This is a genomic window from Sphingobacterium bambusae, assembly GCF_033955345.1.
Lineage (GTDB): Bacteria > Bacteroidota > Bacteroidia > Sphingobacteriales > Sphingobacteriaceae > Sphingobacterium > Sphingobacterium bambusae.
Map to the genome: position 1 here is coordinate 1,152,386 of NZ_CP138332.1, position 230,686 is coordinate 1,383,071.

Annotated in this window: 202 protein-coding genes and 5 tRNA genes (1 of these 207 only partly in view); 89 read left to right on the forward strand and 118 right to left on the reverse strand. The window is 44.6% G+C overall.

Going from position 1 to position 230,686, the window contains the following annotated elements:
- The 3 genes in view from SCB77_RS04880 to rodA are tightly spaced (at most 29 nt apart) and all read left to right on the forward strand, a layout consistent with a single transcriptional unit that may run on beyond the window.
- Nucleotides 1-495, forward strand: partial view of a rod shape-determining protein MreD gene (locus SCB77_RS04880; protein ID WP_320185310.1) — the 3' portion only. It extends 33 nt beyond the left edge of the window; 495 of the gene's 528 nt are visible here — the last part of the coding sequence; its start codon lies off the left edge, out of view; its stop codon occupies nt 493-495.
- Nucleotides 496-524: 29 nt separating this feature from the next.
- Complete coding sequence (mrdA, locus tag SCB77_RS04885; protein ID WP_320185311.1) at nt 525-2,489, forward strand: penicillin-binding protein 2; 1,965 nt, start codon at nt 525-527, stop codon at nt 2,487-2,489.
- The gene (rodA, locus tag SCB77_RS04890) at nt 2,482-3,753 is read left to right on the forward strand and encodes a rod shape-determining protein RodA (RefSeq protein ID WP_320185312.1); all 1,272 of its coding nucleotides are present in this window, start codon (nt 2,482-2,484) and stop codon (nt 3,751-3,753) included. The genes mrdA and rodA overlap by 8 nt, the downstream gene beginning before the upstream one ends.
- A gap of 9 nt (nt 3,754-3,762) precedes the next feature.
- Here the strand turns inward: rodA and SCB77_RS04895 are convergent, their stop codons facing one another.
- From SCB77_RS04895 to SCB77_RS04910, 4 genes are read right to left on the reverse strand one after another with little or no spacing between them, the layout of a single operon-like run.
- Nucleotides 3,763-4,620 (reverse strand): nucleoside phosphorylase, encoded by an 858-nt coding sequence (locus SCB77_RS04895; RefSeq protein WP_320185313.1) that lies wholly within the window; start codon nt 4,618-4,620, stop codon nt 3,763-3,765.
- Nucleotides 4,617-5,234 (reverse strand): IMPACT family protein, encoded by a 618-nt coding sequence (locus tag SCB77_RS04900; RefSeq protein WP_320185314.1) that lies wholly within the window; start codon nt 5,232-5,234, stop codon nt 4,617-4,619. The genes SCB77_RS04895 and SCB77_RS04900 overlap by 4 nt, the downstream gene beginning before the upstream one ends.
- The gene (locus SCB77_RS04905; RefSeq protein ID WP_320185315.1) at nt 5,231-6,088 is read right to left on the reverse strand and encodes a DMT family transporter; all 858 of its coding nucleotides are present in this window, start codon (nt 6,086-6,088) and stop codon (nt 5,231-5,233) included. The genes SCB77_RS04900 and SCB77_RS04905 overlap by 4 nt, the downstream gene beginning before the upstream one ends.
- Nucleotides 6,089-6,091: 3 nt before the next feature.
- Nucleotides 6,092-6,469 (reverse strand): thermonuclease family protein, encoded by a 378-nt coding sequence (locus tag SCB77_RS04910; RefSeq protein ID WP_320185316.1) that lies wholly within the window; start codon nt 6,467-6,469, stop codon nt 6,092-6,094.
- Nucleotides 6,470-6,916: 447 nt separating this feature from the next.
- Between SCB77_RS04910 and SCB77_RS04915 the strand changes: the two genes are divergently transcribed.
- The 5 genes from SCB77_RS04915 to SCB77_RS04935 all read left to right on the forward strand — a co-directional run bounded on the left by SCB77_RS04915 (nt 6,917) and on the right by SCB77_RS04935 (nt 12,139).
- Nucleotides 6,917-7,741 (forward strand): prephenate dehydratase, encoded by an 825-nt coding sequence (locus SCB77_RS04915; protein ID WP_320185317.1) that lies wholly within the window; start codon nt 6,917-6,919, stop codon nt 7,739-7,741.
- Nucleotides 7,742-7,770: 29 nt separating this feature from the next.
- Entirely contained in the window at nt 7,771-8,877 is a 1,107-nt protein-coding gene (locus SCB77_RS04920) for a chorismate mutase (protein ID WP_320185318.1), read from the forward strand.
- Nucleotides 8,877-10,130: a 3-phosphoshikimate 1-carboxyvinyltransferase gene (gene aroA, locus SCB77_RS04925; RefSeq protein ID WP_320185319.1), complete on the forward strand. Its 1,254-nt coding sequence runs from the start codon at nt 8,877-8,879 to the stop codon at nt 10,128-10,130. The genes SCB77_RS04920 and aroA overlap by 1 nt, the downstream gene beginning before the upstream one ends.
- 70 nt (nt 10,131-10,200) lie before the next feature.
- Entirely contained in the window at nt 10,201-11,295 is a 1,095-nt protein-coding gene (gene aroC, locus SCB77_RS04930) for a chorismate synthase (protein ID WP_320185320.1), read from the forward strand.
- On the forward strand, nt 11,285-12,139 hold the full coding sequence (locus SCB77_RS04935) for an ROK family protein (RefSeq protein ID WP_320185321.1): 855 nt from the start codon (nt 11,285-11,287) through the stop codon (nt 12,137-12,139). The genes aroC and SCB77_RS04935 overlap by 11 nt, the downstream gene beginning before the upstream one ends.
- Before the next feature lie 24 nt (nt 12,140-12,163).
- Here the strand turns inward: SCB77_RS04935 and SCB77_RS04940 are convergent, their stop codons facing one another.
- Nucleotides 12,164-14,581: an alpha-ketoacid dehydrogenase subunit alpha/beta gene (locus SCB77_RS04940; RefSeq protein ID WP_320185322.1), complete on the reverse strand. Its 2,418-nt coding sequence runs from the start codon at nt 14,579-14,581 to the stop codon at nt 12,164-12,166.
- A 264-nt stretch (nt 14,582-14,845) separates the two neighbouring features.
- Between SCB77_RS04940 and SCB77_RS04945 the strand changes: the two genes are divergently transcribed.
- Nucleotides 14,846-15,580: a hypothetical protein gene (locus SCB77_RS04945; RefSeq protein WP_320185323.1), complete on the forward strand. Its 735-nt coding sequence runs from the start codon at nt 14,846-14,848 to the stop codon at nt 15,578-15,580.
- Between the two features lie 51 nt (nt 15,581-15,631).
- Nucleotides 15,632-16,084, forward strand: a complete 453-nt coding sequence (locus SCB77_RS04950; RefSeq protein ID WP_320185324.1) for an NUDIX hydrolase — start codon at nt 15,632-15,634, stop codon at nt 16,082-16,084.
- A gap of 57 nt (nt 16,085-16,141) precedes the next feature.
- Here SCB77_RS04950 and SCB77_RS04955 read toward each other — a convergent pair whose 3' ends face one another.
- Both SCB77_RS04955 and rlmH read right to left on the reverse strand, forming a co-directional pair.
- Nucleotides 16,142-16,279, reverse strand: coding sequence for a hypothetical protein (locus tag SCB77_RS04955; protein ID WP_320185325.1), 138 nt, complete (start codon nt 16,277-16,279; stop codon nt 16,142-16,144).
- 54 nt (nt 16,280-16,333) lie between these two features.
- Entirely contained in the window at nt 16,334-16,807 is a 474-nt protein-coding gene (gene rlmH / locus SCB77_RS04960; RefSeq protein WP_320185326.1) for a 23S rRNA (pseudouridine(1915)-N(3))-methyltransferase RlmH, read from the reverse strand.
- Between the two features lie 390 nt (nt 16,808-17,197).
- Here rlmH and SCB77_RS04965 point away from each other — a divergent pair, with 390 nt between their 5' ends.
- Nucleotides 17,198-17,788, forward strand: a complete 591-nt coding sequence (locus SCB77_RS04965; RefSeq protein WP_320185327.1) for a riboflavin synthase — start codon at nt 17,198-17,200, stop codon at nt 17,786-17,788.
- Nucleotides 17,789-17,804: 16 nt separating this feature from the next.
- Here SCB77_RS04965 and SCB77_RS04970 read toward each other — a convergent pair whose 3' ends face one another.
- A complete protein-coding gene (locus tag SCB77_RS04970) occupies nt 17,805-19,547 on the reverse strand; it encodes a chloride channel protein (RefSeq protein WP_320185328.1) in 1,743 nt (580 codons plus the stop codon).
- A 64-nt stretch (nt 19,548-19,611) separates the two neighbouring features.
- Nucleotides 19,612-20,553, reverse strand: coding sequence for a hydrogen peroxide-inducible genes activator (locus tag SCB77_RS04975; RefSeq protein WP_320185329.1), 942 nt, complete (start codon nt 20,551-20,553; stop codon nt 19,612-19,614).
- Between the two features lie 191 nt (nt 20,554-20,744).
- On the opposite strand from SCB77_RS04975, the gene SCB77_RS04980 reads away from it, so the two are divergent.
- Nucleotides 20,745-22,910 carry a S46 family peptidase gene (locus SCB77_RS04980; RefSeq protein ID WP_407028959.1) on the forward strand — a complete coding sequence of 722 codons (2,166 nt, stop codon included), beginning with the start codon at nt 20,745-20,747 and terminating at the stop codon, nt 22,908-22,910.
- A 63-nt stretch (nt 22,911-22,973) separates the two neighbouring features.
- Here the strand turns inward: SCB77_RS04980 and SCB77_RS04985 are convergent, their stop codons facing one another.
- Together SCB77_RS04985 and SCB77_RS04990 are read right to left on the reverse strand one after the other, a co-directional pair.
- A complete protein-coding gene (locus SCB77_RS04985; protein WP_320185331.1) occupies nt 22,974-23,534 on the reverse strand; it encodes a DUF1543 domain-containing protein in 561 nt (186 codons plus the stop codon).
- On the reverse strand, nt 23,521-23,838 hold the full coding sequence (locus tag SCB77_RS04990; RefSeq protein WP_320185332.1) for a hypothetical protein: 318 nt from the start codon (nt 23,836-23,838) through the stop codon (nt 23,521-23,523). The genes SCB77_RS04985 and SCB77_RS04990 overlap by 14 nt, the downstream gene beginning before the upstream one ends.
- A gap of 184 nt (nt 23,839-24,022) precedes the next feature.
- Between SCB77_RS04990 and mazG the strand changes: the two genes are divergently transcribed.
- Nucleotides 24,023-24,835 (forward strand): nucleoside triphosphate pyrophosphohydrolase, encoded by an 813-nt coding sequence (mazG, locus tag SCB77_RS04995; RefSeq protein WP_320185333.1) that lies wholly within the window; start codon nt 24,023-24,025, stop codon nt 24,833-24,835.
- Nucleotides 24,836-24,849: 14 nt separating this feature from the next.
- On the opposite strand, the gene SCB77_RS05000 is transcribed toward mazG, so the two are convergent.
- Nucleotides 24,850-25,548 carry a hypothetical protein gene (locus SCB77_RS05000; RefSeq protein WP_320185334.1) on the reverse strand — a complete coding sequence of 233 codons (699 nt, stop codon included), beginning with the start codon at nt 25,546-25,548 and terminating at the stop codon, nt 24,850-24,852.
- 68 nt (nt 25,549-25,616) lie between these two features.
- Between SCB77_RS05000 and trpS the strand changes: the two genes are divergently transcribed.
- Both trpS and SCB77_RS05010 read left to right on the forward strand, forming a co-directional pair.
- A complete protein-coding gene (trpS, locus tag SCB77_RS05005; protein ID WP_320185335.1) occupies nt 25,617-26,618 on the forward strand; it encodes a tryptophan--tRNA ligase in 1,002 nt (333 codons plus the stop codon).
- Nucleotides 26,619-26,669: 51 nt separating this feature from the next.
- A complete protein-coding gene (locus SCB77_RS05010) occupies nt 26,670-27,284 on the forward strand; it encodes a deoxynucleoside kinase (RefSeq protein ID WP_320185336.1) in 615 nt (204 codons plus the stop codon).
- An 88-nt stretch (nt 27,285-27,372) separates the two neighbouring features.
- Here the strand turns inward: SCB77_RS05010 and radC are convergent, their stop codons facing one another.
- Entirely contained in the window at nt 27,373-28,065 is a 693-nt protein-coding gene (radC, locus tag SCB77_RS05015; protein ID WP_320185337.1) for a RadC family protein, read from the reverse strand.
- Between the two features lie 155 nt (nt 28,066-28,220).
- On the opposite strand from radC, the gene SCB77_RS05020 reads away from it, so the two are divergent.
- Both SCB77_RS05020 and SCB77_RS05025 read left to right on the forward strand, forming a co-directional pair.
- On the forward strand, nt 28,221-28,679 hold the full coding sequence (locus SCB77_RS05020; RefSeq protein ID WP_320185338.1) for a peptidylprolyl isomerase: 459 nt from the start codon (nt 28,221-28,223) through the stop codon (nt 28,677-28,679).
- 10 nt (nt 28,680-28,689) lie between these two features.
- Complete coding sequence (locus tag SCB77_RS05025; protein WP_320185339.1) at nt 28,690-29,094, forward strand: DUF5606 family protein; 405 nt, start codon at nt 28,690-28,692, stop codon at nt 29,092-29,094.
- Nucleotides 29,095-29,182: 88 nt separating this feature from the next.
- Here the strand turns inward: SCB77_RS05025 and SCB77_RS05030 are convergent, their stop codons facing one another.
- Both SCB77_RS05030 and SCB77_RS05035 read right to left on the reverse strand, forming a co-directional pair.
- A complete protein-coding gene (locus tag SCB77_RS05030) occupies nt 29,183-30,259 on the reverse strand; it encodes a PA0069 family radical SAM protein (protein ID WP_320185340.1) in 1,077 nt (358 codons plus the stop codon).
- 40 nt (nt 30,260-30,299) lie between these two features.
- Nucleotides 30,300-30,983, reverse strand: a complete 684-nt coding sequence (locus SCB77_RS05035) for a carboxylesterase family protein (protein ID WP_320185341.1) — start codon at nt 30,981-30,983, stop codon at nt 30,300-30,302.
- Between the two features lie 212 nt (nt 30,984-31,195).
- Here SCB77_RS05035 and SCB77_RS05040 point away from each other — a divergent pair, with 212 nt between their 5' ends.
- From SCB77_RS05040 to SCB77_RS05055, 4 genes are all read left to right on the forward strand, one after another.
- The gene (locus SCB77_RS05040) at nt 31,196-31,492 is read left to right on the forward strand and encodes a SelT/SelW/SelH family protein (RefSeq protein WP_320185342.1); all 297 of its coding nucleotides are present in this window, start codon (nt 31,196-31,198) and stop codon (nt 31,490-31,492) included.
- Nucleotides 31,493-31,603: 111 nt separating this feature from the next.
- Nucleotides 31,604-32,830 (forward strand): metallophosphoesterase family protein, encoded by a 1,227-nt coding sequence (locus SCB77_RS05045; protein ID WP_320185343.1) that lies wholly within the window; start codon nt 31,604-31,606, stop codon nt 32,828-32,830.
- Between the two features lie 3 nt (nt 32,831-32,833).
- Complete coding sequence (locus tag SCB77_RS05050; protein ID WP_320185344.1) at nt 32,834-35,872, forward strand: SbcC/MukB-like Walker B domain-containing protein; 3,039 nt, start codon at nt 32,834-32,836, stop codon at nt 35,870-35,872.
- A 30-nt stretch (nt 35,873-35,902) separates the two neighbouring features.
- Nucleotides 35,903-36,616, forward strand: a complete 714-nt coding sequence (locus SCB77_RS05055; RefSeq protein WP_320185345.1) for a 2-C-methyl-D-erythritol 4-phosphate cytidylyltransferase — start codon at nt 35,903-35,905, stop codon at nt 36,614-36,616.
- On the opposite strand, the gene SCB77_RS05060 is transcribed toward SCB77_RS05055, so the two are convergent.
- The 9 genes from SCB77_RS05060 to SCB77_RS05100 form a co-directional block, all read right to left on the reverse strand.
- On the reverse strand, nt 36,597-36,749 hold the full coding sequence (locus tag SCB77_RS05060; RefSeq protein WP_320185346.1) for a lmo0937 family membrane protein: 153 nt from the start codon (nt 36,747-36,749) through the stop codon (nt 36,597-36,599). The two genes, SCB77_RS05055 and SCB77_RS05060, sit on opposite strands and share 20 nt — an antisense overlap.
- Before the next feature lie 100 nt (nt 36,750-36,849).
- The gene (locus SCB77_RS05065) at nt 36,850-37,614 is read right to left on the reverse strand and encodes an MBL fold metallo-hydrolase (protein ID WP_320185347.1); all 765 of its coding nucleotides are present in this window, start codon (nt 37,612-37,614) and stop codon (nt 36,850-36,852) included.
- Entirely contained in the window at nt 37,611-37,883 is a 273-nt protein-coding gene (locus SCB77_RS05070; protein WP_320185348.1) for a hypothetical protein, read from the reverse strand. Before SCB77_RS05070 ends, SCB77_RS05065 begins: the two co-directional genes overlap by 4 nt.
- 59 nt (nt 37,884-37,942) lie before the next feature.
- Entirely contained in the window at nt 37,943-38,938 is a 996-nt protein-coding gene (locus SCB77_RS05075; protein ID WP_320185349.1) for a glycosyltransferase, read from the reverse strand.
- Between the two features lies 1 nt (nt 38,939).
- Nucleotides 38,940-39,887 carry a glycosyltransferase family 2 protein gene (locus SCB77_RS05080; RefSeq protein ID WP_320185350.1) on the reverse strand — a complete coding sequence of 316 codons (948 nt, stop codon included), beginning with the start codon at nt 39,885-39,887 and terminating at the stop codon, nt 38,940-38,942.
- Nucleotides 39,888-39,943: 56 nt separating this feature from the next.
- Nucleotides 39,944-40,570, reverse strand: coding sequence for a DUF4199 domain-containing protein (locus SCB77_RS05085; protein ID WP_320185351.1), 627 nt, complete (start codon nt 40,568-40,570; stop codon nt 39,944-39,946).
- Nucleotides 40,571-40,573: 3 nt separating this feature from the next.
- Nucleotides 40,574-41,242, reverse strand: coding sequence for a hypothetical protein (locus tag SCB77_RS05090; RefSeq protein WP_320185352.1), 669 nt, complete (start codon nt 41,240-41,242; stop codon nt 40,574-40,576).
- 3 nt (nt 41,243-41,245) lie between these two features.
- Nucleotides 41,246-42,514, reverse strand: coding sequence for a dihydroorotase (locus SCB77_RS05095; protein ID WP_320185353.1), 1,269 nt, complete (start codon nt 42,512-42,514; stop codon nt 41,246-41,248).
- Between the two features lie 203 nt (nt 42,515-42,717).
- Entirely contained in the window at nt 42,718-43,287 is a 570-nt protein-coding gene (locus SCB77_RS05100; protein ID WP_320185354.1) for a UbiX family flavin prenyltransferase, read from the reverse strand.
- Between the two features lie 420 nt (nt 43,288-43,707).
- Between SCB77_RS05100 and SCB77_RS05105 the strand changes: the two genes are divergently transcribed.
- Entirely contained in the window at nt 43,708-44,361 is a 654-nt protein-coding gene (locus SCB77_RS05105) for an ankyrin repeat domain-containing protein (RefSeq protein ID WP_320185355.1), read from the forward strand.
- Here SCB77_RS05105 and SCB77_RS05110 read toward each other — a convergent pair.
- Nucleotides 44,354-45,631 carry a DUF2851 family protein gene (locus SCB77_RS05110; RefSeq protein ID WP_320185356.1) on the reverse strand — a complete coding sequence of 426 codons (1,278 nt, stop codon included), beginning with the start codon at nt 45,629-45,631 and terminating at the stop codon, nt 44,354-44,356. The genes SCB77_RS05105 and SCB77_RS05110 overlap by 8 nt on opposite strands.
- Before the next feature lie 83 nt (nt 45,632-45,714).
- Here SCB77_RS05110 and SCB77_RS05115 point away from each other — a divergent pair, with 83 nt between their 5' ends.
- Nucleotides 45,715-46,590 (forward strand): PPK2 family polyphosphate kinase, encoded by an 876-nt coding sequence (locus tag SCB77_RS05115; RefSeq protein WP_320185357.1) that lies wholly within the window; start codon nt 45,715-45,717, stop codon nt 46,588-46,590.
- On the opposite strand, the gene SCB77_RS05120 is transcribed toward SCB77_RS05115, so the two are convergent.
- The 5 genes from SCB77_RS05120 to SCB77_RS05140 form a co-directional block, all read right to left on the reverse strand.
- Nucleotides 46,591-47,379, reverse strand: a complete 789-nt coding sequence (locus tag SCB77_RS05120; protein ID WP_320185358.1) for an SDR family oxidoreductase — start codon at nt 47,377-47,379, stop codon at nt 46,591-46,593.
- A 10-nt stretch (nt 47,380-47,389) separates the two neighbouring features.
- Complete coding sequence (locus SCB77_RS05125; RefSeq protein ID WP_320185359.1) at nt 47,390-49,264, reverse strand: Nramp family divalent metal transporter; 1,875 nt, start codon at nt 49,262-49,264, stop codon at nt 47,390-47,392.
- Between the two features lie 115 nt (nt 49,265-49,379).
- Nucleotides 49,380-51,251 (reverse strand): RagB/SusD family nutrient uptake outer membrane protein, encoded by a 1,872-nt coding sequence (locus SCB77_RS05130; protein WP_320185360.1) that lies wholly within the window; start codon nt 51,249-51,251, stop codon nt 49,380-49,382.
- Nucleotides 51,252-51,263: 12 nt separating this feature from the next.
- Entirely contained in the window at nt 51,264-54,494 is a 3,231-nt protein-coding gene (locus tag SCB77_RS05135; RefSeq protein WP_320185361.1) for a SusC/RagA family TonB-linked outer membrane protein, read from the reverse strand.
- A 478-nt stretch (nt 54,495-54,972) separates the two neighbouring features.
- Nucleotides 54,973-55,353, reverse strand: coding sequence for a hypothetical protein (locus tag SCB77_RS05140; RefSeq protein WP_320185362.1), 381 nt, complete (start codon nt 55,351-55,353; stop codon nt 54,973-54,975).
- Nucleotides 55,354-55,490: 137 nt separating this feature from the next.
- On the opposite strand from SCB77_RS05140, the gene SCB77_RS05145 reads away from it, so the two are divergent.
- Nucleotides 55,491-55,871 carry a hypothetical protein gene (locus tag SCB77_RS05145; RefSeq protein WP_320185363.1) on the forward strand — a complete coding sequence of 127 codons (381 nt, stop codon included), beginning with the start codon at nt 55,491-55,493 and terminating at the stop codon, nt 55,869-55,871.
- Nucleotides 55,872-55,874: 3 nt separating this feature from the next.
- Here SCB77_RS05145 and ribD read toward each other — a convergent pair whose 3' ends face one another.
- Nucleotides 55,875-56,927 (reverse strand): bifunctional diaminohydroxyphosphoribosylaminopyrimidine deaminase/5-amino-6-(5-phosphoribosylamino)uracil reductase RibD, encoded by a 1,053-nt coding sequence (gene ribD, locus SCB77_RS05150; protein ID WP_320185364.1) that lies wholly within the window; start codon nt 56,925-56,927, stop codon nt 55,875-55,877.
- Between the two features lie 63 nt (nt 56,928-56,990).
- On the opposite strand from ribD, the gene prmC reads away from it, so the two are divergent.
- The gene (prmC, locus tag SCB77_RS05155) at nt 56,991-57,854 is read left to right on the forward strand and encodes a peptide chain release factor N(5)-glutamine methyltransferase (protein WP_320185365.1); all 864 of its coding nucleotides are present in this window, start codon (nt 56,991-56,993) and stop codon (nt 57,852-57,854) included.
- 138 nt (nt 57,855-57,992) lie between these two features.
- Nucleotides 57,993-58,065, forward strand: a tRNA-Lys gene (locus SCB77_RS05160).
- 95 nt (nt 58,066-58,160) lie between these two features.
- Here SCB77_RS05160 and SCB77_RS05165 read toward each other — a convergent pair.
- The 5 genes from SCB77_RS05165 to SCB77_RS05185 all read right to left on the reverse strand — a co-directional run bounded on the left by SCB77_RS05165 (nt 58,161) and on the right by SCB77_RS05185 (nt 61,159).
- Nucleotides 58,161-58,331 carry a hypothetical protein gene (locus SCB77_RS05165; protein ID WP_320185366.1) on the reverse strand — a complete coding sequence of 57 codons (171 nt, stop codon included), beginning with the start codon at nt 58,329-58,331 and terminating at the stop codon, nt 58,161-58,163.
- A 56-nt stretch (nt 58,332-58,387) separates the two neighbouring features.
- The gene (locus tag SCB77_RS05170; protein ID WP_320185367.1) at nt 58,388-59,371 is read right to left on the reverse strand and encodes an ISAon1 family transposase; all 984 of its coding nucleotides are present in this window, start codon (nt 59,369-59,371) and stop codon (nt 58,388-58,390) included.
- The gene (locus SCB77_RS05175) at nt 59,364-59,717 is read right to left on the reverse strand and encodes an ISAon1 family transposase N-terminal region protein (RefSeq protein ID WP_320185153.1); all 354 of its coding nucleotides are present in this window, start codon (nt 59,715-59,717) and stop codon (nt 59,364-59,366) included. The genes SCB77_RS05170 and SCB77_RS05175 overlap by 8 nt, the downstream gene beginning before the upstream one ends.
- Nucleotides 59,718-59,755: 38 nt before the next feature.
- Nucleotides 59,756-60,631: a Fic family protein gene (locus SCB77_RS05180; protein ID WP_320185368.1), complete on the reverse strand. Its 876-nt coding sequence runs from the start codon at nt 60,629-60,631 to the stop codon at nt 59,756-59,758.
- 189 nt (nt 60,632-60,820) lie between these two features.
- Nucleotides 60,821-61,159, reverse strand: coding sequence for a hypothetical protein (locus SCB77_RS05185; protein WP_320185369.1), 339 nt, complete (start codon nt 61,157-61,159; stop codon nt 60,821-60,823).
- A gap of 433 nt (nt 61,160-61,592) precedes the next feature.
- Between SCB77_RS05185 and SCB77_RS05190 the strand changes: the two genes are divergently transcribed.
- Entirely contained in the window at nt 61,593-61,997 is a 405-nt protein-coding gene (locus tag SCB77_RS05190) for a DUF5367 family protein (protein ID WP_320185370.1), read from the forward strand.
- Between the two features lie 213 nt (nt 61,998-62,210).
- A complete protein-coding gene (locus tag SCB77_RS05195; protein WP_320185371.1) occupies nt 62,211-62,615 on the forward strand; it encodes a helix-turn-helix domain-containing protein in 405 nt (134 codons plus the stop codon).
- A gap of 138 nt (nt 62,616-62,753) precedes the next feature.
- Here the strand turns inward: SCB77_RS05195 and SCB77_RS05200 are convergent, their stop codons facing one another.
- Together SCB77_RS05200 and SCB77_RS05205 are read right to left on the reverse strand one after the other, a co-directional pair.
- Nucleotides 62,754-63,503 carry a LytR/AlgR family response regulator transcription factor gene (locus tag SCB77_RS05200; protein ID WP_320185372.1) on the reverse strand — a complete coding sequence of 250 codons (750 nt, stop codon included), beginning with the start codon at nt 63,501-63,503 and terminating at the stop codon, nt 62,754-62,756.
- A gap of 1 nt (nt 63,504) precedes the next feature.
- Nucleotides 63,505-65,130, reverse strand: a complete 1,626-nt coding sequence (locus SCB77_RS05205; protein ID WP_320185373.1) for a sensor histidine kinase — start codon at nt 65,128-65,130, stop codon at nt 63,505-63,507.
- Between the two features lie 385 nt (nt 65,131-65,515).
- Here SCB77_RS05205 and SCB77_RS05210 point away from each other — a divergent pair, with 385 nt between their 5' ends.
- The 3 genes from SCB77_RS05210 to SCB77_RS05220 all read left to right on the forward strand — a co-directional run bounded on the left by SCB77_RS05210 (nt 65,516) and on the right by SCB77_RS05220 (nt 67,559).
- The gene (locus SCB77_RS05210) at nt 65,516-66,262 is read left to right on the forward strand and encodes a nucleotidyltransferase domain-containing protein (RefSeq protein ID WP_320185374.1); all 747 of its coding nucleotides are present in this window, start codon (nt 65,516-65,518) and stop codon (nt 66,260-66,262) included.
- Nucleotides 66,259-67,329 carry a DNA polymerase beta superfamily protein gene (locus SCB77_RS05215; protein ID WP_320185375.1) on the forward strand — a complete coding sequence of 357 codons (1,071 nt, stop codon included), beginning with the start codon at nt 66,259-66,261 and terminating at the stop codon, nt 67,327-67,329. Before SCB77_RS05210 ends, SCB77_RS05215 begins: the two co-directional genes overlap by 4 nt.
- Nucleotides 67,330-67,486: 157 nt before the next feature.
- Nucleotides 67,487-67,559: transfer RNA gene (locus tag SCB77_RS05220), tRNA-Lys, on the forward strand.
- Between the two features lie 44 nt (nt 67,560-67,603).
- Here the strand turns inward: SCB77_RS05220 and SCB77_RS05225 are convergent.
- Together SCB77_RS05225 and SCB77_RS05230 are read right to left on the reverse strand one after the other, a co-directional pair.
- A complete protein-coding gene (locus SCB77_RS05225) occupies nt 67,604-67,933 on the reverse strand; it encodes a type II toxin-antitoxin system RelE/ParE family toxin (RefSeq protein ID WP_320185376.1) in 330 nt (109 codons plus the stop codon).
- On the reverse strand, nt 67,923-68,129 hold the full coding sequence (locus SCB77_RS05230; RefSeq protein ID WP_320185377.1) for a hypothetical protein: 207 nt from the start codon (nt 68,127-68,129) through the stop codon (nt 67,923-67,925). The genes SCB77_RS05225 and SCB77_RS05230 overlap by 11 nt, the downstream gene beginning before the upstream one ends.
- Nucleotides 68,130-68,417: 288 nt before the next feature.
- On the opposite strand from SCB77_RS05230, the gene SCB77_RS23145 reads away from it, so the two are divergent.
- From SCB77_RS23145 to SCB77_RS05250, 5 genes are all read left to right on the forward strand, one after another.
- Nucleotides 68,418-68,624 carry a type II toxin-antitoxin system HigB family toxin gene (locus SCB77_RS23145; protein WP_380936690.1) on the forward strand — a complete coding sequence of 69 codons (207 nt, stop codon included), beginning with the start codon at nt 68,418-68,420 and terminating at the stop codon, nt 68,622-68,624.
- 2 nt (nt 68,625-68,626) lie between these two features.
- Nucleotides 68,627-68,986 carry a helix-turn-helix domain-containing protein gene (locus tag SCB77_RS05235; protein ID WP_320185378.1) on the forward strand — a complete coding sequence of 120 codons (360 nt, stop codon included), beginning with the start codon at nt 68,627-68,629 and terminating at the stop codon, nt 68,984-68,986.
- A gap of 1,384 nt (nt 68,987-70,370) precedes the next feature.
- A complete protein-coding gene (locus SCB77_RS05240) occupies nt 70,371-71,522 on the forward strand; it encodes a serine hydrolase domain-containing protein (RefSeq protein ID WP_320185379.1) in 1,152 nt (383 codons plus the stop codon).
- Between the two features lie 138 nt (nt 71,523-71,660).
- On the forward strand, nt 71,661-72,086 hold the full coding sequence (locus SCB77_RS05245; protein ID WP_320185380.1) for a VOC family protein: 426 nt from the start codon (nt 71,661-71,663) through the stop codon (nt 72,084-72,086).
- A 174-nt stretch (nt 72,087-72,260) separates the two neighbouring features.
- On the forward strand, nt 72,261-73,295 hold the full coding sequence (locus SCB77_RS05250) for an MBL fold metallo-hydrolase (protein WP_320185381.1): 1,035 nt from the start codon (nt 72,261-72,263) through the stop codon (nt 73,293-73,295).
- A 112-nt stretch (nt 73,296-73,407) separates the two neighbouring features.
- Here the strand turns inward: SCB77_RS05250 and SCB77_RS05255 are convergent, their stop codons facing one another.
- Nucleotides 73,408-74,319 carry a sugar phosphate isomerase/epimerase family protein gene (locus SCB77_RS05255; protein WP_320185382.1) on the reverse strand — a complete coding sequence of 304 codons (912 nt, stop codon included), beginning with the start codon at nt 74,317-74,319 and terminating at the stop codon, nt 73,408-73,410.
- 280 nt (nt 74,320-74,599) lie between these two features.
- Complete coding sequence (locus SCB77_RS05260) at nt 74,600-74,989, reverse strand: DUF1398 domain-containing protein (RefSeq protein WP_320185383.1); 390 nt, start codon at nt 74,987-74,989, stop codon at nt 74,600-74,602.
- Between the two features lie 279 nt (nt 74,990-75,268).
- Between SCB77_RS05260 and SCB77_RS05265 the strand changes: the two genes are divergently transcribed.
- On the forward strand, nt 75,269-76,147 hold the full coding sequence (locus SCB77_RS05265; RefSeq protein ID WP_320185384.1) for an SH3 domain-containing protein: 879 nt from the start codon (nt 75,269-75,271) through the stop codon (nt 76,145-76,147).
- Between the two features lie 89 nt (nt 76,148-76,236).
- Nucleotides 76,237-76,752, forward strand: a complete 516-nt coding sequence (locus SCB77_RS05270) for a protease (protein WP_320185385.1) — start codon at nt 76,237-76,239, stop codon at nt 76,750-76,752.
- Between the two features lie 55 nt (nt 76,753-76,807).
- Here the strand turns inward: SCB77_RS05270 and SCB77_RS05275 are convergent, their stop codons facing one another.
- Nucleotides 76,808-77,242: a hypothetical protein gene (locus tag SCB77_RS05275; RefSeq protein ID WP_320185386.1), complete on the reverse strand. Its 435-nt coding sequence runs from the start codon at nt 77,240-77,242 to the stop codon at nt 76,808-76,810.
- Between the two features lie 130 nt (nt 77,243-77,372).
- Nucleotides 77,373-77,570 (reverse strand): hypothetical protein, encoded by a 198-nt coding sequence (locus tag SCB77_RS05280; protein WP_320185387.1) that lies wholly within the window; start codon nt 77,568-77,570, stop codon nt 77,373-77,375.
- 242 nt (nt 77,571-77,812) lie between these two features.
- Here SCB77_RS05280 and SCB77_RS05285 point away from each other — a divergent pair, with 242 nt between their 5' ends.
- Nucleotides 77,813-78,196: a hypothetical protein gene (locus SCB77_RS05285; RefSeq protein WP_320185388.1), complete on the forward strand. Its 384-nt coding sequence runs from the start codon at nt 77,813-77,815 to the stop codon at nt 78,194-78,196.
- Nucleotides 78,197-78,255: 59 nt separating this feature from the next.
- On the opposite strand, the gene SCB77_RS05290 is transcribed toward SCB77_RS05285, so the two are convergent.
- The 5 genes from SCB77_RS05290 to SCB77_RS05310 all read right to left on the reverse strand — a co-directional run bounded on the left by SCB77_RS05290 (nt 78,256) and on the right by SCB77_RS05310 (nt 84,196).
- Complete coding sequence (locus tag SCB77_RS05290; RefSeq protein WP_320185389.1) at nt 78,256-80,151, reverse strand: MGH1-like glycoside hydrolase domain-containing protein; 1,896 nt, start codon at nt 80,149-80,151, stop codon at nt 78,256-78,258.
- Between the two features lie 112 nt (nt 80,152-80,263).
- Nucleotides 80,264-80,851, reverse strand: coding sequence for an NAD(P)H-dependent oxidoreductase (locus tag SCB77_RS05295; protein WP_320185390.1), 588 nt, complete (start codon nt 80,849-80,851; stop codon nt 80,264-80,266).
- Between the two features lie 46 nt (nt 80,852-80,897).
- Nucleotides 80,898-81,470: a Crp/Fnr family transcriptional regulator gene (locus SCB77_RS05300; RefSeq protein ID WP_320185391.1), complete on the reverse strand. Its 573-nt coding sequence runs from the start codon at nt 81,468-81,470 to the stop codon at nt 80,898-80,900.
- A gap of 78 nt (nt 81,471-81,548) precedes the next feature.
- A complete protein-coding gene (locus SCB77_RS05305; protein ID WP_320185392.1) occupies nt 81,549-82,967 on the reverse strand; it encodes a sugar MFS transporter in 1,419 nt (472 codons plus the stop codon).
- Nucleotides 82,968-83,347: 380 nt separating this feature from the next.
- Complete coding sequence (locus tag SCB77_RS05310; RefSeq protein WP_320185393.1) at nt 83,348-84,196, reverse strand: SMP-30/gluconolactonase/LRE family protein; 849 nt, start codon at nt 84,194-84,196, stop codon at nt 83,348-83,350.
- Nucleotides 84,197-84,471: 275 nt separating this feature from the next.
- Between SCB77_RS05310 and SCB77_RS05315 the strand changes: the two genes are divergently transcribed.
- From SCB77_RS05315 to SCB77_RS05335, 5 genes are all read left to right on the forward strand, one after another.
- Nucleotides 84,472-87,528, forward strand: coding sequence for a SusC/RagA family TonB-linked outer membrane protein (locus tag SCB77_RS05315; protein WP_320185394.1), 3,057 nt, complete (start codon nt 84,472-84,474; stop codon nt 87,526-87,528).
- A 10-nt stretch (nt 87,529-87,538) separates the two neighbouring features.
- Nucleotides 87,539-89,218: a SusD/RagB family nutrient-binding outer membrane lipoprotein gene (locus tag SCB77_RS05320; RefSeq protein WP_320185395.1), complete on the forward strand. Its 1,680-nt coding sequence runs from the start codon at nt 87,539-87,541 to the stop codon at nt 89,216-89,218.
- A gap of 117 nt (nt 89,219-89,335) precedes the next feature.
- Nucleotides 89,336-89,935: a DUF4202 domain-containing protein gene (locus tag SCB77_RS05325; protein ID WP_320185396.1), complete on the forward strand. Its 600-nt coding sequence runs from the start codon at nt 89,336-89,338 to the stop codon at nt 89,933-89,935.
- Nucleotides 89,936-89,944: 9 nt separating this feature from the next.
- Entirely contained in the window at nt 89,945-90,526 is a 582-nt protein-coding gene (locus SCB77_RS05330; RefSeq protein WP_320185397.1) for a Crp/Fnr family transcriptional regulator, read from the forward strand.
- Between the two features lie 90 nt (nt 90,527-90,616).
- Nucleotides 90,617-91,006 carry a RidA family protein gene (locus SCB77_RS05335; RefSeq protein WP_320185398.1) on the forward strand — a complete coding sequence of 130 codons (390 nt, stop codon included), beginning with the start codon at nt 90,617-90,619 and terminating at the stop codon, nt 91,004-91,006.
- A gap of 96 nt (nt 91,007-91,102) precedes the next feature.
- Here SCB77_RS05335 and SCB77_RS05340 read toward each other — a convergent pair whose 3' ends face one another.
- The gene (locus tag SCB77_RS05340; RefSeq protein ID WP_320185399.1) at nt 91,103-93,487 is read right to left on the reverse strand and encodes a TonB-dependent siderophore receptor; all 2,385 of its coding nucleotides are present in this window, start codon (nt 93,485-93,487) and stop codon (nt 91,103-91,105) included.
- Between the two features lie 241 nt (nt 93,488-93,728).
- Between SCB77_RS05340 and SCB77_RS05345 the strand changes: the two genes are divergently transcribed.
- Entirely contained in the window at nt 93,729-94,790 is a 1,062-nt protein-coding gene (locus tag SCB77_RS05345; protein WP_320185400.1) for a hypothetical protein, read from the forward strand.
- Nucleotides 94,791-94,857: 67 nt separating this feature from the next.
- Here the strand turns inward: SCB77_RS05345 and SCB77_RS05350 are convergent, their stop codons facing one another.
- The 22 genes from SCB77_RS05350 to SCB77_RS05455 all read right to left on the reverse strand — a co-directional run bounded on the left by SCB77_RS05350 (nt 94,858) and on the right by SCB77_RS05455 (nt 129,448).
- Nucleotides 94,858-95,475 (reverse strand): hypothetical protein, encoded by a 618-nt coding sequence (locus SCB77_RS05350; RefSeq protein ID WP_320185401.1) that lies wholly within the window; start codon nt 95,473-95,475, stop codon nt 94,858-94,860.
- Between the two features lie 3 nt (nt 95,476-95,478).
- The gene (locus SCB77_RS05355) at nt 95,479-96,726 is read right to left on the reverse strand and encodes an LVIVD repeat-containing protein (RefSeq protein ID WP_320185402.1); all 1,248 of its coding nucleotides are present in this window, start codon (nt 96,724-96,726) and stop codon (nt 95,479-95,481) included.
- 97 nt (nt 96,727-96,823) lie between these two features.
- The gene (locus tag SCB77_RS05360; protein WP_320185403.1) at nt 96,824-98,977 is read right to left on the reverse strand and encodes a prolyl oligopeptidase family serine peptidase; all 2,154 of its coding nucleotides are present in this window, start codon (nt 98,975-98,977) and stop codon (nt 96,824-96,826) included.
- Between the two features lies 1 nt (nt 98,978).
- Nucleotides 98,979-101,174: a redoxin domain-containing protein gene (locus SCB77_RS05365; protein WP_320185404.1), complete on the reverse strand. Its 2,196-nt coding sequence runs from the start codon at nt 101,172-101,174 to the stop codon at nt 98,979-98,981.
- A gap of 12 nt (nt 101,175-101,186) precedes the next feature.
- The gene (locus SCB77_RS05370) at nt 101,187-102,650 is read right to left on the reverse strand and encodes a RagB/SusD family nutrient uptake outer membrane protein (protein ID WP_320185405.1); all 1,464 of its coding nucleotides are present in this window, start codon (nt 102,648-102,650) and stop codon (nt 101,187-101,189) included.
- Nucleotides 102,651-102,662: 12 nt separating this feature from the next.
- The gene (locus SCB77_RS05375) at nt 102,663-105,869 is read right to left on the reverse strand and encodes a SusC/RagA family TonB-linked outer membrane protein (protein WP_320185406.1); all 3,207 of its coding nucleotides are present in this window, start codon (nt 105,867-105,869) and stop codon (nt 102,663-102,665) included.
- Between the two features lie 390 nt (nt 105,870-106,259).
- Entirely contained in the window at nt 106,260-108,851 is a 2,592-nt protein-coding gene (locus SCB77_RS05380; protein ID WP_320185407.1) for a TonB-dependent receptor, read from the reverse strand.
- Nucleotides 108,852-109,198: 347 nt separating this feature from the next.
- Entirely contained in the window at nt 109,199-110,479 is a 1,281-nt protein-coding gene (locus tag SCB77_RS05385) for a TolC family protein (protein ID WP_320185408.1), read from the reverse strand.
- Nucleotides 110,480-110,481: 2 nt separating this feature from the next.
- Nucleotides 110,482-111,615: an ABC transporter permease gene (locus SCB77_RS05390; RefSeq protein ID WP_320185409.1), complete on the reverse strand. Its 1,134-nt coding sequence runs from the start codon at nt 111,613-111,615 to the stop codon at nt 110,482-110,484.
- A gap of 1 nt (nt 111,616) precedes the next feature.
- A complete protein-coding gene (locus SCB77_RS05395; RefSeq protein WP_320185410.1) occupies nt 111,617-112,573 on the reverse strand; it encodes an HlyD family secretion protein in 957 nt (318 codons plus the stop codon).
- Nucleotides 112,554-113,255: an ABC transporter ATP-binding protein gene (locus tag SCB77_RS05400; protein ID WP_320185411.1), complete on the reverse strand. Its 702-nt coding sequence runs from the start codon at nt 113,253-113,255 to the stop codon at nt 112,554-112,556. Before SCB77_RS05400 ends, SCB77_RS05395 begins: the two co-directional genes overlap by 20 nt.
- A gap of 102 nt (nt 113,256-113,357) precedes the next feature.
- A complete protein-coding gene (locus SCB77_RS05405; RefSeq protein ID WP_320185412.1) occupies nt 113,358-113,618 on the reverse strand; it encodes a P-loop NTPase family protein in 261 nt (86 codons plus the stop codon).
- The gene (locus SCB77_RS05410) at nt 113,615-114,241 is read right to left on the reverse strand and encodes a MutS-related protein (RefSeq protein ID WP_320185413.1); all 627 of its coding nucleotides are present in this window, start codon (nt 114,239-114,241) and stop codon (nt 113,615-113,617) included. Before SCB77_RS05410 ends, SCB77_RS05405 begins: the two co-directional genes overlap by 4 nt.
- The gene (locus SCB77_RS05415; protein WP_320185414.1) at nt 114,199-114,705 is read right to left on the reverse strand and encodes a hypothetical protein; all 507 of its coding nucleotides are present in this window, start codon (nt 114,703-114,705) and stop codon (nt 114,199-114,201) included. Before SCB77_RS05415 ends, SCB77_RS05410 begins: the two co-directional genes overlap by 43 nt.
- A 194-nt stretch (nt 114,706-114,899) precedes the next feature.
- Nucleotides 114,900-118,100 carry a glycoside hydrolase family 2 TIM barrel-domain containing protein gene (locus tag SCB77_RS05420; RefSeq protein ID WP_320185415.1) on the reverse strand — a complete coding sequence of 1,067 codons (3,201 nt, stop codon included), beginning with the start codon at nt 118,098-118,100 and terminating at the stop codon, nt 114,900-114,902.
- A gap of 59 nt (nt 118,101-118,159) precedes the next feature.
- The gene (locus SCB77_RS05425; RefSeq protein WP_320185416.1) at nt 118,160-119,911 is read right to left on the reverse strand and encodes a family 43 glycosylhydrolase; all 1,752 of its coding nucleotides are present in this window, start codon (nt 119,909-119,911) and stop codon (nt 118,160-118,162) included.
- A 165-nt stretch (nt 119,912-120,076) separates the two neighbouring features.
- Complete coding sequence (locus tag SCB77_RS05430) at nt 120,077-120,517, reverse strand: DUF4488 domain-containing protein (RefSeq protein ID WP_320185417.1); 441 nt, start codon at nt 120,515-120,517, stop codon at nt 120,077-120,079.
- Between the two features lie 62 nt (nt 120,518-120,579).
- Nucleotides 120,580-121,818, reverse strand: a complete 1,239-nt coding sequence (locus SCB77_RS05435) for a fibronectin type III domain-containing protein (protein WP_320185418.1) — start codon at nt 121,816-121,818, stop codon at nt 120,580-120,582.
- Nucleotides 121,819-121,827: 9 nt separating this feature from the next.
- A complete protein-coding gene (locus SCB77_RS05440; protein WP_320185419.1) occupies nt 121,828-123,027 on the reverse strand; it encodes a DUF4998 domain-containing protein in 1,200 nt (399 codons plus the stop codon).
- 34 nt (nt 123,028-123,061) lie between these two features.
- Nucleotides 123,062-124,264, reverse strand: coding sequence for a DUF5000 domain-containing lipoprotein (locus SCB77_RS05445; RefSeq protein WP_320185420.1), 1,203 nt, complete (start codon nt 124,262-124,264; stop codon nt 123,062-123,064).
- Between the two features lie 28 nt (nt 124,265-124,292).
- Nucleotides 124,293-126,224, reverse strand: coding sequence for a RagB/SusD family nutrient uptake outer membrane protein (locus SCB77_RS05450; protein ID WP_320185421.1), 1,932 nt, complete (start codon nt 126,222-126,224; stop codon nt 124,293-124,295).
- A 23-nt stretch (nt 126,225-126,247) separates the two neighbouring features.
- A complete protein-coding gene (locus SCB77_RS05455) occupies nt 126,248-129,448 on the reverse strand; it encodes a SusC/RagA family TonB-linked outer membrane protein (protein ID WP_320185422.1) in 3,201 nt (1,066 codons plus the stop codon).
- Nucleotides 129,449-129,779: 331 nt separating this feature from the next.
- Here SCB77_RS05455 and SCB77_RS05460 point away from each other — a divergent pair, with 331 nt between their 5' ends.
- From SCB77_RS05460 to SCB77_RS05475, 4 genes are all read left to right on the forward strand, one after another.
- Nucleotides 129,780-133,859 (forward strand): hybrid sensor histidine kinase/response regulator transcription factor, encoded by a 4,080-nt coding sequence (locus tag SCB77_RS05460; RefSeq protein ID WP_320185423.1) that lies wholly within the window; start codon nt 129,780-129,782, stop codon nt 133,857-133,859.
- 94 nt (nt 133,860-133,953) lie between these two features.
- Nucleotides 133,954-134,646: a hypothetical protein gene (locus SCB77_RS05465; protein ID WP_320185424.1), complete on the forward strand. Its 693-nt coding sequence runs from the start codon at nt 133,954-133,956 to the stop codon at nt 134,644-134,646.
- A 70-nt stretch (nt 134,647-134,716) separates the two neighbouring features.
- Entirely contained in the window at nt 134,717-135,916 is a 1,200-nt protein-coding gene (locus tag SCB77_RS05470) for an MFS transporter (protein WP_320185425.1), read from the forward strand.
- A gap of 160 nt (nt 135,917-136,076) precedes the next feature.
- Nucleotides 136,077-138,722: a DUF3857 domain-containing protein gene (locus SCB77_RS05475; protein WP_320185426.1), complete on the forward strand. Its 2,646-nt coding sequence runs from the start codon at nt 136,077-136,079 to the stop codon at nt 138,720-138,722.
- Between the two features lie 79 nt (nt 138,723-138,801).
- On the opposite strand, the gene SCB77_RS05480 is transcribed toward SCB77_RS05475, so the two are convergent.
- The 8 genes from SCB77_RS05480 to SCB77_RS05515 all read right to left on the reverse strand — a co-directional run bounded on the left by SCB77_RS05480 (nt 138,802) and on the right by SCB77_RS05515 (nt 150,591).
- Complete coding sequence (locus tag SCB77_RS05480; protein WP_320185427.1) at nt 138,802-140,274, reverse strand: TlpA disulfide reductase family protein; 1,473 nt, start codon at nt 140,272-140,274, stop codon at nt 138,802-138,804.
- A gap of 4 nt (nt 140,275-140,278) precedes the next feature.
- On the reverse strand, nt 140,279-141,793 hold the full coding sequence (locus SCB77_RS05485; RefSeq protein ID WP_320185428.1) for a PKD-like family lipoprotein: 1,515 nt from the start codon (nt 141,791-141,793) through the stop codon (nt 140,279-140,281).
- 9 nt (nt 141,794-141,802) lie between these two features.
- Complete coding sequence (locus tag SCB77_RS05490; RefSeq protein WP_320185429.1) at nt 141,803-142,525, reverse strand: DUF4843 domain-containing protein; 723 nt, start codon at nt 142,523-142,525, stop codon at nt 141,803-141,805.
- 9 nt (nt 142,526-142,534) lie between these two features.
- Nucleotides 142,535-144,034, reverse strand: a complete 1,500-nt coding sequence (locus SCB77_RS05495; RefSeq protein ID WP_320185430.1) for a RagB/SusD family nutrient uptake outer membrane protein — start codon at nt 144,032-144,034, stop codon at nt 142,535-142,537.
- A gap of 18 nt (nt 144,035-144,052) precedes the next feature.
- The gene (locus SCB77_RS05500; RefSeq protein WP_320185431.1) at nt 144,053-147,472 is read right to left on the reverse strand and encodes a SusC/RagA family TonB-linked outer membrane protein; all 3,420 of its coding nucleotides are present in this window, start codon (nt 147,470-147,472) and stop codon (nt 144,053-144,055) included.
- Nucleotides 147,473-147,744: 272 nt separating this feature from the next.
- Nucleotides 147,745-148,716, reverse strand: a complete 972-nt coding sequence (locus tag SCB77_RS05505; RefSeq protein ID WP_320185432.1) for a FecR family protein — start codon at nt 148,714-148,716, stop codon at nt 147,745-147,747.
- An 88-nt stretch (nt 148,717-148,804) separates the two neighbouring features.
- Nucleotides 148,805-149,365, reverse strand: coding sequence for an RNA polymerase sigma-70 factor (locus tag SCB77_RS05510; RefSeq protein ID WP_320185433.1), 561 nt, complete (start codon nt 149,363-149,365; stop codon nt 148,805-148,807).
- Between the two features lie 890 nt (nt 149,366-150,255).
- Nucleotides 150,256-150,591: a hypothetical protein gene (locus SCB77_RS05515; RefSeq protein WP_320185434.1), complete on the reverse strand. Its 336-nt coding sequence runs from the start codon at nt 150,589-150,591 to the stop codon at nt 150,256-150,258.
- A gap of 178 nt (nt 150,592-150,769) precedes the next feature.
- On the opposite strand from SCB77_RS05515, the gene SCB77_RS05520 reads away from it, so the two are divergent.
- The 5 genes from SCB77_RS05520 (at nt 150,770) to SCB77_RS05540 (ending at nt 155,015) form a co-directional block, all read left to right on the forward strand.
- Nucleotides 150,770-151,903: an MBL fold metallo-hydrolase gene (locus SCB77_RS05520; RefSeq protein ID WP_320185435.1), complete on the forward strand. Its 1,134-nt coding sequence runs from the start codon at nt 150,770-150,772 to the stop codon at nt 151,901-151,903.
- On the forward strand, nt 151,903-152,619 hold the full coding sequence (locus SCB77_RS05525; RefSeq protein ID WP_320185436.1) for a 2'-5' RNA ligase family protein: 717 nt from the start codon (nt 151,903-151,905) through the stop codon (nt 152,617-152,619). The genes SCB77_RS05520 and SCB77_RS05525 overlap by 1 nt, the downstream gene beginning before the upstream one ends.
- A gap of 33 nt (nt 152,620-152,652) precedes the next feature.
- Nucleotides 152,653-153,351, forward strand: a complete 699-nt coding sequence (locus tag SCB77_RS05530; protein ID WP_320185437.1) for an alpha/beta hydrolase — start codon at nt 152,653-152,655, stop codon at nt 153,349-153,351.
- A gap of 103 nt (nt 153,352-153,454) precedes the next feature.
- On the forward strand, nt 153,455-153,898 hold the full coding sequence (locus tag SCB77_RS05535) for a KTSC domain-containing protein (protein ID WP_320185438.1): 444 nt from the start codon (nt 153,455-153,457) through the stop codon (nt 153,896-153,898).
- Between the two features lie 172 nt (nt 153,899-154,070).
- On the forward strand, nt 154,071-155,015 hold the full coding sequence (locus SCB77_RS05540) for a DUF2167 domain-containing protein (RefSeq protein ID WP_320185439.1): 945 nt from the start codon (nt 154,071-154,073) through the stop codon (nt 155,013-155,015).
- Nucleotides 155,016-155,087: 72 nt separating this feature from the next.
- Here the strand turns inward: SCB77_RS05540 and SCB77_RS05545 are convergent, their stop codons facing one another.
- Entirely contained in the window at nt 155,088-156,590 is a 1,503-nt protein-coding gene (locus tag SCB77_RS05545; RefSeq protein WP_320185440.1) for a hypothetical protein, read from the reverse strand.
- A 131-nt stretch (nt 156,591-156,721) separates the two neighbouring features.
- On the opposite strand from SCB77_RS05545, the gene yiaA reads away from it, so the two are divergent.
- The 5 genes from yiaA to SCB77_RS05570 all read left to right on the forward strand — a co-directional run bounded on the left by yiaA (nt 156,722) and on the right by SCB77_RS05570 (nt 161,411).
- Complete coding sequence (gene yiaA / locus SCB77_RS05550) at nt 156,722-157,189, forward strand: inner membrane protein YiaA (RefSeq protein WP_320185441.1); 468 nt, start codon at nt 156,722-156,724, stop codon at nt 157,187-157,189.
- Between the two features lie 155 nt (nt 157,190-157,344).
- A complete protein-coding gene (locus SCB77_RS05555) occupies nt 157,345-158,310 on the forward strand; it encodes a DUF2157 domain-containing protein (protein ID WP_320185442.1) in 966 nt (321 codons plus the stop codon).
- Complete coding sequence (locus SCB77_RS05560; RefSeq protein WP_320185443.1) at nt 158,294-159,358, forward strand: DUF4401 domain-containing protein; 1,065 nt, start codon at nt 158,294-158,296, stop codon at nt 159,356-159,358. Before SCB77_RS05555 ends, SCB77_RS05560 begins: the two co-directional genes overlap by 17 nt.
- Nucleotides 159,345-159,842: a GDYXXLXY domain-containing protein gene (locus tag SCB77_RS05565; RefSeq protein ID WP_320185444.1), complete on the forward strand. Its 498-nt coding sequence runs from the start codon at nt 159,345-159,347 to the stop codon at nt 159,840-159,842. Before SCB77_RS05560 ends, SCB77_RS05565 begins: the two co-directional genes overlap by 14 nt.
- Nucleotides 159,843-160,121: 279 nt before the next feature.
- On the forward strand, nt 160,122-161,411 hold the full coding sequence (locus SCB77_RS05570) for an ATP-binding protein (RefSeq protein ID WP_320185445.1): 1,290 nt from the start codon (nt 160,122-160,124) through the stop codon (nt 161,409-161,411).
- Nucleotides 161,412-161,501: 90 nt separating this feature from the next.
- On the opposite strand, the gene SCB77_RS05575 is transcribed toward SCB77_RS05570, so the two are convergent.
- Nucleotides 161,502-161,975, reverse strand: a complete 474-nt coding sequence (locus SCB77_RS05575) for a hypothetical protein (protein ID WP_320185446.1) — start codon at nt 161,973-161,975, stop codon at nt 161,502-161,504.
- 218 nt (nt 161,976-162,193) lie between these two features.
- Here SCB77_RS05575 and SCB77_RS05580 point away from each other — a divergent pair, with 218 nt between their 5' ends.
- From SCB77_RS05580 to SCB77_RS05590, 3 genes are all read left to right on the forward strand, one after another.
- Nucleotides 162,194-162,721: a hypothetical protein gene (locus SCB77_RS05580; protein WP_320185447.1), complete on the forward strand. Its 528-nt coding sequence runs from the start codon at nt 162,194-162,196 to the stop codon at nt 162,719-162,721.
- Between the two features lie 167 nt (nt 162,722-162,888).
- Complete coding sequence (locus tag SCB77_RS05585) at nt 162,889-163,146, forward strand: hypothetical protein (RefSeq protein WP_320185448.1); 258 nt, start codon at nt 162,889-162,891, stop codon at nt 163,144-163,146.
- A 425-nt stretch (nt 163,147-163,571) separates the two neighbouring features.
- On the forward strand, nt 163,572-163,775 hold the full coding sequence (locus SCB77_RS05590) for a hypothetical protein (RefSeq protein ID WP_320185449.1): 204 nt from the start codon (nt 163,572-163,574) through the stop codon (nt 163,773-163,775).
- Nucleotides 163,776-163,832: 57 nt separating this feature from the next.
- Here the strand turns inward: SCB77_RS05590 and SCB77_RS05595 are convergent, their stop codons facing one another.
- Nucleotides 163,833-164,498, reverse strand: coding sequence for a hypothetical protein (locus SCB77_RS05595; RefSeq protein WP_320185450.1), 666 nt, complete (start codon nt 164,496-164,498; stop codon nt 163,833-163,835).
- 109 nt (nt 164,499-164,607) lie between these two features.
- Here SCB77_RS05595 and SCB77_RS05600 point away from each other — a divergent pair, with 109 nt between their 5' ends.
- Together SCB77_RS05600 and SCB77_RS05605 are read left to right on the forward strand one after the other, a co-directional pair.
- On the forward strand, nt 164,608-165,738 hold the full coding sequence (locus tag SCB77_RS05600) for a Gfo/Idh/MocA family protein (RefSeq protein ID WP_320185451.1): 1,131 nt from the start codon (nt 164,608-164,610) through the stop codon (nt 165,736-165,738).
- 491 nt (nt 165,739-166,229) lie between these two features.
- Nucleotides 166,230-166,658, forward strand: coding sequence for a nuclear transport factor 2 family protein (locus SCB77_RS05605; RefSeq protein WP_320185452.1), 429 nt, complete (start codon nt 166,230-166,232; stop codon nt 166,656-166,658).
- 96 nt (nt 166,659-166,754) lie between these two features.
- On the opposite strand, the gene SCB77_RS05610 is transcribed toward SCB77_RS05605, so the two are convergent.
- The 9 genes from SCB77_RS05610 to SCB77_RS05650 all read right to left on the reverse strand — a co-directional run bounded on the left by SCB77_RS05610 (nt 166,755) and on the right by SCB77_RS05650 (nt 177,500).
- Nucleotides 166,755-167,399 carry a hypothetical protein gene (locus SCB77_RS05610; RefSeq protein ID WP_320185453.1) on the reverse strand — a complete coding sequence of 215 codons (645 nt, stop codon included), beginning with the start codon at nt 167,397-167,399 and terminating at the stop codon, nt 166,755-166,757.
- Between the two features lie 171 nt (nt 167,400-167,570).
- Complete coding sequence (locus tag SCB77_RS05615) at nt 167,571-168,365, reverse strand: GLPGLI family protein (RefSeq protein WP_320185454.1); 795 nt, start codon at nt 168,363-168,365, stop codon at nt 167,571-167,573.
- Between the two features lie 6 nt (nt 168,366-168,371).
- Complete coding sequence (locus SCB77_RS05620) at nt 168,372-171,089, reverse strand: outer membrane beta-barrel protein (protein WP_320185455.1); 2,718 nt, start codon at nt 171,087-171,089, stop codon at nt 168,372-168,374.
- 205 nt (nt 171,090-171,294) lie between these two features.
- Nucleotides 171,295-172,215, reverse strand: coding sequence for a hypothetical protein (locus SCB77_RS05625; RefSeq protein WP_320185456.1), 921 nt, complete (start codon nt 172,213-172,215; stop codon nt 171,295-171,297).
- A gap of 29 nt (nt 172,216-172,244) precedes the next feature.
- Nucleotides 172,245-173,189, reverse strand: a complete 945-nt coding sequence (gene metA, locus SCB77_RS05630; RefSeq protein WP_320185457.1) for a homoserine O-acetyltransferase MetA — start codon at nt 173,187-173,189, stop codon at nt 172,245-172,247.
- 225 nt (nt 173,190-173,414) lie between these two features.
- Entirely contained in the window at nt 173,415-175,160 is a 1,746-nt protein-coding gene (locus SCB77_RS05635) for a C45 family peptidase (RefSeq protein WP_320185458.1), read from the reverse strand.
- A gap of 78 nt (nt 175,161-175,238) precedes the next feature.
- Nucleotides 175,239-175,832 (reverse strand): hypothetical protein, encoded by a 594-nt coding sequence (locus SCB77_RS05640; protein WP_320185459.1) that lies wholly within the window; start codon nt 175,830-175,832, stop codon nt 175,239-175,241.
- A gap of 462 nt (nt 175,833-176,294) precedes the next feature.
- Complete coding sequence (locus SCB77_RS05645) at nt 176,295-176,567, reverse strand: hypothetical protein (RefSeq protein WP_320185460.1); 273 nt, start codon at nt 176,565-176,567, stop codon at nt 176,295-176,297.
- Nucleotides 176,568-176,741: 174 nt separating this feature from the next.
- On the reverse strand, nt 176,742-177,500 hold the full coding sequence (locus SCB77_RS05650; protein ID WP_320185461.1) for a LuxR C-terminal-related transcriptional regulator: 759 nt from the start codon (nt 177,498-177,500) through the stop codon (nt 176,742-176,744).
- Between the two features lie 284 nt (nt 177,501-177,784).
- Here SCB77_RS05650 and SCB77_RS05655 point away from each other — a divergent pair, with 284 nt between their 5' ends.
- The gene (locus SCB77_RS05655) at nt 177,785-178,930 is read left to right on the forward strand and encodes a BamA/TamA family outer membrane protein (protein WP_320185462.1); all 1,146 of its coding nucleotides are present in this window, start codon (nt 177,785-177,787) and stop codon (nt 178,928-178,930) included.
- A gap of 51 nt (nt 178,931-178,981) precedes the next feature.
- Here SCB77_RS05655 and SCB77_RS05660 read toward each other — a convergent pair whose 3' ends face one another.
- Entirely contained in the window at nt 178,982-179,491 is a 510-nt protein-coding gene (locus SCB77_RS05660; RefSeq protein WP_320185463.1) for a GNAT family N-acetyltransferase, read from the reverse strand.
- 84 nt (nt 179,492-179,575) lie between these two features.
- Nucleotides 179,576-179,782, reverse strand: coding sequence for a hypothetical protein (locus tag SCB77_RS05665; RefSeq protein WP_320185464.1), 207 nt, complete (start codon nt 179,780-179,782; stop codon nt 179,576-179,578).
- Between the two features lie 146 nt (nt 179,783-179,928).
- Between SCB77_RS05665 and SCB77_RS05670 the strand changes: the two genes are divergently transcribed.
- Together SCB77_RS05670 and SCB77_RS05675 are read left to right on the forward strand one after the other, a co-directional pair.
- Nucleotides 179,929-180,501: a YdeI/OmpD-associated family protein gene (locus tag SCB77_RS05670; RefSeq protein WP_320185465.1), complete on the forward strand. Its 573-nt coding sequence runs from the start codon at nt 179,929-179,931 to the stop codon at nt 180,499-180,501.
- A 201-nt stretch (nt 180,502-180,702) separates the two neighbouring features.
- On the forward strand, nt 180,703-182,988 hold the full coding sequence (locus SCB77_RS05675) for a cation:proton antiporter (protein ID WP_320185466.1): 2,286 nt from the start codon (nt 180,703-180,705) through the stop codon (nt 182,986-182,988).
- Between the two features lie 144 nt (nt 182,989-183,132).
- Here the strand turns inward: SCB77_RS05675 and SCB77_RS05680 are convergent, their stop codons facing one another.
- Together SCB77_RS05680 and SCB77_RS05685 are read right to left on the reverse strand one after the other, a co-directional pair.
- Entirely contained in the window at nt 183,133-183,543 is a 411-nt protein-coding gene (locus SCB77_RS05680) for a hypothetical protein (protein ID WP_320185467.1), read from the reverse strand.
- 122 nt (nt 183,544-183,665) lie between these two features.
- Nucleotides 183,666-185,051: an APC family permease gene (locus tag SCB77_RS05685; RefSeq protein WP_320185468.1), complete on the reverse strand. Its 1,386-nt coding sequence runs from the start codon at nt 185,049-185,051 to the stop codon at nt 183,666-183,668.
- Between the two features lie 329 nt (nt 185,052-185,380).
- On the opposite strand from SCB77_RS05685, the gene SCB77_RS05690 reads away from it, so the two are divergent.
- Nucleotides 185,381-185,881: a hypothetical protein gene (locus SCB77_RS05690; RefSeq protein ID WP_320185469.1), complete on the forward strand. Its 501-nt coding sequence runs from the start codon at nt 185,381-185,383 to the stop codon at nt 185,879-185,881.
- Between the two features lie 16 nt (nt 185,882-185,897).
- Here the strand turns inward: SCB77_RS05690 and SCB77_RS05695 are convergent, their stop codons facing one another.
- Nucleotides 185,898-186,311 (reverse strand): NUDIX hydrolase, encoded by a 414-nt coding sequence (locus SCB77_RS05695; RefSeq protein WP_320185470.1) that lies wholly within the window; start codon nt 186,309-186,311, stop codon nt 185,898-185,900.
- 153 nt (nt 186,312-186,464) lie between these two features.
- Between SCB77_RS05695 and SCB77_RS05700 the strand changes: the two genes are divergently transcribed.
- Entirely contained in the window at nt 186,465-186,923 is a 459-nt protein-coding gene (locus SCB77_RS05700) for a DUF2383 domain-containing protein (protein ID WP_320185471.1), read from the forward strand.
- A gap of 70 nt (nt 186,924-186,993) precedes the next feature.
- Nucleotides 186,994-187,275 carry a GNAT family N-acetyltransferase gene (locus SCB77_RS05705; protein ID WP_320185472.1) on the forward strand — a complete coding sequence of 94 codons (282 nt, stop codon included), beginning with the start codon at nt 186,994-186,996 and terminating at the stop codon, nt 187,273-187,275.
- 27 nt (nt 187,276-187,302) lie between these two features.
- Here SCB77_RS05705 and SCB77_RS05710 read toward each other — a convergent pair whose 3' ends face one another.
- Entirely contained in the window at nt 187,303-189,027 is a 1,725-nt protein-coding gene (locus SCB77_RS05710) for a M14 family zinc carboxypeptidase (protein ID WP_320185473.1), read from the reverse strand.
- 842 nt (nt 189,028-189,869) lie between these two features.
- Here SCB77_RS05710 and SCB77_RS05715 point away from each other — a divergent pair.
- Genes SCB77_RS05715 through rimK form a run of 4 tightly spaced genes read left to right on the forward strand, consistent with a single transcriptional unit; the run spans nt 189,870 to nt 193,240 of the window.
- The gene (locus SCB77_RS05715; RefSeq protein WP_320185474.1) at nt 189,870-190,565 is read left to right on the forward strand and encodes a DNA-deoxyinosine glycosylase; all 696 of its coding nucleotides are present in this window, start codon (nt 189,870-189,872) and stop codon (nt 190,563-190,565) included.
- 59 nt (nt 190,566-190,624) lie between these two features.
- The gene (locus tag SCB77_RS05720; protein ID WP_320185475.1) at nt 190,625-191,803 is read left to right on the forward strand and encodes an AIR synthase related protein; all 1,179 of its coding nucleotides are present in this window, start codon (nt 190,625-190,627) and stop codon (nt 191,801-191,803) included.
- Between the two features lie 7 nt (nt 191,804-191,810).
- Nucleotides 191,811-192,257: an ATP-dependent zinc protease family protein gene (locus tag SCB77_RS05725; RefSeq protein ID WP_320185476.1), complete on the forward strand. Its 447-nt coding sequence runs from the start codon at nt 191,811-191,813 to the stop codon at nt 192,255-192,257.
- 47 nt (nt 192,258-192,304) lie between these two features.
- Nucleotides 192,305-193,240 carry a 30S ribosomal protein S6--L-glutamate ligase gene (rimK, locus tag SCB77_RS05730; RefSeq protein ID WP_320185477.1) on the forward strand — a complete coding sequence of 312 codons (936 nt, stop codon included), beginning with the start codon at nt 192,305-192,307 and terminating at the stop codon, nt 193,238-193,240.
- Nucleotides 193,241-193,285: 45 nt separating this feature from the next.
- Here rimK and SCB77_RS05735 read toward each other — a convergent pair whose 3' ends face one another.
- Nucleotides 193,286-193,960 carry a response regulator transcription factor gene (locus SCB77_RS05735; protein ID WP_320185478.1) on the reverse strand — a complete coding sequence of 225 codons (675 nt, stop codon included), beginning with the start codon at nt 193,958-193,960 and terminating at the stop codon, nt 193,286-193,288.
- Complete coding sequence (locus SCB77_RS05740; RefSeq protein WP_320185479.1) at nt 193,953-195,461, reverse strand: sensor histidine kinase; 1,509 nt, start codon at nt 195,459-195,461, stop codon at nt 193,953-193,955. The genes SCB77_RS05735 and SCB77_RS05740 overlap by 8 nt, the downstream gene beginning before the upstream one ends.
- Before the next feature lie 176 nt (nt 195,462-195,637).
- On the opposite strand from SCB77_RS05740, the gene SCB77_RS05745 reads away from it, so the two are divergent.
- From SCB77_RS05745 to SCB77_RS05760, 4 genes are all read left to right on the forward strand, one after another.
- On the forward strand, nt 195,638-196,963 hold the full coding sequence (locus SCB77_RS05745) for a DUF4270 family protein (protein ID WP_320185480.1): 1,326 nt from the start codon (nt 195,638-195,640) through the stop codon (nt 196,961-196,963).
- Nucleotides 196,964-196,971: 8 nt separating this feature from the next.
- Entirely contained in the window at nt 196,972-197,961 is a 990-nt protein-coding gene (locus SCB77_RS05750; RefSeq protein ID WP_320185481.1) for a Kelch repeat-containing protein, read from the forward strand.
- 226 nt (nt 197,962-198,187) lie between these two features.
- The gene (locus tag SCB77_RS05755) at nt 198,188-199,480 is read left to right on the forward strand and encodes a (Fe-S)-binding protein (RefSeq protein ID WP_320185482.1); all 1,293 of its coding nucleotides are present in this window, start codon (nt 198,188-198,190) and stop codon (nt 199,478-199,480) included.
- Nucleotides 199,481-199,493: 13 nt separating this feature from the next.
- Nucleotides 199,494-200,288 (forward strand): (Fe-S)-binding protein, encoded by a 795-nt coding sequence (locus tag SCB77_RS05760; protein WP_320185483.1) that lies wholly within the window; start codon nt 199,494-199,496, stop codon nt 200,286-200,288.
- A gap of 70 nt (nt 200,289-200,358) precedes the next feature.
- Here SCB77_RS05760 and SCB77_RS05765 read toward each other — a convergent pair.
- The 4 genes from SCB77_RS05765 to SCB77_RS05780 all read right to left on the reverse strand — a co-directional run bounded on the left by SCB77_RS05765 (nt 200,359) and on the right by SCB77_RS05780 (nt 204,778).
- Nucleotides 200,359-200,441: transfer RNA gene (locus SCB77_RS05765), tRNA-Leu, on the reverse strand.
- A gap of 62 nt (nt 200,442-200,503) precedes the next feature.
- Entirely contained in the window at nt 200,504-201,382 is an 879-nt protein-coding gene (locus SCB77_RS05770) for a Ppx/GppA phosphatase family protein (RefSeq protein WP_320185484.1), read from the reverse strand.
- Nucleotides 201,383-201,538: 156 nt separating this feature from the next.
- Entirely contained in the window at nt 201,539-202,141 is a 603-nt protein-coding gene (locus SCB77_RS05775) for a hypothetical protein (RefSeq protein ID WP_320185485.1), read from the reverse strand.
- Between the two features lie 63 nt (nt 202,142-202,204).
- Nucleotides 202,205-204,778, reverse strand: a complete 2,574-nt coding sequence (locus SCB77_RS05780; protein WP_320185486.1) for a phosphoenolpyruvate carboxylase — start codon at nt 204,776-204,778, stop codon at nt 202,205-202,207.
- Nucleotides 204,779-205,265: 487 nt separating this feature from the next.
- Between SCB77_RS05780 and SCB77_RS05785 the strand changes: the two genes are divergently transcribed.
- Nucleotides 205,266-207,455, forward strand: a complete 2,190-nt coding sequence (locus tag SCB77_RS05785) for an FUSC family protein (RefSeq protein ID WP_320185487.1) — start codon at nt 205,266-205,268, stop codon at nt 207,453-207,455.
- Nucleotides 207,448-208,419, forward strand: a complete 972-nt coding sequence (locus SCB77_RS05790; protein WP_320185488.1) for a YpdA family putative bacillithiol disulfide reductase — start codon at nt 207,448-207,450, stop codon at nt 208,417-208,419. The genes SCB77_RS05785 and SCB77_RS05790 overlap by 8 nt, the downstream gene beginning before the upstream one ends.
- On the opposite strand, the gene SCB77_RS05795 is transcribed toward SCB77_RS05790, so the two are convergent.
- The gene (locus SCB77_RS05795) at nt 208,416-209,027 is read right to left on the reverse strand and encodes a TetR/AcrR family transcriptional regulator (protein ID WP_320185489.1); all 612 of its coding nucleotides are present in this window, start codon (nt 209,025-209,027) and stop codon (nt 208,416-208,418) included. The genes SCB77_RS05790 and SCB77_RS05795 overlap by 4 nt on opposite strands.
- Before the next feature lie 101 nt (nt 209,028-209,128).
- Here SCB77_RS05795 and murB point away from each other — a divergent pair, with 101 nt between their 5' ends.
- The 3 genes from murB (at nt 209,129) to SCB77_RS05810 (ending at nt 211,191) form a co-directional block, all read left to right on the forward strand.
- The gene (murB, locus tag SCB77_RS05800; RefSeq protein WP_320185490.1) at nt 209,129-210,145 is read left to right on the forward strand and encodes a UDP-N-acetylmuramate dehydrogenase; all 1,017 of its coding nucleotides are present in this window, start codon (nt 209,129-209,131) and stop codon (nt 210,143-210,145) included.
- 272 nt (nt 210,146-210,417) lie between these two features.
- Nucleotides 210,418-210,930 (forward strand): RNA polymerase sigma factor, encoded by a 513-nt coding sequence (locus SCB77_RS05805; protein ID WP_320185491.1) that lies wholly within the window; start codon nt 210,418-210,420, stop codon nt 210,928-210,930.
- Between the two features lie 15 nt (nt 210,931-210,945).
- On the forward strand, nt 210,946-211,191 hold the full coding sequence (locus SCB77_RS05810; RefSeq protein ID WP_320185492.1) for a cytochrome b5 domain-containing protein: 246 nt from the start codon (nt 210,946-210,948) through the stop codon (nt 211,189-211,191).
- A gap of 10 nt (nt 211,192-211,201) precedes the next feature.
- Here SCB77_RS05810 and SCB77_RS05815 read toward each other — a convergent pair whose 3' ends face one another.
- The 4 genes from SCB77_RS05815 to mgtE form a co-directional block, all read right to left on the reverse strand.
- Nucleotides 211,202-212,122, reverse strand: coding sequence for a PfkB family carbohydrate kinase (locus tag SCB77_RS05815; RefSeq protein ID WP_320185493.1), 921 nt, complete (start codon nt 212,120-212,122; stop codon nt 211,202-211,204).
- 55 nt (nt 212,123-212,177) lie between these two features.
- A tRNA-Asn gene (locus tag SCB77_RS05820) sits at nt 212,178-212,251 on the reverse strand.
- Nucleotides 212,252-212,565: 314 nt separating this feature from the next.
- Nucleotides 212,566-212,639 (reverse strand) — tRNA-Asn (locus SCB77_RS05825).
- 115 nt (nt 212,640-212,754) lie between these two features.
- A complete protein-coding gene (gene mgtE, locus SCB77_RS05830) occupies nt 212,755-214,131 on the reverse strand; it encodes a magnesium transporter (protein ID WP_320185494.1) in 1,377 nt (458 codons plus the stop codon).
- A 636-nt stretch (nt 214,132-214,767) separates the two neighbouring features.
- Here mgtE and SCB77_RS05835 point away from each other — a divergent pair.
- Nucleotides 214,768-217,584 carry a TolB-like translocation protein gene (locus SCB77_RS05835; RefSeq protein ID WP_320185495.1) on the forward strand — a complete coding sequence of 939 codons (2,817 nt, stop codon included), beginning with the start codon at nt 214,768-214,770 and terminating at the stop codon, nt 217,582-217,584.
- Between the two features lie 87 nt (nt 217,585-217,671).
- Here the strand turns inward: SCB77_RS05835 and SCB77_RS05840 are convergent, their stop codons facing one another.
- A complete protein-coding gene (locus tag SCB77_RS05840; protein WP_320185496.1) occupies nt 217,672-218,862 on the reverse strand; it encodes a phosphoglycerate kinase in 1,191 nt (396 codons plus the stop codon).
- 85 nt (nt 218,863-218,947) lie between these two features.
- Entirely contained in the window at nt 218,948-220,711 is a 1,764-nt protein-coding gene (gene sppA, locus SCB77_RS05845; RefSeq protein WP_320185497.1) for a signal peptide peptidase SppA, read from the reverse strand.
- A gap of 89 nt (nt 220,712-220,800) precedes the next feature.
- Between sppA and folK the strand changes: the two genes are divergently transcribed.
- Together folK and SCB77_RS05855 are read left to right on the forward strand one after the other, a co-directional pair.
- Nucleotides 220,801-221,292: a 2-amino-4-hydroxy-6-hydroxymethyldihydropteridine diphosphokinase gene (gene folK, locus SCB77_RS05850; protein ID WP_320185498.1), complete on the forward strand. Its 492-nt coding sequence runs from the start codon at nt 220,801-220,803 to the stop codon at nt 221,290-221,292.
- Nucleotides 221,289-221,648, forward strand: coding sequence for an Hpt domain-containing protein (locus SCB77_RS05855; RefSeq protein WP_320185499.1), 360 nt, complete (start codon nt 221,289-221,291; stop codon nt 221,646-221,648). The genes folK and SCB77_RS05855 overlap by 4 nt, the downstream gene beginning before the upstream one ends.
- Before the next feature lie 55 nt (nt 221,649-221,703).
- Here SCB77_RS05855 and SCB77_RS05860 read toward each other — a convergent pair whose 3' ends face one another.
- Both SCB77_RS05860 and rho read right to left on the reverse strand, forming a co-directional pair.
- On the reverse strand, nt 221,704-222,387 hold the full coding sequence (locus SCB77_RS05860; protein ID WP_320185500.1) for a CDP-alcohol phosphatidyltransferase family protein: 684 nt from the start codon (nt 222,385-222,387) through the stop codon (nt 221,704-221,706).
- A 66-nt stretch (nt 222,388-222,453) separates the two neighbouring features.
- The gene (rho, locus tag SCB77_RS05865; protein WP_320185501.1) at nt 222,454-223,935 is read right to left on the reverse strand and encodes a transcription termination factor Rho; all 1,482 of its coding nucleotides are present in this window, start codon (nt 223,933-223,935) and stop codon (nt 222,454-222,456) included.
- 676 nt (nt 223,936-224,611) lie between these two features.
- Between rho and SCB77_RS05870 the strand changes: the two genes are divergently transcribed.
- Entirely contained in the window at nt 224,612-225,469 is an 858-nt protein-coding gene (locus SCB77_RS05870) for an N-acetylglucosamine kinase (RefSeq protein ID WP_320185502.1), read from the forward strand.
- 68 nt (nt 225,470-225,537) lie between these two features.
- On the opposite strand, the gene SCB77_RS05875 is transcribed toward SCB77_RS05870, so the two are convergent.
- On the reverse strand, nt 225,538-226,221 hold the full coding sequence (locus SCB77_RS05875) for a metal-dependent hydrolase (protein WP_320185503.1): 684 nt from the start codon (nt 226,219-226,221) through the stop codon (nt 225,538-225,540).
- Between the two features lie 11 nt (nt 226,222-226,232).
- The gene (locus tag SCB77_RS05880) at nt 226,233-226,547 is read right to left on the reverse strand and encodes a YbaB/EbfC family nucleoid-associated protein (RefSeq protein ID WP_320185504.1); all 315 of its coding nucleotides are present in this window, start codon (nt 226,545-226,547) and stop codon (nt 226,233-226,235) included.
- Between the two features lie 118 nt (nt 226,548-226,665).
- Between SCB77_RS05880 and SCB77_RS05885 the strand changes: the two genes are divergently transcribed.
- Nucleotides 226,666-227,163 (forward strand): TroA family protein, encoded by a 498-nt coding sequence (locus tag SCB77_RS05885; protein ID WP_320185505.1) that lies wholly within the window; start codon nt 226,666-226,668, stop codon nt 227,161-227,163.
- An 83-nt stretch (nt 227,164-227,246) separates the two neighbouring features.
- Here SCB77_RS05885 and SCB77_RS05890 read toward each other — a convergent pair whose 3' ends face one another.
- Nucleotides 227,247-228,236: a hypothetical protein gene (locus SCB77_RS05890; RefSeq protein ID WP_320185506.1), complete on the reverse strand. Its 990-nt coding sequence runs from the start codon at nt 228,234-228,236 to the stop codon at nt 227,247-227,249.
- Nucleotides 228,237-228,445: 209 nt separating this feature from the next.
- On the opposite strand from SCB77_RS05890, the gene SCB77_RS05895 reads away from it, so the two are divergent.
- Nucleotides 228,446-229,021: a thymidine kinase gene (locus SCB77_RS05895; RefSeq protein ID WP_320185507.1), complete on the forward strand. Its 576-nt coding sequence runs from the start codon at nt 228,446-228,448 to the stop codon at nt 229,019-229,021.
- Nucleotides 229,022-229,181: 160 nt separating this feature from the next.
- Here the strand turns inward: SCB77_RS05895 and SCB77_RS05900 are convergent, their stop codons facing one another.
- Nucleotides 229,182-229,691, reverse strand: coding sequence for a glutathione peroxidase (locus SCB77_RS05900; protein ID WP_320185508.1), 510 nt, complete (start codon nt 229,689-229,691; stop codon nt 229,182-229,184).
- A gap of 14 nt (nt 229,692-229,705) precedes the next feature.
- Nucleotides 229,706-230,572 (reverse strand): N-acetylglucosamine kinase, encoded by an 867-nt coding sequence (locus SCB77_RS05905; RefSeq protein WP_320185509.1) that lies wholly within the window; start codon nt 230,570-230,572, stop codon nt 229,706-229,708.
- Nucleotides 230,573-230,686 lie beyond the last annotated feature (114 nt).

The window sequence follows — 230,686 nt, forward strand, 5'->3', positions numbered from 1 at the left end:
TTCTTTGTAGTTGTGTTGCTGCAGGTGGCCCTATTTAAAAACATAGGTTACTACAATGTAGCTTCCACTTTTCCCTACATTTTCTTTATCCTACTACTGCCCATAGGACTACCCAACCTATTGCTCTTCATCTTGGCTTTCCTCACGGGATTGACTATCGATGCATTTTACGATTCAACGGGTGTACATGCCGCGGCCTGCGTGGCATTAGCTCTTTTCCGAACGTTTTTCCATAAAATTACACTGGAAGTGGAGATAAAAGATTCCTTCAATACCCCATCTCTGGGGGAAATGGGAACAAAATGGTTTCTGCCCTATGTGTTCTTCGGAACGTTGATTCACCATTTTACACTCTTCTTGGTAGAAGTGTTTTCCTTTTCGAATTTTCTATACACGCTGGCTAGCATCGTTTTAAGTAGTATCTTTACGTTATGTGTGATCTTCTTGATGAGCTTGCTGGTTTACAGAAGAAAATCACGTATCAACAGTATTTAATTAAACATTAACATAAGGACTTTACGTTCATGAATAGTTTTTTCGCACGTAAATTTGTCATTCAAGGAATATTTATTGCCGTGGCGCTGGTCATTGTGATACGTCTGTTTTATATTCAGATTATTGACGAATCGTATTTATTATCAGCCAACAACAATGTGCTTCGAAAAGTCGTCGTGTACCCCGCTCGCGGAGTCGTTTTTGACAGAAATGGAAAAGTTTTGGTACAAAATGAACCCGTTTACGACCTGCTTGTCACCCCGCGCGAAGCGAAGGAAATCGATACAGCATTACTTTGCCGAATTATCGATATAGACCTAAAAGGATTTAAAACGCGCATGGACAAAGCGCGCGAACATTCTCCCTATCGGGCATCGATCTTCGAAAAACAGCTTTCTTCGGCTACATATGCCCAACTACAGGAACACCTGTATAAATTTCGAGGCTTCTATGTACAGAATAGAACCGTAAGAAGTTATCCAGACAGCATCGCGCCGCAACTGTTGGGCTATATCCAAGAGGTAAACGAAAAGGACATTAAAAATTCCGATGGGTTTTACCGCTCCGGTGACTACATCGGAGGAAGTGGTATAGAACGCTCCTACGAAGATCTTCTACGCGGTCAACGTGGTGTAAAAAACCAAATGGTCGATGCGCTGAACCGGCCGAAGGGTGTTTTCATGGAAGGTCGTTATGATACCTTAGCCGTTTCTGGCGAGGGATTGATCTCTACCATTGACCGAGACCTGCAGCTATTGGCTGAAAAACTGATGAAGGGAAAGATGGGTTCTGTCGTCGCCATTGAGCCCGCAACTGGTGAAATATTAACATTTGTTAGTGCCCCTTCCTATGATCCAAATATGATGGTTGGTAGACAGCGAGGCAATAATTACATGAAATTACTGAACGACGAAACTAAGCCCATGTTTATCCGCCCTATCCAAGCGCAATATCCCCCTGGGTCGGTATTTAAGGTCGTTGCAGCACTTACAGCACAACAAGCGGGCATCATCAACCAGCAAACAGTATTCAATTGCCCGGGAGGCTACCGCTATGGCGGTGGGCGCGCCATTATGCGCTGCACCCACGTACACGGAGCAACAGATCTGGCCAATTCCATTATGGGCTCCTGCAATACCTACTATGGATACACCTATGCACGCATGATAGATTCCAGAGGAATGTCGGGACCACAAGCCTACGATATGTGGCGTGAAGGTTTACTGAAATTTGGACTGGGACAACGGTTGGGGATTGACCTTCCGGGAGAACGCCCCGGACTAGTGCCCACTTCAGACTTTTACACCAAACGTTACGGTAGCGGTAAATGGCGCTCTGGATACAATATCTCTCTTTCTATCGGACAGGGGGAGCTCGGTATCACGCCATTGCAGATGGCTAATATCATGGCGATTGTGGCCAACAAAGGCTTCTACTACCGTCCGCACCTTGTTAAAGGAATCGGGGAAAAGAAAATTGTTAAAGAGGAATTTACTGAAAAGATCAGTGCCGGCGTAGACGAGAAATATTATGCGCCCGTAATCGAAGGAATGAGCCGCGCAGTGAACCGACCTGGAGGAACGGCCTACAGCGTGCGCATCCCTACTATCGAGATGTGCGGAAAGACAGGAACCGCCCAAAACCCCCACGGGGAAAACCATGCCGTATTCTTTGCCTTTGCACCACGAGAAAACCCGAAGATTGCCATCGCCGTATTCGTGGAAAACGCGGGTTACGGAGGCACCTGGGCCGGTCCTATTGCTAATATGCTCGTGGAGAAATATATAAACGATACCATTACGCTTCCTAAATACATACAGGATAGAATATACAATGCCAACTTTATCCCGAAATCGGAAAAGAAAACAGAGGTAAAAAAAGATACAACAACAAAAAAAGGTGCAGCGAGCCAAGCCGTAAAAACGACAAAGTCGACCGCCCCTAAAAAAGAATATTTTGTGCACCATAGTCAAGTGAGAAGCCGTTATGAATAAGATTGGAGAGAAAAGCTTTTTTGGCCGCATCGATTGGCTGACAATTTTGCTGTGGTTTGCCCTGTGTATCATCGGTTGGTTCAATATCCACGCCGCGGTTTTTGATCCTGAGCAACCGGGAATTTTCAACTTGGCCACCAACTACGGAAAGCAGTCGATCTACATCTTTACGGCCTTGCTTATCGGTTTTAGTATATTGATCATCGATGCTAAATTTTTTATTTCAGCCTCTCCGATCATCTACTTCGTTGTGATTCTCCTATTGGTTGCCGTGCTCGTCGTAGGCCGGAATGTAGGTGGAAACCAAGCTTGGATTCCACTAGGAAGCTTCCGTTTACAACCTTCTGAATTTGGAAAACTGGCGACCTGCCTCTTGCTAGCATCCTACCTCAGCACACAAACAAATAAACACCCCAACTTAAAAACACTGAGTATCGCATCGGTAATCATCCTTTTTCCGGTAGCCTTGGTCATGCTGCAGCCCGATACGGGATCGGCTTTAGCATTTTTCTCGTTGATCTTTGTGCTGTATCGTGAAGGTTACGTTGGCAATACCCTACTTATATTAGGCGGACTAGCTATACTCCTGTTCGTTATGGCGCTATTAATTAACCAGTGGATTCTCATCGGTTTACTTTTGGTAATTGCCGCCATCTTTGCGTTTATACTCCGCAAAAAGCGGAAACACTTGATCAATATCGGCATCCTTTTCATTGCCTCGTCGGTCTATGTACTATGTGTAGACTTTGCATACGAACAAATTCTACAACCGCACCAGCGAAACCGTATAGATATTATCTTGGGTAAGATGGACGATCCACGCGGTCAGGGATACAACCTCAACCAATCTAAAATCGCCATTGGATCCGGGCAACTGTTCGGAAAGGGCTACCTGCAAGGCACGCAAACCAAGTACAATTTCGTTCCCGAACAGAGCACGGATTTTATATTTTGTACAGTTGGTGAAGAATGGGGTTTTGTAGGTTGTATATTTTTGATATCGATCTATCTTACGCTATTAATACGCTTGGTAAATCTAGCAGAACGACAACGGACAGCCTTCGCTCGTATCTACGCCTACGGTGTAGCCTCCATCCTCTTCTTCCATTTTTTTATCAACATCGGCATGACCATTGGCATTGTACCCGTGATTGGTATTCCGCTCCCGTTCATCAGCTATGGAGGTTCTTCGCTATGGAGCTTTACGATATTACTCTTCATCCTGCTTAGATTCGACTCGAGCAGAAAAGGGTTAAACGGTTAATTACAGAAATTACAAGCGGTCGAGCACATAACGAATGGCCTGATCCACTATTTCTTTTGGATTGTCCGCGAAGGCATCGTGTACGCGGCTAGCAAGAATAGCGTTGATGGACAAAGCATGATGGCCAAACATGTTAGCCAATGCATAGATACCGGCGGTTTCCATTTCCAGATTCGTTATCTGACGCCCTTCCAACGACAAGGAATTGGCTTTCTGAATTAAATCGGGATATACATTGATCGAACGTACAGAACGCCCTTGAGGACCATAAAATCCGGGGGCGGTCATCGTTATTCCTTTGGGCAAATCTGCCGCGATTTGATCAAGCAATCGCGGACTTGCACTGCCCACGTAGGGTGTAAATGTCAACGTATCAAAATGCTGCTGCACTTCGTGCTGTATTTTTTCTTCTTCCGCAGAGTAAGGCTTTACGTAATATTGCATCAATGCGTCGAAACCTATACCGTAAGCGCTTGCCAAGATGGTGCCCATTTTGATATCTCCCTGAATAGATCCCGATGTGCCTATACGAATGATATCCAAACTCGTTAAATCGGTTTTCAGCGTCCGCGTTGTAAAATCAATATTAACTAATGCATCAATCTCATTGAACACGATATCAATATTATCGGTTCCAATCCCGGTCGATATAACGGATATACGCTTACCACGCAGCGAACCTGTGTGCGTGATAAACTCTCGCTTTCCTTTCTTGATATCGATCCGATCGAAATAACGGGATACGTCCGCAACCCGATCCGGATCGCCCACGAAAATTATCGTTGGCGCCAAATCCTCTGGGAGTAAGTTTAAATGATAGATACTGCCATCTGCATTAAGAATAAGTTCTGAATCCGCTATCATCATCTTGTCGTTAAATATGAATACTGCACACCTACTAACTTGTCTAGTTTACTTACAAATTGGTTAACTTGCATTTTGCGAACCTCAACCTCCATAAGGCAACGGTTGTCGAAATTCTGATTCAAGATACCTAAATTTTCCTCTTTCACCAAACGCATGACCTCATTCATCTGTAAGTAATCAAAAGAAATCTCGTATACATCATTAACGGTTTCCTCCACAATCTCTGCCTCTTCCAATGCAAGCTGGGTGGCACTCTTGTAAGCGTTAATCAGCCCCGGAACGCCCAGTAATGTTCCTCCGAAATAACGCACCACCACCACCAACACATTTGTGAGGTCTTTTGACAGCAGCATATTCAAGATTGGTCGTCCTGCCGTCCCCGAAGGTTCACCATCATCGTTCAACCGGAAAACAGCACGATCGGGCGTAAGCCGATATGCCCAACAATGATGCCGAGCCTTGGGATGCAAGGTCTTTAGATCGGCAATGATCTCCTTTAATTGATTTTCACTTTTGAAGGGATAGGCGTAAGCCATAAACTTGCTTCCTTTATCCCGAAAAAGTCCCTCACTGGGCCCAGTAATAGTACGATACGTATCGTCAAATAAACTCACAGATATGCAATAATTAACACTGAAATAACCGCAAGCACCAGTCCGATCTTATTGATCAATTGCAGGCGCTCAGAAAAAAATATGATCCCAATACATGCTCCCAAAAGAATGACACCGATGTTCATTCCCGTGAAAACAATAGACGGGCTCTCTGAAAGCGCGCGGTGCGCCTTCATATAGAACAAAATGTTCCCAAAGTTAAACAATCCCAAAAGTATCCCCCAAAATACGGAAGCAGTTTTCAGTCGACGTTTTTTGATCCTTAGATCATAGACCAAAAAAAGAAAGGCCACAAGCATCGCTAAAACGAAGATGACCAGCATCGAGAAGGCGTAGGAAACATGCTGATAAAGGGCTACCTGCTTAAAGAGAATATCTATTATCCCCATCCCGACGAATACCGCTAGCGCATAAACCCATTTACCGTTCGCATCCTTAGCTCCCCCTTTCTGCCAACTAATAGAAAATAATATGGCAACAAGCCCCACTGCAATACCGATCAACTTTGGCGTGGCCATCTTTTCATGGAATAAAAAATAGGCCGCTAACAGCGGAATAAAGAGCGACAACCGCTGTGCAATTTCTGTTCGAACGATTCCACTGTATTGAATAGCAAAGGCAATACACAAGAATATTGCAGGCAACAAAATGGCCAATGCGCCATAGTTGGCCCAAGGCAGATGAAACCAGTCTGAACTAGGCAACTGCGGACTAAGGAATTGCCAAGTAAGTAAAGCAGCTACCGGATAGTTCCAAACGATGAGATGAAGATGCTTGATTCCCCGTTGCTTAGCCAACTTGATGATGACGGAAACCGTCACGCTGCATATCACACTAATAAGTACGTACCACATAATCTATTTTTTCCATAAACCGCGTCCATGATTACGCGCTTCGCGCTCCAATTCTACAAAAAGTTTGGCATATTTTACATTCGGCGGAACAGTATACACCTGCGCATAGCCTTTTTTTACCAATTCCGCATTCACAAAAGTCTTACCAAGGTAAACGTAGGCCAATATACGACCATAGCGATCACGCTTCCCAACATCTTCCACCAGTCTCACCTTTTTATTGGTCAGCAATTTCGTCAAGAATACTTTCGATTCCTCGCCATAATAGCCTATCTTTTTTCTTGAAGTGTTTCGTGTTTCTGGAGCATCCACCCCGATTAACCGAACTTTATCGCCTTTTTTCGTACCATTTTCGACAACAAAAGTATCACCATCTACCACTCTTTTTACAACAAAAAAACCATCATTTTTAACACAAAAAGACCCACATAAAACAATAAAAAAACAACATAAAAATGGTGAAAAAATCAATCTAAAAACCATAATCAAAAACACAACTAACTAATAAAAAGATATATACATAAATAAAACAAGTAAAAAAAACAATATCACAACATCAAAAATTCACTCACAAAAACAATAAAAAAAACATAAAAAACCATCGAAAAAATCATGTTATAAAAAATATTTTTAAAAAAATTTTGCAGATTAAAAATTAACGTCTACATTTGACAAACAAAAAAGAGACAATGACAACAGCAAATACATATTTTTATTTTGGATACTTTTATTTTAAGGATAAGAGCCGAGATTTGTATGTTGCTGCGAAATAAGCAAAAAAAGTCTCGGATAACAATTCGGGACTTTTTTTTTATTCCAAAAAAATCAATGAAAACAAAAATTGCAATACAGGGCGTAAAGGCTTCTTTCCATGAAGAAGCTGCTTTTAAATATTTCGGCGAGGAGATTGAAACCCTTGAATGTGAGTCCTTCAAAAAAACTTGTGACATGTTAAAGCAAGGAAAAGCGGACTACGTCGTTATGGCCATCGAAAACTCTATCGCTGGAAGTATACTTCCTAACTACAATTTGTTGCGCGATTACCGTTTTCACATTATCGGCGAGGTGCACCTTAACATCCAACAGAACCTATTGGTCTACCCTGGCGTTAAACTTACAGACCTGAAGTTCGTGGAATCGCACCCTATAGCTATCCGTCAGTGTGATGAGTTTCTAAGCGACTTCCCTGACTGGACAATAAAAGAAGGTATGGATACCGCCGCTTGTGCAAAAAATATCGCAGACAACAAGTTAAAGAACACCGCTGCTATAGCCAGCGCCATGGCGGCTAAGCTCTATGGGTTGGAAATATTGGAAAAACGTATTGAGACAAACAAAAAGAACGCAACGCGCTTTTTGATCTTGGCCAACGAAGTTGTGGAACAAAAAAATGCCAATAAAGCGTCGCTATCTTTCCAAACGGGAAATGCAGTGGGCTCCTTGGCGAATGTCCTACAATGTTTTGCCGAGCAGCATGTAAACTTGAGCAAGATTCAGTCTATGCCCGTTGTAGGCAAAAGGAATGAATATGATTTTTATGTCGACGTAGAATGGAAAAAACAGAGCGATTATGACGCCGCCATCCGTAAAGTACTGAAGCATACCGTGAACTTCAACATCATGGGAGAATACATTAAAAACGAAAAAGTATAATTAATTAGCAAACGAAAATAATAGAGAACATGAAACATACATTAGACATCGTCCCTTTAAAATCTTGGATAGATACAGGCGACAAACCTTTAATCATTGCGGGTCCTTGTAGTGCAGAAACCGAAGAACAAGTGGTTTCAACAGCACATCTACTTGCCAACACGGGTAAAGTAAACGTATTGAGAGCTGGTATCTGGAAGCCGCGTACAAGACCAGGAGAATTTGAAGGCATTGGTAGCGTAGGCTTACAATGGTTAAAACGCGCCAAAGAAGAAACAGGCTTATTGACAGCTACTGAAGTTGCTACGGCTAAACATGTCGAAGAAGCATTGGCTGCAGGTGTTGATGTATTGTGGATCGGCGCACGGTCTACTGCAAATCCGTTCACCGTGCAGGAAATTGCGGATGCCCTTGTTGGTGTGGATATCCCTGTATTGATCAAAAATCCGGTAAACCCTGATCTTTCACTTTGGATTGGAGCCTTGGAGCGCGTAAACCGTGCCGGAATCAAGAAATTAGCAGCCATCCACCGCGGTTTCTCTTCTTTCGAGAAAACAGCTTTCCGCAACGAACCGATGTGGGATTTGGCCATCCAATTGAAATCAGCTTGTCCAGAATTACCTATCATCAATGATCCTAGCCATATCTGTGGAAATAGAGAATTGATCCCTTACATTGCGCAAAAAGCAATGGATATGGATTTGCAAGGCTTGATTATCGAGTCCCATATTGATCCTTCGGTAGCATGGACCGATGCAAAGCAACAGGTAACGCCTGCGTCACTAGCAGAACTTTTAGACAACCTTTCGGTTCGTCATCCTGAATCCAACAACCCTGCTTTTGAAGATAAATTAGCCGAATTACGTCAGCAAATTGACAAATTGGATGATGCTATCTTACAACAGATCGGTGACCGCATGAAAATAGCGGAGAAAATTGGCCAGTACAAACGCGACAATAACGTCACGATCCTTCAAGTAAATCGTTGGGACGAGATTGTGCAGAAACGTGTGCAGCTTGCGAAAGCACTTTCTTTGAGCGAAGATTTCGCATCGAAGTACCTGGAATTGCTACACAACGAGTCTATTCGCAAACAAAATGAGATCATGAATACGAATTCTATAGCGGAGGCATAATGAGTTTATCCACAATTAAGCTCTCCCATTCTTCAAAAAAAGTACAAGGCACGGTTCAACTTACTGGTTCTAAATCAGAGAGCAACCGTGCTCTTATTATACAGGCACTCAGCAAAGGATTGGTAACGGTCGAAAACCTTTCCGCAGCAGCAGATACCGTCATTATGCAGAACGCACTGCAGCAAGCTGCGGCGAGCAGCGCGCAAACCACTACGACGATCGATATTGGCCCTGCTGGAACAGCCATGCGTTTTCTAACATCCTACTTAAATCTAGTAAAAGGCCAATTTTTGTTGACCGGCACAGCGCGTATGCAACAGCGTCCCATTGGCATCTTGGTGGATGCCCTGCACACGCTAGGAGCACAAATTGATTACGCCAAACAGGATGGATACCCTCCCCTAAGCATAAATGGCGGGCTCAGGCTGACAAAAAACTGTGTTTCCATCCAAGGAAACATCAGTAGTCAGTACATTTCTTCCCTGCTCCTTGTCGCGGCATCCTTAAACAACGGCCTTATCCTCGACATTCAAGGAGAATTGACATCAAGGCCATACGTTACGATGACCTTGAACATGCTGCAGGAAGCTGGAGTAAACTACACATGGAATGATAATTCCATCGAGATCAAGGCACAAACATTCAAGCCGACCACTATTTTTGTGGAACCCGACTGGAGCGCTGCCTCCTACTGGTACGCCATCGTTGCCCTTTCGGAAGACGGAGCGATTGTATTACCAGGACTCAAGGCACACAGCCTACAAGGAGACATCGCCATCGTCGATATCATGACGCATTTCGGTGTGGCCAGTTCCTTCCAAGAAGACGGCCTCCACATTGCAAAAGTCAGCCAAGGAACCGACAAGCAGCTTTTCGACTTCAAAGAATGCCCCGATTTAGCACAAACCATCGTGGCTCTAGCTGCTGCGCTAAAAAGGGACATTTCCATCACGGGCGTGGAAACGCTTAAAATCAAAGAAACAGACCGCTTGGCCGCGCTCAAAACGGAAATCGAGAAATTCGGTGCCACTATAGTAGCAGACAACAATACTTACCATATAAAAACCGAGGTCGTACAGCCCGTTGAACATATTACATTTGACACCTACGAAGATCACCGCATGGCTATGGCCTTTGCCCCATTAGCTTTGGTTTTCAAGGAAGTAAGCATCAACGAGCCACAAGTGGTTGAAAAATCCTATCCAGACTATTGGGTACATTTGGAACAACAAGGCTTTCAAATCCGTAAATAATTACACTAAATCAGCAATAATAGTTCCTTCTTATTGCTGATTTGGTATATTTACCAAATATTAAAAAAATATGGCTGGAAACTCATTTGGCCATCTGTTTAAAATCAGCACCTTTGGCGAATCCCATGGAAAAGCGATAGGTGTTATTATAGATGGATGTCCCCCTAATATTGAAATAGACGAAGAATTCATCCAATCAGAGCTGGACAAGCGGAAGCCCGGACAGTCCAAAATTACCACACAACGTAAAGAAAGTGACGTTGCGCAAATTCTTTCCGGCGTATTCGAAGGAAAGTCTACGGGCACGCCTATAGCCATACTTATACCTAATAAAGACCAGCGGTCGAAGGATTATTCGCACATTGCCGATAAATATCGTCCCTCGCATGCCGACTATACCTATCAACAAAAATATGGCATTCGCGATTTCCGAGGTGGAGGACGCTCTTCGGCAAGGGAAACTGCGGCGCGCGTAGCCGCCGGAGCAGTGGCCAAGCTATTCCTGAAGAAGCATGGCATCGCGATCTTTGCCCATGTATCCGCCGTTGGAACAATAGAATCACCAAATCTGGATCATAGCGACCTCGACGCATTACTTGCGCTCCGAGAAGAAAATATCGCACGTTGTGCAGATCCCGCGACGGCCAACGAAATGATTGAGCTCATCGACAGCGTACGCAAAGATGGCGATACCATTGGCGGAAAAATTGCTACCGTAGTGCGCAATGTACCGGTGGGACTCGGCGAGCCGGTATTTGACAAATTGCACGCAGACTTGGCAAAAGCTATGATGAGCATCAATGCGGTCCACGGCTTTGAATACGGATCCGGATTTAGTGGATCAGCGATGCGCGGATCCGAACATAACGATATTTTCATCAAAGAAGGCGATAAAGTAAGTACCCGTACCAATTTCTCCGGAGGAATACAGGGAGGTATCTCAAACGGAATGGATATTACTTTTCGAACAGCTTTCAAACCGGTTGCAACCATCATGCGCGACCAAGATACCATAAACGAAGCTGGCGAAAACACCAGCATCTCCGGAAAAGGAAGACACGATCCTTGCGTGGTATCCCGAGCGGTAATCATCGTCGAAGCGATGACCGCATTAGTTTTAGCAGACCATTTTTTAAGATTTAGAGCATATAAGAATGAACAGTAATTTCGTGGTAGCTTCGGATATAGGTGGGACACATATCACGTCTGCTGTTGTCGACATCAATACATGGCAAATTCTAGAGGATACGATCTCTAGATGCCATGTAAATTCAAGGTCAGATGCTAAATCGATTTTCTTATCATGGTGCTCTTCCATCTCGAAAGCGATAGAAAGTTGCAATAGCGCTATCTCAAAAGTGGGAATCGCCATGCCGGGACCGTTTGATTACGAGAATGGAATATCGCTGATGAAAAATCAGGATAAATACGATGCACTATACCAAGTGAGTGTAACAAATGGCATCTTGGACAGCTTAAATACAGAAAAAGATATTCGGTTTATAAATGACGCCGCGGCCTTTCTGCAAGGAGAGATTTTTGCGGGCAATCTGCAGCACAAGGATCGGATTTTGGGCATCACGCTGGGAACCGGTCTTGGATCTGCGGTATGGAACAAAGGTGATAAGGCTTTTGATGCCGACCTTTGGAATGCTCCTTACCGATCGGATATCTTTGAAGAATACCTAGTTACACGCTGGTTTACTAAACGTTTTGCAGCGTTGAGCGGTATACAGGAAGATGGTTTTAAAGATATCATCAGCAAATACAGGGACACCCCCGCCTTTGACCAGTTGATGCAGGAATACAGCACGGCGCTATACGATTTTCTATCTTTTTTCGCGGAAAAGCATGACAGCAACACCTTCATTATTGGCGGTAACATTGCCAATGCATGGGATGTCATCAACCAATATAACGATAAAATTGCCGAGAAATTTGAGATATACACCGGCCAATACGCAGAAAAAGCTGCCATTATCGGTGCAGCTTCCTTATTTTCCAACTAAAAAACTTCGTAGAATATCCTATGCTTAATACAGCTTAGGATATTCTACACTGTTATATTCACTCATCATTTCGTAAGCCAGTTCAATCACGTCATCCACTGATGGCTTGGTAAAATAATCTCCGTCGGAGCCATAAGGCGGACGATGAGCTTTAGCCGATAGTGTGCGCGGCTGTCCATCCAAATTGAAGTAGCCATTTTGTTTTTCAATAATTTCCTGCAAAATAAAGGCACTTGCCCCACCAGGCATATCTTCGTCCACCACCAGCAGTTTATTTGTTTTAGCGAGTGACTTCCCACACAGGTGCGTCCGATCGAACGGTTGCAAGCACTGTGCGTCAATAATCTCGATAGAAATCCCCATCTTTTCCAACTCGATGGAAGCCTCCTGTACCACGCGAAGCGTCGCACCATAGGAAACAACGGTAATATCTTTCCCCGTGCGGATCAATTCGGCCACACCAATAGGAACCGTAAAATCACCCACATTAACCGGCATCTTCTCTTTGAGCCTATATCCATTCAAACATTCAACAACCACTGCAGGCTCATCCGAACGCAACAGCGTGTTGTACATACCCGCCGCTTGTGTCATGTTACGTGGAACACATAGGTGCAGCCCACGCAAGCCCCCCAGCAGGACCGTCATCGGAGAACCAGAATGCCATACGCCTTCCAACCGGTGGCCGCGTGTACGAATAATCACCGGCGACTTTTGTGTTCCTTTTGTTCGGTAACTCAGGCTGGCTAAATCATCACTCAAAACAGGCATCGCGTAAATCAAGTAGTCGAGGTATTGTATCTCCGCTATCGGCCGCAAACCGCGCAACGCCAGCCCTATACCTTTGCCGATAATGGCTGACTCCCGAATCCCAGTATCGAAAACCCGTAATTCACCAAATTTATCTTGCAATCCTGCAAAACCTTGGTTAACATCGCCAATCTTCCCAACATCTTCACCAAAAGCCAAAATGCGCTCATCCCGCTTAAAATTAGCTTCGAAACAGGCGTTCAATACCTCCCGCCCATCAACCAAATGCCCATCACCATCATATGACGCCGCGACAGCATCTACCTGCAGTGGCGAATCTTGGGTGTCTGTAAACAATTTATCATTGTAGCGATCGTAATTCTTTTCCTGCTTACTGGCAAACCACTGCAACAATGCGTCTTTCTTGACAGACTTCACTGTTCGTAAATCCCGGATAGCCCGGCGCACGTTGCTATACACTTCTTTTAACGAAGGCTCTGCCAATGACTGCAAAGTACGCAAAGGAAGCTCTACCGCCTCCTCGTCTAACTGACGTAAAAGCCCAATGGCTTCATCCAGATCCTTTTGAATAGTTTTATGGTAGTCCGCCCAAGCGCGACGTTGCTCATCGCGCACAAAATCTTTCGACTCCTGCTCTATAGCCAACAACTCATCCTCTTGCGCAATTCCAGATTGCAACATCCAATGGCGCATTTTCACATTGCAGTCAAAATCACCCTCCCATTCCAACCGCTCTTTCGATTTATAACGCTCGTGAGATCCCGAAGTAGAATGCCCCTGTGGTTGGGTGATTTCTGTTACATGAACAACACAAGGTATGTGCTGCTCACGAGCCACCCGTGCAGCCTGCTCATATACTTCGCACAACGCCGGATAATCCCAGCCCCGTACCCTGAAAATTTCGATTCCATTGCCATCGCCGTTGCGCTGAAAACCTCGCAAAGCCTCTGATATGTCGGCCTTAGCCGTTTGTATCTCGTTCGGCACAGATATACCATAGCCGTCATCCCATATCGATATCACTACTGGAATCTGCTTTACAGCAGCTGCATTAACCGTTTCCCAGAAAACACCTTCCGAAGTCGAAGCATTGCCAATAGTACAGAAAACAACCTCATCTCCCTTTTGGGAAAAGTAGGTTAAATAGTCTAAATTTCGGTTATCGCGATACAGCTTGGAGGCAAGCCCCAGCCCCATCACACGAGACATTTGCCCACCAGTGGTTGATATATCGGAAGCTGAATTTTTCTGTAACGTTTGGTTCAACCAATTCCCCGAAGAGTCCAAAAGCTGTGTCGAGAAATGACAGTTCATCTGCCTGCCGCCCGACGATATGTCGGCTTCCAAATCCGGGTTGGCATATAGCTGTGAAAAGAAATGGTAAACGTTGGATATGCCTGAAGCGAACGCGAAAGTTTGATCCCTATAATAGCCAGATCGCCAGTCTCCCGCTTGAAAAACCTTCGCCAGCGCAATCTGGGCAATCTCTTTCCCATCGCCAAATATTCCAAATTTAGCTTTACCTGTCAACACCTCTTTGCGCCCAAGTAAACTCACAAATCTACTTTCCATGGCTAAGCGGTAGTCGTTCAGAATGATTTCACGAAAATCATTAAAGCTAATCTTCGCTGTTTCGAAATCACTGTTTATGTTCATCGTAATATTTGACATATTGAAACCGGTGGTTTTAACAAAAGTAGTAAAATATACCTGTTATTCCCAATTCTTCCCCCACTGTCAACGGCAAGCCCATGACCCACAATCTGCTACAAATTACGATATTTTGTCAACTTTATAAAATGCGATGATAGATCGTATTGACAAATGCTTGCTCACTTGCCCCTCAGCAAACATCGCCATTCAAAATTGGCCAACGAAAATTTTTGTTTACAGCAATTATCATTACTTTTAGGCTCTTTTTAGAAAAAAAACAGGATGAGTAACACGGAAAATAGGAATACAATGGCACAAAGCTCGTTCGGCGATCTCGAAAAAACAATCATTATCAACAACTTAATGAGTACGCCATTCGAACAGCGAGACCAGCATTGGCGCAAGGAATTCTTGGACAACATCGCGGGTGCAAATCTCAAACTTGGCAATCCAGAGGTTATCATGAGTAACGACAATTTCCCCTATTTCCAACTAGAAACAATCAGTGCGGGTGAAAACTTCCAAGCAATCGTGATTCAACATCAACTCGATACAATACTTGAACAAGGTTTCGGTGTAGCTATTAATCCGCAAGCTGGCCGACCAGATTGGGTATTCTCCTACGGAGATTTACTCAATCTGAAAGCAAATAACGAATTTTACACAGATCACAGCGTTTTTTCCAACCCTAAAGAATACCAAAGTATAGGAAAAGACGAAGACATTCTCGTCGGACAACCGTCGGAAGCCATTTTGCCCGCCGTGCTACGGCAACATCTACGCGAATTCCTGCAGCATTCCGGAGTAAAAAATCCGAAGGTAATGCTTATTGCCCGCAACTACACCGACGAGGAAAAGGCATCCCAAGATCTCGTTTTCAACATGATACCGGCACAATTTGCCCATGAAAAAGATTTCGAACAGATCATGAGCAGCATACGTTGGTTTTTACCGAAACACTATAGTTTCTTCGGTGTGGACGAGATGTCTATTGAAAACGGCTTTATGCCTTTATAATTAACAGGATTAAAGTATTCCTTATATGGAATAAAATAAGAGAAAAAGGTAATGTATTTATTTAACGTCCGCGTTTACGGCATCTTGCTTAATGACAACAATGAAGTGCTGATTAGCGACGAAAAAACGCAAAATGTAGCCTTCACCAAGTTTCCTGGCGGAGGATTGGAATATGGAGAAGGATTGATCGACGCGCTAAAAAGAGAATTTCTGGAAGAATGCGATCTCCGTATTGAAGTTGTACAGCATATCTACACCACCGATTTCTACGAAAAATCAAGCTTTAACGAGAGCCAAATCATCTCCATATATTACCAAGTTCGTCCGCTAGAGAACATTCAATTCGACGTTAAGGTGAGTCCTTTTGATTTTTCAAATGAAAAACAGCAAGAAAAAGTCGAAGTATTTCGTTTTGTGCAGCTCAATCAGTTGGAGGAGGATGAATTGACATTCAAAACGGATAAAATGGCTTGGAAGGTGTTCAAAAATATAGTAAACAAGTAGGCCGCTGGCTTCAGAAGAATGCGAACGGCCTACTGAATGGCCATTATAAAGCCTTAGCTAGATATACTTCGTTAAATAATAGAGAACGATGATGATGACAATACAGGAAATAATCAAGGTCTTGTTTCGTCTCGAATCATTGTAAGAATCTTCACTTTTAAATTTGTACTCTCGCTTAAACTTGTTCATATCCATGATAACCTCCTTTTTTACTATGATGATCGAACAGGCTAATTTACATAAAAGTTTTTATTCGTGATGATAGGGTCCTCCACGCATAATGGTAAATGCCCGATATACCTGCTCCACAAAAAACAACCGGATCATCTGGTGCGAAAATGTCATCTTGGAAAGTGACAGCTGTTGGCCTGCCCTTCGGTACACCGCATCGGAAAAACCATATGGGCCTCCGATCACGAAAACCATATGGCTCACAGAATCCACCATTTTTTTCTCCAAAAACCGAGAAAAATCTACCGAACGGTACTCTTTTCCGCGCTCATCCAACAAAATCAACAGATCGGTATTTGAAACTTGCTTTAAAATCAATTCCCCTTCTTTATCCTTCTGCTGTTCTTGACTCAAATTTTTCGAGTTCTTAATATCTGGAATAAGGATAATCTCAAAATTAATGTAGTGCTTCAACCGTTTTAAATAGGTGTCGATACCACTTCTGACGAAGCCATCATCCGTTTTACCAATACACAACAAACTGATTTTCATGAGATAAATTTAAAAAATTACGAAAAAACCATATCGGCCTTACAAAAAAAAGAAAAAGCCTGGAATAATCGGGCGATTTCCCAGGCTTTAAAATATAACCTCCGTTAGGAGGTAATCAACCTAAACCTAAGACAAAGGTACAGCATAATATTTGTAACTCACAAACTTTTTTGTTTAAATAGTGATTTATTTTTTATTTCTCGACTTAAATAGCTGATTATCAGATACAAAAAAAAGGTTTTCAAACGGGGAGAATGAAAACCTTAAATAACCAATTATAAACCTAAATTATGATAGAACAAAATTAGTGTATTTTTTACACTTTACAAATTTTTTCAACTATTTTTTTTGAAAGCCGTTCTTTACCTTTGTAAAAAAGCAGATAAAACTATGTTTACTGGAATTATTGAAACCTTAGGTACCGTAACAAAAGTCGAGCACGATCAAAGCAACATTCATTTCTTTATTACCTCGTCCCTATCGAAAGAACTGAAAATTGATCAAAGTGTGTCGCACAACGGCGTATGTCTTACTGTGGTCAACGTACAGGCCGATAGCCACCAAGTTACGGCCATCCAAGAAACATTGACAAAGTCGAACTTAGGAACACTAAAGGTCGGTGATCTAGTGAATATAGAACGCTGTACCTTAGCAAATGGACGCTTTGATGGACACATCGTTCAAGGACACGTGGATCAAACAGCTATTTGCACAGCAAAAGAGGATCAACATGGAAGCTGGTTGTTCACATTTGAATACGACCCTACACAGCAAAATATTACTGTGGAAAAAGGGTCGATCACCGTAAATGGTATTAGCCTTACCGTATTAAACTCGACAAACAACAGTTTTGCTGTGGCAATTATCCCTTACACCATCGAACATACCAACCTTCAACATACCAAGGTCGGTGACAGCGTCAATCTGGAATTCGATATTGTTGGTAAATATGTATCAAAAATTATGGCCATGCGCGGATAAGCATGGCCATGATTGGTTACTCTAGATAATGTCCCTGTCGCACTAGCAGCGCCCGATACTTATTGAATACACTGGATTTCGAAACAAATCCAAGATAGCGATTGCTTTCATCCACCACAGGTAATATCCATACATCATCTCTATTCATCTTGGACATCACAATCTCCATATTTTCCCTTTCTTGAATAACATCATTGGGTTTCTGCGCCAGCTTATCAAAGGTCTTTTCAACACCTTCCTCCTCGCCCAGCAACACCGAAAACAAGTATTCACTATAAATAGTACCGAGCAAGACGCCCTTTTCATCCACTACAGGAAAAATATTCCGCTTAGAATGGATAATATCGGACTTTCGGTCATGAGGTGTTTCTGTAGGCCGCAAGACAACAAAATTCGTCTCCAGTACATAACGGAGCTTCATCATACTCAGCACTGTGCGATCTTTATCTTCATAAGATAATAAGTCACCCGACTCCGCCAAAACCTTTGTGTAGATAGAGTGCTTCAATATAGACCGATTAATGAGATAAGATATCGACGTAACCAGCATCAACGGCACCATCAAGGTGTAGCCACCCGTAATCTCTGCAATAAGAAATAACCCCGTGAGCGGCGCATGCATAATCCCGGCTAAAGCACCAGCCATACCGGCCATCACAAAATTGGGCACGTTAAGCATGACAAACCCCGTTTGGTTCATCCCATAGGCAAAGGCAAAACCAAGGAGCCCTCCCATCACCAAACTGGGGCCAAAAACACCACCATTACCACCACCATTTAAGGTAAATAAGGAGGCCAACGATTTCGCGAAAAGCGTAACAACGGTATAGGATATCACTACCCAAGCAATATTTTTATAATCCGAAAACAGACTATTCTGTACGATAGCATCGAATTTTCCATCCAAAATCTGCTGTATGGTGATATAGCCCTCTCCATACAAAGCGGGAAATACGAAAATCATTAAACCCAATGATATCCCACTGAACCACACTTTATTGTAAGGATTGGAAATACGCCCAAACCAACGTTTTACAACATTACTAATTTTCGCGAAGTAGACCGTATACAGCCCCACGATTACAGCTAAGACGATATAGAAAAAGAGTGCTTCCACTTCCCATTCGGTTGTGGCCGTATGGAAAAGAGGTTCACTGTAAAGCAATCGCGAGACGACAGATGCCAAAGCAGCCGATATCAGCAAAGGAATAAAGGCCGGAATGGAAAACTCGGGCAACAAGATCTCGATCGCAAAGATCATCCCTGCAATCGGACTGTTGAACGCACCGGAAATACCCGCCGCCGCTCCGCAGGCCAGCAACATGGTTATCTCCTTGTACTGCAACCCAAAAAAGCGACCGGTATTCGAACCTATCGCCGATCCACTGTAAGCTATCGGCGCCTCCAATCCGCACGACCCGCCAAATCCAACCGTTATCGCACTAGTAACAATCTGCGAATAGATGTTGTGCGGCTCTATCCTACTGGATTTCCTAGAAATGGAATAGATAATCGGCGTAATACCATGCTCCAAGCGTTTGCCGCGCAAAAACTTACGCACGTAGATCACACTAAACAAAATTCCAAACAAAGGCAAAATCAAATAAAACGAATACTTAAAATGCCAATCTATATCATTCTGCAAAGTTGATGCTATAAAGTGGGTCAAGCCCTTCAACAGTGCGGCCGCCAAACCACCAATAACGCCCACAACGAAAGCCAGGATAATCATAAAGTTCCGGTTGGAAATCTTATGCATCCGCCACTGATTTATTTGGTCCAGTTTTTTGTAGATCGTAAATTTCATTGCTCTATTATATTGCTTACAGCTCGAAGCCCATCACTTCTTTTCTTTTTTTCGTCTTGAACCGATCGGGAACAAGTGCGATAATCTCGTTCTTCAATGCGGTTACCGCTTGCTTTTTTACAAAATTTGGGGTCGTAACGATACTAATCTCCCGAACAGGTTCCGGCGCTCTAAAATACCGAACTTGCCCCAGTTGATCTTCATCATAGCCCAAAACGCTCATCTCCGGTAAGATTGTCAAACCACCATTGATATCCACCATACGCTTCAGTGTTTCCACACTACCTGTATTATATTCAAACGTTCCTAGTGCCCCTTGGTTATGTTTATATTGGCAAAGATTCAATACTTGCCCCCGCATACAATGTCCCTCATTGAGAAGCCACAGCTTTTCATTCGCAATCTCGTCTGTGGTAACCATTTTTTTCTGAAAAAGCGGACTATGCTCGGATACATAGGCAACAAAGGTCTCGTAATACAACGGTGTTTCCTCAATGCCCGACTCATGCAATGGCGTTGACAGAATTCCGCAATCCAGCTTACCCAATTTGAGTTCCTGCAGGATGCGTTCGGTGGTATACTCCCAAATCTGTAGCTGCAACTTTGGATATTTCTTCAGAAACGCAGTCAATATATCGGGTAAGAGATAAGGTGCGACGGTAGGGATGACACCAATTTTAAGTTCCCCTGAAACTTCGCCTTTACTCTCCAGCAATAGTTCGGCAATTTTCTTGCTCTCATTCAAGATGACGCGTGCTTGCTTAATGATTTTTTCGCCAATCTCTGTCGGAACAACCGGCTGTCTGCTGCGATCGAATATTTTCGCGCCGATGGATTCTTCCAGCTTTTGGATCTGCATGCTTAATGTAGGCTGCGTCACGTAGCAGTGCTCTGCCGCCGCTACAAAACTGCGATACGTATCCACTGCAATAATATATTCTAATTGAACAAGGGTCATGCTATAAATTTTAGCTATGCAAAGGTAGCTATTTCAACGCGCTTCAGCGATTATCTTCCACTAAAAGTTAACATCCAACGAATCATGCCCCATCGATCTGCTCATTCCTACGCTTGCAGACCGTTCACTCAAGGGAGTAGCTTTGCTTTAAAAATGTTTAGTAACTTTGGCCTATTCTAAACAACAACATGATGACGACATTAAAATTAAAAGGCAGCTTACTCTGTTGCTTATTGATCACGGTGAGCGCTTTTAACTTTTCTGCCATACCCGATGAGGGTATGTTTCCATTGAGCGAGCTTGGAAGGGCCGGACTGAAGAAAGCGGGATTAAAAATTACCGAAAAAGAAATCTATAACCCAGGACAAGTGGGCTTGGTTGACGCCTTGGTTCAGGTAAGCGGATGCACCGGATCCTTTGTTTCTCCAAATGGATTAATTGTTACTAATCACCATTGCGCATTTAGTGCCGTACAGTTGGCCAGCTCGCCCGAGTTCAACTACCTAAAAAATGGCTTTGTTGCAAACAGCTTGGAACAGGAAATTGAAGCAAAAGGTTTGACCATACGGATAACCGACTCGTATAGCGACGTGTCCGATGAAATCTTGAATGCTGTATCTGCCATTTCCGATCCGGTAGAACGGATCAATACCATCAATAAAAAAAGGGCAGAAATAGCCCAGAAAGCGGAAGCGCAAGACCCAACCATTAAGGCTGAAGTATCGGAAATGTTTATTGGAAAAACTTATGTGCTGTTTCGATACAAAACTATTGAAGATGTGCGCCTCGTTTATATACCTCGTCAAGATATAGGTGAATTTGGCGGAGAGACCGATAACTGGGTTTGGCCACGCCATACCGGCGATTTTTCTTTTCTCCGCGCCTATGTAGCTGCAGATGGTTCTTCTGCCAAATACAGCACTAAGAACGTACCCTATAAGCCAAAAAAACACCTTAAAATAAATCCACAGGGCGTCAATGAGAACGACTTTGTATTTATTCTAGGCTACCCAGGCCGCACATTTAGGCACCGACCAGCACAGTATATCGAGTATCAGGAGAAATTCCTATTGCCCTATACGTCCAATCTCTATGATTTCCAAAATCAACAAATGCTTAAAGCGGGTAAAGACAACGTATCTACGGAACTGGCTTTGGCTACACGCGTCAAAAGAAATGCAAACGTCTTAAAAAACTACCGCGGAAAACTTAAAGGGTTGCATAATATAGACCTGATCACACAAAAACGCAAAGAAGACGAGCAACTGGCTCAATTTATTAACAGCAAGCCTGAGTTAAAAAGCAGATATGGCAGCCTAATGCATGATATCGAACAGCATTATCGCTCTGTTTTCGAAGTTGCGGAAAAAGAACTTTGGTTCAACAACATGTATAGCTCTACCTCTTTGCTGCGCACAGCCAATACGATCAACAACTTTAAAAGTGCTATTCTTAAGCAAAATGGACTAAAGGCACAGGAAGAATTCTTCGCCTTAAACATTCTTGAAGTAAAGCGTCATCTTGACGCTATCTACGCGAGTTATAATCTGATGGTAGACAAAGCCGTAGCCGAACGTATGGTTAAAGATGCATACCTCTTCGAAGGCGCAAATAAGCTAGCATATATCAGCAAACAAGGATTTCCAAGTGCCGAGGTTGCTGCAGATGCCGTAACCGCATCCATCGACAAATCCAAGCTAAACAACAAAGAGTTGCTGTATAGCACAGTGCTTAAGGACTTCCAATCGATTAAAAACTACAATGACGATTTGCTATCCGCACAGAAAGAATTGGATATTGAACTGACCGCCTTTAACGACGAGCAAAAACGTCGGGAAGGGGTGCTGAACAGGTTGATGGGAGATTACGTTGCTGTTAAAGAAAAATACCAAGCCAAAAGCTTCATCCCCGACGCAAACTCTACGCTTCGTTTGACTTTTGGCAACATTAAGGGGTACAGTCCTGTCGATGCGACCTATATGAAGCCTTTTACCACCATTAAGGGCTTAATCGAAAAAGGCAACTCCGGGCTGGAGGAATTTACTTATCCAGAAAGCATCAAGACGGCTTGGCTAGCCAAGAATTTTGGCGCCTATGCAAAAAAGGAATTGAACGACGTCCCTGTAAATATCCTGTATAACATGGATACCACCGGAGGTAATTCCGGCTCGCCTATTATGAATGCCTATGGCGAGCTCATCGGTGTTAATTTCGATCGATCTTATGATGCCACCATCAATGATTTCGCGTGGAATGAAGACTACAGCCGATCTATAGGTGTCGATATACGATATGTGTTGTGGATTGCTGACAAGATCGACAATGCACAGTTTATCCTGAAAGAAATGGGCATATAACAACAATGGGATTGTGGCACGGTCCACAATCCCATTGTTCCATCACGGTATAGCAAATATTCGCTAATATTCTGCGGCCAGTTTTGAAAACTTAAGGTAGCCTACATGTACCTCATCGGGTCTACCTGCAGATTCCTTCTCTTCGATCAACAATTTAAACCGCTCGCGCATCGCTTTCGGAAGTGCATCTTCCACAGAAAACACATCGTCTACATCAAGGCCGTATTTATCGTCGATATGTGGTGATATATAATCTTTGAAAAAAGAACTCCCTTTTGCAGCTTTGGTCGCACCCGCCACATCTTCGGCAACCACCAGCTGTTTATAATGATATTCTTCAAAGTCCTGCCCCCGATATCCTCCCAAGTTCACAAAAAAAAGCTTCCACTTACTCGTTGGTGCTGCTTCACGCGGCAGTACGGAAATGCTATAACCTTCCACTACGCACACTTCTCGCCAGGCATCTACATGCAATTTACCATCGGCCTCCGGCCAAAAATTTACCATAGCTGGTTTTAACTGCCCCAGCTCATCGCCAATTCCAAAAAAAATATCGTGTTGCTCCGTAAAACGTCCTTCGGGCTTACAGCCGAGCAACACCATAAATAGTTTACTTTCCAACATGTTGATCGTGCCTATATTTAAGCTCTAATTTAAGGATAATATCTCTTTTTTTACCCTCAACCAGCGATAAATTTCCGGCAACAAAAACGCCTTTTTTTCCATTTTTCTCATTAGAAATGCCATAAACTGTCGATTCATCATCGGGGTTGGATGCCCCCTCATAGCGGTACAGGTGGTCTATCTTGTAGTGATCTGCGTCTTCCAAGATCTCATCAAACGCAATGTTAAAATCGATAGTGTAACCCATGTTCTGCAAATTAGCAAGTGCCACATCGGTCGTTTCATAGTTATGTTTTGTTTCCATAATGTTCATCCTTTATCCTAAATAACACCTTCATGCCGACTTCTGTTTTATTATTTTTCCGGAAATAGCCCCCGTGCACCTTAAATGTGGCTGGCTGCATATATTGAACGACGAATTGTGCATCTGCCTGAAATTAGCTATGTTTGAACTACAGTAGTACGACAGGTACATTTAAACGTTATTTATGCCATACATTGCTCCAGATCCCCAAGAAAATCCAGGTAAAGCTTTTGAGAGACTTCTTACTATTTTGGACACCCTACGCGTCGCATGCCCATGGGACAAAAAGCAGACCATGGAGTCGCTTAGACACTTGACCATAGAGGAAATGTATGAACTCACGGATGCCATTTTAGAGAAGGATTTTGCGGAGATTAAAAAGGAGCTGGGGGACGTCATGATGCATTTGGTGTTTTATGCTAAAATTGCCAGCGAGCAGCAACAGTTTCATGTCGTCGATGTGCTGAATACCGTATGCGACAAACTGATTGCTCGCCATCCCCACATTTATAGCGACACCGATGTGGAAAATGAAGACGATGTAAAGAGAAACTGGGAAACCATAAAACTTGCCGAAGGCAATAAATCGGTATTGTCGGGTGTGCCCAAAGGACTGCCTGCATTGGTAAAAGCTTACCGAATACAGGATAAGGTGCGCGGTGTGGGTTTTGATTGGGAAGACAAAAGCCAAGTGTGGCTTAAAGTAGAAGAAGAATTGGCCGAATTCAAACAAGAATTTAATATGGAGAGCGGTCAAGTTGTGGATCAGGAGAAAGCAGAGTCGGAATTTGGAGATCTTCTGTTTTCGTTAATCAACTATGCGCGCCACCTACACATTAATCCTGAAAATGCGCTAGAGCGCACCAACAAGAAATTTATCCAACGATTCACCCATCTGGAAAAACGAGCAGCGGAAAACGGTCAATCCTTGCAGGAGATGACCCTCGAAGAGATGGACGTATATTGGAACGAAGCCAAAAAGCTTCAACAACCCTAGCCTATCAAGGTCGGCTAAGGCTCGTCACAATCCAGTGTGTCAACCTTAACAAAAAGCGCCATAAATTTCTCCATCTGCGTACCGTCGTAATCGATATGCGCAACGAGCCTATTGGCATTATTCCACCAACCGTAAACCAGCACATAATCAAAGGCCAAGTCTTCCTTATTAGGTTGTTTCAGGCTTTCCTGATAATTATCCCATAAACTTTCAGGCCATGCATTTTCCTTCATCTGATCCCGAACCAGTTCGAGATAAGCTTTCATTAACACTTCTCCACCAGCATGTAAAGCCGTCCCATAATAGTGTGCCCTACTTCCCTCTTCCACCGCAGTAACAAGCGCAGCGGGTTGCTGTTTAGCATTTTTCTGAACAATCTTTAGGGCGTAGGTCTGTTTTACGTAGTTCAGCACATCAACCTTCAATCGTTTGAAATAATCATTATTTACCGGTTGCAAGTTGTTCAATGTTTCGATCGCGCTGTCGTATCGCATCTTCAACTCCTCCCCTGTTCCACTATCATCAATATAATGCCCCGTTTGAAAAAGGGCATAGCTGTCGCGCAATTGACTAGCACTATACTTCTCGGCGTCGTAGTAACCCCGATAAGAGCACAACTCGTCGCTAAATTCGAAGATTTTATTTTGTGCATAAGCCCCGCCAAGCAGCGAAAAAAACAGGAGCATGATCGTTGTAAAATATCGCTTTTCCATAGTATACAATTGAAAAACTAATATAGGGAGCTTGCGCGGATTTAGCAATTTATACGTAAATTCGCGACATGAAGGAAACTGTCGTTAGCGGTATTAGAAGTACCGGAAAATTACATTTGGGCAACTACTACGGGGCGTTGAGCAACTTCGTAAAAATGCAGAACGATTATAACTGCTTCTTTTTTATTGCCGATTTGCACTCCCTAACCACGCATCCCACACCGGGCGACCTCAGTCGTACCGTGCGTGAGGTTGTTGTGGAGTACCTTGCCGCTGGAATAGATCCTGAAAAGTCAACCATTTACGTGCAGTCTGACGTTCCTGAAGTGGCAGAACTGTACCTCTACATGAATATGAATGCTTATCTCGGTGAGCTCGAGCGCGCCACCGCCTTTAAGGATAAAGTGCGTGCCAACCCCGACAATGTAAACGCCGGCTTACTCACCTATCCCGTACTTATGGCCTGCGATATTTTGTTGCACCATGGCACTAAAGTACCGGTGGGAAAAGATCAGGAACAACATCTTGAAATGACTCGTACCTTCGGCAATCGTTTTAACAGGCTATACAATGTCGACTATTTTAAGGAGGCTTTTGCTTTTTCTTACAGCGACAAGCTTGTTAAGATTCCGGGACTTGATGGTAACGGAAAAATGGGTAAATCAAATGGTGAGGCTAGTTGCGTGTACCTAAGCGACACTCCGGAGGTGATCCGCAAAAAGGTTATGCGTGCAGTTTCGGATTCCGGACCAACGGAAATGAACCAGCCAAAGCCAGAAGCTATCCAAAACCTGTTTGACCTCATGAAAGTGGTATCCTCCGCAGATACCTTGGCACATTTCGACGAGCTCTACAACAGCTGTTCGATTCGCTACGGAGACTTTAAAAAACAGCTCGCCGAAGATATGGTCCTCGCCACAGAACCCGTCCGTTCTCGTATACAGGAGATATCCAGCGACGAAGAGTACCTGAAGAAAGTAGTGAAGCTCGGCGCCGAAAAAGCTAGCGAGAGTGCTAGAAAAACTATCCGCGAGGTTCGAGAAATCATCGGTATCAAGCGGTTATTTTAAGAAACAACGTTTCGTTTTAATTTTTAATCCTTACATTTTTAATTGGAGAACATGCATTTAGCCATCGTAGGAAATATTGGAGCTGGAAAAACAACCTTGACCGAGAAACTGGCTCGTCATCTCAATTTTGAACCCCAATTTGAAGCTGTAGAAAACAACCCCTATTTGGAAGACTTCTACAGCGACATGAAACGTTGGGCCTTCAACCTTCAAATATTCTTCTTGAATAGTCGTTTTAGACATATCGTAGACCTGCAGAGCCGTGGCATCAACATGATCCAAGATCGTACCATCTACGAAGATGCTTACATCTTTGCCGAAAACCTTTACGATATGGGCTTGATGAGCGCACGCGACTTTGAAAACTACAGCAACATTTTCCAAAGCATCGTGCACTATATCAAACCTCCAGATCTGCTGATCTACCTACGCGCTTCGGTGCCCACCTTGGTCAGCAATATCCAGAAAAGAGGTCGTGACTATGAATCAGCGATACGCTTGGATTACCTATCCAAGCTCAATGAAAAATATGAAAAGTGGATTGGTAATTACAAAGAAGGAAAATTGTTGATCCTCGATAAAGACAACCTAGATTTCGCAAACAATCCGGAAGACTTAGGACAGATCATCGGAAAGATCGAAGCAGAAATGTTCGGACTTTTCTAGTCTTTCCTCTAGATCAAATACAATGCCTCCAGCAATCCCTAAGAAGGAACTGCTGGGGGCATTTTTGTTTTATGCCAAGGATCTACCATTACAACAAGCCTTCGTCTCGAAAACTGTAATAGGAGCTATTTGTGAAAATGACATGGTCGCTCACGCTGATATCCAGTAGCGCAGTTGCACCGACGATCTGTTTAGTCAATTGTTTATCTTCCGGACTGGCCTTTAATGATCCCGATGGATGATTATGCATGAGGATAATGGAACTAGCGGTATTTTGAACGGCAAATTTCAGAATAAAACGGATATCGACTGGTGTGAAATCATTCCCTCCGCGCCCGATCAATTGTTTATCCTTTAGCTTGCACGCTGTATCTAGATAAAGAACCCAAAACTCTTCATGCTCCAAATCTTGCATGGTAAATCGAAAATAATCATATACACGCCTACTGCTGTTGAGCAAAGGCTTCGACTCGGGCTCAGATTCACGACGACGGCGGCCGAGCTCCAAGGCCGCGATGATGGAAATAGCCTTCGCCTCACCAATGCCTTTATAGCCACAAAGCTCTTTGACCTCCAATTTGGAAACATTGTCCAAACTGTTGTTTGCGCCCGAGAGTATACGCCGACAAAGCTCTACGGCACTCTCATCTGGTGACCCCGACCCGATAAGGATCGCCATCAATTCGGCATTGGTTAATGAACGCCGCCCCTGATCCATTAATTTTTCGCGAGGACGATCAGCTTCTGACCATTCCCGAATAACAAGTCTGTGTACTCCCATCTCAGCATTTTTTTCCTAAACAAATATACTAATTTTTTTAGTAATTTAAAATCGAAAATCCTATTTTTAAATCGATTAACAATTCTTAACCAATTCTAGGGGCACATTTCCGTTATAAACTTTATCTTTGCAGTTCCGTAAGTAATAAGTAAACTATGAGCAAAGCAATTATTAAGACAGAAAAAGGCGACATGACTGTGCAATTCTACACAGAAGACGCTCCAAATACCGTAGCAAATTTCATCAAATTGGCGAAATCTGGGTATTACGATGGATTGACTTTTCACCGTGTGATTCCTGACTTTGTTATTCAAGGAGGTTGCCCAAATAGTCGTGAAGGTGCTACCGGCATGCCTGGAACTGGAGGCCCTGGATACAAAATTGATTGTGAGTTGACAGGAGAAAATCAATACCACGATCGCGGTGTGCTTTCTATGGCACATGCTGGACGTAACACTGGCGGTTCACAATTTTTCGTTTGCCACAGCAGAAACAATACGGCGCATCTAGATAGAAACCATACCTGTTTCGGTAAAGTGATTGAAAACGTGGATGTGGTGGACGATATCCGTCAAGGCGACCGCATTTTGAGCATTGAAGTAATTGAAGATTAATTTCCGTTTCATGAATTTAAGAGCATTAGTATCAGTAACCGGAAAAACCGGCCTTTTTAAATTGATCGGTCAAAATAAGGGTGGATTTATCCTCGAATCGCTAGATGAGAAGAAGGTAAAATCTACCGTAAACCTTTCGACCACAAAAATGGCTACGTTGGAAGATATCACCATTTACGGCGAAGAAGAAGAAATCAGGTTGTTGGATGTATTGGAGGCCGTAAAAGCATCTGGAAAAGATACACCAGACGTAAAGGCTGACGGCGAAACGCTACGCGAGTTTTTTCGCGAAGTAGCGCCCGGACACGACGAATCACGTGTCTACTCCTCAGATATCAAAAAAATCATTTCTTGGTATAACATTATCAAAGAATTACCTTTATTTGAAGAGGAAGCTCCTGCGCCTATTCAATAGGGTATCTTCGATGATCCATTAAAAAAACCTTGATAAAGCATGCTTTATTAAGGTTTTTTTTCGCAAAAGCAGCCAACAAGGCGAAGGATCAAAACAAGCGCATCTGCGGGCTTCGGTTGGGCCTTTCAAAAAGATCTGTACGCAAAATCGGGTAATCTTCTTTATCCATATATTTCTTTACGGCTGATTTAAACAGCTGCCGAATTCCATTGGCTATCTCACCATCTCCGCGTATCCTACGCCCCCATTCGCTATCGTTTACCTTTCCTCCATGACAGGATTCAATACCGTGCAGCACTTTCGCCGCACGATCGGGATAGTTTTTATGCACCCAATCTCGAAAGATATCTCCAATAGCGCCATTCAAACGAACGATGGTATAACTTGCCCATTTCGCTCCTGCATCGGCAGCACTTTTTATCAGTGCGGGCATCTCATCGCTGTTGATGCCGGGCACAATGGGCGCAATCATCAACGATACGGGAATATTCCTTTCAGCCAACTGCTCGATAAGTTTCAGCCTCGACATGGCCGTCGCTGTCCGAGGCTCCATCTTACGACGCACCTCCTCCCTCAAACTATTGATCGTCACCGATACGCTAACCAAGCCCATTTCGGCCAACGCACTGAGCATATCCAAGTCACGCAGCATCAAAACATTCTTGCTAATCAATGAAACAGGGTGTCTGTAGGTCAACAAAGTAGACAGTAACCCTCGGGTTATGCCCAACTTACGCTCGATAGGTTGATAACAGTCTGTATTGCCCGACATAAAGATCACCTCCGGACGATAGCTTTTCCGTTCAAACTCCTTTTCTAACAGTTCTACAGCATTGTACTTGACCAATATTTTTCTTTCAAAATCAAGCCCCGCACTATATCCCCAATATTCATGTGAATTTCGGGCATAGCAATATATGCACCCATGCTCACAACCCTGATAAGGATTCAAAGATTGATAGAAACCGATATCGGGACTGTCTACTCTAGAAAGGATTACCTTGGGATAGGTCGCGATTATTTTCGTGCTCTCCGCACCAAGAAAGGGCTCATCCAAACCCTCCACATGCTCCTGCACATATTGATTGGAAAAGAACTTGTTATTAGGATTAACCTGTGCTCCTCTTCCTTTTAGATATTCTTCCTGCGATTGATCCAAACCCATATTCAAAAATACTAAAATATTTAGTATTTAAAAATAGGTTTTAGTTATTTTTACGATGTTGAAACAACCATTCATACATATCGCCTCGATGGAAAAGGCGTTCAACGCTTCCGTGCGTACCGCCCGGAATAATCGTCAATTTCGCTTCCGCATCCGGGTTCACCTTTTTTATGGCATGGTATATTTTTTTGGATTCCGATGCAGGAACCGCGCGGTCTGCACTGCCGTGTTGTATCCACAAGGGAACAGTGGCCAAGCTTTCTGCATATTTCATTGTACCACCCCCACAAATAGCCACCGCCGCAGCCACCAACTCGGGATATTTACCAACAAAATCCATTGTTCCATAGCCACCCATGCTCATGCCACAAACATACACCCTATCTTCATCAACATTATAATTTTCCAATACATACGACAAAACGTCCTTCACCTTGTCAGGATCCCATCCATTGGAAGTCTGTGGCGCCACAACGATGGAAGACGGCAATTCTACGCCCCTGTTTTTTGCATAAAGCACACCGTATCGCTTCACCCGGTTTAGATCGTGCCCCGAAAGACTACGCCCATGTAAAAAAATCAATAGTGGGTTTTTCTTTTCTTTATCGTAATGCTCGGTATCGATCAGAAAATTATACGAAGTCTTTCCTTTCACAGCCTCTTGCTGCCCATAAGACATCTGCGATGCAAACAGCAACAGCAGCAAAAAATATTTCCAATTCATGTTAATCTGGTCGGTAGCATGTAAGACTAATCAATTTCAGGTACCTAAAATACGATAATATAGCCACATAAGCAAGGCCCCTGGTGTCAATCCAGTTTACCAAAAGACAATAACACATCGCACACTGCCCGCGATCCATGTAGATCATCCGGATGCCAAAAATGGGTTTTATCTCTCCTCCTATTTGCTTATTTTTGAAAAAAGGAGCTGTCATGAAACAAACCGTTACCATATTATATTGTCCGAAATGCGGATGGATGTTGCGTGCAGCATATTTTGCTCAGGAAATATTGACGACTTTCGTCGATGATATCTATGGTGTAACGCTCGTACCTAGCGAAGTAAGCGGACGTTTTTCCGTTTCTGTAGGCGACATACTTCTATTCGATAGAAAAGTAGAAGGACGATTTCCAGAAACAAAAGAGCTGAAACAGTTGCTGCGCGATGTCGTTAATCCAACAAAGAAACTTGGACACTCCGACAAAAAGGACAATCAAACGGAGGTATAAACCGCTACTTGGCAATTCGAAATAAGAGGAAACCGTTAATAAATTCCCCTTATGCGCCAAAGACAGGAAAAGCTTACAGGCAGTGCTTTCCTTTCCAAACTTGAACACAGCATGAAAATATTACATACGGCAGATTGGCACCTCGGAAAAAAACTGGATTATTTCTCCCGCTTGGAGGAACAGCGCGAGGTGCTTGCCGAGATTAGTGAAATAGCCGAGCGCGAGCAAGTCGATGCTATCATTATCGCGGGCGATCTTTTTGACACGTTCAATCCGCCAGTGGAGGCCGTAGAGCTGCTCTATAAAACACTGCGCCGGCTGAGCAATAATGGCGAGCGTCCCGTTATCGCCATTGCGGGCAACCACGATAGCGCCGATCGCATTGACGCCCCTGATGCTCTGGCCCGCGAATGCGGAATCATCTTCGTTGGATACCCCAAGGCGCGGGTCGTCCCATTTGAGGTACAGCATGGCTATGCCCTGTCCAAAACCGATGATGGGTTTATCGAGCTACTCCTACCTCGCCATAATTATCCACTCCGCATTATCCACACGCCTTTCGCCAATGAATTGCGCTTAAAACAGTTTCTTGGACTGGAAAGCAAAGAACAAAAACTCAATGAATTGCTGCACGAGCACTGGCAAACTGTTGCCGATGCCTATTGTGATGAACAAGGGGTAAACATGCTCACCGCACACCTTTACATGCTTAGACGTGGAGGCGAAATACTGGAAGAACCCGAAGGGGAAAAACCCATCAAAGTGGGACACGCCGATCTGATCTATTCCGACGGTATTCCTAGGCAGATACAGTATACCGCACTGGGACACCTCCACCGATTTCAGGAAATTGGCGGGCATCCGGCGCCTGTTGTTTATCCCAGCAGCCCACTAGCCTATTCCTTTGCCGAAGCCGGACAGGAAAAAGGGGTTGTCATTATCGACGCGAAGCCTGCACAACCCGTCACCTACGCTAAAATACCCTTGAAGAGTGGCCGCGCACTGCACCGAAAGAAGTTCCTGCATATCGATGAAGCTGTGGCTTGGCTGCATGCCAATCCCTATGCCTTGATAGAACTGACCTTGGTCAGCAACACTTTTCTAAGCTCTGCTGAGCTAAAACGCATACACGAAGCCCACGATGGCATCATTCATATCATCCCGGTCGTCAAATCCGAGGAAATGATAGAAGAAAAAGTACAATCTATCAACCTCGACCAGGATATAGATGCCTTATTTAAGGATTATTTTCAATATCGCCTCGGACAAGAGCCCAACCATGAAATCATGCAGCTACTCAACGAAGTGATAAACAGCAACACAGAAACGGAGGACTAAAGCGTGCTACCATTATATCTCAGTATCGAAGGACTATATTCCTACCAGAAAAAACAAGAAATCGATTTTACTAAATTGACGGAAGCCGGGCTTTTCGGCATCTTTGGAAAGGTGGGTTCCGGAAAATCTTCCATCATTGAAGCCATCAGCTTTGCGTTGTATGGCGAAACCGAACGCTTGAACAAGCAGGAGAAACGTACCTACAATATGCTAAACCTCCAGTCGGACAATGCCTGCATTGTGTTCGAATTCTACAATTTCGAACAGCGTAAATTCCGTTTTGTGGCGCAGTGGAAGCGCCGGAAGCGATTCGAAGAAACAACTCCGCTGGAGCGTTACGCCTATGAGTGGAAAGACGATCAGTGGTTGCCCCTTACCTCAGCAGACGGAGCCGATATCACGCGGCTTACCTACCCTAACTTCCGTCGGACGATCATCATCCCCCAAGGTCAGTTTAAGGAATTTCTGGAGCTACGCGGCAAAGATCGTTCGGACATGATTAAAGAGATCTTCAACCTGAACCGCTTTGATCTAGGCCCCAAAGTGTCTCATTTACAACGGCAGAACAATAGCAAAATCGAGTTACTTAAAGGTGCCCTATCTGGGTTTGAATCTGTTAGCACGGAAATCCTACAGACCAAAAAGGAGGAACTGGCAAAGGCGCAGGTAGACCTCCACACGTTAAAGGAAGAAACGGCAAATCTAGAAACCGAGCTTTCGCGCATGGCCGAAAGCAAACGCCTACGCGCAGAACTCCATAACAAGCAGCAGGAAGTGACGTCCTACCGAGATGAACAGCCCAAAATACTACAGCAGGAACAGGAGCTGAATACTTTCGAAAGTACCCAGCAAGCTTTTAAAGAGGTGCTTCAGCACACGCAAATGCTCAATAAAGAGAAAGAGCAAGTAACCTTAAAGATCCAGCAACTCACAACAAGGAAGGAAGAAACACTTTCCCGATTGGAAGAGCAGGAAAGCCATTGGAAAAAAATCGAAATAGATTATCAACAGATCGAAAAATTCCGCCGCGAGTGCGAAGATCTGAAGTTACTTATCTACATCGTTCAGCAGCAAGAACAAAAAAAGACGGTGAGCAAGCGTATAGAAGATGGCAAGCCTCATCTCATCAAAGTTCAGGAAAATGAACGTATCTTACTTGAAAGTATCCGCGAAAACGAGGAAAAGCTGGATACCTTGAAACACAAAAAAGTAGATACGGCCATCCTCCTTGCCTTAGAAGGCTGGTACCAGACCCAAGACACCCTATTGGGAAAAATAGCCGATATCAAGCAGCAAGTAGCGGTTTTGGAAGCCGATATAGCGGTGGAAGCTGGACGATTCACGTCCAAAAATCTGGGTATTGACACTTGGGAAGAGCAGCTACGTCAACTTGAAGTGCAATACCAAAGGCAGCTACTTGATCTTCAGAAGGAAGAGACGCAACTGCAAGTACAGGCAAAACTAAGCGAATTTGCCGACAACTTGAGCGATGGTCAGCCCTGCCCACTTTGTGGCTCGCTTGAGCACCCCATGCACCTCGAGAGTAGCGACGTTTCCCACTGGGAAAACGAACTGCGTCTGAAAAAAGGAGATGTCAACCATAATCTCTTGGTCTTGAAAGAAAACTTCCAGGAATTTACCCATGCCGGTATCCTATTTAAGGAAAAGAAAGCGCAGGTGCAGCAACTCACAACGTCGCTCGCGCTGCTCCAATCGCACTATGCGGATCATCTTTTGACGTTCTGCTGGGACGATTTCTCGGCAAACGACAAAGAGCCATTTCTTTCTTACAAAAGCAAGAACCAAACCGCGGAAACAGCCATTAAAAATGCCGAAGCTGCATTAAAAGATCGTCGACAAGAGCTATCCGCAGCGCAAATCAAGGTAGAAAAGTACAAAGCGACCTTGTCCGGTCTAGAACAAGAGCTCGTGGTTATCGATAGTCTTGTACAACAGACCGAAAGGCAGTTGCAGGTATTAAAACCCCATGAAATTGCCCAACAAAAAGAATCTACATTGCTGAGCCGAAAACAGCAAACGGAAAATCGCATCACGTATTTGGAAGATAGCTACAAGTCCTTGACAGAAACAATCCAACGATTGAAAACCGAATTTGCGGCAATCAACGGCGAGCGTACGGCTGCCAAAGAGCAATTTCATCACCTTTACCAACAACTGGGCACCAAGCAGGCTGAAATATCGGCTCTGCTGAAAGAATTCGGCTATAGTGATATCATCCAAGTGCAGCAAATACTACAAAAACAACTGAATGTTCCGCAGATCCGAAGCGTTATACAGGATTTCAACGTGAATTTTCAAGTAGCTCTCCAGCAGTTGGCCGAACTAACGGCCAAGATAGCAAACGATGACTACCAAGAAAATCTGTACCAAGAGAAAATCGAACTATTTCGATTGAAGAAAGAGGAACTGGAACTCCATATTCGCATTGTCGGCGCGCTCGAACGGGAATGTTCGCACCTATTGGTCGAATTTGAAAAGAAAGAAAGACTGCTGGAAGAATATGAACAAATATCTTCGCGAAAAAGTAATCTAACGATGCTAGAGAACCTATTTCGAGGTGCTGGCTTCGTTAACTATGTATCCAGCATTCACCTCCAACGGCTCTGCGAGATCGCCAACTTACGCTTCCATAGATTGACGCGCAACAATCTAAGCTTGACGATTAACGAAAGCAATGAATTTGAAGTTATCGATTACCTAAACAATGGCTTCCGACGCTCGGTCAAAACACTTTCTGGCGGACAGAGCTTCCAAGCATCCCTATGTTTGGCCCTAGCCCTCGCAGAAAGCATACAAACACTCAACAAAGCGGATAAAAATTTCTTTTTTATTGACGAAGGCTTCGGTACACAAGATGCAGAGAGCATGAACACCGTGTTTGAAACATTGCAATATCTGCATCGCGAAAACCGTATCGTGGGCATCATATCCCATGTGGAAGAGTTGAAAGAACGTATTCCGCGTGCAGTCAACGTGGTAAACGACCACGACAAAGGAAGTCAAATCAACTATTTAAATTGATCAGGCCCATCAAGGCCTAACGGATAAGTTATGCTAAAAAAATATGTGATTATAGTGGCTGGCGGTCGAGGCACCCGAATGAATGCCGAGCTGCCCAAACAGTTTCTGTTAATCGATCAGCGACCGGTACTCATGCACACTATGGAATGCTTTCGCAAAGGTAGTGACATGCCAGATATTGTATTGGTTTTACATCCAGATATGCACCCCTACTGGACTGATCTATGCAGGCAATATAATTTTCAGATTCCGCACCATGTTGTTTACGGGGGTGAAAGCCGTTTTCAAAGTGTACGAAATGGCTTAGGGTATATTTTCGAAAAAGAAAAAGTCGCATTAGAAAGTACGCTGATAGCGATACATGATGCTGCACGACCTGTCATCAGCCAAGAGCTAGTCGACCGTTGCTTTGCGGAAACTGTGCGGTATGGCGCAACAACTGCTGCTATACAGAGTACCAATTCCATTCGTTTGGGCAGCATCGAGGAAAGCACCGCCACCGATCGGCAACAGGTATGGATGGTGCAAACCCCACAAACTTTCCGAGCCGACATCTTACAAAAGGCCTTCGCCCAACCCGAAATGGGTTCCTTCACGGATGATGCTTCCGTGGTAGAAAAAATGGGCTATCCCGTCCGTCTTATTATCGGTGATCAGCGAAATATAAAAATCACCTTTCCCGAAGACATTGCGATAGCCCATTTGTACTTAAAAACCTTGGATACTAAGCCGCGCCTCGAATAACGCGTAATAGAATCGCTATAATGGCAATAACCAACAAAACGTGGATAATACCACCTGACGCATATCCGCCGAAAAAACTAACAGCCCAAATTATTACTAAAATAACGGCTACTAAATAAAGAATATTTCCCATAACTTTTACTATTAAATTAATAAACTCACTTCTTATTTTCTATTATAAGAACAAGCTTTCTTCAGGAAAAGTTTTGGATAATTTTACGAATTAATTAGACTTAGACCACAAGGGACAATCCGTCGAAGGCAACGTGCACGCCATCAGGCAAATGTTCCTCGATGTCTGCATGTTTGCCAAAGCGATGGCTAATGTGTGTAAGGTAGGTCGTTTCAGCACCTATTTCCTTCGTGAAAGCTAGCGCTTCCTCACGTGTAAAATGGGATATATGCGGCTCTTCTTGTAGCGCATTTACCACGAGCACCTTTACGCCTTTCAACAAGGATCTAGAATATTCCGAAACGGTTTTAGCATCGGTGATATAGGCAAAATCGCCCAAACGAAACCCTAGAACCGGCATTTTGTAATGCATCACTTCGATGGGCATAATGCGTTGCCCTTCGATATAGAATGGCTCCCCAGCCACAATGGGCTGTAACTCCAATCGGGGTACTCCCGGGTACTTTACTTCCCCAAAAGCATAGTAAAACTCCCGCTTCAAAGCCTCATGGGTAATAGTTGTTGCATATATGGGAATAGATTGCTGTTGTTGGTAGTTAAAGGCGCGTACATCGTCCATTCCGGCGATATGGTCTTTGTGCGAATGGGTAATCAGCACCGCGTCAAGATGGCGAATATCCTGCCGCAGCATCTGATAGCGAAAATCAGGCCCCGTATCAATCACTAGTTTTAAGCCTTCAATTTCGATAAAAATAGCTGTACGTAAGCGCTTGTCGCGACGGTCTGTCGATTGGCAAACTGCACATTGGCAAGCAATAACGGGCACGCCCTGCGATGTTCCTGTACCTAAAAAAGTAACCCTCACAATGCGGCCTCGACTTTCTTGATCGTTCGGTAAAACTCCTTCTTCTTATCGTCAAGCACCGTGGCGTCCACCTCCATTTCCCGCAGCAACTGCATCAAGGATTGTATCCTAACTTCTAGATTGGAAAACTTATTGACCATAATTACCTTCGTATGCTGAAGCACACAAGCTCCAGTACGAAAGGAGCCCTTTTCATAACGCACCCTGTAGCCAAAATCGGCAAACAGCTCCTCCAGCTTCCCTAAATTATGTTGTGTAAATGCAATCACGCTTCTCTATTTTTAGCCAAAATAACAAACTTTAAACGATTTCCCGACTGTATAGCGCCTTATTTTTTCAACAGTACATTTTTGACGTAGCTTCCCAGAAAGCCCGTCCCATAAGCAATCAGCTGCGTATAAGCGGCCACGACACTCAAAACACCAACAACCATGCTTTTTGTTTTAAAACAGGCGTGTACCAACAGCAAGACTGTATACAGGCTGAGCATCGCGTTGCCCATGAAGGTCAATAGGTAGACAAATGACCAAGCCCCATCGAATAGGCATAGCGATAGGTTCAACAGCAGCAAAACCAATAAGCCCAAGGTAAATACAGAAGGCAGCGCATGCACCGGCTTCAGCTCTTGTGGAAAAAGGCGATAAATATCGATCCGTCCCTTACCAAAAAAATTGGTCTGCTTAAAAAACTGCTTGAAGGTTGCTCTTCGCTTATGGTAAACAAAAGCTTCAGGAATTAAGCCTACGCTAAATCCGGATGCTAGCATCCGGATGCTGAATTCGATATCTTCCGATCGGCGCGCCAATTTAAAACCTTTTGTTTTGTCGTAAACCGCTCTTGAAAGCCCCATATTAAAGCTGCGGGGATGAAAAACACCGACATGCTTCTTATTTCCGCGAATGCCGCCCGTAGTGAACGGACTGGTCATGGAATAGCTTATTGCTTTCTGTATAGGCGTGAATGAAGGATGTGCCGCATCCGGCCCGCCAAACGCATCCCACCGATCTCTCGCCAAGCCGTCCATCACCATTTGAAAATATGCAGGAGGAACGATAATATCCGAATCGAAGACGATAAAATAATCGCCTTTGGCACGTTCAAAGCCATAGTTACGGGCGAAGCCCTGTCCCTCATTTTCCTTTGAATAGTAGTAAACCTCCAAACGATCCTGATAGCGCTCCACGATTTCCCGAGCCGGCAGCGACGAGCCATCTTCCACAACGATCACTTCAAAATTCCTATACTCCTGCAGGGTCAAGGAATACAAAAGCTCATCAATCTCCTGCGGCCGGTTGTACAGCGGTATGATAACGGAAAAAAACATGCTAGATAACTTCCTCGATATGGTATTTGTTTCTGTCGGTAGAGTTTCGAGATACCAATTCGGCAATAAACCCCGTCAGGAACAGCTGCGTACCAATTAAGATTGCCACCAAAGAAAGATAAAACAAAGGTTGGTCAGTCACATTTCGGTATGCCGTGCCGTTAGCGATGCTCATCAGCTTATCAAAGATCAGGTATATCGTGATGAAAAAACCAATCAGAAAACTGATAACGCCTATCGCGCCAAAAAAGTGCATGGGCCGCTTTCCAAATTTGCCGACGAAAAAGATGGACAACAGATCCAGAAAACCTTTAACGAATCGTCCAGCACCAAATTTCGTCGAGCCATACTTCCTCGGATAGTGCTGCACAACCTGCTCTTGTATTTTGGTAAATCCGGCCCACTTGGCCAATACCGGTATATAGCGGTGCATTTCTCCATATACTTCAATACTCTTCACCACCTCTTTCCGATAGGCTTTCAGCCCGCAATTAAAGTCATGGAGATTGTGGATACCCGACATGCTACGCGTGGCCGCATTGAATAGCTTTGTAGGTATAGTCTTGGTTAAGGGATCATAGCGCTTCGCCTTCCAGCCCGATACCAAATCAGCTCCATTTTTTATGCGGCTATACAATTCTGGGATCTCGTCCGGGCTATCTTGCAAATCGGCGTCCATCGTAATCACCACGTCACCTTCTGCCGCGTTGAAGCCAACATTCAGCGCTGCAGACTTCCCGTAGTTACGGCGAAACTTGATGGCAACGATTTCCGGATGCTGGGTCTTCAGCCCTTGAATAACTTTCCACGAGGTATCACTACTTCCATCGTCCACCAAGATAATCTCGTAGCGGAACTGGTTTTCCAACATCACCCGACGAATCCATTCTGTCAATTCAGGCAGCGATTCTTCTTCGTTATATAACGGAATAACAACTGATATATCCATATTAAATAAAAAAGAGGGTACACCGCAGCATACCCTACCCTAATTTTTTTGTCTAATTAATTATTGTCTTGCCAAGGATGTGCGGCATCGCCTGGGTTATTGACCTGCAGGAAAGCAGGACGCTCGCGCTTCAATATCGCAGCAAGTACCAAGGCAAACACGAAATACATGATCAAGCTAACGCCTAAACCTTTCAAAACCAAACCAATAGAAAACGTACGCAGATCATCACGCTTTTTCTCTAGATCAGCGACCTGTTTATCAATCAAGTCGTCGTCCAAGCCAGCACTTTCCATGGTCTCTATCGTCATATTGATCGATTTATCGAAAATAACCTGCTGCGGCTCCGGATTGACCACATTAAATAAGGTAGATCCTACACTCGAAATAATAACGCCTATCGCTAACATCGTGAAGATACCTTTTAGGGCTTGGCTAAAAGTCCAAAAACCACCGGCTGATTTGCGCAGCATCACGGAAAAATAAGCCGCTAGGGCAATCATCAATACCATGCCTACCCCACCGGTAATCAAAGAAGCTACTTTGAAGTTTGCCGCGTTAAGCAACGCATACAACGATACGATGCTAATAACCAGTGATAATATACCTAAGTAAACGCCCAGCTTTATCCCATCTTTCTTAACCGATTCCGCCGAGAAATCATCGTTGATAGTTTGTGTCATAATTTATTGATTAAAATGTATAATAACTTGATAGATAGCAACGTCTAAAGAAGGATTCTCTGCAGCGGCCTTAAATTCTTCCAGCTGCGCAGCAGATGGCGAAGGCTCGTTAAAAAATCCGACCATGCCATAAAACAGCTCTTTCAATTCCTCCTGTGGATCCAACAAGGAGGCCACTTTCGCAATCTCTTCGTAAGAACTTTCTACCAAAATCTGGTTTGCAATAAGTTTTTCATAGATCGCATACTCGTCCTGAAACTCATCCTCTTCAACCAAAAGAAACTCTTTCAAATAGTCTTCCAATGAAGGTTCGATCTCATCATCAGCACACTCCCTAAGATATAAAAAAATATTGAGCAGTTCTGTACCGCGGTCAATGGTGTCTTCCTCAATGGCTTCCCACTCTTCGGAGTCTAGGTAGTCCTCCTCAAGCTTTTGCACATCTTCGGCAAAGAAATTGACCATCAATAGATCAAAATACACCTCGCGAAGCTCTTCAAAACGTTGGTGGTCATCAAAAGCTTCATCCAGCGCATCTACCTTCTCCATAAAAGAAGCTTCTTGATTGAACGCTTGCGTCAGCGCCTGAGCCAGCGCTGTGCTGTCGATGTTTTCTCCCTGAGCGTAGGCACTTAAACCTGCGTCAAATGCTTTTTTTACTTTTGCATCCATAGCTTATTTGTTTTCGACCAATAGGCCATTATTAATAATTGCTTTCACCTTGCCCCGCAGTTCCGCGCACAAAAGCGGGCTATTCGACGATTTGGACCTGTTGCTTTGGGCATCAAACGTCCATTGTTCGTCCACCGAGAAAAGAACAAGATTGGCGGCGCTGCCGGAAGTTAATGCTGGAACCGGCTGTCCTACGATTTCACGAGGAGCAATCGCCAATTTCTGCACAATAGCTTCCGCATCTAGCCCTGCTCTAACCAATAGTGGAAGAGTTGTTTGAAGCCCGATGATTCCGTCCTTCGCAATTTGGAATTCGACATTTTTAAATTCCACTTCATGCGGTGTATGTTGGGATACTACGGCGTCTATCGTACCATCGCTTAATCCTTGCAACAGCGCATCGATATCCTTCTTGGTGCGTAGCGGCGGATTTACCTTGTAGTTGCTATCAAAGCCCTGCACCTCTTCATCACTGAATACTAGGTTATGTGCCGCAACATCGCAGGTCACGCGAATACCTTTCTTCTTCGCATTCTTGATAAGCTCTACAGACTCTGCTGTAGAAATACAGGTAAAGTGTATTGGAGCATCGTTATACTCGGCTAGAAAAAGATCGCGAGACACCATCAACGATTCGGCCAAGTTGGGTTTCCCTTTCATGCCCAAATATGTGCTCACCTCCCCTTCGTTCATCTGGTTTCCACCCGCAACCGAATCATCTTCCGCAAAGGAAATAATTAGTGCATCAATGCCTTTGCTATACAATAGTGCGCGAGACATCAGCCCGGCCTGCTGCACGGCGTGGTTACCATCCGAAAAGGCGATAGCTCCAACAGTTTGCATATCATATATCTCCGCCAGTTCTTTTCCTTCCCGCTTCTTGCTGATCGCGCCTATCGGGTGCACATCCACTGCGCTACCTTTCGCCGCATTCACCACCAATGCCACTTCCGAACGACTGTGCAACGGTGGATTCGTATTGGGGTATACCGCAACAGCGGTATACCCGCCTGCCGCAGCAGCACGCGTACCTGTTACGATATCTTCTTTGGTCTCCAAACCGGGCTCGCCAAAATTCGCATGTAAATCAAAAAAACCCGCCGAAACAACACATCCACTTCCATCGATCACAACGGCTTTCTGATCGTTTAGCTCCACTTTCGAGGATACCTTACTAACCAAGCCCTTTTCTATCAGAATATCGACGACTTCGCCATCGAGCGGATGATGGGGGGACACAAGTTTCGCGGAAGAGATTAAAATAGTGTTCATGGGTATTATCTATACAAATTTAATATCAAAAATGGAATGGGTAAGAAGGTCGACTCCAGCAGCGACTGGTGTAACAAGGGCTGTCTTTTTTCTGACGAAAAACCAATGAAATATGGCGTATATACATCCAAATCTGCGGGTTGCTTCATTGAAAAACAAATGTACGAAATATATCGTTACACACCTGCCAAAAATACATGTTTTTATTGGCTCTCGCCCCACGAATAGCTGTCGACATCGATATCGCATAAAGCAAGAACCCGGTCTATCACGGTCGCAGCTAGTTCCTCGAAGGTATTGGGCAAACTGTAGAAAGAAGGGCTCGCCGGACAGATGATACCACCTGTCTGCGTTACCAAAGCCATATTTTGCAGATGTATGCTACTCAAGGGTGTTTCCCGTGTAATCAACAGCAACTTTCGCCTTTCTTTTAGCACCACATCTGCGGCACGGGTAGTCAAGTCAGACGATGTGCCATGCGCTATACGGGAAAGCGTCCCCATTGAACAAGGGCAAACGATCATTGTTCCAAAGCCCGCAGACCCCGAAGCGAAGGGAGCCATAAAATCGCCTTTGCTGTAGAATTTAAATGGATATTTCAAATAATCTTCATTACCCAATTCAAACTTCCATACATCTTTTGCGTTATCCGACATCACAACGGCCACCTCTTGAACCTGGTTTTCCAGTAGGCATAGCTTATCCAACAAAACTTTCGCGTAAATAGAACCACTGGCTCCCGTAACAGCAACGACGATTTTTTTTCTTTGCATATCTTTCAATAGAAAACAAAGCTAATAAAAAAGGGTCGAATAAGACTATTCGACCCTACATCTACCTATGAAAAACATGCCCTTGGGGAGGGCATTACAAAAGTAACGCTAAGTTTAAAATTAGCCAACTACTCGTAAAGTTTTTTTAATTAATGTAGAACATTCACTACAGCCATTAACAAGAATATCATAAAACAAAAGATCTATTAAAATTTCTATGACGAAAAACCAAAATTTATACTATTTCTTCAAGACAATAGAAATGGTAGTTGCTTGACTATGTAACAATTACTTCGCTAAGCCTTGGTATATCGAACGAATAACAAGCCAAAAAGCCTGTTGAAAACGTGAAATGTTACCCACATAATGTTTGATTTTCGTATTTTTTTATTTAATTCGTATGCGTCAAACAACAAAGGGATGAGTTTATACAAGCTAGAAGAATACATAGAGACGGGCAATCATCATGATTTGGAAATATTGCTCCGTTCACAACCGGAGTTACTCAGGGAAAAAACAAGCCACGATATTTCACCTTTGCTCTTGGCCTGCTACTACCACAAAGATCAGGTGATACGAACAATCCTAAACCACCTAACCACCATCACTATCCATGAAGCCTGCGCTATTGGCTTGGCTCCTCAGGTGGAAATGATGATTAAACAAAAGCCAGACGTGATTGACGAACTTTCTTCCCACGGATTCACCCCCTTGGGCATGGCCACCCACTTCGGACAGGAAGACGTCGTGCGCATTCTACTGGCAAAACGTGCCGATCCCAACATCTGTTCTCAAAATGGTTATCACGTGTATCCCTTGCATACCGCTTTGACGGGTCAATATGATCAAATCAGTAAGATGTTGGTGGAAGCAGGCGCTGAAGTTAACGTGATGCAAAATGCACGCATCAGCCCGCTGCATATCGCTGCGCAGCAAGGAAGCATCGAAATGATCATCGTGTTGCTGGAAAATGGAGCCGATATCAGCCTGAAAACGGATATGGGTGCCACAGCGGCGGATTTAGCATTCGAAAAAGGATACCGCGAAATTGCAGAGATCTTACGCGTCAACTAGATTTTAAAATAGCGTGCCCCACCATACAGGATAGGCATCGCTTTCTGTCGCAATAGTTTCTTTTGAGATGCAATAGTGCCTGCGAGTCGACAGCCGAGCGGGCTACACAACCGCGAGCACTGTAAGCGCGCACAATCGCGTTATTCTCTACCTTTGTAGTCGCCAGCCACTCCAATGCTCGATCCTGCAACGCAGCCAAGCCCATCATTTTTGCGTAGGCAAATGTAATCGGAACAAAAGCATTGATCAGCAAATGGTTTATAAAATCTTTCGATAAGCTCAGCTCGTGCCCCACAGTCTTTTGGTCAAATCGATAGTGGCACCTCCAATAATTAGAGGAGGTGGGCGCCGCGAAGATGGCTAACAGTTCATCCACGCTTCTACAGGTTAACATCCGCTCGAACAGGTAGGGGTTGGAAGCATAGACAGCTGCGAGTTGCGCAAGTCTAAAGGTGGGAAAATTTGCCGGCCGCATCCGCATAAATTTCCAGGCAAATCCAGTCAATTCCTCCAATCCGTGCAGGCTGCGCAGATACGAAAATTCAGTCCGCAGATACAAAGCATAGTCATCTTCCGTATTCGCCAGTAAACCTGCCTGCCCAAACAAGAGCGCTTCGATCTTTAACGGCTCCTTGCGGTACTTTCTAATCAGACTAAGGTTGACCACACGCCCCAGCTGCATAAAAGCTTCCGCATTGACCTTCATGCCGAAACTACGGCACAGCTGCCTAAAAAGCACGCACTCCCAATCTCCTTTGGTCTCTTCATAGCTTGCAGAGATACGCGCATATTGTACCTCTAGGCGTTCCACGGCCATGCGATCCAGCATCTGGCGCTGAACGATAGCAGAAACCGAGGCCAAATGTCGCTCGCAGGGTATCCAATGCAAATTATGCATCACCTCCCGATAACGCAGGATAACATCCACTCCCAACAACTTGCCCAATAATAAACAAGGCACGCAGCTACCGTCTTCTCGGTATATTGGTTCACCATTTTCATACACCACATGCAAGATCACATTGTTGTAGGCGGCATCACGATGATGGCCGTGCTTTACCCAATCTGCTCCATCCACATGGATTTCCACATGTCCTGTCCAAAGGGTTTCCCCTATGGAAATCCGTGCATACAGAAAATCGGGACCCGCATCTCGATTAAGTTCGCCGACAAATTGAATTTTGATTTCCTCGTCATCTGTGCTATAAAGTTCTAATTGGTTAAAAAGCCTAAATTGCCAGATGAAATGTAGTAGTTCTTCTGCAATCATAGGTTAAATATACAAAGCTAAAACTCAGCATACAAAAAAAATTATTAACACGTTTTTTATTATATTTATGAAAAGCAAACACGATGAGCAACTACGAACAACGGTTTAAAGCCTCAAAAAGCTTTAAACAGGAAAAATACCCTACCGATATCTCCGCCGAGATAAACCCCGAATGGGCCAAAGAGGAGCTAAAGAAAATACGCAAAAAATTAGCGAAGATCCAAGACATGATGTATGCACATAACCGCTACAATGTGCTCATCTGTTTCCAAGGTATGGATACGGCCGGCAAAGATAGTCTTATCCGCGAGCTCTTTAAAGAGTTTAACGCGCGCGGTGTAGAGGTAAATAGCTTCAAAACACCCACCTCCTTAGAACTGCAGCACGATTTTTTGTGGCGACACTACATCAAGCTTCCAGCAAAGGGAAAGTTTGGCGTCTTCAACCGAACACATTACGAAAATGTACTGGTCACCCGTGTGCATCCCGAGTATCTACTGCATGAAAACCTACCCGGAATTGAGGAGGTCAAAGATATTCCGAAAACATTTTGGAAAGATCGCTTTACACAAATCAATAACTTCGAAAAATTGCTGACCGAAGGCAAAATGATTGTCCTCAAGTTTTACTTGCACCTCAGCAAGGAAGAACAGAAAACTAGGCTGTTGCGCCGGTTAGACAAAGGCGAGCACAATTGGAAATTCTCCCCCGCCGATTTGGCCGAAAGAAAGCTATGGGATCGTTATATGGATTGCTATGAGGAAGCCATTCAGCAAACGAGCAAGCCACATGCCCCTTGGCATATTATTCCGGCAGACAATAAAGATGTGGCGCGCTACCTAGTCGCGAAAATCCTACTGGAAAAACTCTCCAAATACAAGGATATTGACTACCCCGAGCTGGACGAATCCATACAGGAACAACTCAAACACTATCGCAAAGAGTTGGAAAAAGACTAGCTACAAAAAAGCGGTGCTTGATCCGCCATCCAGAGGAATGGCTGTCCCCGTTAGGAAAGAAGCTTGTTCGGAAGCCAAGAAAGCAACCAAACTGCCGTATTCTTCCGGTCGCCCCAATCTACGCATCGGGATGGAAGAGATACGTGCTTTTTTTACATCCGCAAAAGACAGATCCTGCCGCTCCGCCTGTAGCTTCATCAGTGCATTAAGCCGATCGGTATCGAAAAAACCCGTCAATACGGAGTTCACCGTGATATTGTGCTTGGCCACTTCCGTGGCCAACGATTTGCTCCAGCTAGCCAGCGCTGTCCGCATCGTGTTCGATAAAATAAGGCTGTCGCTAGGTTTTTTCACGGTCATCGAAGAAACATTGATCACCCGTCCAAACTTTTGATCCTGCATGTAGGGTATGGCTAGCGAAGTGGTAAACACGGCATTTTGAAACAACAGCTCGAACGCTCCTTGGTAATCTTGCTCTTCTTTAGAAAAAAGATTACCCGCCGAAGGGCCATGGGTATTATTAACCAAGATATCGACATTGTCATTCGCAAAAAAATGACTCATCTTCTCTTTATGGGTATCGTAATCGTTAAAATCTGTCAGCAGGTAGCTGTGGTGTTGGTTATCGGTTGCATCCAACTCCTTGAGCACCGCTCTTAGCTTATCTTCATTTCTAGCCATCAAAACCACCTCCGCGCCGCAAGCGGCCAAGGCCATGGCAATAGCTTTTCCAATGCCGGAACTGCTTCCGCCCACCAATGCTCTTTTTCCTTTTAATGATATATGCATAATATGCTATTTATTGTGCAATCAATACGGGTATCTTGACTGCGTGCCTTAATTTGTTCACTGTTTCACCAAAAATAATATCTTTCAAACCGGTATGCCCGTGGCTACCAACGATCAGCAGATCTGCTCCGTGCTGTTCGCAGCATTCCTTGATCGCTTTTATCCGATTGTTGTACCGCAACGCATAGTCTACCTCATAGTTGCGCTCGCGCAACAGTGCCGCATACTGCTTTAAACGCTCCATATCTTCCCTAGCCTCCAAGTCGTCACTTAGGCCGCCGGTATACTTTACACTAGCACTCTCCACCACGTGAATCAACAACAGCTTACAGCTACTGGGGCTATATTGCAGCACTTGGCTAATCACCTTCTCGTCGGATTTGGAAAAATCCAAGGCCAAAAGAATCGTGCGGAACGATGATGCCGCTCGAAATTCCATCTCTTCAAAAGAAGCGTGCACATCCAAGCGCGTCGGTTTACGCTTCATCACCCACGGGTACACAATAGTCATCAATAACAGCAGCAATAGTCCCAATGCGCCAACAACAATCAACGCCTGCAGGAAAATATTGTCCACATCTTGTAACCATCCGCGCACTTCCTCAAAAACCAACTGAAAGTTGAGCACAGCAATAACAGCAGCAATCAGCCAACTGAAAAAACGAAGATAGGGCCCAATAACAAACTCTCCCATCTTCTCCCTATCGCTCACAAAATGAATCAATGGAATCACCGCAAAAGCAAGCTGCATACTTAAGAGCACCTGCGAGAAAATAAGCATCTGCCCCACCTCTTTGTCACCAAAGAGCACAATCACCACGACCGCGGGCACAATAGCCAGCAAGCGTGTTAGCAAGCGGCGCAGCAGCGGGCTAATACGCAGACGAAGGTAGCCTTCCATCACGATCTGCCCCGCCAAGGTTCCGGTAATCGTCGAACTCTGCCCAGCCAAAATCAGGGCTACCGCAAATAATTTGGGCGCCCAGTCGGTGCCCAGCGTTGTGCCCAGCAGCCGGTAGGCATCCTGAAGCTCGGCGACATCGTGCATGCCGTTTTTATGAAAAACCGATGCTGCCAAAATCAAGATAGCCGCATTAACGAAAAAAGCGATATTAAGCGCAATGGCGCTATCAAAAAAATTGTACTTTATAGCCCGACGTATGGCAACAGGTGTTTTCTCGATTTTGCGGGTCTGCACCAAGGCAGAGTGCAGGTAGAGGTTGTGCGGCATCACGGTGGCCCCTATAATACCGATGGCAATATACAGCGCCGCATTGTTGGGCAACGATGGAACAAACCCTTGCATCACCTCGCCCAGCTGCGGCTGGGCAAAAAACATCTCCACCAAAAAGCACATACCAATCAAGGCGATAAGGCCCACGATAAAAAGCTCCAGCTTGCGCATGCCCAAGCGTTGCAAATACAGCAACAGGAAGGTATCCACAAAGCTGATCAAGACGCCCCACAATATATCGATACCAAAAAGCAGGTTTAAGCCTATGGCCATACCCAGCACCTCCGCCAAGTCACAGGCCGCTATGGCAAGCTCGGCAAGTACATACAGCACAAAGTTCATGCGCTTGGGGTATATCTCCCGGTTGCACTGCGCCAAATCCTTACCGCGCACAATACCCAATCGGGCACACAGGCTTTGCAAAAGTAGCGCCATCAGGTTACTCATCAACAACACCCATAGCAGCGCATAGCCAAACTGGCTTCCACCAGCCAAATCTGTCGCCCAATTTCCCGGATCCATATAGCCGACACTGATCAGATAGGCCGGACCAAAAAAACTTAGTAAACGCTTTAGTTTTGATTTCCCCTGATGCACCGATACACTTTCGTGTACGTCGTCCAACGATTTGTGTTGATGAGCATCTTTCATGTGGTGTAATTTAGTGAATCTTCAAGAAAATACAACCATAATCCACCCGTATTCAACAAATTTTAATATAGCGTTTATATTTACGAAAAGAAGGAGGCTTCCGCCTCCTTCTTTTTTAATAGCCTGGATTTTGCACCAGCTTAGTATTTCTGTTTATCTCATCGCGGTGGAAGGATGTAAAATACATCTTGTCATTCCAAGCGCGATTTTCAATACCGGGATCTATCGTTCCTACGGTGTAGGTATAGGTATAATTTTCCGGATTATACTGGTAGCGGTTCACCACCTTTCCGGCCTTCAACCTACCTTCGATACGGATAATGCTAGCCTTTCGTCCTAAGGTCTGTGCAGCAATCATCCAGCGGCGCGTATCAAAGTAACGATGCTCTTCGTAGGCCAACTCTACACGGCGCTCATTGCGGTACCGTGTGCGCAGGGCTTCTCCAGCATCGGTCACTGCCGGCATTCCCGCACGAAAACGAATTCTGTTGAGCCAAAGTAAAGCTTCTGCTTCCTCCCCCAGTTCAATACAGGCTTCCACATAGTTTAAAACTGCCTCCGTGTAGCGCAACAATGGCCATGGGATCCGTTGCCTCGTATTCTGGTCAATGATCGCCGGATCGGCATCCACAAATTTGCGGTAGTAGTAGCCCGTGTACGAACCGTTCCAATCTTCAATGGGACTATTGCGGGTATCCAGCCCATACTGCACCACTTTTGCCCCCGCGTTATTCATCACTTCATATTGACCGGTCTGAATTTGGTTAAACGGATCCCGCGCCTTCACATCGTCGGTGCGCGGCTTCCAGTCGGCCCCATCATACAGGATCGTGGCATACAGCCGCGGATCGCGATTTTGATAGGGTGCCGCCTTGTGTGTCGCGTTATTCCAGTCAAAGCGCGTTCCATCGATCATTTCATAGTCGTCCACCAAAAGCTGTGTCGGCGTGTTGCCCGCCCAGTTATGGTAGCCGTTAGGCCCATTGTCGCGGCCTACCCAACCGCCGCGCTCATCCTTCAGGTCGTTGAAAAACCGCCCCAATATCAGATCGCTCTTGCCTGCGGCATCGCCCAGCTTGCTTCCTCCACCCATCGCAATCGCATTATAGTTGGCTTCTCCTTCTTCGGCTGTGGCTTTTTCGGTCAGGTCCAGCTTGTAGGCATATTCCGTATGGTCTAACACAGCCTTGGAAGCCTGCTTCGCCAGGTTCCATCGTTCGGCTCTACTGCCTGTGCTGTAGCCAATGAATGCGGCATCGGCATAGCCGTTTATCAAGGTAGATTTTGACTTTGCCGTTGCGTTGTCATGCAGGTCGCTGGCCGCATAGGTCAATACGCGTGCTTTGAGCGCCAGCGCCGCCACCTCGTTTACCCGGCCGTCTACCCGTGCCACCCCATCCAGTAGCAGCGCTGCCGAATCGCAGTCGTTCACGATAAAATCCACACACTCGGCATAGGTATTCCGCGGTAGCGAATGATCCGTATCTTCCAGATTAAAGGTAAAATCGATCAGCGGAACCGCACCATAGGTACGCAAAAGTTGCTGATAGAAATAAGCCCGCAAAAAATAGGCTTCGCCCAAAAGCTGGTTGGCACGTGCCGCATTATCAAACTGCGGTTCACGCAGGTTGCGGATCGCAATATTGCTGGCGCGTATCCGAATGTACATCTGCTCGTAGCTATAGGTATCCATTAATCGGCCTTGGTCGGCATCGTTTGCTCGCCCTTCGGTTACCGTGTTAATTCCCCGTCCGGGGTGTGTAAACAGGGCTTCATCCGTCAGTGATGCCATCTGCTCTTCATAAAAGCCGCCCACACCGAAGCCATTGTATATCTCAAAAACAAAGGCTTCCGCCAATGCGGCATTTTGCCACACAATCTCATTGGGCACTTCTTCCAGCGGTTGCGTGCTCACAAAATCATCGTTGCATGCTGTCGCCAATACCAGCGCCAGTCCAGCGCATATCATATATCTTAACTTGTTCATGTATTCCATCGTTTAAAATGATACCATCACCCCACCATTGATCAATCGCGCTTGCGGATAATATTGTCCAAGCTGATTGGTCGACTCGGGATCGTACACCTTCAATTTGCTCCAAGTAATTAGGTTCAACCCGCTTAAAAACACACGCAGGTTGCTGATCTTTATTTTCTCCAACACCGACGAAGGAAGGTTATAGCCCAGCTCCACATTCTTCAAGCGGATGTAATCGGTGCTGCGCAACCAGTAGGTATTGTTATTGGAGTAATATTGGTCGCTACGATCCGTGATGCGCGGATGTTCGCTGCTCGGATTATCCACCGTCCAACGGTTTTCATAGAAATCTAGCAAATAGTTACCGATGGCCCCCGATTCATCCGTGCCCACGCGCAGCTCTCCGCCCGTTGCTCCCTGAAACAGGATACTCAGATCGAAATTCTTGTAAGTCACCCTCAGGTTAATCCCGCCCTGAAAGGTGGGGTCAGTATTTTTATCACGGCGCACACGGTCGTTGGGCGTTATCTTGCCATCCCCGTCATAATCCACATACTTCATATCGCCGGGGCGCAGGTTGCTCGTAATATCGCCATAGTCGAGGCTGTTGGCATCGATCTCCGCTTGATCGCGAAAAACGCCATCATAGATATAGTATAGACCGGCATTGATGGCACGCCCTGTGCTCTGTTGCCATAGCGGTGCGCCCGGTGCTTCGTCCCAAAAGATAATCTTGTTTTTCGCATAGCCCCCGTTCACGGATACGCGGTAGCCCACTTCACCGATCTTATCCTGCCAGCCCACGTTAAATTCCCAACCCGAGTTATCTACCTTACCGATGTTTTCCGCCGGAAGTGTCATACCGCTACTGTGTGGTATGGAAGCATTACGCTGCCACAGGATACTTTCCCGACTATTGCGGAACACGTCAAACTCGGCATTCATTTTTCCGCCAAATAGCTGTAGGTCTATCCCCAAGTTGTAGTTATTGGCCACCTCCCAGGTGATGAAGCGATTCGGAACCCTACTTTCAAACAAGGATTTCACTACATCGCCGCCAATGATGTAACTCCCGAAGGCATAGGTCGAAAAATATTGGTATTCCTGCAGTTCGTCGTCGTAAAAAATATTGTCGTTACCCATCTGCCCGTAGGATGCCCGCAGCTTGAAGTAGTTTACCACCGGAATATTGTCTTTCCAAAACTTCTCCTCCGACACCAAATAGCCCAACATCACACCGGGAAAAAATCCATAGCGCGTGTTCTCCGGAAACATATACGAACCGTCATAACGCCACAGAAACTCCCCTATGTATTTTCGCTTATAGTTGTAGCCCACCCGTCCGAAGTAGTTCAAACGTGCACGTTCCCAGGCACCACCATTATTATCCTTCTCGGCATCGCCACCGGCAAAAAGGTAATCAATGTCGGTTGATAGGAAATATCGCCTAAAGGCGCTTAAGTAGTCGTTGCGAATGGTTTCGCGATTGACACCGGCGAGCAAGCTCAAGCTGTGGTCGCCAATGGTTTTGTCGTAGCTGAGCACCGCCCCCAAAAGCATATTGAGCTGGTCTTCGTCCTCGTGGGTCAAGCGCGGCTCTGCAGGCCCCCGGATGCCGCGCACCAATTGCGGCGTCACGCCATCATCCTCATAGGCTCCCTGCCAAGTGTACAGATACCAAGGAATCTCCCAATTTTTGGTTTTCTTAATATACTTATCCACCGACGCATTGAGCGATAGCTTCAGGCCTTCCACCCAAGGGTTCGTGATGTCTACCTGTCCGTTGGTTTGCAGGTAGTAGCGTTTGTCGCGGTTGTACCCCGTTTGATCGGTCGTTATCACGACTGGATTTTCACCATACTCAATATCTGGCCCCGGCATCCCATTGGGCCAAAAGGCAGGCATAGTCGGGTTTCCGCGCATCAGCATCCGAAAGATCGTCCCGGCGGTCTTCGTCGGGAAGTTACGATCCTCTTGCCTACCCAGCACGCCAAACTGTGTTTTGATGTAGGGACTGATATTGGCATCCAAGTTTATCCGGAAATCGTACTGCTGGTAACCGGTTGCAGAATTTTTGTAATAACCGTCTTGATTTTGGTATCCCATGGACAAGAGGTAGCGCATATCTTCTGTCCCGCCATCAATCTGTACATTATGCCGTTGCTGTGGCGACCAATTTTTCAACGTAGCCTTGTACCAGTCGGTATTAGGATGTCCCCAAGGATCGCTACCATCCGCGAAGAGTGTTTTATCTTCTGGCGTAAAGGGTGCCTCCAGCGTGGTTCCGTTGGGGCGCAGGTAGTTTCCATTGGTATTGAATCCGTTCAGGGCCGTAGACCACTCTGCCACCGGCAGTTTAAATATCTCCAGCTCGTTGCGCATCTCGGCATATTGGTTGGCGTCGGCCAGCTTAGGGATAACCGTAGGTTGCGAATAACCTTGATTAAAGGTGTACGACAATTTAGGCTTTCCGGTTTTACCACGTTTGGTGGTCACCAAAATAACCCCATTGGCGGCTCGAGCACCATAAATGGCGGCCGAGGCATCCTTCAGCACAGAAATATTTTCGATGTCGCCCGGGTTTAGGCGTTCAAAGCCTCCCTGCCGCGCTGGTATCCCATCGATCACAATCAGTGGGCCGCTATCGCCCAGCGTGTTGGATCCCCGAATTCGGATAGCCGATCCGTCGTAGCCAGGCTCTGCGCTGCCATTCGTGGCTATCACCCCTGGCACGCGTCCCGCAATAGCATTGGAAACATTCAGTGCGGGCGACTTTTGCAGCTCCTCGCCTTTCACCGCCACAACCGATCCCGTAACGGTCTCCCGCTTTTGGGTGCCATATCCTACCACGACCACCTCGTCAATATTGGCATTGGAGGTCAGTAGCAGCACATCGATAGATGCCCGGCCATTCACCTGTTCCGTTACCGGATCCATCCCTACCATATTGAAGTGCAGTTGCCCATTGGCGGGCACCTCGGGCAGTTCATAGTATCCCTTGGCGTCGGTGGTGGTGGCTAGGCTGGCGCCCACCACCGTCACGGTAACGCCCGGCACTCCTTCGCCGTTTTCTTGGTTTCGTACCACGCCCTTTACCGTAATTTTTTCCTGCTGTAGCTGTGCAGACAGGAGCTGGTGGTCTCCTGAAGCATACACGCTTTCACTGCGCAGGGAACCAAAACAAGTCAAGATGGACGTCCCTACATAGAGAAAACGCCGAAAATCTTTCTTGTAGCTTTGTGTTGTTCGCATAAGTATGAGTTTATGATGATTAGAAAAATGCAAAGAAATACACCGCTGTTCAGCGATGTAGCCACAGCCACATCGTATCATGTGGGTTTAAATCGGCGGGTCAGGACATGGCACGGCCATGCACAAGGCTGTACATACCTTGCGATCAAAGAAAGCATCATCCCAAAAGAAAAGACAATAACCCTCCGAAGCTCCGTTGGCCTGGTGCAGCCAGGGTCACGAAATTCGCGGATGAGCACTTTTTTCTAAATGCCGAATTAAAAAGTCAATCGACCGCGGTAGATTAGAGCAGCCGAGGTGATTTTTCGAACTTCAGAAAAACAGGAAATAAGCAAATGTAAGTAGTCATAAGAATAGTAGTTTACAGTTGATTAAAAGTAGTTTATAGTCGTTACATAAAAATAGGAATTAAAAACAAAAGGAGCGAAATTTTTCAACCTCACTCCTTTTAGAATACTGATAATCAGAAAATTTAATTTTATTTCGGATATCCTTCCTCGTCCAAATCGTCCCGATAGTCCTCCATATCCTCGGCCAGCTTTTTGTCGTAGGCACTCACTTTCAAGCCATCTTCACCCACAATATGCATATTTGAATTTTCTAGATTTTCGCCCTTAAGTTCGTCTTTATCGGCATACTCGTCCCCTACAAAGGGATTGGCCTCATCATAGCTCGAGTCGTCATCTTCGGCGCCTTCACTCAGTGTCGGATAGTCTGCCGGATGCTCATAATCGGGATCTTCATTATCCACATCATATACGTAGGATGACTTTTCTGAGTCATAGCTGAGATCTTCCGACGGTCTCGCAGCACCTTCTTCTTCCTCTTCGGGCTTTCTATTATCTGGTTCTGGTATCATGTTTCCTCCTTTTTTTAAACCTGTAAACTATAGGGATAACAATCTTCAGCAGCACCTAGTTTTATAAAATGCAGATTACAGTTTTACATATCTCTTCTTTTTACTAACTTTAGGGTAGATTATAAACTTCTTTTATTATGCACACAAAAACAGAATACCTGATATGGGATAAGATTGTCCATAGTGCTAAGAACAGAATTGATGTAAACACTTACGGAGAAAAGGCAGCCAAAATAAGCCCAGAAATTTTAGACAAATTGCTTTTACACATCATCGTCGCTTTCGCGTCGGGAGAAGATCATTGCAGTATTTCGACCAACCTACACAACGAGTTGCAACATATCGGCATAGCAGTCAACGAAGAGGTGATCGACAATATTATCGCGGATAAGCATGTGCTCTTTAGCGCAGAGATATACGCAGCATACCTCACCTTCTCCATGTTGGAGGATGGACACACGGAACAAGAGGTGCTCGGCTACGTGGCCGACCTGCTCGATAGTCCTAAAGTTTATTAACGCTTACCTATTGAAGTAATAAGACAAGGTATCGCTCCCTACTGCTACCGATGACGCTGGACTGCGGTTCAACGCCGGAGAAGCTATGCCCTGATCCCAGCTGGCTGTCGATACAAAAACGCGAGCTTCGTCCCACACACCGGCATCAATAAAGAGCTGCAATGTTTTTACACCACCTTCAATAATGATCGACTGCACATCCATCAGATAAAGCTGGTATAAAATATTCTGCGGCAAGTAAAGCGGAAAATTCTCTAGCGCAATCAGCTTCCGCTTGGCCTGCCAATCGGTTTCCTTCGCATTGAAAACAATGGTCTCCGCCTCCCCGTCATACAGGGCGGCCTCTGCAGGAACCACCAAGTCCCGGTCAATAAGTACACGCTTCGGATTGCGCCCTTTCCGCAACCTAACCGTTAAGGAAGGGTTATCGAGCAGCGCTGTGGCTGTACCCACCAACACCGCATCTTCCTCTGCACGCCACTTGTGCACCAGCTGCTTACTGGCCGCGTTGCTTATCCAGGCCTGCCCTGGTTCGACTGGCGCAAACAGGCCGTTGCTTGTTTCGGCCCACTTCAAAATCACGTAAGGTCGTTGTTGGGTGATTCGCGTAAAGAAACGTCGGTTCATAAACCGGCATTCGGCTTCCAAAACACCTACCCTCGTGTCGATATCGGCATCTTGTAATTTCTGCAGCCCCTGCCCGTTGACCTTCGCGAAAGGATCTAAGCAGCCGATCACCACGCACGCAAACTGATGGCGCACGAGCATATCCGCGCAGGGAGGTGTTTTTCCATGATGCGCACAAGGCTCTAGGCTCACATAGATCGTAGCCCGGCGAAAGCGCTGCAAGGCCTCCTCCTCGCCCAGCATATGCATGGCATTCCGCACGGCGTTGACCTCGGCGTGCGGGCCGCCATAGGGCGATGTGTAGCCCTCTCCTATAATCTGTCCATCGCAAACGATCACGGCGCCCACCATCGGATTCGGACTTACCGTTCCTGCACCCAACACGGCCAAATCAAGGCAGCGGCGCATATATGCTTCATCATGTACCATGATACAAACTTAGTATTTAGCAAAGAATATAAAAAGTGTAGGCAGCTTTTGTAAGTTTGCATCATGAAAGATTACCAAGCTTGGGCAGATGAATACAGCAAGCAACTTGCCACGCTCTACGATGCGGACGAAAGCAAGCAGCTTTTTCTGTTGGCCTATAGCTTCATCAGCCACAAAAAGCCGCTGCACTATGCACTCGAACGCCATATGCCGGTAGCAGACGATATTGCAAACCAGTTCCTACACATGCTGCAGGAACTACAGCGCGGCCGCCCTATCCAGCATATTATTGGTGAGGCCGATTTCTTTGGCCTCCGTTTTAAGGTCAACGAGCATACACTGATTCCCCGAACAGAGACCGAAGAACTCGTTGACTGGATCATGAAGGAATACGGAAATACCCGCGACCTGTCCATATTGGATATCGGCACAGGCTCCGGCAGCATCGCCATCACCCTGTCCAAGCATCTTCCCCATGCACGCGTCGAGGCGCTAGATATCTCCAAAGACGCTATCGCCGTAGCCCGAGATAATGCTGCTCGACTGGGGGTGCAGGTCAACTTTATAGAGGCCGATGTCTTGGAGTGGGATAGCTTTATGCAGGATAGCCAACGCTACACCGTCATCGTCAGCAACCCGCCTTATATCACGCCCAACGAGCAGGCCCAGATGCATATCAATGTCTTGCAGTATGAACCCCATTCGGCCTTATTCGTCGAAGAGCACAACCCTTTGCTTTTCTATAATGTGGCAGCAGACCTCGCCAAAAAGCATATGGAGCATCAAGGTGCCCTGTTCTTCGAGATCAACCAGTACCTCGGCCAGCAAACGTTAGACCTGTTGCGTAAAAAAGGTTTCGAAGACGTCCGCTTACGAAAAGACCTCAACAATGTGGACCGTATGATCTGCGCAAAAATGATTTTTTGACCATTTTTTCAAACTGAAAAACAAGCATTTAATAGCATCGATAAAAAATAAAACCGCTTTGATTTGGCTCAAATCAACATTTTTTATACCTTTGCATCACTTCAAACAACGAAGGCTCCTTCGAAAAGATAGAAGTAAGATTCCGTAGCTCAGCTGGTAGAGCAATACACTTTTAATGTATGGGTCCTGGGTTCGAATCCCAGCGGGATCACAAAAAAAGCAACTCCAAAAGAGTTGCTTTTTTTTGTCACCTAGCTGTGGCTCGAACAGAAGCGTTGGGATGGGTTCGAACATAGCGAAGCTCGTTCAGGGTAATGCTTGATCCTGAGACTGAAATATCTCCCTGTAACGATCTTCAATACGGGCAATCTCATCTGCTGAAAGTACGTTAAACTCCTTATTCTTCGCCCGATCCGAAAGCTTGCCTTTACCCTGTTCCAGGAAACGTACCAGCAATGCAACTATTGTATCGGGCATCTCAAAAATATTATCAAGGTAATCTGGATCATACCGAATTCTTGGGGGGATAAAATTTAAGCATATAATTTCATTACCCTGTACAGGAAGAATTTTGTATCCCTGACTCCGCGGAATATACTCCTAAAGGCCTTAAGTTTTGCATTGAAGGATTCCGCTGAAGCATTTGTACTTTTATTGTCGAAGTAGTGAAGGATATCCGTGTGGTGTGCTGCAATTGACCGGGCAACACTCTCAAAAGATGCGATACCGGAGTTTTCTACCTGATTGTGCCACAGACCAAGCTTGGTAAAAGCTACCATCTTATCCTTGCATTTGTTGAAGATATCTCCCAGTGCCATCGCCAAATCATACGCTTTCTTTAACAGGGGAAAACGTGCAAATAAGATTTCCGCACGGTGCTTTTGGCTTTCTGTCCATTTTGAAGGATGTTTGAACAGCAGGTATCTTGATCTTGCCAATAGCTGTTTGATGGTATCGCCATTGGACAGCAGCTCAGGATCGTAGGGAATACCTTTCTTACGTGCACTGGCGATCTTCTTACTTTCTTCATCCAGCACCTCCCAACGGTACCTTATACGCAGTTCCTGAACGGCATCATAAACCAGTTTCTGCACATGGAACCTATCGATGACCCTTCTGGCATTCCCAAAACACCGGCGGATTGCCTTTGCCATATTGGGAGCCATATCCATCGTTACCTCACGAACTTTATTTCTCAACCTGAGCGGGATACGTTCCAGTACAGCGATGATATCTTCTGCCTTTGTTTCCTTAATGCTGGCCAGGATGGTGCCTTTTCTTCCCTTGGAGGCTTTGCTGCCCACAACGGTATAGAGTTCGCCATTGCTAAAACTGGTCTCATCGATACTCAGCCGCTCGGAGATATTTGCCGGAAATACCGTCCAGTACTCGGCGTGGTGTTTCTGATCCCAATCATGAAAGTCGCTCAGATGGTTCCTGTACTGATCCTGCAGCTGCTTACCATCCAGCTGAAAGAGAAGTCCCAAAAGATGCGCACTGATGGGATGGTTATCCAAATATCCCCTTTAAAAAAAGCCCGAATTCCGTAGTCATCCGAGCACCTTCATGAACGAGGTTCCAATCCCTGGTAATGATCTCCCGTGTATCCAGCACGGTCCAACGTCTACGTCTGATATGTAGGGTGACTTTTTGGCCCCGGATGGGAAAGTCCTTGATCTGGGAAACCGGCATAAAGCCTTTGGATTCCAGCTTACTGTTTTCATAGCCTGAGGGGGCAATGTTTCTTTCATCAAGATAGATGTGAAGTTCTCCATCAACCTTGGAAACATCAATAATATCAAAATAATCTAAAAGCCCTTCGGGCATCAATAAAGACAGTAATTTACGTTCAGCGTCTTGCAAGGTAATCTATTTTAAGAGCGCTAAGCTAAGAATTTATTCTATGCCCCCCAAAGATTCTGCTTGATCCGGTAATCTTTCATCAGATCATACTTTTCAAGGTAATCCACTTCTTCCGGTATGGTATGCTCAATGGTCTGCCGTACACAATCGTACAAAAATTCTGCTTGCCGGGTAGCATCGAAGTAACGGTACAGATCTGCCGTTTCATTCAACACTTCCACATTATTACTGTCATCCGGCCGCCATTGTATTTTTTCGATGCGTGGTTCCGAGAATGCTTCAAGTACCTGACGATACTCATCAAGGCGTTCAAGAATTATAGATGATACCGGAAAAATCAATCCTCTGGTAACGTATTCTTTCTTTAACAGTACATGATGGATGAGGTATCGGTGAATACGTCCGTTACCATCTACAAAAGGATGGATAAACACAAAGCCGAATGCGGTTATAGCTGCAGCCAGCACGGCATCAAAGTCGAGATCTTTTTCTAATCGTGCATTGGTGGCAATCAGCCCTGAAATGAGGTCTTTAACATCTTTCCATCGGGCAGATATATGGTCAGGAATAGGCGTGCCATAACGCCGGTCATGTTCACCAATAAAACCTTCCTGTTTCCGGAGACCCATTTTGGTAAACCTTGGATTGTCTATAACGATACGTTGCCGACGGATTAGTTCTTCTGCCGTAACGGCTTCCTGTCCGGCCTGGCCAATGGCTTTACCCCAACGCTTTGCCCTATTCTGTAGCGGTGTTTCACCCTCAATGGCAAATGATGATTTGGAATCTTTAAGTAGAAGAAATGTGGTCGTCCTTGCCATAACATCGGGATGTATGTTTCCAATAATATCCTTGATTTTTCCGGACAGACCAAAACCAATAAACTGTTCCAGTTTTTCTGTCTTCCTTATCATAGGGCAATATTCTTTTGTTCCCGGTAAGTTATTACGGATACGCTGTCTCTTAACGGTTTCTATAACCTGGTTCAGCCCGTACTGTATTTTGGTATCTACGAGTTCAATGTAATTACCCATCGTAAGATCAGCCAAATCCAACCTTGTTCCTGTCAGCCATTCGTACAAAAACCATATTTTTCTTCTGTATTACCCATTGGGTTCCTCGGCCATCAATGCTGCCAAATCATTTGCGTCCAGGATTGTGAAAAGCTCTTTTAACAGGTACAATTCTATGCCTTCGTATTTCAAGGCAAATGTCAGGTGGCCTATCAATGAGTCTTCCGGTTTATGTCTTGGGGTAAATATCTGCCATTCTATGTTCCTGTATTGCCTGTGCTTATGGCTGATAACGGAAAGCACATCCGGCAAGGGCACGTGCAGACCATACGCTTGTATCAGGGCTGCATATCCTACTAAATAGCCCTCTTCAGGCATTAATCTATCCTGAAAAATGCTTACAAGGTATGAAAAACGATTATTTTCCATAATACTACATGAATTTTAATTACAACTCAAAGGCATGAAAAATAATTACAAATTGTGAAAAACGCTTAAAAATTCGAATACAACCTGAAAAGCACTTAAATATATAGAGATAGAAATGTATCTTCCCCTAAAACAGCTACGATTATTAATGTAGTTTTATAATTTAGGGACAATGAAACAAAGTAAGTTTAGCGAGACACAGTGAAGCCTTCCCGTTTTGTTTAAGCGCTGATATTCGCACTAGGTGCAAATCCCGCTGGGGCTCGAACAGAAGGGTTGGGATGGGTTCGAACATAGCGAAGCTCGTTCAGGGTGATGCTTGGGGATGGTGGGGCGCAACAATTCCCAGCGGGATCACAGAATATAGAAGAAACCACAAACAATAACAGTAGAACATCTTACATTTGCAAGACCAATAATTTATTGACAAACGATGAAAACAAATAAGAAAAACTACCTGCTGATCAGTTTTACCACCGGCTTTTTAGTATGGTTATCAGCAACCCTGTTGTTCAGATTGCTAGGCCAACATTTCTTTATTGTTGACAACGCACTGCTGATGCTATTTTTGTATAGCATATTAATACCTGCATTGGGCTTTATTTCCACGTCGGTTTTTAAAAGACTAAAGTTAGATAACCTAGAGAGCGTAAAGTCAGCAAGTGTGATGGTTTTGCCCGGTATGCTACTCGATACCGTCTGCATCCAGTTTTTTGAACGAATATTCCCCAATATGCCGGAAATATACAGTAAAACTTTCGCCTCTTGGCTTATGTTTGCCTACGCGATCGTTTTGATTTTTGGACTCCTGCACAAAAAACAGGTCTCTAAAAATTAGAAACTTCGCACATCTTTTTGGCTAGGAGCTATTTTCGCGCTGTAGCAACAAGTGCTGCCGATAGCATGTCGGATCGTAATGATACCCCATTGTAAAATACCACCAAAAACAGGTAAAGCATTCGGCTTCCATTGTATTTTACCTACCCCATTATATTGCATCAACGCAAGATATTTTATAACTTAATAACCTAATATTTTTTAACTTTGGATTATGGGTATAGCAGAAGCAAAAAATCATATCGGAAGAAAAATCAGCCGCATCCGCGAGCTACGGGGCATGAAGCAGGAAGCGTTAGCTATCGAATTGGGCGTTAGCCAACAATCCGTCTCCAATATAGAAAAAAGCGAAACCATTGAAGCCAAGCTGCTCGCACAAGTGGCTACTATTCTCGGCGTAACGCCCGAAGCTATCGAAAACTTTAGTGAAGAAGCTGTCTTTAATATTATCAATAATACCTACCACAACACGAGTAGTGATAACTCCACGCTGATAGCGAGTTCACTGAATTACCTACCCACATTTAATACAACCGATAAAATTGTTGAGCTATATGAACGCCTGTTAGATGCCGAAAAAGCAAAAGTAGAATTACTGGAAAAGCTCCTCAACAAGTAAGCAACTAGGATAGGGTGTTTAAAAAATATCCACATGGAAAAATTAGAAAAGCTCACTCGAATGATTGGGCATTTTTTGTGCCCCAATGCTAAATAGACTATATAGTACAAAGCAATGCCATGTAGCTTCGAATATTGGTTAAAGCTGTTTCAAGGCTTGCTTCACCCTATCCCTATTCGGTTTAGAAATAGGGATTTTTTCTCCAGACGTTAAGAGAAGCATACCACCATCTTCTTTCAACCAGCTTTTTACATACGTAGGATTTACCAGATGGCTTTGGTGCGTTCTTAAAAATCCATTGGGCCACAGCAGATCTGCGTATTCTTTCAATGATTTAGAGACTAATATTTTCTCACTGCCTGCTAGGAAGAAATGCGTATACGTATTATCAGCTTCGCAACGTATAATATCCGACAGCGTTACATATCGTATTTCATTTTGCATAGGCAGTGCAATTTTGCTGGCATTCAATTCCGGTACTTTTAGCTGCTGCAATAAAAAATCGAGCTGTGAAGTCGGTATCCGCCTCGCTAATTTATGTTCAGCCTTGTTTACAGCATCCCTCAGCTCTTCAATATCTATAGGCTTTAAAAGATAATCCAGTGCAGCAAATTTTACAGCTTGGATCCCGTACTGGTCATAGGCCGTCACAAAAATAATCTCGAAATTGCGCGCTGGAAGCATTTTTAACACATCAAAACCTGTTTTATCGCCCATATGAATATCTAAAAACACCAAATCTGGCAAACATCTCCCGATGGCGTCCACCGCCTCACCAACACTTTGTGCCATCGCCATGACCGCTACCTGCGGACAGTACGTTTCCAGCAAAGTTCGAAGGTTCTCCAAGTTGGACGTTTCGTCGTCTATTAAAATCGCTTTCATCATATTATAGCCAATCTTTTAATGTTAAGCTTATTTCTGTTCCGTTGGCGTTTGACTGTACAGCTAAGATAAAGCTATTCTCTTTATACATATTATTTAACAGATCGATCCTACGCTCACTCAATAGTAATCCCAAGCCATCACGCTTCTTTGCCGTGTCAAAGCCGTTTCCATTGTCACTCACCGTTAACAGCAAATCCTTTGCTTGCTTAATAAAATTGACCAATACCTTCCCATCGCTAGGTTTCTTTGCTATACCATGCTTCACCGCATTTTCTATAAACGGCTGTAGCAGCATACTCGGTATTTCTGTATTATCTAAATCTAAAGTCTCGCTATAGTTGATTTCATATTGAAAGCCAAACCGCAATTGCTCCATTTGCAGGTAATCATCCAATAACTTCCACTCCTGTGACAAACTTATTAGCTCTTTACCATCAAGTACGTTACGGGTTAGGCGAGCAAATTTAGCGAGATACCTATTGGCGCTATCAATTTCCTTGTTGTTCATCAAATTTTGGATACCAGAAAGCGCATTAAATAAAAAATGAGGATTTAATTGAGCGCGGATAGAATTAAGCTGAAGCTTTGCAACGTTTTTTTGCGCATCCTTTTCCGCCAGTAACTTTTTATTCCTTTGTTTAATGTAAACCATTATCAATCCTACCGAAACACCCAACAATGAACAACTTATTCCGATATACTTCCCTAACTCTCCTGCGGTGTAGCTTTGCTTATCTAAGCTAACAGAAAGCGTATGCCGAGTCGTATATTTTTCTATCTCGTCGGGTGAAAAATCGCAATCCAAACAGCTATCCCAGTTGATCAATGGCTGAATAATAATTTCGTAGCTCCCGGATTCTTTAAACACGCTTTTATCAATGGTCACGTAAGGTAAATGAAAATCGTAGCCTTCAATATCGTCTACGTATCCACCATACTGCCAAGCTGCTGATTCGAAAACCATTTTACCGGTCTGTTTGTCTTTTATGGAGATACCATAGAGATAATCAATAGCTGATTTGTCTTTTACAGCGGTTAGTTCATCATCCTTTTCATTCAAAGCAAGGTTTACATGTTCTTTTGGCGCCGTTATACGATCGTAGTCAACACCCTTATCAGTTGCGAAGCGCTTGGCCAAAAGTTTAATTTTCGCTCTCGGAATAGGCCTACCATATAAAACAGATTTTTGGATATATAGAGGTCTTTCGACACTGTACACTAATATCGTAACCGTCTTGCCTTTCAAAGGAAAAACACCAAGCGTTGTAAACCTTAATATCCCCTCATCTCCCCTATCCACATTATTCAGTAGCTTTTCATCGATGGACTTATTTACCACGATCGGTTTATCGTCGACTAAGATCGTGTACCGAAAGTCAGACACAGGATCTTTCTTTTTAAAATAAATCTGGAGACTTACATTGCTGACTTCCGGAAGATAGCTGAAGGATGTATTGGGTTGATTAGGAAAAACATTATCGTAAACGATGTTTCTAGCAGAACTGTCAACACACATAAGTATTCTTCCTCCCGCCGGATAGGTAAGCGAAAAATCGATGCCTTTCTGTGCATGAACTGCAGTTAGCGTAATAAGAAAGACGAGAAATGTAGGGATGATGTTTTTCATGATGATGCGTTTAATTTTCATCAAACTTGCCACAATAATAACAAAACAAAAACCATAAAACAGCAAAGACCCTGTTTGAAATAGTAAATGCAGCACTTTGCGCAGTATTTGAATCGGCAAAAGAATACATGGCATATCCTTATATTTTAGTCATCGAACGTGCATAACATAGTAGAGATCATTCCCAATGGAACAGCACTTACTAGCCAACTACGCAACCAAACTGCGCAACTCCCATTACAACAGCAATAGCCCAATAAGCCTAACCAAAATTAACCATCTATCCATCAACTATTTAACAATATATTTCAGCGTATAGCGTACTACGCAAACCCGCTGCATAGCGATCAATCAACTTTGTACTGTTAGTTAAGACAGAAACAAAATGAAAACATTAATCAGCAACAAACTAGTTGACATCGCTCGAGATGCCGATGTTACGCTACTATTTGCCTGTGAGTCGGGCAGCAGAGCTTGGGGATTCCCCTCGGTAGATAGCGACTACGACATTCGCTTTATCTATACGCGAAAAACGGAACACTATCTATCGGTTGACAACCTATCGGAAGACATCAAACTCCCCATACAAGGCGATCTAGATATATATGGGTGGGATTTAAGGAAGGTGCTAAGGCTCTTGAAACAAAGCAATGTCACACCTTTCGAATGGATACAATCTCCCATCGTTTATTATGCTGACGAAACATTTCCGGAGCGTTTTCGAGCCTTGCTGACGAACTTCTATTATCCGCGAAAGCACGCGCATCACTATTTAGGACTGGTTAAAGGCAAGTTGCCGCAGTTGGATGCAGAGACGGTTAATCTCAAATCGTTCTTCTACATGTTGCGCAGCCTACTTTCTGCACAATGGAGCTTGGAACTGGGGCACTATGCACCCATGGAGCTGATGCCGCTATTGGCGTTGCTCCCGCCGCACCTGAAGGATGAGGTTCTGACGCTGATAGCGCTAAAGGCAAATGCTGACGAGAACGATTCCTTGGCCTTGCCTGAATCGCTAAAATCCTATATTGCAAAGGAATACATGGCGCTTAGCGAGCGGGCGAAGGACGCTCCGCTAACATACGGAGATACAGCGCTTTTGGATGATTATTTTTTAAAAACCATAAGGTGAAACGACATATGACGATCAACGAATTGAAAGAGCAAAACCTTGTCCTGTTCGAGGCGGTAGTGGGAAGCAAGGCCTACGGGCTGGATGCTGCCGCCTCGGACACAGATATCAAGGGCGTATACTACCTGCCCAAAGCACAATTTTTCGGCATTGGGTATATGGAGCAGGTAAGCAATGAAAGCAACGACGAGGTGTACTATGAATTGGGACGCTATGTAGAGCTGCTGTCAAGAAGCAACCCCAATATGTTGGAGCTGTTGGCAAGCCCAGAAAACTGCATCTTAATCAAGCACCCACTGATGGCCGCTTTCCAGATCGATCAGCTGCTCTCCAAGGAAACAGTAAACAGCTTTTCGCAGTATGCGATGGTGCAGATCCGAAAAGCAAAAGGCTTGAATAAAAAGATCAACAATCCGATGGCGCTGGAGCGAAAAGACCTGTTAGATTTTTGCTACATCCTTGATGGGAACAGTACCATCCCCTGCAACGAATGGTTGCGGGCCAGGAAAATCGATCAATCGCAATGTGGATTAGCAAAGATCAACCACACAAAAGGTATGTATGCACTTTTTTACAGCCACAGCAAAAGCAGTATCTACAAAGGAATACTGGCGAAACCGGGAAGTCAGGAAGTTTCCTGCTCGTCAATCCCTAAAGGAGAGGATCTGAAAGCATATCTGTTTGTCAACCACGAAGCGTACTCAATGTATTGCAAGTCTTATCGGGAATATGTGGAATGGGTAAACAAACGTAATGAGACTAGATTTTCGAGTACCTTGGCACATGGCCAAGGCTACGATGCAAAAAACATGATGCATACCATGCGACTCTTAGAGGTATCCAAAGAGATACTGCTGACGGGAAAACTACAGGTCAGACGGCCAAACAGAAGCTACCTGCTCGATGTAAAGTCGGGAAAATATGCCTATGCCGAATTAGTTCAACGAGCCGAAGACATCCTGCATGAAATAGATTTTTTACTGCATAGCGCCTACCTACAGAACAGCCCGGATGTCGCTCAGCTGGAGGATCAGCTGATACGTATACGAACCGCTTTGTACAGCTAATAAGTAGGCATTGCGATCCTTTACAGATATTTTTCACGTTGATTATCAAGTTTTAAAATCAGCAATGCAAAAATAAACTACATTTTATTTGACATCACAAAGGTTTTTCTTACCTTTGCATCACTTTAAACAAACAGCGTAAGCGACAAGTTTAAAAGATTCCGTAGCTCAGCTGGTAGAGCAATACACTTTTAATGTATGGGTCCTGGGTTCGAATCCCAGCGGGATCACAAAAAAAGCAACTCCAAAAGGGTTGCTTTTTTTATCCCCCTTTTTATTCGGGAACCTGTTTTAACAGCTCGGTAAGTTCCGCATCTGTTAAATTAGACTTTTCAGATTTGTCGTAAATGGTTAGCAGATAAACAGCATCATCGTCAATAACCAAATTTGCAATAACTCTAGCTCCGCCGGATTTGCCCTTTCCTTTTGAGGCAATGGATAACCTGATTTTATAACACCTGTTTCCTAAAGCTGTACCCTGCTCGGGGTTGTTTTCCAAAGAATCAATAAGGTCAATATAATCCCTTTTTAGCGAGGGATACTTTTTAACTAGCCTTTTAAGCTGCTTGTCAAATGAGCGTAAGGTATAGACATTAAAGCTCATTGATCAAATCCCTTGCAGGGCGGGCTTTAAGTTTACCCTGACGTACCAATTTAAGGTCTTCAACCGCTTCTTTAATCTCGTCAACTAAAACAGCATTTTCATCGGAAAGTGGCCTTGCCTTAACAAAAGAAAAGCTACTCAACAGCTCCATTACGAAAGCGGCCTTACTATCCTTAATATCTAATATTACTTTCATGATCCGTGTATCAAAAGGCTTAATACACAAAGATAACTATATCTTTTCAAACATAAAAACAACTCCAAAAGGGTCGCTTTTTTTTTGCCGTGGCTAGGTTCGAACAGAAGGGTTGGGATGGGTTCGAACATAGCGAAGCTCGTTGGTAATTTAAAACATAAAGTTTCTAAATCAGAAACTTTTATTTAATTTTGAACCGACATGCTAATACTAAAGTTACATCTTCTAGACGCATTTAAAAAGAAGCATGCAGATGCAAAGAAGAGTCTTGATGCTTAGGTGACATTGGTGCGAAAAGCTAAATGGGCGAAATCTCAGGACATCATGCAGGAATTTCCGACTGCCAAAATTGTTACTGCAAATAGAGCAAGATTTAAAATAGTTGGAAACAAGTATAGATTGATTATAGAAGCAGAGTTTTTAGACCAGTACGTCGATATTCGATTTGTCGGCATCCATGCCGAATACGATAAAATAGACGCTAAAACAATATAGATATGTGGTATTTATTATACAATGAGGCGGATTATAAAAAAGCATTACAACGCTTCGAGGAATTGAAAAATGTAGAAAGAGGGACAGACGAGCATAAGGAAAAGATGTTACTTGTCAACCTTATTTCCGAGTATGAGACTAAAACTTTTCCAATTTCTGATATCGATCCAATAGAAATGATTAAGATCAGGTTGGAAGAGTTCGGCTACAATCAAAATGAACTAGGTAACAAAAGTACGATCAGTAAGGTGCTCAACTATAAACAGCCCTTATCACTGAAGATGATACGCGAATTTTCGGAAAAACTTAAAATTCCTGCCGAGTTTTTGATCAAAGACTATCAACTTAAAGTCGGACATTAATCCATCGAGTCTTAGATCGATTCAAAAAACTCAAAAAAACTGGCTTTTAACATATTTCAGAAATCGGATATCCCCCAATATTTCTGCTTTTTTTATGTCCCTAGCTGGGTTTTACCAGCGAATCGCGCTATAAATGCTACGTAGCATTCGCTTATCCGACATATTTTGTGAAGCATCACACGGTGCTGACGGATTAGCGAACAGTAATTCAAATCCATCTAACATGCACGGAGATCTGTCTGACGAAAACTGATTGTTGCACTATAAGTGATTTATGCCAAGCTACCTATACGGAAAGTCAAAAGTCGTATTCTAAACACTGTCTGTGACGAACAAAAATGCAGATGATCCGTTTTAAAATCTGTAAAACATCATCATACTAGTATATTACGAGTCTTTTAACGAAATATTCGATTTCTTCAAACGAATGCTACGTAGCATTCACCTATCCGACATGTGTTGAGAAGCATCCTGGAGCACCGACAGATCGGCAAACAGTAATTCAAATCTATCTTACAGGTGCGAAGATCTGTCTGACAAAGACTGATTGTTTTAGTTTAGTTGATTTATGCCAAAGTGAGTACGCAGATAATCAAACTTCTTGCGCGACAAACTGCCCATAGCAAACAGAAATGCATACGAATAATTTTAAAAGCGTCGAATATCATGCTATTCATCCAGCACCATTCGTTTAACGAAAATATACATGCTTTAAAAACGAATGCTACGTAACATTCGAGCATCCTTTTCATCCCACACCCCTTCTTTCTCTATATACAAAGCTCCATAAAGTAAAGACGCTGTGTCGTTACTGTACGATGACTTCTACTATAGACGCAGCAAACCAAATTGCTTGCAATAGGAACCTCCGCACAAGTAAGAAGGATTGGATGCTACCACAAAAGGATTGCACTACCCGTTCATCGGTCCAGATTAGCTATCTTATACTTTGCTGGGCCTACCAGCTGGAATTACTTTGATACCTGAAACATTGCAGATGGATTGCCGCGCAAATAAAAACTAAGGATGGCCAATAAACTATGCTGCAGTGATCGTCGATGACGGGCAATGCATAATCAGCATGGCTTCTACAACAAAAAGACATAAAAATAGCACGATGCATAGCTGTATCCACGCTCTACAATGGCTTAGAAAACCAGGGGATATCCTCCAAAAACAGACCGGCTAGATAAAACAAATACGAGCGAAATACTAAGCATTTTTTTTCTAAATTAGCTAAGCAGATAACGCGCTGCTGCACTGATTTTTACGCAAAACAAACTTAGCTTATATACATGCATACAAGCTCCCAAGAAAGAAGAACAAGCAAACAAGCGCGCCATAGCATTGTTGAACAGATAGATGTATACCTAACGATAGCATAATGAAACTATTCCCTAAAATTTTGGCCTGGATAGCAGGCCTTATACTTTTGCTAATTGCCTCAGCCTATATATTCAAGGTGGACTATATTTTGAAAGCCGTGTGGGTAACCTACTTTCATGGGCACACTACCGCCTACCTAGCAGACTATCCCTATTTCGACAACCACAGCGTGCAGACCGCTACCCCACAGCCTTGGGCCGAGCATGCGCAAAAGATACAGCTTCCAGATAGCATGGCACAATTCCATGAAGCCGAAAAGTCCGTTGCTTACGTCATTATACATCGGGATAGCATAGTGCTGGAACAGTATTTTGATGAATATGACCGCGATTCCAAGTCCAACTCCTTTTCCATGGCCAAAAGCGTGGTCTCCGCCATCTTGGGCAAGGTGATTGAGGATGGTAAGATCAAAGGCCTCGACCAAAAGATCGTGGATTTCGTGCCCGAAATAGCCGGAAAGCACGCCGCTGAAGTCACCTTTCGGGATCTGGTGAGCATGAGCTCAGGAATGAAGTGGGAAGAGGACTACTACAGTCCGTTTTCGGTGGTTACCCAGCTTTATTTTGATAAAAGCATTGAAGCCATGCTGCCCAAGCTTCCCATAAGCAGCAAACCTGGGCAGCGGTTCAGCTACCAAAGTGGCGACACCCAACTATTGGGCATAGCGATAGAGCGCGCAACACGCTCGTCACTAAGCGAGCTGCTCTCAGAATACTTCTGGAAACCCATGGGAGCCGAACAGGAGGCATTGTGGCAGGTAGATAGCAAAGAGCAGGGTATTGAAAAAGCCTACTGCTGCCTTGCAAGCAATGCGCTGGACTTTGCACGCTTCGGTAAACTGTACCTGCAGCATGGCCGATGGAACGACAAGCAACTGCTATCCGAAGATTACGTATCAGCATCCTTGACCCCAAGGTTTGCGAACGGAGAAAACTATGGCTACAGCTGGTGGCTTGGAAATTTCAAGGGCAAGCCCTATTTCTATATGGATGGGCACCTCGGGCAATTCGTTATTGTAATCCCCAGCGACGAGCTGATCATCGTTCGGTTGGGGCATCAATTTGACAACAAACCCAAAGGAGATCCGGGATCTGCTTTTTACAAGTTTATCGACGATGCCTATCAGTTGCTGGACAAGAAGCCCCAGTAGCGCCCATGGCAGAACCAGCCCAGCCGGCAGGGATTGAGCCGAGCAAGTGCAGCTGAAATAACGTACCTTTATAAAGGTGCTGTGCACCATGCGCGACAGGAACATCAAAACACAGCACAGCTAACGATAAATCAAGCGATGAAAAAAGTAACAGGAATAGGCGGCATCTTCTTTAAAAGTCAAGATCCGGAAAAAATGAGAGATTTGTACCGTACCCACTTGGGGCTACAAACAAACCCGTATGGAAGCGTCTTTGAATGGCGGCAGGCCACCGATGCCAGCAAACACGGCTACACACAGTGGAGCCCCTTTGCCAACGATACCAAATACTTCGGCAACCCCGACCAAGCATTCATGATCAACTACCGTGTGGAAAATTTGGAAGCCTTGGTGGAAGAACTAAAATCCCAAGGCGTCACCATCGTAGACGAGATTGAATCCTACGACTATGGCAAGTTTGTCCACATCATGGACCTGGAGGGCAACAAAATAGAGCTTTGGGAGCCCAACGATATTGCCTACGAGCAGCTGGGCAAAGACCTCGGCGCCGAAACCACCAAGTAAACAAGGGCCTACCTTCCCCTCTTTATCCTACGAACGAAAAAAGAGCAAAACCTAGACGACGCTTGGCGACCTAGGTTTTGCTTTTTACAGCGCAAAAACAAAGAAAATAAGGGATAGCATAAAGTAAAAAGGGCGCTCCTTCGTCCACTACAGAAAAAAGACAGATCGCACAGCATGAAGTTAAATAAAATGTTTGGGCAGTTTCCCGATCAAAAACGGAAAGCCTATTTCAAGACGCTCCACAACTATAAAGACGGACAATTCCAAAACCTGATTCCCACACCAGCCCTCTTGGAGGGCGAAAGTATGGCCAAGCTGTTGTGGGAATTTTTCGGCAAACATGCAGATACCACGCCCACATCCCCCATTCCCAGCATTAAAACCGACCTTCGGCAGCTGGAGTCAGGCAAAGACATACTCGTTTGGTTCGGACACAGCTCTTACTTTATACAGCTTGATGGCAAGCGCTTTTTAATAGACCCCGTTTTTAGCGGTAATGCATCGCCGGTTTTCGGTTCGGTGAAGGCTTTCGCCGGAAGCAACGACTACCAGGCTAGCGACATGCCCGATATCGATGTGCTGCTGATCAGTCATGACCATTGGGACCATTTGGACTATGGCACCATACGCCTGCTGAAAGATAAGGTAAAATTGGTGATCTGTGGGCTGGGCGTAGCACAGCACTTTATATTCTGGGGCTGGCCCGAAGAAAAAATCGTGGAAAAAAACTGGCATGAATCGGTCGATCTATCGGACAATTTTCAGATCACCCTAACGCCAGCGCGCCATTTTTCGGGGCGATTTCTAAGCAGAAACATCTCTCTTTGGACTTCCTTCGTATTGCAGACACCCAGCAAAAAGCTATTTCTAGGTGGCGATAGCGGCTATGGGCCGCATTTCAAAGACATTGGCCAGCAGTATGGACCATTCGATTTGGCCATCTTGGAATGTGGGCAGTACAATGAGCGATGGCCCTACATACATTCCCTGCCGCCAGAAATTATACAAGAAGTTGAAGATCTGCAGGCAAAGGCCTTTATGCCGGTGCACCACTCCAAATTCAAATTGGCGCAACACCCTTGGTATGAACCGTTGGAGCAGGTAAGCAGCCTGGCCGAAGCGGCGTCCAGCCCTATTGTAACGCCCAAGATCGGCGAAGGTGTCGACTTGGATAGCATAAAAACGCAGTGGCCGAAATGGTGGAGATAGCCTAGCGTAGCTGCAAAAAAAAGAAGGGTACGCTAGCCATAAGTCCAGCGTACCCTTCTTTTACATTTATCTGCATCATCCGAACGAAGATCCGTCGGATGGCATCAAAAAGCTATTTTGCGTAAGAAGCCTTCACGAAAGGCGCAGCCAATAGGTAATCGATACTTTGCTTCAGCGCAGTTTCCAAATCGCCAGAAACCTCTTCTACCTCGACAAAGATATGTTTCACGCCAGCCACGTCCGTGTTTTTGAAGATGGCATCAAAACCCACCATACCACTTTGACCAATCTCACGGTGATCTTTGATGTGCAAGGCCGTAAAACGTCCAGGATATTTGTTGAAATAATCCACTGGGCTTGCTTTCCCGATCACCGTCCAGTATACATCCATTTCAAAAAAGACATTTTCCGGGTTGGTATGCTCGATCATATAATCCAACATCACGGCTTTATCTTCCACTTTTAGAAACTCGTGCGCATGGTTATGGTATCCATATTTAATGCCATGCTTACGACATAGCTTGCCCACCTCATCCAAATAACGGCATTCGGTAGCTAGATCAGCAAGACTCTTAGGCACATCCAACCAAGGCGTAACAATATATTTCATGCCCGCTGCTTTATGCGCCAGGATAGTGGTTTCCCACCAAGCCAACGACTCCGAAAAATCGCCTGATGCCAACTCTTCTTTGGATAGCGTTTTGGTGGCATGGGAAGACAATACCTTCATGCCAGCTTTCTCGACATTCTTTTTGAACACCTCAGGGCTGGTGTTATAAAACTTACCATCCCGATAGCCTGCCGCCTCGATCGAGGTATACCCCATCTTGGCCAGCTTTTCCAACACCGACGCATAGTCAGCATTATACCCATTCGGATCAACATGACTACCCATCATGTCGCGTACCGAATAGAGCTGCAGCCCGATATCCTTCTTCGCCTTTGCTTGTTGCGCATAACTCGCTCCCCCCACCATGCTCATACCCGCGAACAAAAGGGACGCTACTAAAAATTTGATTTTCATATAGTTTGTTTAATGTAAAAACACATGATCTCTTAAGCTTCTCTTCAAGGATGCCGCCGTATAAGCCATACAAAAGCAAAAATACAACAACGTAAAGGTTGACCACAATCGCCAAAGAGAACGCTTTATGAAGGGCTTTATCTCACATAGCCCTACACAATAGTATGCAAATTTTCAAAATATACCAAGCTAAAACTCCCTAAGCATCCTATGCAGGAAGCTTGCTCGAAGCAAATGAAAACGCTTTTTTTCGACCAGCTAGCTCACATACCCTTTGGAATTAACTCGGTATACGCTCGACCAAGATCTCCTTCTTGTCGGCATCATAATACGTACAGGTTAACGCCTCCAGATCAGTGATCCAGCTATACACGCCGTTTATAGCGCAGTCTTGGCAAAACTGCAGATAATCGGTTCCTCCTTGCTGGTGAAGCTTGAGTGCCGCAGCAAACTCGGCCGGTTTATAAACTGCAAGAACCTCCAAAGGCCCATAGATGGCTTCGCTGGCCAACTTATAGTCGGCTTCTCCCGTATACAGGGCATGCCCATCAGGCACAAAAGTTTCGTAGGCATGCACCCCCAATTGACGTAAATCCTGTATGTAGCGCGGAAAATCAACTCCCGACTTTACGCGGCTATGTGCCGCTTTAATATCCTGAATAGTAAACATACCTGCTCTCCGTATTTTGCTTAATTAATGAAGATACAAAAAAAAATAAAATAAATTTGCACTTAGTGTATAAAATACACTATATTTGTATCATCATAATTTAGGTTTATAATTGGTTAGCTAAAGGTTTTCATTCTCCCCGTTTGAAAACCTTTTTTTTATGCCTAGCACGAACCAAAACCATCTTCCAGGACATAAATATCCCCGTTTTCAGGGAATCCGCTTCGACAACGAAACATTACCTTTGTAGGGTTGTTTAACAAAAAACAAGATAACATAATGGTACAACGATTGATCTATACGCTGCTGCTTTTGATCCCTTTCTGCGGCTACGGCCAAGATGAGCCCGCGGCCTATGCCGTTTCCGATGAGTTTACGATATGGAACCTATCCCCCAACGACACGGCTTACGTCTATGCCGATGTGGCCTACCTACGGGATCAGCCCAATTTGCAAGGACGTGTATTGGATTCGCTGACAGCGGGAACCATGGTTCAAATTGTTAGTCCGACTTATGGAAGAAATAAAATCAAAGGTTTCCATGCACCATGGCAGCAGATTGCCTACAAAAAGGACAATACCGTAAAAAAAGCATTTATCTGGATAGGCTTACTGGCACTCGGAAAACAAAAGGATGCCGCAGGGCAGCTTTTTATCTACGGTTACGACCGCTTTATCCCCTATGATGAAGATAACCCCGATCGATACCTTTGTTCCATAAAATTGTTTGACCAACAGCGGAACATGCGCGGCAAGCACACCTTTCAGGTCGACTATTCCGAACAGAGCTTTACCGACAGCAAATTATTACCCAGTATGGGCCTAAGCGAGCTGCAACAGATCTTCCGCGTAGCCTTCTTGGGCGAGGCTTGCGGCATTCCCTCCAATTATTACTATGCTGGCTGGAATGGATCCATGTTTATAGATCTGCCCATGCGCTACTCCGTTAGCGATGCCGGTATCTACTACTACGAAGAGTCTATTCTCTTTCCCACAGAACACAAGAAAGAAGCCAATGTGATCTACAAGATTATTGAAGAGGGCGAAGCCCCAGAAGAGGTCGATGACTTAGCAGAAATCACCTACGACATTAGGAAAAAGCAGGAAAAATTTCTTTGGAATGGCAAAAGTTTCACACGGCTGACGGGATCCAAATAACTAGACATTGCCTGCACAGCATTTTTTTTGAACAGCTGTAGCCAAAAGCCTCCCGAGGACGTTTGCTACACAACAACAAATTCTATTCTATGAACATATCTATATATGCCATGACAGCTTTGGCTGCAGGACTCGTGTTGAGCGCCAGCTGCCAGCAGACAGGTAAAACAAATGAAACGGAGGCCGCTTCAGCAGATAGCGTAGCCCATAGCAGTGATACAACACTTGTCGCTTCGCTACAGGCGAAGCCCCTATATGAGCTTAAAGACAGTATTTCCGTACTCTTTACGGTTCAAAATCCAACGGACGACACACTGCGCTTTACCCAGTACCACACGCCCTTTGAGGGCTTTATAAGCAATTTTCTGACCATCACCGACGCGAGCGGCGCCGAAGTATCCTATATAGGTGCGATGACCAAACGCATCATGCCTCCACCGGCGGATACCTACCATACCGTAGCACCTGGCGCGCAGGACAGCGTTCGCTTTAGTCTAGCAAAAGGGTACCGCTTCGAAAAACCCGGAATATACACGTTACAGTATAACAGTGGTGCGATCAGCGGCATTTCAAATGGCAGCCCGATAAAAATTGAATTAAAATAAGGTTTGAAAAAATAAAAGCCCTCGTTTTTCAATGGGGGCTTTCCCAGATCTACAGCTATTGCTTGGCCAAGACATGACTCACGTCGACGCGCACAATATCTTTGATGGCTCCGCCATACTGCCGTCTATCAAAATATTCGATGGTATCTACCATGCCGATCACCGTAACCAAAGCATCATCGTTCTTCAACAAAAAGGAATGTAAATCCCCCTCGTCTTGATTCACATGTATCCATATAGGCTTGAAGTCCGCGCAATCGCCAAAGGGATAAATGGCAGCATCGTCATATTCGTATACCAACTTTCCTCGCAATTTAACTTCCTTGCCATGCAATGTCTGTTCCTCATCCTGCATTTGGCTGAGAAAGGTATGTGCTAAATCGGGCTGCATAGCCAGTTCATCAACCCAACTTTCGTCAGCCTGCCTATATCCTTCTTCGGCACAGCCAAAAACACCTATTAAAGCGCAAAATATGCTTAATCGAATCATAATTCCTAGGTCTTATTCATACATACTAGTCAGAAAGCAATGCCCATAACCTAAGCATCTATATGCATAACGAAAAAAACAGGACATCGGTATGCAAAGCCATACATCTTCATAAAATATTTAGCTTGCACTAAAATATTTTATGCAGCAATCGCTGTATGGCACACCACTCCTGGTATTCTGATTCATTCCAGACCGTCCGGAACTTATTCAACAATTCGGATGATCGCTTACGCAAGGCCTCAATATCAGCGCCATGGTATGTTGATGGCGATGAGGTCGGCAAATGTATTTCCTGCTTACGCGCAGCGTTATTTACGGAACCCATAGTCATTTAGTTTAATAACATCTAAGTTAAGTACTTATAAAGAAAACTCAATTATCCAAAAGATTAAATTATCATTAATTTTTAAAAAAAGTGCTTTCGAGAGCCGCAATACCTCGTAAAATCGGCTCTACGCGCGCTTAGACGAGCCGACAGTGAAATGCAAAAAATTGCATTTTTTTAAAACGAACTTTCCTTTTCTACGTCATGTAAATGTAATGCAACAAAAATTTAATATAATATTTATGAAAGCAGCAATCAAAATCTTGGGTTTATTAATGGTGTCAGTATTCATCTTCAGTGCATGTAGCAAAGATGATGATCCTGCAGACAACGATTTATTTGTGGGTACCTATAACGGTTCCGTGGCCTTCAGCAGCTCCAATGATGGAGAAGCCGATGTGACCTCTACCGAAGGGTCTGTACGTGTAGTAAAGGTTGGAGATAACTATAGCTTCAACTTTTCGAACAGCATCCCCACACTAAGTGACATCAAAATGGAGAAAAATGACAACACCAGCATTGTATTTAGTGACGACGCTATAGGCTCCATTACGGTAACGGCATCCACGCTACGTATTCTCTACAACAGAGATGGCCGAACTTGGACGGCCAACGCAGATCGCTAGAAGAAGCTAAAAAAGACTTGTAAATATAAAGGATAGGGACGCGTCCCTATCCTTTTTTGTTATTTGCTTAACGATACCGTAAGCTTGGTGTTTAACCGCTCGCTACGCGCAGCGAGCTTGCCATCCACCCAAACGCAAAGCATGTTTTGGTCTCCGGGTTTATCTGCATCCCAATCCTTTTTCCAAACAATGTCCACATCATGTTCATGATAACGTAGCCTACCTAAGTAGAAAAAATCCCACTCCGCTTCGGGCAGTAAGGGCTGTACCTCAAATTTGTCGTCGTGCTGTGCCTTGAACCCCAGTAGGTCTTCGATAATGATATCTGGAAAAGTAGAATGAAAATAATCCTGCTCGCCGCCAAAGGTCTTCCCATCACTGGGGATGTACCATTCACCAATATTGGGCTGCGCCGGATTATGTAAGGCCGTCAGTTTGCGGATATGATCATAGAGAATGCGGCGATCCGCATCGCTTATGTCTTGTTTATAATGGCGTAGATAGTTGGCGTAAGCCTTGTATACCACCGAATTTTGGAAAGGCCAGCCACGACCGTTCCACGCATAGGTCTGCTCATTGTAATAGGGATGTTGCCGCTCGGCCGTTGTCATGCCCTGCTTGTTGTTAAAACCCTTATCAGAAGCAAACAGTGACCAAGCATCAGCATAGTCGGTCGCTTTATCGGCTGGGATCATATTGAAATACCACGGCGTGTAGCCTACCGACTCCCGCACACGGGCTTCAAAGTCGTGCGCGCCAAATGCATTGTCGCCGGCCGTGTAGCTGTTGAAAAAATGGTCTTCATCGTTCCACAGCACATCCATCACCTTGTTCTGCAGGCGCGTTGCCCGCTGTTGGTAGAGCGCAGACTTTTTACTTGCGCCGCTTTGCGCATAGTCCCGTTCATCCATGCGGTATAGCTCGCTCAAGGCACGCAGGTTGCCATAGGCATAACCATTTACCGAAGGACGCACTAAATAAAGATCTGGATAGCCCTTCCGATAGGCCCGCGGATACTGGGCCGCCTGTGCCGACTTCGCGGCATTATCCGTCGTTCCCCAGCCGAGGTAATAATCTCGCCAATTGTCGGCTGTGTACAGATCGTATGCCCCTTCGCTAGCGATCAGCCCCAGCACGGCCGACAAGCTGAATTCCATCCCGTCATACAGGTCCAAAATCTTGTACAAGCCATCCGTTTTGGCGCCGCTTCTTTGCACGGTAAACAAGCTATCCCACACCGCTTGGTGTCGCTCCATATCCGGGAGGATGCCATGCAGCCAAGCCGAATCGGGGTGTATACGCAAATAGGCATCCACCCCATCCAGCATCCAGCTGGAGAAATGGTGGCTTTCAGGTCGACTTAAATAGGTCAGGAAATTGCCGTTCTCCCGCTGGTTCAGGTGCGAGGCGGAGCCACGAATAAAATAATCGGCATAAGACTTCAGGTATTTGTCATCCCGCAGCCAGCGCACGTCATAGAATTGATGTCCTGCAGGGCAGGTTATAGCGCCACTTAACGAGGCCCAGGGCCTTGGACCGAAAAACTCAGTCACCACCCAATATTTTTGCTGATCTTCAGGATCTGCATATTCTTTGAGATGTTTGCTCACCATCCACCAGCGGTAGTTGTATACCTTGTTGGTGGCATCATCCGAACTGAGAAACAAAGGTATATTACTGATCAGAAAGGCTTTGTTGTTATGGGCATTGTAGGGTCCATCCGATTTGGGACGTCCCTCGTAGCTGTTAAATTCGTCTACTTGCGTAGCTAGCAGTTCATGGGACAGGCCTTGCAAGCGATCGCGTTCCTTCGAGAACACAAGCTCTTGCCGGCTCGAGCAGGCCGTAACGAGGCCAAGGGCAATACACAAAGAGGCCATGGCGGATGCACGCGATAGTCGGATACACTGGCGTAGGCAAAGGGGAAACAGGAGGTTCATAGACGGTCTATACATTTGTTGTATGTTTAAAGATAGTCCTTCGACCCTAAAAAAACAACAAAAAAAACCAAATTAGCCCTTGCTAAAACCATTATTCACCATGAGCTAAGGGCTTATAAACAAGAACTTAGCGTCGTCTCTTACCCAAGTTTTCTACCTTGGCCAGCCAATTTTCCCGCTGCTTTTCTGTAGAGCTTCGTATGATCCCGACATAGGTTACCTTTACCGGCTTCACCCCACAAAATTCCAGCGTAGCTTTTTTCAATTGATTGACGCTGGGACGACCAAAAAGCATGCGATAGATAAAGCTTGGTTGATCTAGGCTGGTTATAATTCTGGCTGTTCGCCCTTTCAGCAATTTATCCCAGAAAATGGAATCCTTCCGATAGGCATAGGCCAGCCCCGGCAAAAATAATCGGTCGATAAATCCTTTCATGAGCGCTGGCAGTCCACCCCACCAAACCGGATGCACCCACACGAGATGATCTGCCCAGCGGATATGCTCCCAAGCAGCGAGTAGATCAGGCTCCAAATCCATGCGTTTATGATAGCCGTTGGCCAAGTTGGGGCTAAAGTCAAGGTTAGCAATCGTTATCATGCGCACCTGCGCTCCACCTGCGATTGCCCCTCTACTGTAGGCCTCAGCCAAGGCGGTATTAAAGGACGATACTCGTGGATGTCCATTGATGATGGTTATTTTTTTTGCGACGTTCATACCTACAAAGCTATGGGCTAGCAGGCAGCAGAAAACGGACAAATGTCTAAAAAGAAATTTCACGCCGAACCCGGCTAAGATGCCGCGCACTGATCCCCAGATACGATGCAATATACTGCAGCGGAATATGTTGGATATAGTTGGGATGCTTATCCAGCAATTCTTGATAACGTTCCTTTGCCGACAGCCGCTGCAGGCCGAAAACGCGATGCTCCAATTCCAAAAACTGCTGCTCGGCGATGCTGCGCAAGAAACTAGCCCCTTCCAAATTTGTCGCTAACGATTGGTTGATATCCCGTTTCTTAATCAGCAGTACCTCTGCCGCTGTAATGGCCTGAATAGATTCAATACTAGGTCCGCCAGTAATAAAAGAGGAATAAGCTGCCGCAAAGTCATTCGGAAAACGGAAACAATAGGTCATGTCGGTACCGTCGGCTTGGGTATAAAAAGAGCGAAAGATACCTTTTTCGATAAATGCCACGGCTGTGCAGCGTTGCGTTTCCTGTACTAGAAATTCCCCTTTGACTAAATGCCTGCGTTCACAAAGTGACGTAATATCCTGCAGCTGCTGTGCCGTAAAAATATTGAAACTGCGCAAATAAGTGGTAAATTCCTGCATATAGAGACTTTTTCTTTTGAGCTGTGGATTAACAAAAAAAGATAGCTTTGCGGCTATCTTTTTTTGTTATTTTCTTTTTTAGTGACCTGATTTGGCCGATGCATCCATCTTTACCTGACTGAGCGTTCGCAAGCAATAGACCCCAAATATCAGGATGACCACGTAGCACAGAGCAGGCACTAAAAACGAATCCTGCACACCAATATTATCGGCCAAGTAGCCTTGAACAATCGGAACAATAGCCCCACCCAAAATCGCCATCACCACCAAGGAAGAACCTTGACTGGTATATTTACCAAGACCAGCGATAGACAAGGTGTAGATGTTTGAAAACATAATAGAGTTAAAGATACCTACGCCCAACACGCTGTACATTGCCCACACACCGGTGTTCAATATCGTGGATGCCAACAAGGCAACATTGATGGTGGCAAACACCACCAAGGTACGCGCTGGAGCCGATTTACCGATCATAAAAGCGATAAAGTTAAGCGCTATAAAACCGAGGAAGAAGGATATCTGCGAAAAGGTCAAACTCACCACACCGTAGATCACCAAGAACACCGCTAAGGCAGTAAGCGCCATATACAGCATCTTCTTGCCACTAGGCAATTCCTGATTCAAAGAGATCGCACCTAGGAAACGACCGATCATGGCTCCTCCCCAATAAAGCGCCAAATAGTTTTTGCTGACCGCTTCGTTGAAGCCCATTACTTCGGGAAGTTCCAAAAAGCTGATGATAAAGCTCCCTACAGCAACCTCGCCACCTACATAGCAAAACATAGTGCCTACACCATACAACAGATGCTTAAACTTAAGCGCTCCCCAACCTTTCACCGGCTCGGTGTCGTCCGTTTGGAAAGAAGGCAATTTAACACGCGAGATCATCAACGCCACCAACAAGAGGATCGCGCCAAAGATTAAATAAGGCAAGCGTGTGGCTACCGCGCTAAAGCTGCCATCCGGCGAGGAAAACAGTTCGAATATTAAGTGACCACCCAACACTGGCGCAATGGTTGTTCCGAAAGCGTTAAAAGCTTGGGTCATGTTTAAACGGCTGGAGGCCGATTCTTCAGGCCCCAGTAAAGAAACATAGGCATTGGCCGTGATTTGAAGCACCGTAAAACCGAGGCCCAAAACAAATAACGCACCCAAGAAAAGCGGATAGGACGAAAGGCTTGCTGCTGGATAGAACAGCACACAGCCGGCCGCTGCCAGAAAAATACCGAACAGAATCCCCTTCTTATACCCCACCTTGTTGATGGGATCTTCCACCATCGTGGAAAAAAGGAAGTAAATCAATGAACCGATGAAATATGCACCAAAGAAGCAAAATTGCACCAGCATGGATTCGAAGAACGTGAGGGAGAAAAGTTGCTTTAGGTAAGGTATCAAGATATCGTTCATACAGGTGATAAATCCCCACATGAAAAATAATGCCGTGATCGTGATTAATGGAATCAGATAGTTCTGCTTAGTCGTTGTTGTCGTTTGCATCGTTTTATAGCTATAATAATTGCCTCCTACTAACCTCACAGCAAGGTGCCTGACGCCATGCTCGGCGCATAAACACTGCTCATGCTAGCAAAAAAAGCATCTGTTTGTTTCGTTAACATACCATTATATCGAAGAGATCAAGCATATACCTATGCTTTCATACGGTTTAAACACTAGGCTTGACATGCTTTGCAATAGCTGCAAAGTAATTCCCTCATCGATTTCCTCCAGCAAAATAAAAAGCTAAAACCATTTAATTGCATGAAAGGAGCGATGCAATTGTACACCGAATTCAGCGAATTTCCAAATAGATAGCAAAAAACTTAGCACAAAAAGTAAGTGCACACTTTATATGCATAGGGAACGTTCGGCTCTTAGCGCTACCAATTTGGATAAATCTTAAAAATTTTTTCCGAGGCCGTAATAAAGAGATAGGCAGCATTTGCACCTCCAAAACAAACATTCGCCGTCCAGTCCGCCGGCACAGGAATGTGTCGAATTTCTTTTCCCTGGGCATTGTAAACAAAAACACCTTTCCCGGTTAGATATAGATTGCCCACACGATCCAAGGTCATCCCATCTGATCCTCGGGAACAGAATAAGCGTTTATTCAGCAGCTTTCCATCCGCATCAATATCATATACATAGGTGCGGTCGGCACCGATATCGGCTACAAAAAGCAACTTGCCATCGGCACTACCGACAATACCGTTGGGACGAACAAAGTCTGCATCGAGCTGCACGAGCTCGCCGTTATGCAGGCAGTATAGGGCTTGTGGAAGTGCCTGCCCGGGGCGGTTCCAATAGTCGCGCTCATAAAATGGATCGGTAAAATACATCCGCCCTGCAGGCGATATCCATACATCATTAGGGCCATTCAACATTTTCCCGCCAAAGTGCTGAAGGAGCGTATCCACCTGCTTCGTATCGGGATCAATACGCCACAACTCATTATGCTCATCGGCACAGGCTATAATATGTCCTTCCTCGTCCATATACAGTCCGTTGGATCGCCCAGCAGGTTGCATAAATAAGGTCAGGCTACCATCCGCACTATACCGCCAAATGCTATTGTTGGGCTGATCCGTGAAATAAATATTGCCTTCGGCATCTGCCGCGGGCCCTTCTGTGAAGGCAAACTGACAGGAAATTTCGATAAGCTCTCCCGCCTTTTGTGCGCTGCTTGACAGGCTTACTAAAAGTAGCATGATGAGGATGAGGTGTTTCATAACCCTAATGTAAACATTCGGCTTGGCAAATCCACTAGGATAAAAAAATGAAATGTTACAAAACAAAACTACCGTAAAATTGGTTTATTGGGACACATGTTTCTAAACAACTATTAAATAGAATGTTATAACACTGAATCGTATCCGTTGTCAATTTTAACATTTTTTTAACAAATCATGTTAATACATTGCGCGTCGTGCTAAATCGTAGAAGCACCAAAAATAGTTTACAACACACTATACTACATATCTATTAAGCATTGCTTTATTATTCTATGAGAGAACAACCACTAGCAAGATGTGCGCGCCTGTTCGGAACAGTTGTCGCACTTACCATTATGCTTATTGGGCAGGTTTTTGCTCAACAGCGTACCTTAACGGGAGTCGTGAAAGACGGCAGCTCCCTCCAGCCTATTGTTGGCGCAAGCGTTCGCGCTAGCCAAACAGCAAGCACCTCCACCAATGATCAGGGCGCATTCACCCTACAGGTAGCGCCGGGCACCAGCAACCTACAGATTAGCTTTGTGGGCTACGAATCCCAGCAGGTGCCGCTGGGCGACCGCGATACCCTTTCCATCTTCCTGGTCGCGGAAGACACCAAGCTAGACGAGGTGGTAGTCACGGCGCTAGGCATTAACCGCGAGCAGAAATCGTTGACCTACTCTACCCAGCAATTGAAAGGTGAGGAATTGACGCGCGCAAAAGGAACCAACCTGATCAATAATATCAATGGTAAGGTGGCAGGCGTTAACATTTCCTCTTCCTCCTCTGGTATTGGCGGATCGGCCAAAGTCGTATTACGGGGGAACAAGTCGGCTTCGGGAAGCAACCAAGTGCTTTACGTTATTGATGGGGTGCCCATCAACAACAATTCCTCTGGAGCGCAGCCCGGTAGCATTTTTGGTGGCGAACGCGACCCCGGTGATCCTATCGCCCTGATCAACCCAGATGATATCGAAAGCATGTCGGTACTAAAAGGAGCGTCTGCGGCAGCACTATATGGTAGCCAAGCGGCCAATGGCGTGATCTTGATCACGACGAAATCTGGAAAAGATGGCCGTACAAGTATAGACTTTTCTAGCAGTGCCCAAATCGAGACGCCAGCGGTATTACCCAAATTCCAAAACAATTATGGGCGAGGCATGGACGGTGAAAACAGTGCCTCCGTCAACAGTTGGGGAGCGCAAATGGCCAACCCCGGCTCGGATCAGGTAAACTCTTTCTTTCAAACAGGAACGAACTTTACCAATTCCATCAGCCTATCGCGCGGCAATGAACATCAACAGACCTATCTATCTTACGCCAATACATCGGCCAAAGGCCTACTACCGGAAAACAAGCTCAACAGACATAACATCAACCTGAAGCAAACGGCAAAATTTTTCGAAGATCGATTGACCCTAGAAGGTGCTGCGAACTACATACAGCAGGATCTGCAGAATTCGCCCCTAACGGGATTCTACTTTAACCCTATTGTTGGCCTCTATCTCTTTCCGCGCAGTCTAAACCTCAACGATTACAACACCTTTGAGACATTCGACGCGGCAAGTAATAAATACGTGCAAAACTGGCATTCCCTAGGCGATAGCGAAACTACCCAGCAAAACCCTTGGTGGATACAGAACAGAAATACCTCGACCTCCGACAAGTCTCGGCTGATTTTAAACGGAAGTGCCAAATTTAAGGTAAACAACTGGTTAAGCCTACAAGCACGTGGTAGCATGGACCGCACCACCGATGTATTCGAAAGAAAGATGTATGCCGGGACGCAAGCAGTCATCGCACAACAGAATGGTGCCTACAACTACTCCAACATTACGTTTACACAGAAGTATGCCGACTTTTTTGCCAACTTCAATAGCCAAATTACGGACAAACTTAAGTTCACCGGACTTGTAGGAAGCAGTATTACCGATTGGAATACCGAAGGCATGTCTTTTAACACGGGTGCTTCTGGCCTACGTATTGCCAATGTATTTGCCATGCAGAATACCACAACCCCCATCACGACCAATGAATCCAACAACAGAAGACAGCTACAGTCGGTATTTGGAAGTGCAAACTTTGACTATGATGGTTGGTTGTTCCTCGATTTATCGGCACGAAACGATTGGTCGAGTTCCTTGGCATTCACCGAAACACCTTCCTTCTTTTACCCATCGGTGGGGCTTAGCGCCAACATCCACGATAAGTTGAACCTCCCCGACTTCATCAACTTTATGAAAATTCGGGGATCTTGGGCCGAGGTAGGTAACGACCTGCCGGCTTACAAAACCAATTTGCTGAACTCTTTGGGCAACTTCGGAAATGTGAACATCAATACGGTGACATCCCTTGCAACGCTGAAACCAGAGATTACGCGTTCTATCGAGGCAGGTACCGAAATAAAAATGTTCAACAATAGGATTGGTGTAGACTTCACGTACTACAAGACAAATACGCGGAATCAGTATTTTGAAATTGCGGCCAGCGAGGCCAGCTTGTTTGGTACCTACGCCATCAACGCCGGAAATATCCAAAATGAAGGATTGGAGCTCTTGCTAAACTATGAGGCTGTACGTGGCGAGGATTTCAACTGGAGCACTGCCCTAAACTACTCGATGAACAAAAACACCATCATCTCCCTAGATGACCGTATACAGCAGTTCTCGATAACGGGCGAAAACCGCAGCAACTATGCTTCACGCTTTGAAGTTGGCGGTTCTTTCGGGGATATTTATGGCATAGACTTCCTGCGCGACGAGCAAGGACGTATCCGCTTTAGTGAAAACGGCGTGCCGTTGAAGGGCTCCGACTATGTGAAGATGGGCAATTCAAACCCACGCTGGCAAATGGGCTGGAGCAACACGCTGAACTATAAAAACCTAGGCCTATATTTCTTGATCGATGGTAAGTTTGACTACGATGTGCTCTCCATTACCGAGTCGGTTATGGATGGCTATGGCGTATCAGCACGAACTGGTGCAGCACGCGATGCCGGCATGGTGACTGTGAATGGCGTATCGCCATCCGGCGAAGCTGTTACTGCAGTAACACCACAAACATGGTACACCACCGTGGGTGGTATAGGCCCGGTGACGAGCAACTATATGTACAATGGATCGGCCATCCGCATGCGGGAGATTGCGCTATCTTACAACTTCAAGCTGGACAGCAAATTTGTCAAGGGCCTACGCGTTGCCGCGACGGGGCGCAACCTGTTTTTCTTGTACAAAGAAGCGCCATTCGATCCAGAGACATCCATGTCTACAGGCAATGGACTAAGCGGTGTGGATATCTTTATGATGCCTTCCAGCAGAAGCTATGGTCTTTCTTTAAATGTTAATTTTTAAGTTGTTTACCATGAATAATACGATCAAACGATATACCCGCCCCACGAAATACATGTTCCCCGTAGCACTAGCCCTAGCGCTGAGCGCCGGATTGAGCAGCTGTACCAAGAATTTCGAGGATCTCAATACAGATAACATCTCCGTCACGCCGGAAGACCTGTTGCCCAACGCCGAAAATCTGAAGCTATACTTTACCAATGCTCAGCGTGCCATCTTAAACTTTTCGGACGGTAGCGCCAACTCCTACCAGCTGCAGCAAAATTTAATGGCTGATGTGTATGGCGGATACCTGATGAGTGCAAACCCATTCAACAGTGGCCAGAACAACATGAACTATGCCTTGGTGAACGCTTGGAATACCGAGCCCTTTAAAGTGCTTTACCTCGACGTATTGGGCCCGATCAATCGCTTGGAGCAAACGAATCTGCGCGAAACCTACCCTGCCCTATGGGGATCGGTGCTGGCGGTAAAAGTACTGGCAACGAGCCGCGTTACCGATATCTACGGACCTATCCCTTATAGCATCGTTGGTAAGAACACCGACACCAACATCCCTTATGATGCGCAGGAAGCGGTGTATGAGCAACTCTTCGCCGAGCTGGACGAGGCACAGACGCTACTGGAAGCCTACGTCAATGGCACAAACCAAGAAGAACTGCCGCCAAATCTGGATGAAATAGACCTGATCTACAGCGGTAATGACAACACGGTTCGTTTCACCAAATGGCTTAAATTAGTGCAATCCTTACGTCTACGCTTGGCCATGCGCGTAGTGAAGGTGAACCCTAGCTTGGCGCAAGAGCAAGGCGCAAAAGCCCTTTCGAGCAACTACCTGCTGGAAAGCAATGCGGACAACGCCAAGGTACGCATTGATGAAGAAGCCGGCTTCTTCAATCCCTTGGAGTTTATCTCCAACAATTGGAGCGATATCAACATCAATGCTTCTTTGGAATCCTATCTATCGGGCTACCAAGATCCGCGTATCGGCAAATACATCGATAGAGCGACCGATACGGGCATCGATGGATACAAAGGTATCCGCGTTGGTGCCGTGGGACTGGTCAAAGAAACTTATTCCCGATATTCGACAATAAACTTTAAGGATGGCGCCGTCCCCTCCTTCAATCGGACCACGGCACCGCTGTTGATGACAGCCGCAGAAGTATATTTTCTACGTGCTGAAGCTGCACTGCGCGGCTGGGCCAATCCGGGAGGAACAGCCAAGAGCCTCTACGAAAGTGGTGTTGAAGCTTCCTTTGAGCAATGGGGTACCACGGGTGCCACGGCATATCTGCAAAACAATAGCAATACGCCGGCCGCCTACGTGGATCCGCACAATAGCCGAAACAATGCCGCCCAACCATCGACCATCACGGTACAATGGGACGAAGCGAGCAACCAAGAGCAGAAGCTAGAGCGTATTATCACGCAGAAATGGCTGGCGTTGTTTCCCGAAGGACAGGAAGCTTGGTCTGAGTACAGAAGAACGGGCTACCCGAAACTATTCCCCGTAGCACAAAACAACAGTGGCGGCTTGATCAATACGGATACACAGATCAGAAGGATTCCTTTTAGCCAAAACGAATACAACACCAACAATGCGGAGGTGCAAAAAGCCATCAGTCTACTGGGTGGTAGTGATAATGGTGGTACCCGACTGTGGTGGGACGTAGATCAAGGTAACTTCTAGATCGAAGTCAGCACGCTGTTAGCGGCATCAAGAAAACTACGCAAAGCCATGGATAATCCTTCGGATTTTCCATGGCTTTTTCATTTAAAAACCTTTATTTAGGGAAAAGAATAGATCATGAGCGAGAAACTGCAGCAGGCATTTGAACGATTTGACACCTACAATAAAAAAGATCCGAATAGCTTTCGTTGGCAGGGACAAGACTATCCACAGGAATATTTCTTGGCCTTAAAGCTGCACGAGTGGGTACAAAAATTGGACCCACAGGCTAGCGAACCACTGTTGTTGGCCTCGCGAAGCCAGCACATTGGCCGCTGGGAGAGTCCTAGAAAAGACTACCCGATGGACAGAAGCGGCTATTTGCTCTGGCGAAAAGAGCTTGCACAGCACCATGCCAACGTTGCCAGCACCATATTACAAGAGCTAGGCTATGACGAAGCGACCCTCATGGCTACCCAACAGATTATCCTGAAAAAGAAAATTAAAGTAGAGGCCGATGTGCAGACCATGGAAAACGCGCTATGCCTTGTTTTTCTAGAATTTCAGTATGCCGACTTCTTTCCGAAACACGAAGATAAAATTGTGGAGATCCTGCGAAAGTCACTCTTGAAAATGGATGCTCATGGTCATCAATTCGCTTTGCAACTGCCCTATTCTGAAGCTGGATTAGCCCATATACAGGCCGCTTTGGCACTACTCGCAGCCAAAGGCCAATAAAGCCCAACGATGAAAGCAGCGGCTAATACGATACTTCGCGAACATTTGGCAACAACGGGAAACCTATCCGAGCAGGAACTGGAGCAGGTGCTCGTCCGTTTTCAACAGCGACAATGCCGCAAAGGTGAAGCCCTTTTTCGCGAAGGCGAACGCGTAAAACATATTTTTTTCGTTGCCAAGGGTTTGCTCAAGCTTGTTTATCATGACGATGTCGCCAAGGAGCATATCCTATCCTTCGCGATGGAGCAGTGGTGGGAAACAGATTTCCAAGCCTTCTATGAGCAAACGCCTACTGCCCTTTCCCTACACTGCCTCGAAAACTGCCTGCTTTTTCAGCTTCCTTTGGAGGACTACCTCCTACTGTGCAAGGAGCTGCCTACATTCGAACGTTTTCTTTTCCAAAAATCCATTGCAGGCCACATTGCTTCGCAAAAACGCATACTATCCCTGCTCACCAACCAAGCCAAGGAACGCTATGAACTGCTGGTGAAGCAGTTTCCACAGCTAGTACAACGGCTCCCCAAAGGACAACTGGCGGCCTACCTCGGCGTGACGCGGGAAACGCTGAGCCGACTATATAGCAGCACGTAGTTGCAGCAGCCCCATTTTGTGCGGTATGTCACAGGTCTAGCGCTCCTCTTTTCCTCAACTTTGTTGGCAAGAAACAAATACAATAAAACAATGGAAAAAATAGCAAGCAGTCCTTGGACTTGGCAGGATGCCCGAAGTTATGTGCAAGCCGTGGAAGTGAAACAGGTGGAAAGCACGCTCTATTGCGCGGGACAGGCCGCCGTAGACGCCGACGGTATTTCCAGCAGAGCCGGTATGCGGGAGCAGCTGGAAATTGCGATCGCTAATGTAGAAAAAGTAATCGCGCACGCGGGTTTTGCCTGTGCGGGCATTGTGCGCCTAAACGTGTACACCGTTTCTGCGGCAGCGTTGATGGAAAACTTTGATGTGCTACAAGCATGGCTCAACAAGCATGGCATCCAACAGAGCACCTCCCTGATCGAAGTAAAAGGACTATTCGAAACTTTGCAAGTCGAATTGGAAGCAACGGTCGTTAAATAGCGGAAAAAGCCTGTAAAAAAGAGTTTCCTAGGATCTTGTGCCTACGCGTTCAAGATCCTAGGAAACCATGTATGCTGTCCAAAAAATAGCTAAAGCCTAGAATTTATAACCAAACGTCAAGCGGAAATTGCGTGGCATTTCGGCCTGCCAGGAGTATACTTCCGTTGGGAAGTAGTTCGTGTAATGCGATCCACCGGCCAACAAATAACTATCCGCAAGGTTTTGCACGTTCAACGTCACGGTGAAGTGGTCTTTATGGTACCCTAAACCCGCATCAAAACGGAGGTAGTCTGGCAGGTTCCACTCGGGGTGTTCATCCGAGTAGAAGGCCGTTGTACGATCCATATTGCTTGTCATCCCCGCACGGAAACTCAAGCCCTGCAAGAAGCCACGCTGCAGGTTATAATCCAACCAAAGGTTTGCGATATGCCTATCCGCACCGGTCAGGCGTTGACCAACATAAAAGCCTTCCACTTCCGCATTTACCTGCGTGATCTCAGCATCGGTAAAGGCATAGTTGGCCACTGCATTTAGCCCCGGCGCCAAACGACCAATAATATCTAGCTCGATACCGCGCACACGTTTCTGCCCAATTTCGATACTTTCGTTAGGACGAGGACCATAGGCCGTTACTTCGTTGTTCTTCGTGATCTGGTAAGCGCTCAAAGAGGTGCTCAAGCGGCTGCCAAACCACTCTCTTTTCAGTCCCAGTTCCATGATGTCACCCGTAAGGGGTTGCACCGCTCCACCCGAATACAGTGTTCCGTTTTGCGGAATAAAAGACTGGTCATACAGGGCATAGGCCGAGGTATGGCGGTCGATGGAGTATGAAAGCGCAACACGAGGGGTCACCTTTTTGCTGACAATGGGATCGCCGCCCCACGAAGCTTGTGACATAGAGGTGTAGCGTGCCGCTAGGGTCAAGCGCAGTTGGTTATCAAAAAAGCCGAGCTCATCCTGAATATAAGCTGAGGAGTAGTTGGACTCGATGACACCACCGCCCCCTGTTGCAGGAATTTTAATAGGTAGAGAGCGGTCAAAAGGCTGGTATGGGAAGTCGAAACCGTATACCGGATTGGTCGCATCAAATTCGCCTCCATCCAACGAGTCGAGCACAAAAGACTGGTTCCAATCGGCGTAGTAGTTCTTCTTTCCAAAGTCTAATCCGGCCAAGATACGATGTTTGACAGCACCGGTCTGCACATTGCCATTCACAAAAACCTGACCCAAGGTCATCCGGCTTGTGGCATCCCAAATATCCGACTTTCGCACCACACGACCGTCGGCAAGCACATCAGCTGGCCAGCTGCTGGCTCCCGTTTGGTCATAGGCAAAGTAAGCGCCCTGTGCCGTGATCTTCCAGTTGCTACTCAACTGATGATCGATGGTTAGGTATGCACTTTGATCGTTGACCTTCATCGGCTCTAGCCCTGGTGACGAAAAGGTGGTTTCGCGTGGAAGCGACTTGTATCCGAATGGCGAGAACACATATGCCGATCCCACATCCGACATTTGCGCCCGCTGATAGGTGTATTCAAAGGTAGCTTTGGTTTTGCTATCCAGTTGGTAGGACAATACAGGGGCAATGACCAAGCGCTTGTTTTCCTCGAAAGGACGGAACGAACCCTTGGTATCGCCCGCGATATTTAAGCGATACAACAACCTGTTGTCTTTCGAAAGCTTACCATCCAAATCTACCGTGGAGCGGTAACTTGAAAAGCTGCCCAAAGAAAAGGTAACCTCTCCTTTTTCGACGCCTGTAGGTTTCTTCGTCACGACGTTATATATCCCTGCAGGATCCCCGCTAGACATCATAAAGCCCGCTGGGCCTTTTACAATTTCCACGCGTTCCACAACCGACATATCCTCGGACAGAGGACTCCAGAAGGAAGAAACAACGTTCATCCCGTTGCGGAATGCTTGAATCTGCGAACCGCGCATATTCAGGTTGACATACATATCATTCCAATGCGTCATGCGGCTCACGCCACTTACGTTGCGCATCAGCCCATCGGCCATATTAAAGATCTGTTGCTTGGCCATCAAATCGGCATTGACGATCTGCACATTTTGCGGAAGCTCCACCAAGGGCGTCTGCACGCGAAGCGTTGGAGAAACTACCGTTTCTGCAATCGGCAAATAGCCATCCACGACGACCTCCTGCAGCACATGCTTATCCACGGCGAGGGTAAAATCAAATTGGCGCGTTTCGGCATCCTGCAGCAGCAACGTATCGCGCTGCGAACGCAGGCTGATATGATTCGTCGAAATAATGTAGCGTCCCGGTTTTAGGTTACGAAAGGTATAGGTTCCGGCTTGATCTACCTTGGTGCGCAAACTGTCGTTTAACACAACTGTCAAATCGCTGGCAAAATGGTTGTCGTTGGTACGAACAACGCCCCGAATAACTCCTGTCTGCGCATAGCCTCCTAGCGCAAATCCCAACAGAGGGACCAGCAAAGCTTTACTTTTTGTTTTCATCTGATTGTAAAAATCTCTTTACATAATAATTTAGACCAAATATAAATAAAGAAAAATCGATTCAAAATATTTTAACAAAAACAAATAGTTTTGAATGCGCAACGATGCTTGATGATGCAGGTCAACATCCTATAATAACATATTCAACTAAAAGTGAATATCTGTACAATGCATAGTATTTATTTGTAATTTTGGATCGAACAACAAACACAACCATACATTAATACTAACCCCAAAAATTATGCGCAAAGCGTTTAAAATCCTAGGCTATCTGCTCATCTTCCTGATCTCGGCTGTCGCCGCATTTGCCCTGTACATGAATTTCAGCAACGCTTCCTTTCGAGGAGACAGCGAGAAAGCTACAGTCACCTATCTCCGCGAAAATGTAGCCGATGTTTCGCAGGAAATCGATGGTAGCCTATTCGATAGTACATTTTTTTCATCAGACATCTTCCTGCTGGGAGAAATTCATGGCTTCGCCGAAAACCAGTCCCTAGATCGCAAAATGCTTACCTACCTGCATAAAAACCTGGGTGTGCGAAACTACATTTCGGAGATTGACAGTAATGCGGCTGGGCTTCTGAATCGTTTTCTACGCAAGCCCACGAAAGACCTCAGCCTACTGCAGGATGTGGTCGGGCATTTAAAACAGGTGATACCGCAACAAGCGGGACAGGAGTATGTCGAGAAGTGGTCGGCCTTATATGACTACAATCAGCCGCTGGCAGATTCCCTAAAGATAACAGTATGGGGCATAGACCGAGCCTTGGCCGATACGTCGAGATCCATATCGAGAGATTCCGTTATGCGGAATAATTTACTGGCTATAACGACAGACCCTGCATATAAAAATGAAAAGTTCTATGGTCTCTTCGGTTTCTTCCATGTACTGCAAACGGCGCCCAAGGGACACACGCGGCCACTGGCCCAGCGCTTGTTAAACAGTGGTCTGCAGGTGACCAGCATCGTGAGTTACATGCTGGAAAGTAATATGTACCTCCCAAAAGGACTGGGCATGCCTACACCGGACAATGAAAGTGTGGACCTGATGAACGCCGACGGCCCGATTATGGTGGTTGATGGTATAAGCGATCTGCAAGAGGCATCCGATAATTTTTCCACGCTGCTTTTCAAGCTGAATGCGCCCAACAGCCCATACCGTAGTTCCTTAAAACTTTCGCGGGTGAAATTCAATTTCTTCGGCGAGGATATGATCCCGGACACGACGATCGAAAGCACCGTACAATCTTTTCAGTATGTCTTTTTATCGAAGGGGTCTCCTGCTGTGCGTCCACTACGCTAAAAACCTACCGCCATACCAAGACGATGTTCCTGCTTGGTATGGCGAAATATGGTTAACGCTCACTCCCCTAAAAGCCAAAGCCCAGCATCAGTGTTACGCGATGCAGGTCATAACTGTTCTTTTCTTGATTAAAATCAGCTATCCAGTCTACCGTAGCTGGATCACGGAGGTTGAAATTTGGATCAAAGTTGCTGTAGTTCGTGACACCGAAGCGTTGGTAGAGATAGCCCCCGGTGATGGTCCAATAAAATTTATGTGACGGTTTTTTCACCTTCAGTCCGATTTGTGGGTTAATGACAGCTCCGCCATGGTAGGAGGACCAACGTGGGGCCGCTTTGCGCTCTTTGTTGAGCGAGGCCAAGGCATACCCGACATCAAGATCGGCAAAAAACGCAGCTTTACGCATGGGGTTGAGCACATACCTGTTCTTTACCGTAAGCGGCATGGTCCAGATGGTATTTTTTCCTTCTACAGGAAATCGGTTTACACAAATATTGACACCCAGTGTGTAGGCATCACTAAGCTGCGCACCGTGAAAGGTGCGCGCTGCAAAGCCAACCTCTAAAGGTATGGGGCCGTAGCTGACAAGACCCACCTCCTGCTGATTACGGTATGAAATCTGCTGTGCGTGGAGCAGCTGCTGTACGACGACGACCGTCAGCAGCACCAAGAAGATTCTTTTCATCGCTTAATTGCTTTTCGCTAGTTGAATCTTGCTTAAGAACTTGAGCTGTGCCTTATCCGTATAATCGTACTGGCTCACCCCGTTTTCCCCAATGACGATAAGCGATTTGGGAGCGACGATCACGTCTGTGCTGACCAAATTTCCCAAGTTTTCCAACACATTATTGGCGACATTATGAACATCGGAAACCCTAAAACTCTTGAAACCAAAGGCTCCCTCGCAAAGGTAGAGCACATCATCTGCCAAACTTAAACCATGCGGGTTTTTCATGGGATATGATTTTACCAACCGCGGGTTAGCCAGATCTTTGATATCCACCACTTCCAATACATTTTGCGCACCACCACAGGCCACACCGGTGCGCAGTGTTACGAAAGCATAATCGTCGTTCACGACCACCGGATCGCAGGCACGCATGTGTTGGTAATGGGAAACCCGTGCAGGCTCGCCCGGCGTGGTCACATCATAAATAAACATGCCCGTATTCGAACCGATAAACAAATGGTCTTTATAAGGAAAAATCGTCTCTATGCCCCAGCCCAGTTCAATATCTTTAACATAGGCAGGCTTACGTTTATCGCTTACCTGAAAAAGATGCAACTTGTAATGATCCACGGCGTAAAGATGCTCCTTGGACAGCGTAAACCGAGCCATAGAGCCCCCCTGCCCATAGTTACCACCCGCATTGGCATTATCATAAACCAAATACTCTTTTTGGATGTACGGCTTGTAAATATCTTCATCTTTGGAGCTGATGAGGGTATCCCGGTATCCGGAAACGACCATCATCTCGTCGGAACTCGCATTGGTGTAATCACGCTGATATAACGAAACAAAAACGTCTTCATTTCTGTTGACCAAGGTCGGTTTTGCGGGATCGGACAGATCGAAGGTCAACAGATCAACATAGCTATCTACATACAGCATCCCCGCATTGATGGCCATATCTACATTTCCGGGCACCTTAAGGTATGTCACGGCAACAGGATTTTTAGGATCGGTATTATTGTAGATATGCACCCCTTTCATCGGTTCGTTGATAAAGAGGTAATCTCCATAGACATATATCTTACCGGTAGATTCCAAGGGCTGGGGCAGCACCACCATCTGGTCGCCACTAAGCCGCAAGGCAGACATCGATTCAAATTTGGGTAGTCGTACTTGATAGCTGCGTTCTGTAGTGACCTTATCGCAGCCATAAAACAGGAGCGTTGCCAGCAAAAGCAGCGAGATTTTCTTCAATAATTTCATAATTTAATAGCGTTTATTCCTAAAACGGATATACCGTCAAAACGCTACATACCAAACCTTTATTTTCTCAAAAAAATCAACGAACCATGATAAATGATCACCTCTTGCGGTAACGATCAAAGAATTCATAGGTACGCAGCAGCTGATCAATGCGCTGCGCCGCATCGCCAGATCGTGTGATTTCATGATCGGCACCCGGATGCCGCACATATTCCACCGGTCGCTCTAGCACCTTCAACTGTTTATAAAGAAAGTCACTTTGCACAGGCCCAGTTCTATTATCCTGCTCGCCATGAAAGATGAGCAAGGGCGTTTTGATCTGTTGCACATAGGTGGTAGGCGATTGCTTATGCAGCAGTTCGGCCATCCCCTCTTCCCAAGGAAATCCGCCAAAATAGCGTTTCAGCATGGGCCATACGTTGCCGCTTCCAAAAAACACATACAAATCATAGACCCCTCGTTGGCTAGACGCGGCGCGAAAGCGTTGGTCGTGCGCCAGGAGCCAAGTGGTAAGATATGCACCATAGGAGCCTCCCGTGACATATAGCTGCGTGCTGTCTATCCAGCCGGTTGCTACACTGCGATCTACCGCCTCCAGCACATCCCGCGCAGGGCCAGCCCCCCAGTCTTTGAAATTGGCCTTTAAAAATGCTTCCCCATATCCGCTGGATCCACGTGGGTTGCTAAAGAGCACGGCATAACCGCGCGATCGAAAGTATTGGTATTCATGCCACATACTCGCATCGGCGGGGCCAAACATGGAGGCAGGGCCACCATGGATCTCGACCAGCAATGGGTACTGTTTACCTGCTTCATAGCCGGCAGGCTTTAAAAGCCAATAGTCGACCTCCAAGCCCAGCTCATTGCGTAAGGTATGTTTTTCGGGTATGCCCACATCTCGGCCGGATAGCCAAGACGCATGCAGGTCGGTTAACGCTTTCTCTTTTTGAAAATCTAGGTTGCCCACATACAGTTCAGCGGGATTGCTGAAAGTCGTCTTGCTAAAAATTGTTTTTCCTGCGCCAACCCAATAATCGCCAATACCGACATCCTCGGATGTTAGTTCGGTGGCTTTTGCGGATCGAATCCCAAAGCGATATACTGCTCGCCCGCCATGGCTTGCAGCGATAAAATAGAGGAATTTTCCATCGGGCGCAAACTGCACTTGACTAAGCGCCCTATCAAACACGATGGGCTGCGCCTGCCATTGTTTACTGTCATAAAGGATCAATTCTCCTATGGTTAAGGAGTTTTGTTTTCCTTTCGAAACGGCGATATATTGCCCTGATGGGGATACGGCTGCTACTTGATAGCGGTGTATGCCATCCCCTACTAGACGTCGTGTTTCATTGGTAGACCGATCCCATAGGAAAATATTGGTTGACGACACCCGATCGGGATGGGCCGTGCTGTCACTTTCTACGGTAAAGAGCAGTTTCTGTTCCGTGAGAAATTCGGCGCCCGAATAGGTTCGAAATCCTTTGCTGACGGCAACTGGCTTTTGCCCTTTAGCAAGATCCAGCAAATACCAATGGGTAAAACGCAACTCGCCCGTTGTGGAGTTTTCCGTTTGAAACTGTAGCTTATTGGTGAGCATGGCGATACCCTTTTCTTCATTTCGCAAAAGATAGGCCCTTACTTCGTCGCGGTTGCCATCGGCATTGGGCTTCGCCGTATTTCGGCGCAAGGAGGTCCGCGCATCGTCTCCCGGTTTTTCTACAGACCAATCGGGCAACAATCCTTCCGGATTGAACGTGCTGTCGGCCAACAACTCGCGAAGGGTGAAGGTCTGCGACAACAACACTTTTGATCCATCCGGACTAAAGCGAACCTGTCCTAAGCCTTTTGCCAAATCGGTCACCTGCACCGCGGCTGTCCCGTCATCTGGGTAGGTAAACAATTGGTTCTGCTTTTTATCGTCTTTTCCTACCGTCCATCGGCGTCCGTCCGCGCCATACAGTACCTGACTGATCTGCCTTTTCTCGTCGATACGCTCGGCGGGCTTATCAGAAAGGAGGCTCTTTACAAACCAAGTTGTCTTGTACCGATACCCGCCTTGCTTACTGGTATCGGCGGCTACTGCGCGAACAGCGTAGGCAAGCTCCTCCCCGTTTGGTTTCACGTGCACACTGCTGATTTGCTGAATCCGCGTGAGATCCGTCACTTGAATGAGGCTATCCCCTTTTTGGGCATAAGCCGAAAAGCTGGCCAGCGTTCCTAAAAAAAGTATGTGGATAAAGTTTATCTTCATATCAATCTATCGTATCGCTTTCGTTAAGTTTCTCGATCAAGTGTTTTGCCGACAAATTGGCTTTCTGTGTTATGAATTGCCGATCGGTATCATCCCCAATTTCATAAACAAGCGATTCTGCCTGGTAGTTTTTATAAAAATAGCTATAAGCCGTATATGTTGGACCCTCGAAATAGAGCGGCTTGACCAAGGGCTCATAGCCCGGGATTACCTCTTTTAAGCTGGAAATCCAGTTAGGTACAAACTGTGCGATGCGCGTGGGCAAGTTGGGATCAATGGTATAGAAAATATCGCTGCCCGTAGAATGAAAGTCGATAGCAAAGTAGAGCTCGCGCCCCTTATCCTTGACTTCTTTCGCAATATAATCGCGGATAGCACGACTCTCTGGTTGCTTAAAGGCATCCCAATCACGATTGAGATCGACGCCATTTGCATTCGTCCGCCAATGACCGAGGTCAACACCATCAGGGTTGGCCACCGGAATAAAATAGATGTAATAATCATCCCGAAAAGCTTTCGCATCGGCGGCATCGCTCAGCAAATATTCCACAAAACTGGCGTAAGCATAATGTCCGGTGATCTCGGGTGGATGTTGCCGCCCCATTACCAGCAAGCGCTTCTTGCTGGCCGCATTTCCAGCGCCATATACATACAGCGGTTTTCCCAGTGCCGTTTTACCGGCCTCCTCCTTCCGTAAGGGCACCTGTTTATTTACCTGCTCGATCCACGTGTACACGGCATGGGTAGGAATATTGGGCTGCGCAGACAGCCAGGTTTTTCCTTTGGAAACCGGCAGGCTAAACCGCGCCGATTTTGCACCATCCTCTTCCACAAGCTGCACGGATGCTAGGCCCTGCCAGTTTATTCCATCTGAACTAACTTTCGGATTATACCGATGTCTAAATCCGCTAGCATAGTCCAGCTGTATCTGTACCAGCGTATCTTTATTGGACCATACCTGAAAACCATACCAAGGACTTTGGTTTATCGGTGTTTTCTCTGGTGTCACCAAGACATGGTATACACCATCGCTTGTTTTCTGAACGGCATTTAGCCGTGCACCATCATAGTCGTTGGTGAAAAACACGCGATTGTCGGGAGAAAACGTTCCCTTTTCCTGCTTTTCAATGGCTTGGGATTCGGTAGACACGTAAGCGATGGGATCTTGTCCTTTAAAATCTTTCTTTAAGCCAGCAGCAACGCTTCTGTTGCTGTTTAAAAGACTATCCAAGACCTGCCCCAAACGTTCACCGCGCAGGTTTTTAGCGACTATTGTTCCTTGTTTGTCTACAAGAAAATTGGCCGGTATCGCCCGGACGGCATAATCTGCCGCAATTTCGCTATCCCAATATTTCAATTCGGAAACATGTGTCCAGGTCAGGTTGTCATCTTTGATTCCCTTTAACCAAGCCTCCTTGTTCTTGTCTAAAGAAACGGCGTAGATTGCGAAACCTTGATCCTTGTATTTGGCATAATTGGCAACAATATTGGGATTCTCCCGCCGACAAGGAGGACACCATGATGCCCAAAAATCAATCAGGGTGTATTTCCCCAGATGATTGTACAGCGCCTGTACGTTGCCTTCGGCATCTTGCGCTTCTATAGCCGGCGCTTTTTTGCCGATAGCGACCTTTCTTGTCACGGCGATAATCTCGCGCAGCGCTTTACTGTAGCGCGACTGTTGCTGCGCCTCGGAGAGAAGCGCCAAATTGGCTTCTAGCTGCTCGGGCGAAAGCCTGTAGGACCATTCCCGATAGAGCAGATAGCTGGACACGATCGAGCTTGGATGCGCCTGAATAAACTCCTTAATTGCAGGTTTATCTTGACTTTTGTAGGCCTGATACAGTTCTTGGCTGGGCGAACCCTCCACCTTTGTTCCTTTATTTTTATTGTCCAGATCAAAATCAACCTTATTGTTTCCTTCATCTAAGAAAACATAGTATGGAATTTCATCTTTACTGCTCGACAATCCGTAGAGATCCGGTAACGTTTGCTTGCCTGAAAAGGAAAATTTTCCTTTTTTCACCTTCGCCGAATCAATAACGGTGAATATTTTGTTTTCAAAGCGATGCAAGTAGATGTATTCCGTTTTTCCCGTCAGTATACGTCCCTCCAGGGACAATGTTTGCTCTTGCGCTTTTAGAAGTCCGACACCTGCCAGTAATAGCAGGAAGCTTCCGGTTACAGTTCTTTTCATAGCTAATCGTCGTTAATTAAATAATTTATTGGTGGCCAGCTCGGTATTGGGTGCAGGAAAGATATAGTTCTGTGCGGTAATGGCAACGCTGGGTGTTTGAATATTGGCATCTCCTTTGGCAGGTAGCGCCTGCACATGGCGTAGCAAGTCGTGGCCACGAAAACCTTCGCCAAGCAGCTCTATCCGACGCTCCGTGGCCAATGCAGATAGCAGCCCTGGCCGCGTGGACAGTGCAGCTTCCGCAAAGGAATAAGCGGCATCGGAACGGGCATGAACGGCTTTCAACAAATTGGCTGACAACAACAGCTGATCTTGCTGCGCGGCAGCCTCTGCATAGTTCAACAGCACTTCCGCATAGCGCACAACAGGGATATAGTCTACATAGGGTGAAGCCTTTGCATATTTTTTCAAATATTGCTTACCCGAGTTGGTAAAAAGCAGGTTTCTTCTGCTATCGCTAGTCGACCATTGGCTACTTGCCAAAATACCTGTGGGATTAAGGTAGTACTCCTTATTGACATTAAAAATATAGCCCAGTGCCGACTGTCCCGAGAGCGCGTCGGTAGCCGTCATCGGCATGCTAAAAATCGATTCATTGCTGCTGTAGTTCGTTCCGAAAATCGTTTGTATATCGGCTTGCAGCTCGTGGGCCACCCCCTGTTGTGCCTTGAACGGTGCCGCCGTTTGTGGCACCAGCTTTTTAGCCTCCTCGATCACCTTTGCGTAGTTGTTCAACGTTAAATACACGCGCGTCTTTAAGGCCCTCGCTGTATTTTTGTGCGCCCGCGTGGTATTCAGCAGTGCGGTGCTGTAGCTTGCTGGCAAACCCAGCTCGGCGGCATCTAGGTCACTGATAATCTGCGCATAGACCTCCGCGACAGTACTGCGCGCTAGATCGTTGTTGTTTGCATCCAGCTCGGCCTTCAAGCGAAGCGGCAAGCCGGGCGACGCTCCCTGGTCTTTGTTGTAGGGTTGGGAAAAAACAGTTACCAAGCTAAAGTAAGAGAGTGCGCGGAGTAGTTTAGCTTCGGCGATATAGGCCTGTGCCTGCTCCTCGGAAATCACGCTGCTCCCTGCCGATAGGCCTTCGATCAAGATGTTGGCCCTGTTGATTGTCGCATACGCTGCCGACCACAGGTTGTTGATATCGTTGGATCCCGAGCTGTAGGAGTTATTCCAACTTTCGTAGGCCGTATAGCTGTTGGCCGTTACGTTGATAAAATCTTCACCACGCACATCTTGGTAGAGTAAATAGCGGCCGCCATATAAGCTGGCGGATTTCAAACTTTTGTAGATTCCGTTCACCACGCCCTCTATACGGGCAGGTGTGTCGAAAACATTTTCGCCCGAAATAGAAGTCGTAGGTACGGGATATAGGCCGTTGTCGCTCTTACATCCTTGCGCTGTCAAGGCAAGGAGCAGTATACCCAAAATAGATTGGGTTATCTTTTTGTTGCTGTTATATAGAAATCTCATGGTTTACAGTAATTAGAATGAAACATTAAGACCCGCGCTCCAGGTGCGCCCTTGACCGATAGAATTCTTTTCGATACCGATGGATGTATTCGAATTTCCATTAGACGATGACTCTGGATCGGCACCGGAATAGTTGGTAAAGAGAAATAGATTAGATGCCTGTCCATACACACGGATACTGGACAGACCGATGTTGCTCAATAGATTACCTCGGAAGGTGTAGCCCAGTGTCAGCTGCTGCAGACGCAAAAAGTCGGCTTTCTCCGCGTTTTGGTCAATTGAGAAACCTGATGATCCGTTGGAAATAACATCGTTGTAGACCAAGCGCGGCACATCCGTCACCTGCCCTGCAGCTGTCCAACGGTTCAATGCTTCGGTGGAGTTATTGTAGAAACGTTGGTCGAGCAAAGTTCCTCGTGTACCATTCATTACATTGTTGCCACCCGCAAAGGTGAAGTTGACCACCGCATCGAAGCCTTTGTATTGGAAACTGTTGTTAAATCCGCCATACCATGTCGGCAATGCTGTTCCGAGCAGCTGATAATCGGACACGGTGATCGCGGCAGCTGTTGTTCCATCGAGGTAGGTCCAGTTGCTTTGCCCGGAAGGCACGGATGCGCTATATTGCACACGTTCGCCATCGCGATTGATGAAGATACGTTGGCCGTTTTCGGGATTAACACCATCTGTTACGGCTCCGTAAAGGCTGCCAACGGCATGGCCTACACGCGTCACATTATTGGCTTCTGTAGTGGTATGCGTGTAACCAATGATATCCGCATTTCCATCGGCCAGAGCCGTCACTTCATTCTTTATCTTGGTGATATTAAAAGAAGCGTTCCAGGTGAAATGTTGTTTCTGCAGCACATTTCCACTGAGCGCCAATTCAAGCCCTTGGTTGTACATACTGCCGATATTCTTGAAGATACTGTTGCCGGGAATACCTTTTGAGGGCGATTGCGGTGCACTGAGGATAAGTCCATTTACGTTGTTCTTGAAGTAGTCTACATCGACATGCAGACGGCTGTTGATCAGGTCGAAGCTTAGCCCCAAGTTTGTTTGCTGGGAAGTTTCCCAGCGCAATTCCCGGTTGCCCGCCTGCTCAATGCCCCAAGTGGGCACCGTGCCATACAGAGAAGAGCTATACAGCGTAAGCGATTCATAGGCCGACAAGTTTCCGTTGCCGACCTTACCCCAGCTACCGCGGAGACGGAGATCACCTAAGGCAGACGCTAAGTTGCTATTTTTATAAAAACCTTCCTCAAAAACGGACCATCCCAACGAGACACCGCCAAAGTCGCCATATTTATGTCCTGCACTCAGGGCCGAGTTGCCGTCGCGTCTAAAATTGCCGGTCAGGAAATAGCGTTTTCCATAATTGTAGGTGGCACGAAAAAATGTAGAACGGTAGAAGCGTTCGCTTACGCTACCTCCTGCACCGGAAATGGTGGTCCAACTGCCCTGAAAGTTCTCGAAAAATGGATCGGCGGCATTATTCTGGGAAGCGTTCCAAATATCGTTATCATATTTTTGGATGTCGTAGCCCAAGAGCAGCGACAGTTCATGCTTTTGCGCAAAGGTTTGATCAAATGTCAAGCTGTTGGTGAAGTTCCAGTTGTTACGCAATGCGCTGCTGTTGCTGACAGAGCCGCCATTGGTATAACCAGAGGATCCCAAATTAGGACTTAGATAGGTCTTTGTGGTCGAAAGGTTCCGGTCCAGGGCATAGGTGCTATTAAATTTTAAGTTCTTTAACAGTTGTACGCTGGCGTGGATATTACCGAGAATATGGTCATTGCCGGTGGTATATTGGCTATAGGCAAAGAGCGCTTCCGGATTGTAGAGCGTATTGGTAAAAAGATTGGCACCAGAGCCCAACAAGCCGGTGCTGCTCAAGTTATAGCTACCATCTTCGTTATAGGCTGATACATTGGGCGGCAAAACCAAGGCTAGGCGCGCACCGCCGATCAGCAACAGTTGGCTGCTCGGCAGGGAGCCGGAGTTTTTAGCGTCGTTGAAGGTGTTGTTATAGTTCAAGTTGCTTCCTACGGAAAGCCAATCGTTCACCTTGTGTTCTATATTGAACCGCAATCCCTTTCTATCGAAGGCGTTCTTAGCAAAAAAACCTTCTTGGTCGCTAAAGTTACCCGAGAGGTAGTATTGTGTGGATGCGTTCGCGCCACTGATAGATAGGCTATGGTTATGGCTGTAGCCGGTATGGTATACGTGGTCGTACCAGTTGGTTTCCACCAAAGCGCCATCAGCATCATACTGCGGAAAAAACAAGGCGCGCGCCACGGCATCATTGTTTTCATTGCCACTCAATATTTTGGCATTCAGCACCGCTTCATTTTTTATTGCTATATATTGCTCGGCGTTAAGCAGTTCGGGCAATCGCGTGGCGGTAACAGCCGAACCCCATACATCGTAGCTGACTTTCGCGCGCCCCTGTTTGCCCTTCTTTGTCGTAACGAGCAACACGCCACCTGCGGCACGCGAGCCGTAGATCGATGTCGATGCCGCATCTTTGAGCACATCGATGGATTCGATATCCGAGGGGTTGATATCTGCCAGCGGATTGTTAGCCACATTGGATGAACCGATATTGCCTGTATTTACGGGAATCCCGTCAATAACCACCAAGGGGTAGGAACTTAACGAAATAGAATTCAATCCGCGGATGCGGATGACGGGAGGATTATTTAATAAGCCATTCGGCAAAGAGATACTTACGCCGGCAGCCTTACCGGCCAGCGATTGGTCAAAGCTTTGCACGGGCGCATCCTTAATTGCTGCACTGCCGATGCTGGACGCGGCGCCCGTAAAATCACGACGCTTCTGCGTGCCATAGCCCACCACCAGCACCTCTTCCAAGGCGTTATCGTCGGCAAACAAACGTACCGTATCGCCCTGCACGCGAATATCTGCGAGTTGTTCTTTGTAGCCAATGGAGGTAACCACCACCCGCGCGGGTAAGGTTTGTCCGGTTACAAAAGAAAAGTTACCCCGCCGATCGGTGCTGACGGCGTGTGTGACGCCGAATAGTTTCACGGTAGCTCCTTCAATGGGCAAGCCGCTGCCTCCATCGACAACGACACCTCCAAAGGAGGCATTAACAATGGTTTTGGGCGTTTCTTGTGCCTTGCTGTTTGCTGGCCAGTCGAGCAGTGCCACTAATAGGACACAGGTACTGTACCTGAATAGTATTTTTTTATTCATGGGTTGTAGGTTGGGTTGAGGAAAAACAATAGAGAGCACATCCACGAGCTGTGGTGACGCCATGAGTTCATAGTCGGGGGAAACCGAAATCTCCCCCTTCTATTTTTCGAGAGAGAAGATCTTAGCTACACATTCGGCAGCGAGATGCTGCCACCTGTAGAGATTTGATTGTACTGTTGTTGAAGATGTCTTTTTGCGTAGAGTAATTTTTCTTCATGTTGTTTCTATAAATAGTGAACCTGTAAATCGTTGCCAACGCCAATTGATTAACGACTAAACAAATATACAGATAGTTTTTATAAAGTCTACTAGTTTTATAGATTTTTTTAAATAAAAAAATCCGTTGGCCAAAACTGTACCAACGGATCTAACAAAAGAGAGAGAAAATCTTTATTTCAGGTTGTACCGTAAGGTTACACCATACGTTCTTGGGTCGCCGATAACGCCTGCATACTGCCCATAACTTCCGGGTGCGGCAAGCAGCTGTTCGTAATAATCGGTATTGGCGATGTTACGCCCCCATATAAGTACCGAAAGACCATTCGATGCTCTAAACCCTACCCGTGCATTTAGCAGGCTATACCCATCAATATTGAGATATGCCGATGGTGAAGGGCTCGATGAGAACGTCGATCGGTAGAACACATCAGCTCCGAGAAAGTAGCTACCTGTTAGAGCAAGCAATTTTCCTTTGCGCGTGACCTCCGCGCCAAAAGAGCCTGCCCACTTGGAGATACCGGGCAATTCGCCTCCAGAAACATCTTTAAAAGCCTCCGGTCCGCCCACTTCCTCCAAAGGTACCGGCGCATTGGTGAAGCGCACGTATTTTCCGTCCGTGTAGGCAAATGCGCCATTCAACAGCAATGCATTGAACAAACGGATGCTACCATCCAACTCCAATCCTCGCACACGAACCTTCTCGGCATTCGCCAAGTAGCCCCGGTTTACTCCCGGATCCGGCGTTTGTACCAAGGTTTGGTAGTCTTTGATATCGGTTTGGTAGATCGTCAGATTCAAGATCGCATTGCGTGTAGGTATTGTTTTAACGCCAAACTCTTTATGATGCACCGCTTCTGGTTTTACACGAGCCAAATCCAATAGCACCTCGCCATTGGCCGTAGGAAGCCCCCCTACGTTAATACCGATAGGCTTGTAGCTCACGGAATAAGTAGCGAATGTATTCAAGCGAGGGGTAAATTTATACTGCGCAGATAGCTGACCAGACCAGTTGCCGGCCGAGGCATCGGTATCGAAAGATTGATCGGTATAGATGCCATTTTTCAAGGCTTGCAATGCCGGATCGGAGGTTTCCAAACCGCCATAACGTTGACGATCATAGTTTGCTACTTTCTTATCATAGTTGTAACGTAATCCTGGAAGGATATGCAATTTATCGGTGACAGCCCAGTCAACTTGCGAATAGGCCGCTAAACTGGTAGACTTGATGCCGTAGGTGGTACGGATACCGTAATTGTCGAAGAGGCCGGGTGTTTGCCATAGCGCGCTGGTAGAGCTTTGTGCGAAACGCCATAAAGCAGATCCCGCTTCTTCGGTATGTACCGGATCTGTCCCTAGATCTTGCCATAAACCGTATAAGCCCACTACACCGCTCACTTTTTCACTTATCTTCCCAGAGTACCTAAATTCCTGCGACCATTGATCGTGGACGGAGTTTCCGGCGGAGACGGTGAAAACAGGTAGTCCCAAGTAATCCCGATCATTCAAGGGAACCCAATCCCAATAGCGCCAAGCAGAAGTAGAGGTCAAGGTACCATTACCAATCTTGATATCGGCGTTCACCGATATGCCACCCAATTCATTGTCAGCTTTGGATTGCGTATCAAGATCCACTTTACGTTCGAAGGCGCTCGTGTAGGGGACGGTATAGTTCAGGTCTGCAATAATATTGTTGAACTGGCGATAATCGGCGCGTTGTGTTTGCACCACGCCTGCAATACCCCAACCGTAGCCATCTGGCCGCTGTTTGGAAATATCACCGGCAACGACGATCTTAATATCTTCTGTAGGCGTATAAAGCAACTGTCCGCGAAAACCCAAATTGTTGATGTTATTGATATCCCTGTTTGTATGCACATTATACAAGGTACCGTTGCGTTGCGTTCCGGAGAACGAAACCCGAGCGGCCAGTTTTTTCGAGATCGGTCCGGTGAGGGATGTTTTAGCCTGTATGAATCCATAGTTACCATAGCTCAGCTCAAAGTTGGCTTCAGGGCTAAACTGTGGCAGGCGCGTCGTAATGTTGAATGCGCCGGCGGTTGTATTTTTTCCGAAAAGCGTTCCCTGCGGGCCACGTAAAACCTCAATCTGCTCAATGTCGATAAAGTCGAGCCAGGTTGCTGCCGGACGAGCGATATAAACGCCATCCAAGTAAAATCCAACACCGGGATCAATACCATCGTTCGTTAAACCATAGGTAGATCCCAAGCCGCGAATATTTAAGGTGGTGTTACGCGCATTCGAGGTATACAACTGTACGGTGGGTACCAATTCCTTCAGTCGGTTGACATTAAATGCCCCGGCATCTTCCACAGCTGTGCCACGAATCAACGATACCGGAATAGGGATATCCTGCAATTGTTCCCGACGTCGTCTAGAGGTAACCACCACCTCACTCAGGTTCTCGGTAATAGGTTTCAATTCGATTACGGTTGGAGAGGAAGAAACCACTACTGTTTTCTTTTCATAGCCTACGTAAGACAAAATAACCGTGAAGGGCAACTTTTGTCCAGTGACAAATTGAAAACGACCATCACGGTTGGTTCGCACACTGTGCGTCACCGCTTCGAGCTGTACAGTAACGCCCTCAATAGGTTCGCGTGTGTCGGAATCGACCACTGTACCTTCCAAGGACGCATTAATAATCGGTTTCGTTTCTACCTGTGCTTGCAGAGGCGCAATGCCCACCGTAAACAGGAGAGCGAAGACCATGTACGTATACCAACGCACGTTTTTTCTTTTCATAAATACAATTGTTAATAGTTTTTCAAGCTTTGTTACCAACGCCAATTGGAACATATAGGGGCAAATATAAAAATTGTTACAAATAAAGTCTACTAATTTTATAGATTTTTTTTGTTAACTGTTTTTTTATCCCTATACTTGTACTATCATAAAAGAACATAAGGTTTATAATTGGTTAGTAAAAGGTTCCATTCTCCCCGTCTGGAACCTTTTTTTATGTATGCAAGCCAACAAGATATGATGTCAGAAGATGATTTTCCAACCGTGGTGTTTTCCTGAAAAATAAAAGTAGTATGCGGGAGCCGATGGAGGCATCAGGGGTGAAAAAGCGCTACCGCAATGCGGCGTTAATCGGCAGCGGTCTGTAAGAGCAAATCTATCCAATCGTACTGTGCTTGCCAATGCGCCTGCTGCGCAGCGATGTATGCACTATTTGCGGCGTTATAGTTTACCAATAGCGATCGTCCGGCTTCATAAGCTGCCCAAAGCACTTCTTTCTTCTGCAGGGCGAGGTCTTCGATTGCTTTCAAGCTTTCCATTTTTTTGATGGCAGCTTTTTTCTGCTGTTCCCTTTTTTGCGTTGCCACCTGATCATGTCCTGCGCGCTCTTGCCATTCCTCTTCCCGCAATTGTTGACGCCAAGAAGCCTGCTGCAGAGCCGATCGCTGCAGCACATAGGCAGACAGCGGAATGCGCAATGACAGATTTGCATAACTATTACCATACCAAGAGTCCATGTGCAACAAGCGCAGATCATTGTCAAAGTACTGCGCGCCAAGATAACTGTTGAAACTCAGCGTTGGGAGGATTTGTCGCTTCGTCTGTTCCGTTTGCAGGCGAGCTATCTTGACCTCCAACGCGGCCATATCAACGGCATAATCATGTCCATGATAGCTATCGAGATAAGACATGATATCCGGGATATCGGAACTTAAGGTAAGTATCGTATCGATTTCGGCATATTTTTGCAACTCTATGTTGGCGGCAGCCAATACCGTCCAGGCCTCGGCACGCTGTATTTTCTTGCGCTCCATTTCCTGTTGCGCATCCAAATAGTTGATTTCCGACTCGCGACCCGCCTGCCAGCGATCTCGGCTGATTTGTAAGATTTCGGCGTAGGCCGTGGAATCTTGCAGTGCCATTGCATATTGCTTCGTAGCTAGCACGATGGCTGCATAAGCCAAGGTAGCATCCCTTTCCCAACTTTGCTTGGCCTGTTTTTCATTGATCTCCACTTTCTCTGCCGCTAAGTTCGTCTCGTCCTTTCGTCCTCTTCGCGCAGGATCAAAAAGCGTCCATTCCAGCTGAATGCCCGCTTTAGAGGACCAGCGTGTAGCAAAGCGCAAGGGAATATAGGTACCGGCAGGCGCCGATGGATCGAAGGCGATAGCAGGAACTGGAGTTGTTGGGATGATCAGATTACGCTGCAGATTAAGGTCACCGTAAACCACGGGCAACTTATCGAGCTTATCGAATGTACGCTCGACCTGCTGTATATGTTGACGCAGCTGTGCCTGCCGCTGTGTGCTGCTCGTGGGAAAGCTAGCCCATAGCTGTTCAATGCTCAGGGACTGCGCCTGTGTAAACAGGGGTAAAAAAAGCAAAATATAGCGTAGCGTTCGTTTCATTTTTAAAATACAGAAGCCGGCTCAAGTTTCCCGATTTTGCGTACCGCAAAAAGGGATCCCCCAACCGAAATAAACAAAGTTACGACGAGTAGCATCGCAGCAAAGGGTATCGAAATATCGATCAACAAACCATTTTTAGCAACGCCCAATTTAAATCCAAAAAGTAACAATAGGGCAATCGCATAGCCCAAACAACCGTACAAAAATGCTTGCGTGATGATCAAGCGCTTCACGTATCCTTTCCGAGCTCCAATAGCCTTCAATGTGCCATAATCCTTGATGCGATCCAGTGCCGAAGAGTACAACGTCAGCCCGATAATAAAGAAACCGCTGAGCATCGCAAACAACACTAGGGTACCAAAGCTCATTCCCATATTCGAGGTGATTAGGATTTCCCGAACGGAAGAACGTTGTAGCTCCTTGGCATCCCAAGCCTTTAGATGGGGATACAGGCTATCGATATGCTGTATAAACTGTTCCTTGTTGCTGGCAGCATCCAGATCAGCGATGATCAAGCTGACTTCTGATGCCGGAATATTACCCAAATGGCACACATTTTCCAAGGTGCCATACATGAGGCTCGCGCCAAACGCCTGCGCATTACGGGTTACCAAATTGATGGTAGCACGCTTACCATTGATTTCGATGGCTTTCCCCTTGACCACATCGGTATCCCAATTTTTCGCACTGAAAAACTCGGCCGATACCGCTGCTGGCGCGAGTAGGTCTAAGCGCGTGCCATCCATTAACTTTTGATCGATAGGTCCCATCACAAAAGCGGGGCCATCGCTGCCTACCAACGTGACGGCAGCAGTCTTCCCATCTAAGAAGGTTGCACGAGCAGCGGCGATCACAACGGGATGCGTCGACCTAACCACCGGTAAACTAGCAATTTCCTGCAGCAAGCGTTGGTCGATCGCGTTGATTGCATTGATATTTTTGCTCTGCGCTTCCATAATCCACACTTGATTTTCCTTGACCGGAGCATTTCCGATCAAATTGCCCATCAAGCCCATTAAATAAGCCAGCAGACTTAATTGCTGCCCGATTAAAAACACGCTGATCACCATCGCCGTGACGACACCTATACTTTTAGCTCGATCAAAGCGAATAAACTTCCAGGCGAGATTGATCATGTTAGTTAACGTTTATCTGGCAATCGATCTTCGCATTGATCAACAAGTTTCCAACTTGATCCGGCATTATCTTGATCCGTCGCACACGACGATCATCGGCTTCATTTGCCGTTTCGTAGAGCATGGACTTGTTTACTAAGGTAGGTCCTACATAGGTAATGTGCGCCTTGCCCAATAACGTTTTACTCCCAATACTGTAAAGGGAAACCTCCTGCCCCACCTTAACCCTATCCACAAAGAGTTCGTCCACCTCGGCATCGATCTCTAGGGAATCGGTATCGGCGATACGTGCCAACTCACTATTTGATGCGACCACTTGACCGACCTTAGCCAGTAGCTCCACCACGATTCCCTTGTTTGCGGCACGTACCAGCAGATCCGCACGCTCCTGCTGCGCTTTACGAACGCTTACCCCCTGCTCTTCCTCCACAGCACGTTCGGCAAGTATCTGCTGTTGCAGGCTCAGGCGCACTTGTTCCTGCTCCTGCCAAGCCAAATAGTCGGCATCTACTTTTTCCTTTGTCTCTGCCTTCTTGCTATACAACTCTTTCGAGGTGATGTACTGTTGCCACAGAAAAGCCAGCTTGACTTCCGCTTGTTTCAAGCCACTTACGGCGTTCTTATGCTGTACTTGCAATCGCTGCAGTTGAGCTTCCGCCATATCCACATCGAAAGGCACCTCGCTCGCTGCCAAACGAAGCAGCACCTGCCCTTTTTCCACCCTATCGCCCTCCGCCACCGCGATGTCGACGACCGTGCCCGATTTGGCGCTGGCCAATAAAGTCCAGCCACCACGCGGCACAACTTTCCCTACCGCTGCCACGGTATTTACCGTTTGCAACAGTTCTTCCTTAGATGCCGGCTCCTTTTGCTTTTCTGTGCCGCCTGAACAGGCCCCCAGCAAGACAAGTGCCCATAGGAAAAACAGCGACCTATAGTTATTTATAATATGCTTCATCTGTAATCGTATTGGAAACCAAACCCTCTTCGACGTAGATCGTACGATCGGCAAATTTACGCAAGCGCAGGTCGTGCGTGACAACAATAACGGCCTTTCCACTTTTTGCCAACAGTTTAAGCTCTTCCATAATCATCGCAGCACTTTTGGCATCCAATGAGGCGGTAGGCTCGTCGCAGAGCAACACGGCAGGATTAGTCACCAAGGCTCGCGCGATGGCAACGCGTTGTTTTTGTCCACCGCTGAGTTTCTTAGGCAAGCTTTTAGCACGATCCATTAAGCCCAGCTCCTGAAGTGCCTTGCCTGCAGCCTCGCGCGCCGACTTCGAATCTTTCCCCTGCAACAAAAGTGGCTGCATTACATTTTCGAGTGCCGTAAGTGGTTCGATGAGGTTGAACTGTTGAAAAACAAAACCTATTTCGTGCAGACGTAGATCGGCCAATTGGTTCTCTCGCAGATTGGTCAACATCTTGCCGCCGTAAAAAACTTTGCCTGCCGTGGGATAAATAACGAATCCTAAAATGGATAACAAGGTTGTCTTGCCACTGCCCGAAGGCCCCATGATAAGGGTCAACTCCCCTTTACGGAAAGCAATGTTGGTGGGTCTTAGGGCATGGATGCTGGTATCAGCTACCTGATAGACCTTTTCAACAGCTTCTAAACGAATAATTTCTTCCGACATGTGGGTGCGACCTGTACAATACTCCTGTGCACTAAATTAAGCAACAATTCCGCGAAGACAAAGTTTATTCCGTAAAACAGCTTATAATTTGATTTGCTGAATCTAGGACTGGGTCGTGCCAGACTTTATAGCGCGGAAGCTCTCGAACACCGCTTCCCGCTTCAATATCCACATGCCCAGCTTATCCGTCGCAATGCCATCCACCAGTGTGTAGGTAAAGGAGACTCCATGATCTCCATCCACTTTGGTATCCAGATATTTGAGCGCCACACGTTCGTTGTCTTTCACCGATGTACCCAAATCGGTGATGTGGGTCGATAGGATAAAGAGGCTCTTATCAATACCGCTGATATGATCGATCAACTGCGCAGTCGCCTCATAGGCATCTTGATAATTGGTTCCTTTAAAATTTCATCCAACATGATCACCATCGGTCCATGTGCGGCAATATGTTCAGCCATGATCTTCAAGCGATGCACTTCTGCGAAAAAATGGCTGTATCCTGCGCTAAGGCTATCTGCCAAGTTTATACTCGTCATCATACCCTTAAAAAGTACCGTTTCCATAGACGATGCCGGCACGGGAAAGCCCGTATGAGCCAAATGTACACAGCACGCAGTGCTCTTCAACAAGGTTGACTTTCCTGTCATATTAGCGCCCGTCAGGAACCAGATGTTTTGCACCGCATCAATGTGCACGTCATTTTTCACGGGCTTTTCCAGCGCTAAATTGTACATCCCTTTGATGCTTAAAAGCGTGCTTTCACCGTGCTCGCCGTGCATGTGCGGAAAGCACAGATTACCTTTATTCCACATCTTCGCAACGGCATAGAGGGCGTCTAACATATACAACATCTTAAACAGCTCTTGCAAGACGCTCTTTTTAGGACTTCGGAAAAGCTGATCATACTTTAAAACGAGGCGTAACGGATTTTTGCGCTTTATCAGTTGCCGCAGCTCCTGCTCGTCGAGGTCGTTCCAAAACACAGCGAACTGTTGCTTGTTAAAATGCCAATACGCTGCTTGGACTGTATGGATTGCGTAAACAAATCGTGCATAGCAATCAATAGCATGGCTATTTCCTTCACCGACTGGCGAATGAACAATCTTTCCTTTTTGTAGTGTAATGCAAGGAAATTAGAAGAGAGCTTATCGACGAAATAGATCAATACGCTCTCGGAATAATACTTCTTGGGCAGCTGGAGATAGCGTTCCAAATCGACAATCATGTATTTATCGAAGAGCTTATCAAGCTGCAAGGTAGCCAAATAGGCAATGGCTTCCTGCCGATCGACAATCGCATCTTCGTCAGAGAGGGGGCGTAGCAAACAGCCATAGAGCTCATCGCGCCCTCCTATAGTTAAGGTATGGTCGAAAAAGCGCAATAAACTATTGGAATTCCAGTCTAAGGCGTTGATATCGGTCAGTGTCTGTTGATCTGTTTTAAACATCGGCAAGCAATAGCCTAAATATAAGAAATGATCTAGGCAAAGCGTCAACCATTAACATATTTTAAGGACTGAAGCCCTTGCGGGATAAAAAAAATCGCTGATGGTTGACTTACTAGTCATCCCATCAGCGATTCTTTCCTTATACGAGCTGCTGTCGGGCATCGCAGCTCGACCGCTTTGTTTGTTATAGCGCGCTAAAAAGTTGGTCGCACGCTAAAGGAAAAGCGATAATCTTGGTAAGGCAATAGATATGCACGCATCGGCCAAGCGCCCCAGCTATTGATCCCGCCTACGCCCATCTGCTTCCAGTCGATGTTCAACTGTGTTTGTGGTCTCTTCTTCAGGTCGGCGGCATGTCTTTGTGCACGTTTTTCGCCATCATCCAAATCCGAGTCGAAGAAATGCAGGGCGCTAGCGCTGAATAAAGAGTCGGCGGTGACGGTAATACCTCGACCCTTTTTGTCGGTGAGCTTCCAAAAGCGTATATCCGTCTTATTACCCGTTTCTTGCGGCATGACATAGGGAAAATATTGCTCGTCCACCGTTTGCTTATAATGTCCAACGTGGGCGCTGAAATTACGATCTTGGTAATTTTCCTGAGGTCCGCGACCATAGTACTCGACGTTTTCAAAGCCTTTTGGGAAAATCCATTGCATACCGAAGCGTGGCAATACCTCTACCTTTTGTGTTGTATCGGCCACAAATGTTTGCTTCACGGTCATCTCTCCCAAGCTATTTACCCAATAGTCCATCGTTAAGGTTCCGAAAACTTCCGGTAGCGCATGGCGTACCGTAATATGGGCCAGCTTTCCTTCAAGATTAGCCTCAAAGGATTCCACCTTGCTCTGTTGGGTAGCGGTTTTCCAAGCTTTCAACTTATCCGGTGTATTTGCGCCAAAGTCATTATCATTTGGTGCACGCCAAAAATTAGCTTTAAAATTGCTGCCCTCATCGATCAAATCAACAGCTCGGTATTGATATTTTTTTAGCCAGCCATGTTTTTTATCGAAAACCAACAGTAAGTCTTTTCCTTTTACGGATACGATATCGCCAGTTTGCTCTACATTGATGGTTGCTGCTTCGGCTACGCGGCTGGGCTGCGTAGCATTGTAGGTGCCTCCTAATGATAGCTGCTCGGTCGCTACAATATGTTTTGCCGGAATGAGGGGCTCCGCCGATTTTAAGCGATAGGTCAAGTTAAGAAACAGCTCGCCTTTGGCCGGTTTTTCTTTCAAGCCCAAGGCAACATGTTTTGTTTCTTGCGGCTTAACGACGATTTGTTCAAGGCTTCCCTTTTGTATGGTTTTGCCATCCAACACAAGCTCCCACAGCAGTTCCACATTACGGAGATCGGTAAAGAACTTCTCGTTGTAAATAGCAATCGAGTCACGCCCGATAAGGGTACTGTGCACATCCTGATACACCTTTTTCATTTCCCAAGCGTGCGGATATGGCGTTCTGTTTGCGTAGAAGATACCTTTGGAAGCGTAATTCCATCCGGTGATGGCTTCTTTCGGTTCGTAATCTCCGCCATAGGTATACACCGTATCACCTGCAGCATTGACCCGCTGAAAGCATTGATCTACAAAATCCCAGATATAGCCGCCCTGAAAATGATCTTTATGGGCACGAATGATATCCCAGTAATCTTTGAAATTCCCAAGGGAATTTCCCATGGCATGTGCGTATTCGCATTGGATGAAGGGACGCACAGGCTGCGGGTTACGTTTGGCGTAGCTTTCCATGGCGGCCGGACTTGCATACATGGGAACGATCATATCGGTATTCCAGTCAAAACGCATCTCCCCATAGTTTACCACAGCTCGCTCATACTGCACCGGCCTAGTGGTGTCGCGCGCCTTCATCGCTAAGTATGCCCTATAAAAATTATATCCATTACCGGCCTCGTTGCCCATACTCCAGGTGATGATGGAGGCGTGGTTTTTATCGCGATCCATCATACGCTCCACACGTGATACATGTGCTTTCTCCCAAGTTGGTCGATTGGCCATGGTGTACGATAGATCGTAGCCCATTCCATGCGATTCGATATTTGCCTCATCGATAACGTACAAGCCATATTCGTCACACAGATCCAACCATTCCTCCGTATTGGGATAGTGGCTGCTGCGTACTGAATTGATGTTGAATTGTTTCATCAACTGTATATCCTTCAACATGGCTTCTCGCGAGATCACATGTCCGGTTTTCGGATCCGTTTCGTGCCTATTGACACCTTTAATCAATATCGGTTGGCCATTCACTAAAAACTGACCGTTCTTAATTTCTACCTTTCGGAAACCTACGCGCTGTGGAATTACCTCCAGCACCTTTCCATCCGCACTTTTTAAGGTTGTAATGACCTGATATAAATGCGGTGTCTCCGCGGTCCATAGAAGTGGATTCTCTACCGGCATCGCTGTCGATAGCTGCTGGGCACCGACTGCAATATCAAGCGTCTTTTGGGCTACGGGCTTACCATCTTGAAGCAAGGTAATATCAGCTTTCAGCACTTGTTTCGCCGGCGCATTAAGCTGCAGTTTGCTGACCACGTTACCATCACGAAAACTGCTATCGAGCTGTGCGGAGAAATCGAGATCGTATAGATGTGTTGCTTCGCGAGCCAGCAGGTAACAGTCGCGCGTAATGCCGCTCAGTCGCCACATATCCTGATCTTCCAAATAATTGGCGACGCCCCAGCGCATCACCTTCAGTACGATAAGATTTTTGCCTTTCGACAGAAAAGGCGTAATATCAAATTCGGAAGGCAACTTGCTATCTTCACCATAGCCTACATATTTGCCATTTACCCAAACAGAAAGATTGGACTTGGCGGCACCGATATGTAGATAAACCTGCTTACCATCCCAAGCATCGGTTATGTCAACCGTGCGTCTGTAGACCGCTGTCGGATTGAAACGCATCGGAACCAAGGGAGGGTTGGCACGACCAATTAGGTAGGTAAACTCAAAACCCGATGTGGTGTACATCGGGAAGCCATAGCCATTCAATTCCCAATTGGCAGGTACGGGAAACATAGGCCACTGGCTGTCGTCGTGCGTCAATGCTTCAAAATTAGCAGGTAGATCTTTGGGTGCTTCCACCCATTTAAATTTCCAATCGCCATTCAAGCTCAAGTAATTGCGCGACTTTTTCCAGTCTGCGTGATCGGCCAAGGCTTTGCTCTCATACACGAAGTAGCTGGCGTGCATGGGAAGACGGTTTTCTTCTACAATGGTTTCATCGAGCCAAGGCACACCTTTTCTTTCGACTTCAGGCTCTTGCTGCAGTGCGCGTCCCTTTCCAGAAAGGGTAACACTGGATTGCCCAACAAGACTTTGGGCAGCAAACAGACAGAGGGCAAGTGCAACATTAATTTTAGCGGAACGTTTCATGAACAATGTATTGTAGGGGTTTAGGGTATTAAAAATCGTGGTTGATCGATAAAATAGTTTTAGTTGAAAACAGACAAATCCCATTCATCTTTCCAAGACACGGAAACCTTCCCGTCCTGCAGATCAACAGGAAGCCAAATATAACGGCTATCCAACAGCTGATTGGGCTTCCATCGGTCGGCCATAAAGATAAATGCGTCTTTCTTACCTTCAATAGGCAGCACATAGGTGCTCTGTCCGTCGAAGGTGAGCTGCGCCTGCGGACCATGCATCGGGTCGCCCAAGGATTTCCACGATCCAAAGAGATTGTCGGCAACATGTAGCTCCGCTCTATTTGGTGCCCAACCGGTGCAACCACTGGTAAACAGATAATATTTGTTTGCATGCTTGAACAAAGCCGGCGCCTCTCGGTGGTTTCGGAAGAGGAGTTTATCCTCTTTCGTCGGATGGAGGTAGTCCTCGCTGAGGCGCACTAAACGCAAGGCATAGTTTTCGTCGGAAGAGTAGATGTGGTAGGCCTGGCCATCATCATCAACGAACAGTCCCATATCTCTCGACATATTTCCGTTGGGACGAAAGCTATGCACAAAGGTGAACGGGCCGGTAGGCGTGTCGCTGACCGCAACGGCCGCGCGCGCAGCAGCATAACCCTGCCCCTTCAGCTCTAAGTGAAACCATAGCACGAATTTCTTTGTTTTCTCGTTGTAAATAACTTTCGGCCGCTCCATAATGCAGCCCCAGGTAATGTCGCTGTTGGGATCATCTGCCGGCGCAAAGGCTAATTTTTCGAAGGTCCAGTTGTACAAGTCTTTTGAGGAATACACGTTGACACCCAAAGAGGTTTTACCGCCGCGTTTCTCTCCGTACCAATAGTAGGTACCTTCGTGGTAAATAATGCCGCCGCCATGTGCATTGATGTGCTCGCCATGCTGATCTTCCCACCGTGCTCCGGGTGTAAAAGTCTGGGCATCCTGCGAGCTGGCATCTTCTTTTTGATAAACCCGAACGTAATCTATTTCATAGACTGCGGGCAACAGCTTTTCATCGATCTTTCCACCATTGATACCGCCCAATGCAAAATTAAGCAGTACGTAGTGTGGTTGCTGAAATGGATTGGATCCATCGGCATTGGCCAATTGCTCCAACGGCACTTTGTTCATCAGGCTGTCATCGACATAAAGTGCTATTTCATGCTCGTCCCAATCCATGCGCCACAGATGGAACTTATCTGCCCAAGCTTTACCACCAAGCTCATCCACGGACTTGGTCTTGCTAAACCATTTGGCTTTCCAGCGATCCTTGGTCCCCGTAGCAATATTGGCCAAAATATTTCCGCGATAGTATTCCATGATGTCGATCTCGCCATTGGAGGGCCACTCGCCTTCGGTGCCGAGCGTCCAAAAAGCGGGCCATAAGCCTGAACCAACAGGAATCTTGGCCTTGATCTCGAATCGGCCATATTGCCATTGTTTCTTGCCGAGTGTATTGATAGAGGAGGAGGTATACTGAATATGTTGGCGTGATGTCGCCCAATCTTTGCTTCCTTTTTGGTAGGTCGGATTTGGCTTCCGCTCCTTCCGCAAGCTGATATGCAACATACCGTCTTTGCATACCGCGTTGGCCTGTTGGTACCATTGATCTTCTCGGTTACGTTGAAAACCTTCTTCAAAGGTCCAATACTTGGCATCGGGTGTACCATCTTTTTCAAATTCATCGGACCACACCAATTTGTAGGTTGTTTTTCCCGCGACTTGCGCGAAACCGTTGAACGCGAAGGTAAAGAGATAGGCAAAGATTAAGAGTCGATTCATAAAATACGATTGCTATCGCAACTTTAAAGTGATTAAATATATAACATTAACAAAATTATCCCATAAAACAGGTCAAAAAGGGGGCATTTTCGGCAAAAAAGTTGGGGATATCGGGATTTCGACCCCTTCTCCTGTCACAAATTCATTACTTCATCAACCAACATTTTACATAGCGGGCATTTTCACGCGCACCCATTTCTCTCGGAACGGCACATTATTGACTGAACCGCGTAACTGCAAGGTATCCTCATTAACAAATTCATATGCTACGGGAGAGGACACATTTCGTAGGTTTGGGTTGGTTGAAAACTCGATATCCTCTTTGTACATCTTATTGGTTAATACTTTGAACGACCCTTGTTGCGTAACGACGGTCCCCCCATCGCTGACAAACAAAAACCGATACGTGCCATTCGCCTCAAAGCATTTCAGCTGTCCCGCATGTGCATGATACGTTTGTCCATCTGGAGCTTCGACAGAAGCCAGCTCCCAAATGCCGATAAACCGACTTACTATCTTTTTTTTGGAGCCCGGCGGTACCGCGGCAATAGCAACACAGCAGGCCAAAAGAAGCAGCTGCGTCAACATAATCTTCATCTTTTTCATTTTTTAATCTAGTTAGTAAAAAAAAAAGCCCCCCATCGGATTTCCTGATGGGGGGCAGCTATTTAGGGTTGGTAGCTACCGCTATGGCTTGTCATACCATCTCTACGCATGGCCTCGATAATCAAGCAATTGTATACGAAATCCCAGCTGGAGGTTACTTCCGAATTTTGGTTTAGCCCATATGGCCACCAATGCATGCCATCACCGTTTAAGACCGCATTGTTGTCCGCGGTAATCAATTTCAGAACGGTGTTTACCTGGGCAAATTGATATTTCCCACCCGATATTGCCTGGTTAGACCACCACGAGGTAGTTCCTGTTCCAAAGGTATGGTTCATCTCATGCAGCATGGTTCTGATATTCTGGTAGGATGCGTTGGCACCAAAGCGCATCCAGCCTTCATTGTTGGCATCGGCTGTTGGCACTCCAGCATCATAGTTCAACCAAACATGCTTTGTGGCAGACGTATAGTTGTTCGCATACCATACGGCACTGTCGATAGCAACCTGCAAACGGTCATATGCTGCCAACTGCTCTGCATTCGGGTTGCTCGCTTTATTGAATGTGTAGGTCACATTGCCTTTACCGATTGTTCGAAAAGGCACATTTGTACCATAGCTCACGCCGGTTTCGTTTACAGCGTAGGCGCGCAGGTGGTAATTTGTTCGCTCGGTAAGTCCGGTTAGGTTGGCGCGAAATTTACCGATGCCTGTTGAGCCATGTGCTATTTTATGGTCTGCAACGGTTGGATTTTCCGTCGTTCCCCAACAAATGCCGCGTTCGGTAATGGCGCCACCACCACTGCTCACGATCTCTACATCGTAGGAAGCCCTGCTGGAACCGATAATAAAGAGCGGTTTTGGTGCGAAATCAACAGATTGTATATCTGCGGTACGCAAGATCATTTGCTGGCCGTAGGCTATTCCGCCTTTATTTTTTGCGTAAGCACGAACGTAATAAGACGTAGATTGGACAAGACCGGTAAGTTGCAAACCAAACTCTCCCGATCCCTTTGCCGAAGTGGCCTCGCGATAATTGTTATCCACCGTAGGCATCTCTTCTTTACTCCAGCAGACGCCACGTTCTAGGACAAATGCTCCGCCTCTGTGCGAAACATGTCCCACAACCTGTGCACCAGTTGTCGTAATATCCGAGAATGTAAGTTGCCCCAACTGAGGAACGGCTATATTCTCTGACGGTTCTTCCGGTATTTCCAAGCTATTGGATTCTTCAGATTTGCTACACCCCTGCATACCGAGCGAAAACGCGAGTATTGACGCGATAATAATGTTTTTTAACATACTGCTCCTTTATAAAACCTGAAAAGTAATATGACCTTGTACCTTAAAGTAAGACCCCGTATTGGGCATGTTTCCAACAAAGCCCAAAGTCAATCGCTTCGCTTCGGTCAATGTAAATTCCAATACGTGATTTCCACTTGTCGCACAATTTACATAAGCGATTGTGCCAGAAGCTAATCCAGCTTCGTCAGGCAAGGAAGCTCCCTCCGCTGCAACAAAATGTACAGTACCACTTGCTCCACGATCTACCGCATTTATCGTAACACGGTATCTTCCGGCTTGCAAATTAGTAGTTTGATATATTTTACCATTGGTCACGCCGGGTAGTCCCCAGCCACCTTCTAATGACAATACCCCCGATCCACCACGAAGTTCATATCCGCCGTAAGTATTAGTTCCAGCGTTCTTTGCTGCTGCATTCACTGTCCAGCTGGCCGGTATTCCCCAACGGGCGCCATCCCAAGAAGATCGTTGAAAAGGAAAATCAATATTTCTTAAATAAGCCAACCTTGGCAAGACATTAGTTGCATAATTCGTATAAAAGGTATCTATACTCAGCGTATCCGGAACGAAAACAGTTCGGTATCTTAGTGGCTCACCGGGCATGTAGCCTTTCAACACACTTTCTCCAAACCCAATGGAGTCCCTTTGTGTGATCAATTTACCTTCCGTATTTGTGTATTCGACTTCAGTGAATGTTGCACCACTTGTTAAATCAATGCCACCCCAAGATATTGTTGTGTTCTCGTCGCCGGCGAAATAGTCTGCAGTGTAATAAGGGCGATTGATAAGCCCAGAAAAATAACGTGCGCCATAAGAAACTCCTGTTTTAAATACACTCAATGACCTGTTCCCTTGGCTATCGAAGGTTATAAACTCAAAATTGTGTACGCCTTCAATTACTGGAATCATTAGCTTCAACGTGTCAACTCCTTGCGTTCTGTTAATCGCAAATTCTGTTGAATCTTGTCTATTGTTCCAAAACACTTTCAATCTAGTCACTTTAGGATCGGCAATAAATAAACCCGTTACATACACGCGTTCTTTTCCAGAATACACGATTACAGAGTCTATCTTACCGGTATAGGTAATTTCGCCGCCCTCTAAATATTTTTTGTAATCGTCACTTTTAGAGCAACTACTAACGTAAAAAGCAATCAGGATGACCAGCATTCCGTAAAGCAAGTTTTTACTATTTTGTATTTTCATGATGTTTTTTTCAAAATCGTTAATCCTCTTTTTTCTAACGTGGATCCCCATAAACCTGCACCTCAGCAATAGCCATAAAGGATGTACCCTGCCAGTTTCTAGTGGTTCTTATGCGCAGGTAACGTACTTTAGGGGCAGCAATATCAAAATCAAAACTGAGCCCAGTATTTGCCAACTGATAATCCTCATCGGTTTGTTGCCCCATTGGAAGTCCTGAAGGCTTTTTGCTTTCAAATGTTCCAAGAAGAGTCCAATTATTCCAGCTGCCATCCGATGGCGGATTATCAGAGCCCCACACTTCAAAAAACCGAAGGTTACCACCATAGTAATACATACGCCCACTGTTTGTATATTCTGGATAATCCCACACAACAATACGGCTCATCTTGGCCAACACTCCTGTATCAAATGTCACCCATTGCGGCCCGTTGATAGTCACATCCGTCAGCGAAACATTCGGCCACCAAAAGGTATCACCATCCCACATTTTAGCCAAGCCTGTGGAGGTGTACGTTTGCTTAGCGTCCGTAGGCAAGGTTATTGCATTGTACCTAGATTTTGGTAATGCAGTTTCATATAACGGGGTAATTTTCGTCACCAAAGTATCCGTAAAATTCATGTATTGGTCTCTTACAGTAATCGCAAACTGTTTTGGAATAGTATCCAATCCACGGATGGTGCGGTTAATCTCCTTTGCTGATGTGTAAATATTGTCGATAGAAGGAACCCATTCTCCAAGAGAATCGACCATCACCATTATTGTAAGATCTTTCTCTTTACTATTTTCCGCCGTTACACGAATCCCTCCAAATGCGGCAATAGCTTCTAAACTTCGAAAGGTCTCCCAAATAGGATTTTCCAACGGCTCTACCGTGACATCCACTGGAGTAGAACTAACTTCACTTCGGTTAACAGCAAAAAGCTGGATGGTATATGGTTTTTCATCTGCAAAACCTTCCACCAACAGAGAATTATTATAGTAGGAAGACTTAACTACCATTTCACGTCCAGAAGCTAGCGTGTAAACTGCTTTAACATAAAGTAAATCTTGGTCGTCAGGCAATGCGTAGCGTATTCTAGCTGCCCCTGGCAAATTTTCAACATGTATGTTGCTTACTTCCCCAGGAGGATTCGAGTTTACAACAGTAGCTTCTCGAAGTTCTTCCGTGCAACCGCCGAGAAACAACACAATTGTTAGTAGCGCAGCAATGCCGGATTTCATATAATTCGTTTTCATAATTTTTTACTTTTAAAATACACGGAGCCTACCAACCTAGTGTCTGTACCAAAGAAGGGTTTACAATTAATTCTCCTTGTGCTATTGGCCAAAAATAATCTCGAGGAGCGACAAATGTCTGTGCGAAAAGTGTACGAAGACGATAGTAGTCACTCGTCACTTCTTGGTTTACACTCCAGCCTGTAATATTCTGATTAAAATAATTAACCGCTAATTTCCAGCGACGTAAATCCCAGTAGCGCTTCCCTTCAAATGCCAATTCAATCATACGTTCACGTTGGATAATTTCTCGCAATCCTTCTTTTGTATTAGGCTTAGCCGGATTGGTTGAAAACGCATTCCAAGTTTCAACAACGCCTGACAAACCTGCACGTTCGCGGATACGATCGAGATAACTAAAAACTTCCTCGGACGGCCCAGCAGATTCGTTAAGTGCCTCTGCATACATCAAATACACATCACTTAAGCGCATATTTGGCCAAGGATAGCTCTGATAACTAACACCACTAGTAGCAAAAGCCTGTTCCCAGTTGACTAGCTTCTTCAAAAAATATCCGGTTTCATTGATCCATCCATGATTGTTCGCACCTGCTGGCTGGTTCAATTTTGCCTGCACATAATAGCTATCTTCGTCGGATAGACTCTGCGTATCAAATTTAAACCATGTTCCTCCATCAAATCCGAGTGATGCGTAAAATCGAGGTTCTCGATCAAAATTTAGCCGCGCCGTAGTGTAGCCTTCTTTGATATAGAAACGTTCCGCACGCGTTGCTGTGCGTAGCGTATACCTATTGTTAAAATCCAACGTTTTATCTTCGCTCAGGGGTACTCCATTCTTTGTGTAAAACATCTCTGCTATTTTAATAGGAGCACTAAGATGCTGTCTAGCTGTTCCAACAACAGCAGCGCTGTTGAGTAGGGGCATTGCATCGCGTTGGATATTCCAGGCCTGATGATTGGGATTTGCCCAAATATGCTCGGACGACCATCGCTCATTAAAGCCTAGACTAATGCCCAATACCCTTGCTGTTGAATCGCTCATCTTAAACTGTCCATATTCGGCTTTACTGAACGGAAAGAATCGAAATCCAGCTGATTCTGCGGAAGTGATAGCCTCTTTTGCAGCCGCAGCCGCACGTCCCCACTTCTGTTCGTCGTAAGTTGGACTGAACAATGACTCTCCTTGCGAATTGCGCACCTGTTGGTAGTCAGGATTACCATTGAACAATGGACTAGCGGCGGTCAATAAAACCTCAGCTTTCACGGCGTGGATAATAGGTTTGGTAATCCGTCCTAATTCAGATGCTTGATCAGGAATAATCAACGGCACGGACGTATTAGCCGCAGAATCCAATAAAGAAACAATATAATCTACGACCTCATCAACAGGGCGCTGAACAACCCGCACCTCATTTTGCGTTGCATCGAGCGAAATATTATCACGCATTAGGGGAATTGGCCCATACTGCCGCATCAATAGGTAGTGATAGTAGGCCTTTAAAAACATCACTTCGCCTAACCATCTCGACCGATCATTGCTGGACAAATCGGGAACTTTCGATAAATCAGAAACATTCTCCAGAAAAATATTACAATCGCGAATAGCGATCCACATACCACCCCTCCAGCGATCAACCAACGGCGAATTTATATTTTGGCCTCCACGAGCTATACGCCAATTGTCCGCTGGATAAATCTCCCGTTGAGCGACGGGGATCCAAACCTCATCACCGGCCAAAAAACCCGTATTACTCTGTGCATCAGCATTATTAGGAAGCCACGCATAACAAGTAAATAAAAACTTCTCTGCTTCATTCCTTAGCGAAAAAGCATTATCTATGGTAGCGACATTGTCCGGAACGACATCAATATAATCTGCGCATGCCGAAAACCCTATGCTTCCTAAAAACAAATACGCTATATATCTCCCCACCTCTTTTCTTAAATTAATTTTTTTCATTTCTTCTAACATTTTAACATTCTCTAGAATCCCAACTGTAAGCCGATATTGTAGGCAGCCTGAATCGGGTAGCCAATACCATTTCCACCCATTTCCACATCCCACATTTTGAAGCGACTAATCGCAAACAGGTTCATGCCATTGGCGTAAATGCGTAGATTTTTTGCCCGGATGCGATCCATCAGGCTTTGTTTGAAGGTATACCCTAATTCCACTGTTTTCAAGCGAAGGAAGGCGCCATCCCGCATCCACCATGTAGACCGTTGGTTGTTGTTGGCCACCACGCCCTCGCTCAGTCTCGGCCAGAAGGCGTAGAGGTCGCGATTGTCTTCACTCCAGTAGCTATCGGCCACTGCTTGCAGCAAACCATTCTGCGATCCGCCGTTTAAATAGAAGGGAGAAATATTTTCCGAATTGATGAAGAAAGAAGAGCGCGCCGAACCTTGGAAGTAGAAGCTAAAATCAACGCCTTTTCCGCCTACTGTTCCGCCAAAGCCATAGATCATTTCCGGTGTCGTCGGATAGCCAATGGCTACTCTATCAAGATCGGTAATCTGCCCGTCGCCATTTAAATCACGATACTTAATGTCACCACCTAGGTATTCCAGTCCTGGTGTACCAAATTGAACAGGAGAATTTAGTGTTTCCTGATCATCGACGAATAGACGCTCCGCAATGTAGCCAAACTCCTGTGCAGCAGATGTTCCTACGGTATATCGCCAAGGTTCCGTGTAAGCAGGTTCATCGACAATCAGTCGCTTACTTACAGCATAGGTCATAGTTCCACGGCCTTGCAGATACCAACCACTGTTAAAGCTTTTGTTGTAATTCACGGTCAAATCCACTCCTTTACTTTCTGCCTTGTTGGTATTTGCGACAATATTTGCGCGCAGTCCCATCGTGCTCGGGATATAAGAACGTGCGGTTAGGATATTACTTCGAATCTGTCTGTAGACATCCACATTCACTTCAAAGGCATTGAACAAGCTAAAGTCCAATCCCAAGTTGGTTTGTTTGGATCGCTCCCACGTAATGCCATCATTGGCATATCGTGTCACAGCGACGGTAGGGCGGCGATAACCGCTAAGCTCACCAAAACTAAGCTCGGGGGCATTCATATTGACCTCCGAGAGATAGAAAAAACGATCCTGCGAACGGCCAATTTGATCGTTACCGGCATAACCATGTGTGGCCCTAATTTTCAAATTGTTAACGACATCACGCAACGGTTCAAAGAAGGACTCATTTGAAATATTGTAAGACAATCCAAAAGAGGGAAAGAAGCCCATCCTACGGTCGCGTGCGAAACGCTCGGAACCATTGTAACCGAAATTAAACTCAGCGATATAACGATCATCAAAATTGTACGTAAAACGACCTGATACGCCAATGTTTCTGGCGGGCAACGACAACTGCAAGCTTCCTGCATTTCCATTGAGCGAGTTTTGTATCAATCCGATAACCGTGCCGGCTACGTTATGTTTACCGAAAGCATGGCTATAGTTTGCAATACCGTGCGCGTAGAACATGGAGTTCACTTCTTTTCCAGACTCCGCATAATTAAGATACTCGGTTCCGACCAAACCAATGGATCCCAAACCACCATCGTTCATAACACGCAAACTCAAGTCTCCGCTAGGACTTGATGATCCGGTATAATAAAAAGGATTATAGGCACGACTTACCTCGAAATATGCATACCGTTTTAGGTAAGTCATTGCAGTAAAATTCAAGCCCGGTAAAATTGCGTCAAGATTTTGCCGAAGTTCTATTTGCGGCATGATGGTAGAGGTGTTGTACTCTTGATAACCACGAACCATCTCTGCATAAGGGTTTACGAACAAACCTCCATTGCGATTGATAGCATTACCGAACAATGGATGGTTCATATAGGGTAAATAAGAAGACGGGTAAACAGCAGGAAACATGACCGGATTTGACCATATCGCTCTGCGAAATGTCACCGCTCCTCCGTTTATCCTATTACCATTGCTGTCGAAACCGCCAATCGGACCGGTATAGTCATCAAATTGTGCGTAGACACGCACGATACCTGTAGTGGAAGGTGTAAAATTGATATCAACGTTAGAACGAACGGAATAGTTCTTCAACTTTATATTATTATTAAAGTTATTGATACCATCCACCTTTAGAATTCCGTTATCGATATTATACGTTCCTGCCAAATAATATCTTGCTTTCGCGCCTCCTCCAGAGATGTTTAGGTTGTTTCTTTGATTTAACGTATAATCCTTTATTAGCTGGTCGATCCAGTTATTATTAGGATACAGCAAAGGATTATCGCCTGCCTTCGTATGATCTATCTTGCTTTGCCAATACGGTAACCCCTGCCCACTAGCCGCATCCACTGGCCGTGTCAAATAGGCCTCATTGGCCATTTCCATATAGGTAATATTGTCTGCAAATCGAAAATTCCTTGTATTGGTCGAAATGTTATTTTCGGTACGAAACTCAAACTTAGTACTCCCTTCCGCACCCAGCTTTGTGGTAACCAATACCACTCCATTTGCTCCACGTGCACCGTACATCGCAGCCGCGTTGGCATCACGTAGCACAGAAAAACTCGCAATATCATCGGGTTGCAAACGAGCCATATCTGTAGGTGTAGATTCCACGTTATCGATTAAGATTAGTGGATCCTGTTTTCCCGTACCAAAAGTCCCTAAACCACGGATAAAGAAATTTGCGTTATCCGATCCGGGTTCACCACTACGTTGAAAAGCGATCATCCCTGCAACACGACCGGCGAGCATAGTCGTTAAATTACTGGTTGGTCCCTTTAGTTCCTTCGGATTAATTGTGGTGATAGACCCAACGACTGATGCCCTCTTCTCACGCTGTCCAAAACCGGTAACAACCACATCTTCGATTACACTGTCATCTACTTCAAGCACAACAGGTAAGTTAATGGATCCTGCAGCGACTGGTTTACCCGTCAAGGATATTTCCTGCCGCAAATAACCGACACTACTGAACACCAATGTTGAAGATGCTGTAGCATTGATTCGATAGGATCCTTGTTCATCCGTGATAGCCCTTGTCTCAGTACCCAAAACAGCCACTGTGACACCCTGAATTGGCAAGGCTCCACTCGATACTTTCCCTGTCACAGTGACATTTTGAGCAACGGCCAAGCAACAACTCATGGTCATCAGGAATAGAAGCACCCCTAGACGCCTTTTAAGCATTTTACATGTTTTCATTATATTTATTTTGGTTAGAAAATTGCGAAGTAATAATTACCTGCCTTTGCAATTATCGCCACTAAAGACTAGATTATTTAGGGGGGATTTGGTCAAAAACAGGGGGGGAAATAGGCAAGCTCGCTTTTTCAGTAACCATTTTAAAAGCCGTAAAACCGGATTTTAGCAAAACCAACTAGGATTTTAGCAGGAATGATCATTTACCACCCAAAAAAGCCTTAAGCATAGCCTAAGGTGCGGCATTGTTATAAATGTCAAATAAACACTTGCAAGAAAAATTGCTTTTCAGTAATTTTAGCAAACACTAACGCCAACATTTATCCTATTCATTATGAGATTCGCGCTATACACTGTCCTATGTTATGTATCCATGCTATCCGCATCGGTTGCACAACAATCGATCACTTATCTTGGGATAGATCAAGGCCTATCCAACGATTACATAACCGATATCTACCAAGACAAAAATGGGTTTATGTGGTTTGGCACGTCCAACGGATTGAACCGCTACGATGGCTATACCTATAAAGTGTTTCAAAATATTCCATTGGATAAAACATCCCTGCCCGACAACCGCATTACCGATCTATTAGAGGACAGACAGGGCAATCTTTTTGTTGCAACCAAGGTAGGGGCAGCGGTGCTGAACCCTAATCAATCGACATTTTCACGATTTATACTGCGTTCTGATGCCGGCAAGCTCGATTCAATCAACTTTTCCATCCATCAGCTGGACACAGACCAGGCTGGACAGGTGTTTGCTGGTAGTGGACAAGCGGGGCTATTAACCGTTAAGAAGACTGAGGAAGGTTTTATCGCGCAATCGGTGCCCTTGGTTTTGCCGGGGCAAAAACCGAACGTAAAATACAATGTAAGTGGTATGGGAAAAACTGCCGACGGCAAACTGTGGCTACTGATTCATCATATCGGCATCTGCTACTATGATCCCTCGACAAAGCGGGTTAAGCTGCATGAAGCCGGAAATTTCAACGCTTCTTCGGTAACAACCTCCAGCGATGGCGACATTTGGTTTTCCACCAATTGGGGCATCAGCAGATACCGCCCTAGCAACAAAGCGTTCACCCATTACACTACAGCCAACGGCCTTTGCGATAAGCGCATTGTTCACCTGTATTACGGCAAGGACCATAAGGTTTGGGCCTGTTCGGATGGTGGCGGCATCCAAAAAATCGACATCCGTACTGGAAATATTGAAAACAGACCCAACTTGGAAGGAAAAAAGCTGAGCAGTAATTCGGTTTTTGCGGTTTATGAAGATGCACAACAACGACAGTGGATAGGTACTTGGCGTGGCGGAATCAACCTCATCGATCCCAACAAGGGAAAGTTTCAATTGATCAAAAAGACGGTTGCGGGACAGCAAATACAATCCGAAGATTTTGTGCTCTCGCTAGAGGAAGGCGACGACAACAGCCTTTGGATAGGTACCGATGGTGCTGGCCTGCTACACTGGGACAGTCGACAAAAAAGGTACATGGACTTTCCCATTTCGGACAGGGCAGCTTTACAACAAGCCTTTGTCACCGGACTAAAACAAGATGTAGACAAACAACTTTGGGTAGGCACCTACGATCGTGGCATCTTTAAACTCGACCAAAGGACTGGTCGGATTAGTTCCTACGACTGCTTTTACCCGAACAGCAGCTACGCCAACAAAGCGATATGGCGCATTTTCGAAGATAGTAAGAAACGTTTATGGGTATCGACGCTCAATGGAGGCCATGTGTACCTCTTAGACAGACAAAAAGATCAGTTTCGACCTTTAGAACTTCCGATCTACGATGTGCTTAGTTTTATGGACGAAGGGGATGACGTGTTATGGATGGGATCTTGGTCGGATCTTACGCGACTGGATCTGAAGACCAAAGCCTACAAAACCTTCGCGATAGGCACGCCTATCCGATTTATTGTAGCGGCTGATAAAGAGCACTTTTGGCTAGGAACTGAGGGCGGTGGACTTTTACATTTTAATGTGCGTTCCGGTCAAATTAAGCGGTACACCGAAAAAGACGGTTTACCCAGCAACAGCCTCCTAAACGTGCTGAAAGACAAAAGCGGCAATCTTTGGATGGCCACCTACAATGGGCTTTGCAAATTTGATCCGCAGAAGATCAGCTTTCAGAATTTCTACAAATCCGATGGCCTGCAGAGCAACCAATTCAATTACAATGCGGCACTGCTATTGCATAGTGGTGAAATGGCTTTTGGCGGTATCCGTGGCTTAAATGTATTCAATCCCGAAGGCACTCAGGTTCCCGCTAAGTTCCCGCCGTTGATGCTTACGCAATTTCAGATCGACAACAAGACTTACGATGCCCATCATGCATATGCCGATTCCTCACTAAGCCAACTATCGTTCCTAGAAATACCTTACGACAAAGCGGTATTGTCTTTTTCCTTCGCCGCGCTGGAGTACTCTTTCCCCGATAAGATTAAGTATGCCTATTTTTTGGAAGGCTGGGATAAAGATTGGAATTATGTCGACAAGCAGCGCTCGGCCCATTATTCGCACCTCAAGGAAGGTAATTATACACTGCGCATCAAATCGACGGATGCAAACGGCCTTTGGAACAAACAGGAGCGGGTCATGACGATAACGATCCTACCGCCTTGGTGGCGATCAAACTGGGCCTATGCCTTTTACTTCTTGTTTGTCGGCGCGGCTCTATATCTTTACGTCAAGTACATCAAGAATAAAGAATCGCTACTCTATCAGCTTAAAACCAGCGAGTTTGAACGAGATAAGGAGCATGAGCTCAATGAGAAAAAGATCACTTTTTTCACCCACATCGCCCATGAATTTCGCACGCCTCTGACCCTCATTGTCAACCCTGTAAAGGAAATTCTTTACCAAGCCAAGGAGGAGCGCGCCAACGATTCCTCATTGCAGCTTCAGCACGTATATACCAACGCAAAACGATTGCTCAGCTTGGTGGACAAGCTGCTGCTTTTCCGCAAAGCAGACAGCGATTTTGATGAACTGCGCTTGGTAAAACTGGATATTATAGCTTTGACACGTGAAGTTTTTTACTGTTTCCAACAACTTGCTCATACTCGGCATATCGATTACCAATTCCATAGTGCTGTTGATACGCATCTCCTGTACGCCGATCGGGAGAAGGTAGAAATTTGTCTTTTCAACTTGCTGCAGAATGCACTTAAGTTTACATCTGCTTCCGGAAAAGTGCATGTGCATATCCTGATGGATGGACCTCGGCTGAACATTCAGGTACGTGACTCGGGAAATGGTTCGTTTTCGCCGCTGTCGGAGACCATCTTTAAACCTTTCCATCGTGACTATAGCAGCCAAGGTACGTCCAAAGAGGGCTTTGGGATTGGTCTTTTCTTGGTGAAGAAATTTGCACAAGCCCATGAGGGTAACATCTGGTTTCAGCCGAACGAAAACGGAGGTCAGACCTTTACATTAAGTCTACCCTACCAGCCAACTCAGTTAAAAGACCAACTCATCTATGAAGATGTGGCAGAGCAGTCGCTCTTCATTCAGGAGCTGCTGGAAGAGGAATCGCTGCTTTCGACAACAACAGCCGCTAGCGCTTACCAAGACGAAAAAGCAGCCAAAATTGTCAATATGGCCAGCGAGCGGCCTATCCTACTCTTGGTAGACGATAACAGCGATATCCGCCAATACATCTGTAAGATTTTTGAGCAGGATTTTGATGTACTACAAGCTGAAAGTGGCGAGCAGGCCTTATCCATCCTACAAAAAACAGAACCGAACATCGTCATCAGTGATGTGGTCATGAAAGATGTCTCGGGCATTGATCTTTGTGAGAAGATTAAGAAAAACAGCAACTTAAGTCATATCCCCGTAATCCTGTTGACGGCTAGCTTTTCAGCGGACATCAAGCTGAAGGGCATCGAGGGTGGTGCAGATGACTATATTACCAAGCCTTTTGATAAAGATATTCTCGTGGCACGAGTGCACAACCTTATCCAGAACCGGCAACGGTTGCATCAGTATTTTCACAGCGAGATTACCTTGCAGGCCAACGATTACAAGATACCTATTGAATACAAGGACTTCCTACAGCAGGCCATCCTAGCTGTAGAATCGCACCTGCTGGACAGCGACTTTACCGTTCGGGTGTTGGCAGAATCGTTGGGCATGAGCCATTCTAATCTCTACCGCCGTATTAAGTCTATTTCTGGCAAATCAGCCAATGAGTTTATCCGGTATATCCGACTGCGCAAGGTGGCGCAACTGCTGGTAGATACCAATGCAAACATCAATGAAGCGGCTTATCAGGCTGGCTTTAACGACATCAAACATTTTAGGCAGCAGTTTACTAAGCTTTTCGGATGCACGCCTTCAGAATACCGGAAACGTTATGCCCACTTAAAAAACAAGTACCGCGTGGCGATGGAGTAAATTAAAACATAAATATTCTAGAATTCTTGTATTTTCCTCATAGGATATGTAGCAACTTGTTCACTTTACTCGTTACACTTTTAAAATCTATCTTATGAAACAAAGGATATTACAATTTTTCTCGGCATTACTTATTTTGACCAGTTTTCTTGCCTGCAATAAAGACGGTGAATCTTATGAAACGTTAACACGTCTTGCGAATCTAAAAATAGAAGAGGCCGTAAGCCTTACACAAGGCCATACATGTGGTACCCTAGATGAATGGCGTATCGATACGCTATCCTACGCCTACGTCCCAGTACATCCCAGCTTTGAAGATGCATATAAAAAGCTCGTCGCGGAGGCAAATGAACTATATCGCCAAGCCGATAAACTCCGAGGAAATTACCCTAACTATGATGTTCTACGGGCGTCTTTACCGCCACATTTTGGTATACGTTGCATAGAAAATGAGGTTAAGGTCGCCGCCGCAACGGACTTGAGCGTAAACGAAATCGACAGTCGCCTAGACCAGCTCCTTCCCGAGTTGACTATCTTTTTTGATGATGTGCCCTGCAATGATGCCAAACTTTGGAATGTAGCCACCATTCGGAAAGATTGCGATTTCATTGATATACTCATAACCAATACCGACAATTTTTATGTGTTTGGACAAATGTTGAAAACTTATACCCATCTTCATGCGGCAAAACGGCATCTCAACAATAGCCCTGAATGTCCCACGGTAAATGAAAATCCTGCAAAGGGCGTCACTTGCGAAAACGGCAAACCTAAAATCAGCTATTGAGAAACGTTTAATTGGTGCTGTTTGTAGACCATAGTTTTGCATGCCCCATAATTTTTGCAAACTTTGTGGCATGCTCGACTGGAAGACAAATCTCTACACCTGTTGGCTAGGCTGTTTTGTGACAGGCATAGCCATCAGCATGGTTCTTCCCTTTCTTCCACTACTGGTGCTGAAGCTTGGGGTGCAGGATCATGAGGAGCTATGGTCTAGCTTGGTGTTCAGCATTACCTTTTTAGTATCGGCTATAGCAACACCCTTTTGGGGCAAACTGTCTGATCGCTATGGACGAAAAATCATGTTGCTACGGGCATCATTGGGGATGGGCATCGTGATTTTTTTCCAAGCCTTTGTGACGGAGGTTTGGCAACTGCTCGCTCTACGTGCGGTTATGGGGATTACCTCCGGATATATACCTACGGCTGTCGCCCTAATTGCGGCACAAATTCCGAGCGAAAAGAGTGGCTGGGGATTGAGTGTGTTGTCAACAGCGCAAATATCCGGTGTATTGATAGGCCCACTTCTTGGCGGCTATATTGCCGACAAGCTAGGTATTTCTCCTGTATTTATCAGTACCTCCATACTACTACTTATCAGCTTCTTTATCACCTTATTTCTAATCAAGGAAGACGTTAAACCGAAACAAAGCATCGTCGAGGAGCAGCCGGTATTGCCACCTTGGCGTACATTAATTAGCTCAACGCGGATGATCTACGCGCTGTTGCTGGCCTCCATGCTGATACAGGTCATGAACAGCTCCATCAACCCCATTCTTTTACTCTACGTGAAGCAGCTCGCACCGCAGTTGGAAAACTTGGCCTTCACGAGCGGTATCCTAAGCGCCGCCCCTGGATTCTCTGCGCTATTCGCCGCCCCGCTGCTGGGGCGTATCGGCGATCGCGTGGGCATACCGAAAGTTCTGTTTGGGGCACTTTTGTTTACGGTTTTGATCCTCTTGTGCAGTTTTTTCGCGACCAATATTTACCAATTAGGTGCGTTACGTTTTCTGCTAGGCTTTGGAGAGGGGGCCTTATTTCCGTGTATACAGAGCCTGTTGGTTAAACACAGCGACAAAAGGATCTATGGACGCCTCTTTGGTTTCAACCAGTCCTCCATCTATATCGGTAATATTGTTGGACCGATAATCGGTTCCTGCGTAGCCATGTTTTTTGATTTTAACCTAATATTCATCGTGGTTGCTGCGCTTAGTTTGGCTGCCGGCACCCATCTATTTCTAGCAGAACGAAGGTTGAGGATGTTGAAAAGTTCATAATCTTCGATTGCTTAGAAGCTACTGTCCGACGTTTATCTTTCGTTAAAACGCCTGTATTTTACTTCCTCGTCTAGCGTTATCTTTTCTTCTTCGGGCAAAGAAAACTTCAGCTTCCTAATATTTCAATTAATTATTATCTTCGTTCAAGATTATTAACTCCATGAAATTAAGTCCTTTTTTCGGCACCATGCTGATCCTGCTGCTGGCGTCTTTACATACCATTGCCGCAATTCCGACATTGACAAAAAGTGCGGTTCCCAATTGGATCCGTGCTTCACAACAAAAGCCTGTTCCTCCAAACTTAGAAGATATTAGCGAAGGATACTATTTCGAGCGTATTGAATATCAAGTAAATCTAGCGACACAAACACGGTTTTTCAAAAATATAAAGGTGCTCACGGAAAACGCTGGTGCTGAAAACGCAGGACAAATCCACCTATCTTTCAATCCACAATACCAAACGCTGGTTTTGCACGAACTGTACCTGCTAAGGGAAGGCGAACGCATAGACCGCTTAAAAATTGGAAAGTTCGAGCTTATGCCCTACGAAACGGAACTATCAAGATCGATCTACAACGGATCCTACGCCGCCTATCTCCTGTTGGAAGATCTACGTAAAGACGATAAAATCATCTTATCCTACTCGGTAAAAGGTGCTAATCCAGTTTTTGCGGGCAAGTTTTTCGACACCTTCTATTTGCAAGGTTTCGAGCCTGTCGGACAAGTGCTGGTTAATTATGTTGTACCGAAAGACCGTAAACTGCAGTTTAAAGGCTTCTTGGGCGCACCGGCAGCACAACAGCAAGATCTGGGCTCGGCAATTTCCTATTATTGGGATGTTACCGACGAAAGCAAGGCAGATTATGAGCCTAACACCCCTTTTTGGTATGCCACGCGACAACGTGTGGAGTGTTCCGAATTTAGCAAATGGTCAGACGTTGGTAAATGGGCGTCAGACGTCAATCCGATTCCAACCTTGCAGTCCTCGGGTAAACTGTCGCGATTTGCGGATCAGCTTTGGCAGAAATCAACAGGCGATTCCATGACCTATGCGCAGCTAGCGGCCGATTTCGTTCAAAATGATATTCGCTACATGGGGATTGAAGTGGGTGAATATTCCCATCGGGCAAATAGCCCTGAAAAAGTGTTTGCGCAGCGCTATGGAGACTGTAAAGACAAATCGGTTTTGTTGGCCGCTTTGCTAAAGCACAAAGGTATTCTCAGTGAGCTTATCCTTGCCCATTCTACTGAAGACTATGGACGGGAAAATTACTTACCGGCACCCTCAGCGTTCAACCACATGGTGTTGTACTTTCGGATCGACGGTCGAGGGCAATATATCGACCCGACCATAACCAACCAAGGCGGGCCATTTCGTGATCGCTATTTTCCATTCTATGGAAAGGTGCTCCCTGCGACAGCCGGTGCCAAGTTGCGCGATACGGAAAAGATCGTCGCGGGCAACACGCGTATTGAAGAGCGTTTTTACTTAAACAAAGACGGCGCCGCCACCGTCGACGTCGTGACCATTTATACGGGGCCCAACGCAGATAATATACGCAGCTATTTCAAGCAAAATGCTAAAAATCAGATTGAGAAATCCTATCTAAACTACTATCAGAAACTTTACAAACAAGCCTCAAAACGCGCTGCTTTAACCTATGAAGATGATCTAGCAAACAATATCTTCCGCGTTAGGGAATTTTATACAGTGAAACAGTTGACCGAGCGGGATCCATCAAGCAATAGATTAGCCGTATCCGCCTATGCGACCAACCTAAGCAGCTCCATTCCAGAAGCGTTGGAATCACGACTCTCGCCCATCGCGCTCCAATATCCGTTGACTTTGGAACATGACGTATACCTTATTAATCCTGATGATGTTGACGTTCCACCAATGCAGGAAAACAGCTTTATAGATCGTGAAAGCTATTATTTTGGCAAAAACATCAAGACGGATAACGACACTTTGAAAATTTCCTTTCGACTGGGCTTTCACGACAGTTATGTCAAGGCAAATCAAGTTGCGAATTACATCAGCGATTTTGGTCAAAAGAACGAGTATTTCAGTGCCGCCGTTTTTCTCGATGACGATGGATTTATCACGGGATCAAATACGCATGACAGCACAAACTACTGGTCGATATTCGCTTTTGTAGGTCTCCTTGCGCTGTTCGCTGTAGTCGCCTTTCGGTATTACAATAGTACGGCGGCATCATCGCTTATCTGGTTATATGAAGAACCTCGACATGATAGTATCGGTGGCTGGCTTGCGCTACTCGCTATAGGTTTATTCTTCAGCCCTATACGGGTATTCTTTACGGCTATGCTCCCCTTCGCGTTTAATGCACAAGTTTGGTCCAATTTGACGGCTGGGAACAATGGGTTGCCCGCATTCTATATGCCCGTCTTTCTACTGGAGTTTGCAGCAAATACGTTCATCATTTTCCTATCAGGCTACTGCTGTTACCTGTTGATGAAAAAACGCGACATTTTTCCACAAACGGTATTCTTCCTAATGCTGTTTCAATTGGCGGCCGTTGTCTTTGATGCCATTGCTGCCAACGTATTATTTAATGGTCAAGCAGAATTTCAGGCTGATCCTACAGAAATCGTTCGAAGCATCATATTTGCCGCCATTTGGACATCATACATCTTTAAATCTACTCGGGTGAAGGGTACCTTCGTGTTGAAATACGGTGAAACATTGCGACCTGTTAACTTTCATCATGACGCGCCCTGGGACAACGAAACCGTAGCACAAGAAACGGAAATCGAAAAAGCGGAAGACCAAGGTAAAGAGTAAGTTAGCTTTACAGCAAAAAACGGCAGGACGAATAATGGTCCTGCCGTTTTTTTATTGTATGATTGAATTTATTTTAGCGTTATCCTTTCTTGTAAGGTTTCTTGGCCGCTTCGATCAGCTCCTTCATCTCCATTTTAATGTAATCCACATTTGGCGTTGACCCGGTTAGGAAATAGCGAATATTCCCTTCCTTATCAATGACAAATTTAGCGGGGATACCGTTCACGCCAAATTTAGCAGCCATCACCTGACCTGTTTCGGCATCCTTTTGATCATCGTAAAGCACTTCGAAGGGATATTTGTTCTTTTCTATAAAAGAAACGACATTCTTTTTGTATTCTTTGTCGCGTTCCCAAGTATTGATAAATAGGAACTGAACGTCGTCGTCATTTTCATACGCTGTTTGTGCGGCCTGCATTCCTGGGAAAGAACGAATGCAAGGCTGGCACCAAGTTGCCCAAAAATCCAATACCACCACTTTGCCTTTCAAACTAGCTAAGGATACCGTTTCACCCTTTAGGTTAAGCAGCTCAAAGGCGGGTGCAGGTTTGAAAGTTTCCTTCTCTTTGATATGTTCCCGTATAGCAACCAACAATTCGTTTTTCAATCCGGTATTGAAACTTTCATAGCCTTGAAGCGAGCCATTTAAAGCGGTGTAAAGCGTTTTTAAATCATCCTCTACCCCAAATTGTCCTTTGGCATATAGGCCTCTTAAAATATTGAAGGCTTCCAGCTTCCTATTAGCGTTTATTAACAATTTGTAATACACAGAAGCGAGACCATCTGCCTGCTCCGGCGCCACAACAAGTGCTTTTTCTACCAAATCCAACGCTTCGGCGTGCTTTCCTTGATTTACTAAAATGCCCACATAAGCCGACATCGAGCTGGCGTAACCCATTGAGGCAAAACGCGCTTTATTATCTTTTTGCTCTTCAGGCAAACTGATGTAGTAATAGGCATCGTCCATAGCTGTCTTTAACAAAGGCGCCGCTGCCGTGGTATCTCCCGCCGCTAATAATGTTTGTGCGACAGGCAGATAACCGTTCCCTCGCCAAAAGCGCTCTTTCATTTCGCTAAGGTAACTTACGGCTTTAGTAGCGTTGCCTTCCTTCGCATAGGTACCAGCCAAGTTGGCTAATACATAGTCGTAGCTAAGCTCCTCTCCTACAAAGTTTTTTTGCGGCCATTTTTTCGTCAGCTCCTTATAAGCCTTCTCCTTTGCTTCAGAGGTTTCTGCTTTATAAAATACATCCGAAACGAAGGCATCTCTAGTTAACGATCCTTTTGGAAATTTCTTCTTAGCCTGCACGCCCAGTTGCTTCTGATCCTCTTCATGTCCAAGGGCATAGAGTAGGTTCATGGTGGTACGGTACTCTTGCTCCGTGTTATAGCCTTTTACTTCGCCCAGTAAGGCGGTCGCCAAAGAATCCTTTTGCGCGAGGGTACCATTTTCCCATATGGGGCGGTACTGCTGAAAGCGGTTGACTTCATTTTGTTGTGCAAAGGCGACGCTTGCAGCCAACAACAAAGTTGCTGTTAGTTTTAGTTTCATTATATTAAAATTTTAGTTCCATGTCAATAATTTTCCCGAATCCGGTGTATGTCTTATCTAGAGTGCCAACATTGCCATCAGCGCCTACAGGCAAATAGTAAACCTTCCCTTCGACTCCATTCCAAGTGGCGAGCACAAGACGAGGCGTATTCAGCCCATAGCCATGACGCTCAAATTTGATACGGGTCAGCGTCTCGCCAGCTCCAAAAGAAAATGCTTCTTTATACGTATCCGACGTTACTTCATAACGGTAGAGCTTGCCATCAAACGCATAGAATAGATGCGGGGTCAGCGTCGAACATACCGCATCTAGCGCCTGAGCAATTCCTGGCGCCTTAATCTCGGCCTTACTAACCGTAATATATGGATCCTCGGCGGAACGCGTGGTTTTGAAGCGCAAGAGGTAACCCTTCCCGTCGCTATCTTTCATAATGGCATTTCGAAGGGTCTGCACATTAGATGAATCTAGCTTGATAAGATCTAATCCTACGTTGTTCATATCAAATACCGAGGTGTTGATAGCGACATCATCGAATTTTTTCAGTGCCCCGGCACTCACGTCGTAAAATCGCTTATTTTTCTGGTCATACATGATGATATCATAGATATCACTTACATTGTTAATGCGATTCCCTGGTGTATACTGCGGTGCAAGTACATAGTCGTATCCATTTGAAGGAGAGGTGAGTTGCGTTGTAAACTTCTTTGCGCCAGGAAAACCGCCCACCTGATTAACGTGTAGATTACCCTTATTAACAAGTAAACCTAAATTACTTGTTCCCGCTCCACCCCAAGCAATGTAAGATGGTGCTTTAGATGTTGGTGGCGTAAAAAAAAGATAGTTGAAGTCAAATCGCTTCTTCATGGTGGTTCCGTCGAGCTCAATTGCATCGCTCTTTCCTACGATATAAAACTTCTTGCCGTCTGGCCCTACGGCATCGGATATAGACCTCGGTGAAATAGTGAACGAAACAGGATCTTTTATAGGACTATCCGCATTCCGAAAAGAATAAATTTGCCTGTATATTTCTCCACTTTTTAACACCATTGACAAATCCGCTGTATTATTTTTTTCTTCCAGAAAGATCCAGCCTTGGGTAAATAAGTCAGAAACGGTGAGTTGATAAAAATAGTAATAGGAAAGTCCATTTCGATTATTGGTAACCTTATAGGTTAGCTTATAATCTTCTCCTATGGTAAAAATGTTTGGGTCTACTGTATAATCCAAATTTTTTGATGTACTGATGCGGGTACTATCTTGGACGTAAGAGGCACTGGCCGAATTTAGATAGACGAACCAGTCGTAGCTGAAATCCTCTGCGTTTCCATTTAGTTGGACTTGCGGCGTCAACCGCAAAGTTCCCCCTTGCTGAACATAAATCTGTCCGGAAATAAGCGTATCCTGTATAGCTAACGGGGCAATAGCTACATAATCGTAGTTTCCATGATCTTTATAGCAGGACGTGGCAAACGTCAACAAAAAGATAAGTGCTAGAGATATATTTATCGCTGTTTTCATTTTTAGTAATTAAGGTAATACAACACGGTTGCCGTTTTCATCTAATAATGGCCCCTGATCGCGTTCATGTTCGTACAGCGCGTAACGGGCATTCTGTACCATTTGGTTTTGATCTTGCGGCAGTGAAACAAAAGCATTCCACGTTTTGTAGCCAGTGGAACCGGTTAAAAAAAGAAGTTTTGTATTGGAGTATTCACCAAATAATGGCAACCAACGCGCATCCCATATACTGGGCTTGGATAACTTGTCGGTGAGCGTGAATCTGTAAGATAAGCGATCAAAGGCTGCGCCCACGACCACATCGTTGTAGCCAGCTTTCAGCTCGCTATTATCCACAACTTTTAGTTTCCCCACGATGGTGCTATCTTTTAAGCCCGCCCTTCGGAAAAAGATCAACGAAGCGTCGACCTCATATTCTCCAGCGGGAATGAACAAGTTCTCCACCTTATAATGGTATCCCTCCTTTGCATTTGAGCCTTCTTCAAGCATTAAGGAAATAGGCCGATCGTAGTCCCTTGCCAAGCCCATAATGCGGAAGGTCAAACCTATGGTGTCCGTTGTTACATCGGTTGTTTCCAAGGCAAAGGAATAGTCTACACTATCTAAGCCTCCTCCACGTTTGTAAAAATAAACACTGGGGTCATCCTGATACATGAGTTGTTCATCCTGCGAGCAACTACTCATCAACAGGGTAATCATAAAAACAAACTGTATATTAATCAATAATTTCATGGCTGTTCATTAGTTAAGTCCAAATTCAATTTCACTCTGCGGAAGTGGAAATACATACTTAGCGTTGCTCATTGTCCCCCCAACGCTGTTCTGCAATGTCAGGGTATTTTTACGCTTGTAATAAAACCATAATTGCCCCTCCGCGTAAAACTCTTTACGGTATTCCTTGAATAGTTCATTGTCTAATAAAGTCGCCGTATTAACTATTGCTGGGTCTAATACAGGTATCAAGCGCGCTTGCCGCACCGTGTTGAGATAGGCGACACCCTCAGCGATACTAGGCGATGCTTCCGCTGCAATGTAATACATCTCGGGTAAACGGACGACGGGTATCAAGCGTTGATTGGGATTGTTTACGCCCGTTCCGCCTACATAGTACTTAGTCGAAAATACCGTCCCCGTATTGAAAACATTCCACCGTCGAGCAGAAGCTTCTAGCCCGCGTATGTCGGATCCATATCCTGTCAACGTGCGTTCATAGATCCCGTTAAGGATCGCTTCCGTCGTAAACAGATCGGCAGCTTCAGCCGTCGTCGCTTCGGTTTTAAAAAGCTCATCGGACAAAAGCTTCAGATCTGATCGGTAAATAGAAAAGATGTGTTCAGAAGAAAATATGGTATTGGAATTATCCGCTGCGGGATTCGTATTCAGGTTAGAACCATTTGCGAAAGGAAAAAGTTGACTGTCTATCACCTGTTTTGCATAAGTTAGGGCTTCTTCCTTGTTGTTGTTATACAGGTAAACGCGAGCTAGGATTGCTTTTGTAGCCCAATAATTCAATCTATTCTGCCGGAACATAGGAAAAAGCTCCAACGATGTACTTCCTGCATTAGCAGCTATTGGGTCTATCCTTGGATACACAGAAAGTAGTTCTTCTGCTTCTTTGAGATCCGCAACAATGCGATCAATCACCTCCTGAAACGCTAATGCTCGACTGGGTTGTACAGAAAATGCCTCGATATAAGGTATGGTCTTCTGGCCGGCGCTGGGCAAAGCCGTGAGTGAAGGCGCAAAAAGGCGGAGTAGATCAAAATGTGCCATCGCTCGAATCGCCAATGCTTCGCCCTTGACCAAGTTGTAATATACGCCGGTAAAAAGTTGCCTATTGTTGTCGATGTCCTTTAATATGTAGTTTGATTGGGCAATGATATTGTATTGCTTAGACCAAACACGCGCTATACTGGCTTCTACAGAGGCGTCAATGTAATTGTATCGGGCAAGCTGTCCATATACATTTGCTGTCTGCGATGCTTTGTTTAAATAAAGCTGTGCGAGCACATCCATCATCCCGAAAGACAATTCCTTACCGTAGCTGTCATTTTCAGCCATTTGTTGGTAAACGCCGATGAGCGCATCGATGTATCCCTGCTGAGAGCTGAATTGTTGACTCTCGGTAGTTTGGGTTGACGGATGCACATCCAACCACTTGTTGCAAGACGAAAACAAGCTTAGCACAAGAACAACGCAAAACGCTCGTAACAGGTGCATTTTAAATTCTTTTATATTCATGTTGATCATCTTTACGTGTTAAAAACTTGTTGAAATTTGTAGCGTGAATGAGCGTGCGAAGGGATAATCAAGTCCCCGCTCCCTTTTGATGGTGGATATACGGAAAACGTCGTTTGTAAATGCGGTAACCTTCGTGTTGCGCAGCTTCATTTTCTTATTCAAGGCATCAGTAAAACGATAATAAATCGATAGACTTTCCAGCGACAACAGATCGTCTTTCTGCACAAAGCGAGACGTGGCATAAGTTGCAGCCGTTATGGTGTATCCATCGGCATCAATTAGTCCTTTGAAAAAAGTTTGATCTCCGGGGTTCAGCCATCGCTCTTCAGCCACACGCCGATCCACATTGTACAAATTGACATTCACACTCTCTACCCGATCGACCAATGTTTGGTTGTAGGCATAGCCTCCCACTCTAAAGCGGAAATAAGCATTAAGACCGAAGCCATTCCATTCCAAGTTGGTACCGAAAGTTCCTTCCAATTTAGGTCTACTATCAGCGACTATAACTTGATCAAGTGGATTATAGGTGTTTGTTACTTTACCATCGCGCGTACGGAAAATCTCATAGCCCGTTGCGGGGTCTATACCCAACGATGGTACTGCCCAAATAGCCGTCGTTGATTGTCCTTCGGCAAATCGTGTAATAGGCAATGTCGACAGGGAATCGTTAGCTGCTTTGTTCAGCGCAGCGATCGTATTAGAAACCTTTTTGATTTTATTCTCTACAGAGAAGAGATTAACAAATACCGACCAATTGTTACGGTTTTGCATGCTATTGATAATATTGTACCGTGCATAAAGTTCCCATCCCTTAGACTGCAAGTCGCCCATGTTTTCCTTGTAGCTATTGAATCCTGTAGACGGCGCAGTCGAGATACTGGCAATTGACCCTTCTGTATTTTCCAAATAGTAATTCGCAGTCACATCAAGACGATTAAACAAGGTAAGATCCACACCAATATTATTCTTCATGGTTTTCTGCCAAGCAAGCGCATCATTACCGAATCCCATCAAGTAAGTCCCTATTAGTCCGTGATAAGCCGTAGCCGTAAAATAGCGTGAAGTGGTCATGCCATAAAAGGAATCGAAATTTTGTGACCCGGTGAAGCCGTAGGAATAACGTACCTTCAGCCTATCGAGCCCAGATATGTCTTTTAGGAAGGGTTCATTATGTATGTTCCAACCGGCTCCTGTAGACCAAAATGGAGCAAAACGATTTCGCGCCCCAAATTGCGAAGAGCCATCCAACCTGTAGGATAGGTCAAGGAGGTATCGGTTATCGTACGCGTAGCTACCGTTAGCAAATATACCGGCCAGCCGCTGTATATTTTCCGTACCAACCGGCTTTGTATCCGCCTCAAATTGAAGCCCCTGAGTGAGATTATCCAAGGTTGCATTCGGAAAGCCAATCACACGGAAGGCTTCGGTATCACTCCCCAATTGGCTGATGTTACCACCCAGCGTACCGAAGAGCATATGCTTACCAATCAATTTGTTCAGGTTGGCAGAAAATATACCCTCGTAACGCTGACTTTTCCCATAGGCCTTGTCATAGCTCCCCTTTTCAAAGGTGGTTCTCTCCGTAAAAGATGAATGCTGAGCAGGCAAAAACTTGTCGGACTCGTCTGCCTGATAAGAATAGGCAAACGTTCCTTTGAAGCGCAACCAATTATATGCTTGCCATTCAAATGCAAAGTTATTGACGATGCTGTTGTATTTAGTCTGATCAACTAAATTTAGCGAGGCGTCGTACAGCGGGTTGGTCGGCCTTCCCTCATAGCCGGTAAGATTGTCATAATTATCGAAATTAGTCAAGCGTACACCTCCTTCGTCGAAAATCTCTTCTAGGTATATTTTATACGTTCCATCTGCGTTATATGGAGTCCAGTAAGGATTCAAACGAGCATATTGCGCAAAGGATCCATAAGGGGAGTTTTTCCCTACATTCGTCGTTAACGTAAGGTCGTTTCGGAAGATTAAATTCTTGAAGCGATAGCTGATAAATGTATTTCCGGACATCGTTTGCCGATTAGACCCTTTCATGGCACCTGCCGAGTTGAAGTAATTAAGATTAACACCATATTGTACTTCTTCTTGACCTCCTTCAACATATAAATTATGTTTCTGCCCGAGACCGGTACGAACAGGCTGGGCTAACCAATCGGTATTGACGCCTGAAAGCACTGCTGCCTGACGCGCACTGTAAATCGTTTTTAATTGCTGATCACGCATATTCCATGAATAATTATATACGCCGGCCTTTCTTTCTATGTCCAGTTTCTCTTGTGCGTTGAGAATGTCATAACCAGTCAAATCAGGAGCTTCAATCGTCATGTTACCAGTATAGGTAACGTTTAGCTTTCCCGCTTTGGGACGTATGGTTTCAATCACGACAACGCCATTGGCGGCACGTGATCCATAGATAGATGTCGCGGTCGCATCTTTCAGTAGGGAAACAGATTTTATACGTGTCAGATCCAAATCATTGATGCGGGTAAGCGAAACTTCAAATCCATCCAAAATAAACAATGGGGTATTGGGATTACTGTTGTAGTTAAACGGCGTACTGCTAGAAACGTTGGGATCAACCAAACTGTTTCCACCGCGAAGAGTTACGTCGGGCAATGCATTGGGATTAGAACCTAGATTAAGATTTTCAGGCATCTGAAATGAAGGATCGAGCGACTTAAGTGCAGTCAACACATTGTCACTTGACACTTGCTGAAGGTGCTCCTGCGAGAAAGATCGGGCTGCGCCAGTGTACATCTCGGCAGGACGTTCAAATAAACCAGTCACCACCACATCTTCGATCTGCTGTGCATCATCGGGCTTCAGCGAAACCAAAAAGCTGGTTTTATTGCCTACGCGTATTTCCTGTTTTTCGTAGCCGATAAAAGAAAATACCAATACGATGGTATCGCTCGGCACCATCAGCGACCAATGACCGGCAGCATCCGAGGCTGTACTGCTGTTGTAGGAAAGATCTCTGGCTAGCTTCTGCCAATTGCGCATAACAATCGACACCCCAGCCAACGGTTTCCCATCTTGGTCAACCACCTGTCCTCCAACGGCACGCTGTTGTGGTTTATCTTTTATCGTTGTATGCGAGGCGCTAGCATCTTCAAAGAGAACCAAGTTTTTACCACGTTGTCTGTAACGTAGCGCGGTTCCTTCCAATAAAAGATCCAGCGTTTGCGCAACTGTTCGCTGTTTGCGATCTATATTTTTCACCTGGTATTTATCCACAATCTCGGTAGGATAAAAGATATGCAAGCCCGTCTCTTGCTCCAATTGTTTAAGCGCTGATTTTAAGGTCGTGGAACGCATTGTTAATTCCACCCTACTGGTATTAATATCCTGCCCCAGCGTAGAATTAGCTGCTAAGAGGTTCATCGTCAAGATGAGCAGCAGCCCGCAGATTGCATTGACTCTCATAAGAAAAGAGAAATTAGATCGTTTATGCCAGCTGGAGGAGCAGCACAGTCCTCCACTTGCAAAAAACAAGAATTTTTGCATTATTTGTATTAGGTTAAATGTTTTACCAAAAATGTTTAGTTCCGAAACTCCCGCAATGCTTCCTACGGCCGTGGGAGTTTTTCGTTTATACTACTTTAAGGTGCTTGATTACGTGTTGTTTTCATGATCGTTACGTTAATTTAAGAGATTAGTATTTTTATGTTTACTGGTGTTTTTCGAGCATCGCCCTCTCAATCGCCACAGCCATGGCCACGTACGGTATAAACACCATCTTTATTTTTCGTATAGCTCGCTTGCCTCGTTTCACACAGGAGATCCAGCACTTCTTCTAAAGTCTCCATACCTGTTAAACCTCCTGTAACTGGGCATCCGGCTAGCATTGCATTTTCAAAGACAATCTTCGCTCCATATCGACGGCCTAGTTTTTCCGTAATCTTGCCAAAGGGCTGCGAGTCAAAGCGTATGTCTTCAACCGTCCACAGCATCGTTTGCTCCGCTTCAACTTTCTTGGTCGGCAATGTCACGGTATTTTCTTTTACATGAACCTGCTCATTGGCGGTCAGTGTTGCAAGAACAGCTTCGGCTCGCTCAACGCGCACTTTACCGCGCTGTACAGTTACCTGAACATCCTCCTGCCCTTCACTAGCTTTGATCGTAAAGGCAGTACCCAACACCACCGTCTTTACTTTTCCGGTATGAATAATAAAAGGCTGGTCTTCACGGCGATTGATATCAAAGTAAGCTTCACCGAATAATTCCACTTCGCGCGTTGCTCCGAAAAAATCCGTTTTATAACGCAATCGGCTACCGGGCCGTAGAATAACCTTGGAGCTATCAGGAAGGAGTACAAAGCGATTTTCGGCTTGCTCCTTCGGCGGTTGTGCGATCAGCTTATCGCTACGACCATCCAAACCCTGCCAAAAAGCGATCCCAAACGCCATCAGCAAAAAGGCCGCTACGGCACCATAGCACCAAAAACGAAGTTTTTTGTTTTTAGCAACAGAAGCCTTCCCCATCTCCGCCCAAATTCCACCTTTCAGGCGCTCCTCCAATCGTTCTTCCTCGTCTGGGTCGGCAGATTCCCAAACGACTTCATCCACCGGATGTGATCGGTACCAAGCTAGGAGTCGTTCACGCTCTTCGGCAGTCGCGGTATCGGCCAGGTATTTTTCTATCAAATAATATAGCTCCTTATTATCCATAAAAACGGTTATTATTTAGAAGTACCCCAAGACTAGGCGTTCCCCTATATGATTAGCAAGAAAATTTAATTTTTTTATTGATTTTTTTTTAGAAAAGGAAGAAAAACAGGCTAAAACCCACCTTACGAAGGTTTACACGCAACACTTTCAATGCTCTTGTAATGTTTGCCTCCACGGCTTTTTCTGATATTTCGAGCTCCTGAGCAATTTCTTGGTGAGATTTATGTGATTCTCTACTCATTTGAAACACCAATTTACACCTTTCAGGTAATTTCTCTACAATGCCATCTACATATTCCTTTAAAAAACGAGCATCTATAGCTTCTTCATCAAGCTGAACACTAGACTGTGTTAGCACAGACTCGCGAATCAGCGCTTGTCTTTTGGCGCGATGCAATGCTTTGAAGGTAGAAAACTTAATCGCGGTAGCTAGATAAGCCGAAAGCGAATCGATAACAAGATCAGTGCGACGTTGCCAAAGAGAAACAAAGACGTCTTGCACAATTTCTTCGGCCAAGGCTTTATCTTTCGTATATTGATACGAAAGAGCAAGCAACGTTCTCCAGTAATGATCGTATACTTGACCAAAAGCCTCTTCATCGCCACTGCGAATCGCCGATACCCATACTATTTCCGAATCTTTTGCCATGACCTATAGTTCTCTCTTATCTAATACCTGCTAACGTTCCAACACAAAACATGACCGCTTGTGTCTACACCGCTCCGCTCATCGAAGCAAATATATAAATAGTCATAAAAAAGTCTACTAATTTTGTAGATTAAATTTGTTAGTTGTTAGACTTCGTGATTTTCCAACACGGCATAGGCACCTTCTTCGTAGCAAAGGAGCTAAAAAAATAGACCCAAAGTTAGAGAAAGTATAAAAACCGCAATTATCACTTACATTACAAATGTTAGCAGTACATTTAAAAAACACAACAATAGTAGTGAAATTCCGTAAATTTTACAAAAAACAAACTGATTTATAAAAAAAACAACAAGAACACATGGAATATAGCCTTACAAAACAAAATCCATCTTCTCATAGAAACCAAATAGAGAGATGCCTTTCATTCATCCTTCGTTTTTCGAACATCGCTAAAAAAAAAGCTGCATTCTGGGGAGAATGCAGCCTGATGTTTGGATCATTAATGCTGATCCAGCATTTTGCTCGATATTTCAGCATCCACCCGTCGGTAAGATATGAAATACCGAACGGTTTGTCTATCTATATCAAACTTAGATAGTATGTGAATTTAAAACAACGCATATCTCATTTTTAGCAAAATTTTATTTTGAACCCCGAAAATCAAAAAAAGATTTAACGTTTTAGCAGACAAAAACGAAAATCAGGGAGATACAGCACGCAAAAAATAGAAAAATAGCAACGAAACAGAAAGATGAGAAGATAAATAACTGTCTAAACTGAATAAACAAGCATCCTAAAAGCCGATAGCGAATAAAAAACCACAGATAAAATACCTCGACCCAAAAAAAACAAAAATAGACTAACGTAGCCGCACAGTCAATCCACTAGTTTTAGTCAAAAAACTGAACTTTATTCAATTTATGTCCACTAAAATCCAATCTTTCCGGAGAGAGCCCCTGCTCATCTGAAAAAATATAATAAACATCAGCGGCTTTGAAAACTACCAGCACTTGTACGCTTTTAAAAGGATGGTCTTTACCAATAGTATATACTATTTCATCGTTATTGCTATCAATGTAACTAAACGAATAGACCAATTTTTCTTGCACCAGCTCCCCTGCGTCCACCGGCAGCAAAGACTGTAGATAGGCATAAATATCGCCATGTTGCTCGGCAACATCATTCGTAAGATGTTTAGAATCTGGAATAAAAAATTGCTTTGCCATAATCGTAAATTTTTAAATGCTATGGATCGAGATCCAACTTTATGCAAAATAATATAAAAAATGGGAAGGACAAAGGTTTGCTGATGCAAATACCCTTTATTTTACAGTTTTTTTATCTTAATTTCACAGTGGCCTCGGACAAAGCCGACAACCGGCGTTTCATCGTACCTACACCGACATGACATTAAAAAGAAAACGTTTTTTTAAATATACAGCCTATACGTTGGGCATATTGCTACTGCTTTGTGGCGGCATTCTTATCCTTTTTTTAAACAGTGCTCAATTTGGTAAATTGCCCGAAGGAGCTCGATTGGAACGTATAAAACAATCGCCCAACTACAAAAACGGTTCCTTTGAAAATCAATCCCCAACGGCGCTCATGAGTAGCGACAAATCGTTGTGGCAAAGCACCTGGGAATTCCTATTCAATGACGTTGCAGACCTTGTTCCCGAGATTGCATTGCCAACGGAAAAGACCGCACTTGCCAGCCTTCCTCCAGCGGAAGATCTCCTTGTGTGGCTGGGACATTCTTCACTGTTTTTACAGCTCGACGGTCAGCGTATACTTGTGGATCCCGTTCTGATATCGGCATCTCCAGTATCATTTATCAACAAGCCCTTTTTAGGTACCGATCGTTTTAAACCGGGAGACATTCCCCCCATCGATCTCCTTTTAATAACGCATGACCATTGGGATCACTTGGACTACCACAGCGTGGTACAGCTTCGCGAACGTGTGAAATCGGTTGTTTGTCCACTCGGTGTTGGTGCACATTTGGAACATTGGGGATTCCATCCAGACATCATCCGGGAGGTAGACTGGGGCGAGCAATTTGCAGTTGATAAAAACATAACGCTCACTGCCCTTCCTGCGCGACACTTTTCCGGCCGAGGACTACGATCCAACCAAACGCTATGGACGGCCTACATGCTGCAAAGCTCCTTTGGCAACGTATTCCTCTCTGGTGACACGGGGTACGACACACATTTCAAGGCCATCAAGCAGCAATTTGCACAGATTGATCTTGCGGTTATAGAAAATGGTCAATATAATGAAGATTGGAAATACATACACTTACTTCCACAAGATTTGACCAAAGCCATTGACGACTTACAGCCAACACTTTTTATGACGATACACCATTCTAAATTTGCCCTCGGCAGACACCCCTGGTATGAACCTTTGGAAAAGATTGCCGACGCGGCTATCGCCAAGAAGCTTCCATTACTAACACCTAAAATAGGCGACGTATTATATTTAAGAGATACCACCCAAACCTTTACACGCTGGTGGGAGGCGGCAGAAAAATAATGGATTTCAAGCAAACAGATTTAGGCGCGCATTACGAACGCATGTATACGCAAGCATGGGAGAGCTTTACCCATGACAGTTACGAGATTGACGAAACCATACATGACCCCAACGATACACGCTATGGCATCACCTTGGTGATACGCCCGAGTGCGGCGGTCAAAGAAAAGATCGACTTTATGCTGGCCGAGCTTGCTCAGGTAGAACCAAATCAATATTACTACCCTCCTTCAGACATCCATATAACATTAATGTCCATTATCTCCTGTTATCCGGAATTTCAGTTGGAAAGCATACAAGTAGAGGAATATGTTAGCCTAATAAAAAAAAGCCTTGCGACATGTAAACCCTTTGACATTCATTTTCAAGGTGTCACCGCATCACCATCTTGCATTATGGTTCAGGGCTTCTTGCCCGACGACCAACTGAACCCGTTAAGAGACAGCCTGCGTAAGCATTTCGCGGAATCCACCTTGGAAAACTCACTGGACAAACGATATGCGATAAAAACCGCCCACACTACCGTGCTACGTCTACAAAAAAGGCTCACAAACAAAACCCCTTTCTTAGAGACGGTGCAACGTTTCCGCGAGCATGACTTTGGCAGCTTTCCTGTAACAGAAATTGAATTAGTAGCAAACGACTGGTATCAACGGGAAAGTCGTGTAAAACACCTACACAGCTTTGACTTAACACGAAACAACAGCAGTGAATAAACGCGCATCATCGATACGCACATAACATTAGACATGGAAGTGGACAGCGCAAGGAAAGATCTCAAACGTAAGAGCAAGAATATTTATCTTTTTAGTGGATTGGGCGCAGACGAAAGAGCATTCCAAAAACTCGACTTCGGAACCTTCTCCGTTCATTTTATCCGCTGGATTCCGCCCGGTAAAAATGAGACAATGAGTGACTATGCAAAAAGGATTCGTGAACAGATAACGGACGAAAATCCCATTCTTTTAGGCCTCTCTTTCGGTGGGATGATCGCCGTGGAGATTTCAAAGCAGATCTCTTTCGACAGGCTCATCCTGCTCGCTTCTGCCAAAGTAAGCAACGAAATCCCCCCTTATTTTCGTTTGGCCGGAAAGATGAGACTGCAAGCCCTGATACCGACCGCATGGTTGAAGCGACCTAACCGTCTTCTCTATTGGCTTTTTGGTACGAAAACAGCATGGGAAAGAAATTTGCTAAAGCAAATCTTGGCAGATACCGATCCTCTTTTCTTGGATTGGGCGCTACGCCAAATTGCGACATGGAAAAACGAGGTTTCTCCTCGACAAGTATTACATATACATGGCACAGCGGATCGTGTCTTGCCTATAAAATATATTAAAAGTGATGTTCAGCTCGATAATGCGGGGCACTTTATGACGCTTAACAGGGCTGACGAATTAAGCCTATTGATCCGTAAATACCTAGCGCAAGGAAGCGGAGAGCAGTAAAGCCCGACAACTGATGGCTAAATAGCAGACAATTAACGAAATATTAACCCCACATACCATCTTTTTGTTGAACCGTTGGAACAGAATAACTACCTTTGCGCCGATGAAAAAAATAGCAGACTACAGAAAACTTTTAGATTTAGATAGCAAAGCTGACCTCAGCACCCTGAAGTCCCGCTATCGGCAAATCATGAAGGAATGTCACCCCGATAAATTTGTGAATGATGAGGAAGGCCTTCGTAACGCCGAAGAAAAAAGCAAGGAGATGATTGAAGCCTACCATTTTTTGGTGAGTATCTGCCCTGAAACGCTAGAAAATCAACGTCCAATTTATCAAAACACGATCGATACATCTAATATCAGCGATTTTGACTGGAAGGGACACATCTTGACCATCACCTTTTTGGACGGCAGCAAGTACGAGTATTTCAATGTTCCGCGCAATGAATACATCAAGCTGGTGAATGCTGATTCGCCCGCTCGTTTCGCAAAGCGCCACATATACGCCAAATACCCTTACCGCAACGTCTTAAAAACAGCGGAATAGCTTCGCATAAAAAAACTAACGAATCGATCGGTACGAAGCACTGATGCGCAACCGGCGATTCGTTTTTTAACCTAAATTTAATTCCCAAACCACTGATTTCTCATAGTCAGGAGACAAAAATTTTTCTATATTTGGTTCAGGATTCATTACAAAACCTTATTCTACCAAACCAATGAGAAATATATTGCTTTTTTTCATACTGTTGTGCTCATCTTTAATTATTCATGGACAAGAAGTGGACAGCACACAAGCTACGATCGAAGAAATTGAAAAATCGTTACAATACAGCACAGGAACTATTCCGCTTGAACGCGGCAACGGAATACTTCAAGTACCGAAAGGTTTCCAGTTCTTAAATCGCGAACAAAGCAATTACGTATTGAGTACGCTATGGGGAAATCCAGAAGACCAAGATATCATTGGTATGCTGGTACCGGAAGGAAAGGGTGTGCTTCACGCTAATAGTTGGGCCTTCACCATCAGTTATGATGCGATGGGTTACGTAGAGGATAAGGACGCCCAAGAAATTAATTACGATGAAATGCTTGCCGAAACCAAGAAAGATCTTGCCAGTGAAAATGAAAACCGAAAAGCAGCTGGCTATGGCTCTGTAGAACTGATTGGCTGGGCCTCTAAACCCTACTATGATGACAGCAAGAAAGTATTGCATTGGGCAAAGGAAATCAGCTTTCAAGACGATAGCCTAAACACGCTGAACTATAACCTGCGCGTGCTGGGGCGCCGTGGGATTTATTTGATCAATGCCGTTGCTGCCATCGACCAACTTCCCGAAGTGGAAAAGAGCATAGACCCTATCATAGCCAGCGTTAATTTCAAAGAAGGCGACCGTTATGCAGATTACGTGGATGGCGACGAGGTGGCTTCTTGGACCGTCGGTAGTTTGGTAGCAGGAAAGATATTAGCAAAAGCCGGCTTTTTCGCCGTATTACTTAAATTCTGGAAGGTGATTGCCGTAGCCTGCGTAGGTGGTTTCAGCTTTATTTGGAAAAAGATAACCGGACGATCAAGAAAGGAGGAAGAAGAACTTGCTATTGAACCTGTTGCGGGAGAGGATAAACCACTGCAGGATCTAGAGGATAGCAATAAGAACGGTTAACGGCGCTCCGAAATCTTTTTCCATACGATATTCCAACAGGCTACGCCTAAATATAGGCGTAGCTTTTCACAGCTATATTGCCGCCCCCTCATGCTGCATCAGTTCTAAACTAATGAGGTATGCCGATTTTTTACGCCATCTTGCCATCAACCAAGCGATAAAGCTTAAGTTGAAAATATCGGTATTCTCTGGACTGTTTAGCATTTGAGCAACAGCATGTTGAAAAGAGGACTCAAGAGCTATACCGGGATCCAGCAGATAACGCTCCACCAACCCTAGATAATGTAACACCCTATCCTCCGCGATTGTGCGCAGATATTTTTTATACCTTCTCCGAAAGCTGTTGATCCGCGACATGGCTAGCTCCATATTTTCAAACTGGGCATGCACCAAAATTTCCATCAAGTTCTTACGGATGATCCACAGCATCCCCAGTTTCTTCTCATACCAAGCGTCTGTACGTGTCAGCATCGCGAGTTGCCGTAAGCTTGATCGATCATTGCATTGCGCCATAAACATCGCTAAGGACAGCCGCAAATCGGCAATATCTTCCGCTTTTGCAGCAGACTTTGCTCCAGCAAGCGTTTCCTTCAGCAGTTCTATTGCATCGATCGCCTGTCCCATAAAATAAAGATTAAGCGACAACAACAGTTGATGACGCAAAAAGAAAACACCGTAGTAACGACTATCTGTCGTCATCAAAGCCATCATGTCTTGGAGGTAGTGGAGACTTTGATCAAATTTTTTCCGTCTTAATTGAAAATTCGCCAAAAAATAAACAATGGAAATCTGATAAAACAGATGGGCAGACTTCTTCGCCGGCTGATCCCGCATAAATTGGTTCGTACGTTGAATGTAGCGCTCGATCAACGCATAATTTTGTTGTATCGCCGCATATTCGTTGGCGATAAAAAGAATCTGGTAGATCGACTTATAGGTCATTAGTTCTTTGGCGTCAATCTTATACTTGCGAATTGTTGTGATGATCAGGCTGCCTAATCGAACAATCTTTCCTTCTAACTGTATCGCCTGCAATTCTTTCCTCAAAAAGGCATAAGCCAAATTGAGCTTCGCCTCCCGCTGCATAGCTGCTTGGTTTTGCAAGAAACGAGCGCTCAACGTATCGAGCTGTTCCGCCTCTGGCAGATGTGCATATTGAAGTTTCAGAAGCAGCAGCTCATTCAACAGGTTGAACTGTTCAAGCTGTTGCGCCAATCGTTCGGCTTTATCTAGGCATTTAAAGGCAATCTTGGCTAGATCATTTTCAAGCAGAAAACGTCCGACCACAACAAGGCGAAGTACTTCATAGGTATCGGAATGACTGCTTTCAAAGGTTTTCTGCGATAGGAAAAGCAGTAGACTGTCTTGTAATCTTTTACGGAGGGCATGGTAGGCATCTCTGTTTTTTGAAGATTGATGCAGCTTAGATACCGCATCCATATCGTCAGTAATAATCAAATCCAGTAAAGCAATATTCTTTACATCATTACGTTTGTTTTTGCGCTCTAGAAATTGCTTAAAAAGCTTTTTATCTGTATCATTTAACAAACCAACTAAGGCCGAAAGCGTATCCATAAGTGAATATTTACAGATAAAATTACAATAAATAATAAAATTATATCGTCAGTATTTTAAATTTAATGACTTTCACAGGTTCCTTTTCTACCCGACATTTGCTTTCATATTAATCATTAAAACAAATAAATATGGAACCGCTACAACACAAAACAGAAGAAAACGCACCGATCGTAAAACATGACGAGAGAGTTAGAAACCCGTTCAAACCGACAGCAGCCTTTGTAGGAGCATCATGGTTTGCCTTGCTCACCGGAACAGTAGGCTATTGCATAGGATTATGGAATGCCACGATGGAGCTCAACGAAAAAGGTTATTACTTTACCATTTTATTATTCGGCCTCTTCGCCGTCATCTCGGTACAGAAGAGTGTTCGAGACCGTGCCGAAGGATTGGCTGTTACCGACCTCTACTATGGCCTAAGTTGGTTTGCAACAATCGCTGCCTTGGTTTTACTGACTGTAGGACTGTGGAATGCAGATCTTGCGCTAAGTGAAAAAGGCTTCTACGCCATGTCATTCTGCCTAAGTATCTTTTCAGCCATTGCCGTTCAAAAGAATACCCGCGACGCAAAGATGTTCGAGGATAAAGAGCTGTAACGTAGCGGTTGCCCTCCCCGCAGTGACTTGCCTTGCAAGCCTGCGGGGTTTTAAATACGCTAGCACCGTCTTAAAAGCGTTATGGGGCTATTCGTACAGAAATATTAACTTAGGCTAGCCATTCTTGGCCACCAGTAGTATAAACAAATTACGACATGAAAAGTATTCAACGGGATGATATCCACCTGATCGCTCGCTACAGCGATCTCTCGGAAAATGCGGTGGATCAGGCTCTGCATGAGCAGGTTTACCCTAAAGCCGACGCATGGCATACCTTCTTGCGCTTCTTCTTTTTGACTTTCGGTCTAGGATTTAGCGTGATGGGCATCGTATTCTTTTTTGCCTACAATTGGGAAGAACTCCACAAATTCATAAAAATAGGTCTTATCGAAGGCTTGCTAATTATGCTGACAGGAGTGGCGCTTTACCCCAAATTCAGTCAACAAACCAAGCAAATCATCCTCTGCGGCTGCTCTTTGTTGGTCGGGGTTTTATTTGCCGTATTCGGACAGGTTTATCAGACAGGAGCAAATGCATATGATTTCTTTTTAGCTTGGACGATCTTCATTAGCATATGGGTGTTGATCACGAATTTTGCACCGTTATGGCTTTTCTTCTTAGCGTTGATCAACTGCACCTTGATATTATACCATCAGCAGGTGGCATCAGACTGGTCACCCGTGTTGTTCAACATGGGACTTGGCCTGCTCAACGGTGCTGCTCTACTGCTCGGCATTCTCCTTTCTATTTCAGCGAAGAAGATCCATGTCCCTACTTACTTCTCCAATATTGTCGCACTTGCTGCCATAAGCTTCGCAACGATAGCCATGGTGACGGGGATTTTCGAACAACTTGACTGGAACCTCGCGCTGTGCACCGCTGTTGTTGCGCTAGCGTATTACCTCGGTATTCGATATGCGCTAAAACAACGAAATGGCTTTTACCTAGCCAGCCTGGCATTCAGTATAATCATCATATTTTCCGCTAGCATAATCGAAATCATGGAAGACGAAGCAGCTGGAGCCATCTTAGTATGCGGCTTTGTTTTGGCAAGTGTAACCTTTGTTGTACACCAGTTACTTAAACTTCAAAAACCAAAAACTCATGGACTACAAGAATAAGCTTAGCGACACACTCGCCTATTTCCAATCCAAGGAAACCGGTGCGGTGAATTTTCAAGAGTCAGCGATTGAACAAGCCTACATGACTGAAGCACCCAAACAAACATTACCAATCAAAGTATTATCTATTTTGGGCGGTTTGTTGACGGCTATTGCGTTCTTTGGATTTTTGCTCATCACGGGCTTTTATAAATCGGGCATTGCCCTAACCTGTATTGGTGTTCTAGCTATTGGCGCAGGGGCAATCATATCTCAAAAACATGACAGTATCTTGCTCGATACCATTAGTATTTCTTCCGTTATTATCGGATTTATCTTGGTCGGTGTGGGCTTGGCAGAACTAGAGGTTTCCGAGAAAAAAATAATGATTTGCTTTATCGCCATCGCCCTATTATGTCTTGTTTTAGCGAAAAGCTACTTGCTGACTTTCGTATCCACATTGATTGTACATGGTAGTATCATTGCCTACCTGATGAGTAGCGACCAACCTTCACTAGTACCTATCTACGTCGCCTTGCTCGGCATCTTGATAGCTTATGTACATCTTAAGGAAGCTAAACTCATCTGCCTATCCAACTTTATAGCTAGAGGATACAACCCGGTGAAAACAGCGCTTATTTTTGCCTTTGTATCTGGACTTATGTTTTTGCGTGGTGCATTCTTGCCGCAAGTCCATCCGTATTTTTTGTTGGTGACCTCCACAACATGTATCATCCTTATACTATATGTTACCCATAAGATCCTGAACGTGTTCGCCGTAACAAAATGGTCGACCAAGTCGCTGGCTTACGCGCTCACCTTGCTTACCTTGGCCCCCACTGTCGTAACGCCCGGTATTAGTGGGGCTTTGTTGCTACTCTTACTTGGTTTTCTAACCAACTACAAAACAGGCCTGGTGATTGCTGGCGTTTCTTTGCTTTATTTCATCGGCCAATGCTACTATGACCTACAGTTTACGTTGTTAACGAAATCTATCTCGCTATTTGCATCGGGTATTTTCTTTGTCATTTTATATCTATTTATTGCTAAACGTCATGAACAACATTAAAAAATACAGTGGAATGATTGTTATCCTGAACTTGATACTTTTGTTGGTTTATTTCAACCACAGCATTTTCAAGAAGGAGAAGATACTAACAGAAGGACAACTTGTCCTGCTCCGTCTCGCACCTGTTGACCCACGCTCCTTAATGCAAGGCGACTACATGCAGCTGCGTTACGCTATTGCTGATGGCATTCGTCCCGATAGTGTTGGCCGAAGAGGATACTGTGTGCTCCGGGTTTTACCCGATCACACGACGCAGCGTGTTCGCTTTCAGTCAAGCAAAGAACCCTTAGCGCAGGATGAACAGTTGCTATCCTACACCTCGCCCAACAACTGGACAATAGATTTGGGTGCCGAATCCTACTTTTTTCAAGAGGGCCAAGCGGAAAAATATGAAAAGGCGATATATGGTGCGTTGATGGTGGATGAGGGAGGAAACAGCTTGCTAGTCGGTCTCTATGATGAATCCCTAAGGAAAATAGAATAGTTAGCCTTGAAGGCCGATCGCAGGGTTATTGCCAGATGAAACTAAAGATGACGGAACCATCACGCCCACACCATCACAACCAATCTTTTTGACAGCAATAGCCGCCAAAAAGATTGGATGGAGCTATGCAGCACTTGTTAGCAACATAACCGGTCTAGCGTGGTCCCTGCAAAAAAACAATAGCATGTAAACGCTTTACAGGATTTCTTCTGCCTTTTTTAGCGAACAGGCTGCATACGAAAGTATTTCTGTAACTTCGTAGCTACACCGGAGGCCGTCATGAAAAACAACACCAACATTACGAACGCAAGCATTGAATCTGCTGGATTACCAAAAGACTACAAATATGCCATTGCCGAATACATATGGAATGGTTTTGACGCCAAAGCGAGCAGTGTCGATATTCGCTATGAAAGTAACGCCTTGGGGTATCTGCACAGCATTAGCTTTGCAGACGATGGCGAGGGCATAAACCACGAAACATTGCAGCAATCCTTTGGAAACTTTTTGGACTCCATGAAGCGTAGCTCCTTGAAACGCAGCTCCTACATCCGAGGTAGAAAAGGAAAAGGGAGGTTTTCTTTTTCTCTTTTCGCTACTCGTGCCACTTGGACAACGCGTTATCGAAATATTGATCAACAGATTTCTGAATACGAAATCATTATCGATAGGCATCAAAAGGAAAGCTATGAAGATTCATTTTTGATCGATTCCTCACAAGCACAAACGGGCACCACGGTAAAGCTAGAAGGAATTTTTGGACTAAGTGAACAGCAGCTGATGGCGTCTGAATTTGCAGATTTTCTTGCACAAGAGTTTGGTTGGTTTTTGTTCTTAAACAGGGAACAGGATTTTCAAATCAGCATCAACGGAGCCCCCCTCGCCTATAAGCAACTGATCAGGGAAAACGAAATCATAAATTGGACTATCGCAGACGAAGATGACAACACCTATCACTTCCGCATCGATTTTATCCGTTGGAAGGAAAACATCGGCGACCGCTACTACTATTATTTCTTAAACAATAAAAAAATGGAAGTGGCCAAGGAATTGACGAGTTTTAACAACAATGCCATTCACTTCCACCACAGCGTTTACATCGAATCAGCCTTTTTCAATGGCTTCGAACAAATAGCTATTGCCAACAGCGCAGAAGACAACCTTTTCAGTGGTCTTCAGCAACATATGGTATTTAAGAAGCTGATGAATGAGCTTAGAAATTTACTCGAACGGAAACAAAAAAAGTTTGTTCAAGAGCACGTGACCGATGAGATGATCGCGAGGATAACCCACGCAAATGTATTGCCTAAATATGCCGAAAATGAACAAGATCAACGAAGAAAACATAAGATATTAAGCTTGCTAAAAGCACTGTGTACGGCAGAGCCAAAGGTATTCACGAGTATGAAATCCGATTACCTCAAGGCTTATCTAGGCTTCATCGACCTTCTCTTACAGAGCGATCAAAGAAATGCTGTTCTAAACGTTATTCAACAAACCTTACCACTTGGCGAAAAAGAACAGGAAGAGATTACTCAAATCTTAGCTTTTCCGGAAGTTGAAAACTAATCAAAAAACCTGTACATTCAAGCGATCTACCCTGCTTTTTTGGAAGTTAATAAACGTATGCACAGTCGTGATGACACCATTATACCAAGTCTATGTCGACAGATTAACATTGGATAAGCAACTTGCATCGATCCAGATGTAAGGTCTATCGAACACTTTTTCAGGGAAAATTTTATTGTGAATAAGCTTCATATTGGTATCCTCCTCTTCTGAGGGCAAGACCTCTTGCGGCACAACCTGCGCAGTAAATATAGCATCCTGCTCCAACATCGATATATCGCTACGCAACAGGTTAACGCCATTCTTTTTAAAGATCGCTTTGGCTTCAGTCTTCGTAAGTTTAAACAAGTTCGCCGCTGTGGAATCATACGACGATAACGCTTCTTCTAGACGATCCGGAAATTTTTGCGCCAAATAATCGGCGTAAAGCTTTCTATCTTTCGTGCGCAACGCATCATTACGGATAATAATCCGCTCGGGATGCACCTCAAAACTGAAATCTTTCGAATCTTCCAAAAATCCATAATGTAAATTATACTTGTCCAATCGCTTGATAAGCTCCATACCCGCTTTCCTTTTCCTTTCGATGTTAAAAAAATGGTTAACAGTCGTGCGACACGCTCGTCTAAGCGTGCACGCTGTTATTGGTAGAGGCCGCAGTTATAAAACACTGTAACCTGCTATAGTAGAACCGTGTTTTTTCTTTTTCGTTTTAGCTATTTCGCAAGATGCTTGGCATGTATTTTGTCTCCTATTTCGTAAAAAACGAAACCAAGATGGTCATGAAAAAGCCTATATATCAACTATTGACGTCCCTGTTTATACTGACTTCTTTACTATCTATTCACTTGCCGAGCTTTGCACAGGCTGATGAGCAGCGATTCAAAATCGAACTTAGTATTAGCGCAGGCGGAAAGACAGCGAAGACCTTATTAAACTCTTCATCCATAAGCTTTTCCCGACAAGATGTGTATACCTTAGCGGACAGTAGTAAGAGTTCGGTCGTTGATCAAACAACAAACAAGGCTCCGCAACTGCCTAGGGACATCTACCTCAGCGCGGATGCAAACAGTATTAGTACTGATGCTATGGAAATCCTTGCCAAACATAAAGGTGCGTTATCAGGAACCATCATCGTGACCGATGCCTACAATCAATCTCAGGTAAAACGCATTCAATTTTCGAATGCCTTACTCAGTGGATATTCCGATCAGATATCCTCCTATGGCTACAACGGAAAGCCAGGAAGTGTTGCGTTCTCGTTCCTCTGTAAAGAACTGACTGTAGATGGTATCAGCATTAGCCCATAAGATAAAAACACCACGAAGATTTCGATTTGACAAAACGAAATAAACGATTCAATGGTTAATATAACGTTGGACAAGGCAAGTGAAATGTACGGTGTTTAACAAAATACCAAACCAAGACACCAAGCGAGCAGGATAGCAAATAATACACAACTTCGACACAAGAGATTATGGAATTCCAAACACTGGTAAACGATCCGTATAAAGGGCTACGGTTTCGTATACACCTGCAGAACACCGATTTTATCGTTCGTTTACGCAAAGAAGCGATCACCAAAGACAGCAAGGAAATTCAGATCCTGCTCGATGGGATTCCCAGAACTTTAAGAAAAGACGACTTCGGGAGTTGGCACATCGATGGCTTTGAGGTAGACGTCAATTTTGGTCGCGCTGTATGGAACTGTATAAGCCTACGCTATCGTATCTAATGTGAATACATGGACGTTCGAGTCTACTTTTCGATACAGTGTATGGCTAAGTTCGAGCTAAAGCACAACAGATGGTTCTGCTAACAACGACGATTGCATGGTTTTAATTTTATCTCCAAGTACTGGAACCACTTGAAAATACGCAGCATAAAGCATAAAATCCCATAAAGAAACGCAGGTTTCCGCATAAAAAACAAAACGAATTAGTTTTTTTGGCACACATATTGCTAAAAACAGCATAGGTTAATAATTGGTTTGGTAACCCTTCACGCCGCCCGGTTGTGAGGGGTTCCGTTTTTTTAGGCCTTATTAAAAATTAGCTACTCTTCTTTTTTCCATTTTCTAAAACGATATCCCTCTAAAGACCGTTCAACTCATAGAAACGCATAAATGTTATGCACATGTTGGACATAAAAAATTACACCATGTATAATCAAGAAAAAAAAGTAGAAGATCGCAAAGAAAATCTGACGGATAAAGATAAGTTGGAAAAAGACAAAAAGAAAAATGAAAACGTGGACAAAGATGGCAATGGCATGGATTACATTCCACCAACTCCAGAGCCTACGAGTGAATCAACAAGACAACATAATGATCCGATTCGCGATAAAAACCCAAGTACGCTTTAAATAAAGAAATCAAAAAGACCCACATTTATGGGTCTTTTTGATTTAACGCTAATTAGCCTATTCATTGCCATCACGCTCAGTACTGCCATTGGTAAAGAATACCTTACGATCAGTAACCGATTGCTTACGGCCCATAACTGATTGCTTATGGCTCATAACCGATTGCTTATGGCTCGTAACCGATTGCTTATGACTCATAACCGATTGCTTATGACTCGTAACCGATTGCTTATGGCTCATAACTGATCGCTTATGGCTCGTAACCGATTGCTTATGGCTCATAACTGATTGCTTATAGCCCATAACCGATTGCTTATGGCTCATAACTGATTGCTTATAGCCCATAACCGATTGCTTATGGCTCATAACCGATTGCTTGTGGCTCATAACCGATTGCTTATGGCCCATAACCGATTGCTTATGGCTCATAACCGATTGCTTATGGCTCGTAACCGATTGCTTATGACTCATAACCGATTGCTTATGGCTCATAACTGATCGCTTATGGCTCGTAACCGATTGCTTATGGCTCGTAACCGATTGCTTATGGCTCATAACTGATTGCTTATAGCCCATAACCGATTGCTTATGGCTCATAACTGATTGCTTATAGCCCATAACCGATTGCTTATGGCTCATAACCGATTGCTTGTGGCTCATAACCGATTGCTTGTGGCTCATAACCGATTGCTTATGGCCCATAACCGATTGCTTATGGCTCATAACCGATTGCTTATCATCAGCTAGTAATCCTTTATTGTCGTTTATTACCTTTCTTAAGGCTAGAAAAACCAATTGGCTTTAGTATTGTTTACTTTTAAAACACGCCATTATGAACAAATCTCGTCGACAATTTATCCAGAGGCTTACATTTTCAACAGCAGCTATTCCATTACTATCCAGTTGGGTGTCACCCGCGGCTCATAATATCATCGCGCAGGACACTTCAGGATCACAGAAGGTTCTACGGGTGGCACTGATGGGACTCGGCGGATACGCGGAGCGTGTAGCAGAGGCGATGCAACATTGCAAGCGCGCCAGTATAGCCGGTCTGATAAGCGGTACGCCGGCGAAATTGGAGAAATGGGGTGAAAAATACAAAGTTCCCGAATCCAGCCGACATAATTATGAAAACTTCGATGCTATAAAGGACAATCCAAACATCGATGCCATTTATGTCATCACGCCGAATGCGCTACATCACAACCATGTGATACGGGCTGCCCAAGCAGGAAAACATGTGATCTGCGAAAAGCCGTTGGCAATCTCCGCAAAGGAGGGACAAGAGATGGTCGATGCTTGCGCAAAAGCAGGCGTAAAGCTGCTTGTGGGCTATAGAATGCGTTTTGAACCAAATACGTTGGAGGTTGTCAAGCTTCGCCAAGCGGGCGCTTTCGGTCGATTGAAATTCTTTCAGGGTCAATGTGGTTTCGTTGCTGGCGATCCTGCGCAATGGCGTCTGAATAAGGAATTAGCTGGTGGAGGCTCGTTGATGGACATTGGCATATACGCCATCAATGGCGCTCGTTACATGTTGGGTGAAGATCCGATATGGGTAGCAGCACAAGAGACAAAAACGGATCCCGTGAAGTTTAAGGAAGGTGTAGATGAAACCATACAGTTCGAACTGGGCTTCCCCAGTGGCGCCGTAGCGTCCTGCCTGTCATCGTATAATATCAGTCATTTGGATCGTTTTTTCTTGAGTGGCGAGAAAGGCTTTGCGGAGATGTGGCCTTCCACCGGTTATGGCCCCATAAAAGGGAGAACGCATCAAGGTGATTTAGGAAAACCGCATACCATCCATCAAACTACACAAATGGACGAGATGGCAGCTATTATTTTTGACAATAAAACCCCTATTCTTCCCATTGATGGTTTAACTGGCGTCCAAGACCTGCAAATCATCGAGGCTATCTACAAATCTTGCTCTTCTGGAAGACGCGAGACGATCAAACTCGCTTAGTCTAAGTAGACTTAAAATTTCTCAAAAAGAGTTCTCCTGCGCTTTAGCTTCAGGAGATCCCATTATCGTTTCCCCAAACGATTCAATAGCTTCAGCAGATCGGCTACATATGCCGAAAACCAGCCCTATCTTGATGCACAAAACAGCAACCCAAGCAAAGAAATAAAACCTAAGTTATTACATAACAAATACTTAAAAATAAGTACATAGTTAAAAACATACCTTTGGTTTAGAAAAAAAACAATAGGTAATTAAATTCATAATGAAAAATAAAACATATCGATTTTCAATAAAAACGTTCACCGACAAATTCGATGTGTTTACCGAGAAAAGTAGTGCATTGGTCTAAACGATATTTCCAGATTCGCTCGTTAGCTGTAGTTTTGATCTATCAAATCAGGACGAGGCAAAAGCGAGCGCAGATTGGAAGATATTTGATAATAGATAAATATTAAAAAACAATTAAAAAAACGCAAACAAAACCCACTGCCATGAAAAGTACAATCGCCACCCTGATGACCGCTGCCATGTTATTCGGCAGCTTACAAAGCTTCGCTACTAGCGGTCCCACAAATCCGTTAAAAGACCATAAATCGGTTCATATTATTAGCACCTACCTAGAGGCTACGACATTGGGATCTACTGATCTAAATAAATTTCTTTTCGCCGATGATTTCGAATACCGAAACACGGCAAACAATGATAAATTCAACAAAAAGGAATACAGCAACCACCTGAAAGCCAACAAAGGCATCAAGTATGACTGTAAAACCACCTACGATATTTTGGACGAAACGGGGCATGCTTGTGTAGCAAAAGCCACGATGCAGTTCAGCAACTTTACCCGCGTAGATTACATTACGCTAAACCGAACCGACGATGGTTGGAAAGTAAGTAAAGTTGTGACGACATACCCATAGAGCTGGGTATTTTGTTTCAATGTTTAGTTTAGTCAAAGAGCCTGCAGCCCTGCAGGTCTCTTTGTTTTATACAGCCTACTCCTAAAAGTTGCAGAATCAGCGATAGAAAAACTGATCGATCAATACGAAGAAAATATCCTCATCTGTACCGTAACGCTGCATCAACCGCTGCCATGTTGCCTCACTGAAATCTATTTCATTTTCGAAGCTATCTTCATAACGCCATTTATCGAGTCCATACTTTCTAACGGAAGCTCGGTTTGTACCTTCACTGTACTCCAATGTGCCATTAAGGCCCTTTTTAAAACTTGATTTCATACCTCCTCGTTGCTCAGCGAACTGTTCATTACCGAAAATATCCTTACCCTGCTCTAATTTGTACCCCCTATTGTCTTCGATAATCAGCTTGTCGAAAATGTCTATGCTATATTTGGCTACGTAACCTTCACTACGTCGATTTTGACGAATAAGATCGAGCAAAAGATCTGTTTGTTTTTGCTTGTTGCCAAGAATACCTGCCCATTCTTTGGCGAGGTATTTTTTTTCGTAGGTAATGGCGTTGTTCCTATTGTCCGTGAAGATAAGATCATCAAAAATATTCTTCTTCATTGTTGCGGTATAGCGACCATCGGTTGATTCGTAAACCAAGTCGCCGAATATGTTGGTTTCAATCTTGTGGTTCTGTGCAAACAGCGTTACACAACTCACAAGAAAGAGTAGTAATAAAATGTTCTTCTTCATAGGTTCTTACTTTATACATTGGATTCAAAAAACCGTTCTAGGGTTTAAGAAGGAAAAAAAAAATGCACAACTATCATCCAGATATATTGTGCATTTTTGATGTTATGGATGCGATCTCAATGATAGACTTTGCGATCAAAAGAGCATCTTTTTGTACGTAGCCCAAGAGGCCTACAAGGTGCCCAGCTTCATGATGTAATCTACGGTTTCCTTATTTAACCAGTCTTTCAGCGTATTAGAAAATTGTGTCACCATTTGTTGTCTCGACATAACCTTTGCTTTTTTCGCATCAAAAACCTTTTTGTCGAGTATCACATTGTCGCTTAGCTCCACTTTGCTCGCAAAGTAAGAGACGTGCTGGCTCGGCACCACCAAGCCCAAGATGATACCCGGCAAACCACTAATAGATTCCGGCCCACCACTTACTGGCATTTCCGTACTGTAATAAGCAACGACATAAATAGAATCGGGTGTAATACCATTGGCACGACGACAGCTATATCCCGCTACTTCCCGATACTCGTCAGTAATGCGCCATTTTACTTTCTTAACCGTATCCTGAATGATAACCTTCTCACCCATTAAATCATTGTAGCGTTTATACTCCTTGGTTTTCAAATTGGATAGAGTTACCGCATCGAAATCCAACGCAAACATCATGATGAGCTGCTGCGTCATCTGATCGAGTTCTACCTTTTGTGGCTCAAAGAGCGTTTCCGTATCATTAAACTTTAAGGTCTTCTTCAACACCACTTGTTGCGGTATCTTGGGTAGCATACTTTGAAATTGTCCACGAGAACGATCATCGGCCTTGTCGATAAACTGCTTAGACACGATATTTTTCATGTACATGGTCTTATCGTAGGTGATGGTGCCTGACTTGGCAAACATTGTGTATTGAGCCTGTAGGCTGTGTGTCGCCAACAACAGGAAAAAGAAGAACAAATATTTTTTAATTTTCATCATGATTCATTATTTAACAAACATTTTCGCAAAATCCCAAGACACCTTCAACATATAGTAACGGCGGATGGTGTCGTAGCGGCGTTGGGTGAACACAGAGTTTACCGCTGAACGGCTGAATCCACGATTTTGGTTCAAGACGTCATTGATCATAAAGTCGACGACTAGGGACTCATTTTTCAAGAACTTTTTGCTCACCCCTGGATGTACCAAGAACTGCTCGAATTTCTGGTCGAAGGCCTGCGTAGGTGCCTCGTACAAATAGTTGAAGTTGGTATATACCTTAAAGGTCTTCGTAATAAAGTATTCCACACTACCATCCGAACCAAATACAAAGCCGTTGCTGTTGACATTAGTCTGTAAACTAGACTTCATCAAGCGGTATTGCGGGCTCAAATTCACATTGAAGTTGATTCCGGTTTTTGTGTCGCGAATGATATTGTACGTAAAATTAAAGTTGGTACTATTGACCTTATTCAATTCGCTGTTTACAAAGTTGTAGTTTTCTGTCAAACCCACTGACAATTGCGGCGAATTACCCAGACCTAAATCTTTATCGAGCTTGAAATAATGACCTAGCCAAGCGCTGGCATTGGTATTTGTCTTCCCTTCCACATTGCTCCATTCGTAAACGTTGATAGTATCTCGCACCGTGATATTCTGCGTGATCGGATTCTTTTGAAAAGATACATTACCACCCACATAGAAATAACTTCCGGTCAACAGCTTAAAGGTATTGTATCCCGCATTGAAGGAATTACTGAACGAGGGTCTCAAATTTTCATTACCTAAATATTGATTTAAGGGATCACTATTGTCCAAGATCGGTTGGATCTGGCTTAACGAAGGCAACTGATTACGCCCGTTGTAGTTGAACCACATCACTTTACTTTTCGTGAAGGAGTAACTTCCATTTAGTGATGGGTTGTATGTAAAGAAGGTACGCGAGAGCGCTTCGTTGGAATAGTTGTTGTACTGATTCAGCCTATCGTTATTCAAACTGTTGCTCAAGTTAGCGCGGAACTTCTCGGTGGTGTAGTTCAATGCTACTTTATAATTACTGCTCAAGCGGTCAAAATCATAATTATTACTGAACTTCATATCCAAATCATCGTAAAGACCAGATGCCGACTTGTTAAACGACTCTACCAAGGAAGCGTTCTTGTTGCGTTCTATACCAGCGCCGAGGGAAAGGTTGAATACTTTCGAAAGAGGTTCTGTATAGGTCAAGGAAGCGCGTTGATTTTCTGATGTCTGCACCCTATTCTTTACTTGGTCCGTTAGAAGCGTTTCTCCGGTTGCATAGTTTACTTCACTTTTCAAGGTACCTCCCCCAATGCTCTCATCACCGCTTACCTGTCCGTTGAAAGTTAGGGAGCGTCCTTTCTTCATAAATTTATGTGTATAAAGTGCATTTATTAGGAAAGAAGATAGCTCAGATTCGTTAACCTCCTCGCTACTGTTTCGAACAGTGGGGTTCATCTCTTGATCAAACTGGCTAGAATTTATCACATTATTTGTCCATAGATTTTTCCTCGTGGCATTACCTGCAATGGTTAGGCTATTCAACGAGTCTAAGTTAAGGTCGTACTTCAAGTTAACCCGATGTTGATCGTTCTCGGTATCTACATTTTTTAGCGAGTAGTTATTGATGATACCGCTTGTTGTGGTCTCGTCTTGTCCATCGCTTGCTATTCGTCCGTATTTATAGTTCAAGTTTACCTTATGCTTGTCTTCTTTGAAGCGGTCTGCATAGGTCACGCCGGTATTGATCGCATTGGGCACCCCAATTACCCCTTGTCCAGAAAACGGATCTTGAACATTCGTAAACCAGGTGCTGCCATCATCGCCATAGGTCACGCCGCTATCACCGCCGAATTTCTCTGCATCTTCACGTCCTAAGCTCGTGGTTGCATTATTGCCAAATAGGCTGTAAGCCGATATTTTCTGACTGCCTTTAAATTTATTGATCATCAACTGGCCCATATAAAACTTATCCGTTCCACCGCCGAGCAAGGCCTTGCCAAACAGTCCATTCTTCGCATCTTCTTTGAGCTTGACGTTGATGGTCTGTTCACGTTGCCCATCATCCACACCGGTGCGTTCTGCCTGTTCCGATTTCTTCTCGTACACCTGCACTTTATCGACCATATCCGAACGTATATTGCGGGTCACCAAGGTCGGATCGTCACCGAAAAACTCTTCTCCGTCCACCAGCACGCGCTTCACGGTTTTTCCTTGCGCGGTAATGTTTCCCGCAGCATCAACTGTGATACCGGGCAATACTTTCAGTAAATCTTCTACCTTAGCATTCTTTTCCACGGTAAAACTTCCCGCATCATATTCTGTCGTGTCGCCATTAATTTTAATCGGAATACGGCCTGTAACCACCACCTCTTCGAGGAGTTGTGCGGTACTGGTTAAGCCAATAGCTAAATTTTGATACGATGTCTTAGGCAGGATCTCGGTGTAGAAGTCGCCATATTTTGGATAACTAGCTATTAACAAATAGGTTCCAGTATCCGGTTGATTCATGGAGAAGGCACCGGCCTCATCCGTATAGGTAAAATCAACGAGGATGGAATCCTTAGCGGTGATCAACATCAATGTGGCATTGGTCAACTTTTGGTTATCATTCACATCGGTTACTTTTCCCGATAGCTTGGTTTGCGCTTGAAGCGAAAAACCTAGCAGGCTTAGTAGCAAAAAGACAATATGTCTCATCATAAGGTAAACATTCAATTTTTATAATTCACAATCGAAGCTATATGTCGATGGAAAAAATCAATTGTTACAGCTTTGGAAAAATAAAAGTGAAATATTTTCATCAGTCATCCCAAAGCATGGTTGACCAGTGAAAAGAAACTTTAATTAATAGGAATCTGATGGGATGCTGCAGCCAAAGATAGTGGCTACGTCATGCTGTTGCTTATTAAATCACCGTAAATGCTGTCGCGATCAAATGACTGGGTTTAATATAGATAAATGTTCTTTGGGCATCGATGACGACATTAAAGCGTTTAAGAACGTCTGCTCCCAAAATACTGATCCGTTGTAGTCCGCTGGCTCCCTTAAAGAATCCGGCCGCAACATCAATCAATTCATGCGATCCAATTTCAGCACGCGGTACCACAACCTTTTTGCTGACGATAGCGTTACCAAAAGCGTCATGTAATATCTTTTCCCCTACGGCCGGCAAAAGGCTATCGAGATCATGTTTAACCACAAATTCATCATCAAACAGCAAGGCGCCGCTATAACCGGAATGTATCAAAAATCGGTTTTCTAAGCGTTTACCACCAATACTACAATGGATGGTAACGAACATATTACCCTTCTCGAAGGTCAGCGGCAATTGTTGATAAGAGGAAAGATCCAAAGGCAATTCGTCAGTCAGCATCATCAGGTTTTGATCAAAATCCAATTGCAGGACTTTTCCTTCGAGCAGTCCAAAACCCAACTTTCCATCGGCTCCTTGCCCCGTATTCACATCATCCCAGATGGGCAGATCCGGCCAAGATATGCCTTGCAACTGCACATGATTGTGCGCACTCATGCGCGATGCATTTGACGCAGCACCCCAACTCGTCACTCCATCAACTTCTTCATCAAAGCGGATACTTTTCAATTTAGGCAGCGATGTCTGCGTCAACGTCACATCTTTCGACGCCGTATGAAACATGAGTTTAACTGTATCGACGCGATTGAGTACCGCACTGACTAAAAGGTTGTTGTAAGCTGTCCGTTCAAACGGAATAGTATCTGCAGACAATGACAAGTTAGCCGCATGGCTAAGCATAGCCTGCATGACAATAAATAGGACAGTGAAATAACGGATCAACGGCTGTTTCAAAATTTTTATGCTAGATGGTAACTACTTGTTTATCCGTTGTTTTTTATCTCACCCAAAAGGGGAACCTCATTTAAATCAAATGGTGTCTCTTGGTAAACAAAATAGTTAAGCCAATTATTAAAGAGCAAATTCGCGTGGCCGGTCCACCGCACTACTGGGGCATTTTTTGGATTATCCTGTGCGTAGTAGTTGTGTGGAACTTCCAAGGTAAGGCCTTTTTCAACATCCCTCACATACTCATCATGTAAGGTTAATGGAGCATATTCAGAATGTCCTGTCAAATAAAATTCCCTACCACCGCGTGAAGATAAAATTGCAATACCTGCCTCATCCGATTCGGAAAGAATGCTAATCTCTTCTTTACGCAATAAATCCTCCTTTAAAATTGTTGTATGTCTACTATGGGGGATATGAAATTCATCGTCGAAACCTCGGAACAGCGGGTTTTTCTTTTCCGTTGCATGATGCTTAAATACACCAAAGAGCTTGTTGTTTAGTGGCATTTTTTCTACACCATAGAAATGATATAGGGCAGCTTGCGAAGCCCAACAGATGTACAACGTCGAGGTAACATGCGTTTTGGCCCAATCAAAAATTTGTGTGATTTCATCCCAATACGTGACTTCTTCAAACTTCATCATCTCCACCGGTGCACCCGTAATGATCATACCATCGTAATAATTATCTCGGATTTCACTGAAGCCCTTGTAGAACAATTCCAAATGCTCCTCGGGCGTATTTTTTGGTGTATGGGTATCCAAACGCAAAAACTCCACCTCGACCTGCAAAGGCGTGTTGGATAGCAAACGAACAAAATCGGTTTCTGTCGAAATTTTTAACGGCATCAGGTTGAGAATAAGGATGCGCATCGCCCGAATATCCTGTGCGTTTGCACGCAGATCGGTCATTACGAAAATATTCTCTTTCTTTAAAAGCTCTACGGCCGGTAAATTATTAGGTATCTTGACAGGCATATCTTCCTCTATCTCTAGTTGATTTAGGCAAAAATAGAAAGAATATAACAAATTTGGTATGCAGCATGTTACTTTCTGACTTTTACCCGATAAACCTAGCCAGAAAGAATACACGGTTTGATTTCGATACGGGGAGCACCATTTTTTTCCAGTCCGTGATCGGAAGATATATCTTAGCTTCGTTTACCGCTGTTCTTTTTGGTGTAGGTTTCTGGATTCTTTTAATTAACCTGAATCAGTATAAACCCCGATCTCTGGCTTTTCCAACCGTTGATTTTTTCGTCTTGTTTTTCGAAGATAGCTTTCGATATTATTCCGATCGGAAACAGTCGTTACCTCCCTTTGAGCCGCTTGCTGGAAGTAGGCTCCAGCTTCTGGATAGTTCTTTGTGGAATAAAAATATTGTCCTATCTTGAAGTAACTCAGCCAAAAATCAGGATTCAGTTTGATGAAATTTTGGAGCAAAGGATCGTCGAGCGTTGTTTTGTTCCGAATGGCAGAGTCGATCTTCAGGGTAACTTTCTTAAATTTTTCATAATTAGAAAAATCTTCAGCATCGGCAAAAGGATCGCGAGGTATATTGAACTCGGATTTCGACAACTTGCCCGGCGCTGGCTGCTTACCAAAAATGTCGTTGAGGTCATAACACAGCATTTCGCCCAATTGATAAGGACTTGAAGAAACCCATATCTTTTTTTGTTCGGGTGAGAAAATCACCGAATGGTGCGCCAGTAACTGGTTCAGCGCTTTTTCATTTCCATATCCTATAGATTTGCCATTTAGCCCTTCTTTGTTACGAAGAATATCGGCCATTTTTCGGGGATTCAACTTTTCCTCCTGCTGCAGCAGTTGTTTTAGCTTTTCATGGCGATATACCGAAGCCCCCTCCGCAATCTGGCTGAGGTTTCGAGATTCCTGCTGATACCTCTGCGATTGGAAATGATTTGTGCAGATCAGATAAGCGCTATCGGAAACCTCGTACACCCCGAAATTATCAGGAGCAACCTCAATGATGACAGCCCTTCGATCCTTCGCACTTCCGACCATAATAGATTCGGAAACGAAAACCTGTCGTTTTTTTGCGATCGCAATGGCCTCTTCTACAGTGGAGGAAAATTGAAGAATTTCTTTTGTCAAAAGTGAAATAGGTGTTTTTGCTGCGAGCGGGACCCTCGATTTCCCAGCATTGATCGTAACAGTAAGGCCATCGTAGTTCATTCCCGACACCACGCCAGTCATCCCCGGCCAAGAGATCGAGACATAGGGTATACCATCGGTGGGGCGCACGAATTGAACGACTTTGTTTTCTGCAAAATCATCGCCCACATAAAAGTCAAAATTACGGCCGATCAGCAAGCTTCCATCTTCAGAATTTTCGTCCCAAACGGCCAGCGACGAACAGCCCACCATCATCATATCCTGAAGGGCGTGCCCGATGTCGTGTGCACCATGCAGATACATATTGCGCAAAAATCTGGGCGCAATTTTGTTGTATTTGTCCGAAGAGTAATGGGAAAGTCCATAAATCTCGGCCTGGTAATCGTTACGTATGTGGAGATACATTTTTCGATTATACCATTTCAAAAAACTGCTCAACATCTTTTGTTTGGAACGTGAAGGGACAAAATCGGCAACTCTCGTAAAAAAGAACTCTTCCTGTTGTTGCATAAGCGGCTGCATCAATGCCCCATGTTGGTATCCCAATTGAAGCGGATCGCCGTCTAGATAAAGCTCCCATACCCGATGCTGATTTTTGGTTACAAAGCTCTTATCTGCAGAAAAAGTCGAGTCATCAATTCGATGAACCTCTAGAGGATCTGTCGAATAGCTGTCGAGGTTTGGAGTATGACGAACCGACTTGGACACTTCGCAAGAAAGACAGAGGAACAGAATCGCTGAGCAACAAACAAAAACGCTTTTCATGGAATTCAGATAGACCGAATGATATCGATCGTATGTCTTGATATTCATCTTACAAACGGCCTACGTAAAACAAAGATAGGTAAATAGGCGCGGTAAAGATAACGGGAACAAGTTTCACCAATTTCCTTATAATTTTCTGCCGATCATTTTAGCCACAGATTTAGCAGTTTTTGCATAACCTTCAGCCATACGATCGTTGTTATTCGGAACTCCTACAAAACTAATATCACCAGGGGCTTTCGTGCTTTCGATTTCTAAAACTACCTGAGACGGATTTGCTGTTTCGACTATTTTTAGAAGGGTACTCACTTTTGCAGGTTGTTTCATAACAGCGGCGAACCATCCTGGATAGATCCAAACCGTTTTCACCACGAGGGTATAGGGAGCCGAGCCATCTTCTTCAACCGCCAAGGTAGAATTCTTACTCCAAGAATCAATAAATTTCTTAGGGAAAGAAGTTTTTTCGTAATATTCCCAATCCTCCAACCATAATTTACTTTCCTCTTCCCCTTTGTTTGAGCTGATTTCTTTTTGTCTCCGGTCGAGATAGGTTTTCTCGTCTATATTTTCGTTGTAGAATTTCATCTCACTGTAATCCATTTTAAGGATTAGAGAGGTCTGGCCTCTTAGCGAAACAACATCCCCAGATAGGATTTTTAATTTCTGGGCATTAACCGTTAAAGTAATACCTGATAAGATCAATAAAATAAGCGCTTTCATATATTTCAATTTTTTATTTAGCAAATGGACAAACATGTGGATGGTTCGACTTTTAGATCGACGATTTTTTTGGCTGAGCATATTATTAGAAAAATCCTGTTTACTGGTGCTTTCTACCACAAAGATATTGGCATTGAGTCTTGATTCTTTGAAATCTACTTCACCTTATTTCAATAAGATTGATCATTTCAGAAAAAAAACAAAGAGCTGCTCAACAAGAGGATAAAACATCACTAGGAATCATTTCCCAAATTTAAGAATTTTCAACGAATTTCGCAATAAAATTAAGTCTTATAAAAAGAATTATTTTCGTATCGAAAACGTTAGACGTAGGAGCCGTAATCAGCAACCTATGAGGGGCAACCTTATTTCTGCATATCTTGATACAGGATAGAAAAATGATGATTTAGGTTAACATTGGAAACAAAAAAACGGATGCCTACTGGAATCCGCTTCTAATTCTTAATCGCCAAGCTCATCAGCTAATACTAGCCTACAAAATTTCATAAGCGCACTATTTTCATCAGCGATCGATATTGGTCGCTCATTGTCATCCGAGGTAAAGCTCGGATGTTCTGCTTCTGCGGATCGCGAAACGCGAATGTTCGGTATCTTCTCTCCTGCTTTATCAACATCCGCAATAACGAAGCTGTTACTATCTTTTTCAATAATGTTGTACTGAAATAAGATATCTTCACCTGAATCTGTGTATACTATTTGTGATTTTGTTTCCATGTTCATTGTCATTTATAAACAAAGAACAAACATCTCACTCGCTTCGTTCAACATACCATAAAAAGAAATAGATGAGTAGTTGACAACAAGCTCGCGTTCCGGTTACGCCAAGACAACAAAGAATTCGCAATGAAAATAAAACTTTAAAAATTATGCTTCAAAAAGTAGATATGATCAAAACAAATGAAGCCTATCGGCAACGGAACAGGCTTCGGAAGAGTTTTTAACCCTAAGCTTCTCCAAGATGTTCTGCCGATGTCGGCTTACCGTGTTCACACTGATTGATAAACGGGCCGCTATTTCCTTGCTGATCTGGCCATCTCGTATCAACCGTAGCACTTCCCATTCTCTCGTAGAAAGAATAGACGATAGTTGGTCTTGAAAAATTGGTACCGGCTCTCCAGCAAGCATGTCCACGATGGCATGTTTTTTCACTTCATTGAGCGAAGGTTGTTCTGCTCTATTGTACAAACATAAAGCATAGCGCAAGCTGCCCGACACGATACAGCTAACGTAATATATACGATGCTTGATGGCGATGTATTCTCCTGTTCGGCCCTGCATGCGAATCACATTGCTCCCATAGAACTGCGATCGCTTTGTGACATCCAGTTTTTTCACAAAGGTAAATAACCGCAGCTCCAGCAGATGTTTATTGATCAGATCATCGGGGTGTATACAGGCAAAAATATCCTCTTCCCAAATCGAATCAATCTCCTGCGCGCTAGCTTCTGTCGAAAAATCAAAACATGCAGCCAAAGCGCCATGATATACATAACTTTTGTCACGCTTTAGGTCGCTGAGCACGGCGATACAATGCTCCACCGCTGCGTATCCCTTCGCTAGCTGCCTGTATTTCTCCAGCTCTTCCATTTCTTCCTTAGGAAAAGACTGGGTCAGTAGTTTTTCACTTAAGTCGTGCTTAACATTCATATTTTCGTTTGTTAGAGACCATCACCCTGCAGATAAATAAAAATTGACGCTTGGAACAAGGATTTATTTTAGTATGCATGTTTCAAATTGCAGTAGCTTCCTCCTTCCAAAAAACAAATGTACACAGATCACGTTTATTTATCATGTTCGATGGTAACAGGCAACAACAGTTGACTTTTAACATTAATTGGTCAAAAATTTCAAAATACACCTTTCGAATACAAACTATTCCACATCTTTTGTCTATTTTTAGATAATCGAATTTAAATGTTATAACGCAAAGAATGCTCGGTCGTCGTATTTACTTTCTCTTTTTCATTGCTTTACTATCCGGCAAAATTACGGCTACGGCACAAGGTTTTAAAAATGGCTGGATCGGCCGTTACGTCAATTCAATCATCAACGATACATCGGCTGCCGACAAGTCCACGTTAACGATCTACCCGACGTTTGCCTCTGCTCCCGAAACGGGCGTAGAACTCGGAGCATCCATTCTGAAACTGTTTTATGCAAAGGGCGATACATTAAATAGATTAAGTGAAATGCAGGCCTTTACCTTCTTTACCTTCAAGGGACAGTATGGACTGGTGCTTGATAACGCTATTTATGGAGACAAGGACAAGTGGTTCTTTCTAGGGGAAACCAAGATACAGCAATTTCCCTTATCGTACTATGGCATTGGCCCCGCAACTGCGGGCGACAATCCGGCGCGTGTGGATGCCTTTCAGGTTTTATTTAAGCAGCGTGTGCTCCGAAAGATAAAGAAGAACTTTTTTATCGGTCCTGAGATCGACTATCAATTGCTCTCCGGCGTAAATTTTGAACAGCCGGAGGATGGTTCTCCCTACCCTATCCCAACAGGAGGTGATGGCACGCAAAACTTCGGCGTTGGTGCAGGTATTGTCTATGACAACCGCCACAACGTGCTCAATGTTCGAGAAGGGCTTTTTGGAGAGCTTGCTTACCTCAAAACATTCCGTGGCTTTTTGAGTGATTACTCCTTTGGTACGGTAAACATGGAGTTAAGATCCTACCACCCTATTGCGAAAAACAATGTGCTGGCGTGGCAAGTGCGCGGACAATTTCTTCATGGCGAGGTACCCTTCAACCAAATGACTTTATTAGGAGGAGATCGTTTAATGCGGGGATATTACCTCGGTCGCTATCGCGATAGAAACCTGATCGCCGCACAGGCAGAGTATCGTATTCTACCTTTTGCCTTCAGCAAAAGGCTTGGAGCGGCGGTATTTGCATCGGCAGGTGCCGTTTCGCCAACCCTAGGTGGCTTTCAAATGCGGAATGTTCGTGTGGCCGGCGGACTGGGCGTACGTTACCTGCTCTTTCCGAAAAAAGATATCTACCTCCGCTTTGATGTGGGCTTTACCAAAGAAGGAGCGAACTTCTATATCTTCAATGGAGAAGCATTCTAATGATAGTCTCCACATCCCGTCGGTACTGCTATCAGCTCTTCTATTCAGCACTTACTGCTCCAAAACTTTCTCAAAAGCCTTACGTGCACTACCGCGGAAGTAAACCTCACCACAATAATGGTAGCCTGCACGCTCAAATATCTTGAGCATCGCCACATTGTCAAAGTTAGTGTCTGCTTTGACGCTGTTGATGCCATTTTTTAGCGCATACTCTTCGATAAAGGAAAGCATCCGTTTAGAGAGTCCTTTACCGATCTGTGCTTCCTCGATGGCCACGCGATGGAAAACAACAAAATCACTATTCGTTAACCACTTCCCTTCAATATGAGCATAAGCTGGTTCATCGTTGATTAACAGCGCAGTATATCCAATCACAAGATCATCTTCCTGCAGCACAAACCCGCAGCCTTTTTCAATATCGGTGGCGACAACCTGGGGATTAGGGTATCCATCCTGCCATTGCTGACTGCCATCGGCTTTTCTTCTCGCTATTGCGCCTTGCAAGATTTCCCAAATCTTATCCAAGTCAGCAGCTGTCGCCTTTCTAAATGTATATTCCATAGTCTCTATCGCGAAGATAAGGAGATTATTTTAGTTTAACGACCTCCACTAAGAGCCGAAAGGCGACGGAAAGATGGGAACAGTCTAACGCACTCGTCCGAACCGAATACCACCGATAATCATCAGCGTGATGACTATAGCGGACCAACCCGGATAGTGAATGAACAGGTAAATCGTCAAGCCGCAACTTAATAACAGAAATAAAAAAAGGATCGCCTTTTTAACGGAATCCATATTAAACATCGCGATGATAGCCAGTATCGCCACCAAACACATAAAAATTATCAACATGCCGCAAGTTAAATGGATTCCTGTTAACTTAATATTAAATATCCATTCCATAAACATGTCACTGTTAGATAGGCAAAATCTATAGCGATAGCGAAATTGAAAATATTCAGTATATTCGGTAACCTACTAATTTTGCACACAAGCCGATGGAGGAAATCGAAAGAATACATTTTTTGGACGCCACAGCGTGGCGAAGCTGGCTGATCGAAAACCATGAAGCAAAAGATGCTGTGTGGATGATCTGTTATAAGAAAAGTAGCGGCAAGATCAGTATTTCTTGGAGTGATGCGGTTGATCAAGCGCTATGTTTTGGCTGGATCGATAGTATTAAAAAATCAATTAGCGCGGATGCTTCCATACAATTCTTCGGAAAGCGAAAATCAAAAAGTACTTGGTCAAAAATAAATAAAGAAAAAATCGAACATTTGACGAAAGCGGGACTAATGACCGAAGCAGGTCTTCGGAGCGTAGCTGTTGCGCAGGAAAACGGTTCTTGGTCTACACTGGATGAAGTAGAAGCTTTGCAAGTACCACGCGATCTAGAACGCGCTTTGGAAGAAGCGAATGGGCTACCTTTTTTCCTCCAATTGAGCAAGTCCAAAAAGAAGGTAATACTCCAATGGATCGTCCTGGCGAAGAAAACGGAAACCAGACAAAAGCGTATTGAAGCAATTGCCCGATCGGCAGCTGTAGGACAAACACCTCAGGGGCTATTTTAACGCATCAAGGGCAAGAAATTTCCTAGATTTCTCGTCATCAGCTGATGCCTACTTTCGCCTGGTTGCAATGGCTATCATCGTGCCTACAGCTGTTTCATTACAGAAAATGGCAACCTTGTTCCATAATAAGTGTTTTAAATTGGTATAACCATAACATCCCCGTATTTTCAACTTCGAATATTGGAATCGTTGAGGAAAACTATGAGAAAGTTCAGGAATGCCATTTTTTATGTGGGAATAATCGGAGGCTTCTCCCTGCTGATGTATTGGATCGTGCTAAAAGGTGTAGGATTGGAAGAAGGAAAGGATATTAGCATACCGCAGTCGACCAATAGTCAATGGGCAGACTTCCTAACGTCCCTCGTCCATAACGTACAGCATCCCTTGGCGATCTTACTTGCCCAGATCGTGACAATCATCTTGGTTGCTCGATTATTTGGGTGGATATGTGTCAAGCTCAAACAACCGGCTGTGATTGGCGAAATGATCGCTGGTATTGTCTTGGGACCTTCTCTGGTGGGGATGTATTTCCCCGAGTTTTCGGCAGCACTATTTCCTAAAGAATCGTTGGGCAACCTCCAATTTTTGAGCCAGATCGGGTTGATCCTTTTTATGTATATCGTGGGTATGGAGATCGATATGAAGATTCTACGCCACAAAGCGCACGACGCTGTAGTTATCAGCCATGCCAGCATCATCATGCCCTTTGTAATGGGGTTGGGATTGGCTTATTTCCTTTACAATGAGTTTGCCCCGGAAAATGTGCAGTTTCTTTCTTTCGGTCTCTTCGCCGGTATTGCGATGAGCATCACCGCCTTCCCGGTATTGGCGCGTATTGTGCAAGAACGGGGAATCAACAAAACAAGGCTAGGAACCATTGTGATAACCTGCGCTGCGGCCGATGATATCACGGCTTGGTGTATCTTGGCCGCCGTTATTGCCATTGTGAAGGCAGGCTCATTCGGCAGTGCGGTATACACTATATTGCTCGCCATTGCCTACGTTATTGTGATGATACGTGTAGTACGCCCATTTTTGATGCGTATCGGCGAACTGAACACGTCAAAAGAGAGCCTAAACAAAGGTATCGTCGCCATATTTTTCTTGGTCCTCATCCTATCCGCTTATGCTACCGAGATCATTGGTATTCACGCGCTATTTGGTGCTTTTATCGCAGGTGCAATCATGCCTGAAAACGTCAAATTCCGCAACATCTTTATCGAGAAGGTGGAGGACGTAGCTTTGGTACTGCTGCTCCCCCTATTTTTTGTTTTCACTGGACTTCGCACACAGATCGGTCTGCTAAACGAACCCTATCTATGGAAAATTGCCGCATTGATATTTGCCGTTGCCGTTGTCGGAAAATTTGTAAGCAGTGCCTTGGCCGCAAAATTCGTTGGTCAAAATTGGCGTGACAGTCTTTCCATCGGCGCCTTAATGAACACACGTGGACTGACGGAACTGGTCGCGTTGAATATTGGTTACGATTTAGGTGTCCTCACACCTGAGCTATTTTCCATGATGGTGATTATGGCGCTGGCGACTACCTTTATGACCGGACCAACCTTAGACCTAATCGATTGGCTTTTCCGCTCCAAAAAGGGACAAGCGGTCAAGGAAACACTGGCAGAGCGCTTTAAGCTGCTCATATCCTTCAGTAATCCAGAATCAGGCAGAGCCTTGTTCCGGCTAGCACACAACTTAAGTAAAAAGGACAAAGAAAATACGCAGATCAGTGCCATGCATATTGTGGACAGCGAAAAACTGCACCATTATGACACGGATCAGCTTGAACGTGAAAAATTCGAAGTATTGATTACGGAATCAAAAACGCTGGACAGGGAGCTTACCACGATGTTCAAAGCATCTTCCGATATCGATGCCGAAATCATTGATGTAGTCAATAATGAAGAGCAGTTCGACCTACTGCTCCTAGGACTTGGTCAATCTATTTATAAAGGCACATTGCTAGGGAACGTACTTGGATTCACCACCCGACTCATTAACCCCGAAAAGTTGATGAATACCGTGACAGGCAAAGAACAGCTGTTCCAAAAACATAGCTTTGACGAGGGGCTTACCAAAATTATGGCGAAGGTAAAAATTCCGGTCGGTGTGCTGATCAACCGAAATTTTCAATCGGCAGAGCATATACTATTTCCAATTTTGGAAAAACAGGATGTGCAGCTACTCCCCTATGCAGCTCGACTGATGCGCTGCAACAACGCTCTGGTGGACATCCTATTCATTAACGTAGCTCTTCGCGATGAAGCGATCGGCTTATTACAGAAACTCGAAACGGAGTTTCCCGAAAATCTGACCGTAATGGAGTCCAACACGACCGATCAATTAGCACACAAGTACGATTTACTGATCACGAGTGCCGCCGCATGGACCTATTCTTGGGAGCAAATCGAATACGAGACCATGACAGAAACATCGATCTTAATACTATCTAAACCATCCAAAAGGAGCGAGAACCTGTAATCGGCAAGGCCGAACCACCCTACAGCCCCGATGAAAAACATGCCATTTGGCAAAACAAAAAAGATGTGAACCTTGATTGGTTCACATCTTCTTTGTTTCATTCCTTAACAGGCAAAAGCGCCGGTCTCCAGCGATAGCATAATCTTACATTACCAAGCGTCTTCCCATGGTGAAGTTGCCGAAATGTACCATCGGATTGGTAATAGATTCATCGCAAAAATGCTCCAAATCGTCCGAAGTGTATTCTGCGGGATCGGCCCCATTTTTAATAAACTCGACCTTTCTCGAAAAATAGTTCATTACATGGCAAAACGGGCCTTTGAAAGTGTAATCGCTCGCGTCGAGGCTCTCAAAACATAACTTGGTACTTCGATTCTCTTCCCCATACACGAATAAATCATTTGCTAGCTTGATCAAGTTGTCCGCTTCGATCTGAAGGGTCGGTGGGTCAACAAAAACCCGCTCTCCAAAGTAGCGATAGTTGATAATCTGATCCAGCTCCTCCTTGGTCGTTACGCTATAAATCAATTGAGACAAATCTGTAGTTGTTTCCATGAAAATAGATTCCTTTTTACGGAATGACGATACAAATTCTGTACCACAGCACTGGTCTACCGTTAAAAATCGGCGACTTCGATTTGATGCAGAAACACCAAGTTATGTCTGTTTACGAAAGCCTATGTTGATCTTTTTCTGTTGATGAGATAATAGATAGGAATACCTAAAAGAACCAATATGAATCCCGGCCAGGTATACTGTTGTTTGTAAACAATAAGCAAACCACAAAACAAGCCCCCGATCAGGAGATAGAGAATCACTGGAAATGGATAAAGAAAAGTACGGTAAGGACGTTCCTTCTGCGGATTTTTCCAGCGCTGATAAACGACACCGAACACGGTAATCATATAGAAGATGACAATGACGAAAGAAACCATATCCAACAGGTTACCATATTGCCCACTCAGACACAAGAGGGACGCCCAAACGCCCTGCAACCATAACGAACGTGCGGGCACCTCTCGCCGGTTATCAGGAATCACCTGCTTCAAAAAAAGACCATCCTTGGCCATGGTCTGAAATACCCGTGCGCCGGCTAACACCAAACCATTCACACAACCGAATGTAGAAATCATCACCAAAAATGCCATCACGATGGTTCCGGTATGGCCCAACAATTTTTCTGCCGCAGCAACGGCGACTCTGTCATTAGCCGCAAATGCAATCTCGTCTCGGCTCAATGTTGCCAAGTAAATATAATTGCATAAGAGGTACAGCATCATCACCAAAGAGGTTCCGATAACCATGGCGCGAACGACGTTTCGTTGTGGATCTCTGATCTCCCCGGATATAAAGGTCACATTCTCCCAAGCAACGCTACTAAAAATAGCGCCCACCATGGCTGCAGCAATGCCACCTAGCAACGTCCGTCCATCTATTGCCGACCAACCAGCGCCATCAATATTTTGAAAAGCCGCCCAGCCAAATTGAACGTTTTCTGCAAAAAAACTTGTCTTCATCAGATAAAGCCCCCCGAATACCAAAGCCACTAAAGCGATAATCTTTGCGGCGGTAAATACGGATTGCACGAGCTTCCCCGATTGAAGTCCACGTGTATTGACGTAGGTCAGTAGGAGAATGATGCCTATAGCCACAATCTGCATCCAAGTAATCATAAAGGTTCCGTTTTGGTAAATTGGTGGGGCATCATTTAAAGACGGAAAAATATAGGCGGTGAATTTTCCGAAAGCGACCGCCACGGCGGCAATGGTTCCGGTCTGAATAACGGCAAACAAACTCCAGCCGTAGAGAAAGCCTGTCATCCTTCCGAAAGTCTCGGTCAGATAAGCATACTGCCCGCCAGCGCGCGGATACATGGACGACAACTCGCCATAGCAAATTGCAGCGGAGACGGTGGCCACCGTAGTCAACAACCACACCACAATGAGCCAATATCCCGAGCCCAACTGTCGCATCATATCAGAACTTACTATAAAAATACCACTTCCTATCATAGATCCCATCACGATCATGACGGCGTCCCAAAGTTTTAATTGACGTTTCATATTTTCAGGCTTATCCTAACCTCAAACCTACAAATATTAAAGGAATAACCGAAACATGATAAAAACATAACAGAAATAAATTCATTTCTGAACATGAAAAAATCGAAGCGAATAAACTAACGACGAATTTCCCAATAAAACCATGAAAATTGCTCATTTTTCAAGCAGCGGCACACCCATCGAACGATAAATCCACCACTCAACTAAAAGGAATGAGAGATCGTGCTGGCTAGGGAAAAACAAATTTGCCTAAGCGCGTCAGCAGTAACAATAAAGTCTATAAAACCAACCGTGTCGTTTATTTGTTAGTTTTGTACAAAGCTACGCCCATGTTTAGATCTTTAATCTTATCATTATACCTTTTCACCAGCAGCTTTTATGCAGCAGCACAAGAATACGTCGAGCAATTTCGTCTACAGTATCCATCTGCCAGAACGGACGCTACAGTATGCGAAAAGCAAATCGCCGTGATTGATGGACTAAAGACATTCACTCCCCTGCAGCGCGCTTATGCGGGAGCATTCTACGCGGTCTGGCCCGAACATCTTCAGTCGCCACTGAAAAAATTAAATGCTTTCAAAAAAGGAAAAAGTTACCTCGAACAGGCCATACGTGAAGATCCCGGAAACACGGAAATTCATTTTTTGCGCCTAACGGTGCAGCATAATGCACCGGCTATGCTGGGCTACAATGACAACAAGGACGGCGACTTGAAAATTGTACTTGAAAATTACAAAAAGACGAAATCGCCCATTTTACGTGCCCACATTAAAGATTTTCTATTGCCAACGGATCTGCTTTCTCCAAGCCAACGAAAAATGCTGGACTAAGCCCTCATAAACTGACTTATCCTTTAATCAACCCATCGGCACACAATCGTTCAAATGCGATAAGAACACCCTCCACTTGAATATCCTCCTGTTGGTAAGCTTGTTGTGAAAAATAGGCTACGGCCTCAATCTCATTACTTGGATCCAACTGATCAAGTGTTGGATATAAAAAGCAGGATTGCTCCATTTGGAGATTTTCCTCCCCGTAGGCATCAGCTGTTACATGTCCGTAGTAGACAAGCTTTTCTTCGTCTAAGACAACCCCGAGTTCCTCCTCTATTTCGCGCAACAATGCCTCCTTTGCGGTCTCCCCTGCATCTATTTTGCCACCAGGCAGGTACCACGCTTGTTTGTTCCGACTGAAAGCTAGCAATAAGCGATCCTCGCGGACAACCAAAAGGCCTGCTGTCGGAAGTTGTTTCTTATTCATCTTTTTTGCAATTAACGGCAAAGATAGTATTCTTAACCTAAATCCGCACGCTGCACAACGTACTTATACGGAAGATTTACCCTATATATACCTCTTTATCGTCGATTATTCAACAAATAGGTCGGGTCACTTGTCTTTATAGAAACAGCGGATATGAAAACACTAAGCGATAAAGATGCCGAACTTATCCATGCCCTCATCATGATCAACAATGATCGCATAGAGAGCTATACACAAATGATTACAGCATTAAATAGCGAGAAGGATGCGGATTTGATTTCATTATTGGAAAAACTAGGACAACAGTCACAACAGTTCAAATCGCAGCTTGCACCATTTATAGATCAAGCTAGCGACAACAAAGGAGGCTCTCATACATTAAGAGGTAAGTTATATACAAAGTGGACAGAACAACAGATACGCATGTACAACGAGGGGAGAGAAAGCGTCCTTCTAGCCTGTCGAAAAGAGGAAGAGCTGGTAAAAAGCGTGTATACCGAGGTATTAAACAATGTCGAGGGCATCGACGAGAAGATCGTGGAAATGATCCAAAGCCAGCTAAAGATTCAGCGTGTTGCTCGGGAAGCCTTGGAAGACTTATTAAATACATAGCTAGTAAGAGCTCGTTTTTGAGAGCTCTCTATTAGGTTTTATGAAAGTTTTAGCTAATTTTAAAAGAAAAATGGTTGAAATAAAACAAGAAGACGGTCGAAAAGGAAAGTTTGACATTTTTGTCGACGAAAAACTAGCAGGCACGATGACCTACACCTGGGCCGGCGACAATAAATTTATCATCGATCATACGGAGGTGCTGCCCGGGAACGAAGGACAAGGTTTGGCTAAAAAGCTAGTGCTCGCAGGCATAGACTTTGCGCGCAACAAAAAGGTGAAGATTATGCCGCTTTGTCCCTATGCTAAAAGCGTATTTGATAAAGATGATTCTTTCAAGGATGTCCTCTTTTAATTGAAACTCCAATCCTATTGCGCGACTTTATAACTTGTGAAGCCGCGCAATAGGATAAAGTAAATGACCGGACTCGTAATATTTCGATTTTTTGTATACCCAATCCAACTGTGCCCGCCCGCTTGATGCCAGCTTCTGATCGTTCTGCTTGGCACGTTCCAATTCCTCTCGCCATTGTGGGTTGTCACGCAGCAGTTGCACCGCTTCCTCCTCAAAAATATAAGGGGAAAAATATTCCTTTTGGGATAAAATAGCATCGAAAAAATTCCAATTAAAGAAAGAATCCGTTGCCTGCGGCTCCAAGGTTTCCATGATATATCGATTGGCTTCTTGATCGGTCGTTATCAGCAAGTCTCCTTTGTAAAACATCTGCTCCCGCAACACCGGACGCACCAGCACTTCCCGGTGCAAATAATGCCCTTCGTAGGGACTGTTGGACGTCTTATAACAATCAATGTAGTATTGCTCCACATGCATCAATGTATCCCTATCGAGTGCCTGCATCTCCACGCCATTGAGCTTAAGCAGTGCTATAACCTTTTCATAGGACTGCGGAACGATGTATGCCTGCGGCTTCTGCACGTAAATATCTGCAGTGTATCGACTAAAATAGGGCACTTGTATGCTCGTGGGCTTTGATCGATCGTAAAATAGACGTGGCAGACCACTGAGTTCACTAGGTTTGTAACCTGCCTGATAACCTAAAAACGGAAGCTGTTCAACGTTTTCTTCATCCAGCTTCCAAGTCAGTGGAAAACTTTCTTGCTCGCGAACACGTCGCTTTATCTCCCGCCGCAGGTCGATCAAATCTGCACCATGTGTCGTGGTCAACCGCAACAGTTCACCCATGAGTGTATACATGGCTGCTACACGATCTGCATATGGTTTCCACATATGGGTTTCGGGCATGTAGCCAATCGTATGGTGCAGAGCCGCATACCCCGTAGAATAGCGAGGGCTCTCCAGAAAAGATACTAACCCTGATTCAGGCGTATCCTCCTTTGGATCAACATAAGGAATCATTGGGAAGCCTGTACCTGCCATTCCTGTGTAGAGCGGAGCAGTAAAGTTACGCTCCATAAAAGTAGCTAAAGCAGGATCTAATTTGTCCCGATGGGTGGCTATTAGTGTCATGATATACTGATAATCGGCACCATTGCTGGTATGCGTATCAAAAAACACATCCGGATCCCAAGTGTTAAAGACCTCTTGAAACAACCAAGCATTACGTGTATCGGTTTTGATGAAATCGCGGTTCAAATCATAGTGTTGTGCACTGCCGCGAAAACCATATTCTTCAGGACCATTTTGGTTTGCTCTACTTACACCACGGTTGAGCATGCCCGCCACGTTATATACGGGGATTAAACAAATCACAACCTGCTTGGGTAGCTTATTTTCTTTTAGAAGCTGCCGCACAAAGAGCATAGAAGCGTCCATTCCTTCTGGCTCACCGGGGTGTATACCATTATTGATCAACAATACGGTCTTTTTCCGTTTTTTTATATCCTGCGGTTCAAATGTTCTATCTGCTGAAAGTACAAGGAGATGCAAAGGTTTGCCAATATCTGTCGTCCCCACCTCCAGCAAACGAGCACGAGAATCGTTTGCCACAATGTTTTGATAGAATGCAATCAGTTCTTCATATGTGGCCGTTTTGTTTTTTTTAGGATCCTTCTCAAAGGCTAATTGTTGCGAAAATGTCATTTGAACGGCAAATAGCGATAAAAACAATAGAAGTCGACAGGTCATGTTGTGCAATTTGACATTAAATATAGCACAAACTTCACAAACCTACCCTATCGTAACCTATTTCCCCCATCTTGTCGCCGCTCCCAAACAAAAACCACCATTTACTAGGCGTAGAAGGTCATACAACCTAACAAATGATGGTGGTGCACTTAGTATTCTAACACTTCAACCTCTGTACGTCGATTTGCTTGATGTTCTGCCGCCGTGCACGTGCCAAGTCTATCTATGTAAATCAATGCTTCTATAATAGTAACGATGTTTTCGATTGCGCCTGCAACACAGTAGGCGCTAAAAACAATAGGAAATACACAATTAACGTGGACAGCAGACCGCTAATGCGGCATTCTTGACCGTTTGAAAATGCGTTAGCGTTTTTCATAGTTTCATAAGCTTAGTATTGGTTAACCTGAGGGTATATACCCTCAGGTTAACAGCAATAACATAATTTTCATAAGCATATATCTTACGCATAGCTACGTCGATACATAACAAAACTACATATTAAATCGAATAAGCAAAATATTTTTTAATAAAAAATATCAGTAAAAATTAGATTATTATTTTTTATTAAAAATATATTAATTATTTCAAAATGACATTATAAAATTATTTTAACATACTTTAACATTTGAAATTTCCCTAAAGGAACATAAATAAGATCGCTTCAAAAACTAGTGAATGGAAAATTAAAGCGGATCAATAAAATATATGACCAAAGTCACTATTTAATATGATTTTAATCAATTGTTAATGAATAGTGAAGTGAAAAGTTATGTATTATAACCAAACAGCTACAAACAAAAACTGACATCGGAAAAATAGGTGCATCCACAACCACAAACATGTTCAAACAACAATCTGATCTGTTGAACTTTCCCTGCTCACTTTGGCAAAGAAGCGTCGCATACAAACCCATCATCGAATTGAAAACACAACAAAAATCAGGTCAGGAAGCCAAGCTTTGTATAACCCAATCTAACTTGATCCATACGACTATCCAACAGCACCCTTTCGTAGGCACAAAACATCAAAATTTCTTACCTTCGGTTATGTTCAAAATGTCCTTTTCACCGATCGTCCCGTTAAACAGCCGCATCCTAATACTGGGATCACTACCGGGCGACCGTTCGCTAGCCGCCCAACAGTATTATGCGCATCCGCAAAATCGCTTCTGGAAAATCTTGCACAGCTTATACAATAGAAAACTGCCCACAACCTACGCCGAAAAACTATCCCTACTCCAGCAAGAAAAGATCGCACTTTGGGATGTTTGTCAATCCGCGCAACGTGAAGGGAGCATGGACACGGAAATATTGGCGGAAGTTCCCAACCCAATCTCCACTTTGCTTCAGGAAAATCCCGGTATCGAAACCGTCTGTTTTAACGGAAAAAAAGCACAATCGCTTTACGATAAATATTTTGAGCGGTATCCAAATATCACCTATTACGGCCTACCAAGCAGCAGCCCTGCAAATGCCTCCTTTAATGAGGAGCGACTCTTAGAGCAATGGGCAATCATCCTCCAGAAGTCGGGTTAATTTCTTTTTCTTCTTTCGGTTTTAAGAATCGCATTGTGTTTGTTATTTTTGCAAGCAAGATGTCAGACTTAAAATACAACCAAAGAGGTGTATCCGCTGGAAAAGAGGATGTGCACAATGCAATCAAGAACATTGATAAGGGACTTTTTCCAAAGGCCTTCTGCAAGATCATTCCCGATATATTAGGCGGTGATGCTGCATGGTGCAACATTATGCACGCGGATGGTGCAGGAACAAAATCCTCTTTGGCCTACGTATATTGGAAAGAAACGGGAGACCTTTCTGTTTGGCGCGGCATTGCCCAAGATGCGATTATCATGAACGTCGATGATCTATTGTGTGTTGGAGCGGTGGATAACATCCTCCTTTCTTCCACGATTGGTAGAAACAAGAACCTTATTCCTGGCGAAGTGATCGCCGAGATAATCAACGGAACAGAAGAAATACTGGAAGAACTTCGGAGCTTGGGGCTCGGCATCTATTCCACGGGGGGAGAAACAGCAGATGTGGGAGATTTGGTCCGTACAATCATCGTAGACAGTACCGTCACCTGCCGTATGAAACGGGAGGATGTAATTTCTAACCACAAAATCCAAGCAGGCAATGTTATCGTGGGGCTAGCGTCTTACGGACAGGCCACTTACGAAAAAGAATACAATGGTGGCATGGGATCAAACGGGTTGACATCTGCCCGTCATGATGTTTTCCATAAGTATGTCGCAGAAAAATATCCAGAAAGTTACGATCCGGCGGTACCTTATGAACTTGTCTTTTCAGGAGACTGCAAGTTGACGGATAATATCGCCATTGGAGAAGACCAGCAGGTAAGTGCGGGCAAGTTGGTGCTATCGCCGACGCGCACCTACGCACCTGTTATTAAAGCTATACTTGACAAATACCGCAGCCAAGTAGACGGCATGGTGCATTGCTCGGGCGGCGCACAAACGAAAGTATTGCATTTCGTAGATGACGTACATGTCATCAAAGACAATCTTTTCCCTACCCCTCCTCTTTTCGATCTGATACAGAAACAGTCACAAACAGATTGGCAGGAGATGTATAAGGTGTTCAACATGGGACACCGCATGGAGATCTACGTAAACGAAGAAATCACGAGCGACATTATCGCCATTGCCAATTCTTTTGGAATAGCCGCACAGATAGTAGGACATGTGGAAAGTGCAACAAGTAAAAAAGTAACGATCCGCTCGCCGCACGGAGAATTTATTTACGAATAAAAAAACGATGGTCATCCTGAAAGAGAAACGTATCATTGGCAGTATAGAAACGGTAGATCTTCCAGAGCTAGGCTTATATAATATAGCCGCAAAAATAGATACTGGGGCAGAAACCTCCGTGCTGCACTGTGAATATTTTGAGGTATTTGAACAAGATGGACACCGCTTTATACGTTGTCATATTACCGGCCATCCGGAAGATGACGAAGCGGAAATACTACAGCTTACCTTTCCTATACACCGAGAGCGTGTCGTTAAAAGTTCTTTCGGTCAAGCGGAAACAAGGCATATTTTTTTAACAAAGATAAAACTATTCGACACTCTATTTAACATCAAACTATCGGTCAGAGACCGCTCATCGATGTCCTACCCTATGTTATTAGGAAGGAATTTCATCAGCGGTAAATTTTTGGTGGATGTGTCCAAAAAACACCTCGCCAAAAACACATTCTAAAAACTTATTATCGATTTATCTGTTCATCCCAATAAAAAAATCTTTCAGTGAATATAGCCGTATTATCGACGAATAGAAACCTCTATTCTACAAAACGCTTGGTCGAGGCTGCCGAATCACGTGGACACAGCTGTCAGGTCATTGACCACAGCAAATGCTATGTAGGTATACAACAAGGAAAACCCACCATACATTACAAGGGTCAGGACATATCCCATATTGACGCCATTATCCCTCGGATAGGCTCATCCTTAACGTTCTATGGATCAGCTATTGTACGCCAATTTGAGGTTATGGATGTCGTCTCTGCAAATCCCAGCCAAGCCATCACACGCTCGCGCGACAAACTGCGTTGCATGCAAATATTATCGGGTGCCGGATTGGGGCTCCCTATTACTGGATTTGCCCGGTCGGTTTCCGATGTGGACGATTTAATCAGTATGGTGGGAGGCGCGCCTCTGGTCATTAAACTGTTGGAAGGCACCCAAGGGATAGGTGTTGTTTTGGCGGAAACGAAAAAAGCAGCTTCTTCCGTTATCGAAGCCTTCTACGGATTAGGCAACAACATCTTGATTCAAGAATACATTAAAGAAGCAAGAGGTACTGATATCCGTGCTTTTGTGGTGGACGGCAAGGTGGTGGGCGCCATGAAGCGCACGGCCAAAGAAGGCGAGTTCAGATCTAATCTGCACCGTGGAGGCACAGCGGAAATTGTTAAACTAACACGCACCGAAAGGGAAACAGCCATTTCAGCAGCAAAAGCCATGGGACTTACCGTAGCGGGCGTAGATATGCTCCCAAGTGCTAGAGGTCCATTGATATTGGAAGTAAATTCCTCTCCAGGACTCGAAGGCATCGAATCGGCTACAGAAAAAGATATAGCCGCCGAAATTATCAAGTACCTAGAAGGGCAATACAATGCAAAACAAGCCCTTAAACCGATTGTTCCCAAACGGAAGGTTAAAAAAGAAAGCAAACTATAAAAGCTATTGAACATGAGCGGCCTATGATTTAGCCGCTCATGTTATTTAGAGGATACGCATTTGGTAGCCGACGTGCCGAACGTTAACAATGCTTATATTGGGGTCTGCCTTGAGGTACTTCCTGAGCCGCGAAACAAAGACATCCAAGCTTCGGCCTGCAGACATCGGCTCGCCATCCCAAAACTCCATTAAGATCTCGCGCCTAGGTATCACTGTATTTCTGCGCTCCACCAACCTACGCAACAGCTCGCTCTCCCGAAAAGACAAAGCAATCTGTTCATCGTCCAAGGACAACATCTGCTTCGCCGGGTTCAGCACATACTTACCAATAACAATATGATCCGTGGGGTTATACTTATTGGACATTTTTGCAAGAGAAACCACACGCGCAATCAATTCCTCCATGTGAAATGGCTTCTTCAAATAATCGTTGCCCCCAATGTCGAACCCTTTGAGCACATCTTCCACAGATGCACGAGCCGTAAGAAACAAGATCGGCACAGCCTTATCATGCGCTCTAATTTTTTCGGTCAGTGCAAATCCGTCCATTCGCGGCATCATCACGTCGACGATCACGACATCAGGCTTCGACAGCTGGAATGATTTCCAGCCCTGCACGCCATCCAAGCAATGGCGCGCTCTAAATGCCTTTGCACGGAGCCGGTCTGTGATGATGCGTCCTAGTTTTTCTTCATCTTCTACCAGCAATATATCAATCATGGTGTTGTAATTTTGGAATGTTTATTATGAATACTGTACCCCTATCTTTAGCACTCTTGATTTTTATGCTACCGCCGTGCTGTTCCAACATACGTTTCACATACGGCAAGCCCAACCCGAATCCCTTCACCGAATATTGGTCACCTCGAGGCACCCTAAAAAAAGGCTCAAACACCTGCTGCTGATAGGCTGCTGGAATACCAATACCGTCATCTTCAAGATGAATAAAAATGCCTTTACCTGCCGATTCACGGAGTTGTACGAGAATATTTTTGGCGCCATATTTCACCGCATTGTCCAACAAATTATTGACTACATTCTTTAGATGATGTGGATCGCCTTTAATAAAAACCGGCGAAGCAGGTGCTTCAAATACCAAGGACACACCTTTACTTCCCTTCGCCAATTGCACATGCTCGACAGACTTGCGAATCAATGCCGAGAAATCCAGATACGATTCATGTAGTACCGGCCCGTCTTTCGGGTCAGTATCCGCAATATCCAGCACACGATCAATCATGGCCGTCAGGTGATCCAACTCTTCGATAGCCATCAGATGGTATTGTTCGCGCAGTTCCACATCACTGGCATCTATGTAATCGTGCAGCGCCTCCACCGCGAGGTAAACTGTTGTAACCGGTGTGCGCAACTCATGCGTCAGGCTGTTCAAAAATGCTTTCCGCAGTAAGTCTAACTTATTTTGCTTTAAGATCGTAATGAAGAGATAAAAGAAAGTACCCACAACCACCGCTAAAATACATACCGAAACCACTAATTGCCAACTCATGGAGTAAAGTAGAAATTCCCAGGGTTGATCAAAATGCACCAAGATAAACCTTCCCTGCTGTGGGTCGATCAAAATGGGACGTAAAGAAAGCATATCTGCATGCGCACTGTGATGCATATCAAAAGGAAAGCGTTCTCCGGTGGAGCTGCTGTCAATTCGGAGCACGTAGCTCCCCCGTAAACCATTTTCGTGCATTTGCCCGTCAAACCGCTGTTTGATCTCCTGCACGACGCTGTCTGTCAGCATGCCGCTCTGCAGGAAAGCGAAGGGCATGATATGTAAACGACGCGAAGGCCCCCTATCATCTGGCGGAAACCGATCGGCTTCCCTGTCCGTTTCCCTCCTATCGCCAGACAAAAAATGTCTTGGTCGCTCGCCGGCGGTATCGCTCCGATGCTGTCGTTGGCTACGCAAAATGGAATCCAGCATATTTTCTAGACGCTGCTGCGACATCTCCGGCGTAGCCGCCGTAATCTCCCGGACAAAATCTTTATACCAAGGAGGGCGTATCCCCACATTCAGTCGGTCGGGATATTTAGCCTCCATCTCCTGCATTACATCTTGCACCGCCTCGAACAGGGACTGTTCCGCCGTCGCTCTAAAAAGCCCCATTCGCTGATGGTAACTCCCGTACAACCAGCTTCCAAGCACAACAACAATACCAATGGCCGCACACACAACCAGTAGCACGACTAACTTTAATCTATCTTTCATTTGACAGGACGAAAATAAAAATCAATTTTCTACCTAACCCTGAGCTTAACCTAGTTTAACAAAATGTAATGTTCATTAACATAGCATATCGGCAGTTTTGCTGCATCGATTTGATTCAGTTAGCAGGTATGACATATTCAACAGTTTTTATACAACGATTGCTTTTCACCACAATCATGGCTTTATTCATCTTTGGGTCGTGCTCGAAAATAGACGGCGTAAGTCTAGACGTAGACCAAAGCCTCCTTGCCGTGAACAGCTCCGACACGTTTGCGGTGAGCTCCTCCACCTTCTTGCTGGATCCTTTGCCTTCCGCCGGACAGGGGGTGCTGTTATTAGGCGCTTTCGAAAGCGATTATGTTGGACAAACAAAGGCTTCTACCTATTTCAGGCTGGCCATGCCCGACCTTTCAACAACCTTCACCAATGATGTACAATTCGACTCGTTAACCATCAGCTTGTTTTACAACGGATACAGCTATGGCGACACTACACAAACCATGGCCATCAGCGTACACAGCCTTGTAGAAGCCATAGACCCCAAAGAACTTTCCATCGCCCTAGAGGATGATGAATATCCCGTTTTTGCGTCTGGGGAAACGCTCTATACCGACCAATCGTTTAGCTATGCCGATCAGGCCTTGGGAGCCACACGCTTTTCACCCAAGCCCCATTCCAACAGAGACACCGTCACCATGAAACTTGACCAAGAGCTAGGGCGTACGCTTTTTGACATGGTCCTAAAAAAAGACAGTAGGCTTTCCGTTGAAGACGAATTTTTGGACTTCTTCCGCGGACTGGCTATTATACCGGAGGCTGACGCCAAAGCAATCATCGGATTCAAAGATTCCATCGCATTCAATCTACACTACAGCTACGAACGACAGGCTGATGGACGCCGGATTACGGACGAGCTGACCATAAACATGGGCAGCAGCAGCTACCAATACAACCGAATAGAAACTGATAGAAGCAATAGTCTGCTTCAAGCCATGACCGCGGTTAACAGCGAGATTGCATCGACATCGACCGATAGCAGAACATTTGTCCAAGGATTAACAGGGCTCGTTAGCCGCATCAGGTTTCCGAGTATTCGCGAAACACTCGGTTTAGGTGCTACCGCCATCAACAAAGCGCAGCTCATCATCGAGACGGACCAGCCCGAGTATGGTTTCTATCCAGCACCGGACTCGCTTATCTTATTTGTTGCCAACAAATACGGCACACCGACATCGCTCGTTCAAAATGCCTCCGGCGCTTCGCTTCTCGCCGTCTATCAACGAGGGAGTACGTCTGGCGGAACAGGAAGGGGAAAGTATGTCTTTGACATTACCAACTACCTGAGCGCCTTGGTTAAAACTCAAACGTATGACGACGAAGAAAGTCTGCTTATCTCACTCCCGACAGCCACATTGATGTCTAGAACAAATGTGCTGCAAGTCGCGCAGAACGACAACAAACCCGCTATTAAATTAAATGTACTATACATCAAAACACAATGAAAATGAAAATGAAATGGATAATCAAACTGTTCCTGTTGGTCACTCTTGCTCTACCTGTGGTCTCTTGTTCATCGGATGATGAAGACGATCCGGACGAATGGACAAAAGGAGCCGATTTTGAAGGTCTCCCGCGCAGTGGCGCCGTGAGCTTTAGCATAGGCGACTATACCTACCTGACCACAGGCTATGGCACCAATTCCAATCGATTTGTTGATACTTGGCGTTTCTCGCCAGCTTTACAAAGTTGGGAACAAATGAGCACCTTCCCCGGAGAGGCGCGAAACAACGCCGTATCGTTTGTCATCGATGGTAAAGGATATGTCGGACTGGGCACAAATTCAACGACGATGTTCAAGGATTTTTACGAATATGACCCCAGCACAAACGTATGGACAAAAGTTACTGACTTTGAGGGATCCGCGCGCTACGGCGCCGTCGCATTCTCGCTCAATGGTGTCGCCTACGTAGGGACAGGCCGTGATTTCGACGGACAGGACTTTAACGATTTTTACACCTTTACGCCAGATGCCAGCGGCGGCAAATGGACGAAGGTATCCAGCACGCCAAACAAGCGCTCATTTGCCTTCACTTTTATTCTAAATGGATTAGCATACCTCGGTGGTGGCGTTAGCAACAACCAAAATGTAAGCTCATTTTATGCTTTCGACGGCACTAACTGGATCGAAAAGGAGCCACTCTCCGATCGTGATGATGACGATTACACCTACAACTTAACACGTCTCAGTCCTTCTGCATTCGTACTCGACGGCACGGCCTTTATATCGGGCGGGTTGGCCAGTTACAATGGCTCTCCTACATCAAGCACTTGGCGTTATGTGGCATCTGGCGATTATTGGGAGGAACATCAAACTTTCGCCGGATCGGCTAGGCATCAAGCTATCACCTTTGTACACGGTAGCGTGGCCTATGTAGCTACAGGACGAAGTGGCACCTCTCCCTTTTATGATATGTGGAAATTCGTACCGAATCCTTGGTAGCCAATCGGCTCCCGCTATAATACCTCGTTGCCATGCGCCGATGACAACGTTAAGCAACCTTGGTGTGAGCATCGAGGTTGCTTTTTTTATTCCCTGAATCCTATACTTACTGCCGATCGCTCCTTTTAAGTAAGATAGAATTTCTATTTTTAATGGTTCCAAATAAGTATTATGCTAGCATAGTATTAATCTGTTCTTTATATTTGTGATACCTGAAAGAATAGTTATGATAAGTCAAGTTATTTTTTTCTGTTTACTGTTCGGTGCTCTGGCGTTTTTCACGATAAATGCACGTCGCATCTATCGTAACATAAGATTGGGCAAATCCGATGACCGCAGTGGAGATACTAAAGCACGCGTAAAAACGATGCTACTGGTCGCTTTCGGGCAAAAAAAGATGTTCAAGAAGCCGCTACCTGCGGTTCTGCACCTTTTTGTCTATGTAGGCTTCTGCATCATCAATATTGAAATGTTGGAGATTGTCATTGATGGTCTCTTCGGCACACATCGTGCGTTATCGTTTATGGGCTCCTTTTATGATTTTCTCATTTATGCTTTCGAACTATTAGCCTTTGCCGTGCTGGTCTCCTGCTTGATCTTTTTTATCCGCCGAAATGCCCTGCAGATCTATCGGTTCAAAGGAAGAGAACTCAAGGGATGGCCAAAATCTGATGCCAACCTTATCCTGCTGACAGAAATTATCCTGATGGCAGCGTTTCTGATAATGAACGCCGCCGACTATAAACTACAAACGCAGGGATTCTCCCATTATCATCTCGCTGGATCTTTTCCTATAAGCAGCTATTTAGCCGGCATCCTCCCGGATAATAGCAATAGCCTAATAGCCATCGAACGTGCAGCATGGTGGTTGCACATCATCGGCGTATTAGCATTCTTGAACTACCTGCCCTTATCCAAACATTTGCATATTATACTTGCCTTCCCCAACACGTACTTCTCCAACTTGAAGCCCAAAGGAAAGTTTGAAAATATGCCTGCAGTTACGGCAGAAGTACAGGTGATGCTAGATCCATCCCTTCCTCCACCATCAGGTGAAGTAGGACGTTTCGGCGTAAAGGACATACAGGACCTGACGTGGAAGAACCTTTTGGATGCCTACACCTGCACCGAGTGTGGGCGATGCTCAGCCGCCTGTCCAGCCAATATAACCGGCAAACTATTATCACCACGCAAAATTATGATGGATACGCGTGACCGGTTGGAAGAGGTAGGTAAACAAATCGATAAAAACAAAGCTTTCGAAGAGGATGGAAAGTCACTGATTGACGATTACATCAAGCGCGAGGAGATATGGGCCTGTACCAGCTGCAATGCTTGTGTCGAGCAGTGCCCCGTCAATATAAACCCGCTAGAGATCATCATGGGCCTGCGTCAGTATGCCGTGATGGAGGAATCACAAGCGCCCTCTAGCGTCAATGCCATGTTTAACAACTTAGAAAACAACGGTGCCCCTTGGAAGTATGCGCAAGCAGACCGCGCCAACTGGACAAACTCGTAATAATACCATGCCTATGGAAACCAACTTTCATATCCCTACAGCTGCCGAGATGCTGGCTAATGGCGACAGTCCCGATCTTTTATTTTGGGTGGGCTGTGCAGGCAGTTTTGACGAACGCGCACAGCGCATCACCAAAGATATCTGTAAAATACTGCATCATGTGGGCATCAAATATGCTATCCTCGGCACGGAAGAAAGTTGCACTGGAGATCCGGCAAAACGAGCCGGCAACGAATTTCTGTTTCAGATGCAGGCCATGATGAACATACAGGTTCTTGATGGATATGCCATCAAAAAGATCGTTACGGCCTGTCCTCATTGTTTCAATACGCTAAAAAATGAATACCCCAGTTTAGGTGGCCATTACGAAGTTATACATCACACTCAACTTATCCAATCCCTGATTGACGAAGGGAAGTTGCGCCCCACAGATGGACATGACTTTAAAGGTAAACGGATCACCTACCACGACCCCTGCTACTTAGGCCGCGCAAACGAAGTGTATGAAGCTCCGCGCAAAGTGCTGGAAACATTAGATGCAGATCTCGTTGAGCTTAAGCGCTGCAAGAGCAACGGACTTTGTTGTGGTGCCGGCGGAGCGCAGATGTTCAAAGAGCCGGAAGCAGGTAAGAAAGATGTGAACATCGAACGCATTGAAGATGTTCTCGCATCGGAAGCCTCGGTTGTTGCAGCCGCTTGTCCATTCTGTATGACCATGCTACGCGATGGCGTAAAAATTAAAGAGAAAGAGCAGGAAATTCAGGTTTTAGATATCGCAGAAATCACGGTTCGCGCCAACAAGCTGTAGTGGCGTAACCACGAAAATGACGACGCTAGGTTCAACAAAAAAAGACTTTCCAATTGAAAGTCTTTTTTTGTGCTCAGGAGCAGATTCGAACTGCCACGCCCATAAGGCGCCACCCCCTCAAGATGGTGCGTCTACCAATTTCGCCACCTGAGCTTGCGTTAGCAAAAGTAATGCTTTTTAAGCCATTTCAAGAAAGATTTTTGCAAATTTCAGCACTACTCGCCTAAGTTACTGTCTATCAAAGTCTGAATAATTCCATCCACCAACCCGACACGTGGCGCGACGATATTTTTCAAATGTCCCACTTTCATAATGGTCAAGAAAATCTCCGCTGCAGGGATAATAACATCGGCACGGTCTTGCTTAAGTCCTAATACATGAATGCGATCTTTCAGGGAATACGAGCTTAGATATTGATAGATAGCCTTTAGTTTTGCATAAGACATCGGCTTATCCATTTTCTCATTCGCTATGCGGGAAAGCTTGTTGATATTACCTCCAGTACCTATACCGTAGATATTTTTATAGATCTTGGTATGCTCTCTTACCCAACGTTTCATTTCCTCCCAGGTTTCAGGATTATCCTGATTGTCCAAAATTCGGATAGTCCCCAAATTAAAGGATCTCGAGGCGATAAGCTGCGCATTGGCAAACAACGAAATTTCGGTACTTCCACCACCTACATCTATATACAGGTAAACCTTGTTCTTATCCATATTATCCTGCAGGTTGCTGCTATAGATAATGGCCGCTTCACGTGCACCATCGATAATTTGGATATCCACGCCTATCTTGCTACATGCCTCCACAATATCAGCTCCATTATCAGCATCGCGCATCGCAGATGTGGCACAAGCCATATAGTCACTCACCCGATATACGTCCATAAGGTTCCGAAAAGCCTGCATCGTTTTCACCATATTTTCGAACTTGGGTTTGGAAATATGTTGGTGAATAAAGGCATCGTCTCCCAACCGAAGGGGAACACGAATGAGCGCCTCTTTTGTAAACTGAACTGGGCTACTTTCTTGATTAACCTCCGCAATTAATAGCCTAACTGCATTGGATCCGATATCTATTGCTCCGTATCTCACAGATGATGGTTTTGAAATGAGTGTGTCTAATTAAATTTTACAATAATAACAAATCATAGATTAATAGTATGTTAAGTTATTGTTATATTCCCAAAAAATTAAACAAAAAAAGGGATGTATTGCTACATCCCTCTTTATATCCTATGTTAGAATCGCTTAGTGATGTGCGTGCGCATCTTCCTTGCCACCAGCAAGCGTAAACAATTCCGCTACTTTTTCGAGGTTTTCCTTAGCAAAAGTACGAAGTCCTTTATTCGTATTATGGCTCAATCGTTCAAATTGATCTTTGATTTTTGCAGTTTCGTGCTGTACGTGATGAAGGTATTCGGCATCCGAATATGTTGCGCCATGTGCATGTCCAGCAGCAGCATGCTCCGTAGAAGCTGAATCAGTAGCATGAACATGTTCTGCCGTTGCAGCCTCTGGCTTAGCAAATACTGCAGCACCTTTTATAGGGAAGTCAACCTGATTTACCACAGCTAGGCTATCTAAAGTTGGGATGATTCCAGCGTATACCTCTTTCACTTTAGCCGCAAGCTGTTTCGCCTGTGAAGAAGTCGCAACAGTTTCTACATAAGCCGCATAATCAGCCTCGTAAACCACCTTTCCACCAACGACTTGAAAGAACTGAAAAGCGTCTCCATCTGCCAAACTGGTGTGCGTGTATTTTAGTTGATTTTCTTTAGCGGTCTGCGGGTTACAAGAAGCTAACAAAGCGCTAGCACATACGCCTGCAACAAATAAAGTGTTAAATTTCATCTCTTTTCGTTTTATGCTACAAAAATAAAAAAATAATCGATTTTCCCGTTTAAAATAAACATTTTACGCCAAATTACGCCCCGCATTTACCACGCCATAAATGGTACGAGCGATTAACTTTCTGTAGATAGCTTCTTTTTCTTCCGGCAGTTCTTTATCACGTAAAGCACGTATAGCATAATGCTGTATCGTCAACAAGGGCAGTATAATTTTCTCTCTGGCCATAATCGACGCTCTTTCAATCGGATAGTGCTCCATGAGGGCCGAAGAGTTACTCAGTTTCAATACATACGATTTTGTTAACTCGTATTCCTCTTTCAGCATCGACCAAAACTCGGCAAAGGTATCGTCATACTGCATATAGGCCGTGATATCAAAGTTCGACTTCGTCATCGACATCATACAGTTATCGATGATTGTCTTGAACATCCCCGAGCTTTCGTAAAGGTTCTTTACGTAAGACCATAAATTATTTTCCTCTGCCCAACGCAAAGCTGTTCCTACACCATAAAAGCCCGGAATATTCTGCTTCAGCTGGCTCCACGATGTCACGAAACTGATCGCCCGAAGATCCTCCAAGCGAAGCTCCTTACCGGAGTTACGCTTCACCGGACGGCTACTGATGTTAACCTCGGACAATTGCTTCAACGGGCTTAACGTCTCCAAATATTTTAAGAACAGCGGATGTTTCCGCAGCGCCATAAATTTACCATGGCTCTCGTGTGCCATCTGGTCGATCACTTCCTTCTGTTTCGTGGTCAAGGTATCGCCATCTTTCTGCTGGATTTCCGAAATAATTCCTGCCTGCAACAACAACTCGATATTATGTTGGGCTGTTTCTAAAGATCCATACTGGCTACTGATCGTCTGCCCTTGAATGGTCAACTGAATATGTTCGTTGGCAATCTCTTTGCCCATCGAAGCGTAGAATTTCTGTGTCTTTCCACCACCACGTGCTGGAGGGCCTCCCCTGCCATCAAAAAAGACCAGATCTACATCGTATTCGCGCGCAATGGCGGTCAGCTCGATCTTGGCTTTGTAGATAGACCAATTGGCCATCAGGTAGCCACCATCTTTGGTGCTATCGGAGAAGCCCAACATGATGGTCTGCTTATTGCCTCGCTTTTGTATATGCTTGGCATAAACCTCATTATCATACAGGCTGCGCATCACGTCTGCGGCACGCGAAAGATCATCCACCGTTTCAAAAAGCGGCACAAAATCGATCGTCAACGCCTCTTTCTTCCAACCAGACCACAAGAAAAGTTGCATCAAGCCCAAAATATCGGAAGCCTGTTGGCAATTACTGATAATGAAACGCTGTGCCGCTCGCTCGCTTCCACTTTGTTGTATGGATTTCAAAAGGTCGATCACCTGCAAGGTATCAATCACCAATTTATCAGCGTCCGCATCAAAGCCTAGGCTCAATTCCGAAAAAGGAATACTCTTCTCTTTCTCATCTTCCGAGTCTTTTATGCGATCTAAATCTACTGCCGTTTCCGGATAACGCTCCACCAAGTAATTGAAGGTATTGCGTAAGATACTGCTATCTTGACGGATATCAAGGGTGGTAAAATAACAACCAAAGGTGATGACCTTACGTATCAAATCTTCGACGAGCTCGACAAAAAGACCATTATGCCGGGTATTCAACACATCTTTAACGGCGTTGAGGTTCTCCAATATGGTCGCTGTTTCATCAACGGGATTTTCTACCGGATTAAAGCTGTTATCATAAAACAGATTTTGCAATACATCTAAATATTTCTCCACACCACGGAAGGTGATGCGCCTTCTAACCATACGGAAATCGCGGTAGTAGCAACGAAACAAGATCGTGCGTAGCATATTGGCAACTTTTTTGGTACTCTCGGCGTCCACATTCGGATTTCCATCACGATCGCCTCCCGGCCAAAAACCTAACTCGATAAGCTGTTTTACGTCTTCAATTGGCACCTCCAATTCACTATCGATCTTGGATTGGATCTCGGATGCCACCTTATAGAATACATTTTCCAAAAACCAAGCTAAACTAGCGGCCTCATCTACAGGAGTAGGTTTCTCCTTATTGATAAAAGGTGTTTTTCCTAACTGTTGCAATAAAGATTGAATGTTGGGCACATCATTTCTCTTTAAAGCATCGATAAGATCTGTAATGATCGCCAACACAGGGCCTGGATAGAATTGTGTCGGATGCGCCGTTAGTACCAAACGTACCGAGAAGTCACGCAACTTATTGACAATTTCCTTTTTCAGTTCAGGATTTTCCTGTGCTCGCTGAAAAAGGCCGTGCAATATACCAGACTCATCCGTCTTCCCTACGCTCTGAAATGCAGAATCCTCGACAGCATCAAAAAGCACCACCTGTCTTTCGATGTATTGCACAATACGGAATAGAAAGTCGATTCGATCCTCTTCCTGCACATATTGCTCGTACTGACCAAAGAAACTCTCGATAATGTCTTCTGGCGTTAGATGCTCATCCACTCCCTTTTCACAGTGTGTGGAAAAGAAAGGTAGAATTGTTCCGGTATGCTTTACCCGCTGAAAGGGCAAGGTTAAAAACAAACTTTTGTATAAGTCAAAGCGTGTTAGTACTTCGTTGTGAAAAACGGATTGTTTTTGACTGATTTTCATGCTTAAAATTATGGAATAACATAGGCTCGAGATACATGTGATTCGAACCGCCCTAAATTATATAATATTTATAAAAAATAAAAGTTTTTCATGTAAAAAGCATATTAAATTGATTGTTTGCTTGAAAATAATTCAAAATAAAAACCACTTACCATGCTATCTTCGGAAAAAGAAGAACCAAGCTCGTCTCCTAACGACCACAGGACATATTTACAGATATAGCTGCCATATGGCAAATAACTAAATGTAAAGAAAGACGCAACGCAATAAATATAGAACAATATCGCATGACCTTCGAATGATTAACCATATTAATGGCAAAACTGTTTCATTATTTTGCATTATTTACCCATTTGTTGAAAGTTCGCGCTCGCTGCAGCAACGACTACTTACCGTTTAATATTATAATTGGATATAAATACAAATTTGTATAAGTTTGAGCACTTCATAGCGTTTCGTTTTTCTTGACACAACAGGTACTCATTTCATGGAAAAAACCAAAGAGATAAGCAATTTCTTTTATGGACAATACTTCGCTGAGGGATTGAAAATCACAGTTGGCTGCATCGTCCCAGTACTCGTATCCGCCTCCTTGGGTTATTTCAATATCGGCACGCTTATATCTTTGGGTGCTTTATTGGTTGGCCTTTCCGATACGCCGGGAGCGCCATCCCACCGGCGGTTAGGGATGTTGTCTACGGCGCTACTGTGTATGCTGACCTATATCATTATTATCCATGTCAACTCATCTATCACCCTAACGACAATTGTTGTTGCTCTGCTGAGTTTCCTATTTGCTATGTTCGCCGTCTTTAACGCTCGGGCAGCAACGGTAGGATCCATGTGTACCTTAATGATGCTGTTCAATGTGCACCATGAGCTGGTGGACGCTGAGCGATGGATGTATTTGCTTTACATCGCCATTGGCGGATCTTGGTATATGCTGATCAGCATGTCCATCCTGCAAATCCGCCCCTATCGTATTGCGCAACAGGAACTTTCCGAATCTATCCGACAAGTAGCGGATTACATTCGCTTGAAAGCGAATTTCTACGATCCCAAGATTGATATAGACACCAACTATCTTAAACTCATCGAGAAACAGATCGAAGTACACAAGCATCAAGAATTGGTACGCGATATTCTATTCCAAAGCAAACGTTCCATCAAGGATACCACAAAGATTGGCCGATTTCTAACCCTTATATTCTCGGACATCGTCGACCTGTTTGAGCAGAGCATGACCACGCAGTATGATTACAACGCCATCAAAACCGCCTACGGCGAGTATGGCGTGCTCATACAGTTCAAACATGTACTCATTAAATTGACGCATGAGCTCGACAACATGGCCTACGCCATCAATGCCAACAGAATGCCCAAACCTATCTACAAATTTGAGCAGGATATCGAACGTCTAAGGGAAACGGTAGATAAGATCGACACAAAGTCAGGAAACACCATTCCGCTGAAGAAAATAATCATCAATATCCGCGGTATTGTCAAATTCATCGAAGATATCTACAGCTATAGTTCCTCGACCATCTCCGAAATTCCGCGTCAGGAAATTGATTCAGCTTCTCAATTTATCACTCGTGATCAAATAGACTGGAAGAAATTCCGAAGCAATCTCAGCTTAGATTCCTCGGTGTTTAGACATGCATTGCGCATGGCGATTGTGCTGGCGGGCACCTATCTCACCCTCAGCCTAATCCATTTCAATCCAAATGGGATTTACTGGACACTGCTCACGATCATGGTGATCCTTAAGCCCGGCTTTGGTCTAACACAGGAAAGAAATATGCAACGACTCATAGGTACCGTTATTGGGGGTATCATAGGTGCGACCATCGTTTTTACAATACACGATCCGTCTGTACGGTTTGTGCTACTGATATTTTTCTTCTTGACGGCGTACAGTCTCTTCCGCGTCAACTACATTATCGCGGTCATGTTTATGACGCCCTACGTCCTCATTATGCTCAGCTTTAACGGCATGAATTCCTTGGAGATGGCCAAAGAGCGCGTGTTTGACACCTTCTTGGGCGGCGTCATCGCCTTTTTATCCAGCTACATTATTTTCCCGAATTGGGAAAGCACACAATTCAAAGATAACATGCGCGGTCTGCTTATTGCCAACTACAACTATATTGCGCAGGCTGTGCAGATCCTAGCGGGCCATAATCTTTCCCGAACGCTTTATAAGCTCGCTCGAAAGGAGGTATACATCGCTTCAGCGAATATGGGATCTACTTTTCAACGCATGCTGACGGAACCAAAATGGCGCCAGAAATATACTAAGGAGATTAACCGTTTCGTGATCTTGAACCATATTTTTTCTTCCTACTCCGCCAACCTGTTGACACAGGTGAACCAAGCGGATATTGAAACCTTCAACCGCGAGCATGCAAAACTATTAAAGCGCATTTTGGCAGAGTTGGAAAAAGCTATCCTCCTGCTCCCCGCACAAGAACCGCAAACACAAAGTTACCAAGTAAGTGAAGCCTTCCCTGTGTTGAAAGAAAGCACCGCAAATGAGGAAGACAGCGCATTAATTACAGAACAATTACAGTTCTTAAGTAAAATTTCTGGAGATTTACATCGTGTGACGCAAGAATTGATCACACGCTCCATCACCTTGGAGCAAAACGAAAAAATCGCTGTACCGAATGGATAATTTTTTTGATGTACTTATTATTGGAGCAGGCCCAATTGGTCTTGCCTGTGGCATCGAAGCACAGAAAGCAGGCTACACACATATCATCCTCGAAAAGGGATGCTTGGTGAATTCCTTGTACAACTATCCGGTGAACATGACCTTTTTTTCGTCTTCAGAACGGCTGGAGATCGGTGACACCCCATTTGTAACCACGCTCCCAAAGCCCAAGAGAGCCGAAGCCCTAGAGTATTATCGGCGCATCAACGGCAAGTTCAATCTTAATACTCATCTCTTCGAAGAAGTATTAACGGTTCGCAAGGAGGCAGAGCTGTTATATATTCAGAGTTCAAAAGCGCAATACATTGCCAAGAGCGTGATCGTTGCAACAGGATTTTATGATATCCCGATGATGCTCAACATCCCGGGCGAAGAGCTGCCAAAAGTATCGCATTACTACCAAGACCCGCACTATTATGCCAACCAGCATGTACTGGTTGTTGGCGCGAGCAACTCTTCGGTCGATGCCGCATTGGAAACATACCGTAAAGGGGCGAAAGTTACTCTCGTCGTACGCGGCAAGGAAATCAGTCCACGCGTAAAGTATTGGGTCAAGCCCGATATCGAAAATCGAATTGCCTTTCAGGAAATTGATGTTTTCTACAACAGTTGCTTGACGGCTATCAGCGACGATAGTGTGACCTTGGAAACTCCAGAAGGAGCGGTCACCTTAAAAAATGATTTTGTGTTGGCACTAACCGGATATCAGCCGAATTTTAAATTTCTAAAATCTATAGGTGTACATGTCCCTGATGAAGCGCCCAAGATTCCTGAACATGACCCGCAAACTATGGAAACCAACATTTCCGGACTATATTTAGCGGGGGTAGTTTGCGGCGGTCTAAACACACATCTTTGGTTTATCGAAAACTCACGTGTACATGCAGAGACCATTATACAGCACGTCAAATCCCGCGGTATCTAGGCCTGCAATCCGCGGATAAAAATAGAAATCATCTTTTTCTGCTTCGACAAGATCAGCTCAAATTCATCCGGCGAAGGAAATAGACAATCATTCAGATCTTTACTCATAATGCCGGTTCGCATGCCCATCAGCGAAAACAGCAACAATTCCGCTGTCTCTTCGATATTATCAACCACGATCTCGCCATTATCCACACCGATGCGCAATATGCGGCCGAATTGATCGCGCACCCGATCAAAAAATGGCCCCAGACTTTTTCCCATTTCTCCCGGATTCTGCATAAATAAGGAGCTTGAATATTCGAAAAGGTTATAATTCTCACGCATCAGCTCCATTCTGCTTTCAATCGCAAATAAAATAGATTTCTCGATGCTCGATGCCTTCAGCAAATAGCTATCCACCTTGCTGATCATGTCATTGATCACATATTCCAACACAGCGGTATAGAGGCTATGCTTGTCAGGAAAGTAATAATACAACAGTGCCTTTGAAAACGAAAGGTCCTTCGCGATCTCCGCCATCGTTGTCTTGGCCATTCCGAAATGGGCAAAACGTCTTTTCGCCACTTCTAATATCTTGGCTCGCTTAATGTCTACGTTTTTGGACATGTTAATTTTATTCCTTTAATAATAGGGTTTATAGTATCTTTACCGCAAAATCATAAAGTTAATTCTTTTTTTGAATTTTTAAAAGAATTAGTCAATACAAAATGGTAAACGAGATCCAACACGATATTTCACTTCGACGATATAATACCTTTGCTGTAGAGGCAAGCTGCCATCAGTTTATCGACATCACAGAAGAAAGCCAACTAGCAGGGCTTCACGAAGAGGGCTACTTTCAGCGCTCATTCTTGGTGTTGGGCTCCGGAAGCAACGTACTTTTTACAAAAAATTACGAGGGGCTGATCATACATATGGCCAGCAAGGGCATTCAACATTTTATCGAAGGCAATTACATTTTTGTCACTGCCAAAGCCGGCGAGGTATGGAACGATTTCGTATGGTACTGCATTAACCATGGTTTTGCAGGTGTGGAAAATATGGCCCTTATTCCCGGCACAGTTGGAGCATCGCCAGTTCAAAATATTGGTGCTTACGGCACCGAGCTGATGGATGTTTTCTATTCTTGCCAAGCATTCGACACCCAAACCGGTACATTTACCACCTTCAGTAAAGACGATTGCCAATTCACTTACCGAGACAGCATTTTTAAAACCAAACATAAAGGGCGCTTTATCATTACGTCTGTAACCTACAAACTCGCACTCCACAAAAAGGTAAACACATCTTATGGTGCGATTAATGAAGAGCTGAATAACAGAGGGATCGATTCGCCGAGCATCAAGGACGTCGCCGAGGTCGTATCCCACATCCGTGTCGAAAAACTGCCCGATCCTTCTACGGTGGGCAACGCCGGTAGTTTCTTCAAAAACACAATCATACCTCTTGCGCATTTCAACACACTGAAAGAGCAACATCCTACTATCGTTTCCTTCCCGGTTGACAACGAACGCGTGAAATTGGCCGCCGGATGGCTTATCGAAGCTTGCGGTTGGAAGGGTAAAATCGACGGTCAGGTCGCTGTTTGGAAAAATCAAGCGTTGGTAATCACCAACTTGGGAGAAGCTAGCGGTCTAGAAATATATACTATATCGTCTAAAATAATGAACGATGTGTATAAAAAGTTTGGAATTGAGCTAGAGCGCGAAGTAAATATACTATAGAAGTTTTCCACATTCGTGAAACTAATTTGTTAATAACAAAGCAACAAGGGTATTGTTTTGGCTATTAAACAATTAGTGGGCGCGAATATCGCCCAAAGTAACCTTCATTTAACAGAATTTTCATTTAGACTTCATTTTAGAGGATAAGTTTAGCACGCCATTTGCATAAATCTCTATGAAACCGTATTTCATGGAGATGAATTACAAACCTAACAAGACCGACACACAATAGCAGCCGGTCAGTGTATTGAAAACTTTTAATCCAATCTAGTATGAACAAGTTAGAATTCAACACTTTAGTTATTCAACAGGCGGACTCACTAAAGACGTATGCGAGAAATTTCACTAGAGATCAGGATGACGCAAATGATTTGGTACAAGACACGCTTTTGAAAGCGGTGACTTACTTCAACAACTTTAAAGAAGGAACCAACCTCAAAGGTTGGTTATACACCATTATGAAGAACACCTTCATCAACAATTACCGCCGGGTAGTCAAAACAAATTCATTCATCACCAAAGAGGAAGAAATCACTAGTGCCAACTTGGTTGTGTCGGCAACAAGCAACAGAGGCGAGAACAAATTCGTCATGGAAGACATCAACCAAGCACTTTCAACACTTAGCGACGACTATTATGTTCCCTTTAGCATGTACTTTGAAGGCTATAAGTATCACGAGATATCTGACCACCTATCTATTCCGATAGGAACGGTAAAAACCAGGATACACGTGGCACGCAAAGCAATGAAAAAGACGCTTCACGCTTATAAGTTCGGCGATTAGACGTACCTTTATAAGGTGGAAAATAAAGAAAGCCTACCCCAGTATTCCAAAAGTCAATTAGCATTAAGAAATGGACAGGATCGGAAAGAAATATGGGTATGCTATAAAGGATTGATATATGATGTAGGTGAAAGCCGTCTTTGGAAGAACGGAAAACACTACGAACACTGGGCAGGACAAGATTTGACCAGTGAAATGGAAGATGCCCCCCACAACAGCTGGGTTTTTTATAAATTCCCGGTAATCGGAAAATTGATTTGAGATTAGCGAATTATTCGCTAATCTCAAATTTTGCTAGAGCTATAAATTTCTGAATCCTGCTTTTGATATCTTCTGCAGTTAGATGCTGTAGTTGTTCTGTTCCGAATTTTTCAACACAAAACGATGCCAAGGCCGAGCCATAGATAATCGCATTCTTCATGTTGGTAAAGTTGATGGTTTTAACTTTTGCTAGGTAACCAATAAAACCTCCAGCAAAAGCATCTCCCGCACCCGTCGGATCAAATACATCAGCCAAAGGCAGGGCTGGCGCAGAAAACACTTGTCCTTCACCAAAAAGAAGCGCACCATGCTCACCTTTTTTAATGATTAGGTATTTAGGCCCCATTTGTAAGATAATCTCAGCAGCCTTCACCAAAGAATACTCCCCAGACAACTGCCGTGCTTCTGCATCGTTGATCGTCAAGACATCGACCTTCTGAAGCACTTTCTTTAAATCGTCAAGAGCCACATCCATCCAAAAGTTCATCGTATCAAGCACTACTAACTTAGGAGCCTGCGCTAAACGATCCAAGGTCTGCATTTGTACTTGCGGCGTTAAATTGCCCAGCAAAAGGTAGGTACAGTCTTGGTAGGATGCCGGGATTTTCGGATCAAAATCTGCCAACACATTTAATTCTGTGATCAACGTGTCACGACTGTTCATGTCGTTGTGGTATTTGCCCGACCAAAAGAAGGATTTACCTCCTTCAACAATCTCTACCCCTTCCACATCAATGCCGCGAGACTTTAAAATATTAATATTGTCATCTCCAAAATCTTCACCGATAACACTAATCAACTTGACTTGATCATATAGGTAAGATGCAGCCAATCCCGCGAAGGTAGCGGCGCCGCCCACAATTTTATCTGTTTTTCCAAAAGGGGTTTCGATGGCGTCGAATGCAACCGTCCCAACAATTACTAAACTCATCTTTTTCGATTTTTTAGACAAAAAAAAACCGGCTTATCAGCCGGTAAAACTTTCGCTCCTGAAGCTGGGCTCGAACCAGCGACCCTCTGATTAACAGTCAGATGCTCTAACCTGCTGAGCTATTCAGGAATTTCGACCTTAGCACACGTTAACCGCGTTTTCTAAAGTGATACAAAGATAGAACTTTGATTTTTATATTCAAATAAAAAATTAAAAAATATTTACCGCCTTGAACGGATCATTGCTCGACGACAGCACCTCTTGTCTTTTACAGCGAAGTGCAATATGTTACTCGACACTGATAAACAAACATCGTTTAGCGCTCTTAAAAAAAGAGACGACATGATTTTAGTATACCCTCCCACCGTTTCAAGGAAATTAACAAAAACCGTCTAAAGCAAAAAAAGCTGCTTTTCTTTATGAAAAACAGCTTTTTTGTTTTGCTCCTGAAGCTGGGCTCGAACCAGCGACCCTCTGATTAACAGTCAGATGCTCTAACCTGCTGAGCTATTCAGGAATTTTAAGAACCGTCGTTTCCGTTTCGGTGATGCAATTATCGGAAGATTTAACGACCTCTGCAAATTATTTCACGCAGAAAAACACAACTTGCTCTTATACAAGAAGATTTTTTTCTACTTCCCAACAATATTACCGAGCACAAGCGTTGCAACGGTAAAATAGATAATAAGACCGGTCACATCGACCAATGTGGATACGAAGGGAGCAGAAGAACTTGCCGGATCGGCTCCAAGACGACGTAGCACAAAGGGCAGCATAGAACCAACAAGTGAGCCCCAAAGGACAACGCCTACCAACGATAGGGCAATTGCTAAGCCATACAATACCCAAGCATCACCATACTCGCCGGAGAAAGCCTGATAGGCGGCAATACGGCAAAAACCTAATGTCCCTAGAATCAATCCCAGAAAAAATCCGGAAAGAATCTCGCGTCGCATAACCAACCACCAATCGCGTAGTGTCACCTCGCCCATCGCCATAGCTTGGATGATCAATGTCGAAGCTTGCGAACCGCTATTACCTCCGCTGGACATAATCAACGGCATCAACAAGACCAGAATGATCGTCAGCCTATCTTCATAAAACTCCAACACGTTTGTGGTTAACAGTTGCCCTAGAAAAAGCACAATCAACCAGCCTCCTCGTTTTTTTACCAAATGGAAAATAGATACATCCAAATAGGGTTCATCTAATGCCTCCGTACCCCCGATACGCTGCATATCTTCCGAGTACTCTTCGTTGGCAACCCACAGGATGTCATCGATGGTTACCATACCGAGCATAATACCTTGCTCATCAACCACCGGAAGCGCTACCCGATTATTCATCCGGAAAACATTCACCGCCTCCTCTTGGGGGTCATTCGCATGCAGGGAGATAAGTCTATTATCGATCAGATCTTCCACTTTCGTTTCCGGATCCGAGACCAAGATATCGCGGATCTTGATATCGTCCATCAAACGCCCTTCGCCATCGATTACATACAACACATCGATAGTCTCCGAAGCGTCTCCATAACGACGGATGTGATCCAATATTCGCGTGATGTTCCAATGGGGTTTTACAGTGATATAATCCGGAGTCATTAGACGTCCAACACTGTCTTCAGGATAGCCCAACAAAGAGAGTGCTTCTTTGCGTTCTTCAGGAGAAAGCATGATGATTAAATGCTTAACCACATCACCTTTTAATTCACTAAAGAAAGATGTACGATCATCCGGCGGCATCTCATTTATAAGCTCGCGAACCTTGGCTGCCGATAATTTTTTGAAGATACGTTCTTGGGTAGGGAAATCGAGGATACTGAAAACGTGAACCGCGCGATTTATATTAATGGTCTCTATAAATAACGCAGCATGTTCTGGAAGTTCATCGATGAGTTCTTCGACGTCGGAGATGTTCTGCTCATTAAGAAAATCTTGAAGCTCAGAAAGGCTATTCGATTCTATCCATTTCTCAACAAGCTCCACTTGCATTTCTAGTTCTTCCATAACACACTTTAATTTTTAAATCCTACATGGGTATTTTTATTTGCAGCAAAAGTCGACTTTTTAGTTGGAAATAACTAATACTTTTTTTATGCATACATACCAACTAAACTTAACAATTTTTGCCGCCAACAGTTTTCGTCTACCGCGCTTCGAAAGCCATAGACTGTCAAAATGACACCACCGTATAGACGATAAAAACCAAGTAAATACATTAGACTACCCAATACCGCCCTGCTCCCAAAACATTACGTCGCTAATCGGAACAGCACCCATTCGAAATGATCAGCATTACTAAAAACAGATGATCAGGAGAGTCACTTGTGTAGCAACAAAAACGACCAAGAGTCAAATGCATGCGCGCCGCATTTAGAAACCTCTTGATGTAAAAAAGATGTTTTTTTTTTCTATCTTGTTGAGCGTACTTTACATGTAAAACTTAACGCGGTACAAGCCAGTACGAGCATAAGAAAAAGCATATAATACCGAAATAAAATACATCAAAATATTCGTTTTATAAAAAACAATAAAACTATAAAAATCAAACACTTACACAAACAATACGAAACAAATAATAAATATAAAAACGAAACAATTGACTAATATTTTTAGCAAACACCATTTTAACCACACTGGATAATGAATAAAAAATTAATAATCAATATCTTATCAATATTCATAACAACTATATATTCACATAATACCTTTGGACAGATTATTGATAACGAACAAGCGCATTCATCCATCAAATGGCAGCAAATAAAAACACAAAATTATCGCCTTCTTTTTCCTAGCACCTTTGACTCTGCCGCACGTAATCTAGCCAAGCAACTCCCCTACCTTCGTCAATACAGTAGCCGTGATTTAGGCAAAAATCCCCACCCTATCACCTTGATATTACAAGGAAACCATCTTAGTCAGAATGGCTATGTACAACTTGCTCCGCGAAAATCCGAGTTTTATCCCGTCCCATCTTCGACTGCAGATAACCAAGAATGGTTACCGAACTTGGCACTTCATGAGCTCAGGCATGTTGCTCAATTTGACAAATTGACAGGACGTATCAGAGGGCCTTTTTTTGAACAGCTGGCTTTAGCGCTCTATGCATTGAACCTGCCCGCATGGTATTTTGAAGGCGACGCTGTACAAATAGAAACCATACACAGCGCAGGCGGACGAGGCAGATTACCATCTTGGGAAATGCCTATCCGAGCAAATGTTTTATCCGACAGGGATTATGATTTCAACAAATACGTATTAGGTTCCTTCAAAGATAATGTTCCCTCACATTACAGCATCGGTCTCCTGATGAATACCTACATGACCAATCATACCGGTATAGAAAGCCATGAAAAAATCATGGAAGATATGCGAAACAAACTACTTCGACCATTCAATTTTCAACGCGCTTTCAAGCATGCTTCCGGCATGAAGCCACGTAAAATGTTCCATGCTACCATGGCGGAGTTAGAAGAAAACTGGGTAAAAAATGACAATAACAAATCTATAGAAAACGAAATAAAAACAATAAAAAGTAAATTCCCAAGCGATTATTTACTTCCTCAACGAAGTCAAAATGACGAGCTATGGGCACTCAAATCGAGTCCTCATTCGGTTAATGAAATCATCGTCGTAGACCCTTCCGGAAAGGAGCATAGCATAACAAAAACAGGCATACAAATAACTCCCTATTTTCATTTACGCGGCACACAAGTTGTGTGGGACGAGTACCGAAAAGACCCTCGCTTCGGTAAACAAACCTACAATGTTATCAACCTGTACGACATAAAAACGAAAGCACTTAAAACGCTGACACATCGATCAAGATACTACTCTCCTGTACTTCATCCATCGCAAGATGTTATTGCCGTCGTCGAGGTTGATGCAGGCAATAAGAGCAGCTTATTGCTACTAAATGCTAAGGACGGCAACGTATTGGAAACACAGCATCTGCCCGAAGGCGTGCACATTCAACAGCCCAAATTCGACGCCGCCGGGGATAAAATCATCGCCATAGCTGTGTCGCCGAAAGGAACCAACCTGATCGAAATAACGCTAGCGACTCGACAACATCGCTTTCTGTTGGACTGGGGAAACCAGCAACTTGAAAGGCCATCCTACCACCATGATGATATCCTGTTTAAAGCTCATTTTGATGGCTTAGACAATATTTACAGAATAGATCAAGAAGGAGAGTTGTACAGACTCACAGACGCTCGTTTTGGCGCATTCAACGCATTTGTCGATGAGCAAAAACAGGAAATCATCTACAATGATTATCGATATAACGGCTATAAATTGGCTTCCCAAAAACTCGAATCGGGAACAAAAACATCGCTAACGAACAACAATGCACCCCATCTTTTTATACAGCCTACCTTAGATCAGCTGAAAGATATACAGCAGCCTATCATTGAACAACAGGACACCATACAGATTACAGCCTACAACCCAACCACACATTTGATAAATTTTCATAGCTTATCGATTAGCAGCACCAATTTCGAAAGTTTCGACAACTACATCCCCGGGCTTTTTTGGCTTTCCAACGACGTGCTAAACAGCAGCCAGATCAAATTAGGCTACGAATACGACCCCGACATCCGCAAGAGCATCTATTCTGCCGAACTGGCCTACCGCAGGTATCTTCCCGTATTTACCGCACGCTATGCCAACCGCGGGCTTGTAGGCAATGCCGTGACGCAAAACAACCAAGTCATCATGTACGACTATCGCGATCATCACGCTACCTTCGAAGTAGGCATCCCGCTCTCTGTTTACCGGCAAAACGTAGTATACAGTTATGGTGCAAATTTTGGTACGTCCTACACAAAACGATATGATGTCAGCATTTCGCTTCGCAATTTCAACGAAACCATCGCATTTCCCTTAAACTACCAAGCTTATTTTAATCGAAACAGCATGCGAAGCCGTATGGATTTGGCACCACGTTGGGGACAAAACATCAGTATCACCTACCGACATCTTCCTTTTGAACAACAACTTAGTGGAGAGGTTCTATCTGTCAGAACCAACTTTTACCTACCCGGCCTATCATCCAACCATAGCCTTCAATTCCGTTTTGCGGCACAACGAAGCAACGGTAGATATGAAGGCGTATATGACATCCCGATGGTGTCTGGATGGGGCAATTTCCGATCGGACATCGTAAGCAACACCGCATTGGCGAGCTACCGCATGCCTCTATTTTATCCTGATTGGAGCATAGGCTCATTAGCCTACATCAAACGTTTTCAGGGATTGCTTTTCTCCGATTTCCAAAATATACATCGATCATCCGCGCCAAAAAGTTTCGGACTTGGGATTTCCGCAGACCTCAACGTTTTTCGATATGTACTACCCGACATCAATGTTGCGGCACGGTTGACCTATATAAACGACAGTTCTGCCTCACGCAAACTGTTCCCGACTTTTGGCTTTAGCTATGCCTATTAGGTGACGCGATCCAAAAATGCCTTACGAAAGAAGCCGTAACAGGGAGTTGTTACGGCTTCTTTTATAGTATCGCAGTACGATTATTACCTAGTCGTTCAAAGCTTGAACACCTGGAAGTGCTTTGCCTTCCATATATTCCAACAAGGCTCCACCACCTGTACTTACGTAGCTTACGTGTTCTGTCATACCAAACTTCGATACCGCAGCAGCAGAGTCTCCTCCTCCGATAAGGGAAAAGGCACCACGTTCTGTAGCAGCAACCACCGCATCAGCAACAGCTTTTGTACCTTTCGCAAAAGTATCAAACTCGAAAACACCCATTGGACCGTTCCAAAGTAGGGTATTAGAAGCACCGATCACTTCAGCGAAATGTGCGGATGATTCCGGACCAATATCAAGACCTTCCTTATCTGCTGGAATAGCATCGTTTGGACCGTCATAAGTCGCTGCATCGTTAGAAAATTTATCGGCAATCTGCGCATCTGTAGGCAACACCAAATTCACGCCTTTTTCCTCCGCTTTCTGAACAAGCTCGTTAGCCAAATCCAACTTGTCGATCTCGACCAATGATTTTCCGATCTCGCCGCCACGTGCTTTCACGAATGTGTAGGCCATACCGCCACCAATGATCAGGTTGTCTACCTTATCCAACAAGGCCTCGATCAATTGAATCTTATCGGAAACTTTCGCTCCACCCATGATTGCTGTGAAAGGACGGTTTGGATTATTCAACACCTTTTCGGCATTATTGATCTCTGCAGCCAATAAGTAGCCTGCAAATTTGCTTCCTGGGAAAAACTCGGCCACGATAGCTGTAGACGCGTGCGCACGGTGAGCAGTACCGAAAGCGTCATTCACATAGACATCACCAAGTTTGGCCAATTTCTCTGCAAAAGCCTTATCGCCTTTTTCTTCTTCTTTGTAAAAACGAAGGTTTTCTAACAAAAGAACCTCACCTGCCTGCAAAGCAGCACTTTTCTCGATAGCTTCTTCACCGATACAATCGTTTGCAAATTGAACATCGACACCAAGCACGGCCGACAAATGTGCTACGATATGCTTTAACGAATACTTATCCGTTGGCCCATCTTTCGGACGTCCCAAATGGGACATCAAGATTACTGATCCGCCATCTGCCAAAATCTTTTTGATCGTTGGCGTAGCGCCTTGGATACGGTTGTCATCGGTTATATTAAAATTCTCATCAAAAGGAACATTAAAATCCACACGGATCAATGCTTTCTTGCCCGAGAAATTCAAATCATCAATTGTTTTCATATATACTATTAAATTTAAGTTGACCTTTTACTTCCAGCCATAAATATAGAAAAAAGGAGGGAATTGAAAAATCCCCTCCTTAAATTTATCGTATCTCGATGGTGTAAGGCATTCTTGCCTGTATCCCCGAGGAGCGCGTAATTGTTCGAAGCTGCTCCACATATTGCCTATAGTCGCCGAGCTCATCTGCCAGCATCCACGCCTTGATACGCTCTTTAGAGGTACCTAAGATCGAAGAAAAAGGATCTTTAACCGTCGGATAATAGGCCAACTTGTAGTTCTTTAATTTCGCTTTCGCTGCTGCAGCCGAAATAGCACGGTCTATACCTCCGATACCATCCACCAAGCCATGGCCTTCCGCCTGAAGCCCCGTCCATACACGGCCTTGCCCAATGCTATCCACAGCATTTGTACTTAGCTTGCGCCCCTGCGCAACCTTACCGATAAAGGTGTTATAAACCCGATTAACATCTCCCTGTATAATCGCACGTTCTTCCTCCGTCAACGGCTTATCCGGAGAAGACATCAGCCCCGAAAAACGTCCCGTCTTCACTTCATCGAAATGCACACCCAATTTATTATTTAAAAGTCCCTGTAAATTCGGGATAAGCCCAAACACACCGATGGATCCGGTCAAAGTTTCGCGTTCCGCGAAAATAGAATCTGCCAAAGCAGAAATATAGTATCCCCCTGAAGCCGCATAGTCACCCATAGATACCACGATAGGCTTCACCTGCCTTGTCAACTCTACCTCCCGCGCAATGATATCCGAAGCTAAAGCGGATCCTCCGGGGGAATTGACACGTAACACCACAGCCTTAACACGGTCGTCGCGACGCAGCTTACGAAGCTCCCTCGAGAAACGGTCGCCGCCGATATTTGTATCGCTACCCTCGCCGTCCACAATATCTCCATAAGCATAGACTACCGCGATTCGATCTCCCGTTTGCTCACTTGTGCTTCCGCCCGTATAGTCCAACAGCGACACCGCAGGAATATCCTTCTTCTCCTCTACCCCCAGTCGTTTCTTAATTTCAGTCAACAGTTCATCCTTATGCAATCTGCCGTCTACAAATTTGTGCTTCACCGCATCCTCCGCATTTCGGATCAAGTAGTTGTCTGCCACATAGCGCAAGGAATCCACGCTAATTTTTCGGCCTTCGGCAATATTCTCCAAGAAGGATCCATACATGCTTTCCAAGTAAGACGTTACCTGAAGCCGATTGGCGGGACTCATTTCATTAAGCAGGAAAGGTTCTACAGCAGATTTATATGTTCCCACTTTAACGACCTGCATCTCTACGCCCAGCTTTTGAAGCGCTTCTTTTACAAACGCAATAGAACTTGAAAGACCATTAAACTCCAAACTACCTTCGGGATTCAGGTAAATCTTGTCGGCCACCGAAGCCAAGTAGTAAGCCTTTTGTGTATAGGAATCACTGTATGCAACGATAAACTTTCCAGATGATTTAAAATCCTGCAGCGCATCATGTATCTCCTTTAAACTTGCCATCCCTGTATTGACGTAACTTGGATTTAGATAGATTCCTTTTATACGGCTATCTGTCTTTGCGGCTGCAATGCGCGCCACAATATCGTTCAACCCCAAAGACTTTGTGCTGGCATAGCCCGGCATATTTAGGCCTTCCAAAGGATTTTCGCTAGTACGCTCTGTTATATCGTGATTCAGCGAAACGTACAACACCGCATTGGAGGGCACATCGGCATCTTTGCTGCTTGATTGGCTAATGGTACTCATCACCAAGCCAATAATCAATACAAAAAACAAAATAACAACAATCGTTATCCCGGTCACGGTCGCTAAGACATATTTAAAAAATGATCTCATAAAAGATGTTTGACTTATTTAAAAGACCTAATTTAATTGTTTCTTTTGAAGAATTCGAAATTTATATAGATATGCCTTATATTTAAAACATGAACGATGTTTTTTTTCTCTTAGGCGCCAACTTGGGCGAGCCACTTGCTCAGCTTCGTGACGCAGCTACTGCGCTAGAAAAACGCGTGGGAACTATCAAAAAAACGTCTTCCGTTTACGCATCGGCCGCATGGGGCGTCGAAGATCAACCGCCATTTCTCAATCAGGTTCTACTCATTTCCACCCCGCTATCGGCAAGGAAAGTACTGCAAGAGATTCAACAAATAGAAAACGACTTAGGGAGGGTGCGACTACAGAAATGGGGAGCACGCATCATCGATATCGATATTTTGTATTACAACAACGAAGTCGTTGACGAGGAAGACCTCCGCATTCCACACCCCTACATCGGCCAACGCAGATTCACGCTGTTGCCACTCGTTGAAATAGCACCCAATTATGTTCATCCCACAGGTCAGGTAACGAACCAAGAACTTTTACAGAGCTGCGAAGACCACTTACCTGTACAACTATTATCTGCTATCGAATGACAAACAACTACACACTCATCGACCCACATGTAATTCAAGCCAATTTAATGCAGAACAGCGCACTGATAACGCAGTTTCTTCAACTTTATCTGGTGCAAATACCTGTAGATCTTAACGCATTGAAAGAGGCGATGGGCAGTAAAGACCCTGTAGAAATCTCCAGCAAGGCACACCATATTAAACCAACGATGGAATATATCGGAGCGACATCCCTGCGCGCTGAGCTCCAAGAATTGGAGACGGCAGCCAAAAATGGCGAAGACATGCAGCAGCTAGAAAAACTTTTTGACATACAGCTACCGCAGTTTGACACCCTTCTTGTAGAAATTAAAGATTACCTCCAGCAACTCTCTTAACCACGAACAAGAAAAAGCCACGAGGAACAAAGGTGGCGGCTAACAGACAGTCCAATTAAGACGACTTGGATTTTTCTCTTGCGAAATGCAAGAAAGAAAAAAGAATGTAGGCAAGAAGAATGAGAGGCAGAGCCATAAATTTGAACACAACGATCAATACCACACTCAACAACAAAAAGAGATACTTGAATTGGTTTTCTCGCCAAGCCAATGACGAAAGCTTCATACTAAACAGCCGAATCTCCGAAACCAACAAAAAACTAAGTACTGCAATAGCCGGCAATAAGAAATAGACAGGGAAAGACAACCCGCGCTCTTGGGCGATGAAGGGAAGCGCCATCACCACAAAAGTATTCATGGGCGTATTGAGCCCTATAAAATCAACCGTCTGTCTATCATCAACGTTGAACTTGGCCAAGCGCAGCGCTGAAAAAATCGTCACCACGAAACCCAAATACGGCAAATAGGCAGAAGCGCTGGCTGAGCGCAACAACATGTACAACACCACTCCCGGCAGAAACCCAAAACTTACCATATCTGCCAGTGAATCCAACTCCTTACCTATGTTCGATTTCACGTGGAGCGCGCGGGCGACCATACCATCAAAAAAATCAAATATCCCAGAGGCGAGTACACAATAGAATGTCAGCAGGTAAGATTCTTCTAAAGCAAATAATACACCGAGACATCCCGAAAATAGATTGAGACAAGTCAGCGTATTGGGCAGGTGTTTTTTCATCTATCAAAAAAAGTTAAGCCATCTTTTTCGCAAAAGATGGCTTAAAAATATTAAATAATGATGGCATTAACCATTCATACTTATCAAAAACTCTTCATTGGATTTTGTTCCACGCATTTGCGTCAACAAAAACTCCATTGCCTCATTCGAATTCATGTCGGCAAGGTGGTTTCTCAACACCCACATGCGCTGAAGCGTATCCCTATCAACCAATAGATCATCACGACGCGTACTGGAAGCAGTAAGGTCGATAGCAGGGAAGATACGTTTGTTGGCAAGCTTACGATCCAATTGAAGCTCCATATTACCCGTACCTTTAAACTCTTCAAAGATCACGTCGTCCATTTTCGATCCGGTATCGGTCAATGCCGTTGCCAAGATCGTCAATGATCCGCCATTTTCAATGTTACGCGCTGCACCAAAGAAACGTTTAGGTTTATGCAATGCATTCGCATCCACACCACCCGAGAGAATCTTGCCCGATGCAGGTGCAACGGTATTGTAAGCACGCGCTAAACGCGTGATAGAATCCAAAAGGATAACAACATCATGGCCACACTCTACCATTCTCTTTGCTTTTTCAAGAACAATATTAGCAATTTTAACATGACGATCAGCAGGTTCATCAAATGTGGACGAAATAACCTCCGCACGTACATTTCTCGCCATATCGGTAACCTCCTCAGGACGCTCATCAATCAATAAGATGATAAGGTAAACCTCCGGATGATTCTTAGCGATAGCGTTAGCCACCTCTTTCAGTAAGTTGGTCTTACCTGTTTTTGGTTGTGCCACAATCAAACCACGTTGTCCTTTACCTATCGGAGTAAACAAATCCATGATACGTGTAGAGTGGTTACCCGTACCCAAATCAAGGTTCAACTTCTCATCAGGAAACAATGGTGTCAAATAATCAAAAGGCACGCGGTCGCGAATCTCTGCTGGATTTTGTCCATTGATAGCTTCTACACGAACAAGTGGAAAATATTTTTCCCCCTCTTTTGGAGGGCGAATACAGCCGCGAACATTATCGCCTGTTTTCAAACCAAATAACTTGATCTGTGATTGCGATACATAAATATCATCCGGAGATGTTAAATAATTGTAGTCTGAAGACCGCAAGAAGCCATAACCATCAGGCATGATTTCAAGTACACCTTCATTTACAATAACGTTATCAAAATCAGTTGGAAGTACAGGAGCGGAATTTTCTACTTTTGCTGGTGCGGGAGTGTTTTCAGTTGCAGGTGCCGTGCGTGTGATGGATTCCTCCGGCGATGGACTTTCTGTTCTAACATCATCTGAAGACGGACGCTTCGTTACCGCGACAGGTTCTGTTTTCAACGTGCGAACACGCTTTCTAGGTCGCTCACCGTCCTCCGCCACCGCTACTTCCTTATGCTCTTCCTGAATAGATTGTTGAGCAATAACAGAAATACGATCAATCAACTCTTGTTTGCGTAGTTTATCGACATCAGCGATGCCCAATACTTTTGCAATCTCGCGTAACTCCGACACGAGTTTGGTATTTAGTTCATTAATATCCATTAACTTGTTATTATGAGATATAGGATTTTTATTGCAATTCGATATTATCCGCTCTATGCTAGCTTTTGCAGATTCTATTTGAAGGCAAACTAGACGTAGTAAAGATTCACTTATGAAAGTACATTAGATCACCTCAAAAAAGGATAAATCTGAGAATTGGCACAAAAATAACATAACATTTGTATATTCAAAGAAATTATATATTTTTTTTTACTTTGGAACAGATATTATATTAACGTGCATTGCACAAAAATGTTTTATAAGGGATGACATTTTATAATCTTTTTAATTTTTTTGTGCTATTCCCCTGCCCCCCATCCCTATCTTATTCGAATACCTAAAAAACAATAGCACAAAAGTTACAACAATAGCCTTGTGAATGGCCTAAGAATTGAAGTCATCTTTCTGAGAAATGTATCGAGAAAGGAACTAAAAAACACACAGTTATTGTACAAAATACACTAAGCTTTCAAAAAAAACACACTCCCACAAAACTAGCTTAGAGCCCACTTTAAGCCATTTTTTTAGTAAAAACGCAAAAAAAACTGACTCGGAGTATCGTTTTTTCCCTTTAGAAATTCGTATTTATAAACTTAAAAATGTATTTTCGAAGAGATATTAGCATTTAGAATTAGCAAGAAAACAAAAAAAATAACACAATAAAACCAAATCTAGAATGATTATCATTGCGGACGGAGGATCAACGAAAACAAACTGGTGTTTGTTGGATGATTCAAACAAAAAAATATACTTTAACACAGAAGGATACAATCCTTACTTTGTTGACAGTGACTACATTGTTAATTCGCTAAAAAAAGGTCTCCCGGGAGATTTACCTTTGGACAAAATTGAGGAAGTGAATTATTATGGTGCAGGGGTGCACAACGCGGAAAAGGCAAAGATTGTGGAAGTAGCTATGCAAAAGGTATTTCCTAGTGCGCGCGTGGAAATTGGTCACGATTTGTTAGCAGCTGCTCGTGCGCTTTTAGGTGATCAACCGGGCTTCGCAGCAATCTTGGGAACAGGTACCAACACCTGTATCTATGATGGAAACGAGATCACACACAACATTGATTCAGCGGCTTACATCTTGGGAGACGAAGGAAGTGGAAGTTTTATCGGAAAAAAATTATTGACGGATTTCATTCGTGGATTAATGCCGGAAGATGTCGCCAAGTCCTTTTTCGAAACCTACAAGCTTACGCCTGATGAGATCATGGACAATGTGTACACAAAACCGCTAGCAAACAGATTTTGTGCAAGTTTCAGCAAATTTGTGTACGACAACAATGTAAACATTCAGTATACAAGAAAAATTGTTGACGATGCCTTCGAAGCATTTTTCAACAACTTGGTTAGCAAATACCCTGACTATCAGAACTACACTTTTAACTGTATCGGATCTGTAGGTTATAACTTCAGAAATGTATTGGAAGAAAAAGCAAGCCATTACAATATGAAGGTGGGCAAAATATTACGTTCGCCGATTGACGACCTCGTGGTATTCCATATCAATAGGGTTGCTAAGAAATAAGCACATCAACACATAAAAAAGCCATTTCGTTTCGAAATGGCTTTTTTATTATCCCTTTGTACACATCGCTATAAGGCTAAAGTCTCTCCAACGGCCGGCAGATGCAACTGCAATCCATTTTCCTGAAACGTCGTCTTCGCCGCCTCCGAGTCAATGCTTATCGGAGGAAACGTATCGTAATGAACACCAATCACATTTTTACAATTGATAAAACGCGCTGCTTTAACCGCATCGTCCACATCCATTGTATAATGCCCTCCGATAGGTAAGAAAGCCCAATCAAGTTCCAAATCTTCCAACAACTTCATTTCCATGGTGAGCCCTGTATCTCCAGCAAAGTAAATTTTCTTGTCGCCGACAAAAAACACGTATCCAACTGGAACACCGGCATAATCACCTTCTGGCGTGCTACTAGTATGCAATGCATACACCATTTTGACACGCCCAAAAGGAAGATGCAACGTCCCCCCAAAATTATACTCGATCACCTGCTCATTGGGCACCCCCTGCTTACGAACCCAAGCTGCTGTTTCGACAATAGCAGCCACCGTAGCACCGCTATTCTTCTGAATCTGAACCAAGTCGGCAACATGATCCTGATGGCAATGGCTTAAGAAGATGTAATCAGGACGCAAGGCATCTACATTGATATCCTTCGCCAATGGATTGTAGGTAATAAAAGGATCCAACAATACGTTGGTTCCATCAAAATCAAACGCGATACACGATTGACCGTAGTAGGTAACTTTCATATTTGTACGTCTTATTTGTTAAATAAATTACCCAAACCACCTAACCCGCCAAGCAAATCTTGAGACATTGCTTGCATCTCCGATTGACTTACATTCTCTGCCTGTACCAAGGTTTTATTTAGTGCCACAACAAGTAGTTCCTCCAACTCCTCCTTATCGGCTTCCGCTAAAAATGCAGGATCGATAATAACTTCTTTAATCTCTTTGTTGGCTGTGGCAATTACCCTGATCTTTCCTCCCTCGGCCTCTCCAGACACCGAAATATGATCCAATCGTTTCTTCACCTCCTCGGCCTTTTGCTGGGCCTGCATGATTTTATCGAACATAATTTCTCTCGTTTTTAAAAAGGCAATTTACAAAATATGTGCCACTCCACCACATTAAAGTCGATGGATTAGGTTCTTAAGTCTACCTTCCGTAACTTTGGCGCAGCAAAAGATTAGCATGGAAGAACTTCATTTTTATACCGCTTTACTGGCTGAAAAACAAGAACAGGCTCCCGAAGAAGCCGAATACCTAGACGAGGAAATAAACATCCTGATACACAAGCTCAAATTCATTCCGCAAGAACAACGCCCCTCGGTACTTATTGTTCAGCAAAGCACCGGATTTCAGCCTGTCTTCAATGAAAGACTCGCCGACATTGTCCAGATTGCTGGCGGGAAACTGCTCGCTGAAAAATTCGACAACCCAGGGATAGTACTGGTGGTTCAGGAAAGCGAGAGCCTCTATGGAGAAATCGGCATTCTTTTGGAAGACGATTTATTGAGCCGGACAACCGCCCTAGTGGAGAATCAGATTTTCATTGTACAAAAAAGTGATCTTGGCCTTTACGACGACGACTTTCTTGCTGATGTCGAGATCTGCGCGGAGATCGTGCAACCTAAATACTTTATCTATGGCCGACAAGGGCAGGATTGGGTTAAGTTTGACATCGCATAGCCACAAGAAGCATATATCTATACAAAAAGAGGCTTTCTATTTCTAGGAAGCCTCTTTTTGTATTATGAGATAGTATTAAATCGTTACATAAACTTTTTGCGTAAGACAGCGTAAAGCTTCTCCACAGTCTGTGGCTTGTCCGACCAGTTATTTTTGAGGGCATAGTTGGTCTGTAAAAACACATCAGCCTCCGCAAAAGTACTGTAGCGATTCAACAGCTCGATAGCCTCACTATAAGCCAAGGAATAGCCATTAAACAAATCTTTTATAAATAAGAGCTTATCATTAAGGTTGATGATCGATTTTAGATCCACTACCTTTTCTTGGCTTTTCACCGGTTGGGTTGTTGCAGCTGGAGACTGCGCAAAACCCGCTCTCCGCTGTTGTTGCAGCATTTCGTTTAGCGTTAGCGGCCGAGTAGGTTTCGGCTCTTCTACAGCAGCTGGTTTATCTTCGATCACAATTTCCTTCGGCTCCTGTACAACCTCGTTTACCACAACTTCTTCTTCCACTAGCTGTTCAGGACGATCCGTGGTAACCACCACCTTCTCCTCCTTTTCTTCTGCTGCCGCGACCGGCTGAGGCTTCTCTTCCACTGAATTTTGGGCGCTTGATGCAGTAAATAAATTCTCCGCAACAGGCTCCTCTGTACGATCCACCACTTCTGTCGTAGTCTCCTCTGCAGGAGCAACCACCGCAGCTACAGGGGCAGGTTCATCGTTCTTAACCACCGACGTCGTCTCTACTTCAACAATTTCGTCCTCGACAGGCTGTTTATCTGCAGGCTCCTCAAAGGCTATTGGTGGCGTAAAAAAGACCTCTTCTACGGGGGATACAGGCTGATCTGCAAAGGTCGAGTTCGATGCGGAAGGTTTGGCAACCTCCACTGTGGCGCCGCTAACCTGTCTAAACACCTCAACATGTGCTGCCAAAAATTTTGCCTTTGCTTCCAACAGCAGAATAGCAGCTGGGCTCTCCTCCTCCGATGACTCCGACAACGCGGTATATCCATCGTTAAGCTCAACCAATAACTCACCAATCTTCGAAAAAATAGATTCTTTTGTAAACGCCATATTTGTCTTTAATTTATCTCAATAGGTACTGCACAACTAAACCAACATAAAAGGCCTGTGGAAAAGAAAAAGAACTGATAGCTATATCATTCCGTGCCTGACCTCATTTCCTTCCTTCAAATTTAAGATATAATTTCGATATTAGCGCAGTTCAAGCGGAAGTTTTAACCTCGGTTAACGCGCTCCTTTTCAACCTTTAAAACGATTACATGCTGTTTTCCGAACATACTTTTATTCAGAAAAACACCCAAGTAGGGAGTATCGAAGTCATTTGTGGTTCGATGTTTTCTGGCAAAACAGAAGAACTGATACGAAGGATGAAACGCGCTCAATTTGCGAAATTGCCTGTAGAAATATTCAAACCGGCAATCGATATCCGCTATGATGAGCGAGCCGTGGTTTCGCATGATAGCAATAGCATTCCCTCGACGCCAATCTCCCATTCTTCAGCTATCTTACTCCTGAGTGCTGAAACGAAGGTCGTGGGTATCGACGAAGCACAGTTTTTTGATGATGAGTTGCCTAATGTTTGCGTACAACTGGCCAATAGAGGTGTCCGTGTTATTGTAGCAGGACTCGATATGGACTTTAAAGGATTACCCTTTGGTCCTATCCCCGCCCTCATGGCCATTGCCGAACATGTTACGAAAGTACATGCCGTATGTGTGCAATGCGGAGCTCCAGCCACCTACTCCTACCGCATCTCATCAAATGAAGAACGGGTATTGCTAGGTGAAAAAGACAGTTATGAGCCCCGTTGTCGATCCTGCTATTTTGGATTGTAAAATCCTAATCCAAAAAAATTAACAAAAACTTAACATCCATTTATAAAAAGCAATGCTAAAACCTATTACCTTTGCTGTTAACAAAATTAGTTTATAAATGGTCCCCCCATATAAAAAAGACTGCCCTAGGGCAGTCTTTTTTATGTTACATCACATGCTTTTACTTCAGATTATCGGTGATGCTTGCATCCATCGGATTAACCTTCGAGCGGTAACGATGCACGAGCTTCCCGTCCTTGTCTATCAGAAACTTCTCAAAATTCCAGTTGATGTCCCCCTTGAAGTCAGCGTTATCTGCCGTCGTCAAAAACTTGAACAAAGGATCCATATCCTTTCCCTTCACCTCTACTTTCTCCGATAATAAGAACGTCACCCCATAATTCTTCTCACAGAAATCCTGAATCTCTTCATTGGATCCTGGCTCCTGTCCACCAAAATTATCGGCAGGAAAACCTATAATAACAAGGTTATTGCCATATTGCTCATGCAAAGCCTGCAAGTCTTTATACTGCTTGGTGAACCCACATTTTGAAGCAGTGTTCACGATCAATATATTTTTTCCTTTAAAATCAGCCAACTTCACCGGCTTTCCGTCGATGGAAGTAAAACTGAAATCATAAATCGATGTTGCCGGTGCGAACATCGATACCAACAACAAAATTGTGCTCATTACTGTCATACTACTTATCTTTCTTGTATTAACTTCGTTTCTCTATCAACAACAAAATGGAACAAATGTTCCATAGGGCTCTTTAAAATTGACCCCACTTTGACACCGAGGACTTCGCATACCTCGCGCAGCTGCAGATCAAAATGGTAGGCGATACGTCCCACGAAATGCACCTTGTATTCCCAGTAGTCTGGATAGGTCATCACATTCGTGCGCACAAATTCGTCAAAGCCATTCCGCAACAGGGAGTCGATGTAAGGATGCAGCCTGTTCTCGGCCATAAATTCGGCAAAGGATGCCAAATAAGCATTTGGACGCTCACGCTGATACACATTTTTGATTACAATATCTTTATTTAAGCGATAGCGCTCAGCAAACTTTTTAGCCAGATCTTTCGGCATACGATCATATAGAAATGATGTGATCAGCTGCTTCCCAAACCAAGCTCCCGATCCCTCGTCGCCCAACACATAGCCAACACCGTGAACGCCTGTGCGGAGATGTTCTCCATCGAAAAAGCCGATATCTGATCCTGTACCGATAGTACAGATATAACCTTTCTTATCACCACAGGTGGCATAGGCACAGCCCAACAAGTCGCTTTCCACCGATATAAAGGCCGTAGGAAAAATCTCTGTTAACGCGTTCGAAACAATCTCCCTTCTATCCGGCGTCACGCAGCCTGCCCCAAAAAAATAAACCTCATGTATTTCGTTGGCGTAGGGCAATATTTCCGGAACCTCTTTCATCACTTTGGCAATTTCCTTCTCGTTCACAAAGAAAGGGTTCAAACCTTTTGTACGAAAAGACAAGGGCTTGCTGTCCGGCAAATTGAGCATCCAGTCCGAGTTTGAAGAACCGCTATCGGCGACTAAAATCATATGCTGTTATCAAAAATTATCTATACCCAAAGATACAAATTCTAACGTACAATTTTAAGTGCCTTTTCTATTAACGGTTGGATGTCCGCTAGAATAAGTTTAGTTTTGTGCGTA

Coding starts and splice junctions, on each gene's coding strand:
- mrdA (WP_320185311.1), top strand. CDS start 525: ATGAATAGTTTTTTCGCACGTAAATTTGTCATTCAAGGAATATTTATT.
- rodA (WP_320185312.1), top strand. CDS start 2,482: ATGAATAAGATTGGAGAGAAAAGCTTTTTTGGCCGCATCGATTGGCTG.
- SCB77_RS04895 (WP_320185313.1), bottom strand. CDS start 4,620: ATGATGATAGCGGATTCAGAACTTATTCTTAATGCAGATGGCAGTATC.
- SCB77_RS04905 (WP_320185315.1), bottom strand. CDS start 6,088: ATGTGGTACGTACTTATTAGTGTGATATGCAGCGTGACGGTTTCCGTC.
- SCB77_RS04915 (WP_320185317.1), top strand. CDS start 6,917: ATGAAAACAAAAATTGCAATACAGGGCGTAAAGGCTTCTTTCCATGAA.
- SCB77_RS04920 (WP_320185318.1), top strand. CDS start 7,771: ATGAAACATACATTAGACATCGTCCCTTTAAAATCTTGGATAGATACA.
- aroA (WP_320185319.1), top strand. CDS start 8,877: ATGAGTTTATCCACAATTAAGCTCTCCCATTCTTCAAAAAAAGTACAA.
- aroC (WP_320185320.1), top strand. CDS start 10,201: ATGGCTGGAAACTCATTTGGCCATCTGTTTAAAATCAGCACCTTTGGC.
- SCB77_RS04935 (WP_320185321.1), top strand. CDS start 11,285: ATGAACAGTAATTTCGTGGTAGCTTCGGATATAGGTGGGACACATATC.
- SCB77_RS04940 (WP_320185322.1), bottom strand. CDS start 14,581: ATGTCAAATATTACGATGAACATAAACAGTGATTTCGAAACAGCGAAG.
- SCB77_RS04945 (WP_320185323.1), top strand. CDS start 14,846: ATGAGTAACACGGAAAATAGGAATACAATGGCACAAAGCTCGTTCGGC.
- SCB77_RS04950 (WP_320185324.1), top strand. CDS start 15,632: ATGTATTTATTTAACGTCCGCGTTTACGGCATCTTGCTTAATGACAAC.
- SCB77_RS04955 (WP_320185325.1), bottom strand. CDS start 16,279: ATGGATATGAACAAGTTTAAGCGAGAGTACAAATTTAAAAGTGAAGAT.
- rlmH (WP_320185326.1), bottom strand. CDS start 16,807: ATGAAAATCAGTTTGTTGTGTATTGGTAAAACGGATGATGGCTTCGTC.
- SCB77_RS04965 (WP_320185327.1), top strand. CDS start 17,198: ATGTTTACTGGAATTATTGAAACCTTAGGTACCGTAACAAAAGTCGAG.
- SCB77_RS04970 (WP_320185328.1), bottom strand. CDS start 19,547: ATGCATAAGATTTCCAACCGGAACTTTATGATTATCCTGGCTTTCGTT.
- SCB77_RS04975 (WP_320185329.1), bottom strand. CDS start 20,553: ATGACCCTTGTTCAATTAGAATATATTATTGCAGTGGATACGTATCGC.
- SCB77_RS04980 (WP_407028959.1), top strand. CDS start 20,745: ATGACGACATTAAAATTAAAAGGCAGCTTACTCTGTTGCTTATTGATC.
- SCB77_RS04985 (WP_320185331.1), bottom strand. CDS start 23,534: ATGTTGGAAAGTAAACTATTTATGGTGTTGCTCGGCTGTAAGCCCGAA.
- SCB77_RS04990 (WP_320185332.1), bottom strand. CDS start 23,838: ATGGAAACAAAACATAACTATGAAACGACCGATGTGGCACTTGCTAAT.
- mazG (WP_320185333.1), top strand. CDS start 24,023: ATGCCATACATTGCTCCAGATCCCCAAGAAAATCCAGGTAAAGCTTTT.
- SCB77_RS05000 (WP_320185334.1), bottom strand. CDS start 25,548: ATGGAAAAGCGATATTTTACAACGATCATGCTCCTGTTTTTTTCGCTG.
- trpS (WP_320185335.1), top strand. CDS start 25,617: ATGAAGGAAACTGTCGTTAGCGGTATTAGAAGTACCGGAAAATTACAT.
- SCB77_RS05010 (WP_320185336.1), top strand. CDS start 26,670: ATGCATTTAGCCATCGTAGGAAATATTGGAGCTGGAAAAACAACCTTG.
- radC (WP_320185337.1), bottom strand. CDS start 28,065: ATGGGAGTACACAGACTTGTTATTCGGGAATGGTCAGAAGCTGATCGT.
- SCB77_RS05020 (WP_320185338.1), top strand. CDS start 28,221: ATGAGCAAAGCAATTATTAAGACAGAAAAAGGCGACATGACTGTGCAA.
- SCB77_RS05025 (WP_320185339.1), top strand. CDS start 28,690: ATGAATTTAAGAGCATTAGTATCAGTAACCGGAAAAACCGGCCTTTTT.
- SCB77_RS05030 (WP_320185340.1), bottom strand. CDS start 30,259: ATGGGTTTGGATCAATCGCAGGAAGAATATCTAAAAGGAAGAGGAGCA.
- SCB77_RS05035 (WP_320185341.1), bottom strand. CDS start 30,983: ATGAATTGGAAATATTTTTTGCTGCTGTTGCTGTTTGCATCGCAGATG.
- SCB77_RS05040 (WP_320185342.1), top strand. CDS start 31,196: ATGAAACAAACCGTTACCATATTATATTGTCCGAAATGCGGATGGATG.
- SCB77_RS05045 (WP_320185343.1), top strand. CDS start 31,604: ATGAAAATATTACATACGGCAGATTGGCACCTCGGAAAAAAACTGGAT.
- SCB77_RS05055 (WP_320185345.1), top strand. CDS start 35,903: ATGCTAAAAAAATATGTGATTATAGTGGCTGGCGGTCGAGGCACCCGA.
- SCB77_RS05060 (WP_320185346.1), bottom strand. CDS start 36,749: ATGGGAAATATTCTTTATTTAGTAGCCGTTATTTTAGTAATAATTTGG.
- SCB77_RS05075 (WP_320185349.1), bottom strand. CDS start 38,938: ATGTTTTTTTCCGTTATCATACCGCTGTACAACCGGCCGCAGGAGATT.
- SCB77_RS05080 (WP_320185350.1), bottom strand. CDS start 39,887: ATGGATATATCAGTTGTTATTCCGTTATATAACGAAGAAGAATCGCTG.
- SCB77_RS05085 (WP_320185351.1), bottom strand. CDS start 40,570: ATGACACAAACTATCAACGATGATTTCTCGGCGGAATCGGTTAAGAAA.
- SCB77_RS05090 (WP_320185352.1), bottom strand. CDS start 41,242: ATGGATGCAAAAGTAAAAAAAGCATTTGACGCAGGTTTAAGTGCCTAC.
- SCB77_RS05095 (WP_320185353.1), bottom strand. CDS start 42,514: ATGAACACTATTTTAATCTCTTCCGCGAAACTTGTGTCCCCCCATCAT.
- SCB77_RS05100 (WP_320185354.1), bottom strand. CDS start 43,287: ATGCAAAGAAAAAAAATCGTCGTTGCTGTTACGGGAGCCAGTGGTTCT.
- SCB77_RS05105 (WP_320185355.1), top strand. CDS start 43,708: ATGAGTTTATACAAGCTAGAAGAATACATAGAGACGGGCAATCATCAT.
- SCB77_RS05110 (WP_320185356.1), bottom strand. CDS start 45,631: ATGATTGCAGAAGAACTACTACATTTCATCTGGCAATTTAGGCTTTTT.
- SCB77_RS05115 (WP_320185357.1), top strand. CDS start 45,715: ATGAGCAACTACGAACAACGGTTTAAAGCCTCAAAAAGCTTTAAACAG.
- SCB77_RS05120 (WP_320185358.1), bottom strand. CDS start 47,379: ATGCATATATCATTAAAAGGAAAAAGAGCATTGGTGGGCGGAAGCAGT.
- SCB77_RS05125 (WP_320185359.1), bottom strand. CDS start 49,264: ATGAAAGATGCTCATCAACACAAATCGTTGGACGACGTACACGAAAGT.
- SCB77_RS05130 (WP_320185360.1), bottom strand. CDS start 51,251: ATGAACAAGTTAAGATATATGATATGCGCTGGACTGGCGCTGGTATTG.
- SCB77_RS05135 (WP_320185361.1), bottom strand. CDS start 54,494: ATGCGAACAACACAAAGCTACAAGAAAGATTTTCGGCGTTTTCTCTAT.
- SCB77_RS05140 (WP_320185362.1), bottom strand. CDS start 55,353: ATGATACCAGAACCAGATAATAGAAAGCCCGAAGAGGAAGAAGAAGGT.
- SCB77_RS05145 (WP_320185363.1), top strand. CDS start 55,491: ATGCACACAAAAACAGAATACCTGATATGGGATAAGATTGTCCATAGT.
- ribD (WP_320185364.1), bottom strand. CDS start 56,927: ATGGTACATGATGAAGCATATATGCGCCGCTGCCTTGATTTGGCCGTG.
- prmC (WP_320185365.1), top strand. CDS start 56,991: ATGAAAGATTACCAAGCTTGGGCAGATGAATACAGCAAGCAACTTGCC.
- SCB77_RS05165 (WP_320185366.1), bottom strand. CDS start 58,331: ATGCCCGATACAATAGTTGCATTGCTGGTACGTTTCCTGGAACAGGGT.
- SCB77_RS05180 (WP_320185368.1), bottom strand. CDS start 60,631: ATGATAAGGAAGACAGAAAAACTGGAACAGTTTATTGGTTTTGGTCTG.
- SCB77_RS05185 (WP_320185369.1), bottom strand. CDS start 61,159: ATGGAAAATAATCGTTTTTCATACCTTGTAAGCATTTTTCAGGATAGA.
- SCB77_RS05190 (WP_320185370.1), top strand. CDS start 61,593: ATGAAAACAAATAAGAAAAACTACCTGCTGATCAGTTTTACCACCGGC.
- SCB77_RS05195 (WP_320185371.1), top strand. CDS start 62,211: ATGGGTATAGCAGAAGCAAAAAATCATATCGGAAGAAAAATCAGCCGC.
- SCB77_RS05200 (WP_320185372.1), bottom strand. CDS start 63,503: ATGATGAAAGCGATTTTAATAGACGACGAAACGTCCAACTTGGAGAAC.
- SCB77_RS05205 (WP_320185373.1), bottom strand. CDS start 65,130: ATGAAAAACATCATCCCTACATTTCTCGTCTTTCTTATTACGCTAACT.
- SCB77_RS05210 (WP_320185374.1), top strand. CDS start 65,516: ATGAAAACATTAATCAGCAACAAACTAGTTGACATCGCTCGAGATGCC.
- SCB77_RS05225 (WP_320185376.1), bottom strand. CDS start 67,933: ATGAGCTTTAATGTCTATACCTTACGCTCATTTGACAAGCAGCTTAAA.
- SCB77_RS05230 (WP_320185377.1), bottom strand. CDS start 68,129: ATGAAAGTAATATTAGATATTAAGGATAGTAAGGCCGCTTTCGTAATG.
- SCB77_RS05235 (WP_320185378.1), top strand. CDS start 68,627: ATGTGGTATTTATTATACAATGAGGCGGATTATAAAAAAGCATTACAA.
- SCB77_RS05240 (WP_320185379.1), top strand. CDS start 70,371: ATGAAACTATTCCCTAAAATTTTGGCCTGGATAGCAGGCCTTATACTT.
- SCB77_RS05245 (WP_320185380.1), top strand. CDS start 71,661: ATGAAAAAAGTAACAGGAATAGGCGGCATCTTCTTTAAAAGTCAAGAT.
- SCB77_RS05250 (WP_320185381.1), top strand. CDS start 72,261: ATGAAGTTAAATAAAATGTTTGGGCAGTTTCCCGATCAAAAACGGAAA.
- SCB77_RS05255 (WP_320185382.1), bottom strand. CDS start 74,319: ATGAAAATCAAATTTTTAGTAGCGTCCCTTTTGTTCGCGGGTATGAGC.
- SCB77_RS05260 (WP_320185383.1), bottom strand. CDS start 74,989: ATGTTTACTATTCAGGATATTAAAGCGGCACATAGCCGCGTAAAGTCG.
- SCB77_RS05265 (WP_320185384.1), top strand. CDS start 75,269: ATGGTACAACGATTGATCTATACGCTGCTGCTTTTGATCCCTTTCTGC.
- SCB77_RS05270 (WP_320185385.1), top strand. CDS start 76,237: ATGAACATATCTATATATGCCATGACAGCTTTGGCTGCAGGACTCGTG.
- SCB77_RS05275 (WP_320185386.1), bottom strand. CDS start 77,242: ATGATTCGATTAAGCATATTTTGCGCTTTAATAGGTGTTTTTGGCTGT.
- SCB77_RS05280 (WP_320185387.1), bottom strand. CDS start 77,570: ATGGGTTCCGTAAATAACGCTGCGCGTAAGCAGGAAATACATTTGCCG.
- SCB77_RS05285 (WP_320185388.1), top strand. CDS start 77,813: ATGAAAGCAGCAATCAAAATCTTGGGTTTATTAATGGTGTCAGTATTC.
- SCB77_RS05290 (WP_320185389.1), bottom strand. CDS start 80,151: ATGTATAGACCGTCTATGAACCTCCTGTTTCCCCTTTGCCTACGCCAG.
- SCB77_RS05295 (WP_320185390.1), bottom strand. CDS start 80,851: ATGAACGTCGCAAAAAAAATAACCATCATCAATGGACATCCACGAGTA.
- SCB77_RS05300 (WP_320185391.1), bottom strand. CDS start 81,470: ATGCAGGAATTTACCACTTATTTGCGCAGTTTCAATATTTTTACGGCA.
- SCB77_RS05305 (WP_320185392.1), bottom strand. CDS start 82,967: ATGCAAACGACAACAACGACTAAGCAGAACTATCTGATTCCATTAATC.
- SCB77_RS05310 (WP_320185393.1), bottom strand. CDS start 84,196: ATGAAACACCTCATCCTCATCATGCTACTTTTAGTAAGCCTGTCAAGC.
- SCB77_RS05315 (WP_320185394.1), top strand. CDS start 84,472: ATGAGAGAACAACCACTAGCAAGATGTGCGCGCCTGTTCGGAACAGTT.
- SCB77_RS05320 (WP_320185395.1), top strand. CDS start 87,539: ATGAATAATACGATCAAACGATATACCCGCCCCACGAAATACATGTTC.
- SCB77_RS05325 (WP_320185396.1), top strand. CDS start 89,336: ATGAGCGAGAAACTGCAGCAGGCATTTGAACGATTTGACACCTACAAT.
- SCB77_RS05330 (WP_320185397.1), top strand. CDS start 89,945: ATGAAAGCAGCGGCTAATACGATACTTCGCGAACATTTGGCAACAACG.
- SCB77_RS05335 (WP_320185398.1), top strand. CDS start 90,617: ATGGAAAAAATAGCAAGCAGTCCTTGGACTTGGCAGGATGCCCGAAGT.
- SCB77_RS05340 (WP_320185399.1), bottom strand. CDS start 93,487: ATGAAAACAAAAAGTAAAGCTTTGCTGGTCCCTCTGTTGGGATTTGCG.
- SCB77_RS05345 (WP_320185400.1), top strand. CDS start 93,729: ATGCGCAAAGCGTTTAAAATCCTAGGCTATCTGCTCATCTTCCTGATC.
- SCB77_RS05350 (WP_320185401.1), bottom strand. CDS start 95,475: ATGAAAAGAATCTTCTTGGTGCTGCTGACGGTCGTCGTCGTACAGCAG.
- SCB77_RS05355 (WP_320185402.1), bottom strand. CDS start 96,726: ATGAAATTATTGAAGAAAATCTCGCTGCTTTTGCTGGCAACGCTCCTG.
- SCB77_RS05360 (WP_320185403.1), bottom strand. CDS start 98,977: ATGAAGATAAACTTTATCCACATACTTTTTTTAGGAACGCTGGCCAGC.
- SCB77_RS05365 (WP_320185404.1), bottom strand. CDS start 101,174: ATGAAAAGAACTGTAACCGGAAGCTTCCTGCTATTACTGGCAGGTGTC.
- SCB77_RS05370 (WP_320185405.1), bottom strand. CDS start 102,650: ATGAGATTTCTATATAACAGCAACAAAAAGATAACCCAATCTATTTTG.
- SCB77_RS05375 (WP_320185406.1), bottom strand. CDS start 105,869: ATGAATAAAAAAATACTATTCAGGTACAGTACCTGTGTCCTATTAGTG.
- SCB77_RS05380 (WP_320185407.1), bottom strand. CDS start 108,851: ATGAAAAGAAAAAACGTGCGTTGGTATACGTACATGGTCTTCGCTCTC.
- SCB77_RS05385 (WP_320185408.1), bottom strand. CDS start 110,479: ATGAAACGAACGCTACGCTATATTTTGCTTTTTTTACCCCTGTTTACA.
- SCB77_RS05390 (WP_320185409.1), bottom strand. CDS start 111,615: ATGATCAATCTCGCCTGGAAGTTTATTCGCTTTGATCGAGCTAAAAGT.
- SCB77_RS05395 (WP_320185410.1), bottom strand. CDS start 112,573: ATGAAGCATATTATAAATAACTATAGGTCGCTGTTTTTCCTATGGGCA.
- SCB77_RS05400 (WP_320185411.1), bottom strand. CDS start 113,255: ATGTCGGAAGAAATTATTCGTTTAGAAGCTGTTGAAAAGGTCTATCAG.
- SCB77_RS05415 (WP_320185414.1), bottom strand. CDS start 114,705: ATGTTTAAAACAGATCAACAGACACTGACCGATATCAACGCCTTAGAC.
- SCB77_RS05420 (WP_320185415.1), bottom strand. CDS start 118,100: ATGAAACGTTCCGCTAAAATTAATGTTGCACTTGCCCTCTGTCTGTTT.
- SCB77_RS05425 (WP_320185416.1), bottom strand. CDS start 119,911: ATGAATCGACTCTTAATCTTTGCCTATCTCTTTACCTTCGCGTTCAAC.
- SCB77_RS05430 (WP_320185417.1), bottom strand. CDS start 120,517: ATGAAAAAGATGAAGATTATGTTGACGCAGCTGCTTCTTTTGGCCTGC.
- SCB77_RS05435 (WP_320185418.1), bottom strand. CDS start 121,818: ATGTTAAAAAACATTATTATCGCGTCAATACTCGCGTTTTCGCTCGGT.
- SCB77_RS05440 (WP_320185419.1), bottom strand. CDS start 123,027: ATGAAAATACAAAATAGTAAAAACTTGCTTTACGGAATGCTGGTCATC.
- SCB77_RS05445 (WP_320185420.1), bottom strand. CDS start 124,264: ATGAAAACGAATTATATGAAATCCGGCATTGCTGCGCTACTAACAATT.
- SCB77_RS05450 (WP_320185421.1), bottom strand. CDS start 126,224: ATGAAAAAAATTAATTTAAGAAAAGAGGTGGGGAGATATATAGCGTAT.
- SCB77_RS05455 (WP_320185422.1), bottom strand. CDS start 129,448: ATGAAAACATGTAAAATGCTTAAAAGGCGTCTAGGGGTGCTTCTATTC.
- SCB77_RS05460 (WP_320185423.1), top strand. CDS start 129,780: ATGAGATTCGCGCTATACACTGTCCTATGTTATGTATCCATGCTATCC.
- SCB77_RS05465 (WP_320185424.1), top strand. CDS start 133,954: ATGAAACAAAGGATATTACAATTTTTCTCGGCATTACTTATTTTGACC.
- SCB77_RS05470 (WP_320185425.1), top strand. CDS start 134,717: ATGCTCGACTGGAAGACAAATCTCTACACCTGTTGGCTAGGCTGTTTT.
- SCB77_RS05475 (WP_320185426.1), top strand. CDS start 136,077: ATGAAATTAAGTCCTTTTTTCGGCACCATGCTGATCCTGCTGCTGGCG.
- SCB77_RS05480 (WP_320185427.1), bottom strand. CDS start 140,274: ATGAAACTAAAACTAACAGCAACTTTGTTGTTGGCTGCAAGCGTCGCC.
- SCB77_RS05485 (WP_320185428.1), bottom strand. CDS start 141,793: ATGAAAACAGCGATAAATATATCTCTAGCACTTATCTTTTTGTTGACG.
- SCB77_RS05490 (WP_320185429.1), bottom strand. CDS start 142,525: ATGAAATTATTGATTAATATACAGTTTGTTTTTATGATTACCCTGTTG.
- SCB77_RS05495 (WP_320185430.1), bottom strand. CDS start 144,034: ATGAATATAAAAGAATTTAAAATGCACCTGTTACGAGCGTTTTGCGTT.
- SCB77_RS05500 (WP_320185431.1), bottom strand. CDS start 147,472: ATGAGAGTCAATGCAATCTGCGGGCTGCTGCTCATCTTGACGATGAAC.
- SCB77_RS05505 (WP_320185432.1), bottom strand. CDS start 148,716: ATGGATAATAAGGAGCTATATTATTTGATAGAAAAATACCTGGCCGAT.
- SCB77_RS05510 (WP_320185433.1), bottom strand. CDS start 149,365: ATGGCAAAAGATTCGGAAATAGTATGGGTATCGGCGATTCGCAGTGGC.
- SCB77_RS05515 (WP_320185434.1), bottom strand. CDS start 150,591: ATGGCAAAGCAATTTTTTATTCCAGATTCTAAACATCTTACGAATGAT.
- SCB77_RS05520 (WP_320185435.1), top strand. CDS start 150,770: ATGACATTAAAAAGAAAACGTTTTTTTAAATATACAGCCTATACGTTG.
- SCB77_RS05525 (WP_320185436.1), top strand. CDS start 151,903: ATGGATTTCAAGCAAACAGATTTAGGCGCGCATTACGAACGCATGTAT.
- SCB77_RS05530 (WP_320185437.1), top strand. CDS start 152,653: ATGGAAGTGGACAGCGCAAGGAAAGATCTCAAACGTAAGAGCAAGAAT.
- SCB77_RS05535 (WP_320185438.1), top strand. CDS start 153,455: ATGAAAAAAATAGCAGACTACAGAAAACTTTTAGATTTAGATAGCAAA.
- SCB77_RS05540 (WP_320185439.1), top strand. CDS start 154,071: ATGAGAAATATATTGCTTTTTTTCATACTGTTGTGCTCATCTTTAATT.
- SCB77_RS05545 (WP_320185440.1), bottom strand. CDS start 156,590: ATGGATACGCTTTCGGCCTTAGTTGGTTTGTTAAATGATACAGATAAA.
- yiaA (WP_320185441.1), top strand. CDS start 156,722: ATGGAACCGCTACAACACAAAACAGAAGAAAACGCACCGATCGTAAAA.
- SCB77_RS05555 (WP_320185442.1), top strand. CDS start 157,345: ATGAAAAGTATTCAACGGGATGATATCCACCTGATCGCTCGCTACAGC.
- SCB77_RS05560 (WP_320185443.1), top strand. CDS start 158,294: ATGGACTACAAGAATAAGCTTAGCGACACACTCGCCTATTTCCAATCC.
- SCB77_RS05565 (WP_320185444.1), top strand. CDS start 159,345: ATGAACAACATTAAAAAATACAGTGGAATGATTGTTATCCTGAACTTG.
- SCB77_RS05570 (WP_320185445.1), top strand. CDS start 160,122: ATGAAAAACAACACCAACATTACGAACGCAAGCATTGAATCTGCTGGA.
- SCB77_RS05575 (WP_320185446.1), bottom strand. CDS start 161,975: ATGGAGCTTATCAAGCGATTGGACAAGTATAATTTACATTATGGATTT.
- SCB77_RS05580 (WP_320185447.1), top strand. CDS start 162,194: ATGAAAAAGCCTATATATCAACTATTGACGTCCCTGTTTATACTGACT.
- SCB77_RS05585 (WP_320185448.1), top strand. CDS start 162,889: ATGGAATTCCAAACACTGGTAAACGATCCGTATAAAGGGCTACGGTTT.
- SCB77_RS05590 (WP_320185449.1), top strand. CDS start 163,572: ATGTATAATCAAGAAAAAAAAGTAGAAGATCGCAAAGAAAATCTGACG.
- SCB77_RS05595 (WP_320185450.1), bottom strand. CDS start 164,498: ATGAGCCATAAGCAATCGGTTATGGGCCATAAGCAATCGGTTATGAGC.
- SCB77_RS05600 (WP_320185451.1), top strand. CDS start 164,608: ATGAACAAATCTCGTCGACAATTTATCCAGAGGCTTACATTTTCAACA.
- SCB77_RS05605 (WP_320185452.1), top strand. CDS start 166,230: ATGAAAAGTACAATCGCCACCCTGATGACCGCTGCCATGTTATTCGGC.
- SCB77_RS05610 (WP_320185453.1), bottom strand. CDS start 167,399: ATGAAGAAGAACATTTTATTACTACTCTTTCTTGTGAGTTGTGTAACG.
- SCB77_RS05615 (WP_320185454.1), bottom strand. CDS start 168,365: ATGATGAAAATTAAAAAATATTTGTTCTTCTTTTTCCTGTTGTTGGCG.
- SCB77_RS05620 (WP_320185455.1), bottom strand. CDS start 171,089: ATGATGAGACATATTGTCTTTTTGCTACTAAGCCTGCTAGGTTTTTCG.
- metA (WP_320185457.1), bottom strand. CDS start 173,189: ATGCCTGTCAAGATACCTAATAATTTACCGGCCGTAGAGCTTTTAAAG.
- SCB77_RS05635 (WP_320185458.1), bottom strand. CDS start 175,160: ATGAATATCAAGACATACGATCGATATCATTCGGTCTATCTGAATTCC.
- SCB77_RS05640 (WP_320185459.1), bottom strand. CDS start 175,832: ATGAAAGCGCTTATTTTATTGATCTTATCAGGTATTACTTTAACGGTT.
- SCB77_RS05645 (WP_320185460.1), bottom strand. CDS start 176,567: ATGGAAACAAAATCACAAATAGTATACACAGATTCAGGTGAAGATATC.
- SCB77_RS05650 (WP_320185461.1), bottom strand. CDS start 177,500: ATGAATGTTAAGCACGACTTAAGTGAAAAACTACTGACCCAGTCTTTT.
- SCB77_RS05655 (WP_320185462.1), top strand. CDS start 177,785: ATGCTCGGTCGTCGTATTTACTTTCTCTTTTTCATTGCTTTACTATCC.
- SCB77_RS05660 (WP_320185463.1), bottom strand. CDS start 179,491: ATGGAATATACATTTAGAAAGGCGACAGCTGCTGACTTGGATAAGATT.
- SCB77_RS05665 (WP_320185464.1), bottom strand. CDS start 179,782: ATGTTGATAATTTTTATGTGTTTGGTGGCGATACTGGCTATCATCGCG.
- SCB77_RS05670 (WP_320185465.1), top strand. CDS start 179,929: ATGGAGGAAATCGAAAGAATACATTTTTTGGACGCCACAGCGTGGCGA.
- SCB77_RS05675 (WP_320185466.1), top strand. CDS start 180,703: ATGAGAAAGTTCAGGAATGCCATTTTTTATGTGGGAATAATCGGAGGC.
- SCB77_RS05680 (WP_320185467.1), bottom strand. CDS start 183,543: ATGGAAACAACTACAGATTTGTCTCAATTGATTTATAGCGTAACGACC.
- SCB77_RS05685 (WP_320185468.1), bottom strand. CDS start 185,051: ATGAAACGTCAATTAAAACTTTGGGACGCCGTCATGATCGTGATGGGA.
- SCB77_RS05690 (WP_320185469.1), top strand. CDS start 185,381: ATGTTTAGATCTTTAATCTTATCATTATACCTTTTCACCAGCAGCTTT.
- SCB77_RS05695 (WP_320185470.1), bottom strand. CDS start 186,311: ATGAATAAGAAACAACTTCCGACAGCAGGCCTTTTGGTTGTCCGCGAG.
- SCB77_RS05700 (WP_320185471.1), top strand. CDS start 186,465: ATGAAAACACTAAGCGATAAAGATGCCGAACTTATCCATGCCCTCATC.
- SCB77_RS05705 (WP_320185472.1), top strand. CDS start 186,994: ATGGTTGAAATAAAACAAGAAGACGGTCGAAAAGGAAAGTTTGACATT.
- SCB77_RS05710 (WP_320185473.1), bottom strand. CDS start 189,027: ATGACCTGTCGACTTCTATTGTTTTTATCGCTATTTGCCGTTCAAATG.
- SCB77_RS05715 (WP_320185474.1), top strand. CDS start 189,870: ATGTTCAAACAACAATCTGATCTGTTGAACTTTCCCTGCTCACTTTGG.
- SCB77_RS05720 (WP_320185475.1), top strand. CDS start 190,625: ATGTCAGACTTAAAATACAACCAAAGAGGTGTATCCGCTGGAAAAGAG.
- SCB77_RS05725 (WP_320185476.1), top strand. CDS start 191,811: ATGGTCATCCTGAAAGAGAAACGTATCATTGGCAGTATAGAAACGGTA.
- SCB77_RS05735 (WP_320185478.1), bottom strand. CDS start 193,960: ATGATTGATATATTGCTGGTAGAAGATGAAGAAAAACTAGGACGCATC.
- SCB77_RS05740 (WP_320185479.1), bottom strand. CDS start 195,461: ATGAAAGATAGATTAAAGTTAGTCGTGCTACTGGTTGTGTGTGCGGCC.
- SCB77_RS05745 (WP_320185480.1), top strand. CDS start 195,638: ATGGCTTTATTCATCTTTGGGTCGTGCTCGAAAATAGACGGCGTAAGT.
- SCB77_RS05750 (WP_320185481.1), top strand. CDS start 196,972: ATGAAATGGATAATCAAACTGTTCCTGTTGGTCACTCTTGCTCTACCT.
- SCB77_RS05755 (WP_320185482.1), top strand. CDS start 198,188: ATGATAAGTCAAGTTATTTTTTTCTGTTTACTGTTCGGTGCTCTGGCG.
- SCB77_RS05760 (WP_320185483.1), top strand. CDS start 199,494: ATGGAAACCAACTTTCATATCCCTACAGCTGCCGAGATGCTGGCTAAT.
- SCB77_RS05775 (WP_320185485.1), bottom strand. CDS start 202,141: ATGAAATTTAACACTTTATTTGTTGCAGGCGTATGTGCTAGCGCTTTG.
- SCB77_RS05780 (WP_320185486.1), bottom strand. CDS start 204,778: ATGAAAATCAGTCAAAAACAATCCGTTTTTCACAACGAAGTACTAACA.
- SCB77_RS05785 (WP_320185487.1), top strand. CDS start 205,266: ATGGAAAAAACCAAAGAGATAAGCAATTTCTTTTATGGACAATACTTC.
- SCB77_RS05790 (WP_320185488.1), top strand. CDS start 207,448: ATGGATAATTTTTTTGATGTACTTATTATTGGAGCAGGCCCAATTGGT.
- SCB77_RS05795 (WP_320185489.1), bottom strand. CDS start 209,027: ATGTCCAAAAACGTAGACATTAAGCGAGCCAAGATATTAGAAGTGGCG.
- murB (WP_320185490.1), top strand. CDS start 209,129: ATGGTAAACGAGATCCAACACGATATTTCACTTCGACGATATAATACC.
- SCB77_RS05805 (WP_320185491.1), top strand. CDS start 210,418: ATGAACAAGTTAGAATTCAACACTTTAGTTATTCAACAGGCGGACTCA.
- SCB77_RS05815 (WP_320185493.1), bottom strand. CDS start 212,122: ATGAGTTTAGTAATTGTTGGGACGGTTGCATTCGACGCCATCGAAACC.
- mgtE (WP_320185494.1), bottom strand. CDS start 214,131: ATGGAAGAACTAGAAATGCAAGTGGAGCTTGTTGAGAAATGGATAGAA.
- SCB77_RS05835 (WP_320185495.1), top strand. CDS start 214,768: ATGAATAAAAAATTAATAATCAATATCTTATCAATATTCATAACAACT.
- SCB77_RS05840 (WP_320185496.1), bottom strand. CDS start 218,862: ATGAAAACAATTGATGATTTGAATTTCTCGGGCAAGAAAGCATTGATC.
- sppA (WP_320185497.1), bottom strand. CDS start 220,711: ATGAGATCATTTTTTAAATATGTCTTAGCGACCGTGACCGGGATAACG.
- folK (WP_320185498.1), top strand. CDS start 220,801: ATGAACGATGTTTTTTTTCTCTTAGGCGCCAACTTGGGCGAGCCACTT.
- SCB77_RS05855 (WP_320185499.1), top strand. CDS start 221,289: ATGACAAACAACTACACACTCATCGACCCACATGTAATTCAAGCCAAT.
- SCB77_RS05860 (WP_320185500.1), bottom strand. CDS start 222,387: ATGAAAAAACACCTGCCCAATACGCTGACTTGTCTCAATCTATTTTCG.
- rho (WP_320185501.1), bottom strand. CDS start 223,935: ATGGATATTAATGAACTAAATACCAAACTCGTGTCGGAGTTACGCGAG.
- SCB77_RS05870 (WP_320185502.1), top strand. CDS start 224,612: ATGATTATCATTGCGGACGGAGGATCAACGAAAACAAACTGGTGTTTG.
- SCB77_RS05875 (WP_320185503.1), bottom strand. CDS start 226,221: ATGAAAGTTACCTACTACGGTCAATCGTGTATCGCGTTTGATTTTGAT.
- SCB77_RS05880 (WP_320185504.1), bottom strand. CDS start 226,547: ATGTTCGATAAAATCATGCAGGCCCAGCAAAAGGCCGAGGAGGTGAAG.
- SCB77_RS05885 (WP_320185505.1), top strand. CDS start 226,666: ATGGAAGAACTTCATTTTTATACCGCTTTACTGGCTGAAAAACAAGAA.
- SCB77_RS05890 (WP_320185506.1), bottom strand. CDS start 228,236: ATGGCGTTTACAAAAGAATCTATTTTTTCGAAGATTGGTGAGTTATTG.
- SCB77_RS05895 (WP_320185507.1), top strand. CDS start 228,446: ATGCTGTTTTCCGAACATACTTTTATTCAGAAAAACACCCAAGTAGGG.
- SCB77_RS05900 (WP_320185508.1), bottom strand. CDS start 229,691: ATGAGCACAATTTTGTTGTTGGTATCGATGTTCGCACCGGCAACATCG.
- SCB77_RS05905 (WP_320185509.1), bottom strand. CDS start 230,572: ATGATTTTAGTCGCCGATAGCGGTTCTTCAAACTCGGACTGGATGCTC.